Source organism: Streptomyces sp. NPDC012466 (assembly GCF_042955215.1).
In the GTDB taxonomy this organism is placed as follows: domain Bacteria; phylum Actinomycetota; class Actinomycetes; order Streptomycetales; family Streptomycetaceae; genus Streptomyces.
This window is the reverse complement of record NZ_JBIBEQ010000010.1, coordinates 56,752-284,243: the sequence shown is the minus strand read 5'-3', so window position 1 is coordinate 284,243 and position 227,492 is coordinate 56,752. Positions and strand designations below refer to the sequence as shown.

Sequence of the window (227,492 nt, the reverse complement as noted above, 5' to 3'; positions counted from 1 at the left end):
GACTGCCGGGCCGCGGCTCCCTGGGGCGGCGAGCACACCTGGACGCCCAGCGACCCCTACCAGCGCATCGACGCGATCTTCACGACCGGGGACATCGAGGTGCTGGGCTGCGGTGTGCCCCTCCCCCTCTCGGCTCCGCTCGAGCGGGGGAACCCCCATGGACGGCCCTGGGTGTCCGACGCGGACCTGAGGGCGGCCACGGACCACCTCCCGGTCCTGGCCGCCCTCAGAGTCCCGGCTTCCTAGACGACCGCGCCCCGGCCGGGGTCGTCGTCGTCCTCGTCGTCCGTGCGCATGCGCATCACCAGTGTCGCGAACCCGCCGAGGAACCCGCCGATCCCCAGCGTGGCCAGCCACCACGTCATGTCCCAGCCGAGCAGCACGGCCAGCAGGAGCAGCACCGGCCCGCCGAGCACACCGAGCCAGGCGAACTTGGCGGTGGGATCGGCGGTGGGCAGCGGGGGCGGCTCCGGGGGCACGAAGTGGCCCTCGTCGTCCTCGTCGAAGTCGTCCTCGGCGGGCTCGCGCACGGAGTAGTCGCGCGGGCCGACACCGGGCGCGAAGGAGACGGAGCCGCCCAGCGGCTTCGCGGGTATCGCCGGCTTCTCCTCGGGCCCCTCGGTCTCCTCCGGCGCGGCCGGCTTCACGGCGTCCCCGGACTTCACGGCCGTATCGCCCCGGTCGCCGTCCATCACGATGTCATTGGTCCCGGCCGCCGGCAGGGCCAGGTCCTCGATCGACTTGAACGGCTTGGCGCCCGGCGGGTCGGGCGGCTCCTCGCCGTATCCGGCGACGATCGCCGCCCAGGCGGCCTCCTCGTCGAACGGGACGCCCTTCTCGTCCGGCTCCCGGCCCTCACGGTCGGAGTCGTGCTCAGCCACCTGCGGTCGTCCCTTCCTTGCCGAGCCCGGGCTCCTTGGCGAGGCCGGACGCGATGCGGCGGATGAACGCGAGGCTCTCCTCGTGGATCCGGTCCGCGTCATGGTCCAACGTGGCGACGTGGTAGCTCTGTTCCAGGATGACCTCTTTCACGTCCGTCGAGGAGATGCGGCTGAGGATCCGGGCCGAGTCGGCGGGCGGCACCACATGGTCCTGCGGGCTGTGCAGCAGCAGCACCGGCTGGGTGACCTGCGGCAGCTCGCGGTCGGTGGCCTGGAAGAACCGGCGCAGCGAGTGCGCCGCGTGCAACGGCACCCGGTCGTAGCCGAGCTCCCTGCTGTCCGGCTTGGCGATGTCGCTGGCGATGCCCTTCGTCGCGGGGACGAGGTGGCGGACCACCGGGAGGGCGTGCGCGGCCAGGCCGTGCACCTTGTTCGCGGGGTTGACGACCATGACGCCGCGGACGGCGTCGCCGTGCTTCGCGGCCAGCCGCAGGGCCAGCGCGCCGCCCATCGACAGACCGGCCACGAAGACCGTCTCGCGGCGCTCGCACAGCAGGCGCAGCTCGCGGTCCACCTCCGCGTACCAGTCCTGCCAGCCGGTGATCCGCAGGTCCTCCCAGCGCGTGCCGTGCCCGGGCAGTAGCGGCAGGGAGACGGTCATGCCGTGTTCGGCGAGGTGCTCCGCCCAGGGGCGCAGCGACTGCGGTGATCCGGTGAAGCCGTGGCAGAGGAGGACGGCGACCTCCCCGCCCTCGTGGTGGAACGGCTCGGCTCCGGCAAGGACCGGCACCTTCGGCCTCCTGGTCGTGAGAAGGGACTGACACGATCACGGGATGTCACGGAACGTCATGGAAGGGGTCGCACGTCGTTCGCGGGACCTTCACCGTACGCGACCGCACTGACACCGACCAGGGCCGTCGGCGCCTTTGACAGCGCTCCGGGTTAAGGTCTGATCGACACATACAGGAGGCACTCGGTTGTTGTACGGCGCGATGAAGGTCACCATCGGGGGTCCGCTGAAGCTCGCCTTCAGACCCTGGGTGGAGGGCCTGGAGAACGTACCCGCCGAGGGCGCTGCGATCCTGGCGAGCAATCACCTGTCGTTCTCCGACTCGTTCTTCCTGCCCGCCGTCCTCGACCGCAAGGTCACCTTCATCGCCAAGGCCGAGTACTTCACCACGCCGGGCGTGAAGGGCCGGCTGACGGCCGCCTTCTTCAAGGGTGTCGGGCAGCTTCCCGTGGACCGCTCCGGTGCGCGCGGCGCGGGTGAGGCCGCCATCAAGAGCGGCATAGGGGTGCTGGAGCGCGGTGAGCTGTTCGGGATCTACCCGGAGGGCACGCGCTCGCCCGACGGGCGGCTCTACCGGGGCAAGCCGGGCGGCCTCGCGCGCGTGGCGCTCGCCACCGGCGCGCCCGTCCTCCCCGTCGCCATGATCGACACGGAGAAGATCCAGCCGCCCGGGAAGGTCGTGCCGAAGCTGATGCGGCCCGGCATCCGGATCGGCAAGCCCCTGGACTTCAGCCGCTACCAGGGCATGGAGCACGACCGGTTCGTGCTGCGCGCGGTGACCGACGAGGTCATGTACGAGATCATGAAACTGTCCGGCCAGGAGTACGTCGACATGTACGCGACGGCCATGAAGAGGCAGCTCACGGAAGCGGCGAAGGCGGAGAAGGAAGCCGAGAAGGCGGCCAGGGCCGCACTCGCGCGGGCGGAGAAGGAACAGGCCGAGAAGGAAAAGCAGACGGAGCAGCGGCGGACCGAGCCCTAGCCGGGGCGTCGGACGGGGGGCGGGGGAGATGGCCAAGCGCGAGCGTGTCATGAGGATGTCGGTCGAACAGCCGCTGTGGCGTGCGCTCACCGCCTACCGGGTGCTCACGATGCTCTACGCGGTCGGCCTGTTCGCCACGGCCTACGACGAGTTCACCCGCCCCTGGATCGCCGTCGCCTACTACGCCGTGCTCGGCACCTGGACGCTGGCCACACTGCCCCGGGTCGCGAACGCGGCCCGCTGCACCAAGCGGTTCCTCGCCGCCGACCTCACCATCGCCGTCACCGGCATCCTGCTCACGCCCGTCGCCGACGCGCACGAGCGGGTCCAGGCGGGCGGGCCGACCCTGCCGTCGATATGGACCGCCGGTGCCGTCCTCGCCTTCGCCGTCAAGGGCGGCTGGCGCTGGGCGGCCCTGGCCTCCGGCCTGGTGGCCGTCGCCAACCTGATCGAGCGCGGCAGCCCGGCCCGCGACACCGTCCACAACGTCCTCCTGGTCTGCATCGCCTCCGTGGCCATCGGCTACGTCGTCGAGGTCGCCCGCGCCTCGGAGCGCACCCTCGCCCGCGCCCTGGAGATCGAGGCCGCCACCCGGGAGCGCGAGCGGCTCGCCCGGGACATCCACGACAGCGTGCTCCAAGTGCTGGCCATGGTGCAGCGCCGCGGGGCCGTGATCGGAGGCGAGGCCGCCGAGCTGGGCAGGATGGCCGGCGAGCAGGAGGTCGCGCTGCGCACGCTGGTCTCCGGCGGACTGGTGCCCGTCTCCCGTGTCTCGGAGGACGCCGCCGAGGGCGCTCTCGTCCGGGCCGTCGACGAGGAGCCGGACGAGAGCGGCCCCGTCGACCTGCGCACCCTGCTCGCACCGTACGCCGCGGCCCGGGTCAGCCTCGCCGAGCCCGGCGCGCCCGTGCCGCTGACGCCGGCCGCCGCCCGGGAGGTGGCCGCCGCGGTGGGGGCCGCCCTGGACAACGTCCGCCGGCACGCCGGTGAGGACGCCCGCGCGTGGATCCTGGTCGAGGACGAGCCGGACGAGGTGATCGTCACCGTGCGGGACGACGGGCCCGGCATCCCGGAGGGACGGCTCGTCCAAGCCGAGGGCGAGGGACGGCTCGGCGTGGCCCTGTCGATCCGCGGCCGGCTGCGCGACCTCGGCGGCAGCGCGGAGCTGATCTCGGTGCCCGGCCAGGGCACGGAGGTCGAGCTGAAGGTACCGAAGGACGTGAAGGACCCACGGGGGAAGGCGGAGCAGCGATGACGGAGACCACCGAGGAGCGGCGGGACCCGATCAGGGTCATGGTCGTCGACGACCACCCCATGTGGCGCGACGCCGTCGCCCGCGACCTGGCCGAGTCGGGTTTCGAGGTGGTCGCCACCGCGGGCGACGGCGACCAGGCCGTGCGCCGCGCCAAGGCCGCCACGCCCGACGTCCTGGTGCTCGACCTGAACCTGCCCGCCAAGCCCGGCGTGCAGGTCTGCAAGGAGGTCGTCGCCGCGAATCCGGCGCTGCGGGTCCTCGTGCTGTCGGCGAGCGGAGAGCACGCCGACGTCCTGGAGGCGGTGAAGTCCGGCGCGACCGGCTACCTGCTGAAGTCCGCCTCCACCGAGGAACTGCGGGACGCGGTCCGCCGCACGGCCGTCGGCGACCCGGTCTTCACCCCCGGCCTCGCCGGGCTGGTCCTCGGCGAGTACCGCCGTCTGGCCTCCGAGCCCGGCCCCGCCCCGGACACCGACGAACCCAAGGCGCCCCGGCTCACCGACCGCGAGACCGAGGTGCTGCGCCTGGTCGCCAAGGGACTGAGCTACAAGCAGATCGCCGAACGCCTGGTCATCTCCCACCGCACGGTGCAGAACCACGTCCAGAACACCCTCGGCAAGCTCCAGTTGCACAACCGCGTGGAGCTCGTGCGGTACGCGATAGAGCGCGGCCTCGACGACGAGTGAGGCGCACGTCACACTGACCCTTCGTCAGGCACCTGCGGCGAAGGGACTGTTCCATGCGCGTCGGAGTACTGACCGGAGGCGGCGACTGCCCCGGCCTCAACGCCGTCATCCGGGCCATCGTCCGCAAGGGCGTGCAGGAGTACGGCTATGACTTCACCGGCTTCCGGGACGGCTGGCGAGGACCCCTGGAGAACGCCACCGTCCGGCTCGACATCCCCGCCGTGCGCGGCATCCTGCCCCGCGGCGGCACCGTCCTCGGCTCCTCGCGGACCAACCCTTTGAAGGTGGAGAACGGCATCCGCCGGATCAAGGAGACCCTCGCCGGGCTGGAGGTCGAGGCGCTCATCGCCATCGGCGGCGAGGACACCCTGGGCGTGGCCGCCCGCCTGTCCGACGAGCACGGCGTGCCCTGCGTGGGCGTCCCGAAGACGATAGACAACGACCTGTCCGCCACCGACTACACCTTCGGCTTCGACACCGCCGTCGGCATCGCGACCGAGGCCATCGACCGGCTGCACACCACCGCCGAGTCCCATATGCGTGTCCTGGTCGTGGAGGTGATGGGCCGGCACGCCGGCTGGATCGCCCTGCACTCGGGCCTGGCCGGCGGCGCCAACGTCATCCTCATCCCCGAGCAGCGCTTCGACGTCGAGCAGGTGTGCTCCTGGGTGACCTCCCGCTTCCGGGCGTCGTACGCGCCGATCGTGGTCGTCGCCGAGGGGGCGATGCCGAAGGACGGCGACATGGTCCTCAAGGACCAGTCCCTGGACTCCTTCGGGCACGTCCGGCTGTCCGGGGTCGGCGAGTGGCTCGCCAAGGAGATCGAGAAGCGCACGGGCAAGGAGGCCCGCACGACGGTCCTCGGGCATGTGCAGCGCGGCGGCACCCCCAGTGCCTTCGACCGCTGGCTCGCCACCCGCTTCGGCCTGCACGCCATCGACTGCGTCCGCGACCGCGACTTCGGCCGGATGGTCGCCCTGCGCGGCACGGACATCGTCCGCGTCCCCATCGCGGACGCCACGGCCCGGCTGAAGACGGTGGACCCGGCGCTGTACGAGGAGGTCGGGGTGTTCTTCGGCTGACCGCCCGGCCGCCGGTCGGGGCCGGGCGGCCCCGACCGGAGCCGTGTCAGACCGAGGGCGCGCCCGCGCCCCGCAACCGCCCCGCCAGTTCGCGCACGATCCGCGCCCCGTTCAGCGTCAGCACCGACTCGGGGTGGAACTGCACGCCGGCGAACCCGGCGGTGCGCAGCGCGTGCACCTCACCGTTCGCGGCGCGCGCGACCTCGACCCCGTGCGCCGCCAGCTCGGCCGCCGTCTCGTCGTCGCAGCGCGCCACGAAGCTGTTGTAGAAGCCGACGGTCTCCCGCCGTCCGAACAGCTCGATCTCCGTCTGCGCCCCCTGGTACGGCACCTGCTTGCGCACGATGTCCAGCCCCAGCTCCGCCGCGATCAGCTCGTGGCCGAGGCAGACACCCAGCACGCCCTGCCGTTCGCCTCTGATCACCTCCGCGGTCAGGGAGCGCAGGAACCGCATCTTGGGGTCCGCCAGGTCGGACGGGTCTCCCGGCCCGGGGCCGAGCACCACGGGCCCCTCGTGGGCGAGCACCGCCTCCCGCAGCCCCGGCTCGTCGTACCGCCGCACGCTCACCTCCAGGCCGCTGGAGCGCAGCACGTGCGCGAGCATCGCCGTGAAGGTGTCCTCGCCGTCGACGACCAGGGCGTGGCCGGCCAGTTCGTCCGCGCGCTCCTGCATGCGCAGCCAGAAGGGCGCCAGCGAGGTCCGGCGTCCGTCCAGCGCGGCCCGCACGCGCGGGTCGTCGGCCAGCCGTGCGCGGGTGTGCTCCGCACGCGGCCGTGACGGCCGTACCCCCAGCGCCGCCAGCACACCCGCCGCCTTGGCGTGCGTCTCGGCCACCTCGCTCGCCGGGGCCGAGCCGCGCACGAGGGTCGCACCGACCGGCACCCGCAGTCTCCCGCCCGCGTCGATGTCGGCGGTGCGGATGAGGATGGGGGAGTCGAGGGTCTGGACCCCGCCCGGGTCCCGGCCGACCAGCGCCAGCGCCCCGGCGTAGTACCCGCGCCCGCCGCTCTCGTGCCGCTCGATCACCCGGCAGGCGTTCTGCACCGGCGAGCCGGTGACCGTCGCCGCGAACATGGTCTCCTTCAGCACCTCCCGCACGTCCAGTGAGGACCTGCCGCGCAGCTCGTACTCGGTGTGCGCGAGGTGCGCCATCTCCTTCAGCCGGGGCCCGACCACGACCCCGCCCATGTCGCCGACGGTGCACATCATCTTGAGCTCCTCGTCGACGACCATCGACAGCTCCTCGATCTCCTTGCCGTCGGCGAGGAAGTCCAGCAGGTGCTCGGGCGTCGGTCCCTCGGCGGGGTAGCGGTACGTCCCGCTGATCGGGTTCATGACGACCGTGCCGCCGGACATCCGCACGTGCACCTCCGGGCTCGCCCCGACCAGGGTTCGGTCCCCGGTGTGCACGACGAACGTCCAGTACGCGCCCCGCTCGCCCTCCAGCAGCCGCCGGAACAGCGCGAGGGCGTCGGACCGCCCGAATCCGGGGATCTCACCCTCGTACGTCCGCCGGATCACGAAGTTGGCGCCCTCGCCCCGGCCGATCTCCTCCTCCAGCACGCGCCCGACGATCCGCGCGTACTCCTCGTCGGGGACGTCGAAGCCTCCGCCGTTGACGCGGACGTCGTGCGCCGGGAGCTGCTCCAGGGCCTCGGCCAGCGGGACGGTGTACGACTCCTGGGGCGTGAGTGCCAGCAGGGGCGTGCCGTCGTCGCGGACGTCGAAGCCGCGCTCGCGGATCTGGCGGAAGGGCACCAGCGCGAGGCACGTGTCGGGCAGGTCGGCGAGGCGGTCGTGTCCGGCGACCGGGCCGATCAGGACTTCGACCAGCTCGTGGTCGTGGCCCGGGGTGCGGCGGCGCAGCAGGGCGAACGGACGGGGGTCGTCCAACAAGCCGAGCAGGTTCATGGGTCCGTGCTCCATCTCGGTGAGAGAGGAACGGACCCCGGGAAACACCGAAGGCCGCCCCTCGGGCGGCCTTCGCGAAGTCTTGAGTACGCGCAGTCAGCGGGCCGCCGGATGAGCGGTCCACCACCAGGTCTGGGTCGAGTGCGCGAACATGGCAGGCACCCTACCCCACGTCCGAGGGGCGTACGGGGTGTCTCAATTGCTGGGCATGGGTCAGGACGCCCGACCCGACCCCGTAGTGTTGAGGTCGTGACCGTGAACGCTAAGACCAGCGCGAGTGCTGGCAACACCTGGCGAAACCTGCCCGCGGCGCAGCAGCCCGAGTACCCCGACACCGAGGCTCTGCGCGCAGTGATCGCGGACCTCGAGTCGTATCCGCCGCTCGTCTTCGCGGGCGAGTGCGACCAGCTGCGCGCCCGGATGGCGGCCGTCGCCAAGGGAGAGGCGTTCCTCCTCCAGGGCGGCGACTGCGCCGAGGCCTTCGACGCCGTGTCCGCGGACCACATCCGCAACAAGCTCAAGACCCTGCTCCAGATGGGCGCCGTGCTCACGTACGCCGCCTCGGTGCCGGTCGTGAAGGTCGGCCGCATCGCCGGCCAGTACTCCAAGCCGCGCTCCAAGGGGACCGAGACCCGCGACGGCGTGACGCTGCCGACGTACCGCGGCGACTCCGTCAACGGCTTCGAGTTCAACGAGAAGGCCCGCGTCCCGGACCCCGAGCGCCTGAAGCGGATGTACCACGCGTCCGCCTCCACGCTCAACCTGGTGCGCGCCTTCACCACCGGCGGCTACGCCGACCTGCGCCAGGTGCACGCCTGGAACCAGGACTTCGTGAAGTCGTCCCCTTCCGGCCAGCGCTACGAGCAGCTCGCCCGCGAGATCGACAACGCGCTGAACTTCATGCACGCCTGCGGGGTCGACCCGGAGGAGTTCAAGACCGTCGAGTTCTTCTCGTCGCACGAGGCGCTGCTGCTCGACTACGAGTCCGCCCTGACCAGGGTCGACTCCCGCACCGGGCAGCTGTACGACGTCTCGGCTCACATGGTGTGGATCGGTGAGCGCACCCGGCAGCTGGACCACGCGCACATCGAGTTCGCCTCGAAGATCCGCAACCCGATCGGCATCAAGCTGGGTCCGACGACCACCGCCGAGGACGCGCTGCAGTACATCGAGCGCCTCGACCCCGAGCGGGAGCCGGGCCGGCTGACCTTCATCGTCCGGATGGGCGCCGACAAGGTGCGTGACAAGCTCCCCGAGCTGGTCGAGAAGGTCACCGCCTCCGGTGCGACCGTGGCCTGGGTGACCGACCCGATGCACGGCAACACCTTCGAGGCGGCCTCCGGGCACAAGACCCGCCGCTTCGACGACGTGCTCGACGAGGTCAAGGGCTTCTTCGAGGTCCACAAGGCCCTCGGTACCCACCCGGGCGGCATCCACGTGGAGCTCACGGGCGACGACGTCACCGAGTGCGTGGGCGGCGGCGACGAGATCTTCGTCGACGATCTGCACCAGCGCTACGAGACGGCCTGTGACCCGCGGCTCAACCGCAGCCAGTCGCTCGACCTGGCGTTCCTCGTGGCCGAGATGTACAGGGACCAGTAACGGGTCCGCCTGTTACCGGGGCATGGACTGGGGCGCGGATCACACGATCCGCGCCCCTCTCCACTTTTGTGCTCCGGACCCGCCGGGTAAGGTTAGGTTAGCCTCACCGATCAACGGGGACGGCGCCAGAGAACGACCCCGTCGGGAGGTGAACCGCGTGTACGTCTGCAGTTGCTTCGGGATCACCGAGCAGCAGGTCAAGCAGCACGCGGACGGCGGCGCCTGCACTCCCCGCCAGATCGCCTCCGCCTGCAAGGCGGGCACGGACTGCGGGTCCTGTGTACGCCGCATCCAGGCGATCCTGGGCAGGGGATCCTGCCCCCGCCGCGATCTGGCCGACCGGGGCGAGCCGGTGCTCGCCGAACTGGAAGACGCCGCCTAGGGCGACAGGCCCTGGCCCGCTAGCTCGGCTGCTCGATCTGCTGAGCGATGTACAGCGCCTCGCCGAGCTTGTCGATCAGCTCCAGCTGCGTGTCCAGGTAGTCGATGTGGTGCTCCTCGTCCTCGAGGATCGACTCGAAGAGGTTCGCGGACGTGATGTCGCCCTTGCTGCGCATCACCTCGATGCCGCGCCTGAGGCGGTCGATCGCCTCGACCTCCACCTGGCGGTCCGCCTGGAACATCTCGGTGACCGTCTGGCCGACCCGCACGTGGAAGAGCCGCTGGTAGTTCGGCAGACCGTCCAGCATGAGGATGCGCTCGGTGATCTTGTCCGCGTGCTTCATCTCATCGATGGACTCTTCACGCGTGTACTTGGCGAGCTTGGTCCAGCCCTTGTTGTCCTGGATCCGGTAGTGCAGCCAGTACTGGTTGATCGCCGTCAGCTCGCCGGTCAACTGCTCATTCAGAAATTCGAGAACCTCGGGGTCGCCCTGCATCGCAGAGGCTCCTTCCACGCGGGGGGAACTGACAGGTTGCGCCGCATGATTCCACTGGTGAAGAAGATCGTCCAGTAAGTCTTCACTTAGTAAGTAAGGGCATGCTTAGTCGAGTTTGTCCGGTTTCGGAGTGGCCCCGGTCAGGGGCACCACCCGAGGTCTGTCAGGATGGAGTCATGGGTCAGCCGCTGGAACACGAATCGGGAGAAGGGCGCGATCCAGCAGGAGCGACGCAGCCCGAGCTGCCCCCGGGACAGCGGCTGCAACGCGGCTGGCCGGTCACGCACTACGGCCCCGTCCCCAAGTTCCGGCCCGAGCGCTGGGAGTTCCGGGTCTTCGGAGCCACCGCCGACGGCGGCAAGCACTGCTGGACCCACGAGGAGTTCACCGCTCTGCCCCACACCACCGTCGTGGCCGATCTGCACTGCGTCACGAAGTTCAGCATGCTGGGCGCGGAGTGGGGCGGCATCCCGGCGCGCACGATCCTCGACCTCGCCCCGCCCGCGGACGACGTCACCCATGTGATGGTGTGGGCCGAGTACGGATTCAGCTCCAACCTCCGGCTGTCCGACTTCGCCGACGAGCAGGTCCTGTTCGCCACCCACAAGGGCGGCGAGCTGCTCACCGCCGAGCACGGCTTCCCGCTGCGCCTGATCGTGCCCCACCTGTACGCCTGGAAGGGCCCCAAGTGGGTGCGCGGTGTGGAGTACATGACCGCCGACCGGCGGGGCTTCTGGGAGGAGCGCGGCTACCACAACATCGGCGACCCCTGGCAGGAGCAGCGCTACTCCTACCAGGAGGAGCCCGGGGACGGCCCCGGCGTCTGACGCCTCAGCCGTCGCGCAGCTTCTTCAGCCGCTCCACGTCCCCGGCGTGCCCCTGCTTGCCGCCCGGCGTCTCGATGATCAGCGGCACCCCCTCGGTCGCGGGGTGCGTCATCAGGGCCCGGAACGGGTCCTCCCCGATGTGGCCGACGCCGATGTTCTCGTGCCGGTCCTTGTGCGCGCCCACCACGTCTTTGGAGTCGTTGGCGTGGATCAGCTTCAGCCGGCCCTCGCCCACCGTGTCCACCAGAAGATCCAGCGTCCGGTGCATACCGCTCGGGCCGGTCAGGTCGTGCCCGGCGGCGAAGATGTGGCAGGTGTCCAGGCACACGCCGAGCATCGGGTGGGCGTCCAGCGCCTCGAAGTACGGGCCGAAGTCCCAGGTCCGTGAGCACAGGGAGGCGCCCTGGCCGGCCGTCGACTCCAGCAGCAGGAACGGGTCGTCGTCGTGGGTCAGCTCGTCCAGCAGCGGCAGGAGGTGCTCCCGGACCTGCTTCAGCGCCACCGACCGCTCGCGGCCGCCGGTCGCGCTGCCGGTGTGCACGACCACGCCCAGCGCCCCGATCTCCCGCGCGCGCCGCAGCGAGTGCCGCAGCGACTCCACCGAGCGCTCCACGGTCGCCTCGGTGTGCGAGCCGAAGTTGATCAGGTAGGGGGCGTGCACATAGGCCGGGATCGACTCGGCCGCGCAGGCCGCGCGGAAGGCCTCGTCCTGCTTCGGGTTTCCGGCCGGCGTGGCCCAGCCGCGCGGATTGGCGACGAAGACCTGAACGGTCTCCGCCTTCAGGTCACGGGCGTACGACAGACCTACGGAGTGGAGCCCACCGGCCACGGGGACGTGGCCGCCGACGGGGTTGCGGGGAGGGCCGGACAGCGGATTGTTCACCCGTTCAGGGTGTCATGCGCCCGGCCCCGTCCCGTCCACGGGCTCCCTGCCCGCGTCGGTCACCTGATCTTGATGGTGATCGTCGAGCCCTTGGGCGCGGTCTCGCCGCCCTCGACCGACTGGCCCTTGACGGTGTCGCCGAACAGGCCGAGCAGGCCGCGGTCCTCCTTGACCTGGAACCCGGCGGCCTCCAGCGCCTTCCTCGCGTCGTCCACGCTGTCGCCGACCACGTCCGGGACCTCGATCATCTCGGGGCCCTTGGACACCGTCAGCGTCACGGTGGTGCCCTCGGCGACCCGCCTGTCGGCCTTCGGGGACTGCGCCGCGACCTGGCCCTTGTCGAACTCGTCCGAGGTGACCTGCCGGGGCGAGACCTTCACGCTCAGACCGGCCTCCTGCAGCTCCGCCCAGGCGTCCTCCTCGCTCTCACCGGTGACGTCGGGGACGTCGACCGGGGTGCCCTTGCTGACGACGAGAGCGATCGCCGAGCCTGCCCGTCGCTCGGTGCCGGCGGCGGGCTTCGTGCTGATCACGTAACCCTTGTCCATGTCCTCGCTGAACTCCTGCGTGACCATGCCGGGCTCCAAGCCGTCCGACCTCAGCCGCTCCTTGGCCCGGGCCAGTCGATCTCCCGCCACATCCGGCACGTTCACCGTCTCCGGGCCGTCGGAGATGGTGAACGACACGGAGTCGTTGACGCGGATACGGGCACCCGGCCCGGGGTTGCTGCCGATGATCGTGCCGCGCTCGACGGTGTCGCTGTGGGCGTGGCTGACCTCGCCGACCTTGAGCCCGGCCTCCTCCAGCTGGTCCCTGGCCTGCGCCTCGGACTTCGTCAGCAACGCCGGGACCTTGGTGAACTGTCCGGAGTTGATGTACCAGACGCCCGCGCCGACGCCGAGGACCAGCAGCAGGGCGACGACGATCGAGACCACGCCGCGCCGCGGCAGGCGCCGCCCGGGTGGTGGGGGAGGCGGTGTCTCCAGCCGGCTGGTGCGGAGCACCTCCGGCTCGGCGTCCTCGTCGACGGGCAGCAGGCGCGGCACCGTCAGCGAGCGCGGGATCACGCTCGTACGGTCGTCGGCGTTGTCGTGCTCCAGGGTGACCGCCTGCGGCGGCAGTGCGTCCAGCTGGTCCGCGCCCAGCCGCTCGCGCGACTGACGGGTCTGCGCCAGCAGCGCCACGGCGTCGTAGGGGCGCAGGTCGGGGTTGCGGGCGGTCGCCGACGCGACCAGCTCGTCCAGCTCGTACGCCAGCCCCGGCACCGACGCCGAGGGCGGCGGGACGTCCTCGTGGAGGTGCTTGTACAGGATGACGGCGGGGGAGTCCCCGTCGTGCGGCTTGTCGCCGGTCAGCATCTCGAACAGCATCACGCCGCACGCGTACACGTCGACGCGGGGGTCGGCGGTGCCGTTCTCTATCTGCTCGGGGGCGAGGTACGAGACCGTGCCGAGAACGGTGCCGGTGGTGTTCGTCACCGTGTCCACGGCCCGGACGAGACCGAAGTCGGCGACCTTGACCCGGCCGTCGTCCCCTATCAGGACGTTCTCCGGCTTCATGTCGCGGTGCACGAACCCGGCGCGGTGCGCGGCGCCCAGCGCGGCCAGCACCGGCTCCAGGATGTCCAGGGCGGCCCGCGGCTGCAGGGCCCCGCGCTCGCGCAGCACGTCCCGCAGGGTGCAGCCCGCGACGTACTCCATCGCCAGGTACACGTACGAGCCGTCGGCGCCCTGGTCGAAGACCTGCACCACGTTCGGGTGCGCCAGCCGGGCCACGGACTTCGCCTCGCGGATGAACCGCTCGACGAACGAGGCGTCGACCGCGAGCGAGGGGTGCATCACCTTGAGCGCGAGGACCCGGTCGAGCCGGGTGTCCACGGCCCGGTAGACCGTGGCCATCCCGCCGACCGCGATCCGCGCGTCGACGCGATACCGGCCGTCGAGCACCTGCCCGACCAAGGGGTCCTGAAGGGTCGTGTCCACGCAGGCGAGTGTACGAGTCACCACCGACGGCCCCGTCCCCCCGCCGGATTTCGAGGCGGGACTGCAGCCGACCTGTGACGTGTGCCCCGCCGGCTACCGGAAAGCGGGCCGTTCCGGATCCAGCGCGGCCCTCCCCTCCACCGGAGACGACGCCTGCGCGAAGTGCCGCCGGGGGATCCGCCCCGCCCGGTACGCCAGCCGCCCCGCCTCCACGGCGTGCCGCATCGCGTCGGCCATCAGCACGGGCTCCTGCGCCCGTGTCACCGCCGAGGCGAGCATCACACCCGCACACCCCAGCTCCATCGCCAGCGCCGCGTCCGAGGCCGTCCCCGCGCCCGCGTCCAGGATCACCGGCACGCGCGCGTGCTCCACGATCAGCTGGAAGTTGTGCGGGTTGCGGATCCCGAGCCCGGAGCCGATCGGCGAGCCCAGCGGCATGATCGCCGCGCAGCCGACGTCCTCCAGCTTCCGTGCCAGCACCGGGTCGTCGTTGGTGTACGGCAGCACCGTGAACCCGTCGTCGACCAGGGTCTCGGCCGCGTCCAGCAGTTCGATCGGATCCGGCAGCAGGGTGCGCTCGTCGGCGATGACCTCCAGCTTGATCAGGTCGGTGCCGAGGGCCTCGCGCGCGAGGCGGGCCGTGAGGACGGCCTCCCCGGCGGTGAAGCAGCCCGCCGTGTTGGGCAGCACCCGGATGCCGAGCTTGTCCAGGACGGACAGCACCGAGCCGTGCACCGAGGCGTTCACGCGGCGCATCGCGACGGTCGTCAGCTCCGTCCCGGACGCCACCAGCGACCGCTCCAGGACATCGAGACTGGGCGCCCCGCCCGTGCCCATGATCAGGCGGGACGTGAAGGACGTGCCACCGAGGACAAACGGATCGTCGGCCATGGTCAGCCTCCTTGGACGGCGGTGAGGACTTCCACGCGGTCTCCCTCGGCCAGGGGCGTGGAGGGCCACTCGATGCGCGGGACGACGGTTTCGTTGAGGGCGGCGGCCACGCCCGAGGACGAGGCGGTGAGCGACCTCACGACGGTGTCGAGAGCCGTGCCGGGCCGGACGTCCCGGGGCTCCCCGTTGACGGAGATGTTCATACGGGCTGCTCCGTGAGTGCGGTGGCGGGGCTGAAGCGCTTCGGCGTGAAGGGCCGGGCCTCCTCGGGGAGTTCGCCCGTCGCCAGGACGTGCGCCAGGGCGTCGCCGGTCACCGGCGTGAGCAGGACGCCGTTGCGGTAGTGCCCGGTGGCCAGCGACAGACCCTCCAGGCCGGTCGGGCCGAGCAGCGGCGCGTTGTCGGGGGAGCCGGGGCGCAGCCCGGCCCGGGTCTCGGTGAGCGGCAGTTCGGTGATGCCGGGGACCAGTTCGTGCGCGTCCCGCAGCAGCTCGTAGACGCCGCCCGCGGTCACGGTGGTGTCCCAGCCCAGCTCCTCGCTGGTCGCCCCGATGACGAGTTCGCCGCTCGCGCGCGGCACCAGGTAGACGTGGCTGCCGCGCACCACCGCGCGCACCGTCCGGCTCAGGAACAGCCCGTGCCGGTGCGGCATCGTCAACCGCACGACCTGCCCCTTCACCGGGCGCACGGGAGGCAGCACATCTTGCGGGACACCCGCGAGCCGCCCACTGAGGCTGCCCCCGGCGAGCACCACCTGCCCGGCGGCCGGCGCGCTCCCGTCGGCCAGGACGACACCCGCGGCCCGGTCCCGTACGACGGTCAGCCGCTCCGCCCACGCCCGGTGGAAGACCACGCCCGCCCGCTCGCACGCGGCCACCAGGGCCCCGGCCAGCCGCCGCGGGTCGATCTGGTGATCACCGTCGACCCGGAGCCCGCCGCGCACGCCCGGCGCGAGCATCGGCTCCAGGCGCCGGCACTCGCGCCCCGACAGCCACTGCGAGTCCAGCCCCGACTGCTGCTGAAGGGCGTGCAGTTCGCGCAGGTGGGCCCGGTCGTCGGCGTCCAGGGCCACGGCGAGCGTGCCGCAGCGGCGGTAGCCGAGGTCCTGGCCGGTCAGCTCGGTGAGCTCGGCGGCGAAGTCCGGGTAGCGCCGGGCGGAGGCGAGGTTCAGGCCGAGCAGGGTCTGCTCGCCGTAGTGCAGTTCCGTGACGGCGGCCAGCATGCCGGCCGCCACCTGTGCGGCTCCGCCGCCCGGCTCGGGGTCCACGACGGCGGTGGCGAACCCGCGTTGCGCGGCCCGCCAGGCCGTCACCAGGCCGATGATCCCGCCCCCGATGACCAGGACGTCTGATGTGGTGGACGTAGGCGACATGGGCGTCCAGCCCCTCCCTTCGCCGGCATGACCCGGATCAGGTTCGTACGGTCGGAGGCCGCCAGCCTCCCTCTCAGCCCGGTGCGTCCGGGCTCCCGCGAGTGCTTTACGTTGGCCACCCTAGCCCGATGCCGCATGCCGCAGTAAGGGAGCCTCCGCCCATGGCCCGATCCCTCGACGGTCTCGTCCTCGCCCCGGTCGCCGACCAGGCACCAGGTCAGGTGGGCACCCGCACCCGGTTCACGTACCACGAGCGGCAGGGCGAGATCTGGGCCGAGTACAGCGGCGGCGACGTCGTACGGGGGCATCTCGTGGGTACCCGGGAAGGTGACCGGCTGGACTTCCGGTACGTCCAGCTCAAGCGGGACGGCACCACGTCCTCGGGGCACTGCGTCTCGGCGGTCGTGGAGCTGCCCGACGGGCGGGTGCGGCTGGAGGAGACCTGGGAGTGGGAGTCCCAGCGGGGCGACGGCACGAGCGTTGTGGAGCAGGTCACGGCGCATGAGCACTGACTGACCATCCGTCAGGTGTCTATGGTGATCAGGTGAGCGAGCAGACGCAGGAACCAGGTTCGTCCGCGCCCCGGCGCGTTGTCGTGGCGGGCGCGGGCATGGCCGGGGTGCAGACCGCCGTCGCACTGCGCGAGCAGGGCTTCCCCGGCGATGTGATCCTGATCGGCGCCGAGCCCCACCAGCCCTACGACCGGCCGCCGTTGTCCAAGGCCGTCCTGCTCGGCAAGTCCGAGGGCTCGGCCTTCGACGTCGACTTCGAAGCCCTCGGCATCGAACTGCGGCTCGGCTGCGAGGTGCTGGGCCTGCGCCCCGCCGACCACGAGCTGGACACCGAGGACGGGCCCGTGCCCTACGACGTCCTGGTCGTCGCGACCGGCGCCGAACCGGTCCGGCTGCCCGGCGCGGAGGGCGTGCCCGGCGTGCATCTGCTGCGCACCCTCGACGACGCCGAGCGGCTGCGCCCGGTACTGGCCCGCCGGCACGACATCGTGGTCGTCGGCGCGGGCTGGATCGGCGCGGAGTTCGCCACCGCCGCGCGCGAGGCGGGCTGCGCGGTGACCGTCGTGGAGGCCGCCGAACGGCCGCTCGCCGGGGCGCTGCCCGCCGAGGTCGCCGCCCCGATGGCCGGCTGGTACGCCGACGCGGGCGCCGTACTGCGGACGCACGCGCGCGTGGAGCGCGTCGAGCCGGGCGCCGTGCTCCTCGACGACGGCACACGGCTGCCCGCGGGCGCGGTCGTCGTCGGCATCGGCGCCCGCCCCGCCACGGCCTGGCTGGCCGGCTCCGGCATCGCGCTCGGCGCCCACACCGAGATCCTGGCCGACGAGCATCTGCGCACGTCCGTACCGGACGTGTACGCGGTCGGCGACTGCGCCTCCTTCCCCTCCGGGCGCTACGGCGAGCGCCTGCTGGTCCACCACTGGGACAACGCCCTCCAGGGGCCGCGCACGGTCGCCGCGAACATCGCCGGCCGGGCCACGGGGGAGACACCGGCGGTGTACGACCCGGTGCCCTACTTCTGGTCCGAGCAGTTCGGGCGCTTCGTCCAGTACGCCGGGCACCACGCCGCCGCGGACACGACCCTGTGGCGGGGCGACCCCTCCGGACCGGCCTGGACGGTGTGCTGGCTGCGCGGTGAACGGCTGGTCGCGCTGCTGGCGGTCGGCCGGCCGCGGGACCTGGCACAGGGCCGACGCCTGATCGAGTCGGGCGCGCAGATGAATCCGGTACTGCTGGCGGATCCGGCCAGGCCCCTGAAGGCCGCGACGGCGTAGGCGCCGGGGCCGTTGCGCGGGGCCGGGGGCGGCGCTGCCGGACCCGGCGCGTCCGCCCGGGTGGACGGGGCCGACTTCCGACTGTCAGTGGCGAATGGCAGGCTTGTTTCCGTGACCGAGATTGACGCAAAGATCGATGCTCTCGTCCCCGCCTGGCTCACCCTCCCCGACATCGCCGAACAGTTCGGTGTCGAGGTGACGCGTGTGCGGCAGCTGGTCAAGGACGGCCAGCTCATCGCCGTACGCCGCGGTGAGAACCGCGCGCTGCACGTCCCCGCCGCCTTCATCGACGGGGACAAGGTCGTCAAGGGCCTGTCCGGGACCTTGACGCTCCTGCGGGACGACGGCTTCACGGACGAAGAGATGCTGGAGTGGCTCTTCACCCCGGACCCCAGCCTGCCCGGCACCCCCGCGCAGGCGCTCAGCGAGAATCGCGGCACGGAGGTGAAGCGCCGCGCCCAGGCGCTCGCGGTCTGACCCGGGCCGCGACGGACAACCGTCCGGTGCCGTGTGAGCGGGGCCGGGCCTGAACAACCGCCCGACGTGGGGGCCGTGGCCCAGGGGTCACGGCCCGGGGGCGGCTCGCGCCCGTCCGGGGCGTGGGCGTACCCGGCCGGGCCGGGGCGGGCGTAAGGTGCCCGGGGCGTTCGCCGCGGGACACCCGTGCCGGGCGGGGACGCTCCCGCGCCCCGCCCCGCCGGCACCCGGGCGGACGCACCCGCATGCCGCTGACGCGCGTACGGGCCGGCCACGCCCGCACGCCATCGACACCCTGGGGGACACGCATGACCGGCACCGCCGCCACCGCACGGGCCCAGCTCGCCGACGCCCGCGTCTACCTCTGCACCGACGCGCGCAAGCGGCAGGGCGACCTCGGGGAGTTCCTCGACGCCGTGCTGGCCGGCGGGGTCGACATCGTGCAGTTGCGCGACAAGGGCATGGAGGCGGGCGAGGAGCTGGAGCACCTGGCCGTCTTCGCCGACGCCTGTGCCCGGCACGGCAAGCTCCTCGCGGTCAACGACCGTGCGGACGTCGCCCACGCCGCCGGCTCCGACGTCCTGCACCTCGGCCAGGGCGATCTCCCGGTCCCCGCGGCCCGCGCGCTCCTCGGCGACGACATCCTGATCGGCCGCTCCACCCACGCCGAGTCCGAGGCCGCCGCGGCCGCCGTCCAGCAGGGCGTGGACTACTTCTGCACCGGCCCGTGCTGGCCGACCCCCACCAAGCCCGGCCGCCACGCCCCCGGCCTGGATCTCGTCCGCTCCACCGCCGCCCTCGGCACCGACCGCCCCTGGTTCGCCATCGGCGGCATCGACCTCGGCAACCTCGACCAGGTCCTGGCAGCCGGCGCCCGGCGGGTCGTCGTCGTCCGGGCGATCACCGAGGCCGACGACCCGGGGGCCGCGGCGGCCGAGTTCGCGAAGCGGCTGCGGGGACAGTAGTCGGGACGGTTTGTCCAAGGGATGGACAACAAGTGGACAATCCGGGCAAATGTCGGTCCCCGGTTGGGGGACCGACCGCCCCTGGCTAACCTGCCGGTATGGCCCTCGGCACCGCATCCATCAGGTCGGACCACGCGCGCACCGTCCGCGACATGCTCGCGGCCGGCAAGACGACGTACTCCTTCGAGTTCTACGCCCCCAAGACCCCGAAGGGCGAGCGGAACCTGTGGAACGCGCTGCGCCGTGTCGAGGCGGTGGCGCCCGACTTCGTCTCCGTGACCTACGGCGCGGGCGGTTCCACCCGGGCGGGCACGGTCAAGGCGACCGAGGCGATCGCCTCCGACACCACCCTCACCCCGATCGCCCACCTCACCGCGGTCGACCACTCGGTGGCCGACCTGCGCAACATCATCGGCCAGTACGCCGACGCCGGGATCCGCAACATGCTCGCCCTGCGCGGTGACCCGCCCGGCGACCCGATGGGCGACTGGGTCCCGCACCCCCGGGGCCTCGCCTACGCCGCCGAACTCGTCGAGCTGATCAAGGCGTCCGGCGACTTCTGTGTGGGCGTCGCCGCCTTCCCGGCGATGCACCCCCGCTCCGCCGACTGGGACACCGACGTCCGCCACTTCGTCGACAAGTGCCGAGCGGGCGCGGACTACGCCATCACGCAGATGTTCTTCCAGCCGGAGGACTATCTCCGGCTGCGCGACCGGGTCTCGGCCGCCGGCTGTGACACCCCGATCATTCCCGAGGTCATGCCGATCGCGAGCGTGAAGACGCTGGAGCGGATCGGGTCCCTCACCAACGCCGTGTTCCCCGCCGCCCTGAAAGAGCGGATCCTCACAGCAAAAGACGATCCGGCCGCTGTACGCTCCATTGGGATCGAATTCGCCACGGAGTTCTGTGCGCGGCTGCTCGCCGAAGGCGTGCCCGGCCTGCACTTCATCACGCTCAACAACTCCACCGCGACACTGGAGATCTACGAGAACCTGGGCCTGCACCACTCATCGCAGGCCTAGACCGTTCGCACCGGTATACGACACACTGCGTAACGGCCACTGGGAGAGGGGCGTACATGGGCTGGGCGGTCCTCTACATCGCGTTCGGCATCGTCGCGCTGTGGCTGCTGGGTGAGGTGCTGCTGCAGTACAAGGCGCGGCTGCGCTGGCGGCTGCTGGCCTTCGCCGGGTTCCTCGGTGTCGTCGTCGGTGTCCTGATCCCGTCGGTCGTCGTCATCGGACTGGGCGCCGCCGCCTTCGCGGTCGGGCAGACCTACGTCACCCTGTCGTTCCGCAGCGGCTTCGCGGCCGGCTGGGCGATGAACGCGCCCGCGCTGGGCGGCAGCAAGCGCCGCCGCGGGGAGCGCGGCCGCCAGGAGCCGACCCTGGAGGTCTCCGGGCTGGAGGCCGAGGGCGGCCACGACGACGAGGCCGGCGCCTACCGCCACGACCCCGCCGCCTACGGCGAGGACGACGACTACGACCGCGACGACGTCTTCACCCCGGCGCGTCCGGCCCACCAGCCGACGTCCGCCGAGACCACCGCCGTCTACGAGCCGCAGCCCATGCCCGAGGACACCGGCTCCTACGGCGTCTACGCCAACGGGTACCAGGCCGGGGGGCAGCAGCCCCACGACCAGTACGCCGCCCAGGCCGCCGACCAGTCCTACACCTACGACCACTCCGGCTACGGCCAGCAGCAGGGCTACGACGCCACCGGTCAGCAGCAGTACGCCGCCTACTCCGACCCGTACATCGGCTCGTCGAACTACGGCCAGGCCTCGTACGACACCTCGTACGGCGACCAGCAGTACTACAGCCAGCAGGGCTACGGCCAGGACCAGTACGCCGGCACCTACGGCGGCGAGACCCCGCCCGGCGGGGTGTGGGTCCCACAGCAGCGCGACACCGACGAGTACGGGCAGGAGCTGCCGCCCGAGCAGCCGTACCCCTATCAGGGGGGCGGACAGCAGCCGCAGGGGAACGGGTTCGACGAGCAGTACCGTTTCTGAAGCCCGAACCCCGCCGGGGGGCGTTGTTCACTGCGAGCCGCGGAACTCCGGGCCCTCCACGATCAGTCCCGCCACCAGCGCGCCCGACATACCCGCGTGCGGCAGTCCGCCGCCGGGGTGGGACCAGCCGCCCACGGTGAACAGGCCAGGCACCCGCGTGCTGTTGGACGGATGCAGCAGCCGTCCGCCGGCCGCCGCCAGGGCCGGGACGGGGACCGCCCCGCCCTCCGCTCCCGTCGCGTCCGCGATGTCCGCCGGGGTGCGCACCTCACGCCAGAGGAGCCGGTCGCGCAGGCCGGGCACGGCGCGCTCGGCGACGGTGAGCATGTGGTCGGCGAGGTCGTCGTGAGGCCGGCCGGGCCGCGCGGGCACCACCGTCGTGAGGGTGACCGCCTCGTGGTCCGCCGGGGCCAGACGCGGATCGTCGGGCCGTAGCACCGCGACCGTGGGACTCGGATTCCCGGCCGCCGTGCCGAACAGGGCGTCCAACTCGGCCTCCCGGTCCCCGCTGTGCACCACCGTGCGGTGTGCCGTGCCCTCGGGGCGGGCGCCGCGCAGGGCCAGCAGGAGAGTCAGCCGGGCGGTCGCCGCGGGCTGCGGGGGCACCTCGCCCTCGCCCCGTACGGCGGTTCCCGCCGTCAACCGGTCCAGGATGCCGGGCGCGACGCCGGCGACCACGAAGTCCGCCTCCGCGACCGACCCGTCGGCGAGTTCCACCCCCGACACCCGGCCGTCCTTCTCCAGCACGCCGGTGACGTCGGCACCGAAGTGGAACTCGACCCTCCGGGCCAGGCACCGCTCGTACACCGCCCGTGCCAGCTCGCGCAGACCGCCGCGCACGTACCAGGTGCCGAAGGCGTGCTCCATGTACGGCAGTACGGCCGCGCTCGCCGGGGCGAGCCGGGGATCCAGGCCGTACAGGAGGGCGTGGCTCTCCAGGAGTGCCGCGAGCCGGGGGTCGCGCAACTCCCAGGCGCCGATCTCGGCGAGTGTGCCGGCCCGCCGGGTGCGCAGCAGCCGCCTGTGAGGGACCGACGGGTAGGGCTCGCGCTCGCCCAGCACCTGCCAGTCGGGCCACAGCGGCTCCTCCAGCAGCGGCCGCCGGGTGCGGTCCCAGGCCTCGCGGGCCCGGACCAGGAAGTCGCCCCAGCGCTGCCCGGCACCCGCGCCGAGCCCCTCGTCCAGGGCGGCGACGACGCCCGCGCGCGAGGCGTTGGGCAGCGACACCTCGGTGCCGTCCGCGAACACGTGACGGGACGACGGGTCGACCTGGACGAGCTCGACGCTGGACTCCAGGGGCTCCTTGCCGGTCTTGACGAACAGGTCGCGGTACACGGCCGGCAGCGGGAGCAGGGCGGGGCCCGTGTCGAAGGAGAACCCCTCACGCTCGAAGCGGCGCAGGGCTCCGCCGTAGGTGTCCGTCCGTTCGTACACCGCCACCCGGTGGCCCGCGACGGCCAGCCGGGCGGCAGCCGTCAGCGCGCCCATCCCGGCGCCGATCACCACAATCCGTGCCATGCCAGGGACTTTAGCGGCCCCCTCCGGCAGTCTCCGCGGACAGGCCCCTCCGGCGGCCCTCCCGGCGGCCTCCGAGTACGGGCGCGGAGGTGATCGTGACCAGCCGGTCGCGGAGCGTTCTGGGGCCGCGTGCGCAGGACTGAGTATCCGTACCTAGCCGGGGAGTTGAGTACGGGCGCGGATGGGGGACGACCTGCGCGGACGAGAGAGTGGAGACACGGAGAGGGGCTCGGCTCCGGCACCGGCGACACGGGGCGCCGGAGCGGGGGCCGGCCCACGATCCGCTCCTTCCGCCGGCGGTGTCGGCGGGAGCGAGGCACGGGGGAGTACCGGGGGACGACCGAACGGGGGTCGTGCGGGGGGAACGCACGGGGGAGCACGGAAGGCGCCGGTTCGGTGTGGCCCGCGGGGGACGCGGCCACACCGGACCGGCGCCTTCATGCCGGCGCGCTCAGCGGCAGCCGCTCACCCGTCCCTGGAGCAGCCGGGACAGGGCCGCGTGGACGTCGTCCAGGGAGCGTTCCGCCTGGAAGGACTTCCAGTCGAGGGCCGCCACCAGAACCATGCCGACCAGCGCGGACGCCGTCAGCGAGATGTCGATCTCCTCGCTGAACTCGCCGCCCGCCACACCGTCGCGCAGGACGTCCTCCACGACCGCGACGGCCTGCTGCCGGACCACCATCAGCGTGGACTGCCAGGTCCGGTTGGTGCGCCACAGCTCGGCCACGTACAGCTGGGTGAAGGCCGGGTAGCGGTCGATGAAGACCAGCCCCGCACGGATCATCGCGTCGAGGGCGTCGACCTTGGTGCCGCCCTCCCGCTCGGTCCGCTCGGCCGCTTCCCGCAGGGAGGCGGTCAGCAGACCCACTCCGTGCCGCAGCAGTTCCTCGAAGAGGACGGACTTGCTCGCGAAGTTGTAATAGACCGTGCCCTTCGCGACCCCGGCACGCTCGGCGATCTCGTCCACGGTCGTGGCGGAGAACCCCTGCTCGGCGATGAGCGTGACGGCCGCTTCGTAGAGCTTTTGCCGGGTGGCCTCGCGGCGCGTGCTGCCGCCCGACGCGGCACTGCTGCTTTCCATGGCCCTGATTGTCACAGGAACCTTTCCGGGGGGAGTGACGGTGGGGCTCACAGAGTCAGCTCCGGGTGCAGCCGGTCGAGCGTCCACACCTGGCGCCGGCGGGCCGCCACGGCGGTCAGCGCGAGGGCACCGGCGGTGAACGCCGTCAGCACCACGCACGCGTGCCACACCGGTTCGAGTCCGCCGCCCGTGATGAGCCGCCTGAGCGCCTCCACGACGTAGCTCATCGGGAGGAACGGGTGGAGGGCGTTGAAGAACCCGGGGCTGGTCTGCACGGGGTAGGTGCCGCCCGCCGAGGTCAGCTGGAGCATCAGCAGCGCGAGGACGAGGATCCGGCCCGCCGCCCCGAAGCGCGCGTTCAGCCACTGCACGATCGCCGCGAAGCACGCCGTCACCAGGAACAGGAATCCCACCGTCCCGGCCGCGCGCGCCATCTCCAGGCCGACCGCCCAGTGCAGCACCGACATCAGCGCCACCGTCTGCAGCACCCCGATCGCCACCACCGGCAGCCAGCCCGCCAGCGCGATCCGCCACGCCGGGGCGCCGGCCGCCAGCGCCCGCCGGTTCATGGGCGCGATCAGCATGTACGCCACCATCGCGCCGACCCACAGCGACAGCGGGATGAAGTACGGGGCGAAGCCGGTGCCGTAGTTGGGTGCCTTGTGCAGGTCGTGGGAGGCGAGCCGCACGGGGTCGGCCATGACCTCGGTGCGCCGGTCGCGGTCCCGCTCGTCGTAGTCGGGGATCTTCTCCGCCCCGTCGTGCAGGCCGCCGGCGAGCTTGCCGGAGCCGCCGACGAGCTTGTAGATGCCGCCGTTGAGGTCGTCCGCGCCCGTCTTCAGCTTGCCGACGCCCTTGTCCAGGTCGACGGCGCCGGTCTTGGCCGTGCCGAGGCCCTTGTGCAGCTTCTTCGCCCCGGCCGCGACCTTCGCCGCCCCGTCGTTCAGCTTGTTGATCTTCTTGACGGCGTCGGCGAGGTCCTCGGAGAGGTGCGGTGCGCGGTTCGCGAGGGCCTGGGACTGCTTCTGGAGGGTGGCGAGGTTCTTGTCGAGCTTGTCCAGGTCGCCGTCCTGGTCCGCGATCAGCGTGTTGAGGTCGTCCGCGATGGTGGTCACGTCGGCGGCGGCGTCCTTGGCCTTCTTCAGGTCGGAGCAGGCCGCGTCGGGCAGGACGGGATCGTCACAGCGCCGCGCGTAGACGTCGTTCAGCGTGCCGGAGGCCGCGCGGGCGCCCTTGGCCGCGGTCGGGGCCGTCCGCACCAGGGTGTCCAGGTGCTTGCGGATCACCCCGGAGGAGTCGGCGACCAGCTGGGCGCTGTCACCGATGGTCTTCTCGTTGCCCTTGAGGAACGGTCCGACCTTGCCGGCGGTGCCGTTGACCCGGTCGGCGAGCGTCTGCGTGCCCTCCGCGACCCGCTTCGAGCCGTCCTCCAGGTCACCCGCGCCGGTGTGCAGCTTCTTCAGGCCCGTGGAGAGCTTGCCGCTGCCGTCCTTGGCGTCCTTCAGGCCGTCGGCGAGGTCCTTCGAGCCCTTCTCGGCCTTGCCGATGCCGCCCTTGAGCCGGTCGGCCCCCTTCGCCGCCTTCACGGTCTTGCCGTGGATGTCGGAGAACGACACGAATATCTTGTCCAGGAAGGACCGGGACGTCTTCGTGGACGCCGCCTGCCGCACCTCGCCGAAGACCGTCCGGGAGATCTGCCCGACGATGTAGTTGTTCGCGTCGTTCGTGCGCACCTGGAGGGCGCCGGTCTCCGGGGTGTTCCCGGAGCTGGAGGCGATCCGCTCGCTGAAGTCGGCGGGCATGGTGAGCGACAGGTAGTAGCTGCCGTCCTCGACGCCCCTGCGGGCCTCGGCGGCGCTCACCTCCTGCCAGTCGAAGGTCTTGCTGTCGCGCAGGCCCTTCGTGATGTCGTCGCCCGCCGTGATCTTCTTCCCGTCGGCGGTCGCCCCCTTGTCGTCGTTCACGAGCGCCACGGGAATCCGGTCCAGGCGGCCGTACGGGTCCCAGAACGACCACAGGTACAGCGCGCCGTACAGCAGCGGCAGCACCAGCAGGGCCACCAGTGCGGCCCGCGGCAGTTTCCCGCGCCCGAAGCGGCGCAGCTCAAGCGCGGCCAGTTTCGGCGAGCGCATCGGCCTTCCCCTCTCCCTGGTCGGCCTCGTCGCCCTCGGCGACCGGCTCCTCGTGGCTCTGCGTGGTGGAGACCGTGACGGCACCCTCGGGGGCCTCGCTGCACACCGCCACGACCGTCGTCCCGGCGTCGGCCAGGGACCTGAGCAGCGCCCAGACCTCCTGCCGCTCCCCGTCCGAGAGCTTGAGGTCGGTGTCGTCGATGCCCAGCAGCCGCGGCTCGCCGATCAGGGCGAGCGCGACCGACAGCCGCAGCGCCTCCAGGCGCTCCAGATCCCGCACGGCCGTGCGCGGCCCCTTGGGCAGGGCCTCCAGGTGGAGCCCGGCGGCTTCGAGCGCCGCGTCGACGCGCTGCCCGGCCTCGGCCGCCCGCTCGGCGCGGGGGCGCAGCAGTCCGCGCAGTGACGCGCCGAACCGCTGCTGGAGCAGGGCCCGTTCCCGCAGGTGCTCCCCGACGGTCAGCGCCGGGTCGAGGTCGGTGACCCCGGGGACGTGCGCCAGCGCGCTGACGCCCCGCACCGCCGCCATCTGCTTCGGCAGCCTTGCGTCACCGACGGCGGCCGTGCCCTCCGCGACCTTCATCCGCCCCGTCAGCGCGAGCAGCAGGCACGTACGGCCGGACCCCGACGGGCCCTCGACCGCGACGAGCGAACCCGGCCCCGCGTCGACGGAGACGCCGCGGACCGCCCACCCCCGTGGCCCCTTGATCCCGAGGCCGTCGGCGGCGATCCGCACTCCTCCCGTCTGTTCCCCCACGAGTCTCCCCTGAATTTGAACTGACTGGTCAGTGCAAAAACTACTCCGAACCTACGATCGAGGCAAAACAGCAGGTCAGATCGGATTGTCAGTGCCATACCTCACGATGGGTCACATACGGCACTTCGTGACCGGACGTGCCGTCACACAGACGACAGGAGGTTCGTCATGGCCAGCTACCACGCAGCAGCCGCCCGTCGGCGCCGCGCCACCGGCCCTGCCCCCTCACTGACCGGACCGGCGAGCGACGTGCACCCCGTGCTGCGCCGGGCCACGGCCCCGCCCGCCGCCCTCGACCTTCTCGCCCAGGCCCGCGCGAGCCTCGACGAGGCCACCGCCCTGGAAACACCGAACGAGCGCTACGCGACGGCTCACCTCGCCGCCCTGCGCACCGCGGCCGCGGTGCTCGCCGCCCGCGGGCGGCCGGAGACCTCGCCCCGGGCCCGGGCCAAGATCCGGAGCGCCTGGGAAGTGCTCCCCGAGATCGCGCCCGAACTGACCGACTGGAGCGCCCTGTTCGCCTCCGGCGCCCGGCGCCGCGCCCGGGCGGAGGCGGGCATCCAGGGCGCGGCCACCGGCCGGGACGCCGACGACCTGATACGGGACGTGGCGATGTTCCTGCGCCTCGTCGAACGGATGCTCGTCCTCCAGCCGGTCCTCCCACAACCCCGCCCGGACCAGGACCAGCCGGACCCCGGCACGGGGAGGGACATGCCGGACGCGGGCTGACCGGGCAGCGGAGGCGAGGGTCCCGGGCCCACCCGGGTTCCGGCGGTGCCGGGCTCTCGGCCCAGCCGATATCGACGGTGCGGGCTCCGGCGGATCCGGTGTCCGCGGTGCGGGCTCCGGGCCTAGCCGGGTTCCGGTGGTGTGGGCTCTGGCGGATTCGGCATCGGCGGTGCGGGCGGCAGATTCGGTGTCCGCGGTGCGGGCTCCGGCGGATCCGGTGTCCGCGGTGCGAGGCGGACGGATCCGTATCCGTCGTGCGCGCGGGCCGACCCGTTACCGGCGGTCCGGGTGCGCCCGTGGACGCGGCGCACCCGACCCGGGGGCCGTCTCGGCACCGGGTCATCCGGACGCCGCGGCCGAGGCAATAGGGTGGGGGACGCCTGAAGTCTTCCCTCCCCATGACGCGGGGCCGGGGAGACGCCCCGTTCGCGCCGCCGTGCAAGAGGCGGTGCCGCGCCGAGGAGTCAACTGCCGTGTCGGACCCGATGCGCCCCCGCGCCTCACTCCGTACCGCCGTGGTCTGGGAGGTCCTCCAGGACGCCCTGGACCGCCGGGTCAAGGCCACGGGTCGTGAGTCGCTGGACGTCCTCGACACCGGAGGCGGCAGCGGCAACTTCGCGGTGCCCGTCGCCCGCCTCGGCCACCGGGTCACCGTCGTCGACCCCAGCCCCAATGCGCTGTTCGCCCTGGAGCGCCGCGCCGCCGAGGCCGGCGTCGCCGACCGGGTCAAGGGCGTTCAGGGCGACGCCCACGGCCTCTTCGACGTGGCCGAGCGCGGCGGCTACGACGCGGTGCTGTGCCACGGCGTCCTGGAGTACGTGGACGACCCGGCCGAGGGCGTCCGCAACGCGGTCGCGGCCCTGCGCCCGGAGGGCGTCCTCAGCCTGCTCGCCGCCGGTCTCGGCGGTGCCGTACTGGCCCGGGCCCTGGCCGGGCACTTCAAGGAGGCCCGGCAGGCGCTCGACGACCCGAACGGACGATGGGGCACGGGTGACCCCGTGCCGCGCCGCTTCACCGCCGAGCAGCTCACCGGACTGGTCGAGGGCGCGGGCCTGCGCGTCGGGGCCGTGCACGGGGTGCGGGTCTTCGCCGACCTCGTGCCCGGAGTTCTCGTGGACACCGAGCCCGGGGCCCTGGAAGCGCTGCTGAAACTGGAGGAGGCCGCGGCCGAGCTCCCCGCCTTCCACTCGGTGGCCACACAGCTGCATGTGCTGGGTGAGACCACCGGGGCTGCCGAGAGCGATGGGGCCGGCGAGACCGATGGGGCGGCCGAGGCCTGAGCCACTTCGTGAGGCACCGCCGCTGATCAGCGGCTTGGCTGCGCATGGAGTACGCCACAGGCCCCCCGAATGGGGGCGGCGCGCCGTATGATCGAGGGAGACCGTTCCGGCATGACGGGTCGGCCGCCGGGGAATGGAAGCCTCAGCGAGTCGGGACGCCCATGGCGGGTTCCGGTTGGTCAATTGGCGCAGAGGGGCGGGTTTCACGGGGGCGATTCCCTGCCTATCCTGAAGAGACCCCCCGGGTCGCCCCGGCGACTGCACGATGAGGAGGACTCCGTGCCGCTCTCGGAGCACGAGCAGCGCATGCTCGAGCAGATGGAGCGAGCGCTGTACGCCGAAGATCCCAAGTTCGCGACAGCGCTTGAGGGAAGCGGGCTGCGCACGTACACCCGGCGACGGGTCTACCAGGCGGTCGCGGGCTTCCTCGTAGGTATCGCGCTCCTCATGGCCGGAATGGTCGCCAAGCAGGTCTGGCTCAGTGTCGTGGGCTTCCTCGTCATGCTGGGTTGTGCGGTGCTGGCCGTGACCGGCTGGCGCAAGGCCCCCAAGCCGGGCGAACAGGCGGCCGGTGCCGCCGGACCCCACGCCCGCCGGCAGGGTCGGCAGCGCCGCTCCGTGATGGACCGCATCGAGCAGCGCTGGCAGAAGCGCCGCGACGAGCAGGGCGGCCATTAGCCCTCCGCGCAGCCTCTCCAGGCCTACGTGAAGACGTACGTCAGGGGGTGACCACCGACTCGGTGGTCACCCCCTGACGCATGCGCGTGCCCGTGCGAGGTGTGCGCAGAAGGCGCCGCACCGCCGGCCGGCTCCGGACACGGCAAGGCCGGCCGGTGCACCGCACCGGCCGGCCCGAGCCGCTCCAGCCTCTCCTCAGCCCTGCTGGCCCGACGCCTTTCGCCACGTCGGCCGCAGCGCCACGGCGCGTTCCCGGACCCTCGTCCACCAGGCCGACGCCGCCCACACCACACGAACGGTGGAGCGGGGGGCCAGCAGCGCGCGGGCCCTGGCCGGGCGCCCGGCGGCCGCGCCGAGACCCGCCGCCACCCGGTGGACGTCGTCCGTGAGGCCCGCCGTCGGACGGGGGTGGGGTGCGTACAGGACCTGCTCCACCGCGTTCGCCACCCGGTGCACCGAGGCCGCGGCCGTCGCGTCGAGGTCGCCCAGCCGGACGATACGGGCGGCCGCCTTGCGCGGTGTCCGGGACTCGTCCGGCGTGATGCCGAAGTCCCACGCCGTGTCGGTCAGCTCCTGCCAGGCGGCCAGCGTGTGCAGCGCCGCGTCCGCCTCACTGCGGCCGTGCGCCCCCAGTCGTGCCCTGCGCGTCCGCAGCCGCCACAGCATCGGCGCCAGGGGGAGCGCCAGGACGGCGAGACCGGCGAGGACCCACAGCACGAAGGCGTACCACTTCGGGCCGTCGTCGTCCGTGGGCAGCGCCGCCTGCGGCGACTCGCTCGCGCAGCCGCCGTCCAGCTTCTTCTGCTCCGGCGTGCAGGTCTCGCTCGCCGAGGGCGTCGCGGACGGCGCGGCGGACGCCGACCGGGAGGGACGCACCTCGTCCGGCACCGAACTGTCCGGGCTGTCCGGCACGGTGTATGCGGGGATCGAGCCGCGGGAGGGCGTGGGCTCGAAACGAGTCCAGCCCACGCCCTCGAAGTACAGCTCGGGCCAGGCGTGCGCGTCCCGCAGCCCCACCGACACCGAACCGTCCGCCTGCGGGGAACCGGGCGCGAAGCCCACCGCGACCCGGGCCGGTATGCCCAGGGAGCGGGCCATCGCCGCCATCGCGAAGGAGAAGTGCACGCAAAAGCCCTGCTTGTCCTTCAGGAAGCGGGCGATCGCCTGCGAGCCGCTGCCGACCTGCACCTGCGTGTCGTACTCGAAGCCGCCCGTCACGGCGAACCAGTCCTGCAACTTGACCGCCTGGCCGTACGGGTCGGCGGCCCCCGCGGTGACCTGGCGGGCGGTGCGGCCGACCACCGACGGCAGTGAGTCGGGCAGCTCGGTGAAGTCACGCTCGATGTCCGCGGGCGGTGGCCCCGCCGAGGCCAGCTGCTCCGCCGTCGGCTTCACGTCCAGGCTCGTGACCTGGTACGTCAGGCCCCGCGTGTTCTGCCCGTGATCGCCGACCAGGGTCATGCCCAGCGGCTCGTACCGCCAGTTGCCGCTGATGCGCACGTCGCTCGGCGGGTAGGGCATGGGCAGCCAGTCCTGGGCGTACCAGTCGGCCGCGCTGATCGTGGTGTCGACCTCGGTGCGCTTGACGTCCGGGCTGAGGCCGACCGGGTCCGGGAAGGTGCCGTCGGGCACGGCGGTGATGGACCGCCGGGACGGCTTCCACGTGGTGCCGTCGAAGTCGTCCAGGGACACGATCCGCAGATACAGGTCCGAGACGTCTTCCATCCCGGTCCGCACGGACAGCACCTGCTGGTCCTCGTCCGCGTTCAGGCTGTCCCGCAGCGACACCAGCGGGTTCACGGCGGAGATCGTGCCCCCGCCGCCGGGACCACCGCCCGCGCCCGCTCCCACGGAGTCCAGCAGGCCGCCGTTCATCGCGGGCAGGCCCAGCGGCACCACCAGGGCGATGCCCAGCGCGACCACACCGATGCGCCGGCCGGTGCGGACCGGGGCGACGGCGCCGCTCGGTTCCCCGCCGGCCGTGCGCGGAGCACCGCCGAAGACCCGGCCCCACTGGGAGAGCCGGTCCCGGCCCTCGGCCAGGAGCAGCATCAGATAGCCGGCCGCCGCCACCAGGAACCACAGCCAGTCCGTACCCCCGTCGGACAGCCCCGCGGCCACGGAGTACAGCGCGAGCAGGGGCAGCCCGGCCGGGGCGGCGCTGCGGAAGGTCACCGCGAGGACGTCCACCAGCAGGCCGATGATCAGGACCCCGCCTATGAGCATCAACCGGATGCCGTCGGACTCCAGGGGTGCCGGGATCGCGTACCGCGCGATGTCGTCCCCGCCCTGCTGGAGCAGGTGCGCGAAGCGGTCGACGGCCTGCGGTCCCGGGATCAGCCCGGCCAGGGCCTGGCCACGGGCGAAGACGAAGGTCAGCAGCATCACGGTGACCACGGCCTGCGCCGCCACCGTCAGCGGCCGGGGCAGCGGCACCCTGCGGCCGAGGGCGCCCACGCCCGACTGCAGAGCCAGCAGGAAGGCCGCCTGCACGATCCACGTGGCCGGCTGGACCAGGGGCAGCAGGGCACACGCGGCCATCAGCGTGGCCGCCCACGCCCCCAGCGTCAGTCGAACCCGCCCGCTCATCACGGTCCCTCCCCGCCGCTCGCGGCGGCCAAGCCCCTGCGCTCCCGGTCCGCCTGGCGCCACAACTCGTCCACGGAGGCGCCCCGCGGCACGCGCAGGGCCGTCCACCCTGCCTCGCGCAGCATGCGCAGCCGGTCGCCGCTCCTGTCCGACGGGCCGGGCACGTCGCCCGGTTCCCGCATCCAGGTGTCGCTGTCCAGCACGAAGGCGACCGCGCCCGGACTGCGCTGCCGCATCCGGCCCAGTACGGCCGCCTGTGCCTCGTCCAGGTCGCCGAGGAAGGCCACGAGGAGTCCCTCGTTCCCGCCGCGCAGGACGTCGTAGGCCCGGGACAGGCCCGCGCCGTCGGAGTGGTCGATCACGGCGAGGGTGTCCATCATCAGGCCGGCCGCGTCGGCCGACTCCTGGCTCGCGCCTGCGAAGCCGTCCCCACCCTCGCCGGGCACGGCGTTTCCGGTGTCCGTCAGCAGCCGTACCGAGTAGCCGCGTTCGAGCATGTGCACCAGCACGGACGCGGCACCCGACACGGCCCACTCGAAGGCCGAGTCCGGACCCGCGCCCCGGTAGGCGATCCCCCGGGTGTCCAGCAGCACCGTGCAACGGGCGCGCTGGGGCTGCTCCTCGCGACGCACCATCAGCTCGCCGTAGCGGGCGGTGGAGCGCCAGTGCACCCGGCGCAGATCGTCGCCGTAGCGGTAGCCGCGCGGAATCACGTCGTCCTCGCCGGCCAGCGCGAGCGAACGCTGCCGCCCGTCGCCGTACCCCATCGCCTCGCCGCTGAGGCGCACCGGCGCCAGCGGCTCCACCCGCGGGATGACCGTGAGGGTGTCGTGCGCCGAGAAGGAGCGGGTCAGCTCGCACATGCCGAACGGGTCGGTCAGGCGCAGCTGGAGCGGGCCCAGCGGGTAACGGCCGCGCAGGTCCGAGCGCACCCGGTAGGACACCTCGCGCCGGCCGCCCGCCTCCACCCGGTCGAGCACGAAACGGGGCCGGGGGCCGAGCACGTACGGCACCCGGTCCTGGAGCATCAGCAGGCCCGTGGGCAGCCGCGAGACGTTGTCCATCCGCAGGTGGACCCGGGCCTCGCTGCCGGCGGGCACGCGCGCGGGGGAGAGCCGGCGGCTGCCCGCGACCCGGTAGCGCGTGCGGTACAGCACCGCCGCGCACACCAGCGGCAGCACCGCCAGCAGCAGACCCACGCGCAGCAGGTCGCTCTGCCCGAGCACGTACGAGCAGATCGCGGCCGCGACACCGGCGGCCAGGAAGGAGCGTCCGCGGGTGGTCAGACCGGCCAGGGCCGTGCGGATGCCGCCCTTCTCGCCCCGGTCGGCTTCCGCTTGCCCCGTCCCCGCGGTGGTCATCACAGCCTCCGCGGCGGCTGCTGGGGATACGCCGGCGCCGGACGGCCGAGGCCACCGAAGCCGCTCTGCTGCTGCGGCGGCGCCGCCGCCGGTACGGGCGTGCGCTGCAGGATCTCCTCGACGACCTGCTCGGCGGTGCGCCGGTTGAGCTGGGCCTGGGCGGTGGGCAGCAGGCGGTGGGCCAGGACGGCGACGGCCAGGGCCTGCACGTCGTCCGGCAGTGCGTACTCCCGGCCGCTGAGGGCGGCGGACGCCTTCGCCGCGCGCAGCAGGTGCAGTGTCGCGCGCGGGGAGGCGCCCAGTCTCAGGTCGGGGTGCGAGCGCGTGGCGCCGACCAGGTCGACCGCGTAACGCCGCACCGGCTCGGCGACGTGCACGCCGCGCACCACCTCGATCAGCTTCAGGATCTCGTGCGCGTGGGCCACCGGCTGGAGGTCCTCCAGCGGCGAGACGCCGCCGTGGATGTCCAGCATCTGCAGCTCGGCCTCCGCGCTCGGGTAGCCCACCGAAACCCGGGCCATGAAGCGGTCGCGCTGGGCCTCCGGCAGCGGGTAGGTGCCCTCCATCTCGACCGGGTTCTGCGTCGCCACCACCATGAAGGGGCTGGGCAGCTCGTAGGTCTTGCCGTCGATGGTGACCTGGCGCTCCTCCATCGACTCCAGGAGCGCGGACTGCGTCTTCGGCGAGGCGCGGTTGATCTCGTCGCCGATCACCACCTGCGCGAAGATCGCGCCCGGCTTGAACTCGAAGTCGCGGCGCTGCTGGTCCCAGATGGACACACCGGTGATGTCCGACGGCAGCAGGTCCGGCGTGAACTGGATGCGCCGCACCGAGCAGTCGATGGACCGCGCCAGCGCCTTGGCCAGCATCGTCTTGCCGACTCCCGGGACGTCCTCGATCAGCAGATGTCCCTCGGCCAGCAGTACGGTCAGCGAGAGCCGTACGACCTCGGGCTTGCCCTCGATCACGCCTTCCACCGACTCCCGCACGCGCTCCACCACGGCGGTCAGATCAGTGAGGCTCGCTCGATCGTCATAGGTCGTCACCCGGCCCTCCTCGGCCTTTCCCGCGCTCCCTGGGAGCGCGGGATACCCCATTTTCCGGGCCGACGCCGCATGACGCGGGCGGCCCACCCCGAACCACGGACACCACGCGTGAAAAGTTCCGCGCGACGCCACTCCCCGCATTCTTGCTGCCGTTACCGATTCGTGTCACTCGACTGTGGACAACTGGCCGCGATATGTCGGTCTTACAGCCATTCGAACATGTGACTGACAGGCTTTCGACAGCTACAGCAGGTGGTCCTCCGGGGCGGGCGGCCCCTCGCGCCCAGGTCAGCGGACCGGAATCAGGCGACCGGGTCGACCTCCCGCAACAGGCCGGTCTTCACGTCGAACACGAATCCGCGCACGTCGTCGGTGTGCGGCACGAACGGCGAGGTGCGCACGCGCTGCATCGACTGCCGCACGTCCTGGTCGACGTCCCGGAAGGACTCCACGGCCCACGCCGGGCGCTGGCCGACCTCGGCCTCCAGCTCGTTGCGGAAGTCCTCGGTGAGGCTCTCCAGGCCGCAGCCGGTGTGGTGGATGAGCACCACGCTGCGGGTGCCGAGCTTGCGCTGGCTGATGGTGAGGGAGCGGATCACGTCGTCGGTGACGACGCCGCCCGCGTTGCGGATCGTGTGGCAGTCACCCAGCTCCAGGCCGAGCGCCGCGTGCAGGTCGAGACGGGCGTCCATGCAGGCCACGACGGCGACGTGCAGCACGGGCCGGGCGTCCATCCCCGGGTCGGTGAAGGCGTCCGCGTACCGGGCGTTGGCCTCCACGAGACGGTCGGTGACCGTGCCGCCGGCCTTTATGGCGCTCTCCGAACCTGTGGGAACCGATGCAGAAGTCGTCATAGCTATGACGTTACTGGTCACACCCCGTCCAGGCCTCCTGTGGAAGTGAACAAAGAATGCCGTCGAGTGAGGTATGTGAGGTAACCCACAAGGGTGCTGCCCCGGTCCCCGCGCGAACGGCGGCGACGCGCAGGCCGGTTGATTGACCGGGCGACAGGGTGGACTAAAGTGACGCGAAGCGGGAGGCGAGACTCTCCCCGCTGGACTGATGTTCTTCACAGGATCCCGGCGACGCCCGGTGATCTCCCCGCGTGCGCGGCGCGTACGTACGGCTCGGCCTCCTCCCGCTCCCGGTCGGCTGACGCTTCCGGCGCCGGCGGGCCTCATGTTCACCAGCGGGCGGGGACCCGGCGGTGCGGACGGCCGCGCCGGATCTGAGAGGGCCCCTTGAGCGAGAGTCGACACGTCCCGGTGATGCTCCAGCGGTGCCTGGACCTGCTGGCACCCGCCCTGGAAGGCCCGGACGCCGTGGTCGTCGACTGCACCCTCGGCCTCGGCGGCCACAGCCAGGCGCTCCTCGAGCGCTTCCCCGGCGTCCGGCTCGTCGCACTCGACCGCGACAAGGAGGCCCTGCGGCTGTCCGGCGAGCGCCTCGCCCCTCACGGCGAGCGCGCGACCCTCGTCCACGCCGTCTACGACGAGCTCCCCGAGGTGCTCGACAGGCTCGGCATCGCGCGCGTGCAGGGCATCCTGTTCGACCTCGGCGTCTCCTCCATGCAACTCGACGAGGCCGACCGCGGCTTCGCCTACGCCCAGGACGCCCCGCTCGACATGCGCATGGACCAGACGACCGGCGTCAGCGCCGCCGAGGTCCTCAACACCTACCCGCCGGGCGAACTCGTCCGCATCCTCCGGGCGTACGGCGAGGAGAACCAGGCCAAGCGGATCGTGAGCGCGATCGTGCGCGAGCGGGAGAAGGAGCCGTTCAGCAACAGCGCCCGGCTGGTCGAGCTGATCCGCGACGCCCTGCCGCAGGCCGCCAAGCGCACCGGCGGCAACCCGGCCAAGCGCACCTTCCAGGCCCTGCGCATCGAGGTCAACGGCGAGCTCTCCGTGCTGGAGCGCGCGATCCCCGCCGCCGTGAAGACACTCGACGTGGGCGGGCGGATCGCGGTCCTGTCGTACCACTCGCTGGAGGACCGGCTGGTCAAGCAGGTCTTCGCGGCGGGCGCGGCCACCACCGCACCGCCCGGGCTGCCCGTCGTCCCCGAGCGCTACCAGCCGCGGCTCAAGCTGCTCACGCGTGGTGCCGAACTCCCCACGGAAGAGGAGATCGCCGAGAACCGGCGGGCGGCACCGGCGCGGCTGCGCGGGGCCCAGCGCATCAGGGAGGACGTCGAGTGAGGCGTGTGCAGGCCGGACCGAGGGAGCGTGCGTGAGCGGCAAACCCGAACTGAAGGGGAGGGCGGCCCGCCTCGCGCGGCTCCTCCCGACCGGCCCCGGGCAGGCGGCCCGCACGCCCTTCGTCCTCCTGGTCGTCCTCCTGCTCGGCGGCGGTCTCATCTGCCTCCTGGTGCTGAACTCGGCCCTCAGCGAGGGCGCGTTCAGACTCGACGACCTCCAGCGCGGGACCAAGAACCTCACCGACGAGGAGCAGGCCCTCCAGCGGGACATCGACGCCTACTCCGCTCCCGACGCCCTCCAGCGTCGCGCCCGTGAGCTCGGCATGGTGCCCGGGGGCGATCCCGCCTTCCTCGCTCCCGACGGCACCGTCAAGGGCGTCCCCGGCGCCGCCACCGGCGCCGGGCAGACCTCCGCGTACACGCCCCTGGTCCTCGCCCCCGAGGCCATGACCGACGGCCCTACCCCGACCCCCGGCAGGTGACGGAAGTGTCCGACAGGGAACCGCCGCGTCGCCGCGTGCCCGCCCCCGCCAGGCCCGCTCGCCCCGACGCCCGGCGCCGTCCCGGCCCCGGTGCCCGTCCGGCCCGGCGGCCGGGGCAGGGCCGCCCTGCGGCGCCGCCCAAGCCGCTGAGGCTCGGCAGCCCCCGCCCCCGCCTGCGCCTGGTCGGACTCGCACTGACCCTGGTCCTGACCGCCTTCGTCGTACGGCTGTTCCAGGTGCAGGCCGTCGACGCGAGCACGTACGCCGCCAAGGCCGAGCAGAACCGCTACGTCGGGCAGATCCTCGCCGCGGACCGGGGCGAGATCACCGACCGGTCCGGAGTGGCCCTCGCGACCAGCGAGGACGCCTACGACATCACCGCCGACCCCACGATGTTCGCCCCCGGCCAGCTGAAGATCGCCGACGGGCCCGAACAGGCGGCGGCACTCCTCGCGCCCATCCTCGGCCAGGAGCAGGACGCCCTGGTCCAGAAGCTGCGGCCGAAGAACCCGGCCCTCCGCTACGTCAAACTGGCCTCCCGCCAGACCCCGCAGGTCTGGAAGCAGATCAAGGACCTCAAGTCGGCGCTCGCCAAGAAGGCGGAGACGGACAAGTCCACGCACAACGTCCTCTCGGGCGTCTTCTCCGTCGCCACCAGCAAGCGTGTGTACCCCAACGGCGACCTCGCCGCCGGGATACTGGGCTGGGTGAACGCCGAGGGCAAGCCCGGCGGCGGCATCGAGCTGCAGTTGAACAAGCAGCTCGCCGGCAAGGACGGCAAGATCCGCTACGCCCAGTCCGGCGGCCGCCTCGTGCCCACCGCGGGCTCCACCGAGACACCCGCCGTCCCGGGCAGCGACGTCGAGCTCACCATCGACCGCGACATCCAGTGGGCCGCCCAGAACGCCATCAGCGACCAGGTGAAGGAGTCCGCGGCCGACCGCGGCTACGTCATCGTCCAGGACACGCGCACCGGGCAGATCCTCGCCATGGCCAACTCGCCCGGCTTCGACCCGAACGACCTGTCCGACGCCGACCCGGCCGCCCTCGGCAACGCCGCCCTCCAGGACGCCTTCGAGCCCGGCTCCACCGCCAAGGTCATGTCGATGGCGGCCGTCCTCCAGGAGAACGCGGCCACACCGGGAACCCACGTGGTGGTGCCCAACCGGCTGCACCGCGGCGACCGGCTCTTCAAGGACGACATCGACCACCCGACCTGGTACCTGACCCTGAACGGCGTGCTCGCCAAGTCCAGCAACATCGGCACCATCCTCGCCACCGGCCAGCTCGGCAGGACCCAGGCCCAGGCCAACAAGGTCCTCTACGACTACCTGCGCGAGTTCGGCCTCGGCAGCTACACGGGGCTCGGCTTCCCCGGCGAGACCAAGGGCATCCTCGCCCCGCCCGACAAGTGGTCCACCTCGCAGCAGTACACGATCCCTTTCGGCCAGGGCGTCTCCATCAACGCCATGCAGGCGGCCTCCGTGTACTCGACCATCGCCAACGGCGGCGTCCGCGTCGAACCCACCCTCGTGCGCGGCACCAAGGGCCCCGACGGGCACTTCACCCCCGCCCCGAAGCCCGCGAAGAACCGGGTCGTCAGCGCCAAGACGGCGAAGACCCTCGCCCGGATGCTGGAGTCCGTCGTGGACGACGAGGAGGGCACCGGCACCAAGGCGCGCATCCCCGGGTACCGCGTCGCGGGCAAGACGGGTACCGCCAACCGCGTGGATCCGGCCACCGGCAAGTACCACGGCTACACCTCGTCGTTCGCCGGGTTCGCGCCCGCCGACAAGCCCCGCATCACCGTCTACTGCGCCATCCAGAACGCCACCCAGGGCAGCTACTTCGGCGGTCAGATCTGCGGACCCGTCTACAAGAAGGTCATGGAGTTCGCACTGAAGTCCCTCCAGGTCCCGCCGACCGGCGCCAAGCCCGCGAAGCTGCCCGTCTCCTTCAAGCAGTGACCAGCGCCGCCACACCCTGATCAGACCCAGCCCCACCGAGCCACCAGGACCCCCTCCGTGACAACGATCACCCCCGAGCCCGGGAACCAGGGCAGCCCCAGCCCCTCACTTCGCCCGGAGGCGGGTACGCCCGGTACGCTCACCGCCGTGCCACACGCTGATCAGTCCCAAACCACCCAGAAGGGCCATCCCGTGACATACCCCGGGCCGCCCAGGCCGGTGCAGGTCTCCGCCACACCCCTCGCGGAACTCGCCGATCAACTGGGTGCTTCCGCGCCGGAGAGCACCCCCGGGGTCACGGGCATCACCCATGACTCCCGTGCCGTGCGCCCCGGCGACCTGTACGCCGCCCTCCCCGGTGCCCGGCTGCACGGCGCCGACTTCGTCAACCAGGCCGCGGGCCTCGGCGCGACCGCCGTGCTGACCGACCCCACCGGCGCCGAGCGCGCCGCCGCGTCCGGTCTGCCGGTCCTGGTCGTCGACGACCCGCGCGGGCGGATGGGCGAGCTGGCCGCCACGATCTACGGCCACCCCGGCCGGGACCTGCTGCAGATCGGCATCACCGGCACCTCCGGCAAGACCACCACCGCCTACCTCGTCGAGGGCGGCCTGAAGACGGTCAGGTCCACCGGCCTGATCGGCACGGTCGAGATGCGCATCGGCGACGAACGCATCAAGTCCGAGCGCACCACCCCCGAGGCCACCGACCTCCAGGCCCTGTTCGCCGTCATGCGCGAACGCGGCGTCGACGCGGTCGCCATGGAGGTCTCCAGCCACGCCCTGGTCCTCGGCCGGGTCGACGGCTGCGTCTTCGACATCGGCGTCTTCACCAACCTCAGCCCGGAGCACATGGAGTTCCACTCCGACATGGAGGACTACTTCCAGGCGAAGGCGCAGCTGTTCACCCCGAAACGGGGCAAGCTCGGCGTGGTCAACGTCGACGACGAGTACGGCCGCAGGCTGGCGAAGGAGGCCACCGTCCCGGTCGTCACCTACTCCGCCGAGGGCCACCCCGACGCCGACTGGCGCGCCGAGGACGTCCAGGTCGGCCGACTGGACTCGACGTTCACCGTCGTCGGCCCCAAGGGCGAGCGGATCGACGCCAAGTCGCCGCTGCCCGGGCCCTTCAACGTGGCCAACACCCTGGCCGCCATCGTCGCCCTCGCCGTCGCCGGCCTCGACCCGCAGGCCGCCGCCGACGGCGTCGCCGCCGTCCCGGGCGTCCCGGGCCGCCTGGAGCGCGTGGACGCCGGGCAGCCCTACCTCGCGGTCGTGGACTACGCGCACAAGACCGACGCCGTCGAGTCGGTGCTGCGCGCCCTGCGCAAGGTCACCGAGGGCAGGCTGCACATCGTCCTCGGCTGCGGCGGCGACCGGGACAAGACCAAGCGCGAACCCATGGGCGCCGCCGCGGCGCGGCTCGCCGACACCGCCACACTGACCTCCGACAACCCCCGCTCCGAGGACCCCCTCGCGATCCTCGCCACGATGCTCCAGGGCGCGGCGTCCGTGCCCGCGCACGAGCGCGGCGAGGTGCAGGTCTTCGAGGACCGGGCCGCCGCGATCGCCGCGGCCGTCGCCCGCGCCGAACCCGGCGACACCGTGCTGGTCGCGGGCAAGGGCCACGAGCAGGGCCAGGACATCGCCGGGGTGGTCCGTCCCTTCGACGACCGCCAGGTGCTCCGCGAAGCCATCCAGAAGACCCAGGGATGAAAATCCAGAAGACCCAGGGGATGAACTTGTGATCGCCCTCTCCCTCGCCGAGATCGCAGAAGTCGTCGGCGGGCAGACGCACGACATACCGGATCCGTCCGTCCAGGTCACCGGGCCGGTCGTTCGGGACTCCCGGGAGGCGGTGCCCGGCAGTCTCTTCGTCGCCTTCGCCGGGGAGCGCGTGGACGGCCACGACTTCGCGGCGACGGTCGTCGAGTCCGGAGCGGTGGCCGTGCTCGGCACCCGGCCGGTCGGCGTGCCCGCGATCGTCGTGGACGACGTCCAGAGCGCGCTCGGCGCCCTCGCGCGGCACGTCGTACGACGTCTCGGTGCCACCCTCGTCGCCCTCACCGGCTCGGCGGGCAAGACCAGCACCAAGGACCTCATCGCGCAGGTGCTCCGGCGCAAGGCCCCGACCGTGTTCACGCCCGGATCGCTCAACAACGAGATCGGGCTGCCGCTGACCGCGCTCAGCGCCACCGAGGAGACCAGGTTCCTCGTCCTGGAGATGGGCGCCCGCGGCATCGGGCACATCCGCTACCTCACCGGCCTGACGCCCCCGAAGGTCGGTCTCGTCCTCAACGTCGGCAGCGCCCACATCGGGGAGTTCGGCGGCCGCGAGCAGATCGCGCAGGCCAAGGGCGAACTCGTCGAGGCCCTGCCGTCCGAGGCCGAGGGCGGCACCGCGATCCTCAACGCGGACGATCCCTACGTACGGGCCATGGCCACCCGTACGAAGGCGAAGGTGCTCCTTTTCGGAGAGTCCGGCGAAGCGGACGTTCGCGCCGAGAACGTGCGACTCACGGACACCGGACAGCCCGCGTTCAGGCTTCACACACCCTCCGGTGCAAGCGATGTGACCATGCGCCTGTACGGTGAGCATCACGTGTCGAACGCGCTCGCCGCGGCCGCCGTCGCCCACGAGTTGGGCATGTCCGCTGACGAGATCGCCGTGGCGCTCTCCGAGGCGGGCTCCCTCTCCCGCTGGCGGATGGAGGTCACCGAGCGCCCGGACGGCGTGACGGTCGTCAACGACGCCTACAACGCGAACCCCGAGTCCATGAAGGCCGCGCTGCGCGCGCTCGTTGCCATCGGCGAGGCCTCACGGGCAAAGGGGGGCCGTACGTGGGCGGTGCTCGGCAAGATGGCCGAGCTCGGGGACGAGGCTCTCGCCGAGCACGACGCGGTCGGACGGCTCGCCGTCCGGCTCAACGTCAGCAAGCTCGTCGCGGTCGGTGGCAGGGAAGCCGCCTGGCTGCAACTGGGCGCATATAACGAGGGTTCGTGGGGTGAGGAGTCGGTGCACGTGTCCGACGCACAGGCGGCGGTCGACCTGTTGCGCAGCGAGCTGCGCCCGGGGGACGTCGTGCTCGTGAAGGCGTCCCGTTCGGTCGGGCTCGAGAGCGTGGCGCAGGCGCTGCTCGAGACCGGTGCCGAGGGTGAGGTTTCCGCCCGATGATGAAGCAGATCCTGTTCGCAGGAGTCATTGGTCTCTTTCTCACGCTGGTCGGCACCCCGCTGCTGATCAAGCTGCTCGCGCGCAAGGGCTACGGCCAGTACATCCGCGACGACGGCCCGCGCGAGCACGCCAGCAAGCGCGGTACGCCGACCATGGGCGGTATCGCCTTCATCCTGGCGACGGTCGCCGCGTACTTCCTGGCCAAGGTGATCACGGGCTACCTGGACCCGGACGTCGACGCGGCGCCGACCTTCTCGGGCCTGCTGGTGCTCGGCCTGATGGTCGGCATGGGCCTGGTCGGCTTCCTCGACGACTACATCAAGATCGTCAAGCGGCGTTCGCTCGGTCTGCGCGCCAAGGCCAAGATGGCCGGCCAGCTGATCGTCGGCATCGGCTTCGCGGTGCTGTCGCTGCAGTTCGCGGACAACCGCGGCAACACCCCGGCCTCCACGAAGCTGTCGTTCATCACGGACTTCGGATGGACGATCGGCCCCGTGCTGTTCGTGGTCTGGGCGCTGTTCATGATCCTGGCGATGTCGAACGGCGTGAACCTCACCGACGGTCTGGACGGTCTCGCCACCGGCGCCTCGGTGCTCGTCTTCGGTGCCTACACCTTCATCGGCGTCTGGCAGTTCCAGGAGTCCTGCGCCAACGCGCAGACCCTGACCAACCCGGGCGCCTGCTACGAGGTGCGGGACCCCCTCGACCTCGCGGTGGTCGCCTCCGCGCTGATGGGCGCCTGCCTCGGCTTCCTGTGGTGGAACACCTCGCCGGCCAAGATCTTCATGGGTGACACCGGTTCGCTGGCGCTCGGCGGTGTGCTCGCCGGCCTCGCGATCTGCTCGCGCACCGAGCTGCTGATGGCCATCCTCGGCGGCCTCTTCGTCCTGATCACCATGTCCGTGGTGATCCAGGTCGGCTCCTTCCGCCTCACCGGAAAGCGTGTCTTCCGGATGGCGCCACTCCAGCACCACTTCGAACTCAAGGGCTGGTCCGAAGTGCTCGTCGTGGTCCGCTTCTGGATCATCCAGGGCATTTGTGTAATCGTCGGACTTGGCCTCTTCTACGCAGGATGGGCAGCGGACAAGTGACCTCCTCGGAGCCCTTCGACTTCCAGGGCAAGCACGTCACCGTCGCCGGACTGGGCGTCTCCGGCGTCCCGGCGGCCAAGGTGCTGCTCGGCCTTGGCGCGCACGTCACGGTCGTCAACGACGGTGCCGACGAGCGCGCGCGGGCGCAGGCGGCCGAGCTGGAGGCGCTCGGGATCACCGTGCGCCTGGGCGACGGCACGGAAGCCGACAGCGGCTCCGCCGCGGGCCTGCCGGAGGGCACCGAGCTGATCGTCACCGCGCCCGGCTGGAAGCCGGACAAGCCGCTGTTCGCAGCGGCGGAGCAGGCGGGCGTGCCGGTCTGGGGCGACGTCGAACTGGCCTGGCGCCTGCGCGGCCCCGACGCCGCCCCCTGGCTCGCCGTCACCGGCACCAACGGCAAGACCACCACGGTGCAGATGCTGGCCTCGATCCTGAAGGCGGCGGGCCTGCGCACGGCCGCCGTCGGCAACATCGGCGTCTCCCTGCTGGACGCGGTCCTCGGCGACGAGCAGTACGACGTGCTGGCCGTGGAGCTCTCCAGCTACCAGCTGCACTGGGCGCCCTCCCTGCGCGCCCACTCGGCCGCCGTGCTGAACCTCGCCCCGGACCACCTCGACTGGCACGGCTCCATGGAGGCCTACGCCGCCGACAAGGGCCGCATCTACGAGGGCAATCGCGTCGCCTGCGTCTACAACGTGGCCGACAAGGCCACCGAGGACCTGGTCCGCGAGGCCGACGTCGAGGAGGGCTGCCGGGCCGTCGGCTTCACCCTCGGCACCCCCGGCCCGTCCCAACTCGGCGTCGTGGAAGGCATCCTGGTCGACCGCGCCTTCGTCGAGAACCGGCAGAAGAACGCCCAGGAGCTCGCCGAGGTCGCCGACGTCCATCCGCCGGCCCCGCACAACATCGCCAACGCCCTCGCCGCCGCGGCGCTCGCCCGCGCCTACGGCGTGCCCGCCAGGGCCGTACGGGACGGCCTGCGGGCGTTCACCCCGGACGCCCACCGCATCGCGCATGTGGCGGACGTGGACGGAGTCGCCTGGGTCGACGACTCCAAGGCCACCAACACGCATGCGGCACAAGCCTCGTTGGCGGCGTACGAGTCGATCGTGTGGATCGCGGGCGGACTCGCGAAGGGCGCGACCTTCGACGAACTGGTCGCCGAGTCGGCGAAGAGGCTGCGGGGTGCCGTGCTGATCGGCGCGGACCGCGCGCTCATCCGGGAAGCCCTCGCGCGACACGCCCCGCAGGTACCCGTCGTCGACCTCGACCGGACCGACACTGGGGCGATGCGCGCGGCGGTTCAGGAGGCGCGGAAACTCGCTCACACGGGCGACACGGTGCTGCTGGCTCCGGCCTGTGCCTCCATGGACATGTTCGCCAACTACAACAAGCGCGGGGACGCTTTCGCGGACGCCGTTCGTGAGCTCGGCTCCGTCGACGGCTGACCCGGGTCCGCCTCGCCCGGCGGCGGCGCCGGGCGTACCTGGGAGGGACGCGTGACACGGATGTGGCTGGTGCCCGAGCGGCCTGGGGGCGTGCACCGCGCGACGTCCCCCTCCGGCACGGCAGGGTGAGCGGCGATGCCCACCAGCCGCACCGGACGGCCCCCGATCCCGCGCGCCCCCAAGCGCCCCGTCGCGCCGCGGAACGCGCGTGAGAACGGCGTCCTCGGCCTCTACACCCGCGCGCGCAAGGGCTGGGACCGGCCGCTGACCGCCTACTACCTGATTCTCGGCGGCAGTGCGCTGATCACCGTGCTGGGGCTGGTGATGGTCTACTCGGCCTCCCAGATCACCGCGCTGCAGATGTCGCTGCCCGGTTCGTACTTCTTCCGCAAGCAGTTGCTCGCCGCGGGCATCGGCACCGTTCTGCTGCTGGCGGCCTCGCGGATGCCGGTGAAGCTGCACCGGGCACTCGCCTATCCCATCCTCGCGGGCGCCGTCTTCCTCATGGCCCTGGTGCAGGTCCCCGGGATAGGGGTGTCGGTCAACGGCAACCAGAACTGGATCGCCCTCGGCGGCTCCTTCCAGATCCAGCCCAGCGAGTTCGGCAAGCTCGCCCTCGTGCTGTGGGGCGCCGACCTGCTCGCCCGCAAGCAGGACAGAAGGCTGCTGAACCAGTGGAAGCACATGCTCGTGCCGCTGGTGCCGGCCGCCTTCATGCTGCTCGGTCTGATCATGATCGGCGGCGACATGGGCACGGCGATCATCCTGACGGCCATCCTGTTCGGCCTGTTGTGGCTGGCCGGCGCCCCCACGCGGCTGTTCGCCGGCGTGCTGTCGATCGCCGCCGTCCTCGGCCTGATCCTCATCAAGACCAGCCCCAACCGCATGGCCCGCCTGCAGTGCCTGGGCGCCACCGAACCCCAGTCGGGGCCCGTCGACTGCTGGCAGGCCGTGCACGGGATCTACGCCCTCGCCTCGGGCGGGATCTTCGGTTCCGGACTGGGTGCGAGTGTGGAGAAATGGGGTCAACTCCCCGAAGCCCACACCGACTTCATCTTCGCCGTCACCGGTGAGGAACTGGGCCTGGCGGGGACGCTGTCGGTACTCGCCCTCTTCGCGGCTCTAGGCTATGCGGGTATCCGCGTGGCCGGACGCACGGAAGATCCGTTCGTGAGGTATGCCGCGGGAGGCGTGACCACCTGGATCACGGCCCAGGCCGTGATCAACATCGGTGCGGTGCTCGGTCTGTTGCCGATCGCCGGCGTCCCCCTCCCGCTGTTCTCCTACGGAGGATCCGCCCTGCTGCCGACCATGTTCGCCATCGGGCTGCTGATCGCCTTCGCGCGTGAGGACCCCGCTGCGCGGATGGCGCTTGCGATGCGGCAACCCCGCTTTGGTAGAAAGCGGGGGGCGGGGGGCACCGGTTCCGGTCGGAGTCCCCGGAGATGGAACACGATGCGACGGCGTGCCTCGGCGGCACGCTCGTCCGGAGAGCGGTGAATTTCGGTGCATGTCGTACTCGCCGGCGGAGGAACCGCGGGCCACATCGAGCCCGCGCTCGCCCTCGCGGACGCCCTGCGCAGGCAGGACCCGAGCGTGGGCATCACGGCCCTGGGCACGGAGCGCGGCCTCGAGACCCGTCTCGTACCCGAGCGCGGGTACGAACTCGCGCTGATCCCCGCCGTTCCGCTGCCGCGCAAGCCCACCCCGGAACTGATCACCGTCCCGGGCCGGCTGCGCGGCACGATCAAGGCGACGGAGCAGATCCTGGAGCGCACCAAGGCGGACGCCGTGGTCGGCTTCGGCGGCTACGTCGCCCTGCCCGGCTACCTCGCGGCCAAGCGCCTGGGCGTGCCGATCGTGATCCACGAGGCCAACGCCCGCCCGGGCCTGGCCAACAAGATCGGCTCGCGGTACGCCAGCCAGGTCGCCGTCTCCACGCCCGACAGCAAGCTGCGGGGCGCCCGTTACATCGGCATCCCGCTGCGCCGCTCCATCGCCACCCTCGACCGGGCCGCCGTACGCCCCGAGGCCCGGGCCGCGTTCGGGCTCGACCCGAACCTGCCCACGCTGCTGGTCACCGGTGGCTCCCAGGGCGCCCGCCGGCTGAACGAGGTCGTCCAGCAGGTCGCGCCCTGGCTCCAGCAGGCCGGAATCCAGATCCTGCACGCGGTCGGCCCGAAGAACGAACTGCCGCAGGTCCAGCAGATGCCGGGGATGCCCCCCTACATCCCGGTAAGTTACCTGGACCGGATGGACCTCGCGTACGCCGCGGCCGACATGATGCTCTGCCGCGCGGGCGCGATGACCGTCGCCGAACTCTCCGCCGTCGGGCTCCCGGCCGCCTACGTCCCGCTGCCCATCGGCAACGGCGAACAGCGGCTCAACGCCCAGCCGGTGGTCAAGGCGGGCGGCGGACTGCTGGTCGACGACGCGGAGCTGACCCCCGAGTGGGTCCAGCAGAACGTCCTGCCCGTGCTCGCCGACCCGCACCGGCTGTACCAGATGTCCCGCGCCGCGGCCGAGTTCGGCCGCCGGGACGCCGACGAGCTGCTCGTCGGCATGGTGTACGAGGCGATCGCCGCCAGCCGTGCACACCGATAGGACTGTATGAAGGAAGGCAGGGGAGCGTGGCCGGATCGACCACCGCCGAGCGCGGTGAACGCCAGCGGGAGTCGTCCGGCCCGCCGCCCCGCCTGCGCTCGAGGCGGGCCAGGATCCGCGCGCTCGTCCTGCTGGGCCTCGCCCTGGTCTTCCTCGGCATCCCGACGGTCTGGCTGTTCTACGGCTCCGACTGGCTGCGCGCGGAGCACGTCTCCGTGTCCGGCACCCGGGTCCTGACACCGGCTCAGGTCGAGGCGGCCGCCGAGGTTCCGCTCGGAAAGCCGCTGATTTCCGTCGACACCGATGCGATCGAGACGCGACTGCGCCGGAAATTGCCCCGAATTGACGCGGTTGACGTGGTCCGTTCCTGGCCCCGGGGAATCGACCTGAAAGTGGTCGAGCGGACTCCGGTTCTGATGGTCCGAAAGGGCGGAAAGTTCGTCGAAGTGGACGACGAGGGTGTCCGTTTCGCCACGGTTTCCGAGGCGCCGAAAGGCGTTCCCGCACTGGAATTGACGCTCTCCCGGTCCAGCTCCGCCGCCGCGAGCCTGCGCCGCTTCGGCGAGTCCCGGCTGCTGCGTGAGGCGGTCGGCGTCGCGCGCGCGGTTCCGGCCGCCGTCACGCGCGACACACGGACCGTCAAGGTCCGTTCCTACGACGACATCTCGCTGGAGTTGAGGGACGGCCGCACGGTGGTCTGGGGAAGCAGTGAGAAGGGCGCCGCGAAGGCCCGTACGCTCACCGCTCTGATGAAAGCCTCGCCCGATGCGCGGTACTTCGATGTGAGTGTCCCCACCGCGCCCGCGTCATCGGGGAGTTGACGCACATACGCGCAGGCCAGCACCCTGGTTGGGCAGTGCTACGGCTGATCACATAGGGTGAAAAGAAAAACGGGAGGTTCGGCGTGTTCGTTGAACGTGCGCCACTTGTCGACTTAGTGTCCTGTTCAGAAGACTCCAAGGAACAGACACACTGGTAACCCTAAACTTCAGGGTTAGGGTTCGGGTCGGCGATACGGACCGTCCCATTCGGCATCAGTCGTCGGGTCGCGGGGCGCAGGGCGTCACGCTGATCCGTCGACACGTAACTCGAGGCGAGAGGCCTTCGACGTGGCAGCACCGCAGAACTACCTCGCAGTCATCAAAGTCATCGGTGTCGGCGGCGGTGGTGTCAATGCCATCAACCGGATGATCGAGGTCGGTCTCAAGGGCGTCGAGTTCATCGCCATCAACACCGACGCGCAAGCTCTGTTGATGAGCGACGCCGACGTCAAGCTGGACGTCGGCCGTGAACTCACCCGCGGACTCGGCGCCGGAGCCAACCCGGCCGTCGGCCGCAAGGCCGCCGAGGACCACCGCGAGGAGATCGAGGAGGTCCTCAAGGGGGCCGACATGGTCTTCGTGACAGCCGGTGAAGGCGGCGGCACCGGCACCGGCGGCGCGCCCGTCGTGGCCAACATCGCCCGCTCGCTCGGCGCCCTCACCATCGGTGTGGTGACGCGCCCGTTCACCTTCGAGGGACGGCGCCGCGCGAACCAGGCGGAGGACGGCATCGCCGAGCTCCGCGAAGAGGTCGACACCCTCATCGTCATCCCGAACGACCGGCTGCTGTCCATCTCGGACCGCCAGGTCTCGGTACTGGACGCCTTCAAGTCGGCCGACCAGGTCCTGCTCTCCGGTGTCCAGGGCATCACCGACCTCATCACCACCCCGGGCCTCATCAACCTCGACTTCGCCGACGTCAAGTCGGTCATGTCGGAGGCCGGCTCGGCCCTGATGGGCATCGGCTCGGCCCGCGGCGACGACCGCGCGGTGGCCGCCGCCGAGATGGCGATCTCCTCGCCGCTGCTGGAGGCGTCCATCGACGGCGCCCGCGGTGTGCTGCTCTCCATCTCCGGTGGCTCCGACCTCGGCCTGTTCGAGATCAACGAGGCCGCCCAGCTGGTGAGCGAGGCCGCCCACCCCGAGGCCAACATCATCTTCGGCGCGGTGATCGACGACGCCCTCGGCGACGAGGTCCGGGTCACCGTGATCGCGGCCGGCTTCGACGGCGGCCAGCCGCCGGCCAAGCGGGACAACGTCCTCGGCTCGTCCTCGGCCAAGCGCGAGGAGCCGGCCCCGGTCCGGCAGACCGAGAGCCGCCCGTCCTTCGGATCACTCGGCAGCGTGACCCCGAAGGAGGACCCGGAGCCCGCGCCGGAGCCGGTCAAGGACATCCCGGTCGCCCCGCCGGTCCCGCCGGCGCCGCGGACCTACTCGGACAGCGCGGCCGAGGAACTGGACGTACCGGACTTCCTCAAGTGATCCTTCAGTCGTGATAGGACAGCGCGAAAGCGCGAGCGGCGCGCACTTCGGCTTCACCGACCGGTGGGGCGGGGTGAGCGCCGCTCCGTATGAGGAGCTCAACCTCGGCGGAGCGGTCGGCGACGATCCGGACGCCGTACGCACCAACCGGGAGCTGGCCGCCAAGACCCTGGGCATCGAGCCGGACCGGGTGGTCTGGATGAACCAGGTGCACGGGGCCGACGTGGCGGTGGTGGACGGACCGTGGGGATCTGCGGCCGCGATTCCGTCGGTCGACGCGATCGTCACCACGCGCCGGGGGCTCGCCCTCGCCGTGCTCACCGCCGACTGCGTGCCGGTGCTGCTCGCCGACCCCGTCGCCGGGGTCGCCGCCGCGGCCCACGCGGGCCGGCCCGGCATGATCGCCGGAGTCGTCCCGGCCGCGCTACGCGCGATGACGGAACTGGGCGCCGAGCCCTCCAGGATCGTCGCCCGCACCGGGCCCACCGTCTGCGGCCGGTGTTACGAGGTGCCCGCGGCGATGCGCGCCGAGGTGTCCGCCATCGAGCCGGCGGCGTACGCCGAGACCAGTTGGGGCACACCGGCGGTCGACGTGAGCGCCGGGGTGCACGCCCAGCTCGAACGGCTCGGGGTGCGCGACCGGGAGCAGTCGCCGGTGTGCACGCTGGAGTCACGCGATCACTTCTCGTACCGCCGCGACCGCACCACCGGTCGGCTCGCGGGTTATGTGTGGCTGGACTGATAGGGCATGACGGACCGTAAGGACGAACTCGCCGCGAATCTGGCGAAGGTGGAACGGCGTATCGCCGACGCGTGCGCCGCCGCGGGGCGATCACGCGACGAGGTGACCCTGATCGTGGTCACCAAGACCTACCCCGCGAGCGATGTGCGGATCCTCGCGGAACTCGGCGTGCGGCATGTCGCCGAGAACCGCGACCAGGACGCGGCCCCCAAGGCCGAGGCCTGCTCGGATCTGCCCCTCACATGGCACTTCGTGGGTCAACTTCAGACCAACAAGGTGCGATCGGTGGTCGGTTACGCGGATTTCGTGCAGTCCGTCGATCGTTCCAAGCTCGTCGCCGCGCTGTCGAAGGAGGCCGTCCGGGCCGGGCGCGAACTGGGGTGCCTGCTCCAGGTCGCACTCGACGCCGGTGAGAGCGGCCGGGGCGAGCGAGGCGGTGTCGGGCCCGGTGGCATCGGGGAGTTGGCAAGCCTCGTGGCCGGCGCGCCCGGGCTCCGGCTCGACGGACTGATGACCGTCGCGCCGCTCACCGGGGAGTACGCGGGACGCGAACGGGCCGCCTTCGAGCGGTTGATGGATTTGTCGACCGACCTGCGCCGGAGTCATCCGACTGCCACCATGGTCTCGGCAGGGATGAGTACGGACCTCGAACAGGCCGTGGCGGCCGGAGCGACACATGTGCGCGTCGGCAGCGCGGTACTCGGAGTCCGCCCCAGGCTCGGGTAACGTCGCCAAGAAGTCGGACCACAGCAGAAAATATGGTCATTGCCGCCGATAGGCGGATTCAAGGACCACGTGGATCGCGGGCACTTGGCAGTCGTCAGCCGATCCACCACAGAGCGGAGGACTCAGAGCATGGCCGGCGCGATGCGCAAGATGGCGGTCTACCTCGGCCTCGTGGAGGACGATGGGTACGACGGCCGCGGATTCGACCCCGACGACGACTTCGAACCCGAGCTGGACCCGGAGCCCGAGCGGGACCACCGACGGCACGAGCCGTCCCATCAGCCGCACGTCTCACATCAGCCCCAAAGGGACGAAGAGGTACGAGTCGTACAGCCGCCCGCGCCTCGCGAACCGGTCGCCCGTTCCGCTTCGCTCCCCGCGGAATCCAGCCGCCCGGCGCGCATCGCGCCCGTGGCATCCATCACACAAGAACGCGCAAGTCTGGAGAAGAACGCACCGGTGATCATGCCCAAGGTCGTGTCGGAACGAGAGCCTTACCGGATCACCACGCTTCACCCGCGGACCTACAACGAGGCCCGTACCATCGGGGAACACTTCCGTGAAGGCACCCCGGTGATCATGAATCTGACTGAGATGGATGACACAGATGCGAAGCGACTTGTCGACTTTGCGGCCGGTTTGGTGTTTGGTCTTCACGGCAGTATCGAGCGGGTGACGCAGAAGGTGTTCCTGTTGTCGCCTGCTAACGTCGATGTCACGGCGGAGGACAAGGCCCGCATCGCAGAGGGCGGGTTCTTCAACCAGAGCTGAGACGCACCACCGGAAACAGCAGTACCGAGCAGGGCACAGGGGAGAGGGAAGCAAGAGGTCATGAGCGTGGTTTTGGATGTCGTCTACATCGCGCTGATGTGCTTCCTCATCGTGCTCATCTTCCGGTTGGTCATGGACTATGTCTTCCAGTTCGCCCGCTCATGGCAACCCGGCAAGGCGATGGTGGTCGTTCTGGAGGCCACCTACACTGTCACTGATCCACCGCTCAAGCTTCTGCGGCGGTTCATTCCGCCGCTGCGTCTCGGGGGCGTGGCGCTCGACCTGTCCTTCTTCGTACTGATGATCATCGTCTACATCCTGATCTCGATCGTGAGCCGGCTGTGAGCGATGTGAACTACGGTCTTGCCGAATGCCGACGACTACGTTGAGGTGAAGAGATGCCGTTGACCCCCGAGGACGTGCGGAACAAGCAGTTCACGACCGTCCGCCTCCGAGAAGGCTATGACGAGGACGAGGTCGATGCCTTCCTCGATGAGGTCGAAGCCGAACTGACCCGCCTGCTCCGCGAGAACGAGGACCTGCGCGCCAAACTGGCCGCGGCCACGCGCGCTGCTGCGCAGAACCAGCAGAACATGCGCAAGCCGCCGGAGCAGCAGGATCAGCAGCAGCAACAGCAGCAGCAGCAGCAGGGCATGCGAGGTCCCGGTGGCCCCGTACCCGCCGGCATATCGGGCCCGCCGCAGCAGCAGATGGGTGGCCCCATGGGTGGTCCGCCCCAGCTGCCGAGCGGTGCCCCGCAGCTGCCCGCCGGCCCCGGCGGTCAGGGTGGACCCCAGGGTCCCGGTCCGATGGGCCAGGGTCCGGGTCCGATGGGCCAGCCCCCGATGCAGCAGCAGATGGGCGGCCCGATGGGCGGCCCCGGCCCCATGGGCGGTCCGATGGGCGGCCCCGGTCAGCAGGGTCCCGGTGGCGACAGCGCCGCTCGTGTCCTCTCGCTGGCCCAGCAGACCGCCGACCAGGCGATCGCGGAGGCCCGTTCCGAGGCCAACAAGATCGTCGGCGAGGCCCGTTCGCGTGCCGAGGGTCTGGAGCGTGACGCCCGTGCCAAGGCGGACGCCCTGGAGCGGGACGCGCAGGAGAAGCACCGCGTCGCGATGGGCTCCCTGGAGTCCGCCCGCGCCACGCTGGAGCGCAAGGTCGAGGACCTGCGCGGCTTCGAGCGCGAGTACCGCACGCGCCTGAAGTCGTACCTGGAGTCGCAGCTGCGTCAGCTGGAGACCCAGGCCGACGACTCGCTGGCTCCGCCGCGTACTCCGGCGACCGCGTCCCTCCCGCCGTCCCCGGCGCCTTCCATGGCTCCGGCCGGCGCGAGCGCCCCGTCCTACGGTGGCGGCAACCAGACGATGGGCGGCGGCCCCTCGCCGTCCGGTCCGTCCTACGGCGGTCAGCAGCAGATGTCGCCGGCGATGACCCAGCCGATGGCGCCGGTGCGTCCGCAGGGCCCGTCCCCGATGGGTCAGGCGCCCTCGCCGATGCGGGGCTTCCTGATCGACGAGGACGACAACTGACGGCCTGATGGCCAGTAGTACGGCATAGACGTCGGCAGCGTTCAGGGCGAGGCCCCGGGTTTCCACCCGGGGCCTCGCCCTTTTGCCACGCGCGTTCGTGTCTGCGACATCGCGTTCGTGCGTACACACTCGCGTGCGTGCGCACGCAACGCCGAAGGCCCGGAACCACCAAGATCTTTGGCGGGTCCGGGCCTTCGGCGTGAGCGTTACGCCTTGCGCAGACGGAACGTCAGGGACAGACCTTCGTCGGTGAAGGGCTCGCCGTAGGTGCCGTCCGCCTCGCCGCCGGCGAAGTCGGTGGCGAGGACCTCGTCGGCGATCAGGCCGGCGTGGTCGGTGAGGGCCTCTGCCGTCGCCTGGTCCGTGGCCGTCCAGCGCAGCGCGATGCGGTCGGCCACGTCGAGGCCGCTGTTCTTGCGGGCCTCCTGGATCAGGCGGATCGCGTCACGGGCCAGACCCGCACGGCGCAGCTCCTCCGTGATCTCCAGGTCCAGGGCGACCGTCGCCCCCGCGTCGGACGCCACCGACCAGCCCTCGCGCGGGGTCTCCGTGATGATGACCTCGTCGGGGGCCAGCGCGATGGTCTCGCCGTCGACCTCGACCGACGCAGTGCCCTCGCGCAGGGCCAGGGACAGGGCGGCCGCGTCCGCGCCGGCAACGGCCTTGGCCACGTCCTGGACGCGCTTGCCGAACCGCTTGCCCAGCGCACGGAAGTTGGCCTTCGCCGTGGTGTCGACCAGGCTGCCGCCGACCTCGCTCAGCGTCGCCAGGGACTCGACGTTGAGCTCCTCCGTGATCTGCGTGCGCAGTTCGGGGTCCAGCGCGTCGAAGCCCGTCGCCGCGATCAGCGCGCGGGACAGCGGCTGACGCGTCTTGACGCCCGACTCCGCGCGCGTGGCACGGCCGAGCTCCACCAGCCGGCGCACCAGCACCATCTGCTTCGACAGCTCCGGGTCGATGGCGCCGAGGTCCGCCTCCGGCCAGGACGACAGGTGGACGGACTCCGGGGCGCCCGGCGTGACCGGGACGATCAGGTCCTGCCACACCCGCTCGGTGATGAACGGGGTCAGCGGCGACATCAGCTGCGTGACCGTCTCGACGACCTCGTGCAGCGTGCGCAGCGCCGCCTTGTCGCCCTGCCAGAAGCGGCGACGGGAGCGGCGCACGTACCAGTTGGACAGGTCGTCGACGAACGCGGACAGCAGCTTGCCGGCGCGCTGGGTGTCGTAGGCGTCCAGTGCCTTGGTGACCTGGTCGGTGAGTGCGTGCAGTTCGGACAGCAGCCAGCGGTCCAGGACCGGGCGGTCGGCCGGGGCCGGGTCGGCCTCGGACGGGGCCCAGCCCGTCGTACGGGCGTAGAGGGCCTGGAAGGCGACCGTGTTCCAGTACGTCAGGAGCGTCTTGCGGACGACCTCCTGGATCGTGCCGTGGCCCACGCGGCGGGCTGCCCACGGGGAGCCGCCGGCCGCCATGAACCAGCGGACCGCGTCGGCGCCGTGCCGGTCCATGAGCGGGATCGGCTCCAGGGTGTTGCCCAGGTGCTTGGACATCTTGCGGCCGTCCTCGGCCAGGATGTGACCGAGGCAGACGACGTTCTCGTACGACGACTTGTCGAAGACGAGCGTGCCGACCGCCATCAGCGTGTAGAACCAGCCGCGGGTCTGGTCGATGGCCTCGCAGATGAACTGCGCCGGGTAGCGGGCCTCGAACAGTTCCTTGTTCTTGTACGGGTAACCCCACTGCGCGAACGGCATCGAGCCCGAGTCGTACCAGGCGTCGATGACCTCGGGCACGCGCGTGGCCGTCTTCCCGCAGCCGTCCTGCGGGCAGGCGAAGGTGACCTCGTCGATGAACGGGCGGTGCGGGTCCAGGCCCGACCGGTCGGTGCCGGTCAGCTCCGTCAGCTCGCCGCGGGAGCCGACGCAGGTGAGGTGGTCGTCCTCACAGCGCCAGATGGGCAGCGGGGTGCCCCAGTAGCGGTTGCGGGACAGCGCCCAGTCGATGTTGTTGTTCAGCCAGTCGCCGTACCGGCCGTGCTTGACGGTGTCCGGGAACCAGTTGGTGCCCTCGTTCTCCGCGAGGAGACGCTCCTTGAGCGCCGTGGTGCGGATGTACCAGGAGGGCTGCGCGTAGTAGAGCAGCGCGGTGTGGCAGCGCCAGCAGTGCGGGTAGCTGTGCTCGTACGGGATGTGCTTGAAGAGCAGGCCGCGGTTGTCGAGGTCCTCGGTGAGCTTCTCGTCGGCCTTCTTGAAGAAGACGCCGCCGACGAGGGGGACGTCCTCCTCGAAGGTGCCGTCCGGGCGGACCGGGTTCACGACCGGCAGACCGTAGGCGCGGCAGACCTTGAGGTCGTCCTCACCGAAGGCGGGGGACTGGTGGACCAGACCCGTGCCGTCCTCGGTGGTGACGTACTCGGCGTTGACCACGAAGTGGGCCTCGGCCGGGAACTCCACCAGCTCGAAGGGGCGCTGGTACGTCCAGCGCTCCATCTCGGCGCCGGTGAAGGTCTGACCGGTCACCTCCCAGCCCTCGCCGAGGGCCTTGGCGAGGAGCGGCTCGGCGACGACGAGCTTCTCCTCGCCGTTGGCGGCGACGACGTAGGTGACCTCGGGGTGGGCGGCGACGGCGGTGTTGGACACCAGGGTCCACGGGGTCGTCGTCCACACCAGGAGCGCGGCCTCACCGGCGAGCGGGCCGGAGGTGAGGGGGAAGCGGACGAAGACCGACGGGTCGACGACCGTCTCGTAGCCCTGCGCCAGCTCGTGGTCCGACAGGCCCGTGCCGCAGCGGGGGCACCAGGGGGCCACGCGGTGGTCCTGGACCAGCAGGCCCTTGTTGAAGATCTCCTTCAGGGACCACCAGACCGACTCGATGTACTCGGGGTCCATCGTGCGGTAGGGGTCCTGGAGGTCGGTCCAGTAGCCCATGCGGGTCGTGAGCTCTTCGAAGGCGTCCGTGTGCCGGGTCACCGACTCGCGGCACTTCTCGTTGAACTCCGCGATGCCGTACGCCTCGATGTCCTGCTTTCCGGAGAAGCCGAGCTCCTTCTCGACGGCGAGCTCCACGGGGAGGCCGTGGCAGTCCCAGCCGGCCTTGCGGGCCACGTGGTAGCCGCGCATGGTGCGGAAGCGGGGGAAGACGTCCTTGAAGACGCGGGCCTCGATGTGGTGGGCACCGGGCATGCCGTTGGCGGTGGGCGGGCCCTCGTAGAACACCCATTCGGGGCGGCCCTCGGACTGCTCCAGGCTCTTGGCGAAGATCTTCTGCTCGCGCCAGAAGTCGAGCACGGCGTGCTCGAGGGCGGGCAGGTCGACCTGGGCGGGCACCTGGCGGTACGTCGGCGATGTCATGAGCGGGCTTCCTCCGGCGGACTTGCTGCCTTCCGTCCGGAGGGACGAGAGCTAGGTCTGCCTGCGCCGCCTTCGGCGCGCTCCCGCGGTACCACCCTCCTTGACCCTCCGGCACGGGGTGTGCGCCGGTGAGCCCCCTCATTGGGGTCGCGATGCCGGGTCTACTGGCCCTGGGGGCGTTCTTCCGGCGGCTCCGGGGTGATCTTCGCGTCGCGCTCGCCCCCGGGCTTCCACCGTCCCCGGGTCGCTCTGGGCTGCGTACGCCGCTACTCGTCCCCATCCACGCTTTTCGCTCCGCCCAGTGTACGGCGCCGCGCGGACAGCGGCCGACCCGTTTTCGGGGCTGCTGGGAGTGGGGGGCCGAGTGGGGTGCGAAATGGGTTTGATGACCCGAATGGCGCGGTATGGGTGTTCGGATCCTGGGACGACCGGCTCGGCGGATTACCGGGCGGGGAGCTGGGCACAACGGATGCAGGTTCGCCGCGCGGCGTGCGCGAGGCGGGCGAATCGGGCGGTGTGCCCCGTTGCCGCGGGACTCGAGTCGATTTATCGTCCCAGCACGATTCGCGAGCAAGATCAGAATATGTGAAGGGGCCGCGGCCATGGTGGCGAAGAAGACCGCCGTACAGCAGCCGGCGTCCGGCAGGTCCGCGGAGGCCTCCGGCGGTGCGGCCAAGGATGTGGGCGGGAAGAAGTCCGCGCAGGGGGACCCGGCGGGGCGTGCGGCGAAGGAGGGCGGGGGGACGAGGGCGGCCGGGAGGAAGGTGACGGCCGAGAAGGCCGTGGCCGGGGAAGGCGCCGGCAGGCAGGCCGTGGTGAAGAAGACGGCGACCAAGAAGGCGACCAGGACGGCAGGGGCCGGATCGGCGGTGGCCAGGAAGGCCGCGGCCGAGGCACCGGCGCCCGGGGCGCCGGCCGAGAAGGCGGCTGTGAAGAAGGCGACGGCCAAGAGGACCGCCCCGGCCGAGAAGGCCGCGGCCAGGAAGAAGCCGGCGGGCGCGAAGGCGGCCGCCGGGAAGACCGCCGCCAAGAAGGCCCCGGCCGACAAGGCGTCCGGCCCCAAGAGCACCACCACGAAGAGCGCGGCCGGGAAGGGCGCTGCCCCGACCGGCGCGGTCACACAGGACACGGCCGCGAGCAGCACGGCCACGAAGGCGGGTGCGGCCGAGGCCGCGCAGCAGACGGGAGCGACGACGGTGGTTGCGAAGAAGACTCCTGGCACGGCCACGGCGGCGAAGACCGCCGTTCCGAAGGCACGGGTGGCCGCGGCGGAGCCCGGTGAGCTCGCGGTACGCCCGGGCGAGGACCCCTGGACGGAGGAGGAGGTCGAGGAGGCGCGGTCCGAGCTGACGTCCGAGGAGACCCGGCTGCGGGAGGAGATCACGTCGTCGGAGCGGTCGCTCGCCGGACTGATGCGGGACTCCGGGGACGGCGCGGGCGACGACCAGGCGGACACCGGCACCAAGAACATCACCCGCGAGCACGAGCTGGCCCTGGCCGCCAACGCGCGCGAGATGCTCCTCCAGACCGAGCGCGCCCTGGAACGCCTGCACGCGGGTACCTACGGCCTGTGCGAGAACTGCGGCAATGCCATCGGCAAGGCCCGCATGCAGGCCTTCCCCCGGGCCACGCTGTGCGTGGAGTGCAAGCAGAAGCAGGAGCGCCGTTACTGACCTGCCGCCGAATGCCTCCTGAGCACGTGCGACGTACGGGGTGTGCCGTACCCTCGTCCTCAGTCAGGCACCTAGGTTGAGGGACTCACGTGGCAGAGGCGGAGCGCATCATCGGTACGCCGGACACACCGGACGCGGCCGGCGGCGGCAAGGAGCGGCCCGGCTCCGAGGGCACCCCGGCCGGCGAGTCCGGCACCGGTCCGGCGGCCGGTGCCGACCAGCCGGAGACCGGCGCCGGGCAGACCCGGGGCAGGCGCCGGATCGCGGTGCTGTTCGCCGTCGCCGCGTTCGCGTACGCCCTCGACCTGATCAGCAAGATGATCGTGGTGGCCAAGCTGGAGCACCACCCGCCCATCGAGATCGTCGGGGACTGGCTGAAGTTCGAGGCGATCCGCAACGCGGGCGCGGCCTTCGGCTTCGGCGAGGCCTTCACCGTGATCTTCACGATGATCGCGGCGGCGGTGATCGTGGTGATCGCCCGCCTGGCCCGCAAGCTCTACAGCCTGCCCTGGGCGATCGCGCTGGGCCTGCTGCTCGGCGGGGCGCTGGGCAACCTCACCGACCGGATCTTCAGGGCGCCGGGCGTCTTCGAGGGCGCGGTCGTGGACTTCATCGCGCCCAAGCACTTCGCCGTCTTCAACCTGGCCGACTCGGCGATCGTGTGCGGCGGCATCCTGATCGTTCTGCTGTCGTTCAAGGGCCTCGACCCGGACGGAACCGTCCACAAGGACTGAGCGCGCGTGCAGCCCTGCCGGAGCCGTCCGGCATACTCGACGGGTGAGCACGATTCCCGAGATCCGAACCCTGCCCGTGCCCGACGGCCTGGAGGGCGAGCGTGTCGACGCCGCCATCTCCCGCATGTTCGGCTTCTCCCGTACCAAGGCGGCCGAGCTCGCCGCCGCGGGAAAGGTCACGGTCGACGGGTCGGTGGTCGGCAAGTCGGAGCGCGTGCACGGCGGCGCCTGGCTGGAGGTCGAGATGCCGCAGGCGCCCGCGCCGGTGCAGGTCGTGGCCGAGCCGGTCGAGGGCATGGAGATCGTGCACGACGACGATGACGTGGTCGTGATCGTCAAGCCGGTCGGCGTGGCCGCGCACCCGTCGCCGGGCTGGAGCGGGCCGACCGTCATCGGGGGCCTCGCCGCCGCCGGGTACCGGATCTCCACCTCCGGCGCCGCCGAGCGCCAGGGCATCGTGCACCGGCTCGACGTGGGCACATCGGGGCTGATGGTGGTCGCCAAGTCGGAGTACGCGTACACCTCGCTGAAGCGCCAGTTCAAGGAGCGCACGGTCGACAAGCGCTACCACACGCTCGTCCAGGGCCACCCCGACCCGACCAGCGGCACCATCGACGCGCCCATCGGCCGGCACCCGCAGCACGACTACAAGTGGGCCGTCACCGCCGAGGGCAAGCCGTCCGTCACGCACTACGACCTCATCGAGGCGTTCCGCGCGGCCTCGCTGCTCGACGTGAAGCTGGAGACCGGCCGCACGCACCAGATCCGCGTCCACATGGCCGCGCACCGGCACCCCTGCGTGGGTGACCTCACCTACGGCGCCGACCCGACGCTCGCCAAGCGCCTCGGGCTGACCCGCCAGTGGCTGCACGCGGTGCGGCTCGGCTTCGAGCACCCCGGGGACGGGCAGTGGGCGGAGTTCTCCTGCGACTACCCGGAGGACCTGCACAAGGCCCTGGAGCAGGTCCGCGAGGAGACGTACGCGTGAGCACCGCCCCGTACGTGGTGCGGGTCGTCCAGGACCCGGCGGACCGGGAGGCGTGCTTCGCGGTGCGCAAGGAGGTCTTCGTCGGCGAGCAGGGCGTGCCGGAGGACATCGAGTACGACGCGTACGACGCCGGCGCGGTGCATGTGCTGGCGGTCCGCGAGGACGGTGTGCCGCTCGGGACGGGGCGGCTGCTGCACGGGGCGGCGGCCGTCGCGCAGACCGGCGCCGACCCGTCCGTGGGCTCCCTCGGCCGGCTCGCCGTCACGGGCTCCGCGCGCGGGCTCGGCGTCGGTGCCGCCCTGGTGCGGGCCATCGAGGACGCGGCACGCGCGCGGGGGCTCACGGCCGTGGATCTGCACGCCCAGACGCACGCGCTGGGCTTCTACGAGCGGCTCGGCTATGTGCCCTACGGGCCGGAGTACCTGGAGGCGGGCATTCCGCACCAGGGGATGCGGCGTTCCCTTTAGCCCCTCGTGGTGGGTGCCGAAACGGTTTGTCCCTGGAGTTGCGTGGCAGGCTTGAGGTCAGTCGTGTGAACATTTGACCTCCCGGAGCGCTGACCGTGGATCAGTTGGCCCTGCTGTTCGTGCTGTTGCTCGGGGCCGTGATCAGTGTCCCCGTGGGCGACCGGTTCGCGGTACCCGCGCCGGTGCTGATGACGCTGCTGGGCATAGTTCTCGCGCTGCTCCCGTTCGTACCGAACGTCGAGATCCCGCCGGACCTGATCCTGCCGCTGCTGTTGCCGCCCCTGCTGTACGCCGCCGTGCGGCGCACGTCCTGGCGGCAGTTCGCGGCGAACAAGAGGCCGATCTTCCTGCTGGCCGTGGCGCTGGTGTTCGTCACCATGGCCTGCGTGGCCGCCGTGGCCGACGCGATCGTGCCGGGGCTGCCGCTCGCCGCGGCGTTCGCGCTGGGCGCGCTGGTGGCGCCGCCCGACCCGGTCGCCGCGACCGCCGTCGCCGGGCAACTGGGGCTGCCGCGCCGGCTGGTGTCGATCCTGGAGGGCGAGGGGCTGTTCAACGACGTGACGGCCATCGTCCTCTACCACGTGGCGATCGCCGCCGCCGTCAGCGGGACGTTCTCACCCTGGAAGGCCGGGCTCGACCTGGTGCTGTCGGCCGTGGTGGCGGTGGCCGTGGGCCTCGCCCTCGGCTGGGGGGCGAACAAGCTGATGGACGTGCTCGACGACGCGACCCTGCAGATCGGGCTGACCCTGCTGGTGCCCTACGCCGCGTACGTCATGGCCGAGGAACTGCACGGCTCGGGCGTGCTCGCCGTGCTCACCACCGCTCTGTTCCTCGCGGAGTACGGCTCGGACGCCGACGACGTCATGACGCGGCTGGCCGGGCACACGTTCTGGAACATCGTCGACACGCTCGTCACCGGCGTCGCGTTCGGGCTGGTCGGGCTGGAGCTGCACAACGCCATCCGCACGGCCTCCGGGCGGTGGGGCGAGCTGCTCTGGTGGGCGGCGGTGGTGGTGGGCGTCGTGGTGTTCGCACGGCTGCTGTGGCTGCTGCCCGCGACCTGGCTGACCAAGCGGCTGCACGCGCGGCGGGACTACGACGAGGACATCCCGGTGAGCTGGCGCGAGACCGTGGTGATGTGGTGGTCGGGGATGCGCGGGGTGGCCTCGGTCGCGCTGGTGCTGGCGATCCCGCTGGAGACCGACGCGGGCGCGCCGTTCCCCAGCCGGGACGAGATCATCTTCATCGCGTTCGGCGTGATCATGGCGACGCTGGTGCTCCAGGGACTCACCTTGCCGTGGCTGGTGCGGCGGCTCGGTGTGAAGGCCGACACGGACCAGGAGAAGGAGTTCGCGAAGGCGCTGGCGATCCGGGCGGCCAAGGCGGCGAAGGACAGACTGCGGGAGATCGAGGGGAACGAGGAACTGCCGGAGGAACTGTCCGAGCAGATGCTGCGGCGTGCCTACGACATCGGGGTGCGGATCAGTCCCGAACTGGCGGAGGACGAGCGGCGCGAGGCGCACCGGGAGAGGACCCGGCGGGTGAAGCGGGTCCGGCGCATCCAGCAGGAGATGCTGAGTGCGGCGCGGCACGAGGTGCTCGCGGCGCGCAGTGAGCCGGGGGCCGACCCCGAGGTGGTGGACCGGGTGCTGCGGCACCTCGACGTCCGCAGCCTGCGGTGAGCCGTGGCCGCCCGTCGCCGGTTTGACCGCGGGAGGCCGGGGCGTCATAGGGTCGTCGGCATGGCACGAAACGTGGTGATCAGTGGTGGAGGTACGGGAATCGGGCTCGCGGCGGCTCGGGTGTTCGCCGCCGGCGGGGATCGGGTGCTGCTGCTCGGGCGGCGGGCCGATGTGCTGGAGAAGGCCGGGGTGCCCGGCGCACTGACGTACGCGGCCGATCTCGCCGAGCCGGCGGACGTGCGGGGTGTCGCCGCCTTCGTGGAGCGGGAGTTGGGGGCTGTGGACGTGCTCGTGCACAGCGCCGGGGGCAGCGGACTGCTCGAACCGGACGCCCCGGGTGACGATCCGCTCGCGGCCGTCGCACACACCTGGAGCGTGAACTTCCGGCTCAACACCCTCACCGCCGTCCTGCTCACCGAGGCGCTGAAGCCGCGGCTCGCCGAGCCCGGCGGCCGGGTGCTGTTCCTCGGCTCCATCGCCGCCTACCGGGGATCCGGGAGCGGGGCGTACGCGGCGGCCAAGGCGGGGCTGCATCCCTACACCCACGATCTGGCCCGGGAACTGGGGCCGCGCGGCATCACCGTGAACGTGGTCGCGCCCGGGTACATCGAGGACACCGAGTTCTTCGGGGACGCGATGGCCGAGGAGCGACGGGCGCGCCTCATCGCCGAGACCTCGACCGGCCGGGCCGGGACTCCGGGGGACGTCGCCGAGACCCTGCACTGGCTGGCCTCCCCGGGCGCCGGGCACATCACCTCGCAGATCATCCAGGTCAACGGCGGCGCCGAACGCGGCCACTGACCCGGCGGACAAGGGGGAGGGCCGGCCGCGACGCGGCCGGCCCTCCACCTTGTCGTGCGGGCGCAGGCCCGTCTCGATCGTCAGCGGTCCGGCCGTCCCGAGCCGTTCCCGTGGTAGCGGCGCTGCTGGGCCGGCACCGTCTGCGGGGCCGGGCGGTGGCCGTTGCTGCCGGGAGACGGCGGAAGGACCGCGTCCGCCGTGTTGACGCGGGGCAGGGCGTACGGGTGCTCGTGGGTCAGCCAGCGGATCATCTCCTCGCGGACCGCGACCCGCACCGTCCAGATGTCGTCCGCGTCCTTGGCCGTCACCAGGGCCCGCACCTGCATGGTGTTCGGGGTGGTGTCCGTGACGCACAGGTTGTAGGCGCGGCCGTCCCAGGCCGGGCACTCGCGCAGGATGTCGCGGAGCTTGTCGCGCATCGCCTCCACGGGCGCCGAGTGGTCGACGTGCCAGAAGACGATGCCGGTCATCTGCGGGGTGCCGCGCGACCAGTTCTCGAACGGCTTGGACGTGAAGTACGACACCGGCATGGTGATCCGGCGCTCGTCCCACGTGCGGACGGTCAGGAACGTCAGCGTGATCTCCTCGACCGTGCCCCACTCGCCGTCCACGACCACGGTGTCCCCGATGCGCACCATGTCACCGAAGGCGATCTGGAAGCCCGCGAACATGTTGCTGAGCGTGGACTGCGCGGCGACACCGGCGACGATGCCGAGGATGCCGGCCGAGGCCAGCAGCGAGGCACCGGCCGCCTTGAACGCCGGGAAGGTCAGCAGCATGCTCGCCGCGGCCACCACGCCGACGATCGCGGACACCACCCGCATGATCAGCGTCACCTGGGTGCGCACCCGGCGGACCCGGGCGGGGTCACGGTGGACCCGGGCATGGGCGTACCGGCTGTAGGACGTCTCGACGATCGCCGCCGCGATCCGGATGATCAGCCAGGCGGTCGACCCGATCAGCACCAGGGTCAGTACCCGGCCGACGGCCTCCTCGCGGCTCTGCAGCAGTTGCGCCTTGTCGTACGAGCCTCTCAGCAGGGCGGCGCACAGCACGAGCTGGTAGGGGATGCGGGCACGGCGGAGCAGCCCCCACAGCGGGGTGTCGTGATGCCGTGCGTCGGCCTTGCGCAGCAGGAAGTCGGTGGCCCAGCCGATCACCAGCGTGAGCACGACCGAGCCACCGACCACGATCAGCGGTCGTAGCAGGTTCTCCATGCCCCCGAACCTAACCGGCTCCCGGGGGGCATGAACATGTGACTTCTGTTGCGTCCTGGGTAGTGCCGGGAACCCGGGCCGTCACACCCGGCTGGCACCATGGCCTCATGAACATCATGCTCTTTCACTCGACCTTCGGACTGCGGCCCGCGGTGCTCCAGGCCGCTGACCGGCTGCGATCGGCCGGACACGAGGTGTGGACGCCCGACCTCTTCGAGGGGCGCACCTTCGAGGAGGTCGAGGAGGGCATGGAGCACAAGGAGAAGATCGGCAAGGACGAGCTGCTGAAGCGGGCCGTGCTGGCCGCCGCGCCCTACTCCGAGCGCGGGCTGGTGTACGCCGGATTCTCGCTCGGCGCCTCCATCGCGCAGACCCTCGCCCTCGGCGACGACAAGGCGCGCGGACTGCTCCTCCTGCACGGCACGTCGGACATCGCGCCCGACGTCACGGCGGAGGACCTGCCGGTCCAGCTGCACGTGGCGGAGCCGGACCCCTTCGAGACGGACGACTGGCTCAGCGCCTGGTACCTCCAGATGGGCCGCACCGGCGCCGACGTCGAGGTGTACCGGTACGCCGGGGCCGGCCACCTCTACACCGACCCCGACCTGCCAGACTACGACGAGGAGGCCGCCGAGGCCACCTGGCGGGTGGCACTCGGCTTCCTCGAAACCCTCTGAGGGCCGGTCAGACCGGGTCGTGGACGCGCTCGAGCTTCTGCGTGCCGCTGCGGGTGCGGTACGACCGGGTCCACTTGGCGGTCGCGTCGCGCTTCGTGCGGTCGGAGACGACGTAGAAGTCCATCTGCGCGCGCTCGGCCGTGATGTCCAGGACGCCGAAGCCGTGGCGGTCGGTGTCGACCCAGTGGACGTGCCGGTTGGCGGCGCGGATGACGGGGGAGGCGACCGCCGAGACCGTGCCTTCCGGGACCTTCACGATGTCGTCGAGGTTGTCCGAGGTGACCGAGGTGACGACGAACTCCGTGGCGGCCGACGGGGACAGCGGATACGTGCCGGCGTTCACCGGCACGTCGTTGGCCCAGGCCATGTGGATGTCGCCGGTGAGGAAGACCGTGTTGCGGATGGCGTTCGTCCGCAGGTGCGCCAGGATCTCGCGGCGGTCGTCGGTGTAGCCGTCCCACTGGTCGGTGTTGAGGGCGAGGCCCTCCTGCGGCAGGCCCAGCAGCTCGGCCAGCGGCTTGAGCAGGTCGGCGGAGAGCGAGCCGATGGCGAACGGCGAGATCATCACCGAGTTGCCGACCAGCCGCCAGGTGGTGTCGGACGACGTCAGCCCCGCCTTGAGCCAGTCGAGCTGGGCGCGGCCGGTGAGGGTGCGGTCCGGGTCGTCGACGTCGCCGTTGCCGACCTTGACCTGCTGCGAGCGGAAGGAGCGCAGGTCCAGCAGTGAGAGGTCGGCCAGCTTGCCGAAGCGCAGCCGGCGGTAGGTGGTGCCCTCGATGGCCGGGCGCACCGGCATCCACTCGAAGTAGGCCTGCTTGGCGGCGGCCTGGCGGGCGGACCAGGCGCCCTCCGCGCCCTCCGTGTGGTTCTCCGCGCCGCCCGACCAGGCGTCGTTGGCGAACTCGTGGTCGTCCCAGATCGCCACGACCGGGGCCGTGGCGTGCAGCGCCTGGAGGTCCGGGTCGGTCTTGTACCGCCCGTGCCGGGTGCGGTAGTCGGCGAGGGTGACGATCTCGTGGGCGGGGGCGTGCGGGCGGACGACCTTGTCGCGGGTGCCGTACTCGCCGGTGCCGTACTCGTAGATGTAGTCGCCCAGGTGCAGCCAGGCGTCCAGGTCGCCGCGGGCCGCGAGATGGCGGTACGAGGAGAACCAGCCGGCCTCCCAGTTGGCGCACGAGACCACGCCGAAGCGCAGGCCCGGGACGGCCGCGTCGTGCGCGGGGGCGGTGCGGGTGCGCGCGGCGGGGGAGTCGGTGCCGCCGGCGGAGAAGCGGAACCAGTAGTCGGTGCCCGGCCGGAGGCCGCGGATGTCGGCCTTCACGGTGTGGTCGGAGGCCGCGGTCGCGGTGGTCGAGCCCTTGGCGACGACGGTGGTGAACGCCTTGTCCTCGGCGACGACCCAGCTCACTTCGGTGTCCGGGCCGACTCCGGAGCCGGGTATCGCCTCCGGCACCGGGGTGACGCGGGTCCACAGCAGGATGCCGTCCGGCAGCGGGTCCCCGGAGGCCACGCCGTGCAGGAAGGCGGGTGCCTGGTCCACGGCGCGCGCCGGCAGGGTCGCCGCCAGCGGCCCGGCCAGGACAGCGGTCGCCGCCGCGGCCTTGACGACCGTACGGCGGCGCGGGGTGAGGGAGTTGACACCCTCTGACGTTTTCGATGATCTGTATCGACTGGTCACGACCGATCAGGTTACTGAGCGGTACGCGCCGAAGCGGGCGAACTCGTGAAGTTCGCCCGCTCTTCACAAGGCGGCCGGTCCCTGACGGGCCGTCACTTCTTGAGCGCCTCGCCCACGACCCTGTTGAAGTCGGCCACCGTCATCAGCGGGCTGCCGCCGTTCAGCTGCTTGCCGTCCATGACGAAGGCCGGGGTGCCCTTCACGCCTTCCTTGTTGTCGTCGAACGTCTTCGACATGGCCATCGCCCAGGCGTCGTAGGTGCCCTTCTCGACCGCGTCCTGGAACTTCTTGTCGTCCTTCAGTTCGGGGACGGTGTTCGCGACCTTGATGAGGTAGCTGTCGTCCTTGAACTTGTCGGTCGTCTCCTCCGGGTGGTACTTCGCCGAGTACAGCGCGGCCTTGTAGTCGAGGAACGCCTTGTCGCTGACGTTCAGCGCGGCGCCCAGGGCGCTCAGCGCGTTCTTGGAGCCCTCGCCGTTGTCCTTGTCGTCGATGAACGTGGCGCCGACGAACTGCATCTTGTACTTGCCGTCGTCGATGTCCTTCTTCACGGTCGGACCGACGGTCTGCTCGAACTGGGCGCAGATGGGGCAGCGCGGGTCCTCGTAGATCTTCAGCGTCTTCTTGGCCGAGTCCTTGCCGATGACGACCGTGGTGCCGTCGGTGCCCGTGGTGTTGGCCGGGGTGACGACCTTGGCGTCCTTCTGGCCCTCCCAGTAGGTGGGCTTGTTGGCCTGGACGACGGCGTAGCCGATGCCGCCGGCTATCGCGAGGACGCCGACGATGGAGCAGGCGACGATGACCTGCCGCTTGACCTTCGCCCGCTTGGCCTCGCGCTCACGCTCGACGCGCAGCCGCTCGCGGGCCGCCGTCTTCGCCGCCTGGCTGTTCCGCTTGCTCATGGTGATGTTCTCCGTGGGGGACGCGCACAGCTGTGTGTGCGGAATACGTAAGGGGGACTGCCGGTGCTCGGAAGTGCCTCATGCGAAGGCGGGTGAGCACGGCGGTCCACGCCGTCCCAGGGAGTGGGCGAGGATCCGGTCGCGCGCGGTGGGCGTGCGGTCGGCGGCCCGCGCCGGCAGACGCCGGCCGGCCGGGGCCCGTTCCACCGCGACCGCGGCGGCCGCCAGCAGCAGCGGCCGGAACGTGGTCGCCGTCACCGCCCGCAGCAGCTGGGCCAGGGCCCGCTCACCGCGGCGCAGCCAGACGGCGGCGAGGAGCCCGACGCCGATGTGCGCGCCGAGCAGCAGCCAGGCGGTGGCCGGGTCGGCATGGACCACCGCCGCCGCGAGCCGGTCGGTGCCGGTGGCCCCTGCCATCCGGGCCAGGGGTGTGCCGATCTCACCGCCGCCGCAGAGCACGTCCAGGCCGACCGAGCGCAGGGGGCCGGTGACCGGGCCGCCCGCCCGGCCGTAACAGGCGTGCTGACCCGTGGTGAACACCGTGTCGGCGGCCAGTTCCAGCGGGATCAGCAGGGCCGCGATCCTCCCGAAGGAGCGCTCGCCGCCCGCCAGGGCGAAGGCGATCACGAACACGGCGGCGGCGACCGCGGCCACCGTGCCCACCGGCAGCGGGGCCCGGGACAGCAGCACGTGCGACGCGGTGCTGAGCGTCACGACCACGGCCGTGAACAGCGCCGCGCGAACGGCTCTGAGCTGGATCCCGGATATGTCCATAGCGAAAGGAGTCTGTCATGGGGGCCTGTAAGGGACCCCTAAAGGATGCCTGTGAGAGGCCTTACCGTCACACGCCCGGAATCCGGCCGTTGCGGAACAGGTCGACGAAGGTCTGGTGGTCGGCACGCGCGCGTGCGCCGTAGCGGTGCGCGAAGTCGACCAGCAGGGGGGCGAAGCCCTCCTCGTCGGCCGCGATCGCCGCGTCGATGGCCCGCTCCGTGGAGAACGGCACCAGGGACTCGCCGGACTGGTCGTCCGCCGCCGAGTGCATCGTGGCCGTCGCCCGGCCGAGGTCGGCCACCACCTGGGCGATCTCCTCCGGGTCGTCGATGTCGCCCCAGTCGAGGTCGACGGCGTACGGCGAGACCTCGGCGACCAGCTGGCCCGCGCCGTCCAGCTCGGTCCAGCCCAGCCACGGGTCGGCGTGCGCCTGGAGGGCACGCTGGGAGATGACCGTGCGGTGCCCCTCGTGCTGGAAGTAGTCGCGGATCGCCCGGTCCGTGATGTGCCGGGAGACGGCCGGGGTCTGGGCCTGCTTGATGTAGATCACGACATCGTTCTCCAGGGCGTCGCTGTGCCCCTCCAGCAGGATGTTGTACGACGGCAGCCCCGCCGAGCCGATGCCGATGCCGCGCCGGCCGACGACGTCCTTCACGCGGTAGGAGTCCGGGCGGGCCAGCGAGCTGTCCGGCAGCGTCTCCAGGTACCCGTCGAAAGCGGCGAGGACCTTGTAGCGCGTGGCCGCGTCCAGCTCGACGGAGCCGCCGCCCGCCGCGAAGCGGCGCTCGAAGTCGCGGATCTCCGTCATCGAGTCCAGCAGGCCGAAGCGGGTCAGGGAGCGGGCGTCACGCAGCGCGTCCAGCAGCGGGCCCTCGGCCGTGTCCAGCGTGAACGGCGGCACCTCGTCGCTCTTCGCGCCCGTCGCCAGGGCACGGATCCGCTCGCGGTACGCCACCGCGTAGATCGTCACCAGCTCGGAGATCTGCTCGTCGCTCAGCGCCTTCGCGTACCCGATCAGCGCGATGGAGGCGGCGAAGCGCTGGAGGTCCCAGGTGAAGGGGCCGACGTAGGCTTCGTCGAAGTCGTTGACGTTGAAGATCAGGCGGCCGTTGGCGTCCATGTACGTGCCGAAGTTCTCCGCGTGCAGATCGCCGTGGATCCACACGCGGGACGTGCGCTCGTCCAGGTAGGGACCGCCGAGCGTCTTCCCGCCGTCCCGCCCGGCGCTCTCCTCGTCCATGTCGTGGTAGAAGAGGCACGCCGTCCCCCGGTAGAAGGCGAAGGCGGAGGCCGCCATCTTCCGGAACTTCACGCGGAACGCGGCGGGGTCGGCGGCCAGCAGCCGGCCGAAGGCGGTGTCGAAGACGGCGAGGATCTCCTCACCGCGGTGCTCGTCGTTGAGCTGCGGGAACGACATCGCTGGGTGCCTCCTGGTGCATACGTCTCAGGGCGGCAGGTCCGCCCTCGGCCTAACGTGCGGCGGCCCGCGGGAGTGCCCGCGAAGCCTCGCACGAAGGTACGCGGGTCAGGCCTCCGGGTGTCAGTGCCGAGGCATAGACTTCGACGCTGTCCCCCCAGACTGTCCGCAGCCTGCCGGACCCCATTCGCCGACGTTTTTCTCTGGAGGCCGCCGCATGTCGAAGCCGCCGTTCACGCACCTGCACGTCCACACCCAGTACTCGCTGCTGGACGGTGCCGCGCGGCTGAAGGACATGTTCAACGCGTGCAACGAGATGGGCATGACGCACATCGCCATGTCCGACCACGGCAACCTCCACGGGGCGTACGACTTCTTCCACACCGCCCAGAAGTCCGGCGTGACCCCGATCATCGGGATCGAGGCCTATGTCGCGCCCGAGTCCCGCCGCAACAAGCGCAAGATCCAGTGGGGCCAGCCGCACCAGAAGCGGGACGACGTCTCCGGTTCCGGTGGTTACACCCACAAGACGATGTGGGCGGTGAACTCGACCGGCCTGCACAACCTCTTCCGGCTGTCCTCCGACGCCTACGCCGAGGGCTGGCTCCAGAAGTGGCCCCGGATGGACAAGGAGACCATCGCCCGGTGGTCCGAGGGGATCGTCGCCTCCACCGGCTGCCCCTCCGGCGAGGTCCAGACCCGGCTGCGCCTCGGCCACTTCGACGAGGCCCTGAAGGCCGCCGCCGACTACCAGGACATCTTCGGCAAGGACCGCTACTTCCTGGAGCTGATGGACCACGGCATCGAGATCGAGCACCGGGTCCGCGACGGCCTGCTGGAGATCGGCAAGAAGCTCGGCATCCCCCCGCTGGTCACCAACGACTCGCACTACACGTACGCGCACGAGGCGACCGCCCACGACGCGCTGCTGTGCATCCAGACCGGCAAGAACCTCTCCGACCCGGACCGCTTCAGGTTCGACGGCACCGGCTACTACCTGAAGTCCACGGACGAGATGTACGCCATCGACTCCTCGGACGCCTGGCAGGAGGGCTGCGCCAACACCCGTCTGATCGCCGAGATGGTGGACACCACGGGCATGTTCGAGAAGCGCGACCTCATGCCCAAGTTCGACATCCCCGAGGGCTACACCGAGGTCAGCTGGTTCCGTGAGGAGACCCTGCGCGGCATGCACCGCCGCTTCCCGGACGGCATCCCGGACGACCGCATGAAGCAGGTCGAGTACGAGATGGACACCATCATCTCGATGGGCTTCCCGGGCTACTTCCTCGTGGTCGCCGACTTCATCATGTGGGCCAAGAAGCAGGGCATCGCGGTCGGCCCCGGCCGAGGCTCGGCGGCCGGCTCGATCGTCGCCTACGCCCTCGGCATCACCGACCTCGACCCCATCCCGCACGGCCTGATCTTCGAGCGGTTCCTCAACCCCGAGCGCATCTCCATGCCCGATGTCGACATCGACTTCGACGAGCGCCGGCGCGTGGAGGTGATCCGCTACGTGACGGAGAAGTACGGCGCCGACAAGGTCGCCATGATCGGCACGTACGGCACCATCAAGGCCAAGAATGCGATCAAGGACTCCGCGCGTGTGCTGGGCTATCCGTACGCGATGGGCGACCGCCTCACCAAGGCCATGCCCGCCGACGTGCTGGGCAAGGGCATCAATCTCGACGGCATCACCAACCCCGAGCACCCCCGGTACTCCGAGGCGGGCGAGATCCGGGCGATGTACGAGAACGAGCCCGACGTGAAGAAGGTCATCGACACCGCCAAGGGCGTCGAGGGCCTGGTCCGGCAGATGGGCGTGCACGCCGCCGGCGTGATCATGTCCAGCGAGACCATCACCGATCACGTCCCGGTCTGGGTCAGGCACACCGACGGCGTGACCATCACGCAGTGGGACTACCCGAGCTGCGAGTCGCTCGGCCTGCTGAAGATGGACTTCCTGGGCCTGCGCAACCTGACGATCATGGACGACGCCGTCAAGATGGTGAAGTCCAACAAGGGGATCGACATCGATCTCCTGAGCCTCCCGCTCGACGACCCCACGACCTTCGAACTGCTCCAGCGCGGCGACACCCTCGGCGTCTTCCAGTTCGACGGCGGCCCCATGCGCTCCCTGCTCCGGCTGATGAAGCCGGACAACTTCGAAGACATCTCCGCCGTGTCGGCCCTGTACCGCCCGGGCCCCATGGGCATGAACTCCCACACGAACTACGCCCTGCGCAAGAACGGGCAGCAGGACATCACGCCCATCCACCCCGAGCTGGAGGAGCCGCTCAAGGAGGTCCTGGACGTCACCTACGGCCTGATCGTCTACCAGGAGCAGGTGCAGAAGGCCGCCCAGATCATCGCCGGCTACTCGCTCGGCGAGGCCGACATCCTCCGCCGCGTGATGGGCAAGAAGAAGCCCGAGGAACTGGCGAAGAACTTCGTCCTCTTCCAGGAGGGCGCCCGCAAGAAGGGCTTCAGCGACGAGGCCATCCAGGCCCTGTGGGACGTGCTGGTCCCCTTCGCCGGCTACGCGTTCAACAAGGCGCACTCCGCCGCCTACGGACTCGTCTCCTACTGGACCGCGTACCTGAAGGCGAACCACCCCGCCGAGTACATGGCCGCGCTGCTCACGTCCGTGAAGGACGACAAGGACAAGTCGGCCGTCTACCTCAACGAGTGCCGCCGCATGGGCATCAAGGTGCTCCCGCCGGACGTCAACGAGTCGATGTCCAACTTCGCGGCCCAGGGCGACGACGTGATCCTCTTCGGCCTCTCCGCCGTCCGCAACGTCGGTACCAACGTGGTCGAGTCGATCATCAGGTGCCGCAAGTCCAAAGGGAAGTACGTCTCCTTCCCGGACTACCTCGACAAGGTGGAGGCGGTGGTCTGCAACAAGCGCACCACCGAATCGCTGATCAAGGCCGGCGCCTTCGACGCGATGGGCCACACCCGCAAGGGCCTCACCGCGCACTACGAGCCGATGATCGACAACGTGGTCGCGGTCAAGCGCAAGGAGGCCGAGGGGCAGTTCGACCTCTTCGGCGGCATGGGCGAGGCCGAGACCAGCGAGCCGGGCTTCGGGCTCGACGTGGAGTTCTCCACCGACGAGTGGGACAAGACCTATCTGCTCGCCCAGGAGCGCGAGATGCTCGGTCTGTACGTCTCCGACCACCCGCTGTTCGGCCTGGAGCACATCCTGTCCGACAAGGCCGACGCCGGTATCTCCCAGCTGACCGGCGGTGAGCACTCCGACGGCGCGGTCGTCACCATCGGCGGCATCATCTCGGGCCTGCAGCGCAAGATGACCAAGCAGGGCAACGCCTGGGCCATCGCCACCGTCGAGGACCTCGCAGGCTCGATCGAGTGCATGTTCTTCCCCGCGACCTACCAGCTCGTCTCGACGCAACTCGTCGAGGACGCCGTGGTGTTCGTCAAGGGCCGCCTCGACAAGCGCGAGGACGTGCCGCGGCTCGTCGCGATGGAGCTGATGGTCCCGGACCTGTCCAACGCGGGCACCAACGCGCCCGTGGTCCTCACCATCCCGGCCACCCGGGTCACCCCGCCGCTGGTCAGCCGCCTCGGCGAAGTCCTCAGTCACCACAAGGGCGACAGCGAGGTCCGGATCAGGCTCCAGGGGCCGACCAAGACGACCGTGCTGCGGCTGGACCGGCACCGGGTGAAGCCCGACCCGGCGCTCTTCGGCGACTTGAAGGTGCTGCTCGGGCCGTCCTGCCTGGCCGGCTGACGCAGGCTCTCGATGCGCTTGAGGGGCGTACCCGGCAGCGGGTACGCCCCTCGTGCGTGTGCGTGGGGTCAACAACCCGTCACGCAGACGTCAGTTGTGGCCGAAGCTGCGCTTTCGCTTGCCGGACGGGGCCATCTCGCCGGGGGTCGTCTCGACCTCGGTCTGGGGCTCCGTCTGCGAGGCGGGGCTGCGGTCGGCCCGCTGGCCACGCTCGGTCGGACGCTGCTGCTTGCGGTCACGGTTCTTGTTCTTGGCCATGGTGATGCCTCCTGTGGGGGACTAGGGGCCAGGGCCGGGACCAGATTCACACAGGCCGACAACGATCGCATGTCGGGCAATTACCGTGCGTGACAGGGGTGGTCGCAGGGGGAAGTCCCGAAACGCCACGCCGAAGATCGAGTTCCGGCCGTTAACCTCCGCGCCGTCGGGCAGACTCGAAGCAGGCCCGAAGCAAACCTCCCGGGAAGAGGGTGAGTCGCGTGGACCGCTGCATCGTCCTGGTGGACGCTGGGTATCTGCTGGGAGCCGCGGCGAGTCTCCTCGCCGGGGAGCCCTCACGGTCCCGCATCACCGTCGACCACACCGCCCTCATCCAGGGGCTGCGTGAGCGTGCCGAGTCCGACACGCAGCAGCCGTTGCTGCGCATCTACTGGTTCGACGGCGCCCCCGACCGCGTTCCGCAACCCGAGCATCGCAGGCTGCGCGTGATGCCCCGGGTCACCGTCCGGCTCGGCGCGCTGACCCGCAGCGACGGCCGCTGGGCGCAGAAGGGCGTGGACGCCGCGATGCACGCCGAGCTCACCGAACTGGCCCGCAACCGCGCCTGCTCCGACGTCGTCCTCGTCACCGGCGACGGCGATCTGCTGCCCGGCATGATGGCCGCCAAGGAGCACGGCGTCGCCGTCCACCTGTGGGCCGTCCAGGCCGCCGACGGCGACTACAACCAGTCCGAGGACCTGGTCGCCGAGGCGGACGAGCGGCGCGTCCTGGACCGTACGTGGATCACCAGGGCCGTCCGAGCCAAGGACTACTCCGGGGTGTGCGCGCCCCAGCCCGCGCCCCGGCCCGAGATCGCCGCGATCCTCTCCGCGCCGCTGCCCGAGTCCGCCCTCGGCGCCGCGACCGAACGGCCCGCCCCGCAGCCGCGGCACCCGGCGGCCGGTCCCGGGCAGAACGGCACCGAGGAGCGGCTACCCGCCGCCAAAGGCGTCCCCACGCCCAAAGACCTCGCCGCCCTGCGCGCCCCCGGCCCCCAGCCCGCCCAGCCCCCCGCCTCCGCCACCCTCCGGTGGTCCTCCGACAAAGGCTGGGTCGACCGGCCCACGGCCGAGCCCCCCGAGGCCGCCTCGATGCCGACACTCGCCCAGCTGACCACGGCCGAGCAGCGGTGGGCCGACCGCGAGGAGGACATCACCACCGTCGGCGGCGACTCCTACGAGGTGGGTCAGGTCTTCGCCCGGCGCTGGGTGGAGCGCCTCGGCGACCAGAGCCACCTCCAGAAACTGTCCGGGATGTATCCGCGCATCCCGCACCGCGTCGACGGGGAGCTGCTGCGCTACGCCGCCCGTTTCGGCCTGCTCGCCCACAAGGACGACCAGATCGACGAACGGGACCGGTACGCCATCCGGGCCGGGTTCTGGCGGGAGATCAGCGTGCGTACGGGCGTGGAGCACCCGCCCGTCGACGCCTGAGATCTTTGCCGACGGATTTCCCGTTGCGGACCGACCCGAGAGCGGACCGGGGTCGCCGACCCCGTAGTCTCGTCCTTTGTGAGTAAGCGCGCGGCACAGGCATTTCGGCACGATGGTGACGTCGTGTGCGCGGTCCGCGGGCTGACCAAGACCTATCCGGCGGTACGGGCCCGGCGCGGCACCCCCGCGACACCCGAGGTCCGGGCCACGGACGACGTGACGCTGGACATCCGCCGCGGCGAGATCTTCGGCCTGCTCGGTCCGAACGGCGCCGGCAAGTCCACCCTCGTCCGCCAGCTCACCGGGCTGATGCGGCCCGACCGCGGCAGCGTGGAGATCCTCGGCCACGACATCGTGCGCCACCCCGAACGGGCCGCGCGGATCCTCGCCTACCTCGGGCAGGAGTCGACCGCCCTGGACGAGCTCACCGTCTCCCTCGCCGCCGAGACCACCGGGCGGCTGCGCGGCCTGGACATACGACGGGCGCGGGCCGAACGGGACGCCGTCCTCGACGAGCTGGGCCTCACGCCGCTCGCCGGGCGGCCGCTGAAGAAGCTCTCCGGGGGCCAGCGGCGCCTGGCGTGCTTCGCCGCGGCCCTGGTGGGGGAGCGGCCGCTGCTGGTGCTGGACGAGCCGACCACCGGCATGGACCCGGTGGCGCGCCGGGCCGTGTGGTCCGCCGTCGACCGGCGGCGGGCCGAGCGCGGGACGACCGTGCTGCTCGTCACCCACAACGTCATCGAGGCCGAGACCGTGCTGGACCGGGTGGCCGTCCTCGACCGGGGGCGGGTCATCGCCTGCGACACCCCCGCCGGACTCAAGGAGCAGGTCGCCGGTGAGGTGCGCGTCGACCTGGTGTGGCGGGACGCGGCTCCGCTGCACGTGCCCGAGGTGGCCGCGCTGCGGGACCGTGTCGTGGAGTCGGGCCGCCGCTGGACGCTGCGGCTCGGGCCCGAGGAGGCCCGGGCGGTCGTCGCGACCGTCACCGGCGGGGCCGCCTTCGCCGCCCTGGACGACTTCACGCTGGCCACGCCGAGCCTGGAGGACGTGTACCTCGCCCTCGGCGGTGCCGTGCAGCAGGGGCTGGTGAAGGTGTGAGCGCCGGGGCGCAGGGCGCGCGGGCCGTGAGCACACCGGCCGCCGCATCCGTATCGAACAGGCGACTGCCGCAGTGGACCCGAGCGAAGGGGAGCAGCGCGACGTGAGTGTCGTACCCGCCGATGTCCTGCCGGGCAGTGCCCTGGCCGTGGACGAGCCCGCCGTGTGCGCGGCCGAGCTCGGACCCCGGGCGCGGCTGTGGCCGTCGCTTGCGGCCGTGTACCGGGCCCAGCTGTCCCGGGCGAGGGTGGCGCGGATCCCGCTGCTGTTCGTGGCGACCTTCCAGTCGATCGGGATCATGATCCTGATGCGCGGGGTCGTGGACGACGGGGCGGAGGCGCAGGCCGTCGTCGCCGGGTCGTCGGTCCTCGTGGTCGCCTTCGTCGCGCTGAACCTGCTCGCGCAGTACTTCGGGCAGCTGCGGGCCAGCGGCGGACTCGACCACTACGCGACGCTGCCGGTGCCGCCGGCGGCCGTGGTGCTGGGCGCGGCGGGCGCGTACGCCTCGTTCACGGTGCCCGGGACCGTCGTGACGGCGGTCTTCGGCTGCGTGCTGTTCGGGCTGCCCATGGCCCATCTGTGGATCCTCCTGGCCGTGATCCCGCTCGCGGGCGCGGCGCTCGCCGGGCTCGGTGCGGCGCTGGGGCTGCTCGCGCCCCGGCCGGAGCTGGCCACGCTGCTCGGACAGCTGGGCATGTCGGCGGCGCTGCTGCTGGGCGTGCTGCCCGCCGACCGGATGCCGGAGGTCGTGCGCTTCACCCGGGACCTGCTGCCCTCGACGTACGGCGTGGAGGCCTTCGCGCGGACGTTCGGGCCGCGGCCGGACTGGGCGTTCGTCCTCGGTGACCTCGCCGTGTGCGCGGTCGTGGGCGTCGTCTCGCTGGCCGTGGCGACGTGGGCCTACCGCCGGGCGGCCGTCCGGTGAGCGCGCAGGGGTCGTCCGGTGACGCGGCACACAAGCGGGCCTGGCACGATGGCAGGGTGACCGCACCGCTGACTCCGCCCCCGCCGCCGCACGAACACTCCGCACAGGGTCCGTGGCAGCCGCCGGCCGCCGGGCCTCAGGCTCCCGGGTCGCAGCACGCCGAGTACGCCGAGTACGCCGGGCACGGCTGGTACGGACAGGACGGCCCCGGGATGAAGACGGAACTGCGGGAGGCCGCCGTGATCGCGGTGGCCGTGGCGCTCGGCGGGGTGCTGCTCGGAGTGCTGTGGTGGTGGCTCGCGCCGCACGTGCCGCTGGTCGGTGACGTGGTGGAGAAGAACTGGGTCGTCTACCTCAAGGACACCGAGGGCGAGCAGGCCATCGGTGTCGACGGCACGTTCACGCTGCTCGGGCTGGGCTTCGGCGTCGTGAGCGCGCTGGTCGTCTTTCTGCTGCGGCGGCGCGGGGGCGTGCCGCTCGTGGTGGGGCTCGCCCTCGGCGGGCTGCTCGGTTCGTTGCTCGCCTGGAGGGTCGGCGTGTGGCTCGGACCCGAGCAGGACGTGATCGCGCACGCGCGGGAAGTGGGCCGGGGGGTGACGTTCTCCGCGCCGTTGAAGCTGGGCGCGAAGGGGGCGCTGCTGGCCTGGCCACTGGCCGCGCTGGTGCTGCACCTCGGGCTCATGGGGCTGTTCGGGCCCCGGGACCCGGAGCCCGAGTTCGCGGCCGGGCCGTATCCGGAATCGCCCGCCCCTAGCGGCCGATAGGCGCCAGGACCGCCTCCGTCAGCTTGCGCAGGTCCTCCGGGGCGAGCTCCACCTCCAGACCCCTCCTGCCCGCCGACACGCAGATCGTCGCGTGCGCCGACGCCGAGGCGTCGAGGACCGTCGGCAGCTTCTTGCGCTGGCCCAGGGGCGAGATGCCGCCCCGGACATAGCCGGTCGTGCGTTCCGCCAGGGTCGGGTCGGCCATCGTGGCGCGCTTGCCGCCGACCGCCGCGGCGAGGGCCTTCAGGTCCAGCTGGCCCGCCACCGGGACCACCGCGACCGTCAGGGTGCCGTCGACGTCCGCGACGAGGGTCTTGAAGACGCGGTCCGGGGAGACGCCCATCGCCTCGGCCGCCTCCTCGCCGTAGCTGGGGTGGGCGGGGTCGTGGTCGTAGGCGTGGACCGTGTACGCCGTGCCCGCCGCCGTGAGGGCCACCGTCGCGGGGGTGCCGCCCGCCTGTTGCTGCTTCTTCGACTTCTTGGCCATGCCGATCCGCTCAGTTGAGGCTCATCGGGCCGCGCGTCAGATCCGACGCCGGCAACGACGGCAGACTACGGATGATCGCCGTCTCGGAGCGAAGGAGTTTCAGCTCGTCGCGCAGGCGGGACGCCGTGTCGGGGGCTTGGAGCAGGCGCTGCTTGGCCGGGGTGTCCAGCATCATCGCCGCCGCCACCAGGTACGACACCACGCCCGGCTCGTCGGGCAGGTCGGCTCCGGTCGCGAGGGAGCGTTCCCGTGCCCCGGCCAGCCGCTTCTGGTACTGGCGGAAGGACCGCAGCACCCCCACGGCCAGCGGCGCGGCCTCGTCTCCGGGCTCCTCCGCCAGTGGCTCCAGCTCGGCCGTCAGGAAGGGCCCGGACGCCTCGACCGACAGCAGTTTCACCCGGGTGGTGCCGGTCGCCAGCACCTCGAAGGAGCCGTCGGTGCGCTCCCGGATCGTCGCCGCGTCCGCGATGCAGCCCACCTTGTGGAACGCCTTGGCCGGGTGCGTGCCGAAACCGGCCGCCGGTCCCCGCTCGGGCACGGCCGTCGGATCGGGCATGCCGGGCGCGGTCGGGGCCACCTCGTGGCCGTCCCGGATCGCCACGACGGCGAATCGGCGCGGCTCGTCCTCCGGCGTCTTCAGCAGTTCGCGCATCATGGCGCGATACCGCTCCTCGAAGACGTTGAGAGGGAGTACGAGCCCCGGGAACAGCACCGAGTTCAGGGGGAAGAGGGGGAGCCGGACGGTGGTCACGACGCAAAAGCCTAATGGTCGCCGGGACGGACCCGTCCGCCCCGTTCACTCCGTGGATGCCAGGACGGGTCCGCGGCCGTCGCGGCCCGGATGTCGTCGCGTACCCGCAGGAAGTGGCCGAGCGGGTCGTCCGACACCTGGTCCCAGGGGAACGAGGTGGCGTACGGGCCGTTCAGGCGCAGCTGTTCGCCGGCGTCCTGCCAGCGCTCCAGGCGCACCAGGACGAAGATCAGCAGGTTCCGCATCCGGGCCGGCCAGGGATCGGCCGCCGGCAGCCGCGGGGACAGCGCGATCGCCCGGTCCACGGCCGCGTCCAGCCGCTCACGGGACACCTCGGGCCCGCAGCCGTCGGTGAGGTAGCCGAAGGCGGCCCGCAGCGGGAGCGCCTGGACGAGCGCGCCGGGGGGAGCGTCCTGGGCGGCCCGGTCGGCGAAGTCGAAGCACTCGTGGTGCGAACCGTGCCAGTAGGTGGCCAGGTAGCGCAGCGCCGCCACATGGCAGCCGTAGTGGTGCGGGGCACGGCGTACGGCCGCCTCCCACAGCTCCTCGAAGTACGTGTGCCCGGCCTGGGCGCCCCGGGCGTGGTCGAGCGCGAGCCGCCACGGCACCGGATCCCGCTGGTCGCCCCGGGCCGCGGCCGTGATCAGCGGGCTCACCTCGCGCAGCAGCTCGGCCCGGGCCGGTGACCGCCAGGCGCGGTCCACCGCCAGCTGGGCCCGGACCAGCAGCGCGTCGGGGTCCTGCGGGGCGGTGGCGAGCCAGGCGTCCAGCCACTCGGGCCGTGAGCGCGCGAAGGCGGCCAGCCGGGTGACGTACCGGTCGCGCCGTTCCCATTCGGAGGCCGCGCGGGTGGCCAGGAGCAGGCCGGCGGCCGGCCCGTGGTCGCCGCGGGCGGCGGCGACCAGCGCCGGACTCAGCCGGGCGTCCGGTGCGTCGAGCAGCACCTCGTCGTCGGTGCGGGGCTCGCCGGCGAGGTGGGGGGAGGTCCTTGCCATCCGGCTCGGGCGGATGAACGGGAGCTGCATTGCCATGGTGCCGACCATTGAAAGTCGGGTGGTCATCGCGGCGCCAGACCGTTCATTGAACCTGCGGAAAGTTGTACGTCCGATGGTCAAGAGAGCGTAAAGGTGTGACAGTTCAACAACTTTGGTCACAGCAGCATCATCAGTTGCGCCGCAGCAGCCGTGTGGCCCCCGCCGCCACCGTCGTCGCCAGGACCCAGCCCAGCAGGATCATCGCCGTCGCCAGCCACTGCCAGGCCCCGCGCAGCTGCCAGAAGCCCACCTGGCCCAGGTCGATGACCGGCAGCAGCAGATCGAGGGTGAAGAGCGTGGGATTCCACTCCGGATGCTCGCCCCGCTTCATCGGCGGATGGCCGGCCTGCGCGAAGGTGAGCGAGCCCGCCGCCCACAGCACCGCCATCCACACCGCGGCCCGGCCCGGCCGGTACCCGTAGGCGACCGTCCAGTCCTGCGCGTACCCCCACAGCTTGGCCGCCATCGGCAGGCTCTCGCGATGCCGGCGCTGCTTGGCGAGCAGCACCTCGCGGGCGTCCTCGTCCTCCCCGCCGGCCCGCAGCACGGCCGCGAGCCGCTCGTACGGCTCCGGGTTGTACTCGGCGGTCGCCGCCGCCACCCAGTCCAGCCGCTCGGCCAGCGGGAACGGTCCGCGCGGCACGAGGTTCTCGTAGGCGAAGCCGCCCATGTGCAGCCGGCCGGGGCCCGGCCAGGCGTCGGCCCGGTCCATCAGGTTGATGACCTTCGCCCCGGACAGCACCACCCGCCCGCGCGCCGGCTGCTCCCCGAGGAACCGCAGCTCGGGAGTCTGCACCCGGCGCAGCGACAGCTCCTGGTCGTCGGTGAGGGTGAATCGGGCCTGCTCGAAGTCGACGGCGTCGCCGAACCGCCCGTCGTCCAGCCGCATCCCGCCCTCGCACTCGAAGCGCTGGATCCGCGTCCCCTGTGCCGGAGTCATTCCGCTCATCGCCTGGGCGCCGACCCCCGCCGGGGTGAGGTACAGGCTGCGCTCGACGGTCAGCTGCGGGGCGTTCAGCGCGAGCCGCGCGTACGGGTTGGCCAGGCGGGCACCGCGCAGGCTCAGGGAGACGCCGACGGTGGCCGCGCGCAGGCTCAGCTCGCCGTGCGACTCCAGCAGCTCGGCCTGTAAGTCCTGGCCGACGGTCAGGCCGTCCGCGGCGATCGACCGGCCGCTGTGGTCCCGGTGCACGAGCGCCTGGTTCAGCATCAGGTCCGTGCCGATCTGCGCGTCCGTGAGCCGGATGCCGTGGTGGAAGCGGCAGCGCGGCAGATGCAGATCACCCTCGGTGTGCACCCGGGCCGCCTCGAGCCGCGGCACCGAGCAGTCCACCATCCGCAGGGTCGTGAAGCGGGCCTCCGGGAGCAGCACGTCCTGCTCGAACCGGCACCGGCGCATCTCGACGTACGGCACCACCGTGCCGCCCGCGAGGTCCAGCGAGCCGCTGACCTGCACGCCGACGAGTTTCAGCGAGGACACGCGGCCGGCCAGGGCGGGCGGGCCGTCCAGGAGCAGCCAGCACACGATCCGGGCCCGCACGGTCCGCTCCCCGCCCCACGGATGACCGCCGTGCGGATCGTCCGCCACGGCGTCGCCGCTGCTCAGGTCGTACACGGTCCCGTTGCGGAAGGCCTGCCACATGCCGGCCTCGGCCGCGGTCAGGTCGTCGGGCAGATCCCCGGCACGGACGCCGGCCCCCTCGGTCACAGTTCTTCCATCCTCCCCGGGTACTCGCCGGTTGGTTCCTTCGTACAACTGTTCATGCCCGCTGTGTGACGCCCCGAAAGCAGGAGGTGAAGGGGATCTTCCGGGTTCCGGCGGCTTCTGTATCAGCCATTGATACGCGCGAACGGCGCCTCACCCGGGTCTGAGAGAATTGGGCACGTGATCTCCCGAACCGATCTGCGCGGCGACGCCCTTCCCGAGGGCCCCGCCCTGCGTGACCTGCTGCCCCGAGCCGACTTCGACGTAGCGGCCGCCCTCGAGAAGGTGCGTCTCCTCTGCGAGGACGTGCATCATCGGGGCGACGCGGCGCTGATCGACGCCGCCGAGCGGTTCGACGGGGTCCGGCTGGACCAAGTGCGGGTGCCGGCCGCCGCGCTCACCCGCGCGCTCCAGGAGCTCGACCCGGCCGTGCGCGCGGCCCTGGAGGAGTCCATCCGCCGCGCCCGTACCGTCCACCGCGAGCAGCGCCGCTCCACGCACACCACGCAGGTCGTGCCCGGTGGCAGCGTGACCGAGAAGTGGGTGCCGGTCGACCGCGTGGGGCTGTACGCGCCCGGCGGCAGGTCCGTGTATCCGTCCTCCGTGATCATGAACGTGGTGCCCGCGCAGGAGGCCGGCGTCGAGTCCATCGCGCTCGCCTCGCCCGCCCAGTCCGACTTCGGCGGCCTGCCGCACCCGACGATCCTCGCCGCCTGCGCGCTGCTCGGCGTCGACGAGGTGTACGCGGCCGGCGGTGCCACCGCCGTCGCGATGTTCGCCTACGGCACCGAGTCCTGCCCGCCCGCGAACATGGTCACCGGCCCCGGCAACATCTGGGTCGCCGCCGCCAAGCGCTACTTCACCGGCAAGATCGGCATCGACGCCGAGGCCGGCCCGACCGAGATCGCCGTCCTCGCCGACGACACGGCCGACCCGGTGCACGTCGCCTCCGACCTGATCAGCCAGGCCGAGCACGACCCGCTGGCCGCCGCCGTCCTGGTCACGGACTCCGTCCGGCTCGCCGACGCCGTCGAGAAGGAACTTGAGCCGCAGGTCGCTGCCACCCGGCACATCGACGACCGGATCGTCCCGGCCCTGTCCGGCCGGCAGTCCGCGATCGTCCTGGTCGACGGCATCGACGAGGGCCTGAGGGTGGTCGACGCGTACGGCGCCGAGCACCTGGAGATCCAGACGGCGGACGCCGCCGCCGTGGCCGACCGCGTCCGGAACGCCGGCGCGATCTTCGTCGGCCCCTGGGCCCCGGTCTCCCTCGGCGACTACGCGGCCGGCTCCAATCACGTCCTGCCCACCGGCGGCTGCGCCTGCCACTCCTCGGGCCTGTCCGTCCAGTCCTTCCTGCGCGGCATCCACATCGTCGACTACACGCAGGACGCGCTGGCCGAGGTCGCGCACCACGTGGTGACGCTGGCGGAGGCGGAGGACCTGCCGGCCCACGGCGCGGCGATCAAGGCCCGGTTCGGTTGGAAGGTACCCGGAAGCAAGTGACAGGCATCGACGATCTCCCCGTACGGGACGAGCTCCGCGGCAAGTCCCCTTACGGCGCGCCCCAGCTGGACGTCCCCGTACGGCTGAACACCAACGAGAACCCCTACCCGCTGCCCGAGCCGCTGGTCGAACGGATCGCCGAGCGGGTCCGTGAGGCGGCCCGCACCCTCAACCGCTACCCCGACCGGGACGCGGTCGAGCTGCGCACACGGCTGGCCGAGTACCTGACGGACACCTCCGGCCACGAGGTCGGCGTGGCCAACGTCTGGGCGGCCAACGGCTCCAACGAGGTCATCCAGCAGCTGCTGCAGACCTTCGGCGGACCGGGCCGCACCGCGATCGGCTTCGAGCCGTCGTACTCGATGCACGGCCTCATCTCGCGCGGCACCGGCACCGGCTGGATCTCCGGCCCCCGCAACGACGACTTCACGATCGACCTGGCGGCGGCGGAGAAGGCCATCGCCGAGCACCGGCCGGACGTCGTCTTCGTCACCACCCCCAACAACCCCACGGGCACCGCCGTTCCGCCCGAGACGGTCCTCGCGCTGTACGAGGCCGCGCAGGCGGCGAAACCGTCGATGGTCGTGATCGACGAGGCGTACATCGAGTTCAGCCACGGCGACTCGCTGCTGCCGCTGCTGGAGGGACGCCCCAACCTGGTCGTCTCCCGCACGATGTCGAAGGCGTTCGGCGCGGCGGGCCTGCGCCTCGGCTACCTCGCCGCGCACCCGGCCGTCGTCGACGCCGTCCAGCTGGTCCGGCTGCCCTACCACCTGTCGGCCGTCACCCAGGCGACCGCCCTGGCCGCCCTGGAGCACACCGACACGCTGCTGGGCTACGTCGAGCAGCTCAAGACCGAACGGGACCGCCTGGTCACCGAACTGCTCGCGATCGGCTACGAGGTGACCGCCTCGGACGCCAACTTCGTGCAGTTCGGCCTGTTCGAGGACTCCCACGAGACCTGGCGGAAGATCCTCGACCGGGGCGTCCTGGTCCGGGACAACGGCGTACCCGGCTGGCTCCGGGTCACCGCCGGAACCCCCGAAGAGAACGACGCGTTCCTCGACGCGGTCCGTGAACTGAAGAAGGAGCAGGAGCTATGAGCCGCGTAGGACGCGTCGAACGGACCACCAAGGAGACGTCCGTCCTCGTCGAGATCGACCTCGACGGCACGGGCAAGACGGAGATCTCCACCGGCGTCGGCTTCTACGACCACATGCTCGACCAGCTCGGCCGGCACGGTCTGTTCGACCTGACCGTGAAGACCGAGGGCGATCTGCACATCGACTCGCACCACACCATCGAGGACACCGCCCTCGCCCTCGGCGCCGCCTTCAAGCAGGCCCTCGGCGACAAGGTGGGCATCTACCGCTTCGGCAACTGCACGGTCCCGCTGGACGAGTCCCTCGCCCAGGTCACCGTCGACCTGTCCGGCCGCCCGTACCTCGTGCACACCGAGCCCGAGAAGATGGCGCCGATGATCGGCGAGTACGACACCACCATGACCCGGCACATCCTGGAGTCCTTCGTGGCCCAGGCGCAGATCGCGCTGCACGTGCACGTGCCCTACGGGCGCAACGCGCACCACATCGTGGAGTGCCAGTTCAAGGCGCTCGCCCGGGCCCTGCGTTACGCGTCCGAGCGCGATCCGCGCGCGGCCGGCATCCTCCCCTCCACGAAGGGCGCCCTGTGAACGGCATCTCGACCCTGCTGATCGTCGTCGGCCTCTTCCTCGCCGGCGGGATCTACTCCTTCGTCAAGCAGAAGATGCCCAAGGGTTTGATCGTGCTGCTGTCCATCGGCGCCGCGATGTGCCTGGTGGCCGGTGTGGTGAGGCTGGAGGTGTGGAATTGAGCGCCCCGCAGAAGAAGGTCGTCGTCTTCGACTACGGATTCGGCAACGTCCGTTCCGCCGAGCGTGCCCTCGCCCGCGCCGGGGCAGACGTGGAGATCACGCGTGACTACGACAAGGCCCTGAACGCCGACGGCCTGCTGGTGCCCGGCGTCGGCGCCTTCGCCTCCTGCATGACGGGCCTGCGCGAGGCGCGCGGCGACTGGATCGTCGACCGCCGGCTGTCCGGCGGCCGCCCGGTCATGGGCATCTGCGTCGGCATGCAGATCCTCTTCGCGCGCGGCATCGAGCACGGCGTGGAGAGCGAGGGCCTCGACGAGTGGCCCGGCTCGGTCGAGCCGCTCCAGGCCGAGATCGTGCCCCACATGGGCTGGAACACCGTCGAGGCGGCGCCCGGTTCGCAGCTGTTCGCGGGCCTGGACGCGGACGCCCGTTTCTACTTCGTGCACTCCTACGCCGTCCACGACTGGTCGCTGGAAACGCACAACCCCGCGATGACGGCCCCCAAGGTCACCTGGTCCACGCACGGCAAGCCGTTCGTCGCGGCCGTCGAGAACGGCGCCCTGTGGGCCACGCAGTTCCACCCCGAGAAGTCCGGCGACGCCGGAGCCCAGCTCCTCACCAACTGGATCGGAACACTGTGAGCAAGCTCGAACTCCTCCCCGCCGTCGACGTCCGCGACGGCCAGGCCGTCCGCCTGGTGCACGGCGAGTCCGGCACGGAGACCTCCTACGGCTCCCCGCTGGAGGCCGCCCTGGCCTGGCAGCGCTCCGGCGCCGAGTGGCTGCACCTGGTCGACCTGGACGCCGCCTTCGGCACGGGGGACAACCGCGAGCTGATCGCCGAGGTCGCCCGGGCCATGGACATCAAGGTGGAGCTGTCCGGCGGCATCCGTGACGACGACACCCTCGCCGCCGCCCTCGCCACCGGCTGCAAGCGCGTCAACCTCGGCACGGCCGCCCTGGAGACCCCGGAATGGGTCGCCAAGGTCATCGCCGAGCATGGCGACAAGATCGCGGTGGGTCTCGACGTCCGCGGCACGACCCTGCGCGGCCGCGGCTGGACCCGCGACGGCGGCGACCTCTACGAGACGCTGGAGCGCCTCGACAAGGAGGGCTGCGCACGGTACGTCGTCACCGACATCGCCAAGGACGGCACCCTCCAGGGCCCCAACCTGGAACTCCTGCGCAACGTGTGCGCCGCAACCGACCGCCCGGTCGTCGCCTCCGGCGGGGTCTCCTCGCTCGACGACCTGCGGGCCATCGCCGATCTCGTCCCGCTCGGTGTCGAGGGGGCCATCGTCGGGAAGGCGCTGTACGCGAAGGCGTTCACCCTGGAAGAGGCCTTGGAGGCTGTGTCGTCATGACCGTGCGGCGTGTGCAGAGCGGAAGTCCCTGGGAAGAGTCCTTCGGTTTTGCACGCGCCGTCGCGGCGGGCGACCGTGTGCTGGTCGCGGGCACGACCGCGTTCAAGGGCGACGTGCTCTACGGCGAGGGCGACCCGTACGAGCAGGCCAAGGTCGCCTTCACCACCGCCCTGGAGGCGATCGCCGAGTTCGGGCTCACACCCGAGTCCGTGATCCGCACCCGGGTGTGCCTGGCACACGCCCGGGACGTCGACGCCGTGGGCCGGGCGCACAAGGAGATGTTCGACGCCGTACGCCCGGTCACGACCCTGCTGATCGTGCAGGGCTTCATGGACTCCCGGGTCCTGGTGTCGGTGGAAGTGGAAGCATTCCGAGGGACACCCTCACAGGAACACTAAGAGGAGCAGGATTCATGACCCTGGCGGTCCGAGTCATCCCCTGCCTGGACGTGGACAACGGCCGGGTCGTCAAGGGCGTCAACTTCCAGAACCTGCGCGACGCGGGCGACCCCGTCGAGATGGCCAAGGTGTACGACGCCGAGGGCGCCGACGAGCTGACGTTCCTGGACATCACCGCCTCGTCGGGCAACCGTGAGACCACGTACGACGTCGTGCGCCGCACGGCCGAGCAGGTGTTCATCCCCCTCACGGTCGGCGGCGGCGTCCGCACGGCCGAGGACGTGGACAAGCTGCTGCGGGCCGGCGCGGACAAGGTCGGCGTCAACACGGCCGCCATCGCCCGCCCGGAGCTGATCCGCGAGATCGCCGAGCGCTTCGGCCGCCAGGTCCTGGTCCTGTCGGTGGACGCCCGCCGCACCGAGTCGGGCTCCTTCGAGGTGACCACCCACGGCGGCCGCCGCGGCACCGGCATCGACGCCGTGGAGTGGGCGCACCGGGCCGCGGAGCTCGGCGCGGGCGAGATCCTGCTCAACTCGATGGACGCCGACGGCACCAAGGACGGCTACGACCTGGAGATGATCCGGGCCGTCCGCAAGCACGTCACGGTCCCGGTCATCGCCTCGGGCGGCGCGGGCAGGCTGACCGACTTCCCCCCGGCCGTCGAGGCGGGCGCGGACGCGGTCCTGGCCGCGTCGGTGTTCCACTTCGGCGACCTGCGCATCGGCCAGGTCAAGGAGACGCTGCGGGAGGCGGGGCACCCGGTGCGCTGACGTCCCCGTCCGACGGGAGCCCCGGCCGCGCCGTGCGGCCGGGGCTTTCTCAGATCCCGAGCTGCTTCGTCTCGTGCAGCTTCGCGATCGCGTTCTCGTCGCCGTCCAGGCCGACCTTGGCCGCGCTCTGGCGGCCGTAGCAGAACAGGACCAGCTCGGACGGCTCGCCGGTCACCGTGACCACCGGGGTGCCGCGGTGAGCGACCACCGTCTGGCCGTCGGGGCGGCGCAGGACCAGGCCCGTCGGCACGCCGCGCCCCATCAGGCGGGCCGTGCGTTCCAGACGGGACCACAGGGCGTCCTGGAAGACCGTGTCCAGGTCGCGGGGCGACCAGTCGGGCTGGGCGCGGCGGACGTCCTCGGTGTGGACGTAGAACTCGATGATGTTCGACGCCTCGTCGACCGGCTTGAGGGAGAAGGGGGAGAAACGCGGCGGGCCCGTACGGATCAGCTGGATCAGCTCCTCGTACGGCTTGGCGGTGTACTCCGCCATCACCTTGTCCAGACGCGGCGCGAGCTGCTTGATCAGTATCCCGCCCGCGGCGTCCGGGCGGCGCTCGCGCACCACGACGTGGGCGGCGAGATCCCGGGTCGTCCAGCCCTCGCACAGGGTGGGCGCGTCCGGACCCGCGGTCTCCAACAGGTCGGCGAGGAGAAGTCGTTCACGCTTGGCATGGGTCGACATGCGGCCAGCCTACGGCCGGTCCCCCGGTCAGCCCAGCAGACGTGCCGTTCCCCGCCGTCGGGCGTTTCGCCCAGTGGACACTCCACTTGGCCTGTCAGTGGCGCGCGGCACAATGGTCGGCATGACGAGTACGCCCAGTCGCCTCGACCCGGAGATCGCCGCGCGCCTCAAGCGCAGCGCCGACGGCCTCCTGCCCGCCATCGCCCAGCAGTACGACACCGGCGAGGTGCTCATGCTCGGCTGGATGGACGACGAGGCGCTGCATCGCACCCTGACCACCGGCCGGTGCACCTACTGGTCGCGCAGCCGCCGGGAGTACTGGGTCAAGGGCGACACCTCCGGCCACTTCCAGTGGGTGAAGTCCGTCGCCCTGGACTGCGACGCGGACACCGTGCTCGTCAAGGTCGACCAGGTCGGCGCCGCCTGCCACACCGGAGCCCGCACCTGTTTCGACGAGGACGTGCTCCTCAAGGACGGCGGCTCCGCCCGCCCCGCCCCGGATCAGTAAGGTCAGCGGCCATGGACCTCGAGACCTTCCGCAAGCTCGCCACCGACCGGCGGGTCATCCCCGTCACCCGCAAGCTCCTCGCCGACGGCGACACCCCGGTCGCGCTCTACCGCAAGCTCGCCGCCGAGCGCCCCGGCACCTTCCTGCTGGAGTCCGCGGAGAACGGCCGCTCCTGGTCCCGGTACTCCTTCGTGGGGGTCCGCTCGGCGGCCACGCTGACCGCACGCGACGGGCAGGCCCACTGGCTCGGCGCCCCGCCCGTCGGCGTCCCCACGGACGGCGACCCCCTCGCCGCCCTGCGCGCCACCATCGAGGCCCTGCACACCCCCCACCAGGAGGGCATGCCGCCCTTCACCGGCGGCATGGTCGGCTATCTCGGCTACGACATCGTCCGCCGCCTGGAGAAGGTCGGCCCCGGCGAGCGCGACGACCTGAAGCTGCCCGAGCTGACCATGCTCCTCACCAGCGACCTGGCCGTCATGGACCACTGGGAGGGCTCGGTCCTGCTGATCGCCAACGCGATCAACCACAACGACCTGGAGACGGGCGTCGACGAGGCCCACGCCGACGCCGTGGCCCGCCTCGACGCCATGGAGGCCGACCTCTCCCGCCCGGTCGCCCAGCCCCCGGCCGTGCTCCCGCCCTCCGAGCTCCCCGAGTACACCGCGCTGTGGGGCGGCCCCGACTTCCAGGTGGCCGTCGAGGACATCAAGGAGCGCATCCGGGCCGGCGAGGCCTTCCAGGTGGTCCCCTCCCAGCGCTTCGAGACGCCGTGCACGGCGAGCGCACTGGACGTCTACCGGGTCCTGCGGGCCACCAACCCCTCCCCGTACATGTACCTGTTCCGCTTCGACGGCTTCGACGTCGTCGGATCGTCCCCCGAGGCCCTGGTCAAGGTCGAGGACGGCCGGGCCATGGTCCACCCCATCGCCGGCACCCGCTGGCGCGGTGCCACCCCGCAGGAGGACCAGGCCCTCGCCGACGAACTGCTCGCCGACCCCAAGGAGCGCGCCGAGCACCTCATGCTCGTCGACCTCGGCCGCAACGACCTGGGGCGGGTCTGCGAGCCCGGCTCGGTCGAGGTCGTCGACTTCATGTCCGTCGAGCGGTACTCGCACGTGATGCACATCGTCTCGACGGTGACGGGCCGCGTCGCCCGGGGCCGCACCGCCTTCGACGTCCTCACCGCCTGCTTCCCGGCCGGCACCCTCTCCGGCGCCCCCAAGCCGCGCGCCATGCAGATCATCGACGAACTCGAACCGTCCCGGCGCGGCCTCTACGGCGGCTGCGTCGGCTACCTCGACTTCGCCGGCGACTCCGACACCGCCATCGCCATCCGCACGGCCCTCCTGCGCGACGGCACCGCGTACGTGCAGGCCGGCGCGGGCATCGTCGCCGACTCCGACCCGGTCGCCGAGGACACCGAGTGCCGCAACAAGGCGGCCGCGGTCCTGCGGGCCGTCCACACCGCGAACCGGCTCGGAAAGGCCTGAGATGAACCCCGGGTGACGGTTCGCCCGGGGTTCAGGCGATAGTGGGGTACGTGACTGCTGTACCTCACCCCCGTTCCGAAGCCCCCGCATCCGCCCGGGCCGGCCGCCTGAGCCTCGCCGTCGCGCTGCTGAGCGGCGCGCTCGGCGCGGCCGTGGCGCTGCTCGCCACCCGGCAGCAATGGTCGCAGGGCACCGCGACGGTGGCCGGTGGCGCCTTCCCCCTGACCGCCAAGGGCAGCGACGTCACGGGCGTTCCCGCGGCGCTCGCCATAGTGGGCCTCGCCGCGCTCGTCGCCGTCTTCGCCGTCCGCCGCGCCGGCCGCTTCGTCGTCGCCGGGCTGCTGGCGCTCTCCGGCGCCGGCATCGTCGTCGCGGCCCTGCTCGGCGCCTCCGACAGCTCCGCGCTCGACGAGCAGGCCGCCCAGGCCTCCGGCGACACCTCGGCCTCCGTCGACGCCCTCGGCCACACCGCCTGGCCGTACGTCGCGGTCGTCGGCGGCGTGCTGATCCTCCTGGCCGGACTGCTCGCCCTGCGCTACGGACGGCTGTGGCCCGCCATGTCCGGCCGCTACGAGCGCGGCGGCACGCCCCAGCCGCGCCGCAAGGCCCCCGCCGTCGACCCCGACCGGCCCGAGGACCTGTGGAAGGCACTCGACCGCGGCGAGGACCCGACCGGGGCCTGAGCCCACACGGGGGACGGGGAGGCACCCCCGCTCACCCCGCGGGCGCGCGTGCGCGACAATGGCCACGAGCGTCCTGCTCAGACACGCACACAGCAACGAGGAGCAAGCAATGGCGGGCAGCAGCCACGGTCACACCCCGGCCGCCTGGACCGGTGTCATCATCGCCTTCATCGGTTTCTGCGTCGCGGGCGCGTTCATGGTGATGGACCAGCCGCTGGGCTTCTGGGCGGGCATGGTGGTCGTGCTGCTCGGGGGTGTCGTCGGCGGCATCATGCGGATGATGGGCCTGGGCCAGCCCAAGGAGGCCCAGCAGCCGCACCGCACCACGGGCGACCGCGAGCCGGCCGGCGCCGGGAGCTGACCCCCGCGGCACGGTCCGCGGAGCACGTCCTCACGGGAGGGGCGGCCGGCACACGGGTGCCGGAACCGCCCCTCGCGCGCGTACGGGGCACAATGCTTACCGTGAACGCCGAGAGCCGAAGGGTGACGTCCCGCGTCCCGGGCCGGCTGGCCGTCCCCGCCGGGGTGCTCGCGGCCGTCGCCGCCGCCTTCGCCTACGTGGGCGCCGTGGACCCGAACGAACCCGGCCACTATCCCGCCTGCCCGCTGCTGCGTTACACCGGCCTCTACTGCCCCGGCTGCGGCGGACTGCGCAGCGCGCACGCCGTCGTCCACGGGGACGTCCCGGCGGCGCTGCACGCCAACGCGCTCGCGACCCTCGGCTATCTGGGCTTCGCCGTGCTGTGGACCGTATGGGTGGTGCACGCGGCCCGCGGGCGCCCGCTGCGGATCGACCCCCGCCCGGGGCTGGTGTGGAGCCTCGGGGTGTTGCTGCTGGTCTTCACCGTTGTCCGGAACCTGCCCTTCGGTGGCTGGCTCCATCCTTGATCAACAGACGGATGTCCAGGTAGTGGGACCGGCGTCAACCGGATGTGAGGCCTACGCCCGGCTGCGGATACCATCGCAGTGACCATCGGTTTCCGATCGGTCGCTGGAACTGTCAAGAGTCTGGAAGGGGGCCGCTCGCGTGAGTGTGCTCGACGAGATCATCGACGGAGTCCGTGCCGACCTCGCGGAGCGGCAGGCGCGCGTCAGCCTCGACGAGCTCAAGGAGCGCGCGGCGAAGGCTCCCGCGGCCAAGGACGGCGCGGCCGCACTGCGCGGCGACGGCGTCAAGGTCATCTGTGAGGTCAAGCGCTCCAGCCCGTCCAAGGGCGCGCTGGCCGCGATCGCCGACCCGGCCGGACTCGCCGCCGACTACGAGGCGGGCGGCGCGGCCGTCATCTCCGTCCTCACCGAGGAGCGCCGCTTCGGCGGTTCGCTCGCCGACCTCGAGGCCGTCCGCGCCCGGGTGGACATCCCCGTGCTGCGCAAGGACTTCATCGTCACGTCGTACCAGCTGTGGGAGGCCCGCGCCTACGGCGCCGACGTCGTGCTGCTGATCGTCGCCGCCCTGGACCAGCCCGCCCTGGAGTCCCTCATCGAGCGCGCCGAGTCCATCGGGCTCACACCGCTCGTCGAGGTCCACGACGAGGACGAGGTCGAGCGGGCGGTCGACGCCGGCGCCCGGGTGATCGGCGTCAACGCGCGCAACCTCAAGACCCTCGAGGTCGACCGCGGCACCTTCGAGCGGGTGGCGCCGGAGATCCCCGACCACATCATCAAGATCGCCGAGTCCGGCGTCCGCGGCCCGCACGACCTCATCGCCTACGCCAACGCCGGCGCCGACGCGGTCCTGGTCGGCGAGTCCCTCGTGACCGGCAAGGACCCGAGGACGGCGGTCTCGGACCTGGTGGCGGCCGGCGAGCACCCCGCGCTCCGGCACGGCCGGAGCTGATCATTCGCTAGGCTTGGCCCGATGACTCTCACCATGACGACCGTGGACCGGTACGCCCGCCTCGCGCGCGGCTGCCGCCCCCGCGGCTGCCGTGCCCCGGCCCGCCGGGTCCACGGCCGCCGTGTCCGGTACGTCATCGGTGACGAACCCGGGCAGGTCAACGGCATGCGATGGCAGCGCGCCCTTTAGGGGCGCGGGGAACGGCGCGAGCAACCACGCAGCCAACACCCATCCCTGCCCCCACGGCGATCAGTGCATCTCACACACACTCACCGTGAAGGTTTCCGCATGCCCAGCCAATTCTTCATCCCCGACCCCGAGGGTCACACGCCCAGCCCCGAAGGCTACTTCGGGGCCTTCGGCGGCAAGTTCATCCCCGAGGCCCTCGTCGCAGCCGTCGACGAGGTGGCCGTCGAGTACGACAAGGCCAAGCACGACCCGGAGTTCGCCAGGGAACTCGACGACCTCCTGGTCAACTACACCGGCCGCCCCTCCGCGCTCACGGAGGTGCCCCGGTTCGCCGAGCACGCCGGAGGCGCCCGGGTCTTCCTCAAGCGCGAGGACCTGAATCACACCGGCTCCCACAAGATCAACAACGTCCTGGGCCAGGCCCTGCTCACCAAGCGCATGGGCAAGACCCGGGTCATCGCCGAGACCGGCGCGGGCCAGCACGGCGTGGCCACGGCCACCGCCTGTGCGCTCTTCGGTCTCGAATGCACGATCTACATGGGGGAGATCGACACCCAGCGCCAGGCCCTCAACGTCGCCCGCATGCGCATGCTCGGCGCCGAGGTCATCGCCGTGAAGTCCGGCAGCCGCACGCTGAAGGACGCCATCAACGAGGCCTTCCGCGACTGGGTCGCCAACGTCGAGCACACGCACTACCTCTTCGGCACCGTCGCCGGGCCGCATCCCTTCCCGGCGATGGTCCGCGACTTCCACCGGGTCATCGGCGTCGAGACCCGCCGCCAGCTCCTGGAGCGCGCCGGGCGCCTCCCCGACGCGGCCGTCGCCTGCGTCGGGGGCGGCTCCAACGCCATCGGCCTCTTCCACGCCTTCATCCCGGACACCGGCGTACGCCTCATCGGCTGCGAACCGGCCGGGCACGGCGTCGAGACCGGCGAGCACGCCGCGACCCTCACCGCCGGCGAGCCCGGCATCCTGCACGGCTCCCGCTCCTACGTCCTCCAGGACGACGAGGGCCAGATCACCGAGCCGTACTCGATCTCGGCCGGTCTGGACTACCCGGGCATCGGCCCCGAGCACTCGTACCTGAAGGACTCCGGCCGCGGCGAGTACCGCGCGGTCACCGACGACGCGGCGATGCAGGCCCTGCGCCTGCTGTCGCGCACCGAGGGCATCATCCCGGCCATCGAGAGCGCCCACGCGCTGGCCGGCGCCCTGGAGGTCGGCAAGGAGCTGGGCAAGGACGGGCTGATCGTGGTCAACCTCTCCGGCCGCGGTGACAAGGACATGGACACCGCCGCCCGCTACTTCGGCCTGTACGACACCGACGCCGAGGTCGCCGAGGACGCCTCCGGCACCGCAGAGATCGAGGGGGACGCCAAGTGAGCGGGAACATCCGGCTGTTGGGCGACACCCTCGCCGCGGCCAAGTCCGAGGGGCGCGCCGCGCTCATCGCCTACCTCCCGGCCGGGTTCCCGACCGTGGACGGCGGCATCGACGCGATCAAGGCCGTCATCGACGGCGGCGCCGACGTCGTCGAGGTGGGCCTGCCGCACAGCGACCCCGTCCTCGACGGCCCCGTCATCCAGACCGCCGACGACATCGCCCTGCGCGGCGGCGTGAAGATCGCCGACGTGATGCGCACGGTCCGCGAGGCCCACCGGGCCACCGGCAAGCCGATCCTCGTCATGACGTACTGGAACCCCATCGACCGCTACGGCGTCGAGCGGTTCACCGCCGAGCTCGCCGAGGCGGGCGGCGCCGGGTGCATCCTGCCCGACCTGCCCGTACAGGAGTCGGGCCTGTGGAGGGAGCACGCGGAGAAGCACGGTCTCGCCACCGTCTTCGTCGTGGCGCCCAGCAGCAAGGACGAACGGCTCGCGCAGATCACCGCGGCCGGCAGCGGATTCGTCTACGCCGCCTCCCTCATGGGTGTCACCGGCACCCGCGCCACCGTCAGCTCGCAGGCCCAGGACCTGGTGGAACGCACCCGGGCCACGGGCACGGACCTGCCGGTCTGCGTCGGGCTCGGCGTCTCCACGCCCGCCCAGGCCGCCGAGGTCGCGGGCTTCGCCGACGGCGTGATCGTCGGCTCCGCCTTCGTCAAGGCGATGCTGGACGCCCCGGACGACGCGGCCGGTGTCGAGGCCGTGCGCGCACTGGCGGGTGACCTCGCGAAGGGCGTGCGCGGACAGGCGTAAGAAAAGCCGGAAGTCATGCAGGTCCCTCGTACGGGTGGACCTGGGGCCGGGGAGGCGCGGTGCGCCTCCCCGGTTCGTTTCCGGGGTGTGAGCGAGAAGAACCGTGAGGGAAAGCGCACCGCCCGGGAGAAGCTGGCGGTCGAGCGCGAGAAGCAGAGGTCCGCGGACAAGCGCCGGCGCGCGCTGATCGTGGGCGGGGCCGTCGTCGCCGTCCTGGGACTCGCGGCGGTGATCGGCGTCGTCGCGGCCAACGCCGGCAAGGACGACGACAGCGAGGCCTCGGGCCCGGTCGTGGCGCCCTCGGGAGCCCAGGGCAAGGACAGCCTGGCCATCCCGGTCGGCAAGGACGGCGCCAAGTCCACGCTCACGGTGTGGGAGGACTTCCGCTGCCCGGCCTGCAAGTCCTTCGAGACGGCGTACCGTCCGGTGATCCACGAGCTGACGAACGCGGGACAGCTGAGGACCGAGTACCACCTGGTCACCCTCATCGACGGCAACATGCGCGGCACCGGCTCCCGCAACGCGGCCAACGCCGCGGCCTGCGCCCAGGACGCCGGCAAGTTCCCCGCCTACCACGACGTGCTGTTCGACAACCAGCCCCCGGAGGTCGACGACGCCTACGCGAACAAGGCCAAGCTGATCGAGCTGGCCGGCAAGGTCGACGGCCTGGACACCCCCGCCTTCCGCACCTGCGTCGAGAAGGGCACGCACAACGGCTGGGTCGCCAAGTCCCACCAGGCCTTCGACAAGGGCGGCTTCTCGGGCACGCCGACCGTGCTGTTCGACGGCAAGAACATCTACCAGGACCGGACGATGACCCCGGCCAAGCTGAAGCAGATGGTGCAGGAGGCGAACAAGGGGTAAGAGCTGTTCTCACGCCCCCGTTATGGACCCGTAGCCGGGCTGCCCACCGCGGCCCCGGTGCGGCACGGTAGCGTCGACCTTGCCATGGAACTTGCCTTCATTCCCAGCCCGTCGCGCGGGGTGCTGTACCTCGGCCCCATTCCGCTGCGCGGCTACGCGTTCTGCATCATCATCGGCGTCTTCGTTGCCGTCTGGCTCGGCAACAAACGCTGGATCGCCCGGGGCGGGCGGGCCGGCACGGTGGCCGACATCGCCGTCTGGGCCGTGCCCTTCGGTCTGATCGGCGGCCGCCTCTACCACGTGATCACGGACTACGAGCTGTACTTCAGCGAGGGCCGTGACTGGGTGGACGCCTTCAAGATCTGGGAGGGCGGCCTCGGCATCTGGGGCGCGATCGCGCTCGGCGCGCTGGGCGCGTGGATCGGCTGCCGCCGCCGCGGCATCCCGCTGCCCGCCTACGCCGACGCCGTCGCGCCGGGCATCGCCTTCGCCCAGGCGATCGGCCGCTGGGGCAACTGGTTCAACCAGGAGCTGTACGGCAAGCCCACCGATCTGCCGTGGGCCCTGGAGATCACCTCCTCCTCGGACGGCCGGGTGCCGGGCACGTACCACCCGACGTTCCTGTACGAGTCGCTGTGGTGCATCGGCGTGGCGTTCCTGGTCATCTGGGCGGACCGCCGCTTCCGCCTCGGACACGGCCGGGCGTTCGCGCTGTACGTCGCCGCGTACTGCACCGGCCGGGCGTGGATCGAGTACATGCGGGTCGACGACGCCCACCACATCCTGGGTCTCCGGCTGAACGTCTGGACCGCGATCTTCGTGTTCCTGCTCGCGGTGACGTACCTCGTGGTGTCGTCGAGGAAGCGGCCCGGGCGGGAGGACGTCGTGGAGCCCGGCGCTCCGGCTTCCGGCGCTGACGCCGACGGCGGCGGGACGTCCGATGAGACGGGCAAGGACGACGAGGTCGCCGGCAAGGACGACCAGGTCGCGGACGAGGCCGAGGCGGACGCGGCCAAGAACGAGGCCGGCTCGGGGAAGAAGACCTGACGGCCTGTCCTGTGTGACGGTTCGAGAGCGCCCGGGGAGATCCCCGGGCGCTCTCGGCGTGTCAGCGGCGGCCGGCCAGGGACAGGGTGCGCCGGGCCGCCGTCACCACCGCCGCGTCGATGAAGCAGCCGTCCGGGAGGGCCTGCGCGCCCCGCTCCGCGGCGGCCGCTTTCAGGACCGCCTCCGCCCGCTCGATCTCCGCCTCGGTGGGCAGATAGGCCCGTTCGATCACCGGGAGCTGCCGGGGGTGGATCGCGGCGCGCCCGAGGAAGCCCAGGGCGCGGCCGTGGGCGCAGGAGGCGGCCAGCCCGTCCAGGTCGCGGATGTCCGGGTGGACGGACTGGGACGGCGGGGGCAGCCCTGCGGCCCGGGCCGCCACGACCACCCGGGAGCGGGGCCAGTCGAGGCCCGTGTCGTCGCGAACGCCGAGGTCGGCCCGCAGGTCGGCCTCGCCGAGCGCGATGCCGCGCAGGTTCGGGTGGGCGCCGGCGATGGCGTACGCCTGTTCCACGGCGAGGGCCGTCTCCAGCAGGGCGTACAGGTCGGCGCGGGCGGCTCGGCGTGCGGCGTGGGTGACCTCGGCCGGTGAGGTGATCTTGGGAAGGCGGAGGCCGGAGAGCCCCGGTGCCGGGGCCAGTGCCGCGAGGTCCTGCTCGCCCCAGGGGCTGTCCAGGGCGTTGACGCGGACGTGGACCGGGACGGCCGGCGGGTCGCCGAGGAGGTCGGCGGTCGCGGCGCGGGCGTAGGCCTTGCGGTCGGGGGCGACCGCGTCCTCCAGGTCGATGACGACGACGTCGGCGCCGCAGGTCAGGGCCTTCGCCACCACGCCGGGGCGGTCGCCCGGGGCGTACAGCCAGGTGAGCGGGAACGCCGTCACAGGGCGCCCTCCGCGCGCAGCGCCGTGAGGTCGGCCGGGGTGAGACCCAGTTCGGTGAGGACCTCGTCGGTGTCCGCGCCGTGCGGGCGGCCGGCCCAGCGGATCGCGCCGGGCGTGGCGGAGAGCCGGAAGAGGACGTTCTGCATGCGCAGCGGGCCGAGTTCGGGGTCGTCGACGGTGGTGATGGTGTCCAGGGCCTGGTACTGAGGGTCCGCCATCACGCCCTGGACGTCCTGGACCGGGGCCACCGCCGCCTCCGCCTTCTCGAAGGCGGCCATGACGTCGGTGCGGGTGCGTGCGGCGATCCAGCCGCCGACCGCCTCGTCGAGGACATCGGCGTGCCGGGCGCGGTCGGCGCCCGAGGCGAACCAGGGCTCGTCGATCAGTTCCGGGCGGCCGACCAGGTGCATCACGCGTTCCGCGACCGACTGGGCCGAGGTGGAGACGGCGACCCAGGTGCCGTCCGCCGTCCGGTAGACGCCGCGCGGGGCGTTGTTGGGGGAGCGGTTGCCGGTGCGGGGCTGGACGTGGCCGAGCTGGTCGTACCAGAGGGGCTGGGGGCCCAGTGCGGCCAGGATCGGTTCGATCAGGGCCAGGTCGACGACCTGGCCCTCGCCGGTGCGCTCGCGGGCGGCGAGCGCCGTCATCACGGCGTACGCCGTCGTCAGACCCGCGATGGAGTCGGCCAGGCCGAAGGGCGGGAGGGTCGGGGGCGCGTCCGGTTCGCCGGTGATCGCGGCGAAGCCGCTCATCGCCTCGGCGAGGGTGCCGAAGCCGGGGCGGTGCGCGTAGGGGCCGAACTGGCCGAAGCCGGTGACGCGGGCCAGGACCAGCCGGGGGTTGACGGCCGACAGCTCCGGCCAGCCGAGGTCCCACTTCTCCAGGGTGCCGGGGCGGAAGTTCTCGATGACCACGTCGGCGGTCGCGGCCAGACGCAGGAGCGTGGTGCGGCCGCCGGGCTTGGACAGGTCGAGAGTCATGGTGCGCTTGTTGCGGCCGAGCATCTTCCACCACAGGCCCACGCCGTCCTTCGACGGACCGTGGCCACGGGAGGGGTCCGGCTTCCTCGGGTGCTCGATCTTGACGACCTCGGCGCCGAAGTCGCCGAGCAGGGTGGCGGCCATCGGGCCGGCGAAGAGGGTGGCCAGGTCGAGGACGCGGAGGCCGGTGAGGGGCGCGGTCGTGGGCGCGGTCATGGGCGGAGGGTCTCCCGGTGCGTGAGGTGGGCGAGGGTGTCGAAGCCGATGCCGTTGAAGTCGCCGACGGACGTCGACAGCCGGTTCTTCAGGGGCGCCGTCCAGTGGTCGGGGAGCGCCCCGGGGTGCCCCGCCAGCAGCCCGGCGATGCCGCCGGCCGTCGCGCCGTTGGAGTCGGTGTCCCAGCCGCCGCTCACGGCACGGCAGACGGAGCCGGCGAAGTCGCCGTTCGCGTGGGTGAGGGCGGCAGCGATCAGCGCGGTGTTGGGGACGGCGTGCACCCAGTGGTGGGTGCCGGCGTGGCGGGCGTGGAGTGCGTCGACGACCGTGTCGAAGTCCTCGTGCTCGTGCGCCAGCCGGACGGCCTCGCGGACGGCCCGGGCCAGGCGGGAGCGTGGCGGGACGACGGTGAGGCCGGTCCGCAGGCAGGTGTGGACGTCGTGTGCGCCGGTCGCCGCCGCGGCGATGCCGGCCGCCGCGAACATGGCCGCGTAGACGCCGTTGGCGGTGTGGGTGAGGGTGGCGTCCCGGTGGGCCTGTTCGGCGGCTGCGGCCGGGTCGCCGGGGTTGGTCCAGCCGTGGACGTCGGCGCGGATCAGGGCGCCGATCCACTCCCGGAACGGGTTGCGGTGGCGGGCCGTGTGCGGGGGTTCGAGGCCGTCGAGCAGGTTGCGGTAGGCGATGCGCTCGGCGGTGAAGGTGCGGCCGGCGGGGAGTTCGTCGAGCCAGGTCCGGGCCACGTCCGTGGTGGTGAAGGCCCTGCCGTGGCGTTGGAGGAGGACGAGGTTGATCAGGGGGTAGTTGAGGTCGTCGTCCTCGGGCATGCCGTCGATGTTCTCGGCGAGGGAGGTGTCCGCCGAGCGGCGGTTCCAGGGGTGCCGCGTCAGGAGTTCCCCGGGGACGCCCCGGGCGGTGAAGTAGCCGGTGAGGGGCCAGTTTCCGGTGGCCTGGGCAAGTCGGCGGATGGCGTCGAGGGGGAGCTTCTCGACGGGTTTGCCCAGGAGGCAGCCGGTGGCGCGGCCGAGCCAGGCGGCTTCGAGGTGCTGCGGGGTCGTGGCCCGGGGGCCCACGGGTTCGGGCCAGTCGGGGCAGGCGGCCTTGATCCTCGCCAGGTCCGTCGGTTCGTCGTCCGCCAACACGCTCGGCAGGTCGGCCAGTTCGTCCAGGAGGTCCTTCGCCAGCCGGCGCAGGTAGCGGGAGGCCGGGGTGGGGGAGGCGCCCGCGGCGGCCGGAGCCTGCGGGCCGCCGGCCGCTCGCCAGCGGGCCGCGACGTGCTTCGGCTCGCGCCCGTCCTGGGCCGCCTGGCGGAGCTCGTGGCCGATCAGGTCCTCCGGCTGGACCCAGGTCAGTCGGAGCATTCCCGGCCTCCGAGGGACGCGAAGGCCTGCTCGTGGGCGCGGCGGCGGGCCACGTCGCGGGTGAAGATCTCGCGGGTCACGGCGGTGAGGGTGGCCGCCGGTTCCCACAGGTCCAGGCGGCTCGCCTCCGCGACCGTCTTGGCCCAGTCCTCCGGGACCGGGGAGCCCAGGGCGCCTGCCAGGGCGCCGGCCATCGTGGCGATGGAGTCGCAGTCGCGGCCGTAGTTCACCGCGCCGAGGACCGCGTGGCGGTAGTCGCCGCGCGCCACGAGCAACAGGCCCAGCGCGACCGGGAGTTCCTCGATCGAGTGGAGGCGGGACGGTCGGCGGGCGCCGAGCGAGGGGGCGCGGTAGTCCGGGCCCACCGTGTCGTAGGGGGCCACCGCCTCGCGCAGCGGGCGCAGTGCCGACTCGAAGTCCGGGTGGCGGGACGCCTCCTCGCAGGCCCGCTCGATCGCGGTCCGGGTGCCGTCCTTCGCGAGGGAGAGGCAGGCCGAGACGACCGAGTCCGGGGTCGCGCCGGAGGTGCACGCCGCCGCCACCGCCGCGGCCAGGACGCCCGCCGCCTCACGGCCGTACGACGACTGGTGTGCGCCGGCGATGTCCAGGGCCTCGGCGTACGCCGCCCTCGGGTCGGCCGCGTTGACCAGGCCGACCGGGGCCATGTACATCGCCGCGCCGCAGTTGACGATGTTGCCGGTGCCGGCCTCGCGCGGGTCGGCATGGCCGTAGTGGATCCGCGTCACCAGCCACTTCTCCGCCAGGAAGATCCGCTGGAGGGGCAGGGCCTCCGTCTCCAGCTCCGGGATCCAGCGCGGCTCGGTCATCAGGTCCGGCACCAGGTGGTCGGCGATCGCGTAGGCGTCGAGGTGGTCGCGGACCCGGGCGTAGACGCGGACCAGGGCGTGCGTCATCAAGGTGTCGTCGGTGACGTGGCCGTCGCCCTTGTGGTACGGGGCGAGGGGGCGCGCCGTGCGCCAGTCGTCGCCGTGCCAGGGGCCGACGATGCCGTGGACGCGGCCGCCGTGGCGTTCGAGGATCTGCTCGGGTGAGTAGCCCTCGACGGGGCCGCCGAGCGCGTCGCCGACCGCCGCTCCGACCAGGGCTCCGGTGATCCGCTCGTCCAGGGTGGCGTTTTGGTGTGGTTTGGGCTGCATGGCCGCATCATCCACCTGGGCGGGCCGGTTGGACGGCTTCCAGGAGTTCGGCGAGTTCCACGAGGTCCGTGCCGGTGAGGCGGGGGAGGACGCAGCCGGAGAGGGTGCGGCAGGTGTCCCGCCAAGAGGCGGGGATCGACGCGCCGCCGCCCAGGGCGCCGGTGAGGGCGCCCGCGAGGGCCGGGGCGGAGTCCGCGACGCGGGACAGGCAGGCCGCCGCGGGGAGCGCCTCCGCGATGCGGCCGCGGGCGGCGGTGGCCAGGGCGAGGGCGACCGGGACGGTTTCGGCGGCGGCGATGCCGTAGCTGTAGACGTGGTCGACGATCTGGTGCTCCAGGGGCGGGACCAGGGCGAAGGCGCCCTCCGCGTCGGCGGCGAGTTTCAGGGCGTGCCGGGCGTTGCGGCCGATCTCCGTCTGCGCGGGGAGTTCGGCCAGGGCCGCCGTGACGCAGGCGTCGACGTCCGCGCCGGCCAGGGCGAGGGCGAGCGCCGCCGCCATGGCGCGGGCACCGTGTACGCCGTCGCCGTCCTGGGTGTAGCGGGCGTCGAACTCGGCGAGGTCGGCGGCGGAGCCGGGGTCGCCGGGGTGGGCCACGGCCAGGACGCAGGCGCGCACGCAGGCGGCGTCGTCGAAGTAGTGCGGGTTGTCGTGGCCGGTGGCGGGCGGGCGCAGGCCGGTGGCGAGGTTGCCCAGGCCGGCACGGACTGAGATGCGGGCGCGCAGGGGGAGGACGGCGGACTCGATCTCGGGGGCGCGGTCCGCTGCCGCGGCGACCTCGCTCGCGAGGGCGTTCCAGGTGAGGTCGATCGCGGCGCGGGTGCGGCGTTCGCGGCTGAGGTCGTTCAGGACGGTGTCGTCGCCGGCGCGCAGGAGTGCTTCGGCGGCGAAGGCCGCCCATTCCGCGTCGTCGGAGGGGCCGAGGCGGAGGGGCTCCGGAGGCTGGTTCAGGGCGATGGGGACGGGGAGGGTGGTGGTGGCGTTCTGTTCGGCGAAGGTGTCCAGTTCGCGGGTGAGGCGGCGGGTCCAGTCGGGCATGCGGGCGGCTCTGTGGCGGGCGGCGGGCCAGCCCGCGGCGTCACCGGCGGCCAGTCCGAGCAGGAGGCCTTCGGCCCTTTTGTCTCCCGCTCGCGCACCGCCCGCAACCGTCACCCGAGGGGCCTCGCTCTCCCGTGGGGCGCACTCGCCGTCGGCGGCCGCCGGTTCGTGGGGCGTCAGTTCCTGTGCCGTCATGCGGGGGCCTCCGTCACGTCGCCCGCCGCCAGGACGAAGTCCGTCGGGCCCGGCGCCGTGTCGGGTGCCGCCGGTGTCAGCAGGTCCGCCACGTCCAGGACGTGGTAGCCCGCCATCGCCGGGAGGCATCTGCCGTGGACCGGGCCGATGGGGGTCGCCCAGGCCTGCGGGATCGCCGAGACGCCCTGCGTCGCACCCGCCAGGGCCCCCGCCACCGCCGCCGTGGTGTCGGCGTCGCGGCCCATGTTCACCGCGGTCAGGACCGACTGCTCGAAGTCGCCGTCCGCCGCCGCGTACGCGCCGAAGGCCAGGGCGACCGCCTCGGGGGCCAGATCGGTCCAGGGGTAGCCGCCGATGACGACCGCGGAGCGGACCGCGCGTTCGCCGCGGTGGGCGACCGTCACCGCGCGGCGCAGGCTGCGGGCCGTCCAGGAGTCGTCGGGGACGACCGCGAGGGCCGCGGCCACGACCGCGGTCGAGGGGGCGCCGGCCATGGCCGCCGCGACACCCGCCGCCACCGCCTGGCCCCCGTAGATGCCCTCGCCGTCATGGCTCACCGAGCCGTCGATCGCGACCAGCCGGGCCGCCTCCGCCGGGCGGCCCGCAGCGAACACGCCGAAGGGGGCCGCCCGCATGGCCAGGCCGTCGCTCCAGGCGTGCCGGTGCTGGGCGGAGATCGGGGCGGCCAGGCCCCGGCGCAGGTTCTCCAGGGTGCCGCGTTCGCTGAAGCCGGCGCCCCGGAAGGGTCCCTCGTCGCGGTCGGCGATCCACTCGTGCCAGGCCGCCTCCACATGGGCCGGGGTGAGCGCTGAGCCGTGCCGGGCGAGGAGGAGCCCGGAGAAGATCGCGTACTCGGTGTCGTCGGTGCCCGCCGGCTTCTCGGCGACGTACCCGGTGATCCGGCCCCACCGGGCCCGGATCTCGGAGGGCTTCATGTTCTCGGCCGGGGCCCCGAGCGCGTCACCGACGGCCAGGCCCAGCAGCGCTCCGCGCGCCCTGGCGCGGAGTTCGGCGGCGTCCCCGGGCGCCGGGACGGAGGGGATGCAGGCGATCGGTGCCATACGGCATGTGTCCCACTCCGGTGACCGAGCCGAGCCTCATGAGCCCCAGCATCACCCGGTCGACATCTGCGCACAGTGATGATCAAGTGAGCGCTCAGCGGTAAAACCGCAGGTTAGCGCAGCCTTTCCTTGCTGGCGAGGGTGGAATCCAGAGCGTAGTTTGTGGGTTGTAAAACTCTGGAATCTGTCCAAAGAGCGGGGAGTGGGGATCTTCCATGGCCATCATCGACACCGAGGCGACGCTGCACGAGGCGCACCGGGACAACCACACCCACCGGGACGTGAACGGCGGCTGGCTGCGTCCCGCGGTGTTCGGAGCGATGGACGGCCTCGTCTCCAACCTCGCGCTGATGACGGGTGTCGCCGGCGGGGCGGTCGGTCAGCACACCGTCGTCCTCAGCGGACTCGCGGGCCTGGCCGCCGGTGCCTTCTCGATGGCCGCCGGCGAGTACACCTCCGTCGCCTCGCAGCGCGAGCTCGTCGAGGCCGAGCTGGACGTGGAGCGGCGCCAGTTGCGCAAGCACCCCAAGGACGAGGAGGCCGAGCTCGCGGCGCTCTACCAGTCGAGGGGCGTCGAGCCGCGACTGGCCCGCGAGGTGGCCCGGCAGCTGTCGAAGGACCCCGAGCAGGCCCTGGAGATCCACGCCCGCGAGGAACTGGGCATCGACCCCGGCGACCTGCCCTCGCCCACCGTGGCCGCGGTGTCGAGCTTTGGCTCCTTCGCGCTGGGCGCGCTGATTCCCGTACTGCCCTACCTGCTGGGGGCGAGCAGCATGTGGCCGGCCGTGCTGCTGGCGCTGCTCGGGCTCTTCCTGTGCGGCGCGGTGGTGGCCAGGGTGACGGCGCGCACCTGGTGGTACAGCGGGCTTCGGCAGCTGCTCCTGGGAGGTGCGGCGGCCGGTGTGACGTACGCCCTGGGCACCTTGTTCGGAACGGCCGTAGGATAGCGCGGCTCGGATCTATGCGAGGGGCCGCATAGGTAGCCGTTACTCATGGGTTTCGACTGTGTGGCCACCGGGCATGAGCCGTAAGCGCTGCGGGCAACGACGCTCGCCGTGCGCCCCAGCGGGCGGGCGAAGACGCCTGTCCCGCTCCTCGGGCCGACGGAAACCGATCTGACCCGGTCGTTCCGCGCGGTCCCTCCATAGCTTCCACTGCTGGTGTGGTACCCCCGCCGCGAACCCGCAGTGTCCGCATGCTGGAACGGATTATCCCGCTTCCCGAGAACCGCTCCATCATGTAACCTGCACGAAATTTTGCGATCACGCGAGGGCCAACGTCGTCCCTCGGCACTTGCATATGCCAGATGACGACGACGGGAGAGCCGATGCGTACGCCGCGCCAGCCGTCCCAGCATTCCGCGAATGGCCAGAACTGGTCCTTCATGGATGCTCGCCCTGCTGCGCAGGGTATGTACGACCCCCGCAACGAGCACGACGCCTGCGGCGTCGGCTTCGTCGCCACCCTTACCGGCGAGGCGTCCCACACCCTGGTCGAGCAGGCCCTGACCGTCCTGCGCAACCTCGAGCACCGCGGTGCCACCGGCTCGGAGCCCGATTCCGGCGACGGCGCCGGCATCCTGTCGCAGGTCCCGGACGCCTTCTTCCGTGACGTGGCCGGATTCGAACTGCCCGAGGCCGGCGCCTACGCGGTCGGTATCGCCTTCCTGCCGGAGGACTCCACCGCCGACGCCGTCTCGCAGATCGAGACGATCGCCTCCGACGAGAACCTCACCGTCCTCGGGTGGCGCGAGGTTCCGGTCGCACCCCAGCTGCTGGGTGCCACCGCCCGGTCGACCATGCCGGTCTTCCGCCAGATCTTCGTCAGCGACGCCGCCGCCTCGCCCGCCACGGGCATCGACCTCGACCGCAGGGCCTTCGTGCTGCGCAAGCGGGCCGAGCGCGAGGCCGGCGTGTACTTCCCGTCGCTGTCCGCGCGGACCATCGTCTACAAGGGCATGCTGACCACCGGCCAGCTGGAGCCCTTCTTCCCGGACCTGTCCGACCGCCGCTTCGCCTCCGCGATCGCGCTCGTGCACTCCCGGTTCTCGACGAACACCTTCCCGTCGTGGCCGCTGGCCCACCCGTACCGCTTCGTCGCGCACAACGGTGAGATCAACACCGTCAAGGGCAACCGCAACTGGATGGTCGCCCGCGAGTCGCAGCTCGTCTCGGACCTGTTCGGATCCGACAAGGCCATCGAGCGGATCTTCCCGGTCTGCACGCCGGACGCCTCCGACTCCGCCTCCTTCGACGAGGTCCTCGAACTCCTGCACCTGGGCGGCCGTTCCCTGCCGCACTCCGTGCTGATGATGATCCCGGAGGCGTGGGAGAACCACGACTCCATGGACCCGGCCCGGCGCGCCTTCTACCAGTTCCACTCCACGATGATGGAGCCCTGGGACGGCCCGGCCTGCGTCACCTTCACCGACGGCACCCAGGTCGGCGCGGTCCTCGACCGCAACGGCCTGCGCCCCGGCCGCTACTGGGTCACCGACGACGGCCTTGTCGTCCTCGGCTCCGAGGTCGGCGTCCTCGACATCGACCCGGCCAAGGTCGTCCGCAAGGGCCGGCTCCAGCCCGGCCGCATGTTCCTCGTGGACACCGCCGAGCACCGCATCATCGAGGACGACGAGATCAAGGCCGAGCTCGCCGCCGAGAACCCCTACGCGGAGTGGGTCGAGGCCGGCGAGATCGAGCTGTCCGACCTGCCCGAGCGCGAGCACATCGTGCACACGCACGCCTCGGTCACCCGCCGCCAGCAGACCTTCGGCTACACCGAGGAGGAGCTGCGCGTCATCCTCGCGCCGATGGCCAAGGCCGGCGCCGAGCCGATCGGCTCGATGGGAACCGACTCGCCGATCGCCGCGCTGTCGGACCGCCCGCGTCTGCTCTTCGACTACTTCACGCAGCTGTTCGCGCAGGTCACCAACCCGCCGCTGGATGCCATCCGCGAGGAACTGGTCACCTCCCTGCGCTCCTCGCTGGGCCCCCAGGGCAACCTGCTGGAGCCGTCGGCCGCGTCCTGCCGCAGCGTCCTGCTGCCCTTCCCGGTGATCGACAACGACGAGCTGGCCAAGCTCATCCACATCAACGCCGACGGCGACATGCCCGGCTTCAAGGCCGCGACCCTGTCCGGCCTGTACCGGGTGCACGGCGGCGGTGACGCGCTGGCCGCGCGCATCGACGAGATCTGCGCCGAGGCCGACGCCGCCATCGAGAACGGCGCCCGCCTGATCGTCCTGTCGGACCGCCACTCGGACGCCGAGCACGCGCCGATCCCGTCGCTGCTGCTCACCGCGGCCGTCCACCACCACCTCATCCGCACCAAGCAGCGCACCCAGGTGGGCCTGCTGGTCGAGGCCGGTGACGTCCGCGAGGTCCACCACGTCGCCCTGCTCATCGGCTACGGCGCCGCCGCCGTCAACCCGTACCTGGCGATGGAGTCCGTCGAGGACCTGGTCCGCGCCGGCACCTTCCTGCCCGGCGTCGAGCCCGAGCAGGCCATCCGCAACCTCATCTACGCCCTCGGCAAGGGCGTGCTGAAGGTCATGTCCAAGATGGGCATCTCGACCGTCGCCTCCTACCGCGGCGCCCAGGTCTTCGAGGCCGTCGGTCTCGACGAGACCTTCGTCACGAAGTACTTCAACGGCACGGCCACCAAGATCGGCGGCGTCGGCATCGACGTCGTCGCCAAGGAAGTCGCCGCCCGCCACGCCAAGGCCTACCCGGCCTCCGGCATCGCCCCCGCGCACCGGGCGCTGGACATAGGCGGCGAGTACCAGTGGCGCCGCGAGGGCGAGCCGCACCTGTTCGACCCGGAGACGGTCTTCCGCCTCCAGCACTCCACGCGCTCCGGCCGCTACGACATCTTCAAGAAGTACACCGAGCGCGTGAACGAGCAGTCCGAGCGGCTGATGACGCTGCGCGGCCTGTTCGGCTTCAAGTCGGACCGGCAGCCGATCTCCATCGACGAGGTCGAGCCGGTCTCCGAGATCGTCAAGCGGTTCTCCACGGGCGCCATGTCGTACGGCTCCATCTCCCAGGAGGCGCACGAGACCCTCGCCATCGCCATGAACCAGCTGGGCGGCAAGTCCAACACCGGTGAGGGCGGCGAGGACCCGGAGCGTCTGTACGACCCGGCTCGCCGGTCGTCCATCAAGCAGGTCGCCTCCGGCCGCTTCGGTGTGACCTCCGAGTACCTGGTCAACTCCGACGACATCCAGATCAAGATGGCCCAGGGCGCCAAGCCCGGCGAGGGCGGCCAGCTGCCCGGCCACAAGGTCTACCCGTGGGTCGCCAAGACGCGGCACTCGACGCCGGGCGTCGGCCTCATCTCGCCGCCCCCGCACCACGACATCTACTCCATCGAGGACCTGGCCCAGCTGATCCACGACCTGAAGAACGCGAACCCGCAGGCGCGGATTCACGTGAAGCTGGTCTCCGAGGTCGGCGTCGGCACGGTCGCCGCGGGTGTGTCCAAGGCGCACGCGGACGTCGTGCTCATCTCCGGCCACGACGGCGGTACCGGTGCCTCGCCGCTCACCTCGCTCAAGCACGCCGGCGGTCCCTGGGAGCTCGGCCTCGCCGAGACCCAGCAGACGCTGCTGCTCAACGGCCTGCGCGACCGCATCGTCGTGCAGACCGACGGCCAGCTGAAGACCGGCCGTGACGTGGTCATCGCCGCGCTGCTCGGCGCCGAGGAGTTCGGTTTCGCGACCGCGCCGCTCGTCGTCTCCGGCTGCGTCATGATGCGCGTCTGCCACCTGGACACCTGCCCGGTCGGCATCGCCACGCAGAACCCGGTCCTGCGCGAGCGCTACGCCGGCAAGGCCGAGTACGTCGTGAACTTCTTCCAGTACATCGCCCAGGAAGTCCGCGAGATCCTCGCCGAGCTGGGCTTCCGCTCCATCGAGGAGGCCGTCGGCCACGCCGAGACCCTCGACGTCACGCGGGCCGTCGACCACTGGAAGGCGCAGGGCCTCAACCTGGAGCCGCTGTTCCACGTGCCCGAGCTGCCCGAGGGCGCGGTGCGCCACCAGGTCATCGCGCAGGACCACGGCCTGGAGAAGGCGCTCGACAACCAGCTGATCAAGCTGGCCGCCGACGCCCTCGCCGCGTCCGGCGCCACCGAGGCCCAGCCGGTGCGCGCCCAGGTGCAGATCCGCAACATCAACCGCACGGTCGGCACCATGCTCGGCCACGAGGTGACGAAGAAGTTCGGCGGTGCGGGCCTGCCCGACGACACCATCGACATCACCTTCACCGGCTCCGCCGGCCAGTCCTTCGGCGCCTTCGTGCCGCGCGGTGTCACGCTGCGCCTGGAGGGCGACGCCAACGACTACGTCGGCAAGGGCCTGTCCGGCGGCCGGATCGTGGTCCGCCCCGACCGCGCGGCCGACCACCTCGCCGAGTACAGCGTCATCGCCGGCAACACCATCGGCTACGGCGCCACCGGCGGCGAGATGTTCCTGCGCGGCAAGGTCGGCGAGCGCTTCTGCGTCCGCAACTCCGGCGCGACGGTCGTCTCCGAGGGCGTGGGCGACCACGGCTGCGAGTACATGACCGGCGGCCACGCGGTGGTGCTCGGCGAGACGGGCCGCAACTTCGCGGCCGGCATGTCCGGCGGCATCGCGTACGTGATCGACCTGGACAGCGACAACGTCAACGTCGGCAACCTGGACGCCGTCGAGGCGCTGGACGACACCGACAGGCAGTGGCTGCACGACGTGGTCCGCCGCCACCAGGAGGAGACGGGCTCCACCGTCGCCGAGAAGCTCCTGGCCGAGTGGGACACCGCCGTCGAGCGCTTCAGCAAGATCATCCCCAGCACGTACAAGGCAGTGCTCGCCGCCAAGGACGCCGCCGAGCGAGCCGGTCTCTCCGAGACCGAGACCCACGAGAAGATGATGGAGGCGGCGATCAATGGCTGACCCGAAGGGCTTCCTGAACCACGGGCGCGAGCTCGCCAAGTCCCGCCCCGTCGAAGAGCGCGTCAAGGACTGGAACGAGGTCTACGTCCCCGGCTCCCTGCTGCCGATCATCAGCAAGCAGGCCAGCCGCTGCATGGACTGCGGCATCCCGTTCTGCCACAACGGCTGTCCGCTCGGGAACCTCATCCCCGAGTGGAACGACTACGCCTACCGCGAGGACTGGGCGGCCGCGCAGGAGCGCCTGCACGCCACCAACAACTTCCCGGAGTTCACGGGCCGCCTGTGCCCCGCTCCGTGCGAGTCGGCGTGCGTGCTCGGCATCAACCAGCCGCCGGTCACCATCAAGAACGTCGAGGTCTCGATCATCGACAAGGCGTGGGAGACCGGGGACGTCGCCCCGCAGATCCCGGAGCGCCTGTCCGGCAAGACCGTCGCCGTCGTCGGCTCGGGCCCGGCCGGCCTCGCCGCCGCCCAGCAGCTCACCCGCGCCGGCCACACCGTCGCCGTCTACGAGCGCGCGGACCGCATCGGAGGCCTCCTCCGCTACGGCATCCCCGAGTTCAAGATGGAGAAGCGGCACATCAACCGCCGCATCGAGCAGATGCGCGCGGAGGGCACCCGCTTCCGCACGGGCGTCGAGATCGGCCGTGACCTGAAGGCCACGGACCTGAAGAAGCGCTACGACGCGGTCGTCCTGGCCGTCGGCGCCACCACGGCCCGCGACCTGCCGGTGCCGGGCCGCGAGCTCAAGGGCGTCTACCAGGCCATGGAGTACCTGCCGCTGGCCAACAAGGTCCAGGAGGGCGACTTCGTGGCGCCCCCCATCACGGCCGAGGGCAAGCACGTCGTGGTCATCGGCGGCGGCGACACCGGCGCGGACTGCGTGGGCACCGCCCACCGCCAGGGCGCGGCCTCCGTCACGCAGCTGGAGATCATGCCCCGCCCGGGCGACGAGCGGCACCCGACCAACCAGCCGTGGCCGACCTTCCCCATGCTGTACAAGGTCACCTCGGCCCACGAGGAGGGCGGCGAGCGGGTCTACTCGGTCTCGACGACCCACTTCGAGGGCGACGAGGACGGCAACGTCCAGTGGCTGCACCTCACCGAGGTGGAGTTCATCGACGGCAAGCTGACCCAGAAGCCGGGCACGGAGCGCAAGATCCCCGCCCAGCTGGTCACCCTCGCCATGGGCTTCACCGGCACCGACCGCGAGAACGGCCTGGTCGAGCAGTTCGGCCTGGAGCTCGACGAGCGCGGCAACATCGCCCGCGACGCCGACTTCCAGACCAACGTGCCGGGCGTGTTCGTCGCCGGTGACGCCGGCCGCGGCCAGTCGCTCATCGTCTGGGCGATCGCGGAGGGCCGCTCGGCGGCCCGCGGCGTGGACCGTGCCCTCACGGGCGCGAGCGAGCTGCCGGCGCCGATCCGCCCGACGGACCGCGCGCTGATGGTCTGACCGCACCTCACAAGACGTCCCGCACAACGGCGTGCGGAACACTGACGGCGCCTGCCCAACAGTCCCCGACCGGACGACCGGGCAGGCGCTGTCGCTTTCCCCCCGCCGGCCACGACACCCGGTACGGGCCTCGGTCACGGCACCTTGTACGTGTCCCCGTAGACGGCCCACTCCAGCGGCGTCTCGAGACGCAGGTTGCCCTCGTTCAGGAAACGGCGCTGGGCGGTGTCGACGCGGCTCGTGTCCGTGCGGTCGGCGGCCATGGCGGTGCGGCGGACGTCGAGGAAGGCGCCCAGGTACGCCTTCTCACTGCCGCCCTCGGCCGGTGTGTCCGCCACGCGCAGCGCGCGTTCGCGCAGGCCGTAGAAGCCCTCTGGGCCGGTGTCGGGACCGTGGAAGATCAGAGCGTCGTAGTAGACGAACTGGCCGAGCGTGCCCAGGCCGTCCAGTTTGGCGAGGCGGACCGCCGGGTCGAAGGACACACGGTCACGGTGCTCGTCCTGGGCCCTGCGGAAGGCCGGGAGCTTCGCCTCCGCCTTCCAGGCCGCGGTGAAGCCGGGGTCCAGGCCCTCGTGGGAGTCCGTGCCGTCGACCTCGCGCAGGGCCGGCAGGTAGCGGGCCAGGCCGTTGTCCGGGTGGGCGTCGGTGTAGCGCTCGACCAGGGCGAGCAGGTCGTGGGTGCCGGTGCAGAAGCCGGCGATCCCGGCGGTGTAGCCCCGCCCGTCCTCCAGGTCCTCGATGGAGCCGTAGAGGGCGCGCCAGTTCAGCGTCGACTCGTGGGCGCTCGCCACGATCCGCTGCGCCAGTTCCTTCTTCTCCGGGGCGGCCAGGCCCGCGGGCAGCCCGGCGATCACCTTGTCGTCCTCTGCCCGCTCCTCCTCGGCCCGGTCCCTGGCCTCTTCCCGGGCCGCCTGGGCGGCGGACACGGAGGGTTTCGCCGTGGTCTCGGCGGAGTCCGCGGGCGCGAGGAAGTAGGCCGACGCCGTGGCGACCACGGGAACGGCGACGAAGAACGCCACACCGGCACGCTTCACCGGGATCACCCTGCCTGTCGGCTCCGTCACCTTCTCCGCCGTCCCGGCCGCCTGGAGCACCAGCGGCCCGACGCACGCCCCCGCCCGCACCGGCGCGCGGTGCCGGGCCAGGGGCGCGTAAGCGTACGCCAGGGTCCGCGCGCGTCCACCGGCGGGTCGGCGAGGCATACTTTCGGCATCCACGTCCGGTGATCCAGGGGGACACGTATGGCCGCGATCAGTCTGCGCACGTTCGAGGAGACCGCGCCGACGCTGGTCAACCTCTACAAGAGCGCCGGGGTGTCCCTCGCGAAGAACGGCCTCGACGGGCTGCGGGCCGCGGTCTACCTCGTGGTCGACCACTCGGGCTCGATGAAGCCGTACTACAAGGACGGCAGTGTGCAGGCGCTGGCCGACCGGGTGCTCGGGCTGTCGGCTCATCTGGACGACGACGGCAGCGTGCCGGTCGTGTTCTTCTCCACCGATGTCGACGCCGTCACCGACATCGCGCTCGCCGATCACCGGGGAAGGATCGAGCGGATCGTCGCCGGGCTCGGGCACATGGGGAAGACCAGCTACCACCTGGCGATGGACGCCGTCATCGACCACTATCTGGACAGCGGGTCGGCCGAGCCCGCCCTCGTGGTGTTCCAGACCGACGGCGGGCCCATCAACAAGCTCGCCGCGGAGCGGTACCTCTGCAAGGCGGCCAGGCTGCCGCTGTTCTGGCAGTTCATCGGCTTCGGCGACCCGGGCAGCAAGCAGTTCGACTTCCTGCGCAAGCTGGACGAGCTGGCCGTGCCGGGCAAGCGGGTCGTCGACAACGCCGGGTTCTTCCACGCGGGGGCGGATCCGCGGAAGGTCCCCGACACCGAGCTGTACGACCGGCTGGTGGGCGAGTTCCCGAAGTGGCTGGTGGCCGCGCGGGCGCAGGGGATCGTGAGGGACTCCGGCAGCCGCTGAGCCGGGCCGCTCGTCCCCTTGGCCCAACCGGCGCCACGCCCCGTTTGCACGGCCGCGACGCCGTGCCACGCTGGGAAGGATCCGACGGGGAGGCGACGACGTATGGGCGACGACGGCGCACGACGGGTGTATGGGACGGACTCCGCCCGCAGGGGATCTCCCGCAGGCAGGGGCGAGAAGCTCGCCGACTGGGCGGACGGGCGGCTCGGGCTGTTGGCCCTGGCCAGGGCCAACATGCGCAAGGTCTTCCCGGACCACTGGTCCTTCATGCTGGGCGAGGTCACCCTCTACAGCTTCGTCGTGCTGATCCTCACCGGCGTCTACCTCACGCTGTTCTTCGAACCGAGCATGCAGGAGGTCGTCTACAACGGCTCCTACACGGAGCTCAACGGCGTCCTCATGAGCAGGGCGTTCGAGTCCACGCTGGACATCAGCTTCGATGTGCGCGGCGGGCTGCTGATCCGGCAGATCCACCACTGGGCGGCGCTGGTCTTCATCACCGGCATGCTGGTGCACATGATGCGGGTGTTCTTCACGGGCGCCTTCCGCAAGCCGCGCGAGCTGAACTGGCTCTTCGGCTGGACCCTGCTGATGCTCGGCATCATCACGGGCCTGACCGGCTACTCCCTCCCGGACGACCTGCTGTCCGGCACCGGCATCCGCTTCGCCCAGGGCGCGATCCTGTCGATCCCGATCGTCGGGACGTACCTGTCGTTCTTCCTGTTCGGCGGGGAGTTCCCGGGCGAGGACATCATCTCGCGGCTGTACCCCGTCCACATCCTGCTGCTGCCCGGGATCATGCTGGGGCTGGTGACCGCCCATCTGATCCTGGTCTTCTACCACAAGCACACCCAGTTCCCGGGCCCCGGCCGCCAGGAGCGGTCGGTCGTCGGGATGCCCTTCCTGCCGGTGTACATGGCCAAGGCCGGCGGTTTCTTCTTCCTCGTCTTCGGCGTGCTGACGGTGATGGGCGCGATCGCCCAGATCAACCCCGTGTGGGCCTTCGGTCCCTACCGCCCCGACCTGGTCACCACCGGCGCCCAGCCCGACTGGTACCTCGGCTTCTCCGAAGGCCTCATCCGGGTGATGCCGGGGTGGGAGATCAACCTCTGGGGACACACCCTCGTCCTCGGCGTGTTCATCCCCTTCTCGCTCTTCCCGCTGATCCTGCTCGCCCTCGGCGTCTATCCCTTCATCGAAGCGTGGATCACCGGCGACAAACGCGAGCACCACATCCTGGACCGGCCGCGCAACGTGCCCGTGCGCACCGGTCTCGGCGTGGCCTGGCTGACCCTGTACGCGGTGCTGCTGATCGGCGGCGGCAACGACATCGTCGCCACGCATCTGCATCTGTCCATCAACGTGATCACCTGGTTCGTGCGGATCGGCGTCTTCGTGCTGCCGGTCGCCGCGTTCATCGTCACGAAGAAGATCTGCATGGGCCTGCAGCGCCGCGACCGCGCCGCGGTGCTGCACGGGCGGGAGACCGGCACCATCAAACGGCTGCCGACCGGCGAGTACATCGAGGTCCACGAGCCCCTCGCGCAGGCCGAGCTGTTCACGCTCACCCAGCACGAGCAGAACCCGCCCTTCGAGGCCGGGCGCGAGGTCGACGCGGGGGGCGTCCGCCGCAGGGTCAAGCGGTCCGAGCGGCTGCGCGCCCGGCTCGCGAAGGCCATGTTCGGGCCCGACGCGCGGATCGAGAAACCGACGGTGGAGGAGTACCGGGAGATCACCAGCGGCGATCACCGGCACTGACGACCAGAGCCCGGCACGTCTCGGGGTCGCCCCAGGCCGTGCGCAGGGCCCGGGCCTTGGTCAGCCACAGCGCCAGGCCGTACTCCGCGGTGTAGCCGATCGCCCCGTGCAGGTGCAGTGCGGTGCGGGCGGTGGCGTACGCCGCCTCGCACGCGGCCGCCTTGGCGGCGGCGACCTCGGCCGGACGCATGCTCAGCGCGGCGCCGAACAACAGGGGACGCGCGAACTCCAGGGCCGTCTTCGCGTCGGCCAGCCGGTGCTTGACCGCCTGGAACGAGCCGACGGGCACACCGAACTGGGTGCGCTGCTTGACGTATCCGACGGTTCTGTCGAGGAGCGCGAGGCCCACGCCGAGGGCTTGGGCGGCGGTGGCGAGGCGGGCCCAGGTGAGGGCCTGCTCCACGGGGGGACCGAGGAGTTCGCCGCCGGGGGCGAGGGGGGTGAGGCGGCGGGCCGGGTCGAGGGAGGGGCGGACGGGGCCGTGGCCGGGGGAGAGGCGGATGCCGTCGGGGGTGCAGGCGAGCCGGAGGGCCGCCGCGTCGCCGTCCAGGGCGTACGCGCCCTCGGGGGCCACCGTCGCCATGGTCTCCCCGGACGCGAGGGCCGGCAGCAGCCGCTTGGCGACCCCCGGGTCGGCTCCTGTGAGGAGCACCGCCGCCGTGACCGTCTCGACCAGCGGGCCGGGTACCGCGTGGCGGCCCAGTTCGACGAACGCCACGGCCAGTTCGACGGGTCGCGGTCCCAGGCCCTCGTGCGTCTCCGGCACCGCCAGCGCGAACACGCCCGCCCGGGCCGCGCGGGACCACAGCGCCCGCCCGCTCGCGTGGTCGCCCCGGCTCCAGTCCCGGATCACCGCCGGTGTGTCCGCCGCCGCGAGCAGGGCGTCCAGCGACGCCGCGAAGGCACGCTGCTCGGGATCGGGGAGGAAGCGCATCAAGGCCGCCCCTCCGGCGAAGCGCCCGGCATCAGCGGCGTCCCCTCGGCAGGCCGAGCAGGCGCTCGGCGATGATGTCACGCTGGATCTCGTTCGTGCCCGCGTACAGGGGCCCGGCGAGGGCGAAGACGTACCGCTCCGCCCAGTCGGTGTCCGCTCTCTCGCCCTCGGGGCCGAGCAGGTCGAGGGCCGTCTCGTGCAGCGCGATGTCCAGTTCGGACCAGAAGACCTTGTTGAGACTCGACTCGGGGCCGACGGCCTCGCCCTCCAGGAAGCGGGAGGCGGCCGCGTACGTGAAGAGCTGGTAGGCGCGGGCACCGGTCAGGGCGTCGGCCACCCGGCCCCGCGTCGACACCGGGCTGCCCTGCTCGCGCCACAGCTCCTCCAGCCGGCGCGCGGCGGCCAGGAAGCGGCCGGGGGAGCGGAGCATCAGCCCGCGTTCGTTGCCGGCCGTCGACATCGCGATGCGCCAGCCCTGGCCCGGGGTGCCGATCACGTCCTCGTCGGGCACGAACACCTCGTCGAGGAACAGCTCCGCGAAGGCGGGCTTGCCGTCGAGGCGGCCGATCGGGCGGACCGTGACACCGGGGGCGCGCAGGCCGAACATCAGGTACGTCAGGCCCTGGTGGGGCTTGGCGGTGTCCGGGTCGCTGCGGAACAGCCCGAAGGCGCGGTCGGCGAACGCGGCCCGCGAGGACCAGGTCTTCTGGCCGGTCAGCAGCCATCCGCCGTCCGTGCGCACGGCCTTCGCCCGCAGGGACGCCAGATCGGAACCGGCCTCGGGCTCCGACCAGGCCTGCGCCCAGACCACCTCGCCGCGGGCCATCGGGGGCAGGACCCGGGCCCGCTGCTCCTCGGTGCCGTGGTCGAGGAGGGTCGGGGCGAGTAACTGGACGCCGTTCTGGCCGACGCGGCCCGGGGCGCCCGCCGCCCAGTACTCCTCCTCGAAGAGCAGCCACCGCACCAGCCCCGCGTCCCGCCCGCCGTAGCGCGACGGCCAGTTGACGACCGACCAGCGGTCCGCGGCCAGCTCCGCCTCCCAGACGCGGTGCGCGGCGAAGCCCTCCTCGGTCTCCAGGGAGGGCAGTGGATCGCGCGGTACGTGCGTGTGCAGCCACTCCCGCGCCTCGGCTCGGAACCGCTCGTCCGCCGGGGAGAACGCCAGGTCCACGACCGCTCCCTTCTTCCCTAACAAGTGTTTGGTAGGTTAGCGTGAGCCCATGACAGACGTCGAGAGTCCGTCGTACGTGCCGGGCCACGGCCTGCTGAAGGGGCGGACCGCGGTCGTCACGGCGGCGGCCGGCGCGGGGATCGGCGCAGCCACCGCGCGGCGCTTCCTGGAGGAGGGCGCGCGCGTGCTGATCAGCGACGCGCACGCACGGCGGCTCAAGGAGCACGAGGCGCGGCTGGCCGATGAGTTCGGCGCGACGTCGGTCACCGCCGTGCCCTGCGACGTCACCGACGAGACACAGGTGCGCATGCTCTTCGAGACGGCCGCGGCGCAGCACGGCCGCCTCGACGTCGTGGTCAACAACGCCGGTCTCGGCGGCACGGCGGACCTCGTCGACATGACCGACGCGCAGTGGTCCCGCGTCCTGGACGTGACGCTCACCGGCACGTTCCGGTGCGTGCGGACCGCGCTCCGGCACATGAAGGGCACCGGCGGCGGGGTGATCGTCAACAACGCCTCCGTCGTCGGCTGGCGCGCCCAGGCCGGGCAGGCCCACTACGCCGCCGCAAAAGCGGGCGTGATGGCGCTGACCCGGTGCGCGGCCATCGAGGCGGCCGGGTACGGGGTGCGGGTCAACGCCGTGGCGCCCAGCCTCGCCATGCACCCCCACCTGGTGAAGGTGACCACGCCCGAGCTGCTCGCCGAGCTGACCGCCCGCGAGGCCTACGGGCGCTGGGCCGAACCCTGGGAGGTGGCCAACGTGATCGTCTTCCTGGTCTCCGGCTACTCCTCGTACATGACCGGAGAAGTGGTCTCCGTCAGCAGCAGGCATCCCTAGGACGACAATGGACCCGTGCCTCCTACGAAGAAGAATCCCCAGGTGACCGCCACTGAGCCCGCCGTGGCCGCCGCGGTTCGCGACCGTCGCGCCGAACTCCTCGGCACCGCCGCCGAGGTCTTCGCCGAGCAGGGCTACAACGCCACCACCGTCCGCAAGATCGCGGACCACGCGGGGATGCTCGCCGGCAGCCTCTACTACCACTTCGACTCCAAGGAGTCGATGCTGGAGGAGATCCTGCGCACCTTCCTCGACGAGCTGTGGGACGGCTACGACACCGTCCTGGCCGCCGGGCTCGGCCCGCGCGAGACGCTTCAGGCCCTGGTCACCGAGTCGTTCCGGGAGATCGACCGGCACCGTGCGGCCGTCGCGATCTACCAGAAGGAGAGCAGACAGCTCGTGGCGCAGGAGCGGTTCGCGTTCCTCGCCGAGTCGCAGCGCAGGTTCGAGAAGGCCTGGCTGTCCACACTGGAGCGCGGCGTCGCCGAGCGGGCCTTCCGGGCCGACCTCGACGTCCGGCTCACCTACCGGTTCGTGCGCGACACCGTGTGGGTCGCCGCGTCCTGGTACCGGCCGGGCGGACAGCACAGCCCGGACGAGATCGCCCGGCAGTACCTGTCGATGGTGCTGGACGGGATCGCCGTACGCCCATAGCCCCTATGCACACAGGGAGTCGTCATGGCCGAGGCCTACATCGTCGAAGCGGTGCGGACGCCCGTCGGGCGGCGCGGGGGAGGGCTGAGCGCGGTCCACCCCGCCGACCTCGGCGCGCACGTCCTGGGGGAGCTGATGGACCGCTCGGGCGCCGACCCGGCCGCCGTGGAGGACGTCGTCCTCGGCTGCCTGGACGCGGTGGGGCCGCAGGCCGGGGACATCGCGCGGACCTGCTGGCTGGCGGCCGGGCTGCCCGAGGAGGTGCCGGGCGTGACCGTCGACCGGCAGTGCGGCTCCTCGCAGCAGGCCGTGCACTTCGCCGCGCAGGCCGTGCTGTCCGGCACCCAGGACCTGGTGGTCGCCGGCGGGGTGCAGAACATGTCGATGATCCCCATCGCCTTCGCCACCCGGCAGGCCGCCGAACCGCTCGGGCTGACCCAGGGGCCCTTCGCGGGCAGCGCCGGCTGGCGGGCACGGTACGGGGACAAGCCCGTCAACCAGTTCGTGGGCGCCGAGATGATCGCCGCCAAGTGGGGGATCACCCGGCAGGACCAGGAGGAGTTCGCCCTGCGCTCCCATCGGCGGGCGGTGCGGGCGATCGACGAGGGCCGCTTCGGCCGCGAGAGCGTCCCGTACGGAGAGGTCACCGCCGACGAGGGGCCGCGCCGGGACACCTCCCTGGAGAAGATGGCCGGTCTCAAGCCGGTCCTCGACGGCGGAACCGTCACCGCCGCCTGCTCCTCCCAGGTCTCCGACGGGGCGGCGGCGATGCTGCTGGCCTCCGAACGGGCCGTGCGCGACCACGGGCTCACCCCCCGCGCGCGCGTGCACCACCTCTCGGTGCGCGGCGAGGACCCGATCCGGATGCTCACCGCCCCCATCCCGGCCACCGCCCACGCCCTGAGGAAGACCGGCCTGACCATCGACGACATCGACCTCGTCGAGATCAACGAGGCCTTCGCGCCGGTCGTCCTGGCCTGGCTGAAGGAGACCGGCGCCGACCCGGACCGGGTCAACGTCAACGGCGGCGCGATCGCCCTGGGGCACCCCCTCGGCGCGACCGGCGTCAAACTCATGACGACCCTGCTGCACGAACTGGAGCGCACCGGCGGCCGGTTCGGTCTGCAGACCATGTGCGAGGGCGGCGGCCAGGCCAATGTGACGATCATCGAACGGCTGTGAGCCGCGTCAGCGTCTCGTCGGCCTCCCTCATGATCCGCTCCACCAGCTCCGCACACGACGGCAGGTCGCCGATCACCCCGGCGACCTGCCCGGACGCCATCACCCCCAGGTCCGTACGGCCGTCCACCATCGCCGACTTCAGCAGCATCGGCGTGTTCGCGGCGAGCAGTACCTGGCTCCAGGACAGGTCCTTGCCGCGTTTGAGGGCCAGCCCGTCACGGACGAGCTGCCGCCAGGTCAGCCCGGACAGCCTGCGGAATCCGGCCGCCGCGCGCAGGGCCCGCGCGAGCGCCCCGGCCCGGCCGGCGTCCTCCAGGGCGGCCACCAGTTCCGTACGCAGCATGCGGTGCGGGAGCCCGTCGACCGCCCGGGTCACCGTCACGTCCTTCACGGCCGCCGCGAGATACCTCGCCTTCACCGCGTCCGGCACGGTCGAGTCCGAGGTCAGCAGGAACCGCGTGCCCATCGCCACGCCCGCCGCCCCGTAGGCCAGGGCCGCGGCCAGCCCGCGCCCGTCGAAGAAGCCGCCTGCCGCGACGACGGGTATCCGCACCGCGTCCACCACCTGCGGCAGCAGCACGGTCGTGGCCACCTCCCCGGTGTGCCCGCCGCCCTCCGCGCCCTGCACGAGCACCGCGTCCGCGCCCCACGCCGCGACCTTCTCGGCATGCCGCCGCGCCCCCACGGTCGGCATGACGACCACACCGGCCTCCTTGAGCTCGCCGATCAGCTCCCGGGAGGGGGCGAGGGCGAAGGAGGCGACCCGGACGCCCTCCTCGATCAGGATCCGCACGCGATCGCCCGCGTCGGCCGCGTCGGCGCGCAGGTTCACCCCGAACGGCGCGTCGGTCCGGGCCCTCACCTCCCGTACGGCCTCGCGCAGCCGCCCGGGTGTCATCGTGGCGGAGGCCAGGATGCCGAGGGCGCCCGCGTTCGCCGTCGCGGAGACCAACCGGGGTCCGGCCACCCAGCCCATCCCGGTCTGCACGACCGGATGGCGGACACCGGTCAGCCGGGTGAGCGCCGTCCCCCTCACGCGGCGACCTCCCCGGCCCGGGCCCCGGCCGGGTCGACGACCTCGCGGATCAGCCGGAGCTCCTCACCGGTCGGCTCCCGGGTCTCCGGCACCTCGTCCGGCACGGTCAGTTCGAAGCCCGTCGCCTCTTTCACCTGCTCCACCGTGACGCCCGGGTGCAGGGAGGCCAGCCGCATCGAGCGGTCGGGGGTGGCGAAGTCGAAGACGCCCAGGTCGGAGACGACCCGCGGGATCCGGTGGTAGCGCGCCCCGGCCGCATGGTCGTAGCCGACCCCGCAGACCATGTCGACCCGCTCGACGAAGACCCGCCGGGAGTGCCTCGGGATCCAGTAACTGGTCGGATGGTTCAGGGTGTTGACCGGTGCGCCGCGTACCCCCAGCAACTGCCGCTTCGGCCTCTCCCAGTCACCGATGCAGGCGATGTTCTGGTTGCCGAACCGGTCGATCTGACTCGCGCCCATCATCACGTGCCGCCGCCCTGCGGTGACCCAGGCCAGATGCTCGCGGTACGGCAGCCAGCCCTCGGGTGTCCCGTCCGGGCGGACGAGCATCGCCTCGCCGTCGGTCAGCAGCAGGTCCGGTGCGAAGGTGAGCCGGGCCAGCCGGGCGCCGATCGAGGGGATCAGCCCCATGGGGCTCGCCAGCACCTCGCCGTCGTCCCGCCAGGCCTCGGCGCAGGCGATCACGCAGTACTCGGCACGGGTGGGCCCGGTCATGTGCCCTCCCGCACGGCCGCCTGGTACGCCTGCTCGTCCCCGTCGAGGTACCCGGCCTCGAAAGCGGGCCAGGGCGTGGTCGCGTACCGCTTCTGGAAGGCCTCGTCCCGGCCGTAGTCGGGCGCGCAGGACGTGAAGTGCGCCCCGTGCGGGGACTCGACGACACCGGTGACCGTGTGCCGCTTGATCAGCAGGGTCTGCGGCGGGCCCTCCTTCGTCAGCTCGGCCGTGCCGACGATCCGCTCGCAGCTCACGTACGCCGTGTCGGCGGCCGCGCAGAACAGGTCGTCGAAGTACGGGTCCGGGCCCAGGTACTGCCCGTTGCCCGAGCGGTCCGCGCGGTTGACGTGCACCAGGGCCGCGTCCAGCCGCAGGGCGGGCACGGCCACGAACGTCTCCCCGTCCTCGTACGGCGAAGTGACCGTCCTCAGGCCCGGGTTGACCCGCATCACGTCCGAGCCGAACCCGGCCCGCACCGGCAGGAACGGGAGCCGGTTCGCCGCCGCCCGCAGACCCCACAGGAACATCGCCTCGTCGATCTCCGTCAGGGCGAAGGCACCCCGCTCACGAGCCGCCCGGTAGTGCGGTTCCAACGGGATCGAGTCGAGGGTGACGAAAGCCGTCACCAGCCGCCGGATCCGCCCGGCCGCGGCCAGCATGCCCACGTCCGGGCCGCCGTACGACACGATGGTGAGGTCGGTGATCCGCGACCTGAGCAGCGCTCTCACCAGGGCCATCGGCTTGCGGCGCGAGCCCCAGCCGCCGATGCCGAGGGTCATGCCGCTGGACAGCCGGGACACCGCCTCGTCCGCCGACATCGTCTTGTCCCTCATCGCGCACCCTCCTGCCCGAACCTGTCGCGCACCCGCGCGCCCACCCCGCTGAGACCCGCCTCGAAGGTGAAGCCCTGCTCGAAGCGGTAGCTGCGGCGCACGTCAACGGGGTCGATGCCGTTGAGCGCGGCCTTGGCCAGACGGAGCAGCCGGCCGTCCTTCGCGGCGATCTCGCGGGCCAGTTCCAGGGCGGCGGAGCGCAGTGCGCCGCGCGGCACCACCCGCCACACCGACCCGTGCGCGTGCAGGTCGGCCGCGCTCGCCGTACGCGCCGTGTAGTACAGCGCCCGCATCAGGTGCTGGGGGACCAGCCGGGCCAGGTGGGTGGCCGCGCCGAGGGCCCCGCGGTCCAGCTCGGGCAGTCCGAACACCGCGTCCTCGCTCGCCACGATCGCGTCCGCGTTCCCCACCAGGCCGATGCCGCCGCCCAGGCAGAAGCCCTGCACCGCCGCCACGACCGGCACCTCGCACTCGTAGACCGCCGCGAACGCCTGTGCGCAGCCGCTGTTCACACCGAGCAGCGCGCTGTGCTCCCGGTCGTCCGCCTGCAGCTCCTTGATGTCCACACCCGCGTTGAACCCGCGTCCCTCGGCGGCCAGCACCACGCACCGGACCTCCGGATCGCGTCCGGCCGCGCGCACCGCGTCGGCCAGGGCGAACCAGCCCGCCACCGGCAGGGCGTTCACCGGTGGGAAGTCGACCGTGACGACGGTGATGCCCTTTTCCCCGCACGAGGTGGAGACACCCATGGCCGCATCAGCTACCTTTCCACCAAACGTTTGTTAGGTGGAAAGGTAGCAGCGCATGGAGCTGGACGGGAAGGTCGCCGTCGTCACCGGCGGGACCCGGGGTGTCGGCGCCGGCATCGCGCGTGCCTTCGTGCGGGCGGGCGCCGAGGTCGTGGTCTGCGCCCGCCGGCCACCGGACGTCCCGCTCCCCGGTACCGAGTTCGTGCCGCTGGACGTCCGGGACACCGACGCCGCCGGGCGCCTGTTCGCCGGCCTTCCCCGGCTGGACGTGCTCGTCAACAACGCGGGCGGCGCACCTCACCGGCTGCTCACCGAGGCCGGACCGGAGCGGCACGCGCGCGTGGTGGAGCTCAACCTGCTCGCGCCGCTGACCGTGTCCCTCGCCGCGTACGACCGGCTGCGGCACTCCAGGGGCTCGATCGTCATGATCGGCAGCGTCAGCGGCGGCCGCCCCTCACCCGGCACCGCCGCCTACGGCGCCGCCAAGGCGGGCCTGGAGAACCTCGCCCGCTCCATGGCCGTGGAATGGGCGCCCGACATCCGGGTCAACACCCTCGTCGTGGGCATGGTCCGCACCGAACGGTCCCACCTCCACTACGGCGACCGGGACGGCATCGCCGCCGTCGCCCGCACGGTCCCGCTGGGCCGTCTCGCCGAACCGTCCGACGTGGGCCGCGCGGCGGTGTTCCTGGCGTCCGACGCCGCCGCGTACATCAGCGGAGCGAGCCTGAAGGTGCACGGGGGCGGGGAACGGCCGGCCTTCCTGGACGCGGCGGGCGCCGGGCGGGTGAGCGGCCACCCGCCCACCGCGGACAAGGAGAGCTGACATGAGCGGAATCTGCGCGGGCCGGGTCGTCGTCGTCACGGGCGCGGGGCGCGGGCTCGGCCGGGCCCACGCCCTCGCGTTCGCGGCCGAGGGGGCACGGCTGGTCGTCAACGACCTCGGGGTGGGCCTCGACGGCACCCCCGGGCCCGACGGTCCCGCCGCCCGGGTCGTGGAGGAGATCCGCGCGGCGGGCGGCGAGGCGGTGGCGCACGGCGGTGACATCGCCACGACCGAGGGCGCCGCCTCGCTGGTCCGCACGGCCCTGCAGGCGTACGGCCGGCTCGACACCCTCGTCAACAACGCGGGCTTCCTGCGCGACCGGATGCTGGTCAACCTCGACGAGGACGACTTCGACGCCGTCGTACGCGTCCACCTCAAAGGCCACTTCCTGCCCCTGCGGCACGCGGCCGCGCACTGGCGCCGCGAGGCCAAGGCGGGCCGCCGGCCCGAGGCCCGGATCGTCAACACCAGCAGCGGAGCCGGACTGCTGGGCTCGGTCGGACAGGGCAACTACAGCGCCGCCAAGGCCGGCATCGTCGCCCTGACCCTCGTCGCGGCGGCCGAACTGCGACGCTACGGCGTCCAGGTCAACGCCATCGCCCCCGCCGCCCGGACCCGGATGACGGAACGCGCCTTCGCGGACACCATGACGGCCCCCGGCTCCGGCTTCGACGCGATGGCCCCCGAAAACGTCTCACCCCTCGTCGTCTGGCTGGGCTCGGCGGCGAGCACCGGCGTGACCGGCCGGGTCTTCGAGGCGGAGGGCGGCCGGATCACGGTCATGGACGGATGGAGGGCGGGGCCGAGCGCGGACAAGGGCGGGCGCTGGAGTCCGGCCGAGGCGGGGGAGCTGACCCGGAAACTTCTGGCGGAGGCGTCCGAACCGGGGCCGGTGTACGGCACCTGAGGACGTTCACGTGTCGCACTCCAGGACGCTCCGGCACAACGCGCACCGCGCCCGGACCCGCCCCCGGACCGGCACCCTGATCCGCTGATGACACGTGGGGCAGGGAAACGACACCCGCAACCGCCCGCCCCCGTCGGGCGAGAACGCGTACCGCACCCCCGGCTGCGGCCCAGCCTCCGGGGCGTGCCGCCGGTCGCGGGCGTACCGCCGCCGCCCCGCCCACCCCGCCGCCGTCAACGGCGGCTCCTGCGCGTCCCGGCGGGCCAGCTCCATCCCCTTCACATACGCCGTGTACGCCTGCGCACTGGTGAACCACACCGACGGGTCCTCCCCGAACACCAGCGCCCGCTTGGCCAGCACGTACCCGAACTCCTCCGGCGTGAGATACCCCAGCTTCTGCGACGACGCCCCGTCCTCCCGGTACGCGTCCAGCAGCAGCCACCCCGCACCCAGATACGTCGTCGCCGTGTCCGTGAGGATCTCGTTGTCCCGCACGCCCGGGAACGACAGGTCGAGGCGGTGCAGGTACACGTGCATCACCTCGTGCGCCAGGGCCGCCCCGATGTCCCGCCGATGCGTACGGAACCGGTCGTTCAGCTCCACGAAGTACTCCGGCCCGGCCGCGAGCTCGACGTTCGCCGCGTGCCGCATCTCCCGGAAGCTCACGATCAGCCGGGCATCCGGCAGCCGGTAGTGCCGCACCAGCTCCCGCGCCACCCGCTGCGCCCCCAGATACACGTCGTCGGTGTCGCAGAACGCCACGTCGGCGGGGACCACGCTGGTCGCGAACGTCTGGACGGTGTCGTACGACAGCCGCCTGTACAGCGCCGTGACGGCGGCCCGCACCGTCTCCAGATGCGGGTAGCCGTGCTCGACCGGCCCGTCGTTCGCCACGCCTCACCCCCAAGGACGCCCCGGAACCCGGTTCCACTGTACGAGGACGCGACCGGCCGCGGACGGTCCGTGCCACGGCGAAAAACGGCCGCCGCCCCCGGCGACTCCGGCAGAATCCGGACCGTGACCAGCGAACAGCACACCAGCGCCGCCTCGCTCCGGGTGGGCGGCCGGGACGACGACCTCGAGAAACGGCTCGACGAGGAGCTGACCGCCTTCAACACCGCCGCCGCCGACGGCGCAGCCACCGAGCCCCTCTCCGTCCGCGCCACCGACGCGACGGGCGCCCTGGTCGGCGGGCTCACCGCCTGGACCTGGGGCACCCTGTGCTCCGTAAACATGCTCTGGGTGCGCGAGGACCAGCGGCACGCCGGCTGGGGCGGCCGGCTGATGCGCGCCGCGCAGACCGAGGCGGCCCGGCGCGGCTGCACCGACATGATCGTCTCCGCGTACAGCTTCCAGGCACCCGGCTTCTACCCGAAGCTCGGCTTCCGGGAACGGGCCCGCATCCAGGGCGTCCCCGGCGGCCACGAGGACGTCTACTTCCACAAGCGACTCTCACCGCCGAAGAATGAGACGGCCGGCGGCCACCCGGTGTGATCCCCGTAGGCTGACGCCCCATGACCACCAGCAACACCGGTTCCCGCGACGTCGACCCCGCCGTCCGCGCAGAGCTCACCCGGCTGCGCGACAGCATCGACAACATCGACGCGGCCGTCGTCCACATGCTCGCCGAGCGCTTCAAGTGCACGCAGCAGGTCGGCCACCTCAAGGCCGAGCACCAGCTGCCGCCCGCCGACCCGGCCCGCGAGGCCCGCCAGATCGCCCGGCTGCGCGCCCTCGCCGAGGACGCCAAGCTGGACCCGGCCTTCGCCGAGAAGTTCCTGAACTTCATCGTCGGCGAGGTCATCCGCCACCACGAGCGCATCGCGGACCAGGCGCTCAACGGCACCACCACCGGCGGCAACTGACCTCCCGCGCGCCCCGGGGAGTGACACGGCGGCCCGCCAGGTGCATGCTGCGCCGTGCACAGCAAGTCAGCTGTCGAGCACTACGCGTCAGTGTCCCGGACTACTCTGGTCCTCCACGAGGGAGGGGCGTCGGGTCATGCCGTCGGATACCAGGATCCTCATCGTCGACGACCACGAGGACACGCTGTACGCGCTGGAGAGCGCCCTGGCCCCGCTGGGCTATCGGCTCGACCGGGCCACCAGCGGCGACGAGGCACTCAAACAGGTGCTCCGCGGCCAGGTCGGCCTGCTCCTGCTCGACGTGCGCATGCCCGGCGTCAGCGGGCTGGAGGTCGTGCGCTACATGCGACGCGTCGAGCAGACCCAGCACATCCCGGTGATCCTGCTCACCGGCTTCGGCGCCGACCACGAACTGACCACCACCGCCTTCCGGCTCGGCGTCGCCGACCTCGTCCTCAAGCCCGTGGACCCCTGGGCCCTGCGCACCAAGGTCCGCTACCTCTTCGAAACCCACCGGCGCCAACTCGCCCTGGAACACGAAGTGCACCGCCTGCGCGCCCTCGTGCGGGAGCACACCGAGACCACCGCACACCCCCCGCGCCCCGCCCCGCCCCATCCCGACGCGCGCGTGCCGACACAACGACCCATGGGGGCGCACGCCGGGGAGCTCGAAAAGGACCGCACCTAGACCGGACATTGGGCACGTACCGATCCGCCTCTGTGCCATGCCGACGCCATCAGGCAGCATGTCTCGCATGTCCGTACTGACGCGCGACGAAGCGCAGACCCGAGCCGAGCTCCTCGATGTCCACCGCTACACGATCGAACTCGACCTGACCGGCGGAGACGACACCTTCGACTCCCGCACCCAGATCAGGTTCGCTGCCCGCGTGGACGGGGACACCTTCGTCGAGCTCAAGCCCGCCGAGCTGCGCTCCGTCACCCTCGACGGACACCCCCTGGACCCCGAAGCCCTGGACGGCAACCGGCTCGCCCTGCCCGGCCTCACCGCCGGCGAGCACGAACTGCGCGTGGACGCACGGATGCGCTACTCCCGCACCGGCGAGGGCATGCACCGCTTCACCGACCCCACCGACGGCGAGACCTACGTCTACACCCAGCTGTTCATGGACGACGTCCAGCGGGTCTTCGCCGCCTTCGACCAGCCCGACCTGAAGGCCGCCTTCGAGCTGTCGGTGAAGGCCCCGCAGGACTGGACCGTCCTCGCCAACGGCATCACCGAACACACCGACGGCGTATGGAAGGCGGCCCCCACACCGCTCATCTCCACCTACCTCGTCGCCGTCGCCGCCGGCCCCTGGCACTCCGTCCGCACCGAGCACCGCGGCCTGCCCTTCGGACTGCACTGCCGCCGCTCCCTCGCCCCCTACCTGGACGCCGACTGCGACGAACTCCTCGACGTCACACGCGCCTGCTTCGACCGCTACCACGAGAAGTTCGACGAGCCCTACCCGTTCGACTCCTACGACCAGGCCTTCGTCCCCGAGTTCAACGCCGGCGCCATGGAGAACCCCGGCCTGGTCACCTTCCGCGACGAGTTCGTCTACCGCTCCGCCGTCACCGACACCGAACGCCAGACCCGCGCCATGGTCATCGCCCACGAGATGGCCCACATGTGGTTCGGCGACCTCGTCACCCTCAAGTGGTGGGACGACATCTGGCTGAACGAGTCCTTCGCCGAGTACATGGGCTACCAGACCCTCACCGAAGCCACCCGTTTCACCGACACCTGGACCGACTTCGGCGTCACCCGCAAGTCCTGGGGCTACGACGCCGACCAGCGCCCCTCCACCCACCCCGTCGCCCCCGAGGCCGTCGACGACACCGCCTCCGCGCTGCTCAACTTCGACGGCATCTCCTACGCCAAGGGCGCCAGCGCGCTGCGGCAGCTGGTCGCCTGGCTCGGCGAGAAGGACTTCCTCGCCGGCATCAACACCCACTTCGCCCGGCACAAATTCGCCAACGCCACCCTCGCCGACTTCATCGACAACCTCGCCGGCGCCACCGACCGCGACGTCCACGCCTGGGCCGACGCCTGGCTGCGCACCACCGGCGTCGACACCCTCACCCCGCGGATCGCCCCCGGCGAGCACGGCACCTGCGCCCTCACCGTCGACCGCGCCGGCAGCCGCCCGCACCGCATCGCCGCCGGCCTCTACGACCGGGACCTCGGCGACGACGGCGGACAGCTCGTCCTGCGCGAACGCCTCCACCTGGACCTCCCGCAGACCGACGCCCACCCCATCGGCAAGCGGCCGGCCCTGCTCCTCCTCAACGACGCCGACCTCACCTACGCCAAGGTCCGCTTCGACCCCGAGTCCTTCGAGACCGTCCGCAAGGACCTGTCCGGCCTGCCCGAACCGCTCACCCGCGCGGTCGTCTGGAACGCCCTGCGCGACGCCGTCCGCGACGGCGAACTCGCCCCCGGCGCCTACCTGGAGACCGCCCGCGCCCACCTCCCGCTGGAGACGGACCTCGCCATCGTCCAGGGCGTGCTCGCCTTCGCCTCCACGTACATCACCGACCGCTACCTCACGCCCGCGGAGCGGCCCGCCGCCCTCGCCACCCTCTCCGAACTGTGCCGCGACCTCATCCGCCGCACCGAGGACGGCGACAACCCCGGCCTGCGCCTGATCGCCGTACGCCACCGCATCGACGTGACCGCCCACCCCGACACCATCGCCGCGTGGCTCGCCGACGGCACCGTCCCCGGCGGCCCCGAACTCGACCCCGAACTGCGCTGGCGCGTGCTCGCCCGGCTCGCCGTCCTCGGCGCCACCGACGAGGCCGCCATCGCCGCCGAACTCGAACGCGACCCGAGCGCCACCGGCCAGGAGGGCGCCGCCCGCTGCCGGGCCGCCCTGCCCGACCCGGAGGCCAAGGCCCGCGCCTGGCAGGCGATGTTCGGCTCGGACGACCTGTCCAACTACCTCTTCACCGCCACCGCCCGGGGCTTCTGGCAGCCCGAACAGGCCGACCTGGTACGCGCGTACGTCGAGCGCTACTACGCCGACGCGGTCGCCGTCGCCGACCGCCGCGGCCCCGCCATCGCCGACGCGGCCGGCCGCTGGGCCTTCCCCGCGCACGCCGTCGACGCCGACACCCTCCGCCTCGGCCGGGAATGCCTGCGCGACGCCGACCCGATCCCCGCCCTGCGCCGCAAGCTCGTCGACCAACTTGACGACCTGGCACGGGCGTTGCGGGTCCAGGGCGGCCAGGAGAACTAGGACCGGCGACGTAGGGCACTCGCGGGGCGGCTGGTCCCTTTCGCCGATGCGGCGGGCCGGCCGCCCCTCCTAGCCTCGGGTCACGACAGACGACCCCGCCCGAGGAGCCCTCCATGATCGCAGTGACCGGCGCCACCGGAAACGTCGGCCGCGCCCTGGTCGAACGCCTCGTCACCGCCGGCCGGCCCGTCCGGGCACTGACCCGCGACCCGCAGCGGGCCCGCCTGCCCGCCGGCGCAGAGACGGTACGACTCCGGCACGACGACCCGGCCGCCCTGTTCGACGGCGTCACCAAGCTGTTCCTGTACGTCCAGGCGGGCGGCGAGCACACCCCCGGCCTGCTGGCGGCGGCCCGCGCCGCCGGGGTGCGCCACGTCGTCCTGCTGTCCTCCGCGATCATCGAGCCGGGCGCCGACGAGACCCACCCCATCCACGTCATGCACGCCACCGCCGAACGGCACGTCCGCGACAGCGGCCTGGCATGGACCTTCCTGCGGCCGGGCGCGTTCGCCACCAACGCCTTCCAGTGGGCCCCGCAGATCCGCGGCGGCGACACCGTCCGTGGCGTCTTCGCCGAGGCCCGCTCCGCGCCGGTCCACGAGGACGACATCGCCGCCGTCGCCGAACGCGCCCTCCTCGACGACGGCCACGAGGGCACCGCCCACCGCCTCACCGGACCCGAGGCGATCACCAACGCCGGACAGGTCACCGCGATCGGCGACGCCCTGGGCCGCGAGCTGCGCTTCACCGAACTGGCACCCGAAGAAGCGGGCCCCGAACTCTTCCCGCACCTCCCGCCGGGCACCCTCACGGCCCTGCTGAAGTCCTTCGCCGCCATGGTCGGCACCACCCCCGAGATCACCGACACCGTCCGCGAGGTCACCGGCAGGCCGGCCCGCCCCTTCGCGGCCTGGGCCGCAGACCACACGGCCGACTTCAAGAACTGAGCCCCCCGGGGCCACCCGGCCCGACCGGTTTTCCGTCACGGAGGTACCTCCACCCGGGTTGAGTCGTTGGTCTCCTCGGGCGCGCCGCCCCGCGCCCCGGAGGACAGCCCCATGAGCAACCCGCCCCTCGCCTCAGGCCCCGAAGGCCCCCACGCCCTGCGGCCGATGCTCGACACCGTCCTCCAAGCGCTGGACACCGGCGCCCGGGCGCGGGGCGGGCCGCTCCCGGCGGGCGGCCCGCAGGCGGTCACCGCCCGGATCCGGCAGGCGATCGGCGACGTCCTCCCCGACCAGGGCGACCCGCACGCCCTGCACACCCTGGTCCACGCCTTCGCCGAGACCGCCGCCGACCCGGCCCACCCCCGGTGCGCCGCCCACCTGCACTGCCCCCCGCTCGCCGTCGCCGCGGCCGCCGACCTCGCCGCCTGCGCCCTCAACCCGTCCCTGGACTCCTGGGACCAGGCGCCCGGGGCATCGGAACTGGAAAGACTGGTCGCACAGGCACTGGCCCGGCAGATCCACGGGACCGGGCAGCCCACCGCCCCCGACTGCCTCATCACCACCGGCGGCACCGAATCCAACCAGCTCGCCCTGCTCCTCGCCCGAGAGACCCACGGCGGAACCGTCCGGCTCGTGTGCGGGGCCAACGCCCACCACTCCCTGCCCCGCGCCGCCTGGCTGCTCGGGCTGCCCGACCCCGTCGTCGTCCCTACCCCGCGCGGGACGCTCGACCCCTCCGCGCTCGACGACGCCCTCACCGCACAGCCCGGCCCCGTGCTCGTCGCCGCCACCGCCGGCACCACCGACGCCGGATACATCGACCCGCTGCCCGAGATCGCCGCCCGCTGCGCCACCCACGGCGCCCGGCTGCACGTGGACGCCGCCTACGGCGGAGGCCTCCTCTTCAGCGACCGGCACCGCCCACGGCTCAACGGGCTCGACGCCGCCGACACCGTCACCCTCGACCTGCACAAACTCGGCTGGCAGCCGGTCGCCGCAGGCCTCCTCGCCGTCCGGGACGCCCACGACCTCGCCGCCCTGGGACAGCGCGCCGACTACCTCAACGCCGCCGACGACACCGAGGCCGGGCTGCCCGACCTGCTCGGCCGGTCCCTGCGCACCACCCGCCGCCCCGACGTCCTCAAACTCGCCGTCACCCTCAAGACCCTGGGGCGCGACGGACTCGGCGCACTCGTCGACCAGGTCTGCGCCCGCGCCCGCGAGTTCGCCGCCCTCGTCGCCGAACACCCCGGCTTCGAACTGCACGCCCCGCCCGTCATCAGCACGGTGCTGTTCCGGCCCGCGGACGCCACCGACGCCACCGTGGCCGCCGTACGCCGCTCGCTGCTCATCGCCGGCCACGCCGTCCTCGGCCGGGCCCGCCTCGACGGCCGGCTCTGGCTCAAGGCCACCCTCCTCAACCCCGCCACCGGTCCCGACGACCTGGCCGCCCTGCTGCACCTCGCGGCAGCGAGCCGAGCGACACTCGTGGAAGGACACACCCCCCGATGAACCCTGCCCCGACCCCCGGCCCCGACGCCGCGCCGCACCCCGACCCCGACGCCCCCCGCGACCTCGTCGGCATCGGAGCCGGACCCGCCAACCTCTCCCTCGCCGCGCTCGCCCACCCCCTCGGCGGCCTCGACACCGTCTTCTACGAGCAGCGCCCCGCCTTCGGCTGGCACCCCGGCCTGCTCATCGAGGGCGCCACCATCCAGGTGCCGTTCCTCGCCGACCTGGTGTCCCTCGCCGACCCCACCAGCCCCTGGACCTTCCTCAACTACCTCAGGTCCCGCGAGCGGCTCTTCCCCTTCTACTTCGCCGAGCGCTTCCACATCCAGCGCGCCGAGTACGACGCCTACTGCCGCTGGGTCTGCGAGAACCTCCCGGGGCTCCGCTTCGGCCACCAGGTCGACGCCGTCCGCTGGAACCCCGACCGCGACCTCTTCGAGGTCGACTTCACCCAGCTCGACGCCGACGGAGAAGCCGAGGCCCTCGGCCGGACCTACACACACAACGTCGTCCTCGGCATCGGCACCGAGCCCTACGTCCCCGACCCCCTCAAGCCCCTCGTCGAGGCCCCCGGCGTGCCCGTCGTGCACGCCGCCGACTACCTCGACCACCGCGCCGCCCTCCTCGCCGCCGGACACGTCACGATCGTGGGCATCGGACAGTCCGGCGCCGAGATCTTCCTCGACCTGCTGCGCAACCGGCCGGCCGGACACGAGAAGCTGCACTGGCTGGGCCGCACCGAGGCCTTCGCCCCCATGGAGTACTCCAAGCTCGGCCTGGAACACTTCACCCCCGACCACACCCGCTACTTCCACGCCCTGCCCGAGTCCGCCCGCGACCGGCTCGTCGACGGCCAGTGGCAGCTGCACAAGGGCATCGACGCCGCCACCGTCGCCGCCATCCACGACGAGCTCTACCGCCGCACCCTGCACGGCGGCTGGCCCGACGCCGTCCTCACCCCCGGCGTCCGCCTCCGCACCGCCGGCCGCGTCGCCACGACCCAGGTGGAACTGCACCTGGAACACGGCCGGCAGGACAGCCGCTCCCGCCTCACCACCGACGCCGTCGTCCTCGCCACCGGCTACCGCGAACGCCCCCTCGACCGGATCCTCGCCGGCCTCGACCCCTACATGCGCCGCGACAACCGGGAACGGCCGCGTGTCGACGAGGAGTACCGGCTCGTCCTCGACCCGTCCGTCACCGGCACGGTGTACGTCCAGAACGCCGAGACCCACACCCACGGCGTCGGCGCCCCTGACCTCGGCCTCGCCGCCTGGCGCAGCGCGATCATCCTCAACTCCCTGACGGGCGGGGAGGCCTACGCACTCCCCGCCCGCACCGCCTTCACCACCTTCGGTCTCACCCAGCGCAGGCACGTCCCGCCGCCCCGCGAGGCACCGGCACTGACCCCGCTGGTCGACGACCGAAGGTGAACGAGGACACGGCTCAGAAGACGGGCGTGCCCTCGCGCGTGAGCTTCCAGTCCACCGCGGCGAACTCGGCCGGGTCGATCGACCCCTTCGCCTTCACCCAGGCGATCATGGTGTTGCGGATCTCCTCCGAGTTCGACCACAGCACCGGGGCGGCGGCGACATGCGGGAAGTTCCCGCCGCCGTTGGCCCGGTAGTTGTTCACCGCGAACACGAACTTCGCGTCGTCGGCGAGCGGCTGCCCCTCGAAGCGCACGTTCGTCACCCGCGACCCGGCCGGCTTCGCGATGTCGATCTCGTACGACAGACCGCTCACCACGTCGTAGTTGTAGTCCGGCGTGCCGTTCGCGTTCGTCAGCTTCGCCGGATCCACCGGCGCGCCGGGCGCGGTCTGCACGAAATAGTTCGCCGAGAACTCCAGATACGCCTTCATCTGCGCACCCGTCATCAAACGCGCTTCCAGCGTGTTCTCGAAGACGTACAGACCGGCCACGTCCCGGATCGTCACCTGCCCCGCCGGGATCCGCGCACTGCGCGAGAAGCACGCCGCCTGCGACAGCACCGGCAGCGCGGCGTGCTCCGTGCCCGCCAGCGCCTGCTTCACCGTGTCGGCCTGGATGTGGTTGATCAGGTCGATGATCGGCACGTCCTTGTACGGCGCCTCGGACGACGTCATCTCCGCCGCGTTGGTGCCGATGACCTGGTTGACGTACGCCACGACCTTCTCGTGCTCGTCCAGGAGCAGCTTCGTGATCTTCGGATCCTCCTCCACCGTGTTGGAGTTGAGGACCTTCGCGCCCACCTTCTCGACCTTCCAGCAGCCCTTCTCCCAGACCAGCTCGAAGTCGAACAGCGTCAGCCGCTGCCCCCACTTCAGCGGCTCCGACAGCACGACCTTCTGGCCCGTCTTCTTGTTCGCGACGAAGTACTCGGGGATCTCCGTGTGCGCGTGCCCGACCAGGATCGCGTCGATCCCCGGCACCTGCTCGGCCACCAGAGCGGCCGCGTTCTCGATGTACGGCAGCTGGTCACCGTAGGACGACGTCCCCGACGAACCACTGTGCGCCGACACGATGACGACGTCCGCGCCCATCGACCGCAGCTTCGGCACCCACTTCGCCGCCTGCTCCTCCAGACCCGGGAACGTCATCTTCCCCTGCACGTTCGCCTTGTCCCAGATCGCGATGCCCGGGTTGGTCAGACCCAGCACGGCCACCTTCACGTCCCGCCCGTGCGGGGTGCGCAGCCGGTGCATGCTGTACGGCGCGAACGCCGGACGCAGCGTCTTCGCGTCCAGCGCGTTGGCGCCCAGCAGCGGGAAACGGCACTGCTGCTCGAACTTCCGCAGCACCGGGATGCCGTAGTTGAACTCGTGGTTGCCGAGCGCCGCCGCGTCGTAGCCCATGGCGTTCATCGCCTGCGCCATCGGGTGCACCGGGCCGCCCTCCGCCGTGATCGGGTCGACCTTGGCGTAGTAGTACGACAGCTGGGTGCCCTGGATGGTGTCGCCCGCGTCGATCAGCAGCGTGTTGCGGCGGCCCTTCTCCTCACGGACCCGGTTGACGAGAGTGGAGACCTTCGCGAGACCGACGTCGTTGTGGTCCTTGTCGTCGAACTCCTTGTCCGTGAAGTAGTCCCAGTTGAAGACGTTGCCGTGCAGGTCCGTCGTCCCCAGCACGGTGAACGCGTACCGCTTGGCGCCGCGCTTCGCCTCGGCCGCCTGCGCACCCGGCGCTCCGACCGCACCGGTCGCCAGCGCCACCCCCGCCCCGGTCACGGCGGACTTCTCCAGGAACTTCCGGCGGTTCAACGGCATGTCTGGCTCCTCGCGGAATCTGTGGAACGACGCGCGTAGATAACGCGCGTAGATTCTGACCCGCCCACCACCGGCCGCAACAGACCCGCCAGGTTGCGATCTGATGACTCGAACCCCCGAACCCAGGCCGCCAACCAGCCCAGACATGACAGAGTGGGGCGTATGACCGCGGCCACCCCAGACGCCTCCCCGCCCGCCGTCCCCTACGGCACACCCGAGGCCCCCCGTATCGCCGTCCGCGGCGAGGCCCGCCTCGAAGTCGACCCCGAGATCGCCCGCATCGGCATCACCGTCGCCGCCCGCGGCCGCGACCGCCGCTCCGCCCTGGACGACCTCACCCGCCGCAACGCCGGCGTCCTCGACCTCGTCAAGTCCTACGGCGACGCCGTCGAACGCCTGGAGACCGGCGCCTTCTCCATCACACCCGAACTCACCAAACACGGCCGCGGCGAACGCGTCCGCACCTACCACGGCAGCGTCCGCGTCACCGCCGAACTCACCGACTTCACCGCCCTCGGTGAACTCACCACCCGCCTCGCCGACCTCGACCTCACCCGCGTCGACGGCCCCTGGTGGGCCCTGCGCCCCGACTCACCCGCCCACCGCGAGGCCAGGAAGAAGGCCGTACACGAAGCCGTCCAGCGCGCCCGCGAGTACGCCGAAGCCCTCGGCACCACCCTCTCCGCCCTGGTCGAACTGGCCGACATCGGCGCCGAGAGCGCCCCGCCGGCCTACCCCCAGGCCCCCGGCCGCATGCGCTCCGCCGCCTTCGCCGGCGCGGCCGAGGACACCCCCGCCCCCCTCGACCTCGAACCCCAGCGCCAACGCGTCCACGCCCAGATCAACGCCCGCTTCACCATGGTGCCGCCGCAGCTGTAATCCCTGCCGGGCGATTATCCGAAAGCGCGACCGAATTCCTCCCGGATGCTCATCGGAGCAACCCCCCGCACAATTCAACACTTGTCAAAAGCGATTCACCCGAAGTCCGCTGAGTGGTCACGCCCGGCCAATTCTCTACCAGCCGGTAACTCATAGGCTCGTTTCATGCGCCGAGCAAAAATCGTCTGCACCCTGGGGCCCGCCACCGACACCTACGACCAGATCAAGAACCTGGTCGACGCCGGAATGGACGTAGCCCGCTTCAACCTCAGCCACGGCGGCCACGCCGAACACGAGGAGCGCTACCACCGGGTACGCAAAGCCGCCGACGAGACCGGCCGCAGCGTCGGCCTCCTCGCCGACCTTCAAGGCCCGAAGATCAGACTCGGCCGCTTCACCGAAGGACCCGTACTCCTCGAACGCGGCGACACCTTCACCATCACCGTCGAAGAAGGCGTCGAAGGCGACGGCCGCACATGCGGCACCACCTACGCCGGCCTCGCCGACGACGTCACCACCGGCGAACGCATCCTCATCGACGACGGCAAGGTCTGCCTCGAAGTCACCGGCGTCGACGGCCCCCGCGTCCACACCACCGTCCTCGAAGGCGGCGTGATCTCCGACCACAAGGGCCTCAACCTCCCCGGCGTCGCCGTCTCCGTCCCCGCCCTCTCCAAAAAGGACGAGGACGACCTCCGCTGGGCCCTGCGCACCGGCTTCGACGTCATCGCCCTGTCCTTCGTCCGCACCGCCCGCGACATCCAGGACGTCCACCGCATCATGGACGAAGAAGGCCGCCACCTCCCCGTCATCGCCAAAGTCGAAAAACCCCAAGCCGTCGAGAACATCGACGACATCGTCGCCGCCTTCGACGGCATCATGGTCGCCCGCGGAGACCTCGGCGTCGAAATGCCCCTCGAACAAGTCCCGATCGTCCAGAAACGCGCCATCAAACTCGCCAAACGCAACGCCAAACCGGTCATCGTCGCCACCCAAATGCTCGACTCGATGATCGACAACGCCCGCCCCACCCGAGCCGAGGCCTCCGACGTCGCCAACGCCGTCATCGACGGCACCGACGCGGTGATGCTCTCGGGCGAGACCAGCGTCGGCAAACACCCCGTCGAAACCGTCCGCACCATGGCCCGCATCGTCGAAGCGGCGGAAGAGGACATCCTCGCCAAGGGCCTCCCACCCCTGACCGAACGCAACAAGCCCCGCACCCAGGGAGGCGCGGTGGCCCGGGCAGCAGCAGAGATGGGCGACTTCCTCGGCGCCCGCTTCCTCGTCGCCTTCACCCAGTCGGGCGACACCGCCCGCCGCCTCTCCCGCTACCGCTCCCCGATCCCCCTCCTCGCCTTCACCCCCGACCAGGCCACCCGCTCCCAGCTCAGCCTCACATGGGGCGTCGAGACGTTCCTCGGCCCGAGCGTCGACTCCACCGACGCCATGGTCGACCAGGTCGACGAACTCCTCCTCCGCTACGGCCGCTGCCGCCAGGGCGACACGGTCGTCATCACGGCCGGCTCCCCGCCCGGGGTCTCCGGCTCGACGAACATGGTCCGGGTCCACCACATCGGCGAGGACGACAGCCCGAAGTAGGGCGGCGTCAGTACTTGGGCCCGACGTGCGCGTCCATGAGGGCGACTGAGGCTTTGCGGGCGATGGAGATGTTGTACGGGTTGCCGTTGCGGGTGCAGTGCGTCCACTCGACACCGAGCTTGTCCAGGGTGTCGGTGCAGAGCCGCCGGATGTCCTCGGAGACGTTGGTGAAGAAGTACCGGGGATACTCGTAGCGCTTGCGCTCGCCGGCGACCATGCGGGTCGTCCAGTTGGTGATCCGGCAGCCGTCCGAGTGGATGAGCCCGCGGATGAACTGCCAAGGGTGGGCATCGACGATGGCTTTCTGCCAGGGTTCGAGAGCGATGCGGCGTTCGTGTTTCCTGCCGGGGCCGTGCTGCGGGAAAAGACAGTGCAGGTGCTTCGAATAGACCTTCACGTTGCGGCAGCCGGTCTTGCGGACACGGCAGACGGCATTGTCGGGGAAGACCGCACGCACGGCCTGTTCGCAGTCGTCCATGAGCCCCGGCCATGACTCCGTGCAGGTGATCATGAGGTTGGGAACGCGGTGCTCTGAGTAGTGACTGATGTGGCCATCGCCGAGGTAGAGGCCCAGCAGATAGGAATAGGCGGGCTCGTCGAGTTCCCGCCCGTCGCATCGGGGACACTTCGGATCGTGTCTGCCGGGACACTCTCCCCGTTGCGCCAGGTCCAGGTGCTTCCAATAGCCGATGGTCCCCATTGGCACCTGGAGGCTGCGGGCGACATCCGTGTTCTTCGCGCCTCCGCGCAGCAGAGTGAGGGCCTTCTGTCGCACTTCAGTGCCGTGAACGTTCATGCGACCACTGTGTGTCACCGACGGTGACCGTGGGCAGCAAAAAGCGGAGAACCACGCGAACGTGATCCTCCGCTTTTGATCTCGTGGTGCCCGGTGTGGGATTCGAACCCACATGCCCAAAGGGCACGGCATTTTGAGTGCCGCGAGTCTGACCAGTTCCTCCAACCGGGCGCGTCAGGGGACCGATGAGCAGTGTACCGGTTCACTGCGGGGCGTTGCTGCTAGGTACGCTCTTGGGAGCAGTACCGGCCTGCCCCTACCAAGGAGCCCACGTGAGTGCCCCCGAGTCGCCCCAGCCTGTTGACGTGCCTGATGACGACAAGTCGCACGTGCCTCCGATGACGACGCGGGTCGTCATCGCCGAGGACGAGGCGCTGATCCGGCTCGATCTCAAAGAGATGCTGGAGGAGGAGGGGTACACCGTCGTCGGTGAGGCCGGTGACGGTGAGCAGGCGGTGGAGCTGGCTCGTGAGCACCGGCCCGATCTGGTGATTCTCGACGTGAAGATGCCGAAGCTGGACGGTATCTCCGCGGCGGAGAAGATCGCGGAGGAGAGCATCGCGCCGGTGCTGATGCTGACCGCGTTCTCGCAGCGCGATCTGGTGGAGCGGGCCCGGGACGCGGGTGCGATGGCGTATCTGGTGAAGCCGTTCAGCAAGACGGATGTCGTGCCGGCGATCGAGATGGCCGTTTCGCGGTTCACGGAGTTGAAGGAGCTGGAGAAGGAGGTCGCGGACCTCACGCTCCGGCTGGAGACGCGCAAGCTCGTGGACCGGGCGAAGTCGATTCTGCAGACGGAGTACGGGCTGTCGGAGCCGGCTGCTTTCCGGTGGATCCAGAAGACGTCGATGGACCGTCGGATGTCGATGCAGCAGGTGGCGGAGGCGGTCATCCAGGACGCCGACGAGAAGAAGGCCAACAAGGGCTGAGAGCTCGACGCGAGAGGCCCGCTCCCCTTCGTTTTCGGAAGGGGAGCGGGCCTCTCGGCGTGTGGGTGGGGACCTCAGTCCTCGCCCAGGTAGGCCTTGCGGACCGACTCGTCGTGCAGCAGGTCCTGCCCCGTCCCGGAGAGGACGACGTTGCCGACCTCCATGACGTGGCCCTGGTCGGCGAGGGAGAGCGCGGCCTGGGCGTTCTGTTCGACGAGGAGGATCGTCGTGCCCTGGGACTTCAGCTCCGAGATCGTCGCCATGATCTTCTGCATCATGATCGGGGAGAGGCCCATGGAGGGCTCGTCGAGCATGAGGAGCTTGGGCTGGGACATGAGGGCGCGGCCCATGGCGAGCATCTGCTGTTCGCCGCCGGAGAGGGTTCCCGCTGCCTGCTTGCGGCGTTCCCCGAGGATGGGGAAGAGGTCGTAGGCGCGCTGGATGTCCTTCTCGATGCCTTCTTTGTCCTTGCGGAGGAACGCTCCGAGCTGGAGGTTCTCCGCGATGGTGAGGCGGGGGAAGATGTGCCGGCCTTCGGGGGAGTGGGCGAGTCCGAGGGCGACGATCTTGTGGGCGGGGACGCCGTTGAGGGGCTTGCCGTCGAAGAGGATCTTCCCGGATGTCGGCTTGAGGAGGCCCGACAGGGTGCGCAGGGTGGTCGTCTTGCCGGCGCCGTTGGTGCCGATGAGGGTGACGACCTGGCCGGCTTCGACGCTGAAGGAGATGCCTTTGACGGCTTCGATCTTGCCGTAGGAGACCCGGAGGTCTTCGACCTCGAGGAGTGCGGTCACTTGGCTTCTCCCTTGGTGCTGCTGGTGGTGCTGGTCGCGTCGGCGGCGGCTTCGGCGGCCTCGACCTCGGCGGCTTCGGCCTCGCCGGGGTCGCCTTCGAAGGGTTCGCCCAGGTAGGCGGCGACGACGCGCTCGTCGGCCTGGACGACTTCGGCGGTTCCCTCGACGAGCTTCTCGCCCTGGACGAGGACGGCGACGCGGTCGGAGAGGTTGAAGACGAAGCGCATGTCGTGCTCGATGAGGAGGACGGCGATGCCCTTGTCCCGGATGGCGAAGACGAGTTCCTCGGTGGCGCGCGTCTCCTGGGGGTTCATGCCGGCGGTGGGTTCGTCGAGGAGCAGCAGCCCGGGCTCGGAGGCCATGGCGCGGGCGATCTCGAGCTTGCGCTGCTCGCCGTAGGGGAGGTTGCGGGCGAGGTGGTCGCGCTTGTGGGCGAGGCCGATGAACTCCAGGAGTTCCATGGCGCGTTCTTCGCTGTCGCGTTCGGCCTTCTTGAAGCCGGGGCCGCGCAGGAGGGCCGACCAGAGGCCTTCCTTGGTGCGGGTGTGGCGTCCGACGAGGACGTTTTCCAGGACCGTCATGTTGGCGAACAGACGGATGTTCTGGAAGGTGCGGGCGATGCCGGCCTGGGTGACCAGGTGGGGCTTCGGGGGGAGGACGGTGCCCTTGTAGGAGACGGTGCCCTCGGTGGGGACGTACAGGCCGGTCAGGCAGTTGAAGAAGGTGGTCTTGCCGGCGCCGTTGGGGCCGATGAGGCCGACGATCTCGCCGGCGTTGACCGTGAAGTCGACGGAGCGTACGGCGGTGAGGCCGCCGAAGCGCATCGTGACGTCGCGTGCTTCGAGTACAGGAGTGGTCATGTTTCTTACGCCCCCGCCTTGGTGACGGCCGGTTCGTCGGTCAGCGTGGTCTGTTTGGGTACGTCGAGTTGGCCGGTCTCGTGGAATTCGAGCTGGCGTCGGCGGTTGGCGATGATGCCTTCGGGGCGGAAGCGCATCAAGAGGATGAGCGCGATGCCGAAGGCGAGGAGCGACTTCTCCTGGAGGAAGACGAGCTTCTCGGGGAGGAGGTAGAGCAGGGCGGCGCCGAGGAGCGGTCCGGCCACGGTGCCCATGCCGCCGAGGACGACGGCGGCGAGGAGGAACGCCGAGTTGGGCGGGGTGGAGCCGGCGAACTGGTAGGGCGTGGGGACGACGCTGTAGGTGACGTGGGCGCTGACGGTGCCGGCGAGGCCGGCGAGGGAGGCGCCGAGGGCGAAGGCGACGAGCTTGACGCGGAAGCCGTTGATGCCCATGGCGGTTGCGGCGGTCTCGTCCTCGCGGATGGCGATCCAGGAGCGGCCGATGCGGGAGTCCGCGGCGCGCGTGTAGACCAGGACCACGATGGCCATGATGAGGACCATCAGCAGGTAGTAGTTGGCGAAGCGGCCGAGGGTGAATCCGCCGATGTCGTGGGCCTGGCCGAAGTTGAAGCCGAAGAAGTTCAGGTCGGGGATGTTGGCGATGCCGTTCGGGCCGTTGGTGACGTCGGGTCCGGAGTCGCCGTCCATGTTGTTGACGGCGATGCGGAAGATCTCTCCGAAGCCGAGGGTGACGATGGCGAGGTAGTCGCCGCGCAGTCGCAGGGTCGGGGCGCCGATGAGGACGCCGAAGACCAGGGAGGCTGCGGCGCCGGCCAGGGCGGAGGCCCAGAACGGCAGGTGGACGCCGGAGATGGTGGAGAACTCGGAGCCGGAGACGAGGGCGGCGGTGTAGGCGCCGACGCCGAGGAAGGCGACGTATCCGAGGTCGAGGAGTCCGGCGAGGCCGACGACGATGTTGAGGCCGAGGGCGACGGTCCCGAAGATCAGGATGTTGACGCCGATGTTGGCGTAGTGGTCGTCGGTCTGGGTGAAGGGGAAGGCGATGGCCGCGGCGAAGCCCATGGCGAGGGTGAAGCTGCGGTTGGCGGCGACGAGGGCCGAGAAGCGGTCCATGAGGCCGGCGGTGTGCATCGCCCACATGGCGAAGATGACGACGAAGAGGTAGCCGATGAAGAGTTCGCCGTACTCGGTGTCGATGCCGTAGGTGAAGACGCCGAGGCCGATGATGGTGACCACGGTGATGACGGCCCGCTGGATCCAGGGCGCGATGGCCTGGGCGGCGGGGATGTGGTCGGGCTTGGCGATGTAGGCCTTGATGGCTTCCTTGGTGCCGTCGGTGCCGGTGCGCTCCTGGGGGAGGGCGAAGGCACCGAGGACGGGCAGCAGGGAAGCGACGGCCGCTATCCAGCCACCGGGTTCGAGGTTGATGACGCCGCCGAGCTTGGCGCTGATGGCGATGACGGTGAACCAGGTGACGGTGAAGCCGCCGAGTGCGGTGAGCACGAGGGGCGCGTTGTTGCGGGCGGGCAGCAGCCAGCCGAGGCCGCGGACGCCGTAGGAGGCGAGGGCGAACAGGGCGGTGAGGACGCCGGCGGTGAAGGTCAGCCACTGCAGGCCACCGGGGTAGCCGTTGATGGTGAGGTCGCCGGGGAATTCGGCGGTCCAGGTCCAGGCGAGGAACGCGGAGGCGGCGGTGGCGATGCCGCCGACGAGCAGCAGGGCGCGGGCGGCCGCGAGGGGCAGGGGTATGAGACCGCGCAGGGCGGGCGTCGGGGTGGGGACGGCGTCCGGCGCTGGGGTCTTGGTCGTCTCGGTCATGTGATCACGCCCTGTCCGCGACGCGCTCGCCGAGCAGGCCCTGTGGCCTGAAGAGGAGCACGAGGATGAGGAGGCAGAAGGCCCACACGTTGGCCCAGCTCTGGCCGCCGAGCTGCTGCATGCCGGGGATCTCGTCGATGTAGGCGGAGGCGAGGGTTTCGGCGATGCCGAGGACGACGCCGCCGAGCATGGCGCCGTAGATGTTGCCGATGCCGCCGAGGACGGCCGCGGTGAAGGCCTTGAGGCCCATCAGGAAGCCCATGCGGTAGTCGACGTTGCCGTACTTGAGTCCGTAGGCGACGGCGGCGACGGCGGCGAAGAACCCGCCGATGGCGAAGGCGATGACGATGATGCGGTTGGTGTCGATGCCCATCAGCTGCGCGGTGTCGGGGTCCTGCGCGGTGGCCTGCATGGCGCGGCCGGTGCGGCTGCGGCGCACGAAGAAGGCGAGGGCGGCCATGCAGATGACGGCGGCCAGGATGAGGAAGATGTCGGCGTCCTTGATGGTGACGGAGCCGATGTCGTGGGTGGAGTCGAGGCCGGGGAAGGCGCGGGCGCGGTCGGCGCCGGGGTAGAAGTTGCGCACGACCTCCTGGAGGGCCAGGGAGAGGCCGATGGCGGTGATGAGCGGTGCCAGGCGTGGTGCTCCGCGCAGGGGGCGGTAGGCGAACCGTTCCGCCCCGACGGCGATGAGGATGGCCACGAGGGCTCCGCCGAGGAGCATGAGGGGTACGGCGATGGCCATCGAGGTGCCGTCGGGCAGGATGTAGAAGTAGACCGTGAGGGCGCCGAAGGCCCCGGTCATGAAGATCTCGCCGTGCGCGAAGTTGATGAGCTGGACGATGCCGTACACCATCGTGTAGCCGATGGCGATCAGCCCGTACATCGAGCCTAGGAGCAGCCCGTTGGCCAGCTGCTGCGGCAGGGTGTTCACCGCATGGCCTCCATGTCGCTGGTGGTCGTGTGCACTGGATGTGTGCGTGGTCGCGTGCTGTGGGGGGGGTGTGGAAACGGGCCGCGCGGTCGGGGTCCCCTTCCGCGCGGCCCGTGGTGAGGCGTTGTGGCGGGCCGAGTTACTTCAGGTCGGCGGTGCCGGTCTCCACGTCCTTCCAGGCACCCTTCTCGACCTGGTAGACCGTCAGCTGCTTGTTGGTGGTGTCGCCGTACTGGTCGAAGGAGATCTTGCCGGTGAGGCCTTCGAAGTCGGACTTCTGGACACCGTCGACGACCTTGGAGCGCAGGTCGTTGATGTCGGTGGGCACCTTGCCGCCGTTGGCGTCGGCCGCGGCCTTGACGGCCTTGATGATGGCGGTGGTGGCGTCGTAGGCGTAGGCGCCGTACGCGCCGTAGTCGCCCTTGTAACCCTTGTCCTTGTACGTCTGGATGAACGTCTTGGCCGCGGGCAGGGTGTCGGCGGGGACGCCGATGGCGGTGGCGAGGTCGCCCTCGGAGGACTTGCCGGCGGCCTCGATGTAGGTGGAGGCGAACATGCCGTCGCCGCCGAACAGCGGGATCTTGACGCCGGCGTCCTTGAGCTGCTTGGTGATCAGCGCGGACTCGTCGTACTGGCCGCCGTAGTAGAGCAGGTCGGCACCGGAGTTCTTGATCTTGGTGACGAGGGAGCCGAAGTCCTTGTCGCCGGTGTTGACGTGGTCGGTGCCGACGACCTTGCCGCCGAGCTTCTTGTACTGCTCGTTGAAGATCTTCGCGAGACCGGCGCCGTAGGTCTGCTTGTCGTCGACGACGAAGGCCTTCTTCTTCTTGAGGCCGTTGTACGCGTAGCCGGCGGCGAAGCTGCCCTGCAGCTCGTCGGTGGTGGCGGTACGGAAGTACGTCTTGAACGGGCGCTTCTTGTCCGTCTGCCAGTTCTTGCCCTGGGTCAGCTCGGGGGCGGTGTTCGCGGGGGAGATCTGGACCATGTTGGCCGAGGCGAAGACCTGCTGCATCGTCTGGGCGACGCCGGAGTTCAGCGGGCCGACGGCGCCGACGGCGGTTTTGTCGCCGGTCAGGCTCGTGGCGTTGGACTGGCCCGTGGCGGGCTGCGCCTTGTCGTCCAGGGCCCTGAGCTTGAACTTCACGCCCGGGACCCAGTTGTTCTTGTTGGCGTCGTCGACGGCTATCTGGGCGCCGTACTGGATGCCGAGGCCGGTGGTCGAGTTCTCACCGGAGAGGGGGGCGTCGACGCCGATGGTCAGCGTGGTGCCGCTCCCGTTGTCTCCGCCCTTGTCACCGCTGTCGTCTCGGGAGCCGCAGGCGGTGAGAGTCAGAGCTCCGGTCGTGAGAACGGAGGTAAGAATCACCAAGGAACGCTGTCGCACAATCAGTCCTTTCACAGGCAGGCCCCGCCCTGGTCGGGGGGTGAGTGCCGCGCTGGTACCGAACTCCCGATGGAGGCGGTGACTGGCCGTGACTCTAAGCCCGGGGTAAGGGCAGGGTCAGCGGCGCGGGCTGGCTTGTGACTTTCTTGTTATGACGCCGTGGATGCCGGGTCCCGGCCGCAGACCCTCTCGGCGGGTTTGGTGGATTTTCGCCGAGGTCCGCATTCTGAGAACCCGCACTTCCGGTTGGACATGGCTGAGATCATGTGGTGGCCGGGTCGCCCGCGGCCCGAAAGAGATCGAAAAGGTCCCGGGCGCGAACACGGCCGAAGAGGAAACCGTGGCGTTGTATTGCGCGCGCGTTACGGAGCGTTACGCCGAGGAATGGGGCGGCCGGCGTCCGGGGGCGGTTTGGGGCAGTGGGAAACGGAGATTTCCACGGTGTCGGCGCGGGGGTGTGCCGGCCGGCGCGGGCGGTGACCCCGGCGGTGGAGAGTCGCCGGCCCGGAGGGTGACGGCGGGGCCGCGTCGCCGGTCACGGCGGACCGAACGAGCTCGATCTCGTCGGGAGCTGGGGGCGGCGAGGGCGCCTGGGCGGGTGCAGCCGGTTCCGGCGGTCCGCGGGCCGGCCGCTCAGGTGTGGTGCGTCGGGGCCGGTGAGTCTCAACTCCGTTGCCCATGGGTCGAGTCGGCCGGTCGCGCGGACCCGGGCCGGAAGACGGACGGTGCCCCGCCGCTCGGTGCGTGCGGCGGGGCTGACGGCAACCGTGCGACCGGTGGCCGCCGGTGGGGCCGGGCGGGGGTGAGGCCGCTGTGGGTTACGGCAGCTTCACGAACGGCGAGAGGAAGGCGCGGGCTCCGGGGGTGTCCAGGCGGTACGTCACGTTGGTCGCGTAGCAGGGGGTGTCGCCGGTGATGGTGGTGGCGGCGAGGATCCTCTTGCCGCCGAGCACGGCGAAGTTGGGGCCGCCCGAGTCGCCGTAGCAGGCGCCCCCGTTGCCCTGCGGTGCGGTCATCGCGAGCCGGGCCCAGGAGTCGTTGAGGGCATCGAAGGTGACGGGTGCCTTCATCCGGACACCGCCGCCGGGGTGGGTCTGGCCGCCGGGGCCGTTGACGGCCTCCTGGGTGCCGTACCCGGCGACGAGCCAGTCGGTGGCGTTCAGGCCCCGCGGGCCGAGCTTGCCGAGCTGGTTGGCGGTGGGCAGGGTCGCGGGAGTGAAGCTCCAGCGGGCCTTGACCTCGGCGGCGGGCAGCTGGATCACCGCGATGTCGTGGGTGTCGGAGGCGGGCCCCGGGTAGTCGGGGTGCGTGTGGGCGGTGCCCCGGACGGCGACGGCGGCGGCCTGCGCGGCCGGGTCGCCCGGGTACTTCTTCGCCGCCGCGTCGAGCCCGGACTGCACGTCCTGGTCGAGGGAGACGTAGAACCGCACGTTGGCTGGCCAGTCCGAGGTGCAGTGGGCGGCGGTCAGGAAGGTGTCCGCGTCGATCATGGTGCCGGAGCAGACCCAGTCGGCCCGGTCGGGGGTCGCGGGGTCGCCGTCGTCGTCCCAGGTGGCCACGAGGGCGCCCACCTCGGTGCGTTCGGGGGCGGGCGCGGCGTTGTAGGAGTTGATGGCGGAGGACGGCAGCGCGGTGGCGAGCACGGTGGCACAGGCCGCGGCGGTGACGGCGAAGGCGCGTACGGAGGTCAAGAGAAACCCTTCTACGGGTGGGACGGGTCTTCTCCTGTGGGGGGAGCGCCAGTGAAGCGCCCGGAGGCGGCCGCGACAAGAGCGCGCCCGCCCCTCCAGGGTTTTCCCTACGTCGGCCGGATCGCGGGGCTCAGTTCGCGGCGCGGATGAGCTCCTCGTCGGCCGGCTTCACCTCGCGCAGGAGGCAGGTCAGCCGGGCCGTGCACACCCTCTTGTCGTTTTCGTCCGTGATGACGATTTCGTAGGTGGCGGTCGACCGCCCCCGGTGCACGGGCGTGGCCACACCGGTGACGAGCCCGGAGCGCACCCCGCGGTGGTGGGTGCAGTTCAGGTCGACACCCACGGCGATCTTGGAGCTGCCGCCGTGCAGCATCGACCCGATGGAGCCGAGCGTCTCGGCCAGCACCGCGGAGGCCCCGCCGTGCAGCAGTCCGTAGGGCTGGGTGTTGCCCTCCACCGGCATCGTCCCGACGACCCGGTCCGCCGACGCCTCGGAGATCTGGACGCCCATCCGGTTCCCGAGGTGGCCCGCGGAGAACAGGGCCAGGAGGTCCACGCCGAGTGCGGCGTACTCGTCGATGACCTCTTGCGGGAACTTCACATGCTGCTGCTCACCCATCGGGCCCGGCTCCGTTCGTCCTCGTCACTCGGTTGCCTGTGTCACTGAGCGAACGCTCAGTCGGTCGCCGATTGTTCCAGACGCACCACCACGGACTTGCTGGCCGGGGTGTTGCTGGTGTCCGCCGTGGCATCGAGCGGCACCAGCACGTTGGTCTCCGGGTAGTAGGCGGCGGCGCAGCCCCGGGCCGTCGGGTAGTGCACGACGCGGAAACCGGGCGCCCGGCGCTCCACCCCGTCCCGCCACTCGCCGACCAGGTCGACGTAGACGCCGTCGGCCAGCTTCAGGGTCCGCGCGTCCTCGGGGTTGACCAGCACCACCCGGCGGCCGTTGCGGATGCCCCGGTAACGGTCGTCGAGGCCGTAGATCGTGGTGTTGTACTGGTCGTGCGAGCGCAGCGTCTGCAGCAGCAGGCGGCCCTCGGGCAGCCGTGGGTACTCCACGGGCGCGGCGGTGAAGTTGGCCTTGCCGGTGGCCGTGGGGAAGCGGCGCTCGTCGCGCGGGGCGTGGGGGAGCGCGAAGCCCCCGGGGCGCGCCACCCGGGCGTTGAAGTCCTCGAAGCCCGGGATCACGCGCGCGATGCGGTCCCGGATCGTCGCGTAGTCCTTCTCGAACTCCTCCCACGGCGTGCGGCTGTTCTCCCCCAGCACGCGGCGGGCCAGGCGGCTGACGATGGCCGGCTCCGACAGCAGGTGCGGGCTCGCCGGCTCCAGCCGGCCCCGGGAGGCGTGCACCATGCCCATCGAGTCCTCGACCGTCACGAACTGCTCGCCGCCGCCCTGCAGATCCCGCTCGGTGCGGCCCAGCGTCGGCAGGATCAGGGCCCGCGCGCCCGTGACCGCGTGCGAGCGGTTCAGCTTCGTCGACACGTGCACGGTCAGCCTCGCCCGCCGCATGGCCGCCTCGGTGACCTCCGTGTCGGGCGACGCCGAGACGAAGTTGCCGCCCATGGCGAAGAAGACCTTCGCCTCGCCGTCGCGCAGCGCGCGGATGGCCCGTACGACGTCGTAGCCGTGCTCGCGGGGCGGCGCGAAGCCGAACTCCCGCTCCAGGGCGTCCAGGAACGCCGGGGCGGGGCGCTCGAAGATGCCCATCGTGCGGTCGCCCTGCACGTTCGAATGCCCGCGCACCGGGCACACGCCCGCACCCGGGCGGCCGATGTTGCCGCGCAGCAGCAGGAAGTTGACGACTTCCCTGATCGTGGGGACGGAGTGCTTGTGCTGCGTGAGGCCCATCGCCCAGCACACGATGGTGCGCCGGGAGTCGAGGACCATGCGGAGGGCCTTCTCGATGTCCTCCCGGGCCAGACCGGTCGCCGTGAGCGTCTCGTCCCAGTCGGCCGCGCGGGCGGCCTCGGCGAACTCCTCGAAGCCGTGCGTGTGCTCCCGCACGAACGCCTCGTCGACCGCGCCGTCCGTCTGAAGGATCAGCTTGTTCAGGAGACGGAACAGGGCCTGGTCGCCGCCGAGACGGATCTGCAGGAACAGGTCGGTGAGCGCGGCGCCCCGGACCATGCCCTGCGGGGTCTGCGGATTCTTGAAGCGCTCCAGGCCCGCCTCGGGCAGCGGGTTGACGCTGATGATCTTCGCGCCGTTGGCCTTGGCGTTCTCCAGCGCGGACAGCATGCGCGGGTGGTTCGTCCCCGGGTTCTGCCCGGCGACGATGATCAGGTCGGCCTTGTGGAGGTCCTCCAGCAGGACGCTGCCCTTGCCGATGCCGATCGTCTCCGACAGGGCCGAGCCGGACGACTCGTGGCACATGTTCGAGCAGTCGGGCAGGTTGTTCGTGCCGAACTCGCGGGCGAACAACTGGAAGAGGAACGCGGCCTCGTTGCTGGTGCGGCCGGAGGTGTAGAAGACCGCCTCGTCCGGGGAGCCGAGCGCGGCGATCTCCTCGCCGATGATGTCGAAGGCGCGCTCCCAGGTGACCGGTTCGTAGTGCGTGCCCCCCTCCGGGAGATACACGGGGTGGGTGAGCCGCCCCTGCTGCCCCAGCCAGTAGCCGCTGCGGCCGGCCAGGTCGGCGACCGGGTGCGCGGCGAAGAACTCGGGCGTGACCCGGCGCAGGGTGGCCTCCTCGGCCACCGCCTTCGCGCCGTTCTCGCAGAACTCCGCCTTGTGCCGGTGCTCCGGCTCCGGCCATGCGCAGCCCGGGCAGTCGAAGCCGTCCTTCTGGTTCACGCTCAGCAGCGTCAGCGCGGTGCGCTTCACACCCATCTGCTGCTGGGCGATCCGCAGCGTGTGCCCGATCGCCGGGAGCCCCGCGGCCGCGTGCTTCGGCCCGGTGACCTGCGGCGCGTCCTGAACCGGATCACTCTTCGGCGGCTTCGACGCCATCACACGCTCCTCTTCGACTGCGCTGTGAGGTACGTCTCCGATCCTCGCACGCGGTGGTGACGGCGGACGGGGGAGGCCCGGGCGGAAACACGATGTCCGGTGTCCCCGGCGGGGGCGCGTCCGAGTCCGGCACACGCGGGGCCGGGGCCGAGTGTCAGTGGGGCGTGGCAGGATCGGGGGCGTGGCAGAGACAGCATCGAAGACGACCGACCAGACCTCCGGCGGCAGCCGGCCGCGACTGATGCTCATGGACGGGCACTCGCTGGCCTACCGTGCGTTCTTCGCGCTGCCCGCGGAGAACTTCACCACCGCGACGGGCCAGCCGACCAACGCGATCTACGGCTTCGCGTCGATGCTGGCCAACACGCTGCGCGACGAGGCGCCCACGCACTTCGCTGTCGCCTTCGACGTCTCCCGCAAGACCTGGCGCTCCCAGGAGTTCACGGAGTACAAGGCGAACCGCTCCAAGACCCCGGACGAGTTCAAGGGCCAGGTCGAGCTGATCGGCGAGCTCTTGGACGCGATGGGCGCCCAGCGCTTCGCGGTCGACGGTTTCGAGGCGGACGACGTCATCGCCACGCTCGCCACCCAGGCCGAGGCCGAGGGCTTCGAGGTGCTGATCGTCACCGGCGACCGGGATTCGTTCCAGCTGGTCAGCGAGCACACCACGGTGCTGTACCCGACCAAGGGAGTCTCCGAGCTGACCCGCTTCACCCCGGAGAAGGTGTTCGAGAAGTACGGGTTGACGCCCGCGCAGTACCCCGACTTCGCGGCCCTGCGCGGCGACCCCTCCGACAACCTTCCCGGGATTCCCGGCGTCGGCGAGAAGACCGCCGCGAAGTGGATCAACCAGTTCGGCTCCTTCGCCGAGCTCGTCGAGCGCGTCGAAGAGGTCAAGGGCAAGGCCGGCCAGAACCTCCGCGACCACCTGGAATCCGTCAAGCTCAACCGCCGGCTCACCGAGCTGGAGCGCCAGGTAGAGCTCCCCAAGGGCGTCACCGACCTGGAGCGCGCGGCCTACGACCGCAAGGCCGTCGCGATGATCCTGGACACCCTGGAGATCCGTAACCCGTCGCTGCGCGAGCGGCTCTTCGCCGTCGACCCCGGCGCCGAGGAGGCCGAGACCACCCCGATCAGCACCGAGGGCGTGCAGCTGGACGGCACGGTGCTCGGCACCGGAGAGCTGCCCGCCTGGCTCACCGAGCACGGCAGGCAGCCCCTCGCCGTCGCCACGGTCGACACCTGGGCACTCGGCACCGGCTCGGTCGCCGAGGTCGCCCTCGCCGCGCCCGGTGGCCCCGCCGCCTGGTTCGACCCCTCCCAGCTGGACGAGGCCGACGAGAGGGCCTTCGCGGCCTGGCTCGCCGACGCCGGCCGGCCCAAGGTCTTCCACAACGCCAAGAGCGCCATGCGCGTCTTCGCCGAGCACGGCTGGAGCGTCGAGGGCGTCACCATGGACACCGCGCTCGCCGCCTACCTGGTCAAGCCGGGCCGCCGCTCCTTCGACCTGGACGCGCTGTCCCTGGAGTACCTGCACCGCGAGCTGACCCCCGCCGCCGCCGCCGACGGCCAGCTCGCCTTCGGCGCGGACGACGCTGCCGAGGCCGAGGCCCTGATGATCCAGGCCCGGACCGTCCTCGACCTGGGCCAGGCCTTCGAGAGCCGCCTGGAGGACGTCGGCGCCGCCGACCTGCTGCGCGACATGGAGCTGCCCACCTCCGCGCTGCTCGCCCGCATGGAGCGGCACGGCATCGCGGCCGACCGGCCCCACTTGGAGGCCATGGAGCAGATGTTCGCCGGCGCCGTCCAGCAGGCGGTCAAGGAAGCCCACGCGGCGGCCGGGCACGAGTTCAACCTGGGCTCGCCCAAGCAGCTCCAGGAGGTCCTCTTCGGCGAGCTGGCCCTGCCCAAGACCAAGCGGACCAAGACCGGCTACACCACGGACGCCGACGCCCTCGCCTGGCTCGCCGGCCAGACGGACAACGAGCTCCCGGTGATCATGCTCCGCCACCGCGAGCAGGCCAAGCTCCGCGTGACCGTCGAGGGCCTGATCAAGACCATCGCCGCGGACGGCCGGATCCACACCACGTTCAACCAGACCGTCGCCGCCACCGGCCGCCTGTCCTCGACCGACCCGAACCTGCAGAACATCCCGGTCCGCACCGACGAGGGCCGCGCGATCCGCCGCGGCTTCGTCGTCGGCGAGGGCTTCGAGTCGCTGATGACGGCCGACTACAGCCAGATCGAGCTGCGGGTGATGGCGCACCTCTCCGAGGACGCGGGCCTGATCGAGGCGTTCACCTCGGGCGAGGACCTGCACACCACGGCCGCCTCCCAGGTCTTCGCGGTCGAGCCGACCGCGGTCGACGCCGAGATGCGCCGCAAGATCAAGGCCATGTCGTACGGCCTGGCCTACGGGCTGTCCGCCTTCGGCCTCTCCCAGCAGCTGAACATCGAGGCGGCCGAGGCCCGCGCCCTCATGGACGCGTACTTCGAGCGGTTCGGCGGCGTGCGGGACTACCTGCGCCGGGCGGTCGACGAGGCCCGGGCCACGGGTTACACGGCGACGCTCTTCGGGCGCCGCCGCTACCTCCCCGACCTCAACAGCGACAACCGCCAGCGCCGCGAGGCCGCCGAGCGGATGGCCCTCAACGCGCCGATCCAGGGCACGGCGGCCGACATCGTCAAGATCGCCATGCTCAAGGTGGACGACTCCCTGAAGGAGGCCGGCCTCGCCTCCCGCATGCTCCTCCAGGTCCACGACGAAATCGTGCTGGAGATCGCCCCCGGGGAGCGGGCCGCCGCCGAGGAACTGGTCCGCCGGGAGATGGCGAACGCCGTCCAGCTCCGCGTCCCGCTGGGCGTCTCGGTGGGCGCGGGGCCGGACTGGGAGTCGGCGGCGCACTAGACGCTGCGCGGCGCGGCCGGGGCGGGCTCCGGGGGCGTGGTGGGACCGGCGCGTGGGAGTGTTCAGAGGCCGAGGTCCTGCCTCGCCCGGGGCGTTGGGCCCCGGCCTCAGCTGGGGCGTTGCGGTGCTGTCTCGCCCGGGACGTCTTGGGGCCGGGCCTCAGCCGGGGCGTTGCGGTCCCGTCTCGCCCGGGGTGTCTTGAGGCTCGGCCTCATCCAGGGCGTCGCGGTCCTGCCTCGCCCGGGACGCTGGGTCCGCCTTAGTCGGCACGTTGGGGTCCTGCCTCAACCCGGCATCGACGTTCCGTTTGAACCGAGGTGCCGGAGTCTCCATAAGCCGGAGCACGTGGGCGTCCCGCTCCCGGCGTGCCCCGAACCCGGGGAAAGCGTCACTCGCGTGGCCCCCGAGAAGGCGCCCCCGTCCCCGGCGGTCGTAAAGATGCGGGGCATGGGTATACGCACGTTCCTCAGCCGCACGGCACCCGGCGCGGCGCTCCCGCGGGTCCCGGCGTTCGAGGCCGCCGCGAGCACGGTTCGCGTCCCCGTCCCCTTCACCACGGCCCTGCGCCACGCGACGGCGGACCTCCGGCAGCGTCTCACCGCATGCGGTCGGCGGCCCCCCGGTTCCCCTGGCACCGGCGGCCTCACCGCCGCTACGGCCCTCCCCGGCGCCGCCGACCCGGCCACCGCCCTTGTCCTCGGCGGCACCGAGGTGTGGTCCGCCCTCACCGGCACCGACGATCTGCCCAGCCTCGTCGGCCTCCCCGGCGCCGACACCCTGCCGTCCGGTGTGGCCGCGCCGGCCGCGCTGCCCCATGGGGCGACAGGCACCCATGGCGCTGCCGGCACCCCCGAAACCCCTGGCAAACCCTCGCGCCCATGGGCCCGACTGGCCCGGGACTACCTGACGCTCGTCCTCACCCTGCTGCCACGCCCCCGCCCCGGGCACACCACCATCACGGTGTACATCACGACGACCGACCGGGTGCTCAGCGAGCGGCCGGGCGGCTCGGCTCCGTCTCGGCGGCCGGGGCCGGACCGGCCGGGACCGGAACCGGACGCCGCGCCCTGACTCCCACGGCGTAGAGCAGCAGCGCCGGGACGAGCCCCGCGCCCGCGCCGAAACACACCGTCGGAATGATCTCCCACGGCTTCGCCTCCGAGCCCCAGTACGCCCACCACCGCGACGCCCGCTGCACCGCCCCGGCCAGTGCGAAACCGCAGATCACGGCGGCGGCAGCCCACCGGTCCCGTACATCGAGCACGGGGATTCCCACCGGCTCCCGCAGGGGCGCCCCGCGCAGCGCGTGCGCCAGGAACACCGCGATCACGACCGCGGCCACCGCCGAACCGCCGTACTGCAGATACCAGTACAGCGGTGAGCCCGCCACCTCCCGGCCCAGTACGGGAAACAGCCGCATACCCCACCGGTCGAGATGGGTGAAGGCGTCCCACACCACATGGGTCGCCGCGCCGAGCACCGCGGACACGTACCACCGCGCCACCAGTGACGGCCGCACCCGCGCACGGGGCACACCGCAGCGCAGCAGGGCCGCCACCCGCCCCTGCCGGGCCCGCGGCAGCAAGGCCACGAGCGGTTCACGCACCAGCAGCCAGAGCCCCACCAGCGCCCAGGCGATGAGCACATCGACCGTGAGGACGCCCGCGAACGCATGCGTGACGTCGCCGAACTCCATCGCCCCGGACAGCACACTCGCCGCGTAATAGGTCATGTCGGGCGCGAAGGAACCCGCCACGAGCACGGCGGGCACCAACGGGCCCCGGCCGGTGCCGTCCGTGCGGACGGCGGGCAGCACGGCTGCCGCATGGCTCAGCGTGAACGGCAACTCGGCTCCTCGCGGGGGTGGTTGCACCAGGTCGGGCGTACCCGGCGGCCAGTGACCCAGTATGCGCGATGCCAACCCGCCGACGGCGTCACGCTCGCGCATGACCAACTGGTGAAAAACGGTCACGAACGGGTGCCCGAGCAAAGGAAGTTGTCGTAGGGTCGCCAGAGTCGCCGCGCGGGGAGCGCGTCGAACTCGTGACCGCGGTAAAGAGCAGAGCACTCGAGAAAACAGAGTTGTGACCGTCGGAGGGCAACCCCTCGGGCGGTTGGATCGTCACAACAGGGCGAACACTGCAGACGTAGACGGACGCTCGGGCGTCCACGGGAGGGGTTCACTCTATGGCGGCGCAATTCGGCAGGAGGCTGCGCAAGGGGGCGGCGACCACCGCCGTGGCCGCGGTCGCGGTCGCGGCACTGTCCGCCTCCCAGGCTCCAGGCGTGAACGACCACGGCAGACAGACCGCCGCTGACGCCACGCCCTCACCCGAAGCGAGTGCCTCCGACGGCAGCGCCACCGGCAACTCGCCGTACTACACGGACCTGCCCCCGCTCAAGAGTCCGAACCCGTCACCGTCCACGGGCCCCGGCCCGGGTGGCACGGGCCCCACGGAATCAGGCATTCCCGCGACCGTCCTCGACGCCTACAAGAAGGCCGAGAGCGCGCTGCGCGACGCCAAGCCCGGCTGCAACCTGCCCTGGCAACTCCTCGCGGCCATCGGCCGGGTGGAGTCGGGACAGGCCCGTGGCGGCCAGGTCAGGGCCGACGGCACCACCATCAAGCCGATCCTGGGCCCGCAGCTCGACGGCAACGGCTTCGCCCTCATCAAGGACACCGACGACGGTGCGTACGACGGCAACAGCTCGTACGACCAGGCCGTCGGCCCCATGCAGTTCATCCCCTCCACGTGGGCCTGGGCGGGCCGCGACGGCAACGGCGACGGCAAGCAGGACCCCAACAACATCTACGACGCCGCCCTCGCCGCCGGCCACTACCTGTGCCGCAACAACTGGGACCTGTCCCAGCAGGGCGACCTCGACCGGGCGATCCTCAGCTACAACAACTCGCGGGAGTACCTGAACCTCGTCATGAGGTGGCTGGAGTACTACCGCAAGGGCACGCACGAGGTTCCGGACGGCACCGGCACGCTGCCCGACAACCGCAGCGACGACGGTGTGGGCGCGGGCACCGGCCCGGCACCCACCACACCCGGCGCCACCGCTCCGGGCCACTCGACGCCGAAGCCCGGCCCCAAGCCGGACAAGCCCGCGAAGCCCACGAAGCCCGGCGGCGGTGCGACTCCTCCGAAGCCGCCCACCACCCCGCCCGGTACGCCGTCCACGCCGCCCACGACGCCCCCCACTCCCACCGACACGGTGGACCACCTGGAGGACGCCGGAACCGCGAAGCTGACCGCCATGGCCGGTGACGCGTTCGACCGGCGGATCAGCACCCGCGCCGAGACGGCGGCCGGCAAGACCGTCGCCAAGGTCAGGGTCCGCTTCACGATCGTCGGCGACACGGACACCACCTTCACCGGCGGCGAGAGCGTGGCCACGGTCGCCACCAACAGCTCCGGCGTCGCCGTGGCGCCCGCCCTGCGGGCGGGGGAGAAGACCGGGTCCTTCACGATCCGCGCCACCGTGGTGGGCCGTGCCGTCCCGGGCCTCGACTACAAGGCCACCGTCACCGAGCGGGCCGCCGACGCCCTCGCCCGCACCGGCGACGTCGCGCTGACCTGCACCCCCGGCGGCGAGTTCGCCGCCCAGGTCGAGGTGAAGGCCACGTACAAGGGCGCCGTCGCCGACGGTGTCGCGGCCACCGCCACGCTGGTCAAGTCGGCGGACGACCCGGCCGCCAACGACAAGGGCCCCTACTTCAAGGACGCCGACGGCAAGACCGTCCGCACCCTGACGGGTCTGAAGACGGACGCGAAGGGCCTGCTGAAGCTGCCCAAGCTGTACGCGGACGACACGACCGGCACGTTCCTGCTGCGCGTCACCACGGCGGGCGGCGCGACGCTCACCGTCGAACTGACGGTGGCTGCGGCGGCCGAGACGTCCTCGCCGAGCCCCTCGGCCGGCCCGAGCGCGTAGCTCTCCGGTACGACGGACGACGCCCCTCCTGTAAGAGGGGCGTCGTTGTGTGTGCAACGTGTTCTCATCTCCGCCGCGCGTTGCTACGGTGCCGAGAAACCTGACGGTGTATCAGTTCTGCCGTCACGACCCGTGGGGAGGCTCCGTATGCGCGCCCTCATCGCCGCCGCCACCGGTCTCGCCCTCGCGTTCGCCGTGGTCCTGACGCTGACCGCCCTCGGCTCCCCCTCGGGCGGGACGTCCCCGAAGCCGCTGCTGACGACGGTGCCCGCACACCCCTGACCGCCCGCCCGGGAGGGAGGCCGAGATGCGCCGCAAGGCCGGCCTGGTCCTGCTCGCCCTCGCCGTGTTCTTCGCGGCCCTGTCCCCACTGCTGCGCTGGTACGCCTTCCCACGCCTCGCCAAGGTCCCGGCGCACCAGTACCAGGACATGGTCCTCGAGGCGAAGGACGCCACCCTCCTCGACTACGCCACGATGCGGGCGAAAAAGGTCCCCAAGGTGACCATCGTGCAGACCCTCAAGGGCAACGTGGAGGCCTCAGAACGGATCGAGGAGTCGGCCGGCCGGGACGTCGTCGTCTGGGACGGCCTGTCCTACGTCGTCGGCCCCGACGGCAAGATGGTGTCGAAGATCCCCGAGCGCTACATCTTCGACGCCCACACCCAGGACCCCGTTCACGCCACCGGCGAGATGGTCGACGGGGACCCGGTACGCCGCCGGGGCATCGAGTTCAAGTGGCCCTTCCTCACGGAGAAGCGGGACTACGCGTACTTCGACGCACAGGCCCGGGTCACCGCGCCCATCGAGTACAAGGGCACCGAGGACTTCCGCGGTGTGGAGGTCTACTACTTCGAGCAGACCATCCCCTGGACCAAGGTGAAGATCCCCAGGACCCTGCCCGTGAAGGGCCTCACTCCCGAGGCGGTCGCCCGGACCGGCACCACCCGCTGGTACACCACGGTCCGCAAGTTCTGGGTCGAACCCCTCACCGGCGCCCCCGTCTACGGAGAGGAGATCCACAAGGAGGAACTGCGCGGCGGCGCCCTCCTTGGCGACCGCGACAAGGTGACCGCCTTCGCCGGGCACGTGAAGATGCGCGAGGACTACATCACGCACACGGTCGACCTGGTGACGTCCCAGCGTCTGCTCATCCTGCTGATGACGTCCTATCTCCCGTGGGGCTTCCTGACCCTGGGCGCCCTCCTGCTGGCGCTCGCGCTGTACCTGGAGGCCCGCGGACGCCGCTCCCCGGGCCCGGCCCCCACGGCGGCCGAGTCACCGTCGTCGGTCAGCGCCTGAGCCGCGCGTTGGTGTGCCGGGTCGGTTCGGCGCCCGCCGGGTCCTCGGGCCACGGATGCTTCGGATACCGGCCCCGCAGCTCCGCCCGCACGCCCCGGTAGCCGTCCCGCCAGAACGAGGCGAGATCGGCGGTGACGGCGGCCGGCCGCCCGGCCGGGGACAGCAGATGCACCAGCAGCGGCACCCCGGCGACCCGGGGCGATTCCTGGAGTCCGAACATCTCCTGCAACTTCACCGCCAGCACGGGCTGCTCGGGCCGGGAGTAGTCGATCCGGACCTTCGACCCGCTCGGCACGGTCATCCGCTCCGGAGCCAGCTCGTCGAGCCGCCCGGCCTCCCCACCGGCCCAGGGCAGCAGCCGGGTGAGCGCCTGCCCGGCATCGATCCGCGCCAGATCGGCCCGCCGCCGCGCCCGGCCGAGCTCCGGCTCCAGCCACTCCTCCACGCGCGCGTGCAGCGCCTCGTCGGAGACGTCCGGCCAGGGGTCCCCGCGATGCAGGCGCAGGAACGCGAGCCGCTGCCGCAGGACGCCCGCCTCGGCCGACCACCGCAGCAGCCCGAACCCCTCCCGCCGCAGCCCGTCGAGCAGCGCGTCGCGCACGAGCCCGGGGTCGGCGTCCCTCAGCGCCCGCACCGCCAGCTCCACGGCCCCGAGCCGCTCCACCCGCCGCGCCACGACGTCCCCGTCGGCCCACCCGACCTCGTCCCGTTCCTCCAGCAAGGCGCCGGCCGCGAGCCGGGCCGTCTCCTCGTCGACGGCAGCCCCGAGCTGCACGCGCGCGTGCCCCTTGCCGACGGGCCGGTCGGCCATGGCGACGGCGATCCACGGGGAACCGCGCAGCGCGCTCCCGTCCCCGGCCTCGGCGCGCGTCCCGGACGCCATGAGATACGACCCGCCGTCGGCCTTGGCGACACGCTCGGGAAAGGCGAGAGCGGCGACAAGCCCGACCTGCTGTTCTTCGGAGAGGTCCCCCAGCCCCGCGTCCTCAGCGCCAGCCGGGTGGGAAACACCGGAATCGACGGCCCGCAGCCGCCGCACCTCACTGCGCCACCGCGCGGCATAGGCGTCACCCCCACGCCGGGCACGACGCAACGCACCGGCCAGATCGTCGCCGTACTCCCGCGGGGCCTCCTCGCTCAACAGCGCCACGACCTCCGCGGCCCTCCCGGCCCCCAGGAACGGGACGGAGTCGAGCAGCGCCCGCCCCAGCCGGGGATGCACCCCCACCCGGCTCAGCCGGACTCCCCGTTCGGTGGCCCGCCCGGAGGAGTCCACCGCCCCCACCGCCGTCAGGACATCCCGCGCCGCCGCCATGGCCCCGCTCGGCGGCCCGTCCAGCAGGGCCAGCCCGGACGCGTCCGGATCACCCCAGCACGCCACCTGCAACGCGAACGCCGTCAAGTCGGCCACCTTGATCTCCGGCGACGGATACCGCGGCAGCCGCGCGTCCTCGGCCTCCGCCCAACAGCGGTAGACCGCCCCCGGCGCCTCACGCCCGGCCCGTCCCGCCCGCTGCCGGCCGGCCGCCTGCGACGCCCGTACGGTCGTCAGCGCGCTCAGCCCGCGCGCGTGGTCCACCCGCGGCTCGCGCGCGAGCCCCGAATCCACGACGACCCTCACCCCCGGCACCGTCAGCGAGGACTCCGCGACGGACGTGGCCAGCACGATCCGCCGCCGCTCCCCGGGCAGCAGCACCGCGTCCTGCACGGTCGCCGGCGCCCGCCCGTGCACCTGGAGCACTTCGACGTCCCCGAGCCCTCCGAGCTGCCCGGCGACCCGGGCGATCTCGCCCACGCCCGGCAGGAAACACAGCACGTCCCCGTCCCGCTCGGCCAGCGCACGCCGGACCACGGACGCCACATGCGTCAGCAGCGCCGGATCGACCCGCATCCCGTGCGGCGGCCGTACGGGACGCACCGGCGGCGCCCACACGGTCTCGACCGGATACGCCGCCCCGTGCGCCTCGACCACCGGCGCCCCGCCCAGCAACCGCGCCCACCCCTGGGCGTCGGTCGTCGCCGAGGCGGCCACCAGCCGCAGCTCGGGCCTGAGCGTCTGCCGTACGTCCCACAGGAACGCCGCCGCCGTGTCCGCGTCCAGGTGCCGTTCGTGGCACTCGTCGAGCACCACCACGTCCACGCCGGCCAGCTCCTGGTCCCGCTGGAGCCGCTGCACCAGCACGCCGGTCGTGACGACCTCCACGCGCGTGTGCCGCCCGACGACCCGCTCGCCGCGCACGGTGTAGCCGACGCTCTCCCCGGGCTTCTCGCCCAGCAGCCAGGCCATCCGGCGTGCCGCGGCCCGGGCCGCGATCCGCCGGGGCTCGGCCACGATCACCCGCTGCTCGGGCCCCGTCCCGAGCAGCCCCGCCAGCGCCAAGGGCACCAGGGTCGTCTTGCCGGTTCCCGGCGGCGCCACGAGGACGGCGGTGCCGTGCCCCTGAAGAGCGTCGTCCAGGGCGGGCAGGGCACCGCGTACGGGCAGGGAGTCCAGGGCGTCGTAACGGATCACGCCCTCAGTGTCGTACGCCCGGGAGGGACGCTCCCACGCGCGCGTGCCTCAGTCGCGCTCGCACACGAAGATCGCCGTGCCGGGGATGAGGTTCCCGCGCAGGGGCGACCAGCCGCCCCACTCGGAGGTGTTCCAGGCCGGCCACTCCGGCTCCACCAGGTCGACCAGCCGGAAGCCGGACGCCACGACGTCCCGGACCCGGTCGCCGAGGGTGCGGTGGTGCTCGACGTACACCGCGCGGCCCTCGTCGTCCTGCTCGACGTAGGGCGTGCGGTCGAAGTACGAACCCGACACCGACAGCCCCTCCGGCCCGGGCTCGTCCGGGAAGGCCCAGCGGATCGGATGCGTCACCGAGAAGACGAGCCGGCCGCCGGGCCGCAGCACCCGGCGCACCTCCCGCAGGACCTGGCGCGGGTCGGCGACGAAGGGCAGCGCCCCGTACGCCGAGCAGGCCAGGTCGAACGAGCCGTCCGTAAAGGGGAGCGCACCGGCGTCGGCGCACACCAGGGGGAAGGAAGCACCGATGCGCAGCGCGTGCTGGAGCTGCCGGTGCGAGATGTCGAGGGCGACCGGGCGCGCACCCTGGGCGGTCAGCCACCGCGAGCACTGGGCGGCGCCGGCACCGATCTCCAGGACGTCCCGGCCCTTCAGCCCCTCCGGGGGGCCCAGCAGTTCGGCCTCCACCTCGTCGAGACCCTCGGGGCCCCACACGAAGCGGTCGTCGCCGAGGAACGTGCCGTGCTCGATCTGGTACTCGTCCGCGTTGCGGTCCCACCAGCCACGATTGGCCCGGGAGCTTTCCGTGACATCGGCATCACGCCGGGTGGCCTCGGGTTCGGACGCTTCGGACTCTTGGATGATCGGCTCCCTCGTCGTACTCTTCCGTCCAGCCGGTCCCGGCGGTGGCACAAAGGGGGCGTCGTACGGCCTGCGTGGCCTCGGACGTCAGGACTTGTGCCGGGTATGCGGCGATCCGCCCCGCGTGGGCGGCTTCGCGCATTGACCCTGCCCGGCTGCCCCCGTATGCTACAAGTTGCGCTGCGGGCCTGCGCACCTCAGACGTAGCAGGCTGCGCTCGCATCTGTATGTATGTCCCCTCGGTTGTCGAGGCACCACCGTTTTTTGAGTGGTGCTTCCTTGGCTGTCCGGCTTCTGCAGAGCGAAACGGGCTCCCGGCGTAGCAGTACCTACGACTTCAATGTCCGTACCGGAGCCCTTTCCCACATGACGAGCAGCACCGAGACCACCGCCACCACCCCGCAGGTAGCGGTCAACGACATCGGTAACGAGGAAGCCTTCCTCGCCGCGATCGACGAGACGATCAAGTACTTCAACGACGGCGACATCGTCGACGGCGTCATCGTGAAGGTCGACCGGGACGAGGTCCTGCTCGACATCGGTTACAAGACCGAAGGCGTGATCCCGAGCCGCGAACTCTCGATCAAGCACGACGTCGACCCCAACGAGGTCGTCGCCGTCGGTGACGAGATCGAGGCCCTTGTTCTCCAGAAGGAGGACAAGGAAGGCCGCCTGATCCTCTCGAAGAAGCGCGCCCAGTACGAGCGTGCCTGGGGCACCATCGAGAAGATCAAGGAAGAGGACGGGATCGTCACCGGTACCGTCATCGAGGTCGTCAAGGGTGGTCTCATCCTCGACATCGGCCTCCGTGGCTTCCTTCCGGCCTCCCTGGTCGAGATGCGCCGCGTCCGCGACCTCCAGCCCTACGTGGGCAAGGAGCTCGAGGCCAAGATCATCGAGCTGGACAAGAACCGCAACAACGTGGTCCTGTCCCGCCGTGCCTGGCTGGAGCAGACCCAGTCCGAGGTCCGCCAGACGTTCCTCACGACCCTCCAGAAGGGTCAGGTCCGTTCCGGCGTCGTCTCCTCGATCGTCAACTTCGGTGCCTTCGTGGACCTGGGTGGCGTCGACGGCCTGGTCCACGTCTCCGAGCTCTCCTGGAAGCACATCGACCACCCGTCCGAGGTTGTCGAGGTCGGCCAGGAAGTCACCGTCGAGGTCCTCGACGTCGACATGGACCGCGAGCGTGTCTCCCTGTCGCTGAAGGCGACCCAGGAAGACCCGTGGCAGCAGTTCGCCCGCACCCACCAGATCGGCCAGGTCGTGCCCGGCAAGGTCACGAAGCTGGTTCCGTTCGGTGCGTTCGTCCGCGTGGACGAGGGCATCGAGGGTCTGGTCCACATCTCCGAGCTGGCCGAGCGCCACGTGGAGATCCCGGAGCAGGTCGTCCAGGTCAACGACGAGATCTTCGTCAAGGTCATCGACATCGACCTCGAGCGCCGTCGCATCAGCCTCTCGCTGAAGCAGGCCAACGAGTCCTTCGGTTCGGACCCGGCCTCGGTCGAGTTCGACCCGACGCTCTACGGCATGGCCGCGTCGTACGACGACCAGGGCAACTACATCTACCCCGAGGGCTTCGACCCCGAGACCAACGACTGGCTCGAGGGCTACGAGACCCAGCGCGAGGCGTGGGAGACCCAGTACGCCGAGGCGCAGCAGCGCTTCGAGCAGCACCAGGCGCAGGTCATCAAGTCCCGCGAGGCGGACGAGAAGGCCGCTGCCGAGGGTGGCGAGGCTGCCGCTCCGGCCGCGTCCGGCGGCGGTGGCGGTTCGTACTCCTCCGAGGGCCCGGACAACTCCGGCGCGCTGGCCTCGGACGAGGCGCTGGCCGCGCTTCGCGAGAAGCTGGCCGGTGGGCAGAGCTGAACGCCCACTGAGCTGTAGCTCCTGACCGAGGGGCCGTACCTTTCGAGGTGCGGCCCCTTGGCGTTGCCGTGAGCGGGCCGGGCGGTCGGATGCGGCCGGGTGGGGGTGTGTCGCACGGTTCCCCGCGTCCCGTCAGGCCGCCGCCCTCCCGCCGGCAAGATCATGATTCTCCTCCCGCGGGAATGCCCACGCCCGCACGGGCGTTGTGGAGTGTGAACACGAGGAGGAGCGGTCACTGTGCTTGATCCGCAGGGTTTGTACGCATGGGAGCCGAAGGGCCTGGCCGTCGTCGACATGGCGCTCGCCCAGGAGTCGGCCGGACTTGTCATGCTCTACCACTTCGACGGATACATCGACGCGGGCGAGACGGGCGACCAGATCGTCGACCGGGTGCTCGACTCCCTGCCCCACCAGGTCGTCGCCCGCTTCGACCACGACCGGCTCGTGGACTACCGCGCCCGCCGCCCGCTGCTGACGTTCAAGCGCGACCGCTGGGCCGACTACGAGGACCCCGCCCTCGAGGTGCGGCTCGTGCAGGACGCCACCGGGGCGCCCTTCCTGCTGCTGTCCGGCCCCGAGCCGGACGTGGAGTGGGAGCGCTTCGCCGCCGCCGTGCAGCAGATCGTGGAGCGGCTCGGCGTCCGCCTCTCGGTCAACTTCCACGGCATCCCCATGGGCGTCCCGCACACCCGGCCCGTCGGCCTCACCCCGCACGGCAACCGCACCGACCTCGTCCCGGGCCACCCCAGCCCGTTCGAGGAGGCGCAGGTGCCGGGCAGCGCCGAGTCCCTCATCGAGTACCGCCTGCTCCAGGCCGGGCACGACGTCCTGGGTGTCGCCGCCCATGTCCCGCACTACATCGCCCGTTCCCCGTATCCGGACGCGGCCCTGACGGTCCTGGAGGCCATCACGGCGGCGACCGGACTGGTGCTGCCCGGCATCGCCCACGCCCTGCGCTCGGACGCCCACCGCACCCAGACGGAGATCGACCGGCAGATCCGCGAGGGCGACGAGGACCTCACCGCGCTCATCGAGGGCCTGGAGCACCAGTACGACGCCGTCGCGGGCGCCGAGACCCGCGGCAACATGCTCGCCGAGCCGGTGGACATCCCGTCGGCGGACGAGATCGGTCAGGAGTTCGAGAAGTTCCTGGCGGAACGAGAAGGCGACAACTGATCCCAGGAGGACCTGGGCGAGGACCCTGTCAGAAGCAGGGCCTAAGCTGCGGGGCATGCTGAAGGTGGGCCTGACCGGCGGCATCGGTGCCGGCAAGAGTGAGGTGTCACGGCTGCTCGTCGCGTGCGGGGCCGTGCTGATCGACGCGGACCGCATCGCGCGGGAGGTCGTCGCACCGGGGACGCCGGGGCTCGCCTCGGTCGTCGAGGCCTTCGGCGAGGAGATCCTCGCCGCCGACGGCAGCCTGGACCGGCCCCGCCTCGGCGCCATCGTCTTCGCCGACGCGCAGAAGCTCGCCACCCTCAACGCGATCGTGCACCCGCTGGTCGGTGCCCGCTCCCGCGAGCTCGAGGAGGCCGCCGCCGAGGACGCGGTCGTCGTCCACGACGTCCCGCTCCTCACGGAGAACGGTCTGGCGCCGCTGTACGACCTGGTGATCGTCGTCGACGCGGCCCCCGAGACCCAGCTCGACCGGCTTATGCGGCTGCGCGGCATGACCGAGGAGGACGCCCGGGCGCGGATGGCCGCCCAGGCGACGCGTGAGCAGCGCCGGGAGATCGCCGACATCGTCATCGACAACGACGTCCCGCTCCGGGAGCTGGAGCAGCGCGTGACGGACGTGTGGGCCGAGCTGGTGCGCAGGTCGCAGGCGTCCCGGCCGTCTCCCGCGGAATAGCGGCACCCCCGGGGGGCGTTGAACCCGTGCAGTGAGGGAAGGACTGTGCCGTGCCCGAGACCAGCGGTTCGACCGGACGTACCCCGGAGACGCATGTCATCGACTTCCGTGCCGCCGAGCAACTCCTCGCGGCGCGGGACCCGCGGGGCGCGGTGAAGCTGCTCGACGGCGTCATCGCCACGCACCCCGAGAACACCGCGGCGCGGCTGCTGCGGGCGCGTGCCTTCTTCGCGGCGGCGCAGCTGAGGCCGGCGGAGCTCGAGTTCCAGATCGTCCTGGAGCGGGAGCCGGACAACGCCTTCGCGCACTTCGCGCTCGCCCGTACCTATGAGCGGCAGGGCCGCCCCGACCAGGCGAAACGCCACTTCCGCCTGGCGGCCGCGCTGGATCCGAATCCTGAGTTCCTGAAGGCCGCGCGCTTCGACTCCTGACCGGCCGCCCCCGTCTGCCTCAGGGGCGATCGTCCGGCGGCGGGTAGGGCGGGATGTCGGGGCCCGGCTGGTAGTGCGGGCCCTGGCGGATGTGCCGCAGGACGACGGCCAGGTCGATCGTGACGATCACCAGCAGCACACCGCAGGCGATGGCCCAGCCGGTCCGCCCGACGATCACGAACGCCACCGTCCCGAAGAGCGCCCAGAGCAGCCCCCACAGGCTCAGCCAGAAGCGCGCCCGCAGGGCACTGCGCGCGGTCCGCGGTTCACTGCCTGTACGCATCGTCGATCACCACTCCTGCTTGCAACGTACTCTTCGTGGCGAGGGTTCACCAAGGTCCACGGGGGGAGCCGCGCATGCTGCCGGACACCGACACACTGCCCGAGATCCTGCTCGACCTCGCGGTGCCGCACGAGGACATCAACGACCTGGTCGCCCTGCGGCGGACGCTCGCGGCGGATGCCGGGGCCATGAGGCTCCTGGGGGAGTGCGTCGAGGAGCTGGTGCGGGACATCGGAGAGGTCGGCGTCGAGGTGCCGCTCGCCGAGCGCGTCACCGAAGCCCCGGCCGCGCTGGGTGCGCACTTCGCCGTGTACGTGTTCGTCGCGGCGCTGCCGCACACGCGCGCGTACCACCGCGAGCGGGGTGTCCCGGCCGACGTCAGCCGCCGCACCCTCGCCGACCTGGGGCGGAACATGGCGTTCCACCGACGGCGGCGCGGCAGGGGAGGGATGGAGGTTCCCCAGTGGCTCACGCACCACTTCCGGGGCGAGCTGTTCCAGCTGGGACGGCTCCAGTTCGAGCGGGCCCGCCTCGGGCAGCGGACGGGGCGGGCGATGGCGGCGGCCGGGCTGGACGCGGCACCGGGGGAGCCTTGCCTGAACCTGCACATTCCGGACTTCCTCGGACCGCTGTCACCGGCGGCCTGCGACCGTTCCCTGGAGCTGGCGCGGGACTTCTTCGCCCGCCACTTCCCCTGGGAGCGGTACCGGGTGGCGGTGTGCCATTCCTGGCTGCTCGACCCGCAGCTGAAGCGCCACCTCGACCCGGACTCCAACATCGTCCGGTTCCAGGAACGTTTTCGGGCCGGCCGCGACCCCGGTGAGGAGCCGGAACAGGCGGACACCGAGCCCGTCCGGTTCGTCTTCGGAGACCCGGACCTGCCGGCCGCCGGCCTGCCGAGGCGCACGTCGGTGGAGCGGGCGGTGGGGGACCATCTGCGGGCGGGCGGTCACTGGTACATCGGGCACGGCTGGTTTCCGCTGTAGCCGTCCACGGTCCTCACCTCCCGGCGCCCACCGCCCCGTTCACTCGGTCGAGTGAAGACTGCCGTCGCGGGAACGGGCGTGCGGACGCGGCCCGTTGGACGGGCATGGAGAGCAAATTGCGTGAGGGGTACGAGGGGACGGGACCCGGGGACATCACCCCGGACGGCTGCGCGGTGGAGCTCTACTCACGGCTGCCCGTCGGGAACGAACCGGATGTGATCGCCGCCGCGGCGCCGCGCGGCGCGCACATCCTGGAGCTCGGCAGCGGGGTCGGACGCCTGACCCACGCCCTGCTGGACCTGGGCTTCACGGTCACGGCGGTGGACGAGTCCGCCTCCATGCTGGAGCGCGTGCGCGGCGCGCGGACGATATGCGGCCCGATCGAGGAGCTGGACCTGGGCGAGACGTTCGACGTGGTGCTGCTCGCGTCGTTCCTCGTGCACGCGGGAGACACCGAGGTGCGGCGCGGCATCCTGCGCACCTGCGTGCGTCATGTCGCGGAGGGCGGCGGCGTGCTGATCCAGCGCGAAGGCGAGGACTACCACGAGAACGTGCCGCGTGAGCGCAAGGACCCCGGCGGCTTCACCGTGCGGATCGCGTCGTCGGAGCCGGTGGGTGACGGGGTCAACTCGGTACGCGCCGAGTACGAGTTCCCGGACGCGGTCTGGACCCAGACGTTCCGCGCACGACCTCTGACGAAGGAACAGTTCGAGGAGGCGCTGGCGGAAGTGGGCCTGAAGGTGGACCGCTATCTGACAGAGGACCGGACATGGGTCCGGGCGGTGCCGGCGGTCTAGACGGCACCGGCGGAAAGGCGGCCCGGCCGAAGTCGCCCCGCGTCGGGCGATGAGTCCGGGCCCGTGGGGCGGTCTACCTCTCCGACACCAGCACGGACCGCTTTCCCCAGGAGACCTCCATGCCCAAGGCCACCGCTTCCGTCCCCGCCGTCGGTTCCACCCCGGCCGACGTCGTCATCGCCGAGTCCGCGACCGCTCGCGGGCGGCGTGCCCGGATCGCGCTGCGCACGCTGCAGGTGCTGCTCGCCCTCTTCTACGCGATCCCGAGCGCCCTGCCCAAGCTGATCGGGCACGCGTCGGCCGCCGAGTCCTTCGAGCGGCTCGGCTGGGGCAGCGCGGGGATGTACACCATCGGCGTGCTCGAACTGGCTGGAGCCATCGCCCTTTTGGTCCCGGTGCTCCAGTCGGTGGCGGCGATGGCGCTGGGCGCGTTGATGGTGGGCGCGTTCATCGTGCAGATAGCCGTCTTCGACGGCCAGTACGCGGCGACGCCGCTCATCCTGATCGTGCCGCTCGCCCTCATCGCCTGGGCGAGGCGGGGGCACAATGCCGACCTGGTGCGACTGCTGAGGCGACAGGCCTGACCGTCTCGCGTGCGACCGCGGCGGCGTCCGGGAGGCCGAGGGACTCCTCTCGGGCGCCGGCGTGCCGCTCGGTGTCAGGGCTTCGGCTTGCCGAAGCCGGGGCCGGCGCCAGGACCGGGGACCGGGCCGGGGCCGCCCAGGCCGCGGAGGCGTTCCAGCTCGCGGCGGTCCCGCTTCGTCGGGCGGCCCGCGCCGCGGTCGCGGATACCGGCGGGAGCGACGGCCTCGCGGGGCGGGGGCGGCGGGGAGTTGTCGATGTAGCACTGGGTGGCCACGGGGGCCCCGACCCGCTTGCGGATCAGCCGCGTGACGACGACGACCCGCTCGTGCCCCTCGTGCCGTAGACGCACCTCGTCACCGACGCGCACGGCGTGTGCGGGCTTCACGCGCTCGCCGTTGACGCGGACGTGGCCGCCCCGGCAGGCGGTGGCTCCCATGGAGCGGGTCTTGACGAGGCGGACGGACCAGATCCAGCTGTCGACGCGCACGGTCGTGCCGCCCTGCGGGCCCGCGGCCTCGGCAGTGGCGATCGCCGCGGCGACCTTGGGATCCAGGGCCTTCGTGTCGCTGTTGCCGGAGACGCCTGCGGCCTCGGAGGACTCGGGCGCCGTCTCTTCGGGCCCGTCCGTCCTTTCGTACTCCGCACCTTGAGAAGCCATGCCCCCGACCTTAGTCCTCCGGGTCGCCCCGCCGGGCGGGATATCGCCCTCCGATCCCGGTATGCCAAACAAGTTTTGCAAAAACTCTTTTGCGAATGAGCCGGGCGGCCTACCCTCCCGGCATGGACAGCGACGAGCACAAGCGCGTACTCGATCCCGAGCAGGACACCGCCGCCCTGAAGGCCCTCACCCACCCTCTGCGCATCCAGCTGCTCGGGCTGCTGCGGCAGGACGGGCCCGCCACGGCGAGTGAACTGGCCGCGCGGACGGGGGAGTCGTCGGCGTCGGCCAGCTACCACCTGCGGGTGCTGGCGAAGTACGCGTTCATCGCCGAGGCCGAGCACCGCGACGGGCGGGAGCGGCGCTGGCGGGCCGTGCACACCGTCACCTCCTGGAGCAACGAGACGATGGAGGCCACCGCGGCGGGCCGGGCCTTCGTCAGCCTGGCGCGGCGACGCCAGATCGAGCATCTGGAGAGGACCCTGGCCCGGCACGAGGCGGACATGGCCGCCGGACGGCTCGGCCAGGAGTGGGCGGAGCCGTCCGGGATCAGCGACCTCATGCCCCGGCTGACGGCCGAGTCGCTCACCGAGCTCTTCGGCACCGTCGCCGCGAAGCTGGAGGAGCTGACCGCCCGGGACGCGGACGATCCGCGTGCCGAGCACGTCGTGTTCCTCGCCGCCGGACTACCGCTCGCCGCGCACGACCCCACCGGTCCCGGCCCCGGGAACGCCGAGGCCACGGAGGACCCCGAGACCCCCAAGGCCCCCGATCACGAAGGCGCCTCGTGACGCGGCTGACGACCGAGCCGTCCGGGACACGGACCGCTCGCCGCCGGTACGTCGTCCTCTGCGCGCTCCTCTGGCTGCCGCCGGGCCTGGGCATGGCCACGATGGTCCTGCTGTTCGGCGAGCGCGGCATGTCCCTCGCCGCGATCGCGGGGCTGTTCGCCGCCCACTCGCTGACCGTGGCCGTGCTGGAGCTGCCCACGGGCGGACTCTCGGACGTCCTCGGGCGGCGGCCGGTGCTGGCCGCGGCCGGTGCGCTCAGCGGGGTCGCCTTCGCGATGGCCGGCCTCGGCACCACCGCCTGGTCGCTCACCGCCGGCATGGTGCTCATGGGCGCGGCCCGGGCCCTGGCCAGCGGTACCGCCGAGGCCTGGTACGTCGACACGGTCCAGTCGTGCTCGGGCCGCGGCGTCGAGCTGCGGACGGGTCTGGCCCGGGGCGGCTCGGCGACCTCCGCGGCGCTCGCGGCCGGCCTGCTGCTCGGCGGCGCCCTGCCCTGGCTGCTCGGCCTGGGTCCCGACGTCGGTGCCCGGCTGAGCGAGACGACGTCCGGGGCGGTGCTGCCCCTGTCCGTTCCCCTGCTGCTGGGAGCCGTGCTGCGGATCGTCTTCGTCGCGTACGTCCTGGTCGCCCTGCGGGAGCCGGCCCGGCCGCCGGCCACCCTGCGTTCCGTGCTGCGCGGTGTGCCCGTCACGGTGCTGGATGGACTGCGGCTGGGCGGCCGGGACGCGCTGGTCCGCCGGATCCTGCTCGCCTCCGCGGCCGCCGGCAGCGCCTTGGCCGTCATCGAACTGCTCGTGCCGAGCCGTACCGCCGCACTGACCGGCGCGACCGGCTCGGGGGCGATGGTCTACGCCGCACTGGCCTGCGCGGGCTTCGTCTGCTCCGGTGTCGGCAGCCACCTCGCGCCGCTCACGGCACGGATCGCGGGCGGCGGTGAACGGGCCGTGCTGGTCAGTCTCGTGGCCGGTGCGGCGGGCCTGCTGCTGCTCGGGGCAACCGCGTCCTCGGTCCATCCGTCGGCCACGGCCGTCGCGGTCGCCGGCTTCGGGCTGGTCTACCTCGGTCTCGGGGCGGCGGGCCCCAACGAGAACGACCTGCTGCACCACAGGGTCGCCGGCGCGGGCCGTGCCACCGCCCTGTCCGTCCAGTCCCTCGCCCAGCAACTGGCCGGCGCGCTCACCGGCCTGGCCGTCGGGGTGCTGCGCCCGGGCCCGTTGCCCTGGCTGCTCACAGGTGCCGTACTGCTGTCCGGGGCCCTGCTCTGGCTGCGACGGAGCGATGTGCCCCGGATCGACGAAGGGCCCGTGCGGGTCACCGGCGTCTGAGGCGGCGTAGCGGCGTGTCCGGGCCGCTCCCCGGTGATCTTGCCCCCGTGACGGCTCTGTCCCCACCTGCGCCTACCGTGGAGTGATGGATGCGAGCGGCCTTCCCCTCCTCGACCGGCGGATCGCGGACTGCCGGGCCTGCCCGCGGCTGGTGTCCTGGCGCGAGGAGGTGGCCCGCGCCAAGCGAGCCGCCTTCGCGGACTGGACGTACTGGGGCCGGCCGGTGCCCGGTTTCGGGCCGGCGGACGCCCGGCTGCTGATCGTGGGGCTCGCCCCGGCGGCCCACGGCGGCAACCGCACCGGCCGGATGTTCACCGGCGACCGCTCCGGGGACGTTCTCTTCGAGGCGCTGTACGACGTCGGTCTCGCCTCCCAGCCGACCGCCGTGCACGCCCATGACGGTCTGGAGCTGTACGGCGTGCGCGTCACCTCGCCCGTGCACTGTGCCCCGCCCGCCAACAAGCCCACCCCCGAGGAGCGGGACACCTGCCGCCCCTGGCTCGTGCAGGAACTGCGGTTGCTGCGGCCGACGCTGCGGGCCGTGGTCGTGCTCGGCGGCTTCGGCTGGCAGGCCGCGCTGCCCGCGTTCGCCGAGGCCGGCTGGCCCGTGCCCCGGCCGCGTCCGGTCTTCTCCCACGGCGCCCGGTACCACCTCGACGGCCTGGAGCTGTTCGGCTGCTTCCACGTCAGTCAGCGCAACACCTTCACCGGCCGGCTCACTCCCGCCATGCTGCGGGACGTCCTGCGGACGGCCGGGCGGGCGGCGGAGCTGCCGACCGAAGGCGGCTAGGGAGCCTCCTCGCCGAACAGGTGGCGGACCGTGGAGCGGTAGTTGGTCCGCACGTGCGTCAGCGCGTGCGCGCGGGCCCGTTCCGGGTCGCCCGAGGCGATGGCCTCGTACAACTCGCGGTGCTCCACGAGGAGCTGCGGCCACTCCTCGTTGCGCCGGGTCATCCAGCGCAGCCGGCCGGCGACCGGTTCCAGCGCCTCGGTCAGCAGGCTGTTGCCGGCCATGGCCACGACGCGGTCGTGCAGACGGCTGTTGACGTCGGTGATCACCTCGGCGTCCCCCGCCTCGGTGGCCGCGGCCGCACGGTCGATGAGCTCCCGGACCTCGGCCAGGTCCTCCCGCGTCGCGCGGGACGCGGCGAGCCCGGCGGCGTAGACCTCCAGGGCTTCCCGCAGTTCGAACAGTTCCTTGACGTCGTTCGGGGTGAGGCGGCGTACCACCGTGCGGCGGGGTGTCTCGAAGTGGACGAAGCCCTCGGCCACCAGCGCCCGGATCGCCTCCCGCACCGGTACGCGCGAGACGCCGAAACGCTCCGCCAGTTCACGTTCCACCAGGCGGTCTCCGGGACGGAGGCTGCCCGCGATGATCTCCTGGCGCAGATCGGCCGTGACGCGTTCGCGTACCGCTCCGAGGGGTTCGATCTTCGTCATGAAGCCCATCTTCGTCGACGGGAGGTGTCTTTTACCCAGCGTTAACAACAGGGACATCGGTCAGAACGGTTGACGGCGAGACCATGACGCAGTTTGGTATACCAAACACCTCGCAGGGCGGCCCCCACAGTCCTGCAGAGCAGTCCTCCGTCGTCCCCTTGCTCTGGAGGCCCCGTGTCCCTCGCCGACCGAGCCGCACCCACCGGCACACCCCCGTTCGTCCCGGACCCCCGGCTCACCAATGAAGACCTCGCACCCGCCGGGAAGCGCAACTGGAAGGTCTTCGACCTCTTCGCCATGTGGATGTCCGACGTCCACAACCTCGGCAACTACACCTTCGCCGCCGGGCTGCTCTTCCTGGGCATGAACGTCTGGCAGATCTTCACGTCCCTGCTCGTCGGATTCGTGATCATCTACATCGGCATGAACTGGATGGGGAAGATCGGCCAGCGACACGGCGTGCCCTTCCCCGTGGTCAGCCGGATCGCGTTCGGCATCTGGGGCGCCAACATCCCGGCGCTGATCAGAGCCGTGATCGCCATCATGTGGTACGGCATCCAGACCTACCTGGCCTCCGTCGCCGTCAACGTGATGCTGCTGGCGGCCTGGCCGGGCCTGGAGTCGTGGACGCGCAACTCCTTCCTGGGCCTGGACGCGCTCGGCTGGGTCTCCTTCGTCGCGCTGTGGCTGGTCCAGGCGGCGATCATCAGCCGGGGCATGGAGTCGGTCCGCAAGTTCCAGGACTTCTGCGGCCCGGCGATCTGGCTCGTGATGATCGCGCTGGCCGTGTGGATCCTCGCCAAGGCGGGCTGGACGATCTCGCTCACCTCGACCCCGCACCCGGTCTCCGTCGGCGAGCAGTGGCGCCAGTGGTTCGGCGCGATCGGCCTGGTCCTCGCCACGTACGGCACGCTGATGCTGAACTTCTGCGACTTCTCCCGCTTCGCCCCCGACTACAAGTCCGTCAGGCGCGGCAACTTCTGGGGCCTGCCCGTCAACTCCACGGCCTTCGTGATCGTGTCGGTCATCGTCACCGCGGGCGCCTTCGAGGTCTTCGGCAAGGAGATCACCGACCCGGCCTACCTCGTCGCCGAGATCGGCAACACCTGGGTGCTGGTGGTGGGTGCGCTGACCTTCGCCATCGCCACCATGGGCGTCAACATCGTCGCCAACTTCGTCTCACCGGCGTACGACCTCGCCAACGTCTGGCCGCAGAAGATCACCTTCAAGGTCGGCGGCATGATCAGCACGGTCGCGGCGCTGCTCGTCACCCCCTGGAACCTCTTCTCCAACCCGACCGTCGTCAACTACTTCCTCGGCGGTCTCGGCGCCTTCCTCGGCCCGCTGTTCGGCGTGATCATGGTCGACTACTACTGGGTCAAGCGCGGCCGCGTGAACGTGGACGAACTGTTCGACGCCTCTCCCGGCGCCCGCTACCACTACCGCGGGGGCGTCAACCCCAAGGCGCTGTGGGCGTTCCTGCCGGCGGCCGGTGTCGCGGCGGTGCTCGCGCTGGTGAAGACCTTCGGCGACGTCGCCCCGTACTCCTGGTTCATCGGCACGGCGCTCGCCGCCGGAATCTACGCCGCCCTGTGCCGTTCCGAGCGCGCCACCGCGGAGGTCTGAGAGACGTGCGGATCGTCGTCACCAACTGCAACACCACGCAGGAGATGACCGAGGAGATCGTGCGAGGTGCCCGGGCCGCCGCAGGCCCGGGCACCACCGTGACCGGACTGACTCCCGCCTGGGGGCCGGCGTCCGCGGAGGGCTGGCTCGACAGCTATCTGTCCGCCGTGGCCGTCCTGGACACGCTGCGGACCTACGACGGACCGCCGTACGACGCCGTGGTCATGGCCGGATTCGGGGAGCACGGACGGGAGGGCGTGCGGGAGCTGGTGGGCGTTCCGGTCGTCGACATCACCGAGGCCGCGGCACATCTCGCCTGCCTGCTGGGCCGCCGCTACGGCGTCGTGACCACCCTTGAGCGCTCGCGCGGCCAGATCGAGGACAGCCTGGAGACGGCGGGCGTGGCCCGGAACTGCGCGGCGGTCGTCGGCACGGGCCTGAACGTGCTCGACCTCGGCGACGACGAGCGGACCGAGACGGCGTTCCTGGCCGCCGCCGAACGGGCCTGCGCGGCCGGGGCGGAGGTCCTGGTGCTGGGCTGCGCCGGCATGACCGGGCTGCAGCGGGTGGTCGGGGAGAAGCTGGGCCTGCCGGTCGTGGACGGGGTCGCCGCGGCGGTCAGACTGGCGGAGACGCTGGTGGCGCTGGGGCTGACCACGAGCCGGGTGGGGAGCTATGCCGAGCCGCTGCCGAAACGGAGGGTGTGGGGAAGGCCCGCGGAACAGTAGCTCAGGCCGGACCGTCGAGGGGGACGTCGTCGCGGTGGGCCCCGTAGAACCCCGCCTGCCGGGCCATCACCTCCCGCATCGGCGTGCCCCGCGGGATGCCGTACACCGTGCCCGGGAAGTCCAGCGCCTCCTGGATCTGCCACAGTTCGTCGTGCTCCCCGGGTGCGAAGAGCCGTGCCCGGGGCGCGCCCGCCGCGATCCAGCCGATGGGCAGGACGGTGCCGGGCGGCAGCACCGAGTTGACGTGCAGCACGCTGTGGATCCGCAGCTCCGAGCCGGCTCTCGCCACGGCCCCCGGGAAGACACAGGCGCCGGTGGCCACGAAGACCTCGTCCTCCAGGGCCGCGCCGTTGACATGGGCGTGCGGGCCGACGAGCACCGCGTCACCGATCACGGCGGGGTGCGCGGACCGCCCCCGCACCAGCGCGTTCTCCATGACCACGACGTCCGACCCGACCCGCACCTCCCCGTCCTCCGCGGTGAGCACGGCCCCGTGCAGCACCCGGCTGCGCTCACCGAGGACGACGGCCCCGCACAGGACGGCCGTCGGGGCGACGTACGCGGACTCGGGGACGACGGGACGCCGCCCGCGGTGCTCGATCAGCATGGGACTCTCCTCAGGCGGACGACCCCTCGGGTACGACGGCTGTCGCCGTGATCTCCACCAGTTGTCCCGTGTACCCCAGACACGCCACGCCGATCAGCGTCGACGAGTGCGGACCCGCACTGAGGCCGGACGCCTCGACCACACTCCATACGGCGGACAGCACGGCCGGTTCACCGCTCACCACGTACACGTCGGTCGCCACGACGTGCGCCAGATCGCTGCCGACGGCGGCCAGCTGCTCCCGCAGATTGTCGATGACCTGCTCGGCCTGCCGCACCGGATCTCCGGGCCCGACGAGCGAGCCGTCGGGGCCCAGCGGTACGGACCCGGCGAGGAACGCCAGCCGCGTGCCGGCCTCCACGACGGACACATGGGAGTAGGCGGGCGGCGGGAAGAGGCTCGGGACGGTGACGCGGCGGATCACGTGAGGTCTCCGATCTACGGGCGGCGGCGACAGGACAACTCACCGATCATGAGGGGCCCGGCACGCGGCCGCACCCGTATTTCGGTTCCCGGCGGCCGGGCCGTCCCCCTACGCTTCCCTGGACCCCCACCTGCCCAGGAGCCCCCCGTGCCCGTCCCGGACCACACCTTCCTCGACACCACCGCCGACCGCCTCGCCGCTCTGCCCGCCGTGGAGGCCGTCACCCTCGGCGGCTCCCGGGCCCAGGGCACCGAACGGCCCGACAGCGACTGGGACCTGGCGGTCTACTACCGCGGTGCCTTCGACCCGGCCGATCTCCGCGCGGTCGGCTGGGAGGGCGAGGTCTGCGAGATCGGCGCCTGGGGCGGCGGCGTCTTCAACGGAGGCGCCTGGCTGACGATCGAGGGCCGCCGCGTGGACGTCCACTACCGCGATCTGGACGTGGTCGCGCACGAGGTGGCCGAGGCGGAGCAGGGCCGTTTCCGCGTCGAGCCGCTGATGTTCCACCTGGCGGGCATCCCGACGTACCTGCTCGTCGCCGAACTCGCGATCAACAAGGTGCTGCGGGGCGACCTGCCGCGCCCGGGCGTCTATCCGCCGGCACTGCGCGCAAGCGCCCCGGCGCACTGGCACGGCATGGCCACGGCCACCCTCTCCTACGCCAGGGCCGGACACGCCCCCAAGGGCGCCGTCACACAGGTCGCGGGGGCGATCGCCCTGGCCGCGACACAGACGGCGCACGCCCTACTGGCGGCGCGCGGGGAATGGGTCACCAACGACAAGGGGCTGCTGGCACGGGCGGGGTTGGGGGAGGTGGACGCGGTCCTGCGCACCCTCACGGACGATCCGGCCGCACTCGTCCGGACCGTCACCGACGCCGAGGAACTCCTCGCCCGCGCCGTGAACGCCGTCACCGCCGGGTGAACTGGACGCGGGTCGGCTGGACGACGTCCGGGCGCAGCGCGATGCCGTCGACGGTGAGCTGTTCGCCGTAGATGTCGGTGAGCCTGAGGGCGCCGCCGCAGCCGGTGCCGTCGGGGGAGAGGAAGTAGTTGTACTCGGTACGCGTCAGCCGGCTCCAGCCGCTGCCGGTCCTGACCTCCAGCCGGGCCAGCGGGTTGCGGTGGCCGAGTGCCTGGATGCCGCACCAGTGGCTGCTGGAGCCGGTCTTGTAGCGGATCGAGAGGTTCTCGGCCGTGCCGGGGCTCAGCAGGCTCCAGGTGACCGGTATCCGGCCCGCGGAGAGACCGGCGAGCTTCGCGAAGGCCTCCTTGCTGAGGTCGAGCTGGCCGGGGGCGCAGGGCAGCGGGCACTCGTTGGTGACGCGGACGGTGACGGAGGCGCCGCTCGCCGCGCGGACCAGGATGTACGCCCCGCACGCCCGGGACGTCTCGTAGTCGGCGTGGTTCATCGCCGCGACCATCAGGTCGGGGCTCGGGCCGTACAGGCAGGCGCCGTCACCGTCCTTGGCGTCGTAGTGGGTGGCGACACCGTTGTAGCTGGTCCCGGGCCTGATCCGGCCTGCCAGGGGCGCCGTGCCGGACGCCGGGCGCGGGGCGGAGGACCGGGTGGCGGCGGGCGAGGGCCGCGCCGGCGCGGTCGTCGGGGCGGGCGCCGGGGTGGAGGAGGCCGAGGCGGACGGGGAGGCCGTCGAGTGCTTCGGCGCCGGGGGCGTGGGCCTGTCGCTCGTCGGCGGGGCGCTCGGCCGGGTGCTGCCGGCCGCCGTCCGCACCGTGTCCGGTTCGCCGCCGGGGCGCAGGGCGATCACGAGGGACACGAGCAGCCCCACGGCTGCCACGGCGACGGCCCAGACGAGGGCCGTGCGCCGCTTGCGGAGGGGACGGCGGTGGGATGCGGATGCCACGGATCAGTCCTTCGAGTCCTTGCGTGGTTCAGGAGAACGCGCGCTCACGACTCACCAGTGGCCGCCGGGCCCGGAAAGGTTGCCGGGGCCGGCTCTTGATTGCGTACATAAAGAACGCCGGTTTCGAGCCGCCCGACACGTTCCGGAAACCTATCCTCCAGGAACCCCGCCTACCGTGGACAGCCACACCCCGCCCCGGCCGCCGTCGCCCGAAGGCTCACCCCTGCCCTCGTCGAGACGACAGGAGCCCCGTGTCCCGCCGCATCACCCCGCACCTTCCGCCCTGGCTCGCGCACGCCCTGCGCGCTCAGCGGGGGCCCGTGCCCTGGAACGCGGTGACGCGGGGTGCCCTGTCCGCCGGGCCCTTGCTGCTCCTGGCCGTCCGGACCGGCCTCACCTCCCTCGGCGTCGTCGCCGCCATCGCCGCCATGCTCGCCGGCATCAACGACCGGCCCGGGAGCCGGCGCGTCTCGGTCAAGCGGATCGGAGTACCCGCTCTGGGCGGTGCGGTGGGGCTCGTCGTCGGGACGTACACCGGGCAGGGGACCGGGGCGGTCGTGCTCACCGTGGTGCTCACCGCCGTCGGGCTCGTCGCCGGGGGGATGAGCGCCGTCGGGCCCGTGGCGTCAGCCGTCGGGACCCAGCTGCTCGTCGGCGCCGCCATCGGCGCCGGGATGCCCCTGCCGGAGCCCGGGTGGGAGCGTGCGCTCGCCTACCTCGCCGGAGCGGGGTGGCTGCTCGTGCTGCGGCTCGTCCTGCCCACGCCCGGCTCCCTGGCCGGTGACTTCCGCTTCGACGGGGAGCGCGAGGCCGTCGCCGGTGTCTACGAGGCCGTCGCCGAACTGCTCGACGCCGTCGGAGGGCCGGACGCCATCCGCCGCCGGGCCGCGCTGACCGCCGCCCTGGACCACGCCCAGGACGCCCTCGCCGGGCCCCGGCTGCGGAGGTACGCCTCCTCCTCCACCGAGCGGCGGCTGCACGCGCAGTACGCCGCGGCCCTGCCCCTCGCCGAGGCCGCCACCGCGCTCGCCTGGGCCGAGGAGGCCGTCGCCGAGCGGGCCTCCGAAGGCCCCCGGCGGCTCGCCGCCGCCGTACGCGGCAACACCCACACCGGGCCGCTGCCCGCCCCGTCCCGTGCGGCCCCCGCCCTGCGCGCCCTCGACGACGCCCTCCTGCACGCCGCCGAGGTGTTCGACCAGGGCAGGGGCGGCGATCTGCACACCCGGCCCCGCAGCGCAGGGGACCGGCTGCGCGCCGCCTTCGGCAGTGCCGGACGCGAGTACGGGCTGCGCGTCGCCCTCTGCTTCGGGGCCAGCTCGGCGGTCGCCCAGGCCCTGCACCAGAGCCAGTGGTACGGGCAGCACGAGCACTGGTACTGGCTGCCCGCCACGGCCGTGTTCCTCGTCAAGCCCGACCTGGGGCCGCTGGCCTCGCGGGTGCTGAACCGGGCCGCCGGGACCGTCCTCGGGGCGCTGCTCTTCGCCGGGTTCGCCGCCGTCCTGCCCCGCCCGGAAGGGCTCATCGCGCTCGTCGCCCTCAGCGGAGCGCTCATCCCCGTCGCCACCCGGCACTTCGCCGCCCAGACCGCCGTCGTCACGGTCCTCGTCCTCGCGCTCGTCATGGTCGGCGGCGAGCCCCAGGCCTCCGCCGGCCGGATCGGCGAGACGCTGCTGGCCTGCGCGATCGTGCTGATCGCCGGGCACCTGCCCATGCCCGGCCAGCGCGGCGGGGGAGTGCGGGCCCGGCTCACCACGGCGAGCGAGGCCGCGTACGCCTACCTCACGCACGTTCTCGACGAGGCCGACGCCCCGCGCATCGGGACCTCGGGCACCCCGTCCGACCACCGCGCCACCCGCTGGACCCTGCGCCGCGAGGCGTATCGCACCCTCGCCGAGGCCCGTTCGGCCATCTCTCTCGCCGCGCACGAACTCCCCGCACTCGCCCGGCACACCGAGGGCGCGGACGAGGTCGCCCACCTCCTCGAACGCCTCGTCGACACCACGACCGCCTGTGCCGTGCACCTAGACGACACGGGTCGCATCGGGCCCCACCACAAAGAACGCCTCACGGCCGTCCTCGCCGAACTCGCCGGGCGGGGAGAACGGGTGGGACTACGGCCGCCCCGGACGCCCCTCGCCGGATAGGGCGCCCGGCCCGCGGGGCCGTCCCCCGGGCCGGGGCCGTCCCCGCGTCGCCGCAGGCGCTCCGGCACCGGCGACCTGCTCAGCCGCCGACCCGTACCCACACCGGAGCGTGGTCCGAGCCGGGCTCACCCCGGCGCTCCACCGGATCCGGACCGACCGACGGCAGGCCGGGCGGGCCCTCGCCGGGCAGGCCCGTGCCCGCCGCCGTGGCCCGGCGCACCAGGCGGTGGCTCAGCAGCACGTGGTCGATCAGCTCGCGCCGCCCGGAGTTCACCCGGGACCAGCGCTGCCCGGGCGGGATGAGCGGGGCCACGTCCCACAGCCGCGTCGCGTCGCCGCGGTCGGCACGGTCGTAGCCCGGTGTCCCGATCTCCGAGCCGGGCGGGCCGAGCAGGATCTGCGTGGTCGCCGCCTGCACCTCGTCGTTCAGGTCGCCCAGTACGGCGACGTCCCGGGCCCGGCCGTCACCGGCCAGCAGTTCGTCCGCGAGGGCGCGCAGGGCCGTCGCCTCGGCCGCCCGCCGGTACAGGGCGTAGGCGCCGTAGCGGGCCCGTTCGCCCTCGTCGCGCGGCTGGAACCGGCCGTCCGGATAGGACAGCAGCTTCGACTTCAGGTGGCAGACGGCCACCCGCAGCGGCCCGTCCCCGCCCTCGACCTCCACCGCCAGGACGCCCCGCCCCGCCTGACCCGCCGTCAGCCCCGCATCGTCCGCCTGGACGGGACGCAGCTCCGCCGGGAACGCCCGTGTGTCGGCGACCACCGTCACGGCCGTACGGCTCAGGAACCCGACTCGTATGCCCCGGCTGTCCGCATGCTCGGACAGGGCGACGTGCCAGTCGTCGTCGAGCATCCCGGCCAGGTCCTTCAGGGCCTCGGGGTCCCCGACCTCCTGCACGCCGAGCAGGGTCGGATCGAGTTCCGTGATCACGGCGGCGAGCGCGGCGAGCTTCGCCTCGTACCCGGCCTCGTCCTTCGGGCCGTACGGGCCGCCGGGCCGGTAGAGATTCTCCAGATTCCAGGTGCCGAGGAGCATGCCGGGCTCCTTTCAGAAGCCGACAGACGGGGTGGTGAGGCCAGGGTGCGCCCCCTGCCCGCCCCGCGACAGTGCCGTGACGGGATGTGCGGTTCGGCCCATGCCGCCCTACGACGCCGTCGTACGTCGGCGTGGTGACGCCTTCTGCCGCGGACACTCCCGCCGAGCTCATCATCAGCGCATGTACCGTCCTCGCGCACGACGATCAAGAGGTGATCGGTTCGCGCGGGACGCCGCGATCATCGTGCGCGACGGCGCCGTCGAGGCGGTCACGACCACCACCGAGGCCGCGGTTCTGCCCGCCGCCGAGCGCATCGGTGCCTCCGGCCAGGTCGCCCTGCCCGGCCTGACCAACTGTCACACGCACGCGCCGATGGTCGCGCTGCGCGGCCTCGCCGGGGACCTCCCCACCGAGGAGCGGTTCAACGACGTCGTCTGGCCGGGCGGGTCCGGCCTCACGGCGACGGACGTCGAGCTGGGGGCGTGGCTCGCCCGCGCCGAGATGATCCGTGCGGGCGTCACCTGCTTCGCCGGCCACTACTTCGCCATGGACGCCGTCGCCCGGGTGGTCGCCGAATGCGGCCTGCGGGTGCTGCTCGGCGAGGCGTCCTTCTCCTCGCAGGGCCCCGAAGGCCGGGAGCGGTCGCTGGAGTTCGCGCTGCGGCACCGTGGCGCGGCCGACGGCCGGATCACCACCGCGCTCGCGGCACGCGAAGACGTCGCGGACAATCTCCCGGGCGCCGATGAGTTCCCGCTCTCCCGCCGGTCACCACCCCGGACGGACCGTTGCCACAGGAGGGCCCAGGTCGCTTCCGGAGATCGTCTCGCGCGGCCAGTGGCGTGCGGCGCGCGCGGAACTGCTGCACAAGGAGAAGGCCGCCACCCGCGCGCGGGACGCGCTCAACGCCGAGCGGCACGCACTGCCCATGGTGGAGGTCGACGAGGAGTACGTGTGCGAGGGCGGTGGGGGCAAGGCCACGCTGCTCGACCTGTTCGAGGGCCGGCGCCAGCTCGTCGTCTACCACTTCATGTTCGCGCCCGAGTGGGACGTGGGCTGCCGCAGCTGCTCCGGATTCCTGGACCAAATCGGGCATCTCGCCCACCTCAAGGCTCGTGACACCTCGTTCGCGGCCGTGTCCCGCGCCCCTACCCGAGGCTCCTGCCGTTCAAGGCGCGGATGGGCTGGATGCTGCCCTGGTACTCGTCGTACGGCAGTGCAACCGCGACTTCGAGGTGACCCTCGAGCGCGAGGGCGAGCCCGTCGAGCGGCCCGGCCTCAGCTGCTTCCTGCGGGACCGCGACCGGGTCTTCCACACCTACTCGACGTACGAGCGCGGTCTCGACGGCCTCGGCTCGACCACCAGCCTGCTCGACCTCACCGCACTGGGCCGGCAGGAGGAGTGGGAGGAGCCCAAGGGGCGCGCGTCGGCCTTTGGTGCGCCTGCGGGAAGTGAGCGCATCCGGTATCACGATGAGTATGACGACTGATACGGAAAGTGACATATACGCCAAGAGGCTGAGAGCTTGGTCACACTTGGCGGTGAACGCGTGTCAACTACGTCTCAGAACCGTCACTTCGCGAGCCGTTCACCCCATGGTTGGCGTTTAACTCTACGAGTACAGCGCTACATGGAGGTGCAGGGTGAACGGGCGAACGGTGCTCGAACGCTTTCCCGCCGGTGGGCCGCGCGGCTCCTGGCCTGCGGAGGAGTTCGCGCAGGCGCGGCGTCGGGAAGGCCTGCCCGCCGAGGTCGTCATGGACCTCGCCACGGACATGTTCCTGGTGATCGTGCGCAGCGGGGACGTGGCCGACGCCACCGCCTGACGTGTGCCCTCAGCCCGCCTTCGGCGCCGGCACCTTCGTGCCCGGCGCGGGTGACGAGGCGAACTGCTCCGCCTGAAGCGCGTACAGCTCGGCGTAGAGCCCGCCGGTGGCCAGCAGCTCGTCCGGCGTCCCGGACTCCACGAGCCGGCCCTGGTCCAGGACGTGCACCAGATCCGCGTGCCGTACGGACGCCAGCCGGTGCGTGATCAGCACGACTGTCTGGCCGCTGTCGGCCAGGGCGCGGATCCGCTCGAAGACCTCCAGCTCGGCCCGGGCGTCCAGGGCCGCCGTGGGCTCGTCCACGATGAGGATGCGGCCCCTGCGGTAGGCCGCCCGGGCGATGCCCAGCCGCTGCCACTGACCGCCCGACAGTTCGTGCCCGCCGCTGAAATTGCGGGCGAGCAGCGTGTCCAGCCCGCGCGGCAGGTCCGCGATCACGGCCTCGGCCCCGGCCTCGGCGACCGACGCGGCCAGCCGGTCCTCGCACACGGGCACCGAGGGACGGCCCAGAGCCACGTTCACCCGGGCCGTGAACGGCCAGCGCTTGAAGTCCTGCGCCACCATCGCGATCCGCTCGGCCAGCCGGTGCCGGTCGGCGGTCGCCGCGTCCACGTCGTCCCACAGGATCCGGCCCCGCTCCGGTGTGTAGAGCCCGGCGAGCAGCTTGACCAGGGTCGTCTTGCCGGAACCGTTCTCACCGACCAGCGCCACGATCCGGCCCAGCGGCAGGCTGAGCGTCACGTCGTCGAGGGCGGGGCGGGCCGAGTCGCCCGGATAGCGGAACGTGACGTTCTCGAAGCGGATCTCGCGCGGATCCTCCGGCAGCGACGCGCCGCCCGCCGGGATGGCCCACTGGTCCGCCTCGGTGTACAGCCGATGCAGATCGCCGACGAAGAGGGCCTCCTCGTGCAGCGCGTTGACCTCCACCACGAGCGTGTCCAGGCTCTGCGAGCCGGTTCGGATCGCGATCACGGCCGTACCCGCGACGGACAGGGCCATCGCCCCCGTCAGCAGCAGCCCGCCCAGCGTCGCGTACGTCGCCACCGTCGCCAGGCCCGTCCACGCCGCCGCGATCAGGCCCGTGCGCGCCGCGAGTCCGGCCAGGCGCGCCTGCTCGGCCTCGGCCGTCTCCGACATCGCGCGAAAGTGCCGCAGCAGGAAGGAGCCCACCCCGTGCACCCTGATCTCGGGGGCCGCCTCGGGCTCGATCAGCAGGTTGCCGAGCAGCCGGCCCGCGCGGGCGTGCTGCACCCAGGCGTGGAAGGACTCGTAACGCCGCCGGGCGACGGTCAGCGCGCTCCAGGCGCTCGGCAGGGTCATCGTGACCAGCAGCGGCAGCAGGGCCGGGTGCAGCACGGTCAGCACACCCGCCGCCGCGACCAGCGAGATCATCGCGTTGATCACGCGGGTGCCGTAGGAGATCATCCGGCGGGCGGAGGCGGCGCCGTACTGTGCGGTGTCCAGCAGCTTGTGGAAGGCGTGGTCCTCGATCGCGGCCAGCTCCACGGCCGCGGCCCGCTCCAGGTACCGCTCGGTCGCCACCCGCTCCACCTTGGGCTCCAGCCGGCCGGTGGCGTAGGTGCTCGCGGCTCGCAGCAGCGCCCCGAGGAACATCACGACGGCCACCGTGACCAGGGCGGGGGCGGCTCCGCGCAACCGGTCGTCGATCGGGCCGCCGCCCATCAGCCGGGCCAGCACGCTGTTCACCGCGAGCAGGCTCACCGCCTGCGCCACGCCCCGGCCCGCCTCGGCGGCCAGCACGATCCGCGCGGCGCCCCGGTCGGCCTGTCGCGCGAGCCGCAGGCTGGACGCCAGCAGGGACGGCAGCCGGGTGATCATGGCCCGGAAGTTCAGCTCCAGGAACGCGTCGGCGTGCTGGTTCCAGCCCATGTCGTAGCGCAGCGGCCCGCCGAAGAGCAGCCGCTCCGACTCGGACACCTCCGGCGCGGTCCGCTTCTTCCCCACCGTCGACCGACCTCCCCGCCTCGTGTCAGCCCGTGAGCGGCCCACTATCGCGGGGCGGGTCCGGGCCCGGGCAGGGCGCACCCCGGGGCGACGGAAGCGCGCGGGGGCACGACCCGCCCCGCGGAGGCGGGGGACGGCGCGCAGGTGTGAGGTGGTGCGGCGGAGGTCTGCCGGGTCCCGGCTACGCGCTGACCGGGCGGGACCAGGAGGGTGCCGTCCCCGTGGCGCGGCACAGGGCCAGGTAGAGGGGGATCGGCGGGGTGTACGGAAGCGTGCCGTCGGGGCGGTGGATCAGGTGGGGGATCTCCAGAAGGTCCGGGACGACCGCGCCGGTGACGTACCGCGCCGGGGAGGGCCATTCCAGGGCGTGGTCGGAGTCGGACGGCACCAGCCACCACCAGTGCGTCTCGTCGGCGTAGACGCAGCCCACGCGGGGCAGCCGGGGCATCACCAGCGGGCCGACGTGGGCGGGGACCGCGACCGCGTCGCAGCCGAGCGGGGCGGTCATGCCGTCGGGCACGGGCAGGCGCAGGGCCGGGCCGGGTGTGTGCAGTCCGCGCCCGACGCGGACCAGTGTGTCCAGGTTCAGCACGCGGCCTCCGTGCACGGGGCTCATGCGCGCCCCAGGTCTCGGCGGCGCTCCTGCGGGGGGATCTGTGGGGTGCCCCGCGGGTGGCGTGCCTGAGGGGTGCCGTCCCCGTCGTCCGGGTCGTCGGACGGGCCGCGCTTCGGGCGGGTGCCCCAGCCCAGGTCGCCGCGGGGGCCGGCCGGATCGGGCGGGGCGTCGGCCGTGCGCGGCAGCTCGGCCCAGACCAGCAGCCCGGGGCCGTCCTCGTGGGCACCCCAGGCGTGGCAGAGGGCGTCGACGAGGAGCAGACCCCTCCCGTGCTCCTCCTCGGGCTGTGTCCGGCTGGCGGCGTGGGGCTGGCCCGGGGCGCAGCCCTCGTCCCGCACGGCTATCCGCACGAGGTCGTCGCCGTCGTGCAGCTCGCACACTATGTGGGTGCTCGCCGTGTGCACGATGGCGTTGGTGACCAGTTCGGAAACCACCAGGGCCGCGCTGTCGCACGTGTCCTCGCACACCGACCAGCCGGTCAGCCGGGCCTGCGTCAGGCGTCTGGCCTGGGCGGGAGAACCCGGATGTGCGGCCAGCTCGAAACGGAACCGGCGCTCGGCAGCGCCCCCGAGGGGGGCCTCTCCCGTGGCGGCGCCAAGCCCGAGAGGGCCTGCGGCGGCATCTGTTCCTAAGGGCGCGGACGGAATCACGCTTGCCACTATCGCCCCGCCGTGAACACTTGGCAAGTGTCACTCTGAAAATTGCAGAGTGCTGTGTGACGGTCTGGAAGGCCGTGGCACACTGCTCGCAACAGCACGCTGCGCGGCGCCAATTGAGACCGTCGAAGATACGTTCGAGACACTTGTTCGAATCAGCTCTTCGAAAGGGTTCTCGAATGGCGCCGCCGGGCTGTCAGCGTTCTTTTGTGGCCGGCTCGTCAGAATTCTTCGTGGAGGTGGAGCGTGAGTGAACCGCGGTCCGCGCCGACGGTCGGTCAGGTCGTACTCGGCCGACGCCTGTTGGACCTGAGGGAACGCGCCGGGATGAACCGCGAGGAGGCCGCGCGCATCCTCCGCGTCGCCCCCGCCACCGTCCGCCGTATGGAGATGGCCGAGGTCGCGCTCAAAATCCCGTACCTGCAACTGCTCCTCAAGGCGTACGGAATCTCCGACGACGAGGCCGAAGCCTTCGTCCGGCTGGCCGAGGACGCCAACAAGCCCGGCTGGTGGCAGCGTTTCCACGACATCCTGCCCGGCTGGTTCTCGATGTACGTCAGCCTGGAGGGCGCCGCCAGCGTCATCCGCAGCTACGAGCCCCATTTCGTCCCCGGACTGCTCCAGACCGAGGACTACGCGCGCGGCGTGCTCCGGTCCGGCGCCATCGGCCAGACCCGGCCCGAGGACATCGAGCGCCACGTCGCCCTGCGGATGCAGCGCCAGGACCTGCTCACCCGCGAGGACGCGCCCCGGCTGTGGGTCGTGATGGAGGAGACCGCGCTGCGGCGCCCGGCCGGCGGCCCGGAGGTGATGCGTGCCCAGATCGACAAACTGCTCGACGCCACGACGCTGCCCAACGTGACGCTGCAGGTCGCCCCGTTCGCCAATGGGCCGCACCCGGGCACCTACGGGCCGTTCGTGCTGTTCCGATTCGCCGTGCCCGAACTGCCGGACATGGTCTACAGCGAGTACCTGACCGGCGCGGTCTACCTCGACGCGCGCACCGAGGTGGCGACCCACCTCGAGGTCCTGGACCGCATGGCGGCGCAGGCCGCTACGGCACATCGCACGAAGGAGATCCTCCGGGATCTCCGCAAGGAGCTGTGAATGGATCGCATCAAGCCGCGCAAACACGTCTACAACGGCATGCCCGCGCGTGACTTGGGCAGCGAAGGCTGGCACAAGCCGTGGAGCGGCGGAAACGGGGGGAACTGCCTGGAGGCGATGAAACTCGCCGATGGCCGGATCGCCCTCCGCCAGTCCACCGACCCGGACGGTCCCGCGCTGATCTACACCACGGACGAGATGACGGCCTTCATCGAGGGAGCGAAGGCGGGGGCGGCGGACTTCCTGCTGTCCTAGTGTGATTGCCGGTTGCTGTCGCTCGACTTCCTCACGTCCCTTGCGTCGTCACTGAATCGCTGGTGCTGAATTGACCACCCTCTGCGCCTTACGGAGTGCCACATGACCGGGCAGGACCCCACGTCGGCCGTCCACATCGACACGACCAGACCCCATCCCGCGCGGATGTACGACTGGTACCTCGGCGGCAAGGACAACTATCCGGTCGACGAGGAGATGGGCCGGCAGATGCTCACCCTCGACCCGAGGGTGCCGGTGATGGCACGGGTCAACCGCGCGTTCATGCACCGGGCCACGCGCTGGCTGGCCCGGAGCGGTGTCCGGCAGTTCCTGGACATCGGCACCGGCATCCCGACCGCACCCAACCTCCACCAGATCGCCCAGGAGACCGCTCCCGACGCCCGGGTCGTGTACTGCGACAACGACCCCATCGTGCTGGCCCACGCGGCGGCCCTGCTGCGCGGCACGGACGAGGGCGTGACCGAGTACCTCCAGGCCGACGTGCGCGACCCGGACGCCATCCTGGAGGGCGCGACGAAGGTCCTGGACCTCACCCGTCCCGTCGCCCTGTCGCTCGTCGCGCTCCTGCACTTCGTCTCCGACGAGGACGGCGCCCACGACCTGGTCCGCCGGCTGGTCGCCGCACTGCCCTCCGGCAGCTACCTGGTGATGACCCACGCGACCGCCGACTTCACCCCGGAGGAGTCGAGGGCGGCCACCGAGAAGCTGCGCGCCGCCGGCGTCACCCTGGCCCTGCGCTCCCGCGAGGAGTTCACCCGCTTCTTCGACGGCCTCGACCTCGTCGAACCCGGCGTCGAGGTCCCCCACCACTGGCATCCCGAGCTCGGCGAGCCCGTGCCCGGACAGGACGACGGGGTGATCCCGGGGTACGGGGCGGTGGCCCGCAAGGCCTGAGAACGTCGAGGTTCCCGGGGCGCGGGCCGCCGCTCTCCCGGGCCCCGGGTTCCGCTCCGGGCCGGTCACGGAGGCGGCAGCGCACCGCACAGTGCCTCCAGGGCCGGCCCGTAGGCGTGCTCGGAGGGGGTCGCGTACCCCACGACGAGGCCGTCGCCCGCCGGCATGTCCGTCTCCGGGTGCCGGAACGCGGCGAGGCCGTCGAGGGCGATGCCCTGCCACGCGGCGGCCTTGACCGCGGACGCCTCGGTGCCGGGGGGCAGCCGCAGCACCGCGTGCAGCCCGGCCGCGATGCCGGTGATCTCGATGTGCGGCGCGTGCTCGGCGAGCGCCGCGACGAGCCGGTCCCGGCGGCTGCGGTAGCGAAGCCGCATCCGGCGTACGTGCCGGTCGTACGACCCCGAGGCGATGAAGTCCGCCAGACTCAACTGGTCGAGGACGCTCGCCCACGCCTCGCGCTCGCCCTTGACGGCCACCACGGCGCCCGCATACCGCTCCGGGAGCACCATCCAGCCCAGCCGCACCGCCGGCGAGAGGCTCTTGCTGACCGAGCCGATGTGGATCACCCGCTCGGGGTCGAGCCCCTGGACGGCACCGACCGGCTTGCGGTCGTAGCGGAACTCCCCGTCGTAGTCGTCCTCCAGGACCACTCCGTCATGCGCGCGTGCCCAGTCGATCACGGCGGCCCGGCGCGCGGGGTGCAGCGGGCCGCCGGTCGGGAACTGGTGCGCCGGCGTGAGCAGCACCGCCCGCTCCCGCACCAACCGGTCCACCCGCGCGCCGTGTTCGTCGAGGGGGAGCGGCACGGTGCGCACCCCGGCGGCCGCCAGGATCTCCCGGTGGAACCCGAGCCCGTACGCCTCCACCGCCAGCGGCCCGCGCAGGACGCCGCCACCGAACAGCAGCCGTAGCGCGTGCGCGAAACCGGAGCAGATCACGATCCGGCCCGGCTCGGTCCGCACCCCACGCGCGCGTGCCAGGTACTCCGTGAGTGCCTCCCGCAGTTCCGGCCGGCCGGCGGGGTCGCCCGGACCGAACACCTCGTTGGGCGCCTGCTGGAGGGCCCGCCGGTAGGAGGCCAGCCAGGCGGTGCGCGGGAACGCCGAGGCGTCCGGCGTGCCCTGTACGAGGTCGTGCCGGGGGCCACGCGCGTGTGGCGGTGCCTTCTTGGGCACGCGCGCGGCGGGCCGCAGCGGCTCGGCCCGCTCAGCGACCCGGGTGCCCGAGCCCTGCCGTGCGGTGAGCCAGCCCTCCGCGACGAGCTCCGCGTACGCGTCCGCCACCGTGTTGCGGGCGACGCCGAGGTCCGCGGCGAGCGAGCGGTACGGGGGCAGCCGCGTGCCCGGAGCGAGCCGCCCGCTGCGCACCGCCTCTCGCAGGGCCCGGGTCAGCGCCGCCCGCCGGCCGCCCGGCCCGGTCAGCTCCAGATGCAGGTCGGACCCGATCCGTTCCGCGGAATTGACCCATGATGACGCCATGGAAATGCACCCTACAGCGGGTCTTTCCAGCTCGTAGGTTCGAGGGCATGACGACGAACACGAGCACGAACAGCACCCGCGTGGCCCCGAAGCGGCTGGACTTCGGCGCGTCCGCCCCGAAGGCCTTCCGGGCCCTCATCGCCTTCGACGCCGCCGCCCGTGAGGGCCTCGACCCGGCCCTCGTCGAGCTGATCCAGATCCGCTCCTCGCACCTCAACCACTGCGCGTACTGCCTGCACATGCACACCAACGGCGCCCGCAAGGCCGGCGAGAGCGAGGACCGCCTCCACATGGTCGCCGTGTGGCGCGAGGCCCGCCACTTCTTCACCGAGCGGGAGCGGGCGGCCCTCGCCCTCACGGACGCGCTGACCCTCGTCGCCGACGCCGGAGTCCCGGACGACGTCTACGCGCAGGCCGCCGCACAGTTCGACGACCGCGAACTGGCCCAGGTGCTCGCCCTGATCTGCACGATCAACACGTGGAACCGGGTGGCGCTGTCGACGGGGAAGGTGGCGGGGACGGACGAGCGGTGATCGTCCTTCGGGCGGGCGGCGAGCGTCCTTCGGGTGAGCCGTGATCGTCCTTCGAGTGGACGGTGACCGTCCTTGGGCGGCCGGTGACCGTCCGTTCGGGGTGCGCCGTGACTGTCCTTCGGGCGGGCAGGCGGGCGGGCGGTGCGGTCGAGCGGGCCGGCGGCCTACACCGCCATGGGCCGGTCGTACGGCCCGATCGGTGCCGGCAACCGCGAACTGCCCGTCAGATGACGGTCGACGGCTGCCGCCACCGCCCGCCCCTCGGCGATCGCCCACACGATCAGCGACTGCCCCCGGGCCGCGTCCCCCGCGGCGAACACCCCGGGCACGTTCGTGGCGAAAGCGGAGTCCCGCGCGATCGTCCCGCGGGGTTCCATCGCCAGCCCCAGCTGGTCGACGAGCCCGTCCTCCCGGTCCGGCCCGGAGAAGCCGAGGGCGAGCAGCACGAGGTCGGCGGGGAGTGTGCGCCCGGTGCCTTCCACCGGTCGGCGCCGCGCGTCCACCTCGACCAGGTGCAGCGACCGCACCCGTCCCCGCGCGTCACCGTCGAAGCGCAGCGTGGACGCCGCGAACAGGCGTGCGTCCGCGTCCGCCACCGGTGCGGTTCGCAGGTCACGGGCCTCTTCGTGGGCGGCGGACAGCCGGTAGACCCGCATCGGGTAGGTCGGCCACGGCTCGGCGTCCTCGTCGCGCTCCGCGTCCGGCAGCGCGTAGATGTCCAGCTGGGTCACGGACGCGGCACCCTCCCGGACGACCGTGCCCAGGCAGTCCGCCCCGGTGTCGCCGCCGCCGACGATGACGACGTGCTTCCCGGCGGCCGACAGCGGGGACGTCTCCAGATCACCCTCGCACACCCGGTTGGCCAACGGCAGGTACTCCATCGCCTGGTGAATGCCCGTCAGCTCGCGCCCCGGCACCGGGAGTTCACGCCAGGCGGTCGCCCCGGTGGCGAGCACCACGGCGTCGTAGCGGGAGCGCAGCTCGTCGGCCCCGACGTCCGGGCCGACCGCCGTCGACGTCCGGAACTTCGTGCCCTCGGCCCGCATCTGCTCCAGCCGCCGCTCCAGATGGTGCTTCTCCATCTTGAACGCCGGGATGCCGTACCGCATCAGACCGCCGAGCCGGTCGTCCCTCTCGTAGACGGCGACCGTGTGCCCGGCCCGGGTCAGCTGCTGGGCCGCGGCCAGCCCGGTCGGGCCCGAACCGATCACCGCGACCGTCCTGCCGGACAGCCGCTCCGGCGGCCTCGGCGGCGCGAAGCCCTCCTCCCAGGCGCGGTCGGCGATCGCGCACTCCACGTTCTTGATGGTGACGGCCGGCTGGTTGATCGCCAGCACGCAGCCCGCCTCGCACGGAGCCGGGCACAGGCGGCCGGTGAACTCCGGGAAGTTGTTGGTGGCGTGCAGCCGGTCGGCGGCCGCCCGCCAGTCCTCCCGGGACACCAGGTCGTTCCATTCCGGGATCAGGTTGCCCAGCGGGCAGGCGTCGTGACAGAAGGGGATGCCGCAGTCCATGCACCGGTCGGCCTGCTTGCTGATGATCGGCAGCAGCGCCCCGGGGACATGGACCTCGTCCCAGTCGCGCGCCCGCTCCTCGACCGGCCTGCGCGGCCAGTCCTGGCGGGGCGTGGTCATGAAACCCTTGGGATCGGCCATGGCCGTCTTCCTTGCGTGCGCGTGTGACAGGCCGTGCGTCGTCGGGCGGCACCGGTCCCACTCGTCGGGCGGCACTCCTTTTCGCCACGATACGTCCGCCTCCCGGCCGGTGCCCGTCGCCGCAGGGCGTGGGTGTCAGGTGAGCGCCAGCACGTACGCCAGTGCCGCTCCGGCCGAGGCCGCCGTGCGGACGTGGTTCCACAGCGTCCACTCGCGCAGATACACCGGCCAGTACGCCGCCGCCTCCGGTGTGCCCGGTTCCAGACCGGCCAGCGCCTCGTTGCGCGGCACGTTCGCGACCATGGTCGGCCCGAACGTGCCGAACAGGTACAGCGCGCTGCCCACCAGCAGCTCCACCGTCCCCTCCTCCGGCCACAGCACGAACGTCACCACGGCGATCACCGCACACAGCACGGCCGACCCCAGGAACACGATCATGAACGGCAGCGTCACCGCCGCCACGTTGATCGCGTTCATCGCGGCGACCCCCTGCGCGGGCGGCAGCATGCCGAGGCCGCGCATCACGAAGGTCGAGAACCCGCAGAACACCCCGGCCACCAGGCCGGTCCCGAGCACACCCAGCACCGTGAGCACGAAGTACGGTCCGTCGATCATTTCTCTCTCCCGCCCATCGCGCCGGGACACCACCCGGCACCCTTCCTCGACCCCAGTGAATTCCCCTACGGGCACAGTGACCATGGCCGAGCGGCGCGGCGCCATAAGCGAACGTCCACGGCCCGCCGAACGGCGGCGTCGACGACACGGCGGCACGACGCCACGACGGCCGACGGCACCACGGCATGACAGCCGACGGCATGACGGCCGACGACATGTGGCTCAGAGCCCCGGGACTCTCGTGTCACCCCGCGGAACCGAGCCCCGCCTCCGTCCACCCCCTCAGTACCGTCGCCACCGCCGCGGCGATCCGCCTCCGCGCCTCGTGTCTCGGTACCCCGCTCATCAGCAGCCGGTCGTAGGGCGTGTCCAGGTGCCGTACGGACGCCACGACCGCCGAGGTCACCGCGGACTCCGTCAGCGCACGCCCCGCCGCGCTGCGGCCCACCCGCCCACTGCCCCGCTCCGAGGCGTGCAGGGCGATGGCCCGTGCCCGATCGGCCGGGCAGCCGGGAAAGAACAACAGGATCTCCGTCGCGAACGCCTCGGCGAACAGGGCGTCCTGAGCCGCTCGCCGCCGCGCGTCCCGCACCCGGCGCCGCCGTCTCGCCTCGGCGTCCGCCAGACACCGTTGCTCTGCCCTGGCCAGTGCCGCTTCCTCGACCAGCACGCCCTGCCGCTCGTACCGGCCCTTGCGCCGGTTGAACCGTACGACCACCGCCGACAGCGTGCTCTCCTCCCGTGATCTGCGGGTGAGCGCGGTGTCACCGCTGGGCAGGAACACCAGATGCCCGAGGTCGGCACAGTCGAGGCAGCGCGGGGCGCCGTCCTCGAGGACGAGCAGCGGCAACGGCCCCCGCCGGCACTCGGCGCAGTAGCGCCGCTTGAGGGGCTGGAAGACGAGAAGTCCGGTGAAGGGCTGGAGCGTCGCGCGGGGGACCATAGAGGGTTCATTCCCGCTGACGGCGGCGTGAACTACGCAGCCCGCCACAGACCCTGGCGATCCGGGCACCGTCCCCGCGCGGCACCTTCGGGCCGGACGCTTCCTGCGCTGGGCTGACGCATCATGGGTCGTGTGCGACTCGAAGCGATCACCTGGGAACGGCTCGGCGACCTGCTCGCCGAGCGCCTCCTCGATCTGAAGCCCGCCGACGGCTCCCCCTGGCTTCGCATCGCCCTCGACGGCGCCCCGGCAGCCCGCCCGGGAGACCTCGCCGACCGGGTCTCCGAGGCGCTGCGCGTCCGCGGCCGCTCCTCGCTCGTGGTGGGCACGGAGGGTTTTCTGCGGCCCGCCTCCGTACGGCTGGAGTACGGCCACCAGGACGTCGAGGCCTACTACAGCGGCTGGTACGACACCGGCGCCCTGTGGCGCGAGGTGTTCGGCCCGCTCGAAGCGGGGGGCGACGGCCGCGTCCTGCCCGACCTGTGGGACCCCGCCGCCGACCGAGCCACCCGCAGTCCCTACGCCGAACTCCCGCCCGGTGGCGTGCTGTTGCTGCACGGACCGTTCCTCCTTCGGCACTGGTTCCCCTTCGATCTGAGCGTCCATGTCCTCCTCTCACCTGGCGCCCTGCGCCGTCGCACCCCCGAGGCCGAGCACTGGACCCTCCCGGCCTTCGAGCGCTACGAGCAGGAGACGGACCCGGTGGCCACGGCCGATGTCCTGGTGCGGGCCGATGACCCCCGCCACCCCGCCTGGAGCGGTTCGAACGGCTGAAGCGGCTGAGCCGGGAGCCGGGGTGCCGGCGCCCGGTGGGGTGGCGTGGACGAGGTGGCGGCGGGGTCCGGCATCGGGCGGGTGGCGGCGGGGTCCGGCACCGGGCGGGTGGCGGCAGAGTCCGGCACCGGGCCATGGGGGCCGGGTTCCGTGTGCGGGCCTTCGGAGGCGCGGCGAGAATGAAGGTCGCCGGGACTCGCGGTGCGTCCGGCGCCGCGCCGGCCGTCCGGCACCGGGAGGTACTCCATGACCACCGCCGGAGACATCATGCACCGCGGCGCCCAGTGGATCCCCGCCCACGAAACCCTCGACCGCGCCGCCCAGCTCATGCGCGAGCTGAACGTCGGCGCCCTGCCCATCAGCGACGAGAACGAGCGGCTCTGCGGCATTCTCACCGACCGTGACATCGTCGTCGGCTGCGTCGCCATGGGCCACGACCCCGCGAGGGTCACCGCGGGCGACATGGCGAAGGGCACGCCACGCTGGATCGACGCGGACGCCGATGTCGGCGACGTGCTCCGCGAGATGCGGGAGCACCAGATCCGCCGGCTGCCGGTGATCCAGGACAAGCGCCTGGTCGGCATGATCAGCGAAGCCGACCTGGTCCGGCATCTCGCGAAGGACCAGATCGCCTCCTGGGCGGAGAGTGTCTACGCCACGACCACGACGCACTGATCCCGGGGCTCACCCCCCGGGGGGCCCGGCAGGCCCTCCGCGGGTCACGGCCCGGTTCAGAGCCAGCCGCTGCGCCGGAACCCCCGGTACAGGGCGAGACACGCGACGGATATCACGCCGATGACCATGCCGTAGCCGTACCGCCAGTGCAGCTCCGGCATGTGGTCGAAGTTCATGCCGTACACGCCGCACACCATCGTCGGCACGGCGACGATCGCGGCCCACGCCGTGATCTTCCGCATGTCCTCGTTCTGCGCGACCGTGACCTGCGCGAGGTGCGCCTGGAGGATGGAGTTGAGCAGTTCGTCGAAGGCCGCGATCTGCTCCTTCGCCCGCAGCAGATGGTCCGAGACGTCGCGGAAGTACGCCTGTATCTCCGGGTCCACCGCGCGGATCGGCCGGGCGGCGAGATCCTCCAGCGGCCTGCTGAGCGGCACCACCGCCCGCTTCAGTTCCAGCAGTTCACGCTTGAGCTGGTAGATGCGCCCCGGGTCGGCCCGCGCGCCGGCCTCCGAGAACACGTCCGTCTCGACCTGGTCGATGTCCGCGTGCACCGAGTCCGTGACCGTCAGATAGTCGTCGACCACGTGGTCCGCGATCGCGTGCAGCACCGCCGACGGGCCCTTGGCGAGCTGACCCGGATCGGACTCCAGCTCCTCGCGCAGCGGGCCCAGCGAGCCGTGCCGGCCGTGTCGCACCGTGATCACGAAGTCCGCGCCGACGAACACCATGATCTCGCCGGTGTTCACCACCTCGCTGGTCGCCGTGAGTTCCTCGTGCTCGACGTAGCAGACCGTCTTGAACACCGCGAAGAGTGTCTCGCCGTAACGCTCCAGCTTGGGGCGCTGGTGGGCCTCGATCGCGTCCTCGACGGCCAGCGGGTGCAGGTCGAAGAGCTCGGCGATGCCCGCGAACTCGCCGTCCGTGGGCTCGTGCAGACCGAGCCAGACGAAGCCCTCCCGGCTCTTGCGCACCCGCTCCACGGCGTCCACCAGATCACCGCGCGCGGAGGTGCGCACGCCGTCCCGGTACGTCACGCAGTTCACCACCGAGGAGCCCAGCGGGGACCGGGCCGGGTGACTCAGATCGACACGCGGACGCCGTCGGGCCAGCCGGGCCACCCTGCGAAGGCCGCCGACCCCGCCGAGGCTCGTCACCTTCCGCAGATTCCCTGCCATGGACATCCGGATCTCCTTGCGTGGAACTTCTCGCGCGGTTCCTGCGCTTGGCGCGTCAGTCTGCCAGGCCTGCGTGAGCTGCGGGTAAGCCTGTGGAAACGACCCATTCCGCTTGGTTCCCGGCTGTGGACGGACGACGGGCCGGCACAGTGGCCCCGACACATCGACGCATGCCCGTGCCGAACGGTTCTGGCGTGCGGCAACGACCGACGCGGTTCTCCGCCTCGGAGCGTCGACGAGTACGGATAAGTCGGACAACTGGGATGATCGCGGCATGACGCGAACCGATGGGCACCTCCTCGACAACCGGCAGACCCAGGCGGCCGAGCACTTCAGTGCCTTCGCCGCCCTCTTCGACCCCACGACGTTCCGGCACCTCGAATCGCTCGGCGTCGGATCCGGCTGGCGGTGCTGGGAGGTCGGCGCCGGCACCACCGTGGTGTCCTGGCTGGCGAAGAAGGTCGGCCCGACCGGACGGGTCGTCGCGACCGACACCGACACCTCACGGCTCGCCTCCGCCGCCCGGCCACCCGTCGTCGTACGGGCCCACGAGCTCGGCACGCCGGAACCCCCGGGGGAGGGCTTCGACCTGGTGCACGCCCGCCTCGCTCTCGTCCACGTGACCGACCGGGAACAGGCGCTGCGCTCCATGGTCACGTCCCTGCGCCCCGGCGGACGTCTCCTCGTCGAGGACGCCGACCCCGCCCTGCAACCCCTGCTCTGCCCCGACGAGTACGGCCCCGAGCAGCAGCTCGCGAACCGGCTGCGGCAGGGCTTCCGCACACTGCTCGCCGACCGCGGGACCGACCTCCCCTGCGGCCGCACCCTGCCGCGACTGCTCCGGGAGGCCGGACTGACCCGGGTCCAGGCCGACGCCTACTTCCCCCTCACTTCGCCGGCCTGCGCGGCCCTGGAGTCCGTCACGATCCGTCAGGTCCGCGACCAGCTCGTCAGCGCGGGCCTCGCCACGGACCAGGACATCGACCGGCACCTCGTGAATGTCGCGTCGGGTGTGCTCGATCTGACGACGGCCCCGATGATCTCGGCGTGGGGGCGCAAGAAGTAGGCGACGGTGCCGAGCGGGCAGGCCGCGCAACGGGGAGCGGGCGTGGCATGGAGGGAGAGAGGTCCGGAGGCCCGGGCAGGGTCGTCAGCTCGGCGGGGGCGGTCTGCCGCCCACCCTCTCCACCGCTCGCGCACCCGCCCGGCAGCCCTCCGCCGCGGCGTCCTCCGGCCCGGCACCCGCGAGCAGGGCGGCGAGGAACGCGCCGGTGAAGGCGTCACCGGCACCGGTCGTGTCCCGTGCTGTCGCCGGCGCGGCCGGAACGCGAGCGCGCACCTTCCCCGCCCGAGCCACGACGGCCCCCTCATGACCCTGCTTGGCGACGACCAGCGGCACGCGCAGGCTCAGCTCGGCCGCCGCCTCGGCCGCGTCCGTCAGCCCCGTCAGCAGGCACGCCTCGTCCCGGCTGGGCAGCAGGACGTCCACTCCTTCGACGAGCGCCAGGAACCGCTCGGCCCCCAGCTCCGCGAGGAAGCCGGCCGATGCCGGGTCCAGACTCACCGGCACGTCACGCACGCGTGCGGCTTTCAGGGCCACTTTCACCAGGGCTCGGCTCGGCTCGGAGAACAGGAGGTACCCCGACAGGTGCAGCCGGGCCACTCCGTCGAGCAGCGCGTCCGACCAGTCGGCGGGTTCGAGCCGCAACGACGCGCCGCTGTCCGTGAGGAACGTCCGCTCCGCCGAAGCGCCCCCGTCGACCATGCAGACCACCGTGCCGGTCGGCACCAGCGGGTCGACGACGAGCCGAGGACGCACGCCCTGGGCGACGAGCTCCCGCTCGTGCCAGCCGGCCGCCTCCGCCCCCACGCGCCCGAGCAGCCGCACGTCCCGCGCTCCCTGGTGGGCCGCCCAGCAGGCAACGTTCGCGCCCGCCCCACCCGCCACCGTCCGGATCGAGGCAGGCGTGTCCGTACCGGCCGCGAGGGGCCCTCGGTGCCGTGCGACGACATCGGTGATGACATCCCCGACGACCAGCAGGCCGCGCCCCGCCGCCGAGCCCGGTTCCGCTCCCGGCCCCGCGCCGCCGGCCGCCGTCATCCCCGGGTCCAGGCCGCCGCGATCCGCGCCGCCAGGCGTACGTTGCCGCGGACCGCCGCCAGGTTGGCACTCAGGGAGGCGCCGTCCGTGTGCCGCACCAGATGGTCGAGCAGGAACGGCGTGACCGCCTGGCCGGTGATCCCCTCCTCCTGGCACGCGTGCAGCGCGTCCACCAGCACGCGTGCGTGCACGTCCGGATCGAGCTGCTCCTCCTCGGGGACGGGGTTGGCGACGATCAGCGCCGACTCCGGTCCGTCGAGCGCGTCCTGCGCCCGCATGACGCCCGCCACCTGCTCCGGCGTCCCCAGCGTCCAGTCCACCGGGTGCCCCGAGTCGGAGAGGTAGAAGCCGGGGAACCGGCCGGTGCCGTAACCGGCCACGGCGACCCCCAGCGTCTCCAGCCGCTGCAGCGTCGCCGGCACGTCCAGGATCGACTTCACGCCGGCACACACCACCGTGATGCGCGTGCGCGCCAGCAGCCCCAGGTCGGCCGACTCGTCCTGCGTCACGGTCCACTCCCGGTGCACCCCGCCGAGCCCACCCGTCGCGAAGACCCGTACACCCGCCCGCGCCGCGAGCAGCGCGGTCGCCGACACCGTGGTCGCCCCGCTCGCCCCGGACGCCACCGCGAGCGGCAGGTCGCGGTGGCCCAGTTTGCGGATCCCGTCCTCGTTCGCGACCCGTTCCAGCTGCTCCTTGTCCAGGCCGACGTGCGGCCGCCCGTCCAGGACGGCGATCGTGGCGGGCACCGCGCCCTCCTGCCGTACGGCCGTCTCCAGCTCCAGCGCCACCTGGAGGTTGCGCGGCCGCGGCAGCCCGTGGGCGATGATCGTGGACTCCAGGGCCACGACGGGCCGGCGCGCGTCGATCGCCTCCCGCACTTCTTCGGACACCACCAGCACCACGCGCCCGCCTCCTGCCGTCGGTCAGTCGTCTTCCCTCATCTCTGGCGGGCGGCGCGCCGGGCCAAACCCTTGCGGGCCGCCGGACTCGTGACGAGCCTGGGATGCATGACGGACCACACGCCACGTCTCGACCACGTCGTCCTCTGGGTGCGCGACCCGCTCGCCGCCGCCGACTTCTACGAGAAGGCCGTCGGCCTGGAGACGGTCAGGCTCGCGGAGTTCGCGGCCGGCGAGGCGCCCTTCCCGTCCGTGCGCGTCAACGACGCGACCATCCTGGACCTCATGCCGTTGACCTACGTGGAGCGCATGACGATGCTGCCCGGCTCCGCCGACAGCGCGGGGCACCCGGTGAACCACGTCTGCCTGTCGCTGTCCCGCGGCGACTTCGACGCCCTCCTCAGCCGCCTGGAAGAACACTCCGTACCGATGTCGGACCACTCCCACGACTCCTTCGGAGCCCGGGGCGCGGCCACCCGCAGCTTCTACTTCCGCGACCCGGACGGCAACGTCTTCGAGGCCCGGCACTACGACTGACCGGGCCCGCGTCTCAGAAGAGCGGCTCGGGAAGGACGCCCTCCAGGGCGAGCAGTCTCCGCTTCGTCTCCAGGCCGCCCCCGAAGCCGCCGATGCCGCCGCCGCTCTCGACCACCCGGTGACAGGGCACCACCACCGGCAGCGGATTGGCGCCCATCGCCATGCCCACGGCCTGGGCCGCGCCCGGCTGACCGACCCGCGCGGCCAGATCGCCGTACCCGACGACCGTGCCGTACGGCACGCCCGTGGCCAGTTCGCGCAGGACCTCCCGGTTGAAGCCGGAGATCAGCGACCAGTCCAGCGCCAGGTCGAAGTCGCGTCGCGCCCCCGCGAAGTACGCCTCGACCTGACGTATCGCCTCGGCGAGCAGCGGGGAGCCGGGTGCCTCGACGGGCTCGGTGCCCAGCCGCGACGCCAGTCGCTCGACCGCCCGGTCCCGCACCGCGTCCGTGGCATGGAACACGACGTTGACCAGGCCGTCCCGGCTCGCGGCCAGCAGCAGCGGCCCGATCCCGCTCTCGACGACCGCCCACACGACCCGCGGCTCGTCCTGCCCTTGGCTGTCCATGCGCCCACCGTAGGACCCGCCACTGACAACGCCGCCCCGGCGGGACGCCGGATCAGCCGCCCACGGCCTGCCGCACCACATCCGGCCTGTTGGTGATGATCCCGTCGACGCCGTACGCGGCGGCCCGGTGGGCCGTCCTCGCGTCGTCGACCGTCCAGGCGAAGACCTCCATCGGCCGGCCGTGCGGTCCGTCGAACGCCTGCACGGAGGAGACGTACGCCGGGGAGAGCGAGCTGTACGAGGGGTTGATCTGGTCGACGAACTCCGCGCACTCGAGCAGGTCCGACACCCGTGGCGTCCCCAGCAGGCCCGTCTTCACGCCCGGCTTCAGCTCGTGCACCGTCCGCACGCTGTCCGCGCTGAAGCTCTGCACGATCAGCCGGCCCGCCCGATGCGGCCGGTCGAGCCAGCCCTCGTTGCTGAGGACCTTCAGCGTCTGCCGCTCGATGCCCGGGTACAGCTCCGGGTTCTTGATCTCCAGGAGAAGCTTCTGGTGATGACGCTCCAGGCGGTGCACGAACTGCTCCAGGGTCGGCACGCGCGCGCCCGCGTAGGCGGGTGAGAACCAGCTGCCCGCGTCCAGCCGGGCGATCTCCGCGGCGGTGAAGTCCTTCACCTTCCAGGGAGCCCGGCCGGGGAAGACCTCCTCGGCGTCGGTGGTGCGCCGCAGGTTGTCGTCGTGGATGACGACCAGTTCCCCGTCCCTGGTCCGCTGCACGTCGTTCTCCACCCAGCGGATGCCCAGCTCCGCCGCTCTGTCCACGGAGGCCAGGGTGTTCTCGGGCGCGTAGGCGGAGGCACCCCGGTGCGCGATGACCAGCGGGGGCGCGCCGCCACTCGCGGCCCGCGCGGCGGAGGCGGGGAACAGGAGAGCGGCGGTCCCCAGGAGTGCGGTGGTCGAGGCGGCGACAGCGCGCGCATGCATGCGTACTCCTCGCGACGAGTGATCGACGACATCACGGACAGCACAACTGTGACAGCAGAGGGTCAACACGAGAGGGGTACAGGATGGCCACACCTTGAACGGAGTCGGCCCAACTCCGCTCACTGGTACCGCACAACTGCGGCAAGGCCGTGTTTCTTTGCCGGAAAGTCGTTCGACCATTCCGGTGGGGGTCATACTCTCTGCGTCAACCCTGACCGCTCGTGCGGTCCTGGGAGGGGGCGCACATCAGGAATTCCGGGACGTACGAGGGCGGGAGAGGCAGCCGCGCATGCAGGGCACGGTCGACGGATTCAGCTATGGCCTGGTCACACCCCTGGTGGCCTATTTCATGGCCTGCCTGGGCGGCGCACTGGGCCTGCGGTGCACCACGAGATCCATGCTCGTCGCCCAGTCCTGGCGCCCCGGCTGGCTCGCCCTCGGCTCCGCCGCCATCGGCTCCGGCATATGGACCATGCACTTCGTCGCGATGATGGGGTTCACGGTCCGAGGGACCCCGATCCACTACGACAAGGCGATGACCTTCGCCAGCCTCGCCGTCGCGATCATCATGGTCGGCATCGGGATCTTCATCGTCGGCTACAAGGGAGCCCGCGGTACGGCCCTGTTCACCGGCGGCACCATCACCGGCCTGGGCATAGCGTCGATGCACTACCTCGGCATGGCCAGCATGAGCCTGGACGGGAAGCTGCAGTACAACACCGCCACCGTCGCCGTCTCCGTCGTGATCGCCATGTGCGCCGCCACCGCCGCACTGTGGGCGGCCGGCCAGGTCAGGGGCTTCCTCTGGAGCGTGGGCGCCAGCCTCGTCATGGGACTCGCCGTCAGCGGGATGCACTACACCGGCATGGCCGCCCTCACCGTCCACCTGCACGGCACGGCCGAACCCGCCACGGGAGAGTCGCCCGCGACCCTGCTCGCCCCCATGCTGGTCGGCCCGCTCGCCTTCCTGCTCCTGGCCGGCGTCGTCGTCATGTTCGACCCGCTCATGGTCATGGGGAAGCCCACCGTCGTCCCCGTCGAGCAGAAGCCCGGCATCCCCGCCCACGCCCACGTCCAGCACTCCGCCCACCGCCTGCGGTTCCGTCCCCGGCGCACCGTGGAGCACCGAGGGTCCCGGACCCCGCAGAACCGCTGATCAGAGCCCGTTGTCAGTGCGGGGTCGTACCGTGGATGCCATGCGGCCCGTTTCAAAGATCGAACGCACGGTGGCGCCCTTCGAGGTCGTCAGCCCCTACCAGCCGAACGGCGACCAGCCGACGGCCATCGCCGAGCTCGCCCGGCGCATCGAGGCCGGTGAGAAGGACGTCGTGCTGCTCGGCGCGACCGGCACCGGCAAGTCCGCCACCACCGCGTGGATGATCGAAAAGCTCCAGCGCCCCACGCTCGTGATGGCGCCGAACAAGACGCTGGCCGCCCAGCTGGCGAACGAGTTCCGCGAGCTGCTCCCGAACAACGCCGTCGAGTACTTCGTCTCGTACTACGACTACTACCAGCCCGAGGCGTACGTCCCGCAGTCGGACACCTACATCGAGAAGGACTCCTCGATCAACGAGGAGGTCGAGCGCCTGCGCCACTCCGCGACCAACTCGCTGCTCACCCGCCGCGACGTCGTGGTGGTCGCCTCGGTCTCCTGCATCTACGGCCTGGGCACCCCGCAGGAGTACGTGGACCGGATGGTCCCCCTCCGCGTCGGCGAGGAGATCGACCGCGACGAGCTGCTGCGCCGCTTCGTGGACATCCAGTACACACGCAACGACATGGCCTTCACCCGCGGCACCTTCCGCGTCCGCGGCGACACCATCGAGATCTTCCCGGTCTACGAGGAGCTCGCCGTCCGCATCGAGATGTTCGGCGACGAGATCGAGGCGCTGTCCACCCTGCACCCGCTCACCGGCGAGATCATCAGCGACGACGAGCATCTCTACGTCTTCCCGGCCTCCCACTACGTCGCAGGACCCGAGCGCCTGGAGCGGGCCGTCAACGACATCGAGAAGGAGCTGGGCGAGCGCCTGACGGAGCTGGAGAAGCAGGGCAAGCTGCTGGAGGCCCAGCGCCTGCGCATGCGGACCACGTACGACATCGAGATGCTGCGCCAGATCGGCAGCTGCTCCGGCGTCGAGAACTACTCGATGCACTTCGACGGCCGCTCGCCCGGCTCCCCGCCCAACACCCTGCTGGACTACTTCCCGGACGACTTCCTGCTCGTCATCGACGAGTCGCACGTCACCGTCCCGCAGATCGGCGCCATGTACGAGGGCGACGCCTCCCGCAAGCGCACCCTCGTCGACCACGGTTTCCGGCTGCCCTCCGCCCTGGACAACCGCCCCCTGAAGTGGGAGGAGTTCCAGGAGCGCATCGGCCAGACGGTCTACCTGTCGGCCACCCCGGGCACCTACGAGATGTCCCGCTCGGACGGCTTCGTCGAGCAGATCATCCGCCCCACCGGCCTCGTCGACCCCGAGGTCGTGGTCAAGCCCACCGAGGGCCAGATCGACGACCTGGTGCACGAGATCCGCACCCGTGTGGAGAAGGACGAACGCGTCCTGGTCACCACGCTCACCAAGAAGATGGCCGAGGACCTCACGGACTACTTCCTCGAGCTGGGCATCCAGGTCCGCTATCTGCACAGCGACGTCGACACCCTGCGCCGCGTCGAACTGCTGCGTGAACTGCGCGCGGGCGAGTACGACGTGCTGGTCGGCATCAACCTCCTGCGCGAGGGGCTCGACCTGCCCGAGGTGTCCCTCGTGGCGATCCTGGACGCCGACAAGGAGGGCTTCCTGCGCTCCGGCACCTCCCTGATCCAGACCATCGGCCGCGCAGCGCGCAACGTCTCCGGCCAGGTCCACATGTACGCCGACAAGATCACCCCGGCGATGGAGAAGGCCATCGACGAGACCAACCGGCGCCGCGAGAAGCAGATCGCGTACAACACGGAACGGGGCATCGACCCCCAGCCGCTGCGCAAGAAGATCAACGACATCGTCGCCCAGATCGCCCGCGAGGACATCGACACCGAGCAGCTGCTCGGCTCGGGCTACCGCAAGGCGAAGAAGGACGGCGGGGGCACCAAGGCGCCCGTGCCCTCCCTCGGCAAGGCGGCCAAGTCGGCCAAGGGCAGGGGCAAGGCCGAGGAGACGGTGCCGACCGACCGCCCCGCGGCCGAACTGGCCGGGCAGATCGAGGAGCTGACCGCGCGGATGCGGGCCGCCGCGGCGGAGCTGCAGTTCGAGATCGCGGCCCGGCTGCGCGACGAGGTCTCCGAGATGAAGAAGGAACTGCGTCAGATGAAGGAGGCGGGCCTGGCCTGACAGCGTGCCGCGTACGCGCAGTGTTGCAAGACCGACACAAAGTGCGGACGGGGGTACGTCACTGTCAGTGCCCCTGCGTAGGGTTCTGGTCAACCGCGACCACGCGGTAACAGGGGACGTTCGAGAGGGGAATCAGCGCGTGACCGTCAACATGACCAAGGGTCAGGCCATCAGTCTGCAGAAGAACGACGGTGGCAGCCTGACCGCGGTTCGCATGGGTCTCGGCTGGCAGGCGGCTCCCCGGCGCGGCCTGTTCGGCTCGCGCACGCGGGAGATCGACCTCGACGCCTCCGCCGTCCTGTTCGCGGACAAGCAGCCGGTCGACGTCGTCTTCTTCCGCCACCTGGTGAGCGACGACGGCTCGGTGCGCCACACCGGCGACAACCTCGTCGGCGGTGTCGGCCAAGGCGGCGACGACGAGGCGATCCTCGTCGACCTCGCGCGGGTCCCGGTCCACATCGACCAGATCGTCTTCACCGTGAACTCCTTCACGGGCCAGACCTTCCAGGAAGTGCAGAACGCGTTCTGCCGCATCGTCGACGAGACCAACGGCCAGGAGCTGGCCCGCTACACGCTCGCAGGCGGCGGCCAGTACACGGCTCAGATCATGGCCAAGGTCCACCGCGCGGGCCCCGGCTGGACGATGACGGCCCTCGGCAACCCCGCCAACGGCCGTACCTTCCAGGACCTGATGCCGGCGATCCTGCCGGTGCTCTGACGCACCCCGGGCCCGGCACCGGCGGGCCCTGCGGGCAGCACACGACACCACACAACGACACAGGGGGACGAAGGCGATGACGGCCGAGCTGGTGCGGGGGCAGAACCATCCGCTCTCCCAGGCCCGTCTCGAGATCCGGATCTCGGCCGGTACGCCGATCGTGGCCGTGGCCGCGCTCGGTGACGAGAACGGCCGGATCCACGGCGTGGAGTGGGTGGCCCACCCGGGCGCACCCACCCAGCCGGGTCTCGAGGTCTCCCGGCAGGCCGCCGCCGACCACCGCCTCGCGGTGGACCTGGACGCCGTGCCGGAGGCCGTCCACCGTGTCAGTGTGCTGCTCGCCCTGCCCGTCGCCGGGACGGGCCCGGTCCGTTTCGGCGCGGTGGCGGCCCCCTTCGTCGCCGTCACCGGCCTCGACGGGGGAGAGGTCGCCAGCTACACCATCACCGGCCTGGAGGCCGAGTCGGCCGTCGTCGCCCTGGAGCTCTACCGCCGGCAGGGCGCCTGGAAGGTGCGCGCCGTCGGCCAGGGCTACGCCGGCGGTCTCGCCGAACTCCTCACCGATCAGGGGTTGCCGCAGGCCCACCAGCTCGCCGGCGGCATCAACGACGCGGTGGCCCGGGGAGTGGCCCGTTCGGTGCAGGCGCCCCCGCCCCGCACGGCGGACGGCGACCGCTCCCGGCAGGCGGCGGCCCCGGCCCTCGGCCCGGACCAGGGCGGCACGGCACCTCAGCCCGGTTCTGTGCCACCCCTGTCCCCGTACGGCGACCAGACGCCCGGCGGCCCGGGGCAGCCCACCCCGCAGCAGCCGTCGTACCCCGGCGGCGCGCCCGACTCCAACGCCGTCACCCAGCCGTCCGCGGCCACGGCCGGCGGCCCGATCGACTACAGCCACCCGCGCCGCCAGAACGCCGCTCCGCCCCCGCCTCCGCCGACCGCGCCCCCGGCCGCACCCGGACAGCCCGCCCAGCCCGTCGCGGGCGACGCGACCGGCTGGTCCATGGAGGAGCGGCTCTACAACCAGGTGTGGGGCATGTTCGAGGACCTGGCCCGCACCACCGCCGCCTACCGCAGCGCCGTCGACTTCGCCGAGTCACGCATGGACAAGGAGCTGGAGCAGGTCCTCTCCGACCCGCGCAGCAGGATCGGTGGACAGGGCGACGCCGCCCGCGAGGCGGCCCGGGCCCGGCACGCCCAGCTCGTCGCCCAGGCCCGGGAGGCCCTCGACCGGGACCTCGCCCAGCTCGCGGCCGAGGCCGACATCGTCGAACCGGCCCTTCCGGCGGCGTACGCCCGCTGGGACAACCCCGTCTGGCACGCCTACCGGGTGCCGATGGAGATCCCCATGGCCCTGCGTCTGGGCGACCTGCATCTCCCCGAGGCGGACCAGATCCGCATCCCGATGCTGGTCCGGCTGCCGCTGGAGCGCGGCCTGTGGATCGACAGCGGAGCGGCCGGATCGTCCGACGGTTCGTTCACCGACTCCCACGCCATGAGCCGTCTCGGCATGGAGACGGCGGTCGCGCACGCGGCCAGGCTGCTGGCCGTTTATCCGGCGGGCGAGTTCACTGTCCATGTCATCGACCCGGCCGGCTCGGGAGCGCAGTCGCTGGCGCCCCTGGTGCAGACGGGCGTGCTCGCGGCCCCGCCCGCGCTCGGCGCCGCCGGGGTGGCGGACGTGCTGGGCCGGCTCACCCAGCGGGTCGACCTGGTGCAGATGGCGGTGCGGGGCGGCGTCGCCGACTCCCTCCCTCCCGGCTTCGACACCTCCCAGCAGCTCCTGATCGTCAACGACTTCCCGCACGGCTTCGACGACCGGGCGGTGAACCAGCTGCGTTACCTCGCCGACGAGGGCCCCGCCTTCGGTGTCCACCTGATGATGGTCGCCGACCGGGAGGAGTCCTCCGGGTACGGGCCTTTGCTCGATCCGTTGTGGCGTTCGCTGCTGCGACTGACACCGGTGGCCGACGACCACCTCGCCGACCCCTGGGTCGGTCATGCCTGGACGTACGAGCCGACGCTCGTGCCGCCCGGCAGCCAGGTCCTCCAGCAGGTGCTCGCCCAGGTCGCCGCCGCCCGTACCAAGTTCATGTAAAGCGCCTTGACCAGGGAATTTGGCCTTTCTTTTGCCAAGCGCTTTACCTGTTCTTGGTGATTGGGTACTGTTGACGGCACGGAGGGGAGTACTCCCTGTCTGCTGCGGCGTACCCGTCAATACGGATCAGGCCAGATCCCGGGGCGTCGGCCCATCGTTGGGTGGAAGAGACCTCCGGCAGCGACGACGCTGACATTTGCCGTTACGACTGCCGGAGGCGCAGTGGATGTTTCCATGACCCTATGGGTCCTGACGATCGTGGGCCTTGCCGCCCTCATCGCGGTCGACTTCTTCATCGGCCGCAAGCCGCACGACGTGTCGATCAAGGAAGCCGGGATCTGGACGGTCGTCTGGATCGTGCTGGCCGCCCTCTTCGGGCTGGGTCTGCTTCTGTTCGCCGGCGGTCAGCCCGCCGGTGAGTTCTTCGCCGGCTTCATCACCGAGAAGTCACTCAGCGTCGACAACCTCTTCGTCTTCGTCCTGATCATGGCGAAGTTCGCGGTGCCGTCGCAGTACCAGCAGCGGGTGCTGCTGATCGGTGTCCTCATCGCCCTGGTCCTGAGGGCGATCTTCATCGCCGCCGGTGCGGCGATCCTCGCCAGCTTCTCCTGGGTCTTCTACCTCTTCGGCGCCTTCCTCATCTGGACCGCCTGGAAGCTCATCCAGGAGGCCCGGGCGGACGAGGAGGACGAGGACTGGGAGGAGAACAAGCTGCTCAAGGCCGCCGAGCGCCGCTTTGGCGTGGCCGACCGGTACCACGGCACCAAGTTGTGGATCCAGGAGAACGGCAAGCGGGTCATGACCCCGATGCTGGTCGTGATGCTGGCCATCGGCACCACCGATGTGCTCTTCGCTCTCGACTCCATCCCCGCGATCTTCGGCCTGACCCAGGACCCGTACATCGTCTTCACGGCCAACGCGTTCGCCCTGATGGGTCTGCGCCAGCTGTACTTCCTCATCGGAGGCCTGCTGAGGAAGCTGGTCCACCTCAGCTACGGCCTGTCGATCATCCTCGGCTTCATCGGCGTGAAGCTGGTGTTGCACGCACTCCACGAGTCGGGCGTCCACGTCCCCGAGATCAGCATTCCGGTCTCGCTCGGCGTGATCTGCGCCGTCCTGATCGTCACCACGATCACCAGCCTGCGAGCTTCCAAGAAGCAGGCGGCGGCCGAGGCGGCGCAGGGCAAGAGCGGAGGCGCTCCGAAGGACAGCATCGACGTCTGACCGCGTCGGACGTAGGAACAACCATCACCGGGACCGGTGGTCGGCGAATTGCCGACCACCGGTCCCGGTGCTTGCTTTGTTACCTGAGCGCGCCCCCCGGGCCGGGGGGCGCCGGGGCCGGCTGGAGGTGCCATGAAGTTCGTGCAGATCATCGAGTTCGAGACCGAGCGTCTGGAAGAGATGCAGCAGGTGCTCGAAGAGGCAGGGCAGCGCGACACCGGCCGCGCGGGCGGCCCGACCCGCAGCATGCTGCTGAAGGACCGGGACAAGCCCACCCGCTATCTGGCGCTGATCGAGTTCGAGTCGGTCGAGGAGGCCATGCGCAACAGCGACGACCCCGAGACGAGCGCGATGGCGGAGCGGCTGAACGCGCTCAGCATCGGCGACCGGGTGTACACCAACTGCGACCTCTTGGACGTGCGTGATCTCAAGTAGCCCGGCCGAGAGGCCTTGAGGGGCCCGGCGCGACCGGAGTGCGGGGCCCCTTCACCTCTGCGACGATCACTGCATGATCGCTCGGCGCATGCGGCTCGCGGCGCAGTGGACGACCCTGGTGCCCTTGCTGGCGGTCGTGCTCCTGGTCCTGACCTGGGGACGGGATCTGCCCGTCGCGGCGGTCGCGCTGGTGACCCTGGTCCTCGCGGGAGCCGTCCTGGCCGCCGTGCACCACGCGGAAGTGGTGGCCCACCGGGTCGGTGAACCGTTCGGTTCCCTCGTGCTCGCCGTCGCCGTCACGATCATCGAAGTCGCCCTCATCGTCACCCTGATGGCCGACGGCGGGGACAAGAGCTCGACCCTGGCACGGGACACGGTCTTCGCGGCCGTGATGATCACCTGCAACGGCATCGTCGGGCTGTGCCTCCTGGTGGCCTCGCTGCGGCACGGCACCGCCGTCTTCAACCCGGAGGGCACCGGCGCCGCACTCGCCACCGTCGCGACCCTGGCCACGCTCAGCCTGGTCCTGCCGACCTTCACCACGAGCAAGCCCGGACCGGAGTTCTCCACCGTCCAGCTGACCTTCGCGGCGCTGTCCTCGCTCATCCTGTACGGCCTGTTCGTCACCACGCAGACCGTGCGGCACCGGGACTACTTCCTGCCGATCACCCAGCACGGCGAGGTGATCACCACCGAGGAGCACGCCGAGGCGCCGACCACCGGCACCGCCCGGATCAGCCTGGGCATGCTGGGGCTCGCCCTGATCGGCGTCGTCGGCCTGGCCAAGGGTGTCTCGCCCACCATCGAATCCGGGGTGGAGGCCGCCGGGCTCCACCACGCCGTCGTCGGTGTGATCATCGCGCTGCTGGTGCTGCTCCCCGAAACCATCGCCGCGCTGCGCTCCGCCCGCCGCGACCGCGTGCAGACCAGCCTGAACCTCGCCCTCGGCTCGGCGATGGCCAGCATCGGCCTGACCATCCCCGCCGTCGCACTCGCCTCCCTCTGGCTCTCCGGCCCGCTCGTCCTCGGCCTCGGCGCCACGCACATGGTGCTGCTCGCCCTGACCGTGGTGGTGGCCTCGCTGACCGTGGTGCCGGGCCGGGCCACACCGCTCCAGGGCGGCGTCCACCTGGTGCTGTTCGCGGCGTACCTGGAACTCGCGATCAACCCGTAGGCGGTCGCCCGCACCGGCGCGCGTAAACGCTCACGCAAGCGTGTACGCACACCGTCGTGCCAGCGGCACGTCGGGCGGCGCCGCCGCGGCGGGTGCACCCGCCGCACCCCGGGACTCATCCGGCAGCGGCCTCCGCAGCCGCCCCCGCAGGCATCGGACGCGTCTCCGGCAGCATCGCGAAACACCCGAGGCTGATCAGCGCGATCGCCGTCAGATAGGCGGCCACGCCCCACGGCACCCCTCCGCCCTGATCGGCCAGGGCCGTCGCCACGATCGGTGTGAGCGCGCCTCCGACGACCCCGCCGAGGTTGTAGCCCACGGCGGCGCCGGTGCAGCGCACCCGCGGCTCGTACAGCTCCGGCAGATACGCGGCGATCACGGCGAACATCGTGATGAACGCCAGCATCGCCCCGAGGAAGCCCAGGAACATCGGCAGCGGCGCCCCGGTGGCCAGCAACGCGACCATCGGGAACATCCACAGAGCGGCGGCCGCACAGCCGGCCAGACACAGCGGCCGCCGGCCGTAGCGGTCCCCGAGCAGCGCCACCAGCGGAGTGAGCGCGCCCTTCACCAGCACCGCGCCCATGATGCAGGTGAGCATGACACCTCGGCTCACCCCGAGCCGCTCCGTGCCGTAGGCGAGGGACCAGGTCGTCACCGCGTAGAAGATCGCGTAGCCGATCGCGAGCCCTCCGCCGGTCAGCAGGAGGAGCCGCCAGTGGTCGCGGACGACCTCGGCGAGGGGCACGCGCGCGTGGTCGCCGATCTCGAGGAAGCTGGGGCTCTCGGTGAGCGACGAGCGCAGCCACAGTCCGGCCACGGCCAGCACCCCCGCCGCCCAGAACGGCACCCGCCACCCCCACGCGGCGAACTGCGCGTCGGTCAGCGTCGAGGACAGCCCCAGCACCACACCGTTGGCGAGCAGGAACCCCAGTGCGGGCCCGACCTGCGGGAAGCTCGACCACAGCACACGTCGTTCGGCCGGCGCGTGCTCCACGGCCAGCAGGACCGCCCCACCCCATTCCCCGCCGAGCCCCAGCCCCTGGAGGAAGCGCAGCACCAGGAGCAGCAGGGGAGCGGCCACGCCGATCGCGTCGTACGTCGGCACGCAGCCGACCGCGACGGTGGAGGCCCCGGTCAGCAGCAGAGAGGCGAGGAGCACCGGCCGCCGCCCCCGCCGGTCCCCGATGTGCCCGAACAGCACCGATCCGAGCGGCCGGGCCACGAAGCCGACACCGAAGGTGGCGAAGGCGGCCAGCGTCCCGGCCACCGGGGAGAAGGTCGGGAAGAACAACGGCCCCAGGATCAGGGCCGCCGCGGTGCCGTAGACGAAGAAGTCGTAGAACTCGATGGCCGTGCCGGCGAGGGAGGCGGCCGCGAGGCGCGGCATGGAGGGTGCCCTTGCGGTGCGTACGTCGTGCATGCCGCGTCAACCACCCACCGTGATCGCCGGTTACGGGGGCGCGCGGAGGGCTCGGGGCCCTCAGTACGTGACCGTGATGCGCCGGGCGGGCCCGTCCACGCGCACGGTTCCTCCGTACGGGATGACCAGTTGCGGATCGGTGTGCCCGAAGTCCACGTCGAAGACGATCGTGGTGCCGGGGGCGTAGGTCCGCATGGCGCGCAGGACGGCCTCGCGTTGGTCGGCCGCGTAACGGGCGGCCTCCTCGGGGGTGTTGGGCTGCTCGAAGGACCAGGTCTTCGGCCGGCCCATGAGCAGGGCCGAGAAGCGTCCCAGCAGCCCGCGCTCGCCCATGTTCCGCAGGGTGCAGAAGACCTCCGTGGCGCTCGGCATGCCCTCGGAGGTCTCCAGGAGCAGCACGCCGCCGTCGTACTCGGACAGGTCGCGTGCGATCTCCCGGTCGGCCATCAGCAGCCAGCCGAGGATCTCCAGGCAGCCGCCCCAAGTGCGGCCCTCGATCACCCGGTCGGGGTTCACCCAGGTCCAGCCGGTCCCGGGCCGGGTCTCCGGCTCCGCGTCGAAGGTCGCCGGGTCGGCCCAGTCCCGGTCGATGTCGCGCCACCGCTCGGCGGGCTTCAACTCGTACGGACCGGAGGTGAACAGGGCCGCCCGCAGGGACTCGGCGGTCTGCGGGTGCATGGCCCCGGGGCGGCCCAGCTCGCACATCACGCTCCCGCCGTGGAAGGCCACGATGCCGCAGGTGCGCAGGAACGCGAGCAGGTTCGTGTTGTCGCTCATCCCGAAGAACGGCTTCGGGTTCGCCCGGATCAACTCCCGGTCCAGGTAGGGCAGTACGGTGATCTGGTCGTCCCCTCCGATCGACGCGACGACCGCCTTGATGTCCGGGTCGGCGAAGGCGGCGTGGATGTCGTCGGCCCGTTCCCGGGGTGTGGAACCCATCGCGCGGGTCGCCGGGTACTCGACCGGCTCCAGCCCGTACTCCTCGCGCAGCCGTTCGAGGCCCAGCTCGTAGGGGAGCGGGAAGAGTCCCGGCAGGCCGGAGGAAGGGGAGATCACCGCGATGCGGTCACCGGGCGACGGCTTGGGCGGGCAAGTCGGGCTGGTCAGGCTCGTCATGCCGGGAGACTACGGCCCGCCGGGCCGCGGCGCACCGCGATAAACCGGCTGTGAGCACCGAGGGAGGCCGACCGCGCGCACCGTGATAGACCGGCTGTGAGCAGCGGTCCGCCACGGGCCGCGACCCTGAACGGACCGGAGGAACCGTGCCCCGCACCCTGGCCAACGCCCCGATCATGATCCTCAACGGCCCCAACCTGAACCTGCTCGGCCAGCGTCAGCCGGAGATCTACGGCTCCGACACCCTCGCCGACGTCGAGGCCCTGTGCGCCAAGGCGGCGGCCGCCCACGGCGGCACGGTCGACTTCCGCCAGTCCAACCACGAGGGCGAGCTGGTCGACTGGATCCACGAGGCGCGGCTGAACCACTGCGGCATCGTGATCAACCCGGGGGCCTACTCCCACACCTCCGTCGCCATCCTGGACGCCCTCAACACCTGTGACGGCCTGCCGGTACTGGAGGTCCACATCTCCAACATCCACCAGCGCGAGACGTTCCGGCACCACTCCTACGTCTCGCTGCGCGCCGACGGGGTCATCGCGGGCTGCGGCGTGCAGGGATACGTGTTCGGAGTGGAGCGCGTCGTGGCGCTGACCGGGGCGGCGCGGGCGGACGCGTAGGCGACACCGGCCATGCAAGCCCCGCCGCGCATGGCGAGCGCCTCTTACCGCCGCCCCGCTGCTAGAGCCGCCCCGCCTCCACGATCCGCCGCAGGAAACGCCGCGTGCGCTCCTGCTGCGGATCCCCGAAGACCTGCTCGGCGGTGCCGCGTTCCAGGACCACGCCGCCCTCCAGGAAGCACACCTGATCGGCGACATCCCGCGCGAAGCTCATCTCATGAGTGGCCAGCACCATGGTCATGCCCTCGTCCTTCAGGCCGCGGACGACGGTGAGCACCTCGCCCACCAGCTCCGGATCGAGGGCGGCGGTGACCTCGTCGAGCAGCAGCAGCCGGGGGCGTACGGCCAGGGCGCGCGCGATCGCGACGCGCTGCTGCTGCCCACCGCTCAGCCGGTCCGGGTACTCGCCCGCCTTCCCGCCGAGCCCCAGCCGCTCCAGCAGCTCACGCGCGCGTGCCTCGGCCTCGGCCCGCGGCACCCCGTGCACACGCCGCGGGGCGAGCGTGATGTTCTCCAGGACCGTCATGTGCGGGAACAGGTTGTACGCCTGGAAGACCACGCCGATCCGGCGGCGTACGGCGTCCTGGTCGGCGCGCGGGTCGGTGATCTCCTCGTCGTCCAGCCAGATCGCCCCGTCGTCGATCTCCTCCAGCAGGTTCGCGCACCGCAGCAGCGTGGACTTGCCGGAGCCGGAGGCGCCGATCAGCGCGGTCACCGTGTGCGGCGCGACCTCCAGGTCGACGTCCCGCAGCACGACCGAGTCGCCGAAGGTCTTGCGGACGGACTCCATGCGCAGCACGGGTGTCTCGCTCATATGGCTCCTCCCTGGGCCTGCCGGCGGTCCATCCGGGCCGTCACCCAGTCCGTGAAGCGGGTCATGGGGATGGTCAGCGCGACGAAGACCAGACCCGCAACGATGTACGGGGTGTAGTTGAGGCTGCGGCCCACGATGATGTCGGCGGCCCGCACGGCGTCCACCGCACCGCCGATCGAGACGAGCCCGGTGTCCTTCTGCAGGGACACCAGGTCGTTCAGCAGCGGCGGCACCTGGCGGCGCACCGCCTGGGGCAGCACCACGTACCGCAGCGCCTGCCGGTTGCTCAGCCCCAGGGAGCGTGCCGCGGCGCGCTGCGAGGGGTGCACCGACTCGATGCCGGCGCGGAACACCTCGGCCACATAAGCCGAGTACGTCAGGGTGAGCGCGGTGCCGCCGAGGAGCACCGGGTCGACGGTCACCCCCTGGAGCCGCAGCGCCGGGACGCCGAAGACCACGATCATCAGGTTGATGATGAGCGGCAGCCCGCGGAAGAAGTCCGTGTACGCGGCGGCAAGGAAGCGCAGGGGGAAGAACACCGGGCCGCGCAGCGTACGGGCGACGGCGATCAGCATGCCGAGGACGAGCACCGCGGCTCCGCAGACCAGCAGCAGCCGGACGTTCAGCCACAGCCCTTCGAGGACCTTCGGGAACGCCTCGCGTGCGTACCCCGGGTCGAAGAAGGTCTCCTTCGTGCGTGCCCAGCCCGGCGCGTTGACGACGACCAGGTAGAGGAGGGCCGCGGTGACGAGGGTCGACAGCGCGCCGATGGCCGTCGCGCGCCGGGCCCGGGCCCGGCGGTGGCGTTCGCGCTCCAGGCGCCGCTGCGACGGGACGTAACCGTCTGCCGCCTCGTGCTCGCCGGAGCCCGGCTCCTCCTTGTTCACCGTCACTTGAGCACCGGCGCGTCGACGGCGTCCGACAGCCACCGCTGCTCGATCCTCGCGAGGGTGCCGTCCTCGCGCAACGCGTCCACGGCCCGCGAGACGCAGGAGGTGAGCGCGCTGCCCTGGTCGAGCACGAGACCGAACTGCTCCGGCGTGCCGCCCTGGTTCTCGAACTGACCGACGATCGTCGCGTCGGTGACCTCGGCCCCGGTGATGTAGAACGCGGTCGGCAGGTCCACGACGATGGCGTCGACCTGGCCGTTCTTCAGCGCGGACTTGGCCTGGTCGTTCTTGCCGTACGCGGCGGCGGCCCGGGTGGGGCGGACCACGTCGTTGATGTAGTCGAGGCTGGTGGTGCCGACCTGTGCTCCCAGGCTCATGCCCTTCAGATCCGCGATGCTCTTCGCCTTCGCGGCCTTGGAGCCCTTCAGCGCGACGACGGCCTGACGCACGTCGTAGTAGCCGGACGAGAAGTCCACGGCCTTCTGGCGTTCCTCGCTGATGGACACCTGGTTGATGTCGAAGTCGAAGGTCTTCTCGCCGGGCGCGAAGGCCTTGTTGAAGGGGACGGTCTGCCAGGTGACCTTGTCCTTGCCGTAGCCGAGCCGTTCGGCGACGGCGTAGGCGACCGCCGACTCGAAGCCCTCGCCGCCTGCGGGGTCGTCGTCCTTGAACCAGGGCTCGTAGGCGGGCTGGTCGGTGGCGATGGTCAGTGTGCCGGACGTCCGGGTCGCCAACTTGCCCTTGTCGCAGGTGCCGGCCGATGCCGAGGACCCGCCGGACGCCTCCGGTTGCGGAGCGCAGCTCACGGCGGCGGCGAGGAGAACGACGGCGGCGGCAGCGCGGCGCAGGGCACGCGGGGCAGGGTGCATGGCGGGACATTGACAGTCGACGGTCCCGTTTGTCGAGGTCACGGCAACATCTGTCCGGATAGTGGGAACGGGTGTTGCGTTCATGTGAACGGGTCCCGAAAGCCGCCGTCTTCGGCATGGGCCGGGGCCGCCGGCCGAGGGCGGGGATCGACAGGCCGGCGGCCCATCCGCTCAGGAGCCGTCATCCTGCGCGGGGCTGATACCAGTTGACTGCGCAACCAAGGAGGAGGGGAGCGCCTGTACGGCGCCGGTGTGTGCGAACGATTCACACGGGGCGCGTGCGCGGCTCACCACTCCACACGTTCGCGCCCGGCGCAGTCACGCACCACTCCGGCGCGTTCCTCACCACCCGCGCGCGTGCCACTCCGGCAGGTGCGGGCGCTCCGCGCCCAGGGACGTGTCGTTGCCGTGCCCCGGGTAGACCCAGGTCTCGTCCGGAAGGGCGCCGAAGATCTTGGTCTCGACATCGTGGATGAGGCTGGCGAACGCCTTCGGATCCTTGTGGGTGTTACCCACACCGCCGGGGAAAAGGCAGTCCCCCGTGAACACATGGGGGTGCCCGTGCGGGTCGTCATAGACGAGAGCGATCGAACCGGGCGTGTGCCCGACCAGGTGGCGGGCGGTGAGTTCCACGCGGCCCACCCGGATGGTGTCGCCGTCGTCGACCAGCACGTCGGTCCGCACGGGGATGCCCTCGGCGTCCTCCCGGCCGGCGTACGTGCGGGCGCCGGTGGCCGCCACGACCTCGGCGAGCGCCTGCCAGTGGTCGCCGTGCCGGTGGGTCGTGACGACGGACGCGATGCCGTCGCCGCCGATCATGCCGAGCAGCGTCTCGGCCTCGTTGGCGGCGTCGATCAGCAACTGCTCGTCCGTGGCCCGGCAGCGCAGCAGATAGGCGTTGTTGTTCATCGGACCGACCGCGATCTTCGTGATCATCAGGTCCTTGAGCTCGTGCACATCGGCCGGTCCGCCGACCGTCACCTCTCCGCTGTACGTCATGTCCGCCAGCCTATAGCGGGGGAGCGGCCACGGTCCCGCACCCGGGAGGCGGCCCTACAGCGGGGGCAACGCCGGGAGCGGGCCCCCGTCCACCTTCAGCGCGGCCCCCGTACGGCGGCCGGCGAGCCAGCCCAGCAGGTCCGCCGGAGGCCCCGTGACGGTCACCTCCGGACCGCCCTGGGTCTGTCGCCCCGTGCTCCACGCGCGCGTGCCGTCCGTGAGGCGCGTGGGCGGTACGTCGGGGTGCCCGGCGAACCGGTCGGCGAGGAAGCCGATCTCCCGCTCGGTGAACTCCGCCGGAAGATCCTCCAGCTCGTACCCGATGCCCAGGTCCACGTGGTGCAGCTCCACCTCGATCCATCGCCGGAACGGCACCCGGGACGCGGAGTCCGTGACCCCGTTGCGCAGCTCCACCGTGCGCGCCCAGTCCGCCGGAGCGCTCCCGGCCTCCTGGAAGCGGGCCGCGCTCTCGCGCAGGTCGGCGAGCTGGACGTCGAGGCCGCGCGGGGCGTCCCGCTCGATGTCGGCGTCCCGGGCCGTGCCGGAGACGTACATGGGACGTCCTTCGAGCACGTTCACAAGGGCGTCCGCGTTGCGGGCGAGGTGGGCCAGGACATGGCCGCGGCTCCAGCCGGGCAGCCGTGACGGGTGGGTCACAGACGCGTTGTCCAGTTTGCCGACTGCGGTCAGCAGCCGTTCCGTCGCGTCACGTACAGACGCCAGGTCATGAGCGTGATCAATCATGCTGCTGACCTTAGCTCCGCCACTCCTTCGGGTGAAGGTGGTGAAGCAGTGCCGTAAATCGAAAGCACGTGCTATATGGTCGGACGTGGCGTCGGGCATGCTGGAGAGCCGGGGTTTGTTGACAACCCGTGAATCCGTCCGGCGTTGTCAGTGGCTCCCCCTAGTCTGAGAACGACGGGGGCCCCGCCCCTGTCACTTCTCTCAAGAAAGGTGCGGACCGGCGTGGCCGACCGTCTCATCGTCCGTGGAGCGCGCGAGCACAACCTCAAGAACGTCTCGCTCGACCTCCCGCGCGACTCGCTCATCGTCTTCACGGGCCTGTCGGGGTCGGGCAAGTCCTCGCTGGCCTTCGACACGATCTTCGCCGAGGGGCAGCGGCGCTACGTCGAGTCGCTCTCCTCGTACGCCCGGCAGTTCCTCGGCCAGATGGACAAGCCGGACGTCGACTTCATCGAGGGCCTGTCCCCGGCCGTCTCCATCGACCAGAAGTCGACCTCGCGCAATCCGCGCTCCACGGTCGGCACCATCACCGAGGTCTACGACTACCTGCGCCTGCTCTTCGCGCGCATCGGCAAGCCGCACTGCCCGCAGTGCCGCCGCCCGATCACCCGCCAGTCGCCGCAGGCCATCGTCGACCGGGTCCTGGAGCTGCCCGAGGGCAGCCGCTTCCAGGTGCTGTCGCCGCTGGTGCGCGAGCGCAAGGGCGAGTTCGTCGACCTCTTCGCCGACCTCCAGACCAAGGGCTACTCCCGCGCGCGGGTCGACGGCGAGACGATCCAGCTGTCGAACCCGCCCACGCTGAAGAAGCAGGAGAAGCACACCATCGAGGTGGTCGTCGACCGCCTCACGGTGAAGGACGGCGCCAAGCGCCGCCTCACCGACTCCGTCGAGACCGCCCTCGGTCTGTCCGGCGGCATGGTCGTGCTCGACTTCGTCGACCTCCCCGAGGACGACCCCGAGCGCGAGCGCATGTTCTCGGAGCACCTGTACTGCCCGTACGACGACCTGTCCTTCGAGGAGCTGGAGCCCCGCTCCTTCTCCTTCAACTCGCCCTTCGGCGCCTGCCCGGACTGCACCGGCATCGGCACGCGCATGGAGGTCGACCCGGAGCTGATCGTCCCGGACCCGGACAAGAGCCTCGACGAGGGCGCCATCCACCCCTGGTCCCACGGCCACACCAAGGACTACTTCGGCCGCCTCATCGGAGCCCTCGCCGACGCGCTGGGCTTCCGCACGGACATCCCCTTCGCGGGGCTGCCGCAGCGCGCCAAGAAGGCCCTGCTCCACGGCCACAAGACCCAGGTCGAGGTCCGCTACCGCAACCGCTACGGCCGTGAGCGCCGGTACACCACGGCCTTCGAGGGTGCCGTCCCGTTCGTCAAGCGCCGGCACAGCGAGGCGGAGAGCGACTCCAGCCGCGAGCGCTTCGAGGGCTACATGCGCGAGGTGCCCTGCCCGACCTGTGAGGGCACGCGCCTGAAGCCGATCGTCCTCGCGGTCACGATCATGGACAAGTCCATCGCCGAGGTCTCCGCGATGTCGATCAGCGACTGCGCGGACTTCCTGGGCGAGCTGAGGCTCACCGCCCGCGACAAGAAGATCGCCGAGCGCGTGCTGAAGGAGGTCAACGAGCGGCTGCGCTTCCTGGTCGACGTCGGCCTGGACTACCTCTCGCTGAACCGCGCGGCCGGCACCCTGTCCGGCGGCGAGGCCCAGCGCATCCGCCTGGCCACCCAGATCGGCTCCGGCCTGGTCGGCGTGCTGTACGTCCTCGACGAGCCGTCCATCGGCCTGCACCAGCGTGACAACCACCGGCTGATCGAGACCCTGGTCCGGCTGCGCGACATGGGCAACACCCTCATCGTCGTCGAGCACGACGAGGACACGATCAAGATGGCCGACTGGGTCGTCGACATCGGCCCCGGCGCCGGCGAGCACGGCGGCAGGGTCGTGCACAGTGGCTCCCTGAAGGAGCTGCTGGCCAACGACGAGTCGCAGACCGGGCAGTACCTGTCCGGCAGGAAGGCCATCCCGCTGCCCGACATCCGGCGCCCGCTGGATCCGTCCCGGCAGCTCACGGTGCACGGCGCCCGGGAGAACAACCTCCAGGACATCGACGTCTCGTTCCCCCTGGGCGTCTTCACCGCCGTCACCGGTGTCTCCGGCTCCGGCAAGTCGACCCTGGTCAACGACATCCTGTACACCCACCTGGCCCGCGAGCTGAACGGCGCGAGGAACGTGCCCGGGCGGCACACGCGCGTGGACGGCGACGACCTCGTCGACAAGGTCGTGCACGTGGACCAGTCGCCCATCGGCCGCACCCCGCGCTCCAACCCGGCCACGTACACCGGCGTCTTCGACCACATCCGCAAGCTGTTCGCCGAGACCACCGAGGCGAAGGTCCGCGGCTACCTGCCCGGCCGCTTCTCCTTCAACGTCAAGGGCGGCCGCTGCGAGAACTGCGCGGGCGACGGCACCATCAAGATCGAGATGAACTTCCTCCCGGACGTCTACGTCCCCTGCGAGGTCTGCCACGGCGCCCGGTACAACCGGGAGACCCTGGAGGTCCACTACAAGGGCAAGTCCATCGCCGAGGTCCTCAACATGCCGATCGAGGAGGCCACGGAGTTCTTCGAGGCGGTCCCCGCGATCGCCCGGCACCTCAACACGCTGAAGGACGTCGGTCTCGGCTACGTCCGCCTCGGCCAGGCCGCGACCACCCTGTCCGGCGGCGAGGCGCAGCGTGTGAAGCTCGCCAGCGAGCTGCAGAAGCGCTCCACCGGCCGTACGGTCTACGTCCTGGACGAGCCGACCACCGGTCTGCACTTCGAGGACATCAGCAAGCTGCTGACGGTCCTGTCCGGACTGGTCGACAAGGGCAACACGGTCATCGTCATCGAGCACAACCTCGACGTGATCAAGACCGCCGACTGGATCGTCGACATGGGCCCCGAAGGCGGCGCCGGCGGCGGCCTGGTCGTCGCCGAGGGCACGCCCGAGCAGGTGGCGGGGGTCCCGGCCAGCCACACCGGCAAGTTCCTGCGGGAGATCCTCGACGCCGACCGCATCAGTGACGCGTCCTCGGTGAAGGCACCCCGCAAGACGGCGGCCCGCAAGACGGTCGCGGCCAAGACGGCCTCGGCCCGCAAGACCGCCACCAAGACGGTCGGCGGCACGGCCGCCAAGAAGACGACGGCCAAGACCACCAAGGCCGCCGCGAAGAAGACGACCCGGACCAGCAAGGGCTGACTCCGGCCGAACGCGCCGGGCCCCACAGGCGACGTCCTGTGGGGCCCGGCGCGTTCCGTGTGCGGTCAGGCGCCCTCCGGCTCCACGAACTGCATGTCGAGCTGGATCTTGACCACTTCGCCGAGCAGACCGGGGGCGAAGTCGAGCCCGAACTCGCTGCGCCGGATCTCACCCGTCGCCTCGAACCCGGCATGCCGGCTGCCGTCCATCGGCACCTCGACCAGCCCGCCGAACTCCACGGCGAGCGTCACCGGGCGGGTCACGCCGCCGATCGTCAGCTCGCCCTCCATGGTCCAGTCCTCGCCCGCGCCCGACACCCGCGTCGAGCGGTACGTCATCGTCGGGCGCTTCTCCACGTCGAGCAGGTCGGAGGCGAGGACGTGCGCGTCCCGGTCGGGGTTGCCGGTGTTGACCGAGGCCAGGTCGACCGTCGCGGAGACCCGCACGTCCTCGACCCGCTCCCCGACGAACAGTTCGGCCTCCAGCCGCTCGAAGCGCCCCCGCACCTTGGCGATGCCCAGGTGCCGGATGGTGAAGTTGACGGAGGAGTGGAACGGATCGAGGGCCCACTGACCGGGAGCCAGCGGCAGGGCGGTGGTGGCGGTGTCATTCGTCATGCCCTCCACCCTGAGGGCCGCGCGGCCCGGAAGGGAGACCGGCCGGAGCCTGGTAGTGAGGGGGCCACCCTCCGCGCCCGCGCGCCCGGTACGTTCGGCGGGTGAGCGACAACGAGTTGGGCACGTTCCTGCGCACCTGGCGTGAAGCCGTCACTCCGGCCGAAGCGGGTCTTCCCGCGGGGCCCCGGCGCCGTACGCCGGGCCTGCGGCGCGCCGAACTGGCCACGCTCGCCGGCGTCAGCGTCGAGTACCTCACCCGGCTGGAACAGGGCCGCGACCGCAACCCGTCCGCCCAGGTGCTGGGCGCCCTGGCCGACGCCCTGAACCTCTCCCTGCGCGACCGGATGCTGCTGCGCCGCCTGACCAAGGAGGCGGACGGCGGCGACCCCCTGCTCTGTGCGGCGGCCCCGCCGCTCAGCCGCGCGGCGCGCCCCACCGTGCGGGCCGTGCTGGACCGCCTGGAACCGGCTCCCGCGCTGGTGGTCAACTGGATCGGCGACGTCCTCGCCCACACGGCCGGGTACGAGCGGCTGGTCGGTCCCCTCGGCCTGCTCGACGACGAGCGGCCCAACCTGCTCCGGTACCTGTTCACCGACGAGCGGGCACGCAGCGCCTACCGCGAGTGGGACCGCGTGGCCGACGATCTCGTCGCCCGGCTCAGGCACGGCGTCCCCTTGAGGGACCCGTACCTCGCCGAGCTGGCCGACGAGCTGACGGTGACGGCGGGCGCGGACTTCGCCGACCGGTTCGCCGACCTTGCCATGACACCGCGGCGGACGGGCTCCCAGGACATCGAACACCCCGAGGCCGGTTCCCTGCGGCTGCTGGTCGAGACGCTCGCGCTTCCCGACGAGGGGCAGCAGGTCGTCATCCACCTGCCCGCGGACGACGCCACGGCCGCCGCCCTGGACCGCCTCAACGGCCGCCGCCCCGGCGCACTGCGAGCCGTCGCGAGGGGGGAGACCGGCTGAGGCCCCTCGGTCCACCGCGCGGCCTCCTGCCCGGGTCAGCCCGGCAGCTCGTGCGCGTAGGGCGGTTCCGCCCCGGCCCGTGAGCAGGTGACGGCCGCCGCGCGGGCTGCGAAGCCCAGCAGTTCCGTCCAGCCGTCGGGGCCCAGGGCGGCCGCCGCGCGCCGGCTGAGGGCGTCGCGTACCGCGAGCCCGTGCAGCAGGGCCGCGTTGACCGTGTCACCCGCGCCGATCGTGTCCACGACCGCCACACGCTCGCCCGGCACCGTGTACTCGCCGTCGGCGGTGAAAGCGGTCAGACCGTCCCCGCCCCGGGTGATCACGACCGCCGCCGGACCGGCCGCCAGCCATTCCTGAGGCGTCCCGCCCAGCCACGCGGCGTCCTCCTCGGACAGCTTCAGCAGGGACACCGACGGCAGCCAGTTCTTGAACCGCGCCCGGTAGGCGTCCGCGTCCGGGATCAGCCCGGGCCTGATGTTCGGGTCCAGCGCGGTGAACACACCCTGCGCGGACGCCCGGAGCATCAGCTCCTCGTATGCGCTCGCTCCCGGCTCCAGCACCAGCGAGCAGGTGCCGAAGGACACCGCCCGGGTGCCGGACGGCAGCGCTGAGGGCGCCGAGAACAGCCGGTCCGCCGTCCCGTCGACGTAGAAGGAGTACGCTGCCGAACCGTCCGTGCCGACCGTGGCGACGGCGAGGGTCGTCGGCTCGGCGCCCCGCTGCACCGAGGACACATCGACCCCGCTCTCGCGCAGCCGGTCCAGCAGGGCCTCCCCGAAGGCGTCGGACGACACCCGGGAGCAGAAGGCGGCGCAGGAGCCGAGGCGGCCCAGCGCCACAGCCGTGTTGAACGGGCCGCCGCCGAGCGCCGGCTGCAGCGCCGCCAGGGCACCCGTGCCCTGCGGTACCAGGTCGATCAGTGCCTCACCGGCGACGACGATCACGACGGGGTTCCTTCCTCGGACGGGCTGGGGCAGCCGCAGGACGTGCGGTGGACGAAGGCGCAGGGCAGGCGTACGGTCCGGGCGGGCCGGTCCGGCTCGGCGAGGCGCTCCAGGAGCACGCCCACGGCCCGGGCGCCGATGTCCTTGCCGGGCTGCGCGATCGCGGTGAGCCGGGGCGAGAACAGATCCGCCCAGGCGAAGTCGTCGAAGCAGCACAGCGCGATGTCACCCGGTACGGACAGGCCGTGCGCGCTCAGGGCACGCAGCACGCCGATGGTCATGGCGTTGTTGCCGGTGACCAGGGCGGTGGGCGGCACACCGAGGGACAGCAGGGCCTCGGTGGCCTGCTCGGCGCCGGCCGACTCCGAGTCGCCGTGCACCAGCAGCCGCCCGTCGTACGCCAGCCCCGCGAACGCGAGACCCCTGCGGTAGCCGGTGATCCGCTCGCTCGTGGTGCTGAGCCCGGGCCGCCCCGCCACCAGCCCGATCCGCCGGTGACCGAGGCCGGCGAGATGGCTGACCAGCCGGGACATCGGTTCGGCGTTGTCGGCGCACACCTGGTCGAAGCGCGGACCGCCGGCGTCCCCCGGCGTGTCCACCAGCCGGTCCAGGAACACGGCTGGCACGTCGTGCCGCCCCAGGTAGGCGAGCAGCTCGCGGGGGTCGGCGGAGGGCGCGACGATCATGCCGTCCACCCGGCGCTCGTGCAGCAGCTGGACCACCTTGCGCTCGTGCTCCGGGTCGTCGTGCGGATCGGCGATCAGCAGGCTGTAGCCGGCTTCCAGTGCGGCGGCCTCGACGCCCTGGAGGATCTCCGTGAAGTACGGGTTCCTGATCGCCGACACCGCCAGTCCGATGGACCGGGTGCGGGACGTCACCAGGGAACGGGCCAGCGTGTTGGTGGTGTATCCGAGCTCCTCCACGGCGTCGAGGACCGCCTGGCGGGTGTGCGGCAGCACCGGCCGGGTGCCGTTCAGCACGTGCGAGACCGTCGCCACGGAGACACCCGCGCTCCGTGCGACGTCGGCCATCGTCGCCATGCCGCTCTCTCCTCCGCACTCGGGTCCCGGCGGGGAACGTACCGCATCAGGAGGGCATACGTAAACGCTTACGCAAGCGTTTACGACAGGTGAAAGGCCGCATCATCGACGGTGGGCCGCCGCTGCCCCGCGAGCCGCTACTCCCAGTCCCAGCCGATCCCCAGGAACCCCGCCCGCACCCGCGGCTCGACCAGGTGCACCGACCGGTGCCGGCCGCTCAGCGCCAGGTCCTGGCATCCGCTGCGCGGCGCCGCCGCCGAGTGCTGGGCGAAGCGGTGGCAGCGCATCGGGAGGGCCGCCGCGTCGAAGCAGACCTGGAGGGCGTACTGGCCGCCGGGGGAGTCGAAGCCGCGGACGTACTCGAGGGACACGCCCGCCGTGCCGTCCTCGACGCCGTAGCGGAACAGGAAGGTGTCCCCGGCCCGCAGCCGGGTGTCGAAGAGCAGCTCGGCCGCGAGCACCCCCGTGTCGCGGTGCCAACGAACGCGCCCGGTACGGCAGTTCTCCAGGGCGTGCACCCGCATGCGCTCCGGCGCGGCTCCCCGGTCGCCGTGGTGGACGGCCACGAAACGGTCGATGCCGTCCCGATGGGCGCGCACGATGTGGTGCGACTCCCGCTCGGCCAGTTCGCGCCGGGCCCCGATCCGGAGCCGTTCGTGGTGGCCCAGGGTGTGCAGACCCCCGTCCGGCGGGCAGCCCAGCTCGGCCAGCAACTGGTCCAGGACCCCGGAGGCCTCGACGAGGGAGCGGTAGGAGCGGGCGGCCGGCCGCAGCCCGGACGGGCTCTGCCCGGACTCCGCGAGCAGCCGGATCAGCGACTCCTCGGGCAGCTCCAGGATCTCCTCCAGGGCGCGCACGGCCCGCAGCGACTCCGGGCGCTGTGGGCGCCGGGCCCCCTGCTGCCAGTAACTGAGGCTCGTGACGCCGACCTTCACACCGTGGCGGGACAGATGGTGCTGCACGCGTTGCAGGGGCAGGCCGCGGGCGGCGATCGCGGCGCGCAGGGCGACGTGGAAGGGGCCTCCTCGCAGGGCCGAGTCCAGTTCCGCGGTGGCGACGTCCGCGTGCTGTGGGGCGTGCGGCATGCAGGGGCCTCTCTGTGAGTCGGCGACGGCTGGTCAGACCGTCGGCGCGGGCCGCCCGGGGCCGTCCCGTCTCGGCGCCAGGGAGGTCTTCACATCCGTACGCCGTCGTTCAGGGTCCCGAGTTCCCCCGCATTGAAGCGTGTTGACCTGGTCCCGACAACACCTGATGCCGGACAGTGACGTACCCGCTCCAGCCGGCTCCGTCCGGACATGCGAACGCCCGGGGCAGTGCGCCCCGGGCGTTCGCAGTGGACGTGGGCTTCTAGGAGCGGTCGCTTCCGCCCTGTTCCCGGAGGGCCAGGCGCTTGGCCCGCGCGATGTCGGGATCGCGCGGGTCCAGGGCGTCGCGCAGCGCCAACGGCTCGTCCGTGTACCTGCGGGCACGGACCGCCCGCCGGGTTTTCTCGATCCGCATCCGCTTCATGTGCGCAGCCCTCCGACCCGTGGCCCGCCCGCTCCGCACCGGGAACGACGGTCCGCACCGACAACCTGTGCCTGCACCGGGACCGGTTCCGTCCGCCGGACGTCGCCTTGTCCCGTGGGTGAGCCCCATTCCCGCTCCCGGGGGGCCGTAACCCCGGGGCGGGACATGCCGTTGGAAACTGCCCTGCCGCCGGGGCGTGATCGCGCCCTGCGTCCGCGCCGGACTGTCGGTGCCCGCCAGTAGGGTGTGAGACATGGCCGACCCCTCCAGCTACCGCCCCAAACCGGGTGAGATCCCCGACTCACCGGGGGTGTACAGGTTCCGTGACGAGCACCGCCGGGTGATCTACGTCGGAAAGGCGAAGAGCCTGCGCCAGCGCCTGGCGAACTACTTCCAGGACCTGGCGGGCCTGCACCCGCGCACCCGCTCCATGGTCACCACGGCCGCGTCCGTGGAGTGGACGGTGGTGTCCACGGAGGTCGAGGCGCTCCAGCTGGAGTACTCGTGGATCAAGGAGTACGACCCCCGGTTCAACGTCAAGTACCGCGACGACAAGAGCTACCCGTACCTCGCGGTGACGATGAACGAGGAGTACCCGCGCGTGCAGGTGATGCGCGGTCACAAGAAGAAGGGCGTTCGCTATTTCGGGCCGTACGCGCACGCGTGGGCGATCCGCGACACGGTCGACCTCCTGCTGCGCGTCTTCCCCGTGCGCACGTGCTCCGCGGGTGTGTTCAAGAACGCCGCCCGCACCGGCCGCCCCTGCCTCCTCGGTTACATCGGCAAGTGC

211 protein-coding genes, 1 tRNA gene, 2 pseudogenes and 1 riboswitch (2 of these 215 only partly in view) are annotated in these 227,492 nt (G+C 71.7%); of the genes and pseudogenes, 125 read left to right on the top strand and 89 right to left on the bottom strand.

Annotated features, from left to right (window positions below):
* A protein-coding gene (locus tag ACFY9E_RS32710) for an endonuclease/exonuclease/phosphatase family protein (protein WP_390990183.1) crosses the window boundary here: on the top strand, positions 1-246 show its 3' portion. 537 nt of this gene lie to the left of the window's left edge; the window shows 246 of its 783 coding nt (coding positions 538-783); its start codon lies off the left edge, out of view; it ends in the stop codon at positions 244-246.
* Here the strand turns inward: ACFY9E_RS32710 and ACFY9E_RS32705 are convergent.
* Together ACFY9E_RS32705 and ACFY9E_RS32700 are read right to left on the bottom strand one after the other, a co-directional pair.
* Entirely contained in the window at positions 243-881 is a 639-nt protein-coding gene (locus ACFY9E_RS32705) for a hypothetical protein (RefSeq protein WP_390990180.1), read from the bottom strand. The genes ACFY9E_RS32710 and ACFY9E_RS32705 overlap by 4 nt on opposite strands.
* A complete protein-coding gene (locus tag ACFY9E_RS32700; RefSeq protein ID WP_390990178.1) occupies positions 874-1,671 on the bottom strand; it encodes an alpha/beta fold hydrolase in 798 nt (265 codons plus the stop codon). Before ACFY9E_RS32700 ends, ACFY9E_RS32705 begins: the two co-directional genes overlap by 8 nt.
* A gap of 202 nt (positions 1,672-1,873) precedes the next feature.
* Between ACFY9E_RS32700 and ACFY9E_RS32695 the strand changes: the two genes are divergently transcribed.
* The 4 genes from ACFY9E_RS32695 to ACFY9E_RS32680 are packed head-to-tail and all read left to right on the top strand — an operon-like array spanning position 1,874 to position 5,676.
* Positions 1,874-2,653: a 1-acyl-sn-glycerol-3-phosphate acyltransferase gene (locus ACFY9E_RS32695; protein WP_390990175.1), complete on the top strand. Its 780-nt coding sequence runs from the start codon at positions 1,874-1,876 to the stop codon at positions 2,651-2,653.
* A 28-nt stretch (positions 2,654-2,681) separates the two neighbouring features.
* Positions 2,682-3,908, top strand: coding sequence for a MacS family sensor histidine kinase (gene macS, locus ACFY9E_RS32690; RefSeq protein ID WP_390990172.1), 1,227 nt, complete (start codon positions 2,682-2,684; stop codon positions 3,906-3,908).
* The gene (locus ACFY9E_RS32685) at positions 3,905-4,594 is read left to right on the top strand and encodes a response regulator (RefSeq protein ID WP_390990169.1); all 690 of its coding nucleotides are present in this window, start codon (positions 3,905-3,907) and stop codon (positions 4,592-4,594) included. Before macS ends, ACFY9E_RS32685 begins: the two co-directional genes overlap by 4 nt.
* A gap of 53 nt (positions 4,595-4,647) precedes the next feature.
* Positions 4,648-5,676, top strand: a complete 1,029-nt coding sequence (locus tag ACFY9E_RS32680) for an ATP-dependent 6-phosphofructokinase (protein WP_390990166.1) — start codon at positions 4,648-4,650, stop codon at positions 5,674-5,676.
* 46 nt (positions 5,677-5,722) lie between these two features.
* Here the strand turns inward: ACFY9E_RS32680 and ACFY9E_RS32675 are convergent, their stop codons facing one another.
* The gene (locus ACFY9E_RS32675) at positions 5,723-7,588 is read right to left on the bottom strand and encodes a chorismate-binding protein (protein ID WP_390990164.1); all 1,866 of its coding nucleotides are present in this window, start codon (positions 7,586-7,588) and stop codon (positions 5,723-5,725) included.
* 96 nt (positions 7,589-7,684) lie between these two features.
* On the bottom strand, positions 7,685-7,741 hold the full coding sequence (locus tag ACFY9E_RS32670) for a trp operon leader peptide (RefSeq protein WP_078625594.1): 57 nt from the start codon (positions 7,739-7,741) through the stop codon (positions 7,685-7,687).
* A 96-nt stretch (positions 7,742-7,837) separates the two neighbouring features.
* On the opposite strand from ACFY9E_RS32670, the gene ACFY9E_RS32665 reads away from it, so the two are divergent.
* Together ACFY9E_RS32665 and ACFY9E_RS32660 are read left to right on the top strand one after the other, a co-directional pair.
* Positions 7,838-9,190 (top strand): class II 3-deoxy-7-phosphoheptulonate synthase, encoded by a 1,353-nt coding sequence (locus tag ACFY9E_RS32665; protein WP_390990161.1) that lies wholly within the window; start codon positions 7,838-7,840, stop codon positions 9,188-9,190.
* A 148-nt stretch (positions 9,191-9,338) separates the two neighbouring features.
* Positions 9,339-9,572 (top strand): (2Fe-2S)-binding protein, encoded by a 234-nt coding sequence (locus ACFY9E_RS32660; protein ID WP_361307918.1) that lies wholly within the window; start codon positions 9,339-9,341, stop codon positions 9,570-9,572.
* Between the two features lie 19 nt (positions 9,573-9,591).
* On the opposite strand, the gene bfr is transcribed toward ACFY9E_RS32660, so the two are convergent.
* Positions 9,592-10,068, bottom strand: coding sequence for a bacterioferritin (gene bfr / locus ACFY9E_RS32655; RefSeq protein WP_184564361.1), 477 nt, complete (start codon positions 10,066-10,068; stop codon positions 9,592-9,594).
* 176 nt (positions 10,069-10,244) lie between these two features.
* Here bfr and ACFY9E_RS32650 point away from each other — a divergent pair, with 176 nt between their 5' ends.
* Positions 10,245-10,895: a molybdopterin-dependent oxidoreductase gene (locus tag ACFY9E_RS32650; RefSeq protein ID WP_390990157.1), complete on the top strand. Its 651-nt coding sequence runs from the start codon at positions 10,245-10,247 to the stop codon at positions 10,893-10,895.
* Positions 10,896-10,899: 4 nt separating this feature from the next.
* Here the strand turns inward: ACFY9E_RS32650 and ACFY9E_RS32645 are convergent, their stop codons facing one another.
* The 5 genes from ACFY9E_RS32645 to thiO form a co-directional block, all read right to left on the bottom strand.
* The gene (locus tag ACFY9E_RS32645) at positions 10,900-11,778 is read right to left on the bottom strand and encodes a deoxyribonuclease IV (protein ID WP_390990154.1); all 879 of its coding nucleotides are present in this window, start codon (positions 11,776-11,778) and stop codon (positions 10,900-10,902) included.
* A gap of 59 nt (positions 11,779-11,837) precedes the next feature.
* Complete coding sequence (gene pknB / locus ACFY9E_RS32640) at positions 11,838-13,760, bottom strand: Stk1 family PASTA domain-containing Ser/Thr kinase (protein ID WP_390990151.1); 1,923 nt, start codon at positions 13,758-13,760, stop codon at positions 11,838-11,840.
* Positions 13,761-13,853: 93 nt separating this feature from the next.
* Entirely contained in the window at positions 13,854-14,651 is a 798-nt protein-coding gene (locus tag ACFY9E_RS32635; protein WP_390990148.1) for a thiazole synthase, read from the bottom strand.
* A 2-nt stretch (positions 14,652-14,653) separates the two neighbouring features.
* Positions 14,654-14,854: a sulfur carrier protein ThiS gene (gene thiS / locus ACFY9E_RS32630; protein ID WP_390990145.1), complete on the bottom strand. Its 201-nt coding sequence runs from the start codon at positions 14,852-14,854 to the stop codon at positions 14,654-14,656.
* Positions 14,851-16,023: a glycine oxidase ThiO gene (gene thiO, locus ACFY9E_RS32625; protein ID WP_390990142.1), complete on the bottom strand. Its 1,173-nt coding sequence runs from the start codon at positions 16,021-16,023 to the stop codon at positions 14,851-14,853. The genes thiS and thiO overlap by 4 nt, the downstream gene beginning before the upstream one ends.
* A riboswitch (TPP riboswitch) is annotated at positions 16,021-16,132 on the bottom strand. It overlaps the preceding gene by 3 nt.
* Before the next feature lie 52 nt (positions 16,133-16,184).
* Here thiO and ACFY9E_RS32620 point away from each other — a divergent pair.
* The 6 genes from ACFY9E_RS32620 (at position 16,185) to ACFY9E_RS32595 (ending at position 21,265) form a co-directional block, all read left to right on the top strand.
* Complete coding sequence (locus ACFY9E_RS32620) at positions 16,185-16,535, top strand: hypothetical protein (protein ID WP_390990140.1); 351 nt, start codon at positions 16,185-16,187, stop codon at positions 16,533-16,535.
* Positions 16,536-16,567: 32 nt separating this feature from the next.
* Positions 16,568-17,809, top strand: a complete 1,242-nt coding sequence (locus tag ACFY9E_RS32615; protein WP_390990137.1) for an FAD-dependent oxidoreductase — start codon at positions 16,568-16,570, stop codon at positions 17,807-17,809.
* A gap of 111 nt (positions 17,810-17,920) precedes the next feature.
* Positions 17,921-18,286, top strand: a complete 366-nt coding sequence (locus ACFY9E_RS32610; protein ID WP_031131943.1) for an Rv2175c family DNA-binding protein — start codon at positions 17,921-17,923, stop codon at positions 18,284-18,286.
* A 308-nt stretch (positions 18,287-18,594) separates the two neighbouring features.
* Positions 18,595-19,251 (top strand): thiamine phosphate synthase, encoded by a 657-nt coding sequence (gene thiE / locus ACFY9E_RS32605; RefSeq protein WP_390990134.1) that lies wholly within the window; start codon positions 18,595-18,597, stop codon positions 19,249-19,251.
* Positions 19,252-19,349: 98 nt separating this feature from the next.
* The gene (gene metF, locus ACFY9E_RS32600) at positions 19,350-20,273 is read left to right on the top strand and encodes a methylenetetrahydrofolate reductase [NAD(P)H] (protein WP_390990131.1); all 924 of its coding nucleotides are present in this window, start codon (positions 19,350-19,352) and stop codon (positions 20,271-20,273) included.
* Between the two features lie 56 nt (positions 20,274-20,329).
* Positions 20,330-21,265 (top strand): hypothetical protein, encoded by a 936-nt coding sequence (locus ACFY9E_RS32595; protein WP_390990128.1) that lies wholly within the window; start codon positions 20,330-20,332, stop codon positions 21,263-21,265.
* 27 nt (positions 21,266-21,292) lie between these two features.
* Here the strand turns inward: ACFY9E_RS32595 and ACFY9E_RS32590 are convergent, their stop codons facing one another.
* The 4 genes from ACFY9E_RS32590 to ACFY9E_RS32575 all read right to left on the bottom strand — a co-directional run bounded on the left by ACFY9E_RS32590 (position 21,293) and on the right by ACFY9E_RS32575 (position 26,750).
* Entirely contained in the window at positions 21,293-22,783 is a 1,491-nt protein-coding gene (locus ACFY9E_RS32590) for an FAD-dependent oxidoreductase (protein WP_390990126.1), read from the bottom strand.
* 451 nt (positions 22,784-23,234) lie between these two features.
* Positions 23,235-23,864: a TetR family transcriptional regulator gene (locus ACFY9E_RS32585; RefSeq protein ID WP_390990124.1), complete on the bottom strand. Its 630-nt coding sequence runs from the start codon at positions 23,862-23,864 to the stop codon at positions 23,235-23,237.
* 47 nt (positions 23,865-23,911) lie between these two features.
* A complete protein-coding gene (locus ACFY9E_RS32580) occupies positions 23,912-25,996 on the bottom strand; it encodes a YhgE/Pip family protein (protein WP_390990122.1) in 2,085 nt (694 codons plus the stop codon).
* Complete coding sequence (locus tag ACFY9E_RS32575) at positions 25,968-26,750, bottom strand: ATP-binding cassette domain-containing protein (protein ID WP_390990120.1); 783 nt, start codon at positions 26,748-26,750, stop codon at positions 25,968-25,970. The genes ACFY9E_RS32580 and ACFY9E_RS32575 overlap by 29 nt, the downstream gene beginning before the upstream one ends.
* 168 nt (positions 26,751-26,918) lie before the next feature.
* On the opposite strand from ACFY9E_RS32575, the gene ACFY9E_RS32570 reads away from it, so the two are divergent.
* The 3 genes from ACFY9E_RS32570 to ACFY9E_RS32560 all read left to right on the top strand — a co-directional run bounded on the left by ACFY9E_RS32570 (position 26,919) and on the right by ACFY9E_RS32560 (position 29,437).
* On the top strand, positions 26,919-27,479 hold the full coding sequence (locus tag ACFY9E_RS32570) for an SAV_6107 family HEPN domain-containing protein (RefSeq protein ID WP_390990117.1): 561 nt from the start codon (positions 26,919-26,921) through the stop codon (positions 27,477-27,479).
* 473 nt (positions 27,480-27,952) lie between these two features.
* Entirely contained in the window at positions 27,953-28,759 is an 807-nt protein-coding gene (locus tag ACFY9E_RS32565; protein WP_390990115.1) for a methyltransferase, read from the top strand.
* A gap of 279 nt (positions 28,760-29,038) precedes the next feature.
* A complete protein-coding gene (locus tag ACFY9E_RS32560; protein WP_385662190.1) occupies positions 29,039-29,437 on the top strand; it encodes a DUF3040 domain-containing protein in 399 nt (132 codons plus the stop codon).
* A 195-nt stretch (positions 29,438-29,632) separates the two neighbouring features.
* Here the strand turns inward: ACFY9E_RS32560 and ACFY9E_RS32555 are convergent, their stop codons facing one another.
* The 4 genes from ACFY9E_RS32555 to ACFY9E_RS32540 all read right to left on the bottom strand — a co-directional run bounded on the left by ACFY9E_RS32555 (position 29,633) and on the right by ACFY9E_RS32540 (position 35,287).
* Positions 29,633-32,026, bottom strand: coding sequence for a transglutaminaseTgpA domain-containing protein (locus tag ACFY9E_RS32555; protein ID WP_390990113.1), 2,394 nt, complete (start codon positions 32,024-32,026; stop codon positions 29,633-29,635).
* Positions 32,026-33,387 carry a DUF58 domain-containing protein gene (locus ACFY9E_RS32550; protein WP_390990110.1) on the bottom strand — a complete coding sequence of 454 codons (1,362 nt, stop codon included), beginning with the start codon at positions 33,385-33,387 and terminating at the stop codon, positions 32,026-32,028. The genes ACFY9E_RS32555 and ACFY9E_RS32550 overlap by 1 nt, the downstream gene beginning before the upstream one ends.
* Positions 33,387-34,433, bottom strand: coding sequence for an AAA family ATPase (locus tag ACFY9E_RS32545; protein ID WP_390990108.1), 1,047 nt, complete (start codon positions 34,431-34,433; stop codon positions 33,387-33,389). Before ACFY9E_RS32545 ends, ACFY9E_RS32550 begins: the two co-directional genes overlap by 1 nt.
* A 302-nt stretch (positions 34,434-34,735) precedes the next feature.
* Entirely contained in the window at positions 34,736-35,287 is a 552-nt protein-coding gene (locus ACFY9E_RS32540) for a carbonic anhydrase (RefSeq protein WP_390990106.1), read from the bottom strand.
* A gap of 387 nt (positions 35,288-35,674) precedes the next feature.
* Between ACFY9E_RS32540 and rsmH the strand changes: the two genes are divergently transcribed.
* From rsmH to ACFY9E_RS32460, 16 genes are all read left to right on the top strand, one after another.
* Complete coding sequence (rsmH, locus tag ACFY9E_RS32535; protein WP_390990103.1) at positions 35,675-36,631, top strand: 16S rRNA (cytosine(1402)-N(4))-methyltransferase RsmH; 957 nt, start codon at positions 35,675-35,677, stop codon at positions 36,629-36,631.
* Positions 36,632-36,662: 31 nt separating this feature from the next.
* A complete protein-coding gene (locus ACFY9E_RS32530) occupies positions 36,663-37,112 on the top strand; it encodes a hypothetical protein (protein ID WP_390990100.1) in 450 nt (149 codons plus the stop codon).
* Between the two features lie 5 nt (positions 37,113-37,117).
* Complete coding sequence (locus ACFY9E_RS32525; RefSeq protein ID WP_390990097.1) at positions 37,118-39,079, top strand: penicillin-binding transpeptidase domain-containing protein; 1,962 nt, start codon at positions 37,118-37,120, stop codon at positions 39,077-39,079.
* A gap of 192 nt (positions 39,080-39,271) precedes the next feature.
* Complete coding sequence (locus ACFY9E_RS32520; protein ID WP_390990094.1) at positions 39,272-40,792, top strand: UDP-N-acetylmuramoyl-L-alanyl-D-glutamate--2,6-diaminopimelate ligase; 1,521 nt, start codon at positions 39,272-39,274, stop codon at positions 40,790-40,792.
* 28 nt (positions 40,793-40,820) lie between these two features.
* Complete coding sequence (gene murF, locus ACFY9E_RS32515; RefSeq protein WP_390990091.1) at positions 40,821-42,251, top strand: UDP-N-acetylmuramoyl-tripeptide--D-alanyl-D-alanine ligase; 1,431 nt, start codon at positions 40,821-40,823, stop codon at positions 42,249-42,251.
* A complete protein-coding gene (gene mraY, locus ACFY9E_RS32510; protein WP_037670865.1) occupies positions 42,251-43,342 on the top strand; it encodes a phospho-N-acetylmuramoyl-pentapeptide-transferase in 1,092 nt (363 codons plus the stop codon). The genes murF and mraY overlap by 1 nt, the downstream gene beginning before the upstream one ends.
* Positions 43,324-44,790: a UDP-N-acetylmuramoyl-L-alanine--D-glutamate ligase gene (gene murD, locus ACFY9E_RS32505; protein ID WP_390990089.1), complete on the top strand. Its 1,467-nt coding sequence runs from the start codon at positions 43,324-43,326 to the stop codon at positions 44,788-44,790. The genes mraY and murD overlap by 19 nt, the downstream gene beginning before the upstream one ends.
* A gap of 135 nt (positions 44,791-44,925) precedes the next feature.
* Entirely contained in the window at positions 44,926-46,290 is a 1,365-nt protein-coding gene (gene ftsW, locus ACFY9E_RS32500) for a putative lipid II flippase FtsW (RefSeq protein WP_390990086.1), read from the top strand.
* A gap of 6 nt (positions 46,291-46,296) precedes the next feature.
* Complete coding sequence (gene murG / locus ACFY9E_RS32495; RefSeq protein WP_390990083.1) at positions 46,297-47,394, top strand: undecaprenyldiphospho-muramoylpentapeptide beta-N-acetylglucosaminyltransferase; 1,098 nt, start codon at positions 46,297-46,299, stop codon at positions 47,392-47,394.
* A gap of 26 nt (positions 47,395-47,420) precedes the next feature.
* Positions 47,421-48,215: an FtsQ-type POTRA domain-containing protein gene (locus tag ACFY9E_RS32490; protein ID WP_390990081.1), complete on the top strand. Its 795-nt coding sequence runs from the start codon at positions 47,421-47,423 to the stop codon at positions 48,213-48,215.
* A 288-nt stretch (positions 48,216-48,503) separates the two neighbouring features.
* Positions 48,504-49,697, top strand: a complete 1,194-nt coding sequence (gene ftsZ, locus ACFY9E_RS32485) for a cell division protein FtsZ (protein ID WP_031131993.1) — start codon at positions 48,504-48,506, stop codon at positions 49,695-49,697.
* A gap of 10 nt (positions 49,698-49,707) precedes the next feature.
* Entirely contained in the window at positions 49,708-50,439 is a 732-nt protein-coding gene (pgeF, locus tag ACFY9E_RS32480; protein ID WP_390990078.1) for a peptidoglycan editing factor PgeF, read from the top strand.
* A gap of 6 nt (positions 50,440-50,445) precedes the next feature.
* Positions 50,446-51,165, top strand: coding sequence for a YggS family pyridoxal phosphate-dependent enzyme (locus tag ACFY9E_RS32475; protein ID WP_390990076.1), 720 nt, complete (start codon positions 50,446-50,448; stop codon positions 51,163-51,165).
* A 129-nt stretch (positions 51,166-51,294) separates the two neighbouring features.
* Positions 51,295-51,936 carry a cell division protein SepF gene (locus tag ACFY9E_RS32470; RefSeq protein WP_390990073.1) on the top strand — a complete coding sequence of 214 codons (642 nt, stop codon included), beginning with the start codon at positions 51,295-51,297 and terminating at the stop codon, positions 51,934-51,936.
* Between the two features lie 60 nt (positions 51,937-51,996).
* Positions 51,997-52,281, top strand: a complete 285-nt coding sequence (locus ACFY9E_RS32465) for a YggT family protein (protein WP_007448661.1) — start codon at positions 51,997-51,999, stop codon at positions 52,279-52,281.
* Between the two features lie 53 nt (positions 52,282-52,334).
* Complete coding sequence (locus ACFY9E_RS32460; protein ID WP_390990070.1) at positions 52,335-53,465, top strand: DivIVA domain-containing protein; 1,131 nt, start codon at positions 52,335-52,337, stop codon at positions 53,463-53,465.
* Positions 53,466-53,671: 206 nt separating this feature from the next.
* Here ACFY9E_RS32460 and ileS read toward each other — a convergent pair whose 3' ends face one another.
* Positions 53,672-56,815, bottom strand: a complete 3,144-nt coding sequence (ileS, locus tag ACFY9E_RS32455) for an isoleucine--tRNA ligase (protein WP_390990067.1) — start codon at positions 56,813-56,815, stop codon at positions 53,672-53,674.
* Positions 56,816-57,417: 602 nt separating this feature from the next.
* Between ileS and ACFY9E_RS32450 the strand changes: the two genes are divergently transcribed.
* The 6 genes from ACFY9E_RS32450 (at position 57,418) to ACFY9E_RS32425 (ending at position 63,160) form a co-directional block, all read left to right on the top strand.
* Positions 57,418-58,488, top strand: a complete 1,071-nt coding sequence (locus ACFY9E_RS32450; RefSeq protein WP_390990064.1) for a TraR/DksA C4-type zinc finger protein — start codon at positions 57,418-57,420, stop codon at positions 58,486-58,488.
* 89 nt (positions 58,489-58,577) lie between these two features.
* Entirely contained in the window at positions 58,578-59,222 is a 645-nt protein-coding gene (gene lspA, locus ACFY9E_RS32445) for a signal peptidase II (RefSeq protein ID WP_390990061.1), read from the top strand.
* 43 nt (positions 59,223-59,265) lie between these two features.
* Positions 59,266-60,210: an RluA family pseudouridine synthase gene (locus ACFY9E_RS32440; protein ID WP_390990058.1), complete on the top strand. Its 945-nt coding sequence runs from the start codon at positions 59,266-59,268 to the stop codon at positions 60,208-60,210.
* Entirely contained in the window at positions 60,207-60,677 is a 471-nt protein-coding gene (locus ACFY9E_RS32435; protein ID WP_390990056.1) for a GNAT family N-acetyltransferase, read from the top strand. Before ACFY9E_RS32440 ends, ACFY9E_RS32435 begins: the two co-directional genes overlap by 4 nt.
* A gap of 95 nt (positions 60,678-60,772) precedes the next feature.
* Positions 60,773-62,359, top strand: a complete 1,587-nt coding sequence (locus ACFY9E_RS32430; protein WP_390990053.1) for a Na+/H+ antiporter — start codon at positions 60,773-60,775, stop codon at positions 62,357-62,359.
* Positions 62,360-62,419: 60 nt separating this feature from the next.
* Complete coding sequence (locus tag ACFY9E_RS32425; protein WP_390990050.1) at positions 62,420-63,160, top strand: SDR family oxidoreductase; 741 nt, start codon at positions 62,420-62,422, stop codon at positions 63,158-63,160.
* Positions 63,161-63,240: 80 nt separating this feature from the next.
* Here ACFY9E_RS32425 and ACFY9E_RS32420 read toward each other — a convergent pair whose 3' ends face one another.
* Positions 63,241-64,377 (bottom strand): mechanosensitive ion channel domain-containing protein, encoded by a 1,137-nt coding sequence (locus ACFY9E_RS32420; protein ID WP_390990048.1) that lies wholly within the window; start codon positions 64,375-64,377, stop codon positions 63,241-63,243.
* 38 nt (positions 64,378-64,415) lie between these two features.
* Between ACFY9E_RS32420 and ACFY9E_RS32415 the strand changes: the two genes are divergently transcribed.
* A complete protein-coding gene (locus tag ACFY9E_RS32415) occupies positions 64,416-65,054 on the top strand; it encodes a dienelactone hydrolase family protein (protein ID WP_390990045.1) in 639 nt (212 codons plus the stop codon).
* A gap of 7 nt (positions 65,055-65,061) precedes the next feature.
* Here the strand turns inward: ACFY9E_RS32415 and ACFY9E_RS32410 are convergent, their stop codons facing one another.
* The 4 genes from ACFY9E_RS32410 to ACFY9E_RS32395 form a co-directional block, all read right to left on the bottom strand.
* Positions 65,062-66,732 carry an alkaline phosphatase D family protein gene (locus ACFY9E_RS32410; RefSeq protein ID WP_390990043.1) on the bottom strand — a complete coding sequence of 557 codons (1,671 nt, stop codon included), beginning with the start codon at positions 66,730-66,732 and terminating at the stop codon, positions 65,062-65,064.
* A gap of 92 nt (positions 66,733-66,824) precedes the next feature.
* A complete protein-coding gene (locus ACFY9E_RS32405; RefSeq protein ID WP_390990040.1) occupies positions 66,825-67,634 on the bottom strand; it encodes a thioredoxin domain-containing protein in 810 nt (269 codons plus the stop codon).
* 78 nt (positions 67,635-67,712) lie between these two features.
* On the bottom strand, positions 67,713-68,408 hold the full coding sequence (locus tag ACFY9E_RS32400) for a hypothetical protein (RefSeq protein WP_390990038.1): 696 nt from the start codon (positions 68,406-68,408) through the stop codon (positions 67,713-67,715).
* Between the two features lie 67 nt (positions 68,409-68,475).
* Positions 68,476-69,825, bottom strand: a complete 1,350-nt coding sequence (locus tag ACFY9E_RS32395; RefSeq protein ID WP_390990036.1) for a DUF2252 family protein — start codon at positions 69,823-69,825, stop codon at positions 68,476-68,478.
* Between the two features lie 217 nt (positions 69,826-70,042).
* Here ACFY9E_RS32395 and dnaE point away from each other — a divergent pair, with 217 nt between their 5' ends.
* Entirely contained in the window at positions 70,043-73,582 is a 3,540-nt protein-coding gene (dnaE, locus tag ACFY9E_RS32390; protein ID WP_390990033.1) for a DNA polymerase III subunit alpha, read from the top strand.
* 90 nt (positions 73,583-73,672) lie between these two features.
* Here dnaE and ACFY9E_RS32385 read toward each other — a convergent pair whose 3' ends face one another.
* Complete coding sequence (locus ACFY9E_RS32385) at positions 73,673-73,840, bottom strand: hypothetical protein (protein ID WP_390990031.1); 168 nt, start codon at positions 73,838-73,840, stop codon at positions 73,673-73,675.
* Between the two features lie 221 nt (positions 73,841-74,061).
* Between ACFY9E_RS32385 and ACFY9E_RS32380 the strand changes: the two genes are divergently transcribed.
* The 4 genes from ACFY9E_RS32380 (at position 74,062) to ACFY9E_RS32365 (ending at position 78,060) form a co-directional block, all read left to right on the top strand.
* On the top strand, positions 74,062-75,273 hold the full coding sequence (locus ACFY9E_RS32380; RefSeq protein WP_390990029.1) for an NYN domain-containing protein: 1,212 nt from the start codon (positions 74,062-74,064) through the stop codon (positions 75,271-75,273).
* A gap of 123 nt (positions 75,274-75,396) precedes the next feature.
* Positions 75,397-76,371, top strand: a complete 975-nt coding sequence (locus ACFY9E_RS32375) for an ATP-binding cassette domain-containing protein (protein ID WP_390990027.1) — start codon at positions 75,397-75,399, stop codon at positions 76,369-76,371.
* Positions 76,372-76,474: 103 nt separating this feature from the next.
* A complete protein-coding gene (locus ACFY9E_RS32370) occupies positions 76,475-77,296 on the top strand; it encodes an ABC transporter permease (protein WP_390990025.1) in 822 nt (273 codons plus the stop codon).
* A gap of 56 nt (positions 77,297-77,352) precedes the next feature.
* Entirely contained in the window at positions 77,353-78,060 is a 708-nt protein-coding gene (locus tag ACFY9E_RS32365; RefSeq protein WP_390990022.1) for an AAA family ATPase, read from the top strand.
* Here the strand turns inward: ACFY9E_RS32365 and ybaK are convergent.
* The 4 genes from ybaK to ACFY9E_RS32345 all read right to left on the bottom strand — a co-directional run bounded on the left by ybaK (position 78,047) and on the right by ACFY9E_RS32345 (position 82,040).
* On the bottom strand, positions 78,047-78,547 hold the full coding sequence (gene ybaK / locus ACFY9E_RS32360) for a Cys-tRNA(Pro) deacylase (RefSeq protein WP_390990019.1): 501 nt from the start codon (positions 78,545-78,547) through the stop codon (positions 78,047-78,049). The two genes, ACFY9E_RS32365 and ybaK, sit on opposite strands and share 14 nt — an antisense overlap.
* A 10-nt stretch (positions 78,548-78,557) precedes the next feature.
* Complete coding sequence (locus tag ACFY9E_RS32355) at positions 78,558-79,298, bottom strand: LON peptidase substrate-binding domain-containing protein (protein ID WP_390990016.1); 741 nt, start codon at positions 79,296-79,298, stop codon at positions 78,558-78,560.
* 11 nt (positions 79,299-79,309) lie between these two features.
* Positions 79,310-80,341 (bottom strand): hypothetical protein, encoded by a 1,032-nt coding sequence (locus ACFY9E_RS32350; protein WP_390990260.1) that lies wholly within the window; start codon positions 80,339-80,341, stop codon positions 79,310-79,312.
* Between the two features lie 121 nt (positions 80,342-80,462).
* Entirely contained in the window at positions 80,463-82,040 is a 1,578-nt protein-coding gene (locus ACFY9E_RS32345; RefSeq protein ID WP_390990013.1) for an oxidoreductase, read from the bottom strand.
* Between the two features lie 177 nt (positions 82,041-82,217).
* Between ACFY9E_RS32345 and hisD the strand changes: the two genes are divergently transcribed.
* Genes hisD through hisF form a run of 8 tightly spaced genes read left to right on the top strand, consistent with a single transcriptional unit; the run spans position 82,218 to position 87,928 of the window.
* On the top strand, positions 82,218-83,543 hold the full coding sequence (hisD, locus tag ACFY9E_RS32340; RefSeq protein ID WP_390990010.1) for a histidinol dehydrogenase: 1,326 nt from the start codon (positions 82,218-82,220) through the stop codon (positions 83,541-83,543).
* Positions 83,540-84,646 carry a histidinol-phosphate transaminase gene (locus tag ACFY9E_RS32335; RefSeq protein ID WP_390990007.1) on the top strand — a complete coding sequence of 369 codons (1,107 nt, stop codon included), beginning with the start codon at positions 83,540-83,542 and terminating at the stop codon, positions 84,644-84,646. Before hisD ends, ACFY9E_RS32335 begins: the two co-directional genes overlap by 4 nt.
* Entirely contained in the window at positions 84,643-85,236 is a 594-nt protein-coding gene (hisB, locus tag ACFY9E_RS32330) for an imidazoleglycerol-phosphate dehydratase HisB (RefSeq protein WP_059416503.1), read from the top strand. Before ACFY9E_RS32335 ends, hisB begins: the two co-directional genes overlap by 4 nt.
* Positions 85,233-85,397, top strand: coding sequence for a hypothetical protein (locus tag ACFY9E_RS32325; protein WP_355826654.1), 165 nt, complete (start codon positions 85,233-85,235; stop codon positions 85,395-85,397). Before hisB ends, ACFY9E_RS32325 begins: the two co-directional genes overlap by 4 nt.
* Positions 85,394-86,038 (top strand): imidazole glycerol phosphate synthase subunit HisH, encoded by a 645-nt coding sequence (gene hisH / locus ACFY9E_RS32320; RefSeq protein WP_390990003.1) that lies wholly within the window; start codon positions 85,394-85,396, stop codon positions 86,036-86,038. Before ACFY9E_RS32325 ends, hisH begins: the two co-directional genes overlap by 4 nt.
* Entirely contained in the window at positions 86,035-86,760 is a 726-nt protein-coding gene (gene priA / locus ACFY9E_RS32315; protein ID WP_363120104.1) for a bifunctional 1-(5-phosphoribosyl)-5-((5-phosphoribosylamino)methylideneamino)imidazole-4-carboxamide isomerase/phosphoribosylanthranilate isomerase PriA, read from the top strand. Before hisH ends, priA begins: the two co-directional genes overlap by 4 nt.
* Entirely contained in the window at positions 86,757-87,158 is a 402-nt protein-coding gene (locus ACFY9E_RS32310; protein ID WP_390989999.1) for a Rid family hydrolase, read from the top strand. Before priA ends, ACFY9E_RS32310 begins: the two co-directional genes overlap by 4 nt.
* Before the next feature lie 14 nt (positions 87,159-87,172).
* On the top strand, positions 87,173-87,928 hold the full coding sequence (hisF, locus tag ACFY9E_RS32305; protein WP_283969703.1) for an imidazole glycerol phosphate synthase subunit HisF: 756 nt from the start codon (positions 87,173-87,175) through the stop codon (positions 87,926-87,928).
* Between the two features lie 49 nt (positions 87,929-87,977).
* Here the strand turns inward: hisF and ACFY9E_RS32300 are convergent, their stop codons facing one another.
* Positions 87,978-88,613, bottom strand: a complete 636-nt coding sequence (locus tag ACFY9E_RS32300) for a TIGR03085 family metal-binding protein (protein WP_390989996.1) — start codon at positions 88,611-88,613, stop codon at positions 87,978-87,980.
* 121 nt (positions 88,614-88,734) lie between these two features.
* Between ACFY9E_RS32300 and hisI the strand changes: the two genes are divergently transcribed.
* The 11 genes from hisI (at position 88,735) to lgt (ending at position 97,432) form a co-directional block, all read left to right on the top strand.
* Positions 88,735-89,121: a phosphoribosyl-AMP cyclohydrolase gene (gene hisI / locus ACFY9E_RS32295; RefSeq protein WP_390989993.1), complete on the top strand. Its 387-nt coding sequence runs from the start codon at positions 88,735-88,737 to the stop codon at positions 89,119-89,121.
* An 11-nt stretch (positions 89,122-89,132) separates the two neighbouring features.
* Positions 89,133-90,614, top strand: coding sequence for an anthranilate synthase component I (locus tag ACFY9E_RS32290; RefSeq protein WP_390989990.1), 1,482 nt, complete (start codon positions 89,133-89,135; stop codon positions 90,612-90,614).
* Between the two features lie 41 nt (positions 90,615-90,655).
* Complete coding sequence (locus tag ACFY9E_RS32285) at positions 90,656-91,297, top strand: TIGR02234 family membrane protein (protein ID WP_390989987.1); 642 nt, start codon at positions 90,656-90,658, stop codon at positions 91,295-91,297.
* 109 nt (positions 91,298-91,406) lie between these two features.
* The gene (locus tag ACFY9E_RS32280; RefSeq protein ID WP_390989984.1) at positions 91,407-91,658 is read left to right on the top strand and encodes an HGxxPAAW family protein; all 252 of its coding nucleotides are present in this window, start codon (positions 91,407-91,409) and stop codon (positions 91,656-91,658) included.
* A 92-nt stretch (positions 91,659-91,750) separates the two neighbouring features.
* Positions 91,751-92,185 carry a DUF2752 domain-containing protein gene (locus ACFY9E_RS32275; RefSeq protein ID WP_390989981.1) on the top strand — a complete coding sequence of 145 codons (435 nt, stop codon included), beginning with the start codon at positions 91,751-91,753 and terminating at the stop codon, positions 92,183-92,185.
* 139 nt (positions 92,186-92,324) lie between these two features.
* Positions 92,325-93,134 carry an indole-3-glycerol phosphate synthase TrpC gene (gene trpC / locus ACFY9E_RS32270; protein WP_030848367.1) on the top strand — a complete coding sequence of 270 codons (810 nt, stop codon included), beginning with the start codon at positions 92,325-92,327 and terminating at the stop codon, positions 93,132-93,134.
* Positions 93,135-93,155: 21 nt separating this feature from the next.
* The gene (gene trpM / locus ACFY9E_RS32265; protein WP_184982751.1) at positions 93,156-93,323 is read left to right on the top strand and encodes a tryptophan biosynthesis modulator TrpM; all 168 of its coding nucleotides are present in this window, start codon (positions 93,156-93,158) and stop codon (positions 93,321-93,323) included.
* 99 nt (positions 93,324-93,422) lie between these two features.
* Positions 93,423-94,706 carry a tryptophan synthase subunit beta gene (gene trpB / locus ACFY9E_RS32260; protein ID WP_390989976.1) on the top strand — a complete coding sequence of 428 codons (1,284 nt, stop codon included), beginning with the start codon at positions 93,423-93,425 and terminating at the stop codon, positions 94,704-94,706.
* Positions 94,703-95,521 carry a tryptophan synthase subunit alpha gene (gene trpA / locus ACFY9E_RS32255; protein ID WP_390989973.1) on the top strand — a complete coding sequence of 273 codons (819 nt, stop codon included), beginning with the start codon at positions 94,703-94,705 and terminating at the stop codon, positions 95,519-95,521. Before trpB ends, trpA begins: the two co-directional genes overlap by 4 nt.
* 87 nt (positions 95,522-95,608) lie before the next feature.
* Complete coding sequence (locus tag ACFY9E_RS32250; RefSeq protein WP_390989970.1) at positions 95,609-96,385, top strand: thioredoxin domain-containing protein; 777 nt, start codon at positions 95,609-95,611, stop codon at positions 96,383-96,385.
* 84 nt (positions 96,386-96,469) lie between these two features.
* The gene (gene lgt / locus ACFY9E_RS32245; protein ID WP_390989967.1) at positions 96,470-97,432 is read left to right on the top strand and encodes a prolipoprotein diacylglyceryl transferase; all 963 of its coding nucleotides are present in this window, start codon (positions 96,470-96,472) and stop codon (positions 97,430-97,432) included.
* Positions 97,433-97,493: 61 nt separating this feature from the next.
* Here lgt and ACFY9E_RS32240 read toward each other — a convergent pair whose 3' ends face one another.
* From ACFY9E_RS32240 to ACFY9E_RS32215, 6 genes are read right to left on the bottom strand one after another with little or no spacing between them, the layout of a single operon-like run.
* Complete coding sequence (locus ACFY9E_RS32240) at positions 97,494-98,309, bottom strand: aldolase/citrate lyase family protein (RefSeq protein ID WP_390989964.1); 816 nt, start codon at positions 98,307-98,309, stop codon at positions 97,494-97,496.
* A complete protein-coding gene (locus ACFY9E_RS32235) occupies positions 98,306-99,505 on the bottom strand; it encodes a CoA transferase (protein WP_390989961.1) in 1,200 nt (399 codons plus the stop codon). Before ACFY9E_RS32235 ends, ACFY9E_RS32240 begins: the two co-directional genes overlap by 4 nt.
* Complete coding sequence (locus tag ACFY9E_RS32230) at positions 99,502-100,863, bottom strand: ADP-ribosylglycohydrolase family protein (RefSeq protein WP_390989958.1); 1,362 nt, start codon at positions 100,861-100,863, stop codon at positions 99,502-99,504. Before ACFY9E_RS32230 ends, ACFY9E_RS32235 begins: the two co-directional genes overlap by 4 nt.
* Positions 100,851-102,020, bottom strand: a complete 1,170-nt coding sequence (locus tag ACFY9E_RS32225) for an ADP-ribosylglycohydrolase family protein (RefSeq protein ID WP_390989955.1) — start codon at positions 102,018-102,020, stop codon at positions 100,851-100,853. The genes ACFY9E_RS32230 and ACFY9E_RS32225 overlap by 13 nt, the downstream gene beginning before the upstream one ends.
* Positions 102,021-102,027: 7 nt before the next feature.
* Positions 102,028-103,251, bottom strand: a complete 1,224-nt coding sequence (locus ACFY9E_RS32220; protein WP_390989952.1) for an ADP-ribosylglycohydrolase family protein — start codon at positions 103,249-103,251, stop codon at positions 102,028-102,030.
* A complete protein-coding gene (locus tag ACFY9E_RS32215) occupies positions 103,248-104,312 on the bottom strand; it encodes an ADP-ribosylglycohydrolase family protein (RefSeq protein WP_390989949.1) in 1,065 nt (354 codons plus the stop codon). The genes ACFY9E_RS32220 and ACFY9E_RS32215 overlap by 4 nt, the downstream gene beginning before the upstream one ends.
* Positions 104,313-104,527: 215 nt before the next feature.
* Between ACFY9E_RS32215 and ACFY9E_RS32210 the strand changes: the two genes are divergently transcribed.
* The 3 genes from ACFY9E_RS32210 to ACFY9E_RS32200 all read left to right on the top strand — a co-directional run bounded on the left by ACFY9E_RS32210 (position 104,528) and on the right by ACFY9E_RS32200 (position 111,700).
* Positions 104,528-105,259, top strand: coding sequence for a VIT1/CCC1 transporter family protein (locus tag ACFY9E_RS32210; protein WP_390989946.1), 732 nt, complete (start codon positions 104,528-104,530; stop codon positions 105,257-105,259).
* A gap of 380 nt (positions 105,260-105,639) precedes the next feature.
* Positions 105,640-110,244, top strand: coding sequence for a glutamate synthase large subunit (gene gltB / locus ACFY9E_RS32205; protein WP_390990257.1), 4,605 nt, complete (start codon positions 105,640-105,642; stop codon positions 110,242-110,244).
* Positions 110,237-111,700: a glutamate synthase small subunit gene (locus ACFY9E_RS32200; RefSeq protein WP_390989943.1), complete on the top strand. Its 1,464-nt coding sequence runs from the start codon at positions 110,237-110,239 to the stop codon at positions 111,698-111,700. The genes gltB and ACFY9E_RS32200 overlap by 8 nt, the downstream gene beginning before the upstream one ends.
* Before the next feature lie 134 nt (positions 111,701-111,834).
* On the opposite strand, the gene ACFY9E_RS32195 is transcribed toward ACFY9E_RS32200, so the two are convergent.
* Complete coding sequence (locus ACFY9E_RS32195) at positions 111,835-112,734, bottom strand: chitosanase (protein WP_390990255.1); 900 nt, start codon at positions 112,732-112,734, stop codon at positions 111,835-111,837.
* 207 nt (positions 112,735-112,941) lie between these two features.
* Between ACFY9E_RS32195 and ACFY9E_RS32190 the strand changes: the two genes are divergently transcribed.
* Together ACFY9E_RS32190 and ACFY9E_RS32185 are read left to right on the top strand one after the other, a co-directional pair.
* On the top strand, positions 112,942-113,676 hold the full coding sequence (locus ACFY9E_RS32190; RefSeq protein WP_390989940.1) for a VWA domain-containing protein: 735 nt from the start codon (positions 112,942-112,944) through the stop codon (positions 113,674-113,676).
* A gap of 102 nt (positions 113,677-113,778) precedes the next feature.
* Positions 113,779-115,434 carry a cytochrome b N-terminal domain-containing protein gene (locus ACFY9E_RS32185; RefSeq protein WP_390989937.1) on the top strand — a complete coding sequence of 552 codons (1,656 nt, stop codon included), beginning with the start codon at positions 113,779-113,781 and terminating at the stop codon, positions 115,432-115,434.
* Here ACFY9E_RS32185 and ACFY9E_RS32180 read toward each other — a convergent pair.
* Together ACFY9E_RS32180 and ACFY9E_RS32175 are read right to left on the bottom strand one after the other, a co-directional pair.
* Complete coding sequence (locus ACFY9E_RS32180; RefSeq protein ID WP_390989934.1) at positions 115,409-116,368, bottom strand: acyl-CoA dehydrogenase family protein; 960 nt, start codon at positions 116,366-116,368, stop codon at positions 115,409-115,411. The two genes, ACFY9E_RS32185 and ACFY9E_RS32180, sit on opposite strands and share 26 nt — an antisense overlap.
* 31 nt (positions 116,369-116,399) lie before the next feature.
* On the bottom strand, positions 116,400-117,539 hold the full coding sequence (locus ACFY9E_RS32175) for an acyl-CoA dehydrogenase family protein (RefSeq protein ID WP_390989931.1): 1,140 nt from the start codon (positions 117,537-117,539) through the stop codon (positions 116,400-116,402).
* A 49-nt stretch (positions 117,540-117,588) separates the two neighbouring features.
* Here ACFY9E_RS32175 and ACFY9E_RS32170 point away from each other — a divergent pair, with 49 nt between their 5' ends.
* From ACFY9E_RS32170 to ACFY9E_RS32160, 3 genes are read left to right on the top strand one after another with little or no spacing between them, the layout of a single operon-like run.
* Positions 117,589-118,377, top strand: a complete 789-nt coding sequence (locus ACFY9E_RS32170; RefSeq protein ID WP_390989928.1) for an SDR family oxidoreductase — start codon at positions 117,589-117,591, stop codon at positions 118,375-118,377.
* 42 nt (positions 118,378-118,419) lie between these two features.
* Positions 118,420-119,031 carry a TetR family transcriptional regulator gene (locus ACFY9E_RS32165; RefSeq protein WP_390989925.1) on the top strand — a complete coding sequence of 204 codons (612 nt, stop codon included), beginning with the start codon at positions 118,420-118,422 and terminating at the stop codon, positions 119,029-119,031.
* 24 nt (positions 119,032-119,055) lie between these two features.
* Positions 119,056-120,213, top strand: coding sequence for an acetyl-CoA C-acetyltransferase (locus ACFY9E_RS32160; protein WP_390989922.1), 1,158 nt, complete (start codon positions 119,056-119,058; stop codon positions 120,211-120,213).
* Here the strand turns inward: ACFY9E_RS32160 and ACFY9E_RS32155 are convergent.
* The 4 genes from ACFY9E_RS32155 to ACFY9E_RS32140 are packed head-to-tail and all read right to left on the bottom strand — an operon-like array spanning position 120,197 to position 123,547.
* Complete coding sequence (locus ACFY9E_RS32155) at positions 120,197-121,249, bottom strand: nitronate monooxygenase (protein WP_390989919.1); 1,053 nt, start codon at positions 121,247-121,249, stop codon at positions 120,197-120,199. The genes ACFY9E_RS32160 and ACFY9E_RS32155 overlap by 17 nt on opposite strands.
* Positions 121,246-121,965: a CoA-transferase gene (locus ACFY9E_RS32150; RefSeq protein WP_390989916.1), complete on the bottom strand. Its 720-nt coding sequence runs from the start codon at positions 121,963-121,965 to the stop codon at positions 121,246-121,248. The genes ACFY9E_RS32155 and ACFY9E_RS32150 overlap by 4 nt, the downstream gene beginning before the upstream one ends.
* The gene (locus tag ACFY9E_RS32145; protein ID WP_390989913.1) at positions 121,962-122,798 is read right to left on the bottom strand and encodes a CoA-transferase; all 837 of its coding nucleotides are present in this window, start codon (positions 122,796-122,798) and stop codon (positions 121,962-121,964) included. The genes ACFY9E_RS32150 and ACFY9E_RS32145 overlap by 4 nt, the downstream gene beginning before the upstream one ends.
* Positions 122,795-123,547, bottom strand: coding sequence for an enoyl-CoA hydratase family protein (locus ACFY9E_RS32140; protein WP_390989910.1), 753 nt, complete (start codon positions 123,545-123,547; stop codon positions 122,795-122,797). Before ACFY9E_RS32140 ends, ACFY9E_RS32145 begins: the two co-directional genes overlap by 4 nt.
* Before the next feature lie 55 nt (positions 123,548-123,602).
* Here ACFY9E_RS32140 and ACFY9E_RS32135 point away from each other — a divergent pair, with 55 nt between their 5' ends.
* Positions 123,603-124,373, top strand: coding sequence for an SDR family oxidoreductase (locus ACFY9E_RS32135; protein ID WP_390989907.1), 771 nt, complete (start codon positions 123,603-123,605; stop codon positions 124,371-124,373).
* A gap of 1 nt (position 124,374) precedes the next feature.
* Positions 124,375-125,280 carry an SDR family oxidoreductase gene (locus ACFY9E_RS32130; RefSeq protein ID WP_390989904.1) on the top strand — a complete coding sequence of 302 codons (906 nt, stop codon included), beginning with the start codon at positions 124,375-124,377 and terminating at the stop codon, positions 125,278-125,280.
* Positions 125,281-125,286: 6 nt separating this feature from the next.
* Here ACFY9E_RS32130 and ACFY9E_RS32125 read toward each other — a convergent pair whose 3' ends face one another.
* On the bottom strand, positions 125,287-126,174 hold the full coding sequence (locus tag ACFY9E_RS32125) for a hypothetical protein (RefSeq protein WP_390989901.1): 888 nt from the start codon (positions 126,172-126,174) through the stop codon (positions 125,287-125,289).
* A gap of 123 nt (positions 126,175-126,297) precedes the next feature.
* Between ACFY9E_RS32125 and ACFY9E_RS32120 the strand changes: the two genes are divergently transcribed.
* From ACFY9E_RS32120 to ACFY9E_RS32090, 7 genes are all read left to right on the top strand, one after another.
* A complete protein-coding gene (locus ACFY9E_RS32120) occupies positions 126,298-126,774 on the top strand; it encodes a GNAT family N-acetyltransferase (protein ID WP_390989898.1) in 477 nt (158 codons plus the stop codon).
* A gap of 20 nt (positions 126,775-126,794) precedes the next feature.
* The gene (locus ACFY9E_RS32115) at positions 126,795-127,145 is read left to right on the top strand and encodes a chorismate mutase (RefSeq protein ID WP_390989895.1); all 351 of its coding nucleotides are present in this window, start codon (positions 126,795-126,797) and stop codon (positions 127,143-127,145) included.
* 136 nt (positions 127,146-127,281) lie between these two features.
* Positions 127,282-127,833: a response regulator gene (locus ACFY9E_RS32110; protein ID WP_390989892.1), complete on the top strand. Its 552-nt coding sequence runs from the start codon at positions 127,282-127,284 to the stop codon at positions 127,831-127,833.
* Between the two features lie 67 nt (positions 127,834-127,900).
* Positions 127,901-130,393: an aminopeptidase N gene (gene pepN / locus ACFY9E_RS32105; RefSeq protein ID WP_390989889.1), complete on the top strand. Its 2,493-nt coding sequence runs from the start codon at positions 127,901-127,903 to the stop codon at positions 130,391-130,393.
* A 113-nt stretch (positions 130,394-130,506) separates the two neighbouring features.
* A complete protein-coding gene (locus tag ACFY9E_RS32100; RefSeq protein ID WP_390989886.1) occupies positions 130,507-131,340 on the top strand; it encodes an NAD(P)H-binding protein in 834 nt (277 codons plus the stop codon).
* A gap of 111 nt (positions 131,341-131,451) precedes the next feature.
* Entirely contained in the window at positions 131,452-132,852 is a 1,401-nt protein-coding gene (locus tag ACFY9E_RS32095) for an aminotransferase class V-fold PLP-dependent enzyme (protein ID WP_390989884.1), read from the top strand.
* A complete protein-coding gene (locus tag ACFY9E_RS32090) occupies positions 132,849-134,285 on the top strand; it encodes a SidA/IucD/PvdA family monooxygenase (protein ID WP_390989881.1) in 1,437 nt (478 codons plus the stop codon). The genes ACFY9E_RS32095 and ACFY9E_RS32090 overlap by 4 nt, the downstream gene beginning before the upstream one ends.
* Before the next feature lie 13 nt (positions 134,286-134,298).
* Here the strand turns inward: ACFY9E_RS32090 and ACFY9E_RS32085 are convergent, their stop codons facing one another.
* Positions 134,299-136,098, bottom strand: coding sequence for a 5'-nucleotidase C-terminal domain-containing protein (locus ACFY9E_RS32085; RefSeq protein WP_390989878.1), 1,800 nt, complete (start codon positions 136,096-136,098; stop codon positions 134,299-134,301).
* 162 nt (positions 136,099-136,260) lie between these two features.
* Here ACFY9E_RS32085 and ACFY9E_RS32080 point away from each other — a divergent pair, with 162 nt between their 5' ends.
* Positions 136,261-136,977 carry an SIMPL domain-containing protein gene (locus tag ACFY9E_RS32080; protein ID WP_390989875.1) on the top strand — a complete coding sequence of 239 codons (717 nt, stop codon included), beginning with the start codon at positions 136,261-136,263 and terminating at the stop codon, positions 136,975-136,977.
* Between the two features lie 165 nt (positions 136,978-137,142).
* Entirely contained in the window at positions 137,143-138,579 is a 1,437-nt protein-coding gene (gene pyk, locus ACFY9E_RS32075) for a pyruvate kinase (protein WP_390989873.1), read from the top strand.
* Between the two features lie 7 nt (positions 138,580-138,586).
* Here pyk and ACFY9E_RS32070 read toward each other — a convergent pair whose 3' ends face one another.
* On the bottom strand, positions 138,587-139,375 hold the full coding sequence (locus ACFY9E_RS32070; RefSeq protein ID WP_390989871.1) for a helix-turn-helix domain-containing protein: 789 nt from the start codon (positions 139,373-139,375) through the stop codon (positions 138,587-138,589).
* An 84-nt stretch (positions 139,376-139,459) separates the two neighbouring features.
* Positions 139,460-139,546, bottom strand: a tRNA-Leu gene (locus ACFY9E_RS32065).
* A gap of 101 nt (positions 139,547-139,647) precedes the next feature.
* Between ACFY9E_RS32065 and ACFY9E_RS32060 the strand changes: the two genes are divergently transcribed.
* A complete protein-coding gene (locus ACFY9E_RS32060) occupies positions 139,648-140,304 on the top strand; it encodes a response regulator (protein WP_390989868.1) in 657 nt (218 codons plus the stop codon).
* Between the two features lie 74 nt (positions 140,305-140,378).
* Here ACFY9E_RS32060 and ACFY9E_RS32055 read toward each other — a convergent pair whose 3' ends face one another.
* The 8 genes from ACFY9E_RS32055 to ACFY9E_RS32020 all read right to left on the bottom strand — a co-directional run bounded on the left by ACFY9E_RS32055 (position 140,379) and on the right by ACFY9E_RS32020 (position 150,739).
* Entirely contained in the window at positions 140,379-141,095 is a 717-nt protein-coding gene (locus tag ACFY9E_RS32055; RefSeq protein WP_059414413.1) for an ABC transporter ATP-binding protein, read from the bottom strand.
* On the bottom strand, positions 141,092-141,955 hold the full coding sequence (locus tag ACFY9E_RS32050) for an ABC transporter ATP-binding protein (protein WP_363120154.1): 864 nt from the start codon (positions 141,953-141,955) through the stop codon (positions 141,092-141,094). The genes ACFY9E_RS32055 and ACFY9E_RS32050 overlap by 4 nt, the downstream gene beginning before the upstream one ends.
* Positions 141,956-141,960: 5 nt before the next feature.
* On the bottom strand, positions 141,961-143,775 hold the full coding sequence (locus ACFY9E_RS32045) for a branched-chain amino acid ABC transporter permease (protein WP_390989864.1): 1,815 nt from the start codon (positions 143,773-143,775) through the stop codon (positions 141,961-141,963).
* 4 nt (positions 143,776-143,779) lie between these two features.
* A complete protein-coding gene (locus ACFY9E_RS32040) occupies positions 143,780-144,709 on the bottom strand; it encodes a branched-chain amino acid ABC transporter permease (protein WP_390989862.1) in 930 nt (309 codons plus the stop codon).
* A 139-nt stretch (positions 144,710-144,848) separates the two neighbouring features.
* Positions 144,849-146,078 carry an ABC transporter substrate-binding protein gene (locus tag ACFY9E_RS32035; protein WP_390990253.1) on the bottom strand — a complete coding sequence of 410 codons (1,230 nt, stop codon included), beginning with the start codon at positions 146,076-146,078 and terminating at the stop codon, positions 144,849-144,851.
* Between the two features lie 833 nt (positions 146,079-146,911).
* Positions 146,912-147,784, bottom strand: a complete 873-nt coding sequence (locus ACFY9E_RS32030; RefSeq protein ID WP_390989859.1) for a trypsin-like serine protease — start codon at positions 147,782-147,784, stop codon at positions 146,912-146,914.
* 130 nt (positions 147,785-147,914) lie between these two features.
* Entirely contained in the window at positions 147,915-148,403 is a 489-nt protein-coding gene (locus tag ACFY9E_RS32025; RefSeq protein ID WP_390989856.1) for a hotdog fold thioesterase, read from the bottom strand.
* A 56-nt stretch (positions 148,404-148,459) separates the two neighbouring features.
* Positions 148,460-150,739: an FdhF/YdeP family oxidoreductase gene (locus tag ACFY9E_RS32020; protein WP_390989853.1), complete on the bottom strand. Its 2,280-nt coding sequence runs from the start codon at positions 150,737-150,739 to the stop codon at positions 148,460-148,462.
* Between the two features lie 181 nt (positions 150,740-150,920).
* Between ACFY9E_RS32020 and polA the strand changes: the two genes are divergently transcribed.
* Positions 150,921-153,647: a DNA polymerase I gene (polA, locus tag ACFY9E_RS32015; RefSeq protein WP_390989850.1), complete on the top strand. Its 2,727-nt coding sequence runs from the start codon at positions 150,921-150,923 to the stop codon at positions 153,645-153,647.
* A 447-nt stretch (positions 153,648-154,094) separates the two neighbouring features.
* Positions 154,095-154,718, top strand: a complete 624-nt coding sequence (locus ACFY9E_RS32010) for a hypothetical protein (protein ID WP_390989847.1) — start codon at positions 154,095-154,097, stop codon at positions 154,716-154,718.
* Here the strand turns inward: ACFY9E_RS32010 and ACFY9E_RS32005 are convergent.
* Positions 154,636-155,493: a DUF4184 family protein gene (locus ACFY9E_RS32005; RefSeq protein ID WP_390989845.1), complete on the bottom strand. Its 858-nt coding sequence runs from the start codon at positions 155,491-155,493 to the stop codon at positions 154,636-154,638. The two genes, ACFY9E_RS32010 and ACFY9E_RS32005, sit on opposite strands and share 83 nt — an antisense overlap.
* Positions 155,494-155,834: 341 nt before the next feature.
* Here ACFY9E_RS32005 and ACFY9E_RS32000 point away from each other — a divergent pair, with 341 nt between their 5' ends.
* The 3 genes from ACFY9E_RS32000 (at position 155,835) to ACFY9E_RS31990 (ending at position 158,889) form a co-directional block, all read left to right on the top strand.
* Complete coding sequence (locus ACFY9E_RS32000) at positions 155,835-157,589, top strand: lytic murein transglycosylase (protein ID WP_390989843.1); 1,755 nt, start codon at positions 155,835-155,837, stop codon at positions 157,587-157,589.
* Positions 157,590-157,736: 147 nt separating this feature from the next.
* Positions 157,737-157,871 (top strand): SPW_0924 family protein, encoded by a 135-nt coding sequence (locus ACFY9E_RS31995; RefSeq protein ID WP_107426737.1) that lies wholly within the window; start codon positions 157,737-157,739, stop codon positions 157,869-157,871.
* Between the two features lie 25 nt (positions 157,872-157,896).
* Positions 157,897-158,889 (top strand): porin PorA family protein, encoded by a 993-nt coding sequence (locus tag ACFY9E_RS31990; protein WP_390989839.1) that lies wholly within the window; start codon positions 157,897-157,899, stop codon positions 158,887-158,889.
* Here the strand turns inward: ACFY9E_RS31990 and hrpB are convergent.
* Entirely contained in the window at positions 158,879-161,401 is a 2,523-nt protein-coding gene (hrpB, locus tag ACFY9E_RS31985) for an ATP-dependent helicase HrpB (RefSeq protein WP_390989836.1), read from the bottom strand. The genes ACFY9E_RS31990 and hrpB overlap by 11 nt on opposite strands.
* Positions 161,402-161,449: 48 nt before the next feature.
* A complete protein-coding gene (locus ACFY9E_RS31980; RefSeq protein WP_390989834.1) occupies positions 161,450-162,310 on the bottom strand; it encodes a methyltransferase domain-containing protein in 861 nt (286 codons plus the stop codon).
* Positions 162,311-162,625: 315 nt separating this feature from the next.
* Here ACFY9E_RS31980 and rpsA point away from each other — a divergent pair, with 315 nt between their 5' ends.
* The 4 genes from rpsA (at position 162,626) to ACFY9E_RS31960 (ending at position 166,408) form a co-directional block, all read left to right on the top strand.
* Positions 162,626-164,125, top strand: coding sequence for a 30S ribosomal protein S1 (gene rpsA, locus ACFY9E_RS31975; protein WP_352116718.1), 1,500 nt, complete (start codon positions 162,626-162,628; stop codon positions 164,123-164,125).
* A 237-nt stretch (positions 164,126-164,362) separates the two neighbouring features.
* Positions 164,363-165,301, top strand: a complete 939-nt coding sequence (locus ACFY9E_RS31970) for a PAC2 family protein (RefSeq protein WP_390989831.1) — start codon at positions 164,363-164,365, stop codon at positions 165,299-165,301.
* 55 nt (positions 165,302-165,356) lie between these two features.
* Positions 165,357-165,977 (top strand): dephospho-CoA kinase, encoded by a 621-nt coding sequence (gene coaE, locus ACFY9E_RS31965; RefSeq protein WP_390989828.1) that lies wholly within the window; start codon positions 165,357-165,359, stop codon positions 165,975-165,977.
* A 50-nt stretch (positions 165,978-166,027) separates the two neighbouring features.
* Positions 166,028-166,408, top strand: coding sequence for a tetratricopeptide repeat protein (locus ACFY9E_RS31960; RefSeq protein WP_283969766.1), 381 nt, complete (start codon positions 166,028-166,030; stop codon positions 166,406-166,408).
* A 19-nt stretch (positions 166,409-166,427) separates the two neighbouring features.
* Here the strand turns inward: ACFY9E_RS31960 and ACFY9E_RS31955 are convergent, their stop codons facing one another.
* Complete coding sequence (locus ACFY9E_RS31955; RefSeq protein ID WP_390989825.1) at positions 166,428-166,691, bottom strand: DUF6343 family protein; 264 nt, start codon at positions 166,689-166,691, stop codon at positions 166,428-166,430.
* A 74-nt stretch (positions 166,692-166,765) separates the two neighbouring features.
* Here ACFY9E_RS31955 and ACFY9E_RS31950 point away from each other — a divergent pair, with 74 nt between their 5' ends.
* The 3 genes from ACFY9E_RS31950 to ACFY9E_RS31940 all read left to right on the top strand — a co-directional run bounded on the left by ACFY9E_RS31950 (position 166,766) and on the right by ACFY9E_RS31940 (position 169,058).
* On the top strand, positions 166,766-167,677 hold the full coding sequence (locus ACFY9E_RS31950) for an acyltransferase domain-containing protein (RefSeq protein WP_390989822.1): 912 nt from the start codon (positions 166,766-166,768) through the stop codon (positions 167,675-167,677).
* Between the two features lie 104 nt (positions 167,678-167,781).
* Complete coding sequence (locus ACFY9E_RS31945) at positions 167,782-168,474, top strand: methyltransferase domain-containing protein (RefSeq protein WP_390989819.1); 693 nt, start codon at positions 167,782-167,784, stop codon at positions 168,472-168,474.
* 119 nt (positions 168,475-168,593) lie between these two features.
* The gene (locus ACFY9E_RS31940; RefSeq protein ID WP_390989817.1) at positions 168,594-169,058 is read left to right on the top strand and encodes a DoxX family protein; all 465 of its coding nucleotides are present in this window, start codon (positions 168,594-168,596) and stop codon (positions 169,056-169,058) included.
* A 74-nt stretch (positions 169,059-169,132) separates the two neighbouring features.
* Here ACFY9E_RS31940 and ACFY9E_RS31935 read toward each other — a convergent pair whose 3' ends face one another.
* The gene (locus ACFY9E_RS31935) at positions 169,133-169,717 is read right to left on the bottom strand and encodes a S4 domain-containing protein (protein ID WP_390989814.1); all 585 of its coding nucleotides are present in this window, start codon (positions 169,715-169,717) and stop codon (positions 169,133-169,135) included.
* A gap of 122 nt (positions 169,718-169,839) precedes the next feature.
* On the opposite strand from ACFY9E_RS31935, the gene ACFY9E_RS31930 reads away from it, so the two are divergent.
* The 3 genes from ACFY9E_RS31930 to ACFY9E_RS31920 all read left to right on the top strand — a co-directional run bounded on the left by ACFY9E_RS31930 (position 169,840) and on the right by ACFY9E_RS31920 (position 172,623).
* Positions 169,840-170,508: a helix-turn-helix domain-containing protein gene (locus ACFY9E_RS31930; RefSeq protein ID WP_390989811.1), complete on the top strand. Its 669-nt coding sequence runs from the start codon at positions 169,840-169,842 to the stop codon at positions 170,506-170,508.
* A complete protein-coding gene (locus tag ACFY9E_RS31925) occupies positions 170,505-171,833 on the top strand; it encodes an MFS transporter (protein WP_390989809.1) in 1,329 nt (442 codons plus the stop codon). The genes ACFY9E_RS31930 and ACFY9E_RS31925 overlap by 4 nt, the downstream gene beginning before the upstream one ends.
* 85 nt (positions 171,834-171,918) lie before the next feature.
* Positions 171,919-172,623, top strand: a complete 705-nt coding sequence (locus tag ACFY9E_RS31920; RefSeq protein WP_390989806.1) for a uracil-DNA glycosylase family protein — start codon at positions 171,919-171,921, stop codon at positions 172,621-172,623.
* On the opposite strand, the gene ACFY9E_RS31915 is transcribed toward ACFY9E_RS31920, so the two are convergent.
* Positions 172,620-173,273, bottom strand: coding sequence for an FCD domain-containing protein (locus ACFY9E_RS31915; protein ID WP_390989804.1), 654 nt, complete (start codon positions 173,271-173,273; stop codon positions 172,620-172,622). The two genes, ACFY9E_RS31920 and ACFY9E_RS31915, sit on opposite strands and share 4 nt — an antisense overlap.
* A 174-nt stretch (positions 173,274-173,447) precedes the next feature.
* Here ACFY9E_RS31915 and ACFY9E_RS31910 point away from each other — a divergent pair, with 174 nt between their 5' ends.
* A complete protein-coding gene (locus tag ACFY9E_RS31910) occupies positions 173,448-174,899 on the top strand; it encodes a cytosine permease (protein ID WP_390989801.1) in 1,452 nt (483 codons plus the stop codon).
* A gap of 5 nt (positions 174,900-174,904) precedes the next feature.
* Positions 174,905-175,627 (top strand): aspartate/glutamate racemase family protein, encoded by a 723-nt coding sequence (locus ACFY9E_RS31905; protein WP_390989799.1) that lies wholly within the window; start codon positions 174,905-174,907, stop codon positions 175,625-175,627.
* A 1-nt stretch (position 175,628) separates the two neighbouring features.
* Here the strand turns inward: ACFY9E_RS31905 and ACFY9E_RS31900 are convergent, their stop codons facing one another.
* Together ACFY9E_RS31900 and ACFY9E_RS31895 are read right to left on the bottom strand one after the other, a co-directional pair.
* Positions 175,629-176,234, bottom strand: coding sequence for a gamma carbonic anhydrase family protein (locus tag ACFY9E_RS31900; protein WP_390989797.1), 606 nt, complete (start codon positions 176,232-176,234; stop codon positions 175,629-175,631).
* A 10-nt stretch (positions 176,235-176,244) separates the two neighbouring features.
* Complete coding sequence (locus ACFY9E_RS31895) at positions 176,245-176,658, bottom strand: Rid family hydrolase (protein ID WP_390989794.1); 414 nt, start codon at positions 176,656-176,658, stop codon at positions 176,245-176,247.
* 147 nt (positions 176,659-176,805) lie between these two features.
* Here ACFY9E_RS31895 and ACFY9E_RS31890 point away from each other — a divergent pair, with 147 nt between their 5' ends.
* On the top strand, positions 176,806-177,582 hold the full coding sequence (locus tag ACFY9E_RS31890) for a nucleotidyltransferase domain-containing protein (protein ID WP_390989792.1): 777 nt from the start codon (positions 176,806-176,808) through the stop codon (positions 177,580-177,582).
* Here the strand turns inward: ACFY9E_RS31890 and ACFY9E_RS31885 are convergent.
* Complete coding sequence (locus ACFY9E_RS31885) at positions 177,569-178,522, bottom strand: expansin EXLX1 family cellulose-binding protein (RefSeq protein WP_390989789.1); 954 nt, start codon at positions 178,520-178,522, stop codon at positions 177,569-177,571. The two genes, ACFY9E_RS31890 and ACFY9E_RS31885, sit on opposite strands and share 14 nt — an antisense overlap.
* A 251-nt stretch (positions 178,523-178,773) precedes the next feature.
* Here ACFY9E_RS31885 and ACFY9E_RS31880 point away from each other — a divergent pair, with 251 nt between their 5' ends.
* On the top strand, positions 178,774-180,666 hold the full coding sequence (locus tag ACFY9E_RS31880) for an FUSC family protein (protein ID WP_390989786.1): 1,893 nt from the start codon (positions 178,774-178,776) through the stop codon (positions 180,664-180,666).
* 79 nt (positions 180,667-180,745) lie between these two features.
* On the opposite strand, the gene ACFY9E_RS31875 is transcribed toward ACFY9E_RS31880, so the two are convergent.
* Positions 180,746-181,699 carry an endonuclease/exonuclease/phosphatase family protein gene (locus tag ACFY9E_RS31875; protein ID WP_390989783.1) on the bottom strand — a complete coding sequence of 318 codons (954 nt, stop codon included), beginning with the start codon at positions 181,697-181,699 and terminating at the stop codon, positions 180,746-180,748.
* A gap of 134 nt (positions 181,700-181,833) precedes the next feature.
* Between ACFY9E_RS31875 and ACFY9E_RS31870 the strand changes: the two are divergent.
* The 3 genes and pseudogenes from ACFY9E_RS31870 to ACFY9E_RS31860 form a co-directional block, all read left to right on the top strand.
* Positions 181,834-182,405 (top strand): annotated as a pseudogene (locus ACFY9E_RS31870) (amidohydrolase family protein); the annotation flags it as partial.
* Between the two features lie 37 nt (positions 182,406-182,442).
* A pseudogene (locus ACFY9E_RS31865) lies at positions 182,443-183,187 on the top strand (DUF899 domain-containing protein).
* A 154-nt stretch (positions 183,188-183,341) separates the two neighbouring features.
* Positions 183,342-183,524: a hypothetical protein gene (locus tag ACFY9E_RS31860; RefSeq protein WP_184912631.1), complete on the top strand. Its 183-nt coding sequence runs from the start codon at positions 183,342-183,344 to the stop codon at positions 183,522-183,524.
* A gap of 9 nt (positions 183,525-183,533) precedes the next feature.
* Here ACFY9E_RS31860 and ACFY9E_RS31855 read toward each other — a convergent pair whose 3' ends face one another.
* The 3 genes from ACFY9E_RS31855 to ACFY9E_RS31845 form a co-directional block, all read right to left on the bottom strand.
* Positions 183,534-185,489 carry an ATP-binding cassette domain-containing protein gene (locus tag ACFY9E_RS31855; RefSeq protein WP_390989781.1) on the bottom strand — a complete coding sequence of 652 codons (1,956 nt, stop codon included), beginning with the start codon at positions 185,487-185,489 and terminating at the stop codon, positions 183,534-183,536.
* A gap of 181 nt (positions 185,490-185,670) precedes the next feature.
* Positions 185,671-186,105 carry a hypothetical protein gene (locus ACFY9E_RS31850; RefSeq protein ID WP_390989778.1) on the bottom strand — a complete coding sequence of 145 codons (435 nt, stop codon included), beginning with the start codon at positions 186,103-186,105 and terminating at the stop codon, positions 185,671-185,673.
* Positions 186,102-186,764 (bottom strand): ATP-binding protein, encoded by a 663-nt coding sequence (locus ACFY9E_RS31845; RefSeq protein WP_390989775.1) that lies wholly within the window; start codon positions 186,762-186,764, stop codon positions 186,102-186,104. The genes ACFY9E_RS31850 and ACFY9E_RS31845 overlap by 4 nt, the downstream gene beginning before the upstream one ends.
* A 243-nt stretch (positions 186,765-187,007) precedes the next feature.
* Between ACFY9E_RS31845 and ACFY9E_RS31840 the strand changes: the two genes are divergently transcribed.
* The 3 genes from ACFY9E_RS31840 to ACFY9E_RS31830 all read left to right on the top strand — a co-directional run bounded on the left by ACFY9E_RS31840 (position 187,008) and on the right by ACFY9E_RS31830 (position 189,038).
* A complete protein-coding gene (locus ACFY9E_RS31840; RefSeq protein ID WP_390989773.1) occupies positions 187,008-187,868 on the top strand; it encodes a Scr1 family TA system antitoxin-like transcriptional regulator in 861 nt (286 codons plus the stop codon).
* Entirely contained in the window at positions 187,869-188,123 is a 255-nt protein-coding gene (locus ACFY9E_RS31835; RefSeq protein ID WP_283969783.1) for a DUF397 domain-containing protein, read from the top strand. It abuts the gene before it with no gap.
* Positions 188,124-188,225: 102 nt separating this feature from the next.
* Complete coding sequence (locus tag ACFY9E_RS31830) at positions 188,226-189,038, top strand: SAM-dependent methyltransferase (protein ID WP_390989770.1); 813 nt, start codon at positions 188,226-188,228, stop codon at positions 189,036-189,038.
* Between the two features lie 65 nt (positions 189,039-189,103).
* Here the strand turns inward: ACFY9E_RS31830 and ACFY9E_RS31825 are convergent, their stop codons facing one another.
* Positions 189,104-190,516, bottom strand: a complete 1,413-nt coding sequence (locus ACFY9E_RS31825) for an aminotransferase class I/II-fold pyridoxal phosphate-dependent enzyme (protein WP_390989767.1) — start codon at positions 190,514-190,516, stop codon at positions 189,104-189,106.
* A gap of 47 nt (positions 190,517-190,563) precedes the next feature.
* On the opposite strand from ACFY9E_RS31825, the gene ACFY9E_RS31820 reads away from it, so the two are divergent.
* The gene (locus ACFY9E_RS31820; RefSeq protein ID WP_390989764.1) at positions 190,564-191,049 is read left to right on the top strand and encodes a carboxymuconolactone decarboxylase family protein; all 486 of its coding nucleotides are present in this window, start codon (positions 190,564-190,566) and stop codon (positions 191,047-191,049) included.
* A gap of 164 nt (positions 191,050-191,213) precedes the next feature.
* On the opposite strand, the gene ACFY9E_RS31815 is transcribed toward ACFY9E_RS31820, so the two are convergent.
* From ACFY9E_RS31815 to ACFY9E_RS31805, 3 genes are all read right to left on the bottom strand, one after another.
* Positions 191,214-192,704, bottom strand: coding sequence for a glutamate synthase small subunit (locus ACFY9E_RS31815; RefSeq protein ID WP_390989761.1), 1,491 nt, complete (start codon positions 192,702-192,704; stop codon positions 191,214-191,216).
* A 135-nt stretch (positions 192,705-192,839) separates the two neighbouring features.
* Positions 192,840-193,319, bottom strand: coding sequence for an anthrone oxygenase family protein (locus ACFY9E_RS31810; RefSeq protein WP_390989758.1), 480 nt, complete (start codon positions 193,317-193,319; stop codon positions 192,840-192,842).
* 244 nt (positions 193,320-193,563) lie between these two features.
* The gene (locus tag ACFY9E_RS31805) at positions 193,564-194,262 is read right to left on the bottom strand and encodes a DUF2293 domain-containing protein (protein WP_390989755.1); all 699 of its coding nucleotides are present in this window, start codon (positions 194,260-194,262) and stop codon (positions 193,564-193,566) included.
* 123 nt (positions 194,263-194,385) lie between these two features.
* Between ACFY9E_RS31805 and ACFY9E_RS31800 the strand changes: the two genes are divergently transcribed.
* Entirely contained in the window at positions 194,386-195,036 is a 651-nt protein-coding gene (locus tag ACFY9E_RS31800; RefSeq protein ID WP_390989752.1) for a uridine kinase, read from the top strand.
* A 246-nt stretch (positions 195,037-195,282) separates the two neighbouring features.
* Complete coding sequence (locus ACFY9E_RS31795; protein WP_390989749.1) at positions 195,283-195,711, top strand: CBS domain-containing protein; 429 nt, start codon at positions 195,283-195,285, stop codon at positions 195,709-195,711.
* Positions 195,712-195,767: 56 nt separating this feature from the next.
* On the opposite strand, the gene ACFY9E_RS31790 is transcribed toward ACFY9E_RS31795, so the two are convergent.
* Entirely contained in the window at positions 195,768-196,895 is a 1,128-nt protein-coding gene (locus ACFY9E_RS31790) for a CorA family divalent cation transporter (RefSeq protein WP_390989746.1), read from the bottom strand.
* A 268-nt stretch (positions 196,896-197,163) separates the two neighbouring features.
* On the opposite strand from ACFY9E_RS31790, the gene ACFY9E_RS31785 reads away from it, so the two are divergent.
* Positions 197,164-197,955 (top strand): methyltransferase, encoded by a 792-nt coding sequence (locus ACFY9E_RS31785; RefSeq protein ID WP_390989743.1) that lies wholly within the window; start codon positions 197,164-197,166, stop codon positions 197,953-197,955.
* Positions 197,956-198,039: 84 nt separating this feature from the next.
* On the opposite strand, the gene ACFY9E_RS31780 is transcribed toward ACFY9E_RS31785, so the two are convergent.
* Together ACFY9E_RS31780 and ACFY9E_RS31775 are read right to left on the bottom strand one after the other, a co-directional pair.
* Positions 198,040-198,990 (bottom strand): PfkB family carbohydrate kinase, encoded by a 951-nt coding sequence (locus tag ACFY9E_RS31780; RefSeq protein WP_390989741.1) that lies wholly within the window; start codon positions 198,988-198,990, stop codon positions 198,040-198,042.
* Entirely contained in the window at positions 198,987-199,895 is a 909-nt protein-coding gene (locus tag ACFY9E_RS31775; RefSeq protein ID WP_390989739.1) for a pseudouridine-5'-phosphate glycosidase, read from the bottom strand. Before ACFY9E_RS31775 ends, ACFY9E_RS31780 begins: the two co-directional genes overlap by 4 nt.
* A 105-nt stretch (positions 199,896-200,000) precedes the next feature.
* Between ACFY9E_RS31775 and ACFY9E_RS31770 the strand changes: the two genes are divergently transcribed.
* On the top strand, positions 200,001-200,429 hold the full coding sequence (locus ACFY9E_RS31770; RefSeq protein WP_390989737.1) for a VOC family protein: 429 nt from the start codon (positions 200,001-200,003) through the stop codon (positions 200,427-200,429).
* Between the two features lie 13 nt (positions 200,430-200,442).
* Here ACFY9E_RS31770 and ACFY9E_RS31765 read toward each other — a convergent pair whose 3' ends face one another.
* A complete protein-coding gene (locus tag ACFY9E_RS31765; protein ID WP_390989736.1) occupies positions 200,443-200,997 on the bottom strand; it encodes a methylated-DNA--[protein]-cysteine S-methyltransferase in 555 nt (184 codons plus the stop codon).
* Positions 200,998-201,049: 52 nt separating this feature from the next.
* Positions 201,050-201,922 carry a glycerophosphodiester phosphodiesterase family protein gene (locus ACFY9E_RS31760; protein WP_390989734.1) on the bottom strand — a complete coding sequence of 291 codons (873 nt, stop codon included), beginning with the start codon at positions 201,920-201,922 and terminating at the stop codon, positions 201,050-201,052.
* Positions 201,923-202,211: 289 nt separating this feature from the next.
* Between ACFY9E_RS31760 and ACFY9E_RS31755 the strand changes: the two genes are divergently transcribed.
* From ACFY9E_RS31755 to ACFY9E_RS31725, 7 genes are all read left to right on the top strand, one after another.
* On the top strand, positions 202,212-203,078 hold the full coding sequence (locus ACFY9E_RS31755) for an MHYT domain-containing protein (protein WP_390989732.1): 867 nt from the start codon (positions 202,212-202,214) through the stop codon (positions 203,076-203,078).
* A 40-nt stretch (positions 203,079-203,118) separates the two neighbouring features.
* Entirely contained in the window at positions 203,119-205,254 is a 2,136-nt protein-coding gene (gene uvrB, locus ACFY9E_RS31750; RefSeq protein WP_390989730.1) for an excinuclease ABC subunit UvrB, read from the top strand.
* Positions 205,255-205,393: 139 nt separating this feature from the next.
* Positions 205,394-205,972, top strand: coding sequence for a TerD family protein (locus tag ACFY9E_RS31745; protein WP_390989728.1), 579 nt, complete (start codon positions 205,394-205,396; stop codon positions 205,970-205,972).
* A gap of 76 nt (positions 205,973-206,048) precedes the next feature.
* On the top strand, positions 206,049-208,067 hold the full coding sequence (locus tag ACFY9E_RS31740; protein ID WP_390989726.1) for a TerD family protein: 2,019 nt from the start codon (positions 206,049-206,051) through the stop codon (positions 208,065-208,067).
* 222 nt (positions 208,068-208,289) lie between these two features.
* Positions 208,290-209,291, top strand: a complete 1,002-nt coding sequence (locus ACFY9E_RS31735) for a TerC/Alx family metal homeostasis membrane protein (protein WP_390989724.1) — start codon at positions 208,290-208,292, stop codon at positions 209,289-209,291.
* Positions 209,292-209,423: 132 nt separating this feature from the next.
* Positions 209,424-209,726 (top strand): hypothetical protein, encoded by a 303-nt coding sequence (locus ACFY9E_RS31730; RefSeq protein ID WP_390989722.1) that lies wholly within the window; start codon positions 209,424-209,426, stop codon positions 209,724-209,726.
* Positions 209,727-209,799: 73 nt separating this feature from the next.
* The gene (locus ACFY9E_RS31725; protein ID WP_390989721.1) at positions 209,800-210,900 is read left to right on the top strand and encodes a calcium:proton antiporter; all 1,101 of its coding nucleotides are present in this window, start codon (positions 209,800-209,802) and stop codon (positions 210,898-210,900) included.
* A 115-nt stretch (positions 210,901-211,015) separates the two neighbouring features.
* Here ACFY9E_RS31725 and ACFY9E_RS31720 read toward each other — a convergent pair whose 3' ends face one another.
* Positions 211,016-212,290 (bottom strand): MFS transporter, encoded by a 1,275-nt coding sequence (locus ACFY9E_RS31720; protein ID WP_390989719.1) that lies wholly within the window; start codon positions 212,288-212,290, stop codon positions 211,016-211,018.
* A 93-nt stretch (positions 212,291-212,383) separates the two neighbouring features.
* The gene (locus ACFY9E_RS31715) at positions 212,384-213,439 is read right to left on the bottom strand and encodes an LD-carboxypeptidase (protein WP_390989717.1); all 1,056 of its coding nucleotides are present in this window, start codon (positions 213,437-213,439) and stop codon (positions 212,384-212,386) included.
* 146 nt (positions 213,440-213,585) lie between these two features.
* Between ACFY9E_RS31715 and aroQ the strand changes: the two genes are divergently transcribed.
* Positions 213,586-214,059 carry a type II 3-dehydroquinate dehydratase gene (aroQ, locus tag ACFY9E_RS31710; protein WP_283969805.1) on the top strand — a complete coding sequence of 158 codons (474 nt, stop codon included), beginning with the start codon at positions 213,586-213,588 and terminating at the stop codon, positions 214,057-214,059.
* 61 nt (positions 214,060-214,120) lie between these two features.
* Here the strand turns inward: aroQ and ACFY9E_RS31705 are convergent, their stop codons facing one another.
* The 5 genes from ACFY9E_RS31705 to ACFY9E_RS31685 all read right to left on the bottom strand — a co-directional run bounded on the left by ACFY9E_RS31705 (position 214,121) and on the right by ACFY9E_RS31685 (position 218,375).
* The gene (locus ACFY9E_RS31705; protein ID WP_390989715.1) at positions 214,121-214,873 is read right to left on the bottom strand and encodes an ATP-binding cassette domain-containing protein; all 753 of its coding nucleotides are present in this window, start codon (positions 214,871-214,873) and stop codon (positions 214,121-214,123) included.
* A complete protein-coding gene (locus ACFY9E_RS31700) occupies positions 214,870-215,766 on the bottom strand; it encodes an ABC transporter permease subunit (protein ID WP_390989713.1) in 897 nt (298 codons plus the stop codon). The genes ACFY9E_RS31705 and ACFY9E_RS31700 overlap by 4 nt, the downstream gene beginning before the upstream one ends.
* Positions 215,763-216,632 (bottom strand): transporter substrate-binding domain-containing protein, encoded by an 870-nt coding sequence (locus ACFY9E_RS31695; RefSeq protein ID WP_390989711.1) that lies wholly within the window; start codon positions 216,630-216,632, stop codon positions 215,763-215,765. Before ACFY9E_RS31695 ends, ACFY9E_RS31700 begins: the two co-directional genes overlap by 4 nt.
* 342 nt (positions 216,633-216,974) lie before the next feature.
* Complete coding sequence (locus ACFY9E_RS31690; RefSeq protein ID WP_390989709.1) at positions 216,975-217,631, bottom strand: MBL fold metallo-hydrolase; 657 nt, start codon at positions 217,629-217,631, stop codon at positions 216,975-216,977.
* Positions 217,632-217,685: 54 nt separating this feature from the next.
* A complete protein-coding gene (locus ACFY9E_RS31685) occupies positions 217,686-218,375 on the bottom strand; it encodes a maleylpyruvate isomerase family mycothiol-dependent enzyme (RefSeq protein ID WP_390989707.1) in 690 nt (229 codons plus the stop codon).
* 222 nt (positions 218,376-218,597) lie between these two features.
* Between ACFY9E_RS31685 and uvrA the strand changes: the two genes are divergently transcribed.
* Complete coding sequence (gene uvrA / locus ACFY9E_RS31680; RefSeq protein WP_390989705.1) at positions 218,598-221,624, top strand: excinuclease ABC subunit UvrA; 3,027 nt, start codon at positions 218,598-218,600, stop codon at positions 221,622-221,624.
* Positions 221,625-221,689: 65 nt separating this feature from the next.
* Here uvrA and ACFY9E_RS31675 read toward each other — a convergent pair whose 3' ends face one another.
* Positions 221,690-222,241 (bottom strand): YceI family protein, encoded by a 552-nt coding sequence (locus ACFY9E_RS31675; protein ID WP_390989703.1) that lies wholly within the window; start codon positions 222,239-222,241, stop codon positions 221,690-221,692.
* Between the two features lie 101 nt (positions 222,242-222,342).
* On the opposite strand from ACFY9E_RS31675, the gene ACFY9E_RS31670 reads away from it, so the two are divergent.
* Positions 222,343-223,212 carry a helix-turn-helix domain-containing protein gene (locus ACFY9E_RS31670; RefSeq protein WP_390989701.1) on the top strand — a complete coding sequence of 290 codons (870 nt, stop codon included), beginning with the start codon at positions 222,343-222,345 and terminating at the stop codon, positions 223,210-223,212.
* Between the two features lie 35 nt (positions 223,213-223,247).
* Here ACFY9E_RS31670 and ACFY9E_RS31665 read toward each other — a convergent pair whose 3' ends face one another.
* The 4 genes from ACFY9E_RS31665 to ACFY9E_RS31650 form a co-directional block, all read right to left on the bottom strand.
* Positions 223,248-224,153 (bottom strand): PfkB family carbohydrate kinase, encoded by a 906-nt coding sequence (locus ACFY9E_RS31665; RefSeq protein ID WP_390989699.1) that lies wholly within the window; start codon positions 224,151-224,153, stop codon positions 223,248-223,250.
* Positions 224,150-225,193, bottom strand: coding sequence for a substrate-binding domain-containing protein (locus tag ACFY9E_RS31660; protein ID WP_390989697.1), 1,044 nt, complete (start codon positions 225,191-225,193; stop codon positions 224,150-224,152). The genes ACFY9E_RS31665 and ACFY9E_RS31660 overlap by 4 nt, the downstream gene beginning before the upstream one ends.
* Positions 225,194-225,330: 137 nt before the next feature.
* Positions 225,331-226,278: a hypothetical protein gene (locus tag ACFY9E_RS31655; protein WP_390989695.1), complete on the bottom strand. Its 948-nt coding sequence runs from the start codon at positions 226,276-226,278 to the stop codon at positions 225,331-225,333.
* Positions 226,279-226,540: 262 nt separating this feature from the next.
* Complete coding sequence (locus ACFY9E_RS31650) at positions 226,541-226,693, bottom strand: hypothetical protein (protein WP_200839649.1); 153 nt, start codon at positions 226,691-226,693, stop codon at positions 226,541-226,543.
* 262 nt (positions 226,694-226,955) lie between these two features.
* Between ACFY9E_RS31650 and uvrC the strand changes: the two genes are divergently transcribed.
* Positions 226,956-227,492: the start of an excinuclease ABC subunit UvrC gene (uvrC, locus tag ACFY9E_RS31645; RefSeq protein WP_390989693.1), read on the top strand. It continues 1,590 nt past the right edge of the window; the window shows 537 of its 2,127 coding nt (coding positions 1-537); the start codon lies at positions 226,956-226,958; its stop codon lies off the right edge, out of view.

Bases quoted from the DNA above. Each gene is read 5' to 3' on its own strand.
- dnaE (WP_390990033.1), top strand. From the start codon at position 70,043: ATGTCGAAGCCGCCGTTCACGCACCTGCACGTCCACACCCAGTACTCG.
- ACFY9E_RS31825 (WP_390989767.1), bottom strand. From the start codon at position 190,516: ATGGCGTCATCATGGGTCAATTCCGCGGAACGGATCGGGTCCGACCTG.
- ACFY9E_RS32475 (WP_390990076.1), top strand. From the start codon at position 50,446: ATGACGGACCGTAAGGACGAACTCGCCGCGAATCTGGCGAAGGTGGAA.
- ACFY9E_RS31945 (WP_390989819.1), top strand. From the start codon at position 167,782: ATGGAGAGCAAATTGCGTGAGGGGTACGAGGGGACGGGACCCGGGGAC.
- ACFY9E_RS32115 (WP_390989895.1), top strand. From the start codon at position 126,795: ATGACCACCAGCAACACCGGTTCCCGCGACGTCGACCCCGCCGTCCGC.
- ACFY9E_RS31990 (WP_390989839.1), top strand. From the start codon at position 157,897: ATGCGCCGCAAGGCCGGCCTGGTCCTGCTCGCCCTCGCCGTGTTCTTC.
- ACFY9E_RS31740 (WP_390989726.1), top strand. From the start codon at position 206,049: ATGACGGCCGAGCTGGTGCGGGGGCAGAACCATCCGCTCTCCCAGGCC.
- ACFY9E_RS32460 (WP_390990070.1), top strand. From the start codon at position 52,335: ATGCCGTTGACCCCCGAGGACGTGCGGAACAAGCAGTTCACGACCGTC.
- ACFY9E_RS31720 (WP_390989719.1), bottom strand. From the start codon at position 212,290: ATGCCGCGCCTCGCGGCCGCCTCCCTCGCCGGCACGGCCATCGAGTTC.
- ACFY9E_RS32110 (WP_390989892.1), top strand. From the start codon at position 127,282: ATGCCGTCGGATACCAGGATCCTCATCGTCGACGACCACGAGGACACG.
- ACFY9E_RS32180 (WP_390989934.1), bottom strand. From the start codon at position 116,368: ATGCGCTTCCTCCCCGATCCCGAGCAGCGTGCCTTCGCGGCGTCGCTG.
- ACFY9E_RS31685 (WP_390989707.1), bottom strand. From the start codon at position 218,375: ATGATTGATCACGCTCATGACCTGGCGTCTGTACGTGACGCGACGGAA.
- ACFY9E_RS32090 (WP_390989881.1), top strand. From the start codon at position 132,849: ATGAACCCTGCCCCGACCCCCGGCCCCGACGCCGCGCCGCACCCCGAC.
- ACFY9E_RS32650 (WP_390990157.1), top strand. From the start codon at position 10,245: ATGGGTCAGCCGCTGGAACACGAATCGGGAGAAGGGCGCGATCCAGCA.
- pepN (WP_390989889.1), top strand. From the start codon at position 127,901: ATGTCCGTACTGACGCGCGACGAAGCGCAGACCCGAGCCGAGCTCCTC.
- coaE (WP_390989828.1), top strand. From the start codon at position 165,357: ATGCTGAAGGTGGGCCTGACCGGCGGCATCGGTGCCGGCAAGAGTGAG.
- ACFY9E_RS31715 (WP_390989717.1), bottom strand. From the start codon at position 213,439: ATGACGAGCCTGACCAGCCCGACTTGCCCGCCCAAGCCGTCGCCCGGT.
- ACFY9E_RS31675 (WP_390989703.1), bottom strand. From the start codon at position 222,241: ATGACGAATGACACCGCCACCACCGCCCTGCCGCTGGCTCCCGGTCAG.
- ACFY9E_RS32100 (WP_390989886.1), top strand. From the start codon at position 130,507: ATGATCGCAGTGACCGGCGCCACCGGAAACGTCGGCCGCGCCCTGGTC.
- ACFY9E_RS32585 (WP_390990124.1), bottom strand. From the start codon at position 23,864: ATGGAAAGCAGCAGTGCCGCGTCGGGCGGCAGCACGCGCCGCGAGGCC.
- ACFY9E_RS32140 (WP_390989910.1), bottom strand. From the start codon at position 123,547: ATGGGTGTCTCCACCTCGTGCGGGGAAAAGGGCATCACCGTCGTCACG.
- ACFY9E_RS32000 (WP_390989843.1), top strand. From the start codon at position 155,835: ATGGCGGCGCAATTCGGCAGGAGGCTGCGCAAGGGGGCGGCGACCACC.
- ACFY9E_RS31660 (WP_390989697.1), bottom strand. From the start codon at position 225,193: ATGGCGACGATGGCCGACGTCGCACGGAGCGCGGGTGTCTCCGTGGCG.
- macS (WP_390990172.1), top strand. From the start codon at position 2,682: ATGGCCAAGCGCGAGCGTGTCATGAGGATGTCGGTCGAACAGCCGCTG.
- pyk (WP_390989873.1), top strand. From the start codon at position 137,143: ATGCGCCGAGCAAAAATCGTCTGCACCCTGGGGCCCGCCACCGACACC.
- ACFY9E_RS32070 (WP_390989871.1), bottom strand. From the start codon at position 139,375: ATGAACGTTCACGGCACTGAAGTGCGACAGAAGGCCCTCACTCTGCTG.
- ACFY9E_RS32470 (WP_390990073.1), top strand. From the start codon at position 51,295: ATGGCCGGCGCGATGCGCAAGATGGCGGTCTACCTCGGCCTCGTGGAG.
- ACFY9E_RS32135 (WP_390989907.1), top strand. From the start codon at position 123,603: ATGGAGCTGGACGGGAAGGTCGCCGTCGTCACCGGCGGGACCCGGGGT.
- ileS (WP_390990067.1), bottom strand. From the start codon at position 56,815: ATGACATCGCCGACGTACCGCCAGGTGCCCGCCCAGGTCGACCTGCCC.
- ACFY9E_RS32420 (WP_390990048.1), bottom strand. From the start codon at position 64,377: ATGGAGAACCTGCTACGACCGCTGATCGTGGTCGGTGGCTCGGTCGTG.
- ACFY9E_RS32555 (WP_390990113.1), bottom strand. From the start codon at position 32,026: ATGAGCGGGCGGGTTCGACTGACGCTGGGGGCGTGGGCGGCCACGCTG.
- ACFY9E_RS32225 (WP_390989955.1), bottom strand. From the start codon at position 102,020: ATGCAGCCCAAACCACACCAAAACGCCACCCTGGACGAGCGGATCACC.
- murD (WP_390990089.1), top strand. From the start codon at position 43,324: ATGGGCAGCGGACAAGTGACCTCCTCGGAGCCCTTCGACTTCCAGGGC.
- ACFY9E_RS32385 (WP_390990031.1), bottom strand. From the start codon at position 73,840: ATGGCCAAGAACAAGAACCGTGACCGCAAGCAGCAGCGTCCGACCGAG.
- ACFY9E_RS31795 (WP_390989749.1), top strand. From the start codon at position 195,283: ATGACCACCGCCGGAGACATCATGCACCGCGGCGCCCAGTGGATCCCC.
- ACFY9E_RS32550 (WP_390990110.1), bottom strand. From the start codon at position 33,387: ATGACCACCGCGGGGACGGGGCAAGCGGAAGCCGACCGGGGCGAGAAG.
- ACFY9E_RS32570 (WP_390990117.1), top strand. From the start codon at position 26,919: ATGGCCAGCTACCACGCAGCAGCCGCCCGTCGGCGCCGCGCCACCGGC.
- ACFY9E_RS31725 (WP_390989721.1), top strand. From the start codon at position 209,800: ATGATCGCTCGGCGCATGCGGCTCGCGGCGCAGTGGACGACCCTGGTG.
- ACFY9E_RS32300 (WP_390989996.1), bottom strand. From the start codon at position 88,613: ATGTCGACCCATGCCAAGCGTGAACGACTTCTCCTCGCCGACCTGTTG.
- ACFY9E_RS32230 (WP_390989958.1), bottom strand. From the start codon at position 100,863: ATGCTCCGACTGACCTGGGTCCAGCCGGAGGACCTGATCGGCCACGAG.
- ACFY9E_RS31950 (WP_390989822.1), top strand. From the start codon at position 166,766: ATGCTGCCGGACACCGACACACTGCCCGAGATCCTGCTCGACCTCGCG.
- ACFY9E_RS31820 (WP_390989764.1), top strand. From the start codon at position 190,564: ATGACGACGAACACGAGCACGAACAGCACCCGCGTGGCCCCGAAGCGG.
- ACFY9E_RS31800 (WP_390989752.1), top strand. From the start codon at position 194,386: ATGGGTCGTGTGCGACTCGAAGCGATCACCTGGGAACGGCTCGGCGAC.
- ACFY9E_RS32405 (WP_390990040.1), bottom strand. From the start codon at position 67,634: ATGAGCAAGCGGAACAGCCAGGCGGCGAAGACGGCGGCCCGCGAGCGG.
- ACFY9E_RS32290 (WP_390989990.1), top strand. From the start codon at position 89,133: ATGGACCTCGAGACCTTCCGCAAGCTCGCCACCGACCGGCGGGTCATC.
- ACFY9E_RS32045 (WP_390989864.1), bottom strand. From the start codon at position 143,775: ATGACCGAGACGACCAAGACCCCAGCGCCGGACGCCGTCCCCACCCCG.
- ACFY9E_RS32350 (WP_390990260.1), bottom strand. From the start codon at position 80,341: ATGGTCGGCACCATGGCAATGCAGCTCCCGTTCATCCGCCCGAGCCGG.
- trpB (WP_390989976.1), top strand. From the start codon at position 93,423: ATGCCCAGCCAATTCTTCATCCCCGACCCCGAGGGTCACACGCCCAGC.
- ACFY9E_RS32395 (WP_390990036.1), bottom strand. From the start codon at position 69,825: ATGTCGTTCCCGCAGCTCAACGACGAGCACCGCGGTGAGGAGATCCTC.
- ACFY9E_RS32400 (WP_390990038.1), bottom strand. From the start codon at position 68,408: ATGGACATATCCGGGATCCAGCTCAGAGCCGTTCGCGCGGCGCTGTTC.
- ACFY9E_RS32635 (WP_390990148.1), bottom strand. From the start codon at position 14,651: ATGGCCGACGATCCGTTTGTCCTCGGTGGCACGTCCTTCACGTCCCGC.
- ACFY9E_RS31755 (WP_390989732.1), top strand. From the start codon at position 202,212: ATGCAGGGCACGGTCGACGGATTCAGCTATGGCCTGGTCACACCCCTG.
- ACFY9E_RS31690 (WP_390989709.1), bottom strand. From the start codon at position 217,631: ATGACGTACAGCGGAGAGGTGACGGTCGGCGGACCGGCCGATGTGCAC.
- thiE (WP_390990134.1), top strand. From the start codon at position 18,595: ATGACCGGCACCGCCGCCACCGCACGGGCCCAGCTCGCCGACGCCCGC.
- ybaK (WP_390990019.1), bottom strand. From the start codon at position 78,547: ATGGCCAAGAAGTCGAAGAAGCAGCAACAGGCGGGCGGCACCCCCGCG.
- ACFY9E_RS32130 (WP_390989904.1), top strand. From the start codon at position 124,375: ATGAGCGGAATCTGCGCGGGCCGGGTCGTCGTCGTCACGGGCGCGGGG.
- ACFY9E_RS32685 (WP_390990169.1), top strand. From the start codon at position 3,905: ATGACGGAGACCACCGAGGAGCGGCGGGACCCGATCAGGGTCATGGTC.
- ACFY9E_RS32150 (WP_390989916.1), bottom strand. From the start codon at position 121,965: ATGACCGGGCCCACCCGTGCCGAGTACTGCGTGATCGCCTGCGCCGAG.
- ACFY9E_RS32310 (WP_390989999.1), top strand. From the start codon at position 86,757: ATGACCGTGCGGCGTGTGCAGAGCGGAAGTCCCTGGGAAGAGTCCTTC.
- ACFY9E_RS32620 (WP_390990140.1), top strand. From the start codon at position 16,185: ATGGCCCGATCCCTCGACGGTCTCGTCCTCGCCCCGGTCGCCGACCAG.
- ACFY9E_RS31935 (WP_390989814.1), bottom strand. From the start codon at position 169,717: ATGGCTTCTCAAGGTGCGGAGTACGAAAGGACGGACGGGCCCGAAGAG.
- ACFY9E_RS31830 (WP_390989770.1), top strand. From the start codon at position 188,226: ATGACCGGGCAGGACCCCACGTCGGCCGTCCACATCGACACGACCAGA.
- ACFY9E_RS31695 (WP_390989711.1), bottom strand. From the start codon at position 216,632: ATGCACCCTGCCCCGCGTGCCCTGCGCCGCGCTGCCGCCGCCGTCGTT.
- gltB (WP_390990257.1), top strand. From the start codon at position 105,640: ATGCGTACGCCGCGCCAGCCGTCCCAGCATTCCGCGAATGGCCAGAAC.
- ACFY9E_RS32210 (WP_390989946.1), top strand. From the start codon at position 104,528: ATGGCCATCATCGACACCGAGGCGACGCTGCACGAGGCGCACCGGGAC.
- ACFY9E_RS32020 (WP_390989853.1), bottom strand. From the start codon at position 150,739: ATGGCGTCGAAGCCGCCGAAGAGTGATCCGGTTCAGGACGCGCCGCAG.
- ACFY9E_RS32695 (WP_390990175.1), top strand. From the start codon at position 1,874: ATGAAGGTCACCATCGGGGGTCCGCTGAAGCTCGCCTTCAGACCCTGG.
- ACFY9E_RS32680 (WP_390990166.1), top strand. From the start codon at position 4,648: ATGCGCGTCGGAGTACTGACCGGAGGCGGCGACTGCCCCGGCCTCAAC.
- ftsW (WP_390990086.1), top strand. From the start codon at position 44,926: ATGCCCACCAGCCGCACCGGACGGCCCCCGATCCCGCGCGCCCCCAAG.
- hisI (WP_390989993.1), top strand. From the start codon at position 88,735: ATGACGAGTACGCCCAGTCGCCTCGACCCGGAGATCGCCGCGCGCCTC.
- rpsA (WP_352116718.1), top strand. From the start codon at position 162,626: ATGACGAGCAGCACCGAGACCACCGCCACCACCCCGCAGGTAGCGGTC.
- metF (WP_390990131.1), top strand. From the start codon at position 19,350: ATGGCCCTCGGCACCGCATCCATCAGGTCGGACCACGCGCGCACCGTC.
- ACFY9E_RS32200 (WP_390989943.1), top strand. From the start codon at position 110,237: ATGGCTGACCCGAAGGGCTTCCTGAACCACGGGCGCGAGCTCGCCAAG.
- ACFY9E_RS31995 (WP_107426737.1), top strand. From the start codon at position 157,737: ATGCGCGCCCTCATCGCCGCCGCCACCGGTCTCGCCCTCGCGTTCGCC.
- ACFY9E_RS31915 (WP_390989804.1), bottom strand. From the start codon at position 173,273: ATGACGAAGATCGAACCCCTCGGAGCGGTACGCGAACGCGTCACGGCC.
- ACFY9E_RS32465 (WP_007448661.1), top strand. From the start codon at position 51,997: ATGAGCGTGGTTTTGGATGTCGTCTACATCGCGCTGATGTGCTTCCTC.
- ACFY9E_RS32540 (WP_390990106.1), bottom strand. From the start codon at position 35,287: ATGACGACTTCTGCATCGGTTCCCACAGGTTCGGAGAGCGCCATAAAG.
- ACFY9E_RS31850 (WP_390989778.1), bottom strand. From the start codon at position 186,105: ATGAGCCCCGTGCACGGAGGCCGCGTGCTGAACCTGGACACACTGGTC.
- ACFY9E_RS32280 (WP_390989984.1), top strand. From the start codon at position 91,407: ATGGCGGGCAGCAGCCACGGTCACACCCCGGCCGCCTGGACCGGTGTC.
- mraY (WP_037670865.1), top strand. From the start codon at position 42,251: ATGAAGCAGATCCTGTTCGCAGGAGTCATTGGTCTCTTTCTCACGCTG.
- ACFY9E_RS31940 (WP_390989817.1), top strand. From the start codon at position 168,594: ATGCCCAAGGCCACCGCTTCCGTCCCCGCCGTCGGTTCCACCCCGGCC.
- thiO (WP_390990142.1), bottom strand. From the start codon at position 16,023: ATGTCGCCTACGTCCACCACATCAGACGTCCTGGTCATCGGGGGCGGG.
- ACFY9E_RS32450 (WP_390990064.1), top strand. From the start codon at position 57,418: ATGGTGGCGAAGAAGACCGCCGTACAGCAGCCGGCGTCCGGCAGGTCC.
- ACFY9E_RS31765 (WP_390989736.1), bottom strand. From the start codon at position 200,997: ATGGACAGCCAAGGGCAGGACGAGCCGCGGGTCGTGTGGGCGGTCGTC.
- ACFY9E_RS32190 (WP_390989940.1), top strand. From the start codon at position 112,942: ATGGCCGCGATCAGTCTGCGCACGTTCGAGGAGACCGCGCCGACGCTG.
- ACFY9E_RS32160 (WP_390989922.1), top strand. From the start codon at position 119,056: ATGGCCGAGGCCTACATCGTCGAAGCGGTGCGGACGCCCGTCGGGCGG.
- ACFY9E_RS32050 (WP_363120154.1), bottom strand. From the start codon at position 141,955: ATGACCACTCCTGTACTCGAAGCACGCGACGTCACGATGCGCTTCGGC.
- ACFY9E_RS31955 (WP_390989825.1), bottom strand. From the start codon at position 166,691: ATGCGTACAGGCAGTGAACCGCGGACCGCGCGCAGTGCCCTGCGGGCG.
- hisB (WP_059416503.1), top strand. From the start codon at position 84,643: ATGAGCCGCGTAGGACGCGTCGAACGGACCACCAAGGAGACGTCCGTC.
- ACFY9E_RS31730 (WP_390989722.1), top strand. From the start codon at position 209,424: ATGAAGTTCGTGCAGATCATCGAGTTCGAGACCGAGCGTCTGGAAGAG.
- ACFY9E_RS32590 (WP_390990126.1), bottom strand. From the start codon at position 22,783: ATGGCACGGATTGTGGTGATCGGCGCCGGGATGGGCGCGCTGACGGCT.
- ACFY9E_RS32025 (WP_390989856.1), bottom strand. From the start codon at position 148,403: ATGGGTGAGCAGCAGCATGTGAAGTTCCCGCAAGAGGTCATCGACGAG.
- ACFY9E_RS31900 (WP_390989797.1), bottom strand. From the start codon at position 176,234: ATGCTGATCGAGCACCGCGGGCGGCGTCCCGTCGTCCCCGAGTCCGCG.
- ACFY9E_RS31815 (WP_390989761.1), bottom strand. From the start codon at position 192,704: ATGGCCGATCCCAAGGGTTTCATGACCACGCCCCGCCAGGACTGGCCG.
- ACFY9E_RS31805 (WP_390989755.1), bottom strand. From the start codon at position 194,262: ATGGTCCCCCGCGCGACGCTCCAGCCCTTCACCGGACTTCTCGTCTTC.
- ACFY9E_RS32580 (WP_390990122.1), bottom strand. From the start codon at position 25,996: ATGCGCTCGCCGAAACTGGCCGCGCTTGAGCTGCGCCGCTTCGGGCGC.
- ACFY9E_RS31655 (WP_390989695.1), bottom strand. From the start codon at position 226,278: ATGCCGCACGCCCCACAGCACGCGGACGTCGCCACCGCGGAACTGGAC.
- bfr (WP_184564361.1), bottom strand. From the start codon at position 10,068: ATGCAGGGCGACCCCGAGGTTCTCGAATTTCTGAATGAGCAGTTGACC.
- ACFY9E_RS32425 (WP_390990050.1), top strand. From the start codon at position 62,420: ATGGCACGAAACGTGGTGATCAGTGGTGGAGGTACGGGAATCGGGCTC.
- ACFY9E_RS32675 (WP_390990164.1), bottom strand. From the start codon at position 7,588: ATGAACCTGCTCGGCTTGTTGGACGACCCCCGTCCGTTCGCCCTGCTG.
- trpM (WP_184982751.1), top strand. From the start codon at position 93,156: ATGACTCTCACCATGACGACCGTGGACCGGTACGCCCGCCTCGCGCGC.
- ACFY9E_RS32275 (WP_390989981.1), top strand. From the start codon at position 91,751: ATGCTTACCGTGAACGCCGAGAGCCGAAGGGTGACGTCCCGCGTCCCG.
- ACFY9E_RS32080 (WP_390989875.1), top strand. From the start codon at position 136,261: ATGACCGCGGCCACCCCAGACGCCTCCCCGCCCGCCGTCCCCTACGGC.
- ACFY9E_RS32095 (WP_390989884.1), top strand. From the start codon at position 131,452: ATGAGCAACCCGCCCCTCGCCTCAGGCCCCGAAGGCCCCCACGCCCTG.
- ACFY9E_RS32010 (WP_390989847.1), top strand. From the start codon at position 154,095: ATGGGTATACGCACGTTCCTCAGCCGCACGGCACCCGGCGCGGCGCTC.
- ACFY9E_RS32215 (WP_390989949.1), bottom strand. From the start codon at position 104,312: ATGGCACCGATCGCCTGCATCCCCTCCGTCCCGGCGCCCGGGGACGCC.
- ACFY9E_RS31810 (WP_390989758.1), bottom strand. From the start codon at position 193,319: ATGATCGACGGACCGTACTTCGTGCTCACGGTGCTGGGTGTGCTCGGG.
- ACFY9E_RS32185 (WP_390989937.1), top strand. From the start codon at position 113,779: ATGGGCGACGACGGCGCACGACGGGTGTATGGGACGGACTCCGCCCGC.
- ACFY9E_RS32595 (WP_390990128.1), top strand. From the start codon at position 20,330: ATGGGCTGGGCGGTCCTCTACATCGCGTTCGGCATCGTCGCGCTGTGG.
- thiS (WP_390990145.1), bottom strand. From the start codon at position 14,854: ATGAACATCTCCGTCAACGGGGAGCCCCGGGACGTCCGGCCCGGCACG.
- ACFY9E_RS32085 (WP_390989878.1), bottom strand. From the start codon at position 136,098: ATGCCGTTGAACCGCCGGAAGTTCCTGGAGAAGTCCGCCGTGACCGGG.
- ACFY9E_RS32235 (WP_390989961.1), bottom strand. From the start codon at position 99,505: ATGACCGCGCCCACGACCGCGCCCCTCACCGGCCTCCGCGTCCTCGAC.
- ACFY9E_RS31920 (WP_390989806.1), top strand. From the start codon at position 171,919: ATGGATGCGAGCGGCCTTCCCCTCCTCGACCGGCGGATCGCGGACTGC.
- ACFY9E_RS32220 (WP_390989952.1), bottom strand. From the start codon at position 103,251: ATGACGGCACAGGAACTGACGCCCCACGAACCGGCGGCCGCCGACGGC.
- uvrB (WP_390989730.1), top strand. From the start codon at position 203,119: ATGCGGCCCGTTTCAAAGATCGAACGCACGGTGGCGCCCTTCGAGGTC.
- ACFY9E_RS31790 (WP_390989746.1), bottom strand. From the start codon at position 196,895: ATGTCCATGGCAGGGAATCTGCGGAAGGTGACGAGCCTCGGCGGGGTC.
- ACFY9E_RS31705 (WP_390989715.1), bottom strand. From the start codon at position 214,873: ATGAGCGAGACACCCGTGCTGCGCATGGAGTCCGTCCGCAAGACCTTC.
- ACFY9E_RS31770 (WP_390989737.1), top strand. From the start codon at position 200,001: ATGACGGACCACACGCCACGTCTCGACCACGTCGTCCTCTGGGTGCGC.
- ACFY9E_RS32170 (WP_390989928.1), top strand. From the start codon at position 117,589: ATGACAGACGTCGAGAGTCCGTCGTACGTGCCGGGCCACGGCCTGCTG.
- ACFY9E_RS31835 (WP_283969783.1), top strand. From the start codon at position 187,869: ATGGATCGCATCAAGCCGCGCAAACACGTCTACAACGGCATGCCCGCG.
- lgt (WP_390989967.1), top strand. From the start codon at position 96,470: ATGGAACTTGCCTTCATTCCCAGCCCGTCGCGCGGGGTGCTGTACCTC.
- ACFY9E_RS31650 (WP_200839649.1), bottom strand. From the start codon at position 226,693: ATGCGGATCGAGAAAACCCGGCGGGCGGTCCGTGCCCGCAGGTACACG.
- hisF (WP_283969703.1), top strand. From the start codon at position 87,173: ATGACCCTGGCGGTCCGAGTCATCCCCTGCCTGGACGTGGACAACGGC.
- ACFY9E_RS31780 (WP_390989741.1), bottom strand. From the start codon at position 198,990: ATGACGGCGGCCGGCGGCGCGGGGCCGGGAGCGGAACCGGGCTCGGCG.
- ACFY9E_RS32145 (WP_390989913.1), bottom strand. From the start codon at position 122,798: ATGAGGGACAAGACGATGTCGGCGGACGAGGCGGTGTCCCGGCTGTCC.
- ACFY9E_RS31930 (WP_390989811.1), top strand. From the start codon at position 169,840: ATGGACAGCGACGAGCACAAGCGCGTACTCGATCCCGAGCAGGACACC.
- ACFY9E_RS31875 (WP_390989783.1), bottom strand. From the start codon at position 181,699: ATGCTCCTCGGCACCTGGAATCTGGAGAATCTCTACCGGCCCGGCGGC.
- ACFY9E_RS31760 (WP_390989734.1), bottom strand. From the start codon at position 201,922: ATGCATGCGCGCGCTGTCGCCGCCTCGACCACCGCACTCCTGGGGACC.
- ACFY9E_RS31785 (WP_390989743.1), top strand. From the start codon at position 197,164: ATGACGCGAACCGATGGGCACCTCCTCGACAACCGGCAGACCCAGGCG.